This is a genomic window from Celerinatantimonas yamalensis, from assembly GCF_046054155.1.
In the GTDB taxonomy this organism is placed as follows: Bacteria; Pseudomonadota; Gammaproteobacteria; order Enterobacterales; family Celerinatantimonadaceae; genus Celerinatantimonas; species Celerinatantimonas yamalensis.
On sequence record NZ_JBEQCT010000002.1, the window covers coordinates 461,371 to 692,056 of the forward strand.

Sequence of the window (230,686 nt, forward strand, 5' to 3'; positions counted from 1 at the left end):
GCGAATGGGCCTTGCCATACTCAACGGTTAATACGGTGTTTAATAACAATACGCCTTGACGGGCCCAAGATTCAAGATAACCGTGCTGAGGAATTTGAAATCCGGCAATATCTTGGCTTAATTCCTTATAGATATTCACTAGCGATGGTGGCACTCGAACACCGGGCTGAACAGAAAAACACAAGCCATGTGCCTGACCCGGCTGATGATAAGGATCTTGCCCTAAGATCACCACTTTCACGTCATCTAACCCTGTCCATTTGAACGCGTTAAATACGTCATCTTGCGGCGGGTAAATCGCCTTGCCCGCGGCTCGCTCTGCGCTCACAAAGGCCATCGCCTGCTGAAAATAAGGCTGTTTTTTCTGTTCACCTAAAATAGGTGTCCAAGAGGTCTCACTCATCATTTTAATCTCATCATATTATTTTAAAGTCGATAGCATACGAATGAGCATCAACAAGGACAAGACTAGCCATTCATTTACTAGCTGATTACACTAACACTACAACCGACTCATGCGAATATTATGTACTATATTGGAGCTCATGTTAGCGCCGCAGGTGGTGTCTTTAATGCCCCTGTTAATGCCGCTCAAATTGGCGCTAGCGCCTTTGCACTATTTACGAAAAATCAGCGCCGCTGGCAAAGCCCGCCTTTAACCGCCGACACCATTGCGCGCTTTAAAGACCATTGCCAACATTATCAATTTAGCGCCGCACAGATCCTGCCTCATGATTCCTACCTCATCAATTTAGGTCACCCCGAGCAGGGTGCCTTGGAAAAATCACGCCACGCATTTATCGATGAGATGCAGCGCTGCCACCAGCTAGGACTCAAGTTGCTTAATTTTCATCCGGGTTCTCATCTTCGCAAACAAAGTGAAGAAGAAACCTTAACCAAGATCAGTGAATCGATTAATTTAGCCCATCAACACGTCCCTGAGGTTATCGCTGTTATCGAAAATACCGCTGGCCAAGGTTCAAATCTCGGTTGGAATTTTAATCAATTAGCCACCATCATCGATCAAGTTAATGATAAACAGCGGGTGGGAGTTTGCCTCGATACCTGCCATGCTTTTGCCGCCGGCTACCCTTTGCAAACCCCGCAAGGATGGCTTGAAACCTTCCATGAATTTGAGCAAATCGTTGGCTTTGACTATCTTAAAGCGATGCATCTTAATGATAGTAAAGGCGACCTTGGCTCTCGATTGGATCGCCATCACAGCTTAGGATTAGGTCATATCGGTCGCGAGTGTTTTCGTTTGATCATGCAAGATGTACGCTTTACGGGCATTCCGCTTATCCTCGAAACTATTGACGACACATTATGGGCAGAGGAAATAAGTTGGCTCAAAGCGCAATCAAGTGCCTAAGGCGATTAAGCGAGAATCATGAACGTTGCTGTTTACCGCCATAACAAAGCCGCTTAATCTTGCCCCGATGAGTGTCATCAACACACGAAGGGGCAAGTGTGCCCAATCAGCATGAGAGCCTTTAACGAATACCTCAATACAACTTAACCTTAACTCGGCTAACTCACATAAACCTTTATCTAGATCAAAGCATCCTCGCAAAGATGTATTTAAACTACATATAACCATACAATTTTAATGGTTAATAAACCATGTTAGTATGAACAATATTGATTGAGGTCAATCAAAGGCTTGTCTAAGACATCTTATATTACTAATTTGTGATATGGATCAGGTGAAGAGCAGACAGGTCAGCTTTACTTAGGTAGATAGCAATAGGAGCATATCATGACTAAGGGTATTCAAATCACTAAAGCAACTAATGATGCACTACTGAACTCTTTCTGGTTACTCGACGAAGCGAATGAACAAGCTCGTTGCCTGTGTGTCAAAGATGGTCTGTATGATGAAGATCAAGTCGTATCTATGGCGCAATTAGGTGCCATTGAGTATCGTGAAATTCCACTACGCGCGGCACCTCTCGTTGAAGGTGGTCAGCACCTAAATGTCAATGTCATGCGCCGTGAAACACTAGAAGATGCGGTGAAACATCCTGAAAAATATCCACAGCTGACTATCCGTGTATCAGGTTATGCCGTACGGTTTAACTCTCTGACACCCGAACAACAGCAAGATGTAATTACCCGTACATTTACTGAAAAAATGTAAGATCCGAGTGATTTAATCACTTTAAAGCCGCTTCATCGCGGCTTTTTATTTACCTTGCAAACCAAGCCTCTGCGCGCTCACAACATGTTCTAAATCACTCAGATTGACTCATCACCTTAAAAGTTGACGGTTCAACCAAGACGATCAAGAGCTGTCGTGTACGTTTAATCAACAGATAGTTTAGATCCCCCTGATAAGACTTAGGTAGCACCGTAAAATAACGCCCTTGGGGTGGCGCATTCACAAACTCATTTCCTAAGAAGAACTCAACCCCCGCCCTATCACCATAATCAGGTAGCAATCGATTTTCAATGGCAATCGGAATATTGGCATTGTAGCTTAACTGCTTCAGATCACGCAGCGACCGGTAGCTGTTCCACGATAATTTCATGGGAGCGACGAGAATAAAAATGATATAACTGATGCCGAGTACTTTGAGCCAATTGACAAACTGAACCCTCTTTAACTGAGGGATAGAAGCGATACCAAAAGCACAGAAAAACGCCGCTGTGGTGTAAAAGGTAAAGAGGTAACGCTCAGCGCGGGTTGAGATAACTTGGATCGCAAGCCAGCTCAGCAACGTAAAAATAGCAATTAATGTCAAGCCATTGCGGTCAAACTGATGGCTATTTTGATAGCATTTATAGCAACCAAAGATAAAAAAAGGTAAATACAAGAAATAATCTCGGCACATATAGAGCAGGTATTGGTACACAGGTTTGCTATGGTAATGCACCGATTCTTGCGCTTGTAGCCCACCATCAAACAGGCGAGCGATCACCTCATCATAGAAGAAATGATGAAAAAAGTTGGTGTGCAACGAAATGTACACATACCACCACAAAAATGTTGCCAAAAAAAGGCCAAAAGCGGCGATGCTATGCCAAAACAGACGTTTAGTTCTAAGTTCTCTGGCCAGAGGGAGACAGAGATAAAGCAGCCAAACAGCCCACGGCAACAACCCCAAAAACCCTTTGGTCATTACCGCTAAACCACTCATCAGCCCAAATAACAGCAAATGCCAACACTTCGCCGAGCGAAGGTAATGCCATAAAAAACAAAGTGACACGGTAATCAGCAGCGCAGACAAACTTTCCATGCGCACATCATGAGCATTTTTGTAGATCACATAGGTGGTATTGACGCAAAAAATAGCCAAATAACCGAGGTTATAACTGCGGGCGATGCGAACAAATAGATAAAACAGCGCAACGTTTAATAGTATGGCCGTGAGCACGGCCACAAATTTTACCGCAAAAATAGTATAGCCAAACACAGACAAACTCAGTGCGGTTAACCAGAAAAACAGCGGTGGTTTATTTAGATATGTCGCCCCATCAAAATGCAAAATGAGCGGCGAGTGCAAGGTCAGAATATTTTTGGCTATCGAAGCATAGACGATCGCATCACCACGCAGATCAGCACTACTCATATTTGAAGCATGTACCGCCAAAGCAAAGACAATAACCCATAGACTTTTCGATAAAAATCGGCGAAAACAAAAATCAGTGGCGTCCATTTCATTGACCAAATTTAAATTCAATAACAACGCAGTATTTTCATATATATCGAAAATTTGTCAAATGATGGTAAAAAATAGGGTCAGCCATGGCAAATAGCTGACCCTATCTTTAAATGGAGGTCATTGCAGATTAAGAGACGAGTGGACGAATCACACCTTCTTGGGCTGTAGAGGCGACTAATACCCCATCTTGAGTGAAAAATTGCCCGCGAACTAAACCATGCCCTGATGATGCCGCCGGGCTATCCACCGCATACAACAGCCACTCATCCAAACGAAATGGCTGATGGAACCACATACTGTGGTCAATCGTCGCCACTTGCAGATCGTCATCAAAAAAAGAACGGCCATGCGGCTGCAGTGCCGTCGGTAGAAAATTCACATCCGACGCATAGGCCAGCATATAATTGTGAATTGCCGCCACATCGGGCATCACGCCATTCGCCCGGATCCATGCATAGCGTTTTGCCTCACAGGCTTCAGGTTCAAGTGGGTTAATAAACTGTACCGGGCGAATATCAATCGGCTTATCACAAATAAATCGATTACACAGTTCCACAGGCAGTTTATCACGCATGCCAAAGGCATACTCTTGTTCTGATTGGAGCTGATCAGGCCCTGGTACATCGGGCATTAAAGCTTGATGCTCAAACCCCTTTGTGCGCGTGTTAAAAGAGCCAATCATGGTAAAAATTGGACGGCCATGTTGGATGGCCCGAATTTGTCGGGTAGAAATGGTGCGACCATCGCGCAGGTTCGTCACTTCATAGATAATCGGATTGGCCGTATCACCAGGATGTAAAAAATAGGCATGTAATGAGTGAACGCTCCGCTCATCCGGGACAGTATGACGCGCAGCACAGAGCGCCTGACCTAAAACTTGACCGCCAAATACCACGCCAATCCCTAGATCCTGACTATTACCCCGAAATAACCCCTGCTCGATCTGTTCCAAACTCAATAGATCGAGCAGGTTTTTGAGAATTTTACTCATCGTTTTATCGCACGTGTTTTTACAAAGCGCCAAGGATGCGCAAAGTTAGTGCGAAGGTCAATCCCTTTATGATTATATTTTAGCCAGTCACCTTTAAAAGTAGTGCTTTAAGTGGCGCAAAATCAGCACTCAGATAATTGGATAACAACGGCAGATCGATCCGCTCAGCAAGCGGGGCTGGTAATGGCACAGAGATGGATAAAATATCTTCCACCGCTGATTGGAACTTAGCCGGGTGAGCCGTACATAAAAAGACCCCATGTTCATCGGCTTCAAGTTGCGTCTCTAACTGGCGCCAAGCAATCGCACCATGAGGCTCACTCAAATAACCTTGCTGATAGAGATCTTGCACCGCTTGGCGAGTTTGCCGATCATCCATAACACCATAACTAAGCTCACTTAAAGAGCGTGACTGCACCCGAAATAACTCTTCGATACGAGGCCAGTTATTGGGTTGGCTGACATCCATCGCATTTGATAGGGTGGCTTGTGTCGGTTTAGGCTGCCAGTTACCATCGGCTAAATAACGCGGCACCGTGTCATTGACATTGGTGGCAGCAATAAAGCGTTTTACCGGTAAGCCGAGCGCTTGGGCCAATAACCCGGCCGTTAAATCGCCAAAGTTACCGCTGGGTACCGAGAACACCAGTTGCTGGCGTTTGGCTTTAGGTAATTGTGCAACGGCCTCAAAGTAATAACAAACCTGTGCCAGTAATCGACTAATATTAATTGAGTTAGCCGAGTTCAAGCCAATTTGCTCACGCAGTGGCGCATCATCAAATGCTTGTTTTACTAATGTCTGGCAAGCATCAAAATCACTTTTGATGGCCACAGTCGTAATATTGTCACCGAGCGTACAAAATAGTTTTTCTTGCAGTGGACTGATTTTTCCATCTGGATAAAGCACCACCACTTTGATGTTTTCAATACCATAAAAAGCATGCGCCACAGCCGCGCCTGTATCACCTGATGTGGCGGTTAAAATGGTAACTGGCTTATCACTGGCAAAGTGCTTGAGACACTGCGCCATAAAACGCCCGCCGAAGTCTTTAAACGCCAGTGTTGGACCGTGGAACAGCTCTAATGCATCAATCTGCCCACTGACCTTGTGCAACGGCGCAGGAAAACAAAAAGCGCGCTGAACCATCTTGGTGAGATCATCGAGCGTAATTTCATCACCAATAAAATGGTGTAAAATAGCGCTGCTGCGCGTGACAAAATCTTGTTCTAATAGCGCATCAATATCATCCAGTGGGATTAGCTCTGCGGGGAAAAACAGACCTTGCTCACGACCCAATCCAATCTTTAAAGCTTGTTCAAAACTCACTTGTTGATCGGGACATTTAATATTGTATAACTTCATAACAGGTTTCCTGTAACTTGCGTGCCTTGCTCGTCAATACGGCAAATATGGCAAAAGCCATCATCATTTTGAATAAAGTGCTCAGTAAACCAGGTTTGAATACGCTGCGCTTGGCTCATATCATTAACCACCGTGAAGACGGTCGGTCCCGAACCTGAAATGCCGCAGGCAAGTGCCCCAGCCTGCATCGCATAGCGACGCGCCTCATCAAATTGAGGGATCAGAGCACGTCGATAGGGTTCAGCGATCACATCGGTTAAAAAGCTCGCGGCTAAATCAGCTTGCTGAGTGTGGCTAGCGTGAATGAACCCTGCCAATTGACGACCATAGGTCAATACATCTTGGCGCCGATACTGAGCGGGCAAAATAGCGCGGGCCTGCGCTGTTGAAATGTTAATGCCTGGATATGCTAATACCCACAACCATTCTTTAAAGGTTGGGATCGCTTGGCTTATCACACCTTGGCTTTCCAGCATTAACTGAATACCGCCTAAATAGCATGGGGCGACGTTATCATAATGAACGCTACCACTAATTTTGCCTTCTAACTCACCCATCATAGCGAGCATTGCCATCGGTTCAAAAGGTGCGTCATAAAATTGGTTGAGCGCTTCTAAGGCCGCCACCACCGAGCATGCACTCGAGCCTAACCCACTCCCAATAGGCAGATTTTTTTCTAAAATCATCGCGACCGACTGCACCGCAATCTGCCGCGATTTCAATTGCTGGTTAAAATAGTCATGACAATCAAATAGAATGTTCTCCCGCGGGTCGCTCGGCAATTTAGCCGCAAAACGTCCACGCACTTCAATCGCGAACGAATCACTGCCAAATACTTGTACACGGTCACCTAACAAGCTGCCATCTATAGGAGACAACGCTGCACCTAAGACATCAAACCCAACACTGACATTACCAATAGATGCGGGGGCATACGTTACAACAGCCATTCTAAATCTCCTGTTTCCAATTCAAGGTGCGCAAAATATCGGCAAACACACCCGCTGCGGTGACTGCACTGCCTGCACCGTACCCTCTTAAGACCAATGGCAGAGGCTGATAATAACGGCTGTAAAACGCCAATGCATTTTCACCGTCTTTGACTCGTTGCAGCGGATCGGCACCATCAATCATCTTAATGCGCACGGTGCAATGTCCATCATTAATTTCTCCAATATAACGCAATACTTTGTGCTGCTCTTGGGCGCTTGCAACTAACTGATTAAAGTACTCATCGGCTTGTTCAAGGCGCGCCATAAATGCATCCGTGCTACCACTTGTATCAAATTCAGGTGGCAGCGCAGGTTCAACCACAATATCATCGAGATCCAACATCACACCAGCTTCACGGGCCAAAATCAATAATTTACGCGCCACATCCGTGCCCGCTAAATCATCGCGCGGATCAGGTTCAGTAAAGCCATTTTCGCGAGCTAAACGAGTCGCGTCAGAAAAACGCATTCCCTCATCCAACTTACCAAAGATATACGATAACGACCCAGACAAGATGCCATTAAAGCGTTGCAATTGATCGCCCGCCTTTAATAGGTTTTGCAAGTTTTCAATCACGGGTAAGCCAGCGCCAACATTTGTGTCGTAGAGAAACTTACGGCCATTTTCTAACGCGCGTTGGCGCAATTCACGGTAATAACTAATCGACCCAGTATTAGCCTTTTTATTGGCGGTAACCACATGAAAACCGCGACCCAAAAATTCACTGTATTGGCTGGCAATATCATCACTGCTGGTACAATCGACAACCACAGGGTTAATCAAGTGATTCGCACGCACGAGTTCACAGATCACCTGCATATCAAACCCACCATTGGCACACTGAGCACCAAGCTCGTCTTGCCACTGGCTAAGATCAATACCGTTAGCGGCACTGATCATCGCTTTACTATTGGCGATACCGCACACACGAATACCAATCTGCTGCATTAATAGATGGCTTTGCTGAGCATATATTTGCTCAAGCAAGGCACTGCCAACCCCGCCACAACCAACCACAAATAGATCAATGTAATGGCGCGAATTGAATAGGTTTTGATGGCAAGCCCGAATCGCCTCTTCACTTTTATCATCAGCAACCACCGCCGAGATAGAACGCTCGGAGGAACCTTGGGCTATCGCGACAATATTGATAGAGACCTGTGCTAAGGCTGTAAAAAATCGCGCGGCAACACCTTTACTGGCACGCATCTCATCGCCAATAAGCGAGATAATTGCCAAATTATCAACCTGCTCGACAGGCTCCAATAATTGGTTTTTCAGCTCTAAGTTGAACTCGTCGCGCAGTGCCCGAATGGCATGCATCGCATCAATACTATAAACACAAAAGCTAATGCTATATTCAGATGACGACTGAGTGATCAGTACGACCGAAATTTTCTGCTGCGCCATGCAGGAAAACACTCGCCCACTCATTCCCGACATACCTTTCATACCGGGGCCTGAGACGGTCAGCATAGTGAGGTTACTTAAACTGGATAAGGCTTTGACCGCTTGTGGTGAGCGCGCAGCTTGGTGGGCATCAATCAACGTTCCGGGTAACTGGGGGCTGAAGGTATTTTTGATTAAGCAGGGAATTTGATACTGAGCAATGGGCGCAATGGTCCGTGGATGTAGTACCTTGGCCCCAAAATAGGAAAGTTCCATTGCCTCAGCATAGCTTAGATGTGAGAGCAGTTTAGCATCTGCGACTAAACGTGGGTCGCAGTTATAGACACCATCCACATCGGTCCAGATCTCGCAACAATCGGCATCAAGGCAAGCAGCCAGCACCGCGGCGCTATAATCAGAGCCATTACGCCCCAATACCATCGGCGCACCTTGGCTATCACCTGCGGTAAATCCAGGCATTAAATAGATAAACGTTGCTTCAAGCGGGTGCTTAGCAAACCGCTCACGGCTGACATTAATATTTACGCTCGCTTGTAGGGGATCACCTTCTCCGGCAAATAACTGGCGTGGGTCAAGGATTTCAGTCGCTTGTTCACGGCTCGCTAACAGCGCCTGCATGCAGACCACCGAGAGCTGCTCACCCGATGCCAAAATAGCTGCCTGTGTCAGTTCAGGGCGACATTTAAGCATCTGCATACCTTGGCAATATTGAGCCAGTTCGTGGAGTTTATTGGTCAGTTGTTGCTGCACCGATTGCAATGCAAAGGAAGGGTAAAGTTGGTGCAACGCCACAAATAGATCGGTAAATATCCGCTTAAAGTTATCCAGCGAGTACTGCACACTATCAGGGTTCTCAACATGCTCAATCAAAGCGACTAATTGATTGGTTATTCCCGCCGGCGCCGATAATACCACTGCCACGCGACCTTGCTGATACGTATTTAAAACAATATCAGCAACTCGATTAAAGCGTTCAGCATCGGCCAGCGATGACCCACCAAACTTCAAAACCCTCATGGATAACTACTCCTGATTTTTATAAAAAAAAGGCCCGTCGTGTGACGGGCCTTTAATCATTCGTGATGTTACGATCAGCCCGCTTCGCTCCCAATAATGGTGCGAATGGTGGTGGTAATAATGATCAGGCTAGTGATGTGTAACATAAACGACCTCATAAGAAACTTCCTTTACCTTTCATTAGTTAGAGGAAATTGTCAAGCGCAAATCCCGCAGACACTAGTGATCAAAAGTTTAACTCATCACATAATCATTTATGAAAAAGCCATATCACCAAATAAATAGCTGGCTAGATGATGCGTTAACCGAGAATACGTTGAGTCATGGTAAAATGTTCAGCATCATCCGCTACGTCCTTTTATTACCTATTAACTACATCGATGCTCGTTGGCTGCATAGTTTATCTAATCTACGACTTTTCAGAACATTTCAAGATACATGCTTATTGATAAAAAATAGACTAAAGTGATCAAAGGCAGATCGTTATTTATTCATTTTCAAAGGAGAGCAGCAATGCATTGGATGATGCAGCGTTGGATGATTTGTTGCTTAATGGTGCCTTTGCCCATGGTTTATGCCCAGATACGTCCTTCCAACCAGCAGCCTGTTCGTCAGCCCCCAAGTAGGGTGTTTTTTACCGAATATAACAAAACGACCCACAGCGCCAATGGGGTATATATTCAAACACTGCCAGAGGCGATCTCCGGCGGCTATCAGCAGCAATTGCCACGACATCTTAATTGGTTTATCGAAGCCGGCGTCAAATCACTTAGTGACACGCAATTAGTCGATATTGCCTCACTATTTGGGGTAAATCTATCAGCGGGAATACGCTATCAACCGCTTTCAAAACTGACTTTATCAGGGTCGGTCAACCAGCACCATTACCCTGATACATTAAACCACAATGATGCTGTATCAATGCGTGTCGCGGGTACTTATCTACTTTATCAGCAGTTCGAACTAAACGCTCATTACGCCTTTTTTAACCCCTTACCACTGCAAGATACCAATCAATTCGGTCTTGATCTGCACTATAACTTTTAAAACTTCCGTGCTAAACGAACATAACGAACGGGTTGAACCTGCCAAAAATTCTGCACATTTCCAAGCGCTATACATGCTCGCTGACCCACACAATCAACCAGTGACAATGAATGCGCATCAACGTTGTAAATCGACAATTGCCGCATTCGCTGAGCTAAACGACGTCCTTTGATCTCAACAACTGGGCAATAGCAACTCAATTCGCCATGGGAATCGTCGAGCGCACAGCCCCACACCAGCTGATAAGGCCAGCGCAACTGCCCAAGCAATCGCATCAATGCCAAATGACGATGATGATTAAGCCGTCGCGCAACGATTTGTCCATAGGGATTTGCCGCCGTTATAATAATCCCGGCCGGCCAACAGATGGGTTGTTTAGCGATTAAATCCAGCTGCTGATAGTTTTGCCATAACGCCTCGTCGTGTGGCTGAGAAGGCTGAATATGTTGTATGTAATTTTCTTTCATTATTTGGGATTGACTTGTATCAATAAGACGTTAAAAATTTGCAACCTAAGCATCCCTCAAGTTGTTATGTCTGTGTTAAGTACTTAGAATAGCACCATTAGATATATGAATTATTTATCGGATCATCAATAGTATGACGCGTCACTCTGCAAACTGGAATTATTTACCTATCTGGCAGGTGTAACACAACATCAACAATCACATGATCCGCTATGGGTGGCAGGCCCAATCAGCAGTCCAGCCACGACGTAACTATTTCCATTTATATTTTGATTGAGGAAGACCATGACACCAAATATTTTGATCGTCGAGGATGAACTGGTCACACGGAATACCCTAAAAAGTATTTTTGAAGCTGAAGGTTACCAGGTGTTAGAAGCCAATGATGGTGCAGAAATGAACGATTTGTTGGCTAACAACACTGTTCATCTGATTATTATGGATATCAACTTACCCGGCAAAAATGGGTTATTACTGGCCCGTGAACTCCGGGACAAAGAACAAATTGCCCTGATGTTTTTAACCGGTCGTGATAATGAAGTTGATAAGATTTTAGGGCTTGAAATTGGAGCTGATGATTACATCACCAAACCTTTCAACCCTCGTGAGTTAACCATTCGGGCCCGCAACCTGCTTAACCGAACTATCAATGCACAAGCTCCTCTAGAAGAGGGCCATGGTGTTGAGACGTATCGCTTTAATGGTTGGACACTCGACATTAATAGCCGCTCACTGATCAGTCCCAATGATGATCACTACAAACTGCCACGCAGTGAATTTAGAGCCATGTTACACTTTGTCGAAAATCCCGGACAAATTCAAACTCGCGCCGATCTGCTGAAAAAAATGACTGGGCGAGAGCTTAAACCGCATGACCGCACCGTTGATGTCACGATTCGGCGCATCCGCAAGCACTTTGAGTCGATCCCCGAAACACCCGAGATCATCGCCACAATCCATGGTGAAGGTTATCGATTCTGTGGTGACTTAGAACAAGATTAACGAAAACCCGCTGTTAACAGCGGGTTTTTTTCTCAACATCTAACAGGGTTTAAGTAATTTATAAAATTTTGATCAACGTTGGATTTGTTGTAATTTTTCTACATAACTAAATCGATTCAATTCTGTATAATAGTCCATATCTACGACTAAACTTATCATCTGGAGAGACCTTCCATGAAAAAAACTAAGATCGTTTGTACTATCGGCCCAAAATCCGAGTCAAAAGAGAAGCTGACTCAATTGGTTAAAGCCGGCATGAACGTTATGCGCCTGAACTTCTCTCATGGTGACTATGAAGAACATGGTGCACGTATCAACACGATTCGCGAAGTAATGGCTGAAACAGGCAAAACTATCGCGATTTTGCTTGATACCAAAGGCCCTGAAATCCGCACTATGAAACTTGAAGGTGGCCAAGACGTTTCTTTAAACGCCGGCCAAGAGTTTACCTTTACCACCAATCAAAGCGTCATTGGGAATAACGAACGTGTTGCCGTTACCTACTTAGGCCTTGCCCATGACTTAAATGTCGGCAACATGGTACTCGTTGATGATGGTCTGTTAGAAATGGAAGTCATCGCCGTCACCGAAGAAGACGTCACTTGTAAAGTACTGAACAATGGTGACTTGGGTGAAAATAAAGGGGTTAACCTACCAAGCGTAAGCGTCTCACTGCCTGCACTAGCTGAAAAAGACAAACGCGATCTGATCTTTGGTTGCGAACAAGACGTTGATTTTATTGCCGCTTCATTTATTCGTAAAAAAGAAGATGTATTAGAAATTCGTGAGCTGCTGAAAAATAACGGCGGCGAAAATATCCAGATCATCTCAAAAATTGAAAGCCAAGAAGGGGTTGATAATTTCGAAGAAATTTTAGCCGCATCGGATGGCATCATGGTCGCCCGTGGTGACTTAGGCGTTGAAATCCCAGTTGAAGAAGTGATCTTCGCGCAAAAAATGATGATCGAAAAATGTAATCGCGCTCGTAAAGTCGTCATTACCGCGACCCAAATGCTCGATTCAATGATCAAAAACCCTCGTCCAACACGCGCCGAAGCAGGTGATGTCGCCAATGCGATTTTAGATGGTACGGATGCAGTCATGCTCTCTGGTGAATCAGCGAAAGGCAAATACCCAGTTGAAGCAGTCACCATCATGTCAACCATCTGTGAGCGAACTGATGCGGTAATGCCTTCTCAGTTAGATCCAGCACACGATAGCGGTCGTCTACGCATCACTGAAGCGGTCTGTAAAGGTGCGGTTGAAACGTCTGAAAAATTAAGTGCTCCACTGATTATTGTGGCGACCCAAGGCGGTAAATCAGCTAAATCTGTGCGTAAATATTTCCCACAAGCAAACATCTTGGCGATTACCACCAATACCAAAATTGCTAAACAGTTATCACTGTCTAAAGGGGTTTATCCTTATGTTGTCGATGCTATTGACAGCACAGATAGCTTCTACCAATTAGGTAAAGAAATTGCTTTAGAAACAGCGCTTGCCAACAAAGGTGATATTGTCATTATGGTTTCTGGCGCGCTGGTCCCATCTGGCACCACGAATACCGCCTCTGTTCATGTTCTTTAAGAACCATATAGAGATATAATCCATGAAAGCCAATCAGCGGTATTGATTGGCTTTTTTAATATAAATACGACTAAAATTCAAATAGATAGCATGGTTCATCGGCGCTTTGGCCCCAGCCAATAGACAGATGGTCAGTGTGCTTATTCACCCCTCAAAAAATTGTCGACACTCCTGATAAAAATCTCGCCAATCAATTTGAATAGGACTATGATTCCGCCCAGCTAAATTCCAAGTCCTTACATCTCTCACAATGCAGCATAAACACTTAGAATGGTCAGTTTGGTTCCCGGTCATGAGCTTGGCCGTCGCGGCGTTCATCTTTAGTACATCTGAATTTATGCCAGTTGGCTTGCTGAGCAATATTGGACAAACGTTCCATTACTCACCGGCACACACAGGACTCATCATCACCATTTATGCTTGGACAGTTTCACTAACGTCTCTTCCTTGCATGCTATTAACTGGCCATATGGAACGCCGACAGCTACTGATTTGGGTCTTCGTCGGGTTTATTCTGAGCCACATTCTATCTGCCGTTGCTTGGAGTTTTTGGATCTTAGTTATATCGAGGATCGGCGTTGCGGTGACTCATGCTATTTTTTGGGCAATAACCGCATCCCTAGCAATGCGAGTTGCGCCACAAGGGCACACAACAAAAGCGCTCACAATGCTGGTTTTAGGGACATCATTAGCCACTATTTTAGGTTTACCATTAGGACGGATGCTGAGCCAAGCAATTAACTGGCGATGGGCCTTTTTATCCATCGGAGTATTAGCAAGTATCGGTCTGTTACTTATTAAACAATATCTGCCCCCATTAGCCAGTAAAAACAAAGCAGTCTTTCATACTCTGCCCACACTACTCAAACGCCCCGCCCTGATGAGTTTGTATGCGCTCACACTGCTATTAACAACAGCACACTTTTGTGCGTATGGCTATATTGAACCCTTTATTGTGTATATCGCTCATGGTAGTGCCAATTTTGCAACAGCCATCTTATTTATATTTGGGATAGCTGGAATACTCGCCAGCAGTTTATTTTCGCCACTGAATCGTTATCCATTTGCTTTGCTTGCAGGTTCCATCGCGCTGCTCGCCCTGTCGACCTATTTACTGCTACCGCTAGCCACAACACGGGGCCCCTTACTCACCTTGATATTATTGTGGGGATTAGCTATCACATGGATTGGTTTATGTTTACAGATCCGCATTCTTAAACTGGCCGATGATGCAGCTGATTTAGCAACATCGATTTTTTCGACAGTTTATAATATCGGAGTAGGCGCAGGGGCCTTAATCGGTCAGCAAATGATTATGAAACTGGGTTTAGCGCATATTGGCGAGTCAGCCGCACTACTGGCACTGTTAGGGTTGGTATGTTATTACTTCGTAAACGGCTATTCTTCGATGCACTCACCATTAGCCCATCATAAAATCCATTAAATGGTTTTGTGGCAATGCCACAAAATTGCCATAAATATGTTACTTGAATGTCATCAACTGTTTGTAGTCTGAAATGGCTAAATCAGGAGGATGGCTATGTTTTCTGTTGATCAAATTATGCAGGAACACTTTCCGGCGCTGCAGGATAAGCCGCGCCGCTACTCGCTACTTAAGCGAGTGCTAAGTAAAGTACTGTTTGAGGAAACGTTTCAAAGTTTTGAACAACGCTACCCGCAGTTAAAAGGGTTGGCATTCATTGAACAAGCTTTCGCCGAGCTGGACTTTAGTTACCAGCTATCGAGTAGTCACCGTGAGCGGATCCCAACCGAGGGAGCTGTTATTATTGTTGCTAACCACCCTATCGGCTCGCTTGATGGCTTGGCACTGTTGCACTTAGTCGGACAAATACGCAGTGATGTAAAAATTATTGCCAACCAAATGTTGTCTAGCATTACCCCCCTTGAATCACTCTTATTACCCGTGGATAACATGACGAGCAAGACACGCCGTCAACAGCTGGAAGGGTTGCACAACCATTTAGACAATCAAGGCGCATTAATTGTCTTTCCAGCCGGTGAAGTCTCGCGTTGGAAAAACTTACGCCAGCGCGATTGCCGTTGGCAAAGAGGTTTTGTCAAAATAGCAGATAAAAGCAAAGCGCCGATCTTGCCGGTCTATGTCAAAGCCCGCAATAGCTCTCTATTTTACCTGTGTTCGATGCTGAATAAATCACTGTCAACAATATTACTGGTTCGCGAGCTTTTTTGGCACCAAGGGCAAACCATTGAGATGGTGATTGGCGAGCCGATCCCCCACCAAAGTTACCGCCACTTGACTCTGGATCTCGCTACTCGTGCGCAGCTATTACGTAAGCACACCTATCGAATTGGCGCTGGTAAACCCGGATTATTTCAAACTGAGTCAGCGGTTGCTCACCCACAATTACGCTCTACGTTAACCCAAGCGATTGAACAGTGTGAAAAATTAGGTGAAACCCCAGATGGTCAACAGATTTATTTGTCTGAAGGCAACCATCCTGAGGGACTTCTCGCCGAATTAGGCCGTTTGCGCGAGCAATCATTTCGAGCCGTCGGTGAAGGAACCGGCCAACGCAGTGATACCGACCACTATGATGCCCAATACATGCATCTAATTTTATGGCATCCCGACGATCAGCAGATTGTCGGTGCTTATCGACTCGCAGACAGCCGTAAAATCATTGCAGAAGATGGCTTAGATGGGCTCTATAGTCATACGCTATTTGAATACCAGCAACAAGACTGTACATTCTTACAGCACGGATTAGAACTTGGCCGTAGCTTTGTGCAGCCTCGCTATTGGGGACGTCGTAGTTTAGATTACTTATGGCTAGGACTCGGTGCCTTTTTAGCTAATCGCCCGAATTACCGTTACCTGTTCGGCCCAGTCAGCATCAGCGCTAGCTTGCCGCAACCGGCTCGTGATCTATTGGTCTATTTTTATCAGCGCTATTTTCCGGCTGATTTTAGTTTGGCCCGCTCTCGCAACCCTTACTTATTGGAGCAACAGATCCAACATAATCTGAGTTTAACCTTTCAAGGTGATGACTATCAGCAAGATTTTGCCTTGCTCAAAGGTGCTCTGACTAACATGGGTTGTGCCATTCCAACCTTGTATAAACAATACACCGAACTATGCCAACCGGGCGGTGTACAATTTATTGACTTTAATATTGATCCTGATTTCAAACAATGTGTCGATGGGTTAGTTCTGGTCGATATTACTCAGCTTAAAGCGAGTAAATACAAGCGCTATATTAGCTATCACCAACACACATAAGCGATTCGATACCGGCCTCACAAAAGGTCGGTATTTCCCCCTGCCGCATCGTCAACCTAACCGACATCACAAAACCTCATTGTATGCTTGTAATCTTTTGCCCAAAATACCTTGAACGGAGTAATATTAATTTTAACTCTTTGATACCAGACAGGAACCATCTATGAAACTGATTGAGCGCACGCTGCAAGCCAAAAAACAGATAGCCCTTGTGGCTCACGACAATCAAAAGCCAGCATTGATGCAATGGTGTCGCAAAAACCATGATGCTATTAGCCAACATACACTGTTCGGCACCGGAACCACTGGGGCGCTACTAAATAAAACCGGGTTAAAGGTGAGTTGTTTACTTAGTGGCCCGATGGGTGGCGATCAACAACTAGGTGCGATGATTGCTGAGGGACGCATTGATATGCTGATTTTCTTTTGGGATCCACTCGAAACGCTCCCTCATGACCCAGATGTCAAAGCGCTACTCCGTTTAGCCACCGTTTGGAATATTCCCGTTGCAACCAATGAAGCGACCGCTGATTTTCTGATCACTTGCCCCTACTTCGCGCAAGAATTTAAAACGCAGATCCCCGATTACACAGGTTATTTAGGTGAGCGAACCAACATCTAGTATAACCCGCACACTAAACAGCACCTTATTGATAAGTCAATAAAATGACAAGGAGATATCATGATTGATCATATGAGTACATATACGACCGATTACTTAGCCGCCAAGTCGTTTTACCAAGCGGTATTTTCAGTATTGGGGTATTCATTGCAAATTGAACTCGTTGCCGAGTGGAACCATGATTTTCCGACACAGCGGATGTGCGCATTCGGAGTGGATGGTCAATTTACGTTTTGGCTGATTGAAACCAAGGAAAAATTCACACCCAGGCATGTTGCATTCTCAGCAGCCTCGCGTAGTGCAGTTGTCCAATTTCATGATCAAGCACTGCAACATGGTGGTACAGACAACGGTGAACCGGGGCTTCGTCCTATGTACCAGGAGCATTACTACGCAGCCTTTGCCATTGATGTAGACGGCAACAATGTTGAGGCAGTCTGTCACCTCCCAGAATAATTGCCATTTCATCAGCCTTTGGCATCCAACCACAAAACAGTGCAAGGCATTTCAATAACTTTGCACTGTTAAGAGCGTTGAGGCCGACAAAATAACACCTTAACACTATCTACGAAGCCATAGGGGGATGATCCATATGCATCGGCGCATCACTATCCGATTGATTGCTCGTTTTGATGCGGAACACTTTACCCGAATAAGTTCGATTCGCTTCATAATCGGGTTGTAAAAATATAGGCCGTAATTTTTTAAGTTTATCGAGCTGTTCACCTGTCAAATTTCCGACAGGCAACGATAAAGTCCGATAGCTAAGTAGTGGCCTCGCTGCCAACGAGATCATACAATCAACACGATCCAATTGATCGAGTAGCTGCTGCGGCTCATTCATCTCCAAAACCCCATTATGCAGCAAGTTCGCTACCGCCGGCTCTTTGACAGGCAAATGCAGCACACTGGTACGACGGATCACAAACTCGCGAAGAATTGCGCGCTCAGTATGATCCAAGCAGCGAATCAGTGATTCGATATTTTGTTGTGCTAAACGTTTTTGCCAGCGCGCTTCAATCACCTTCCACGCCCGTACAAATAACCGCCCTAAAAAATAAGAAACGGCAATAAAGACCCCTCCCCATGCAAATAGTAACATGTGGGCATCGATCTTAACCGGTAGATACGCCGTCGGCACGAGCAGGAATAACCCAGCTGCAAACCCCACCCAAGCCAATGTTGTGGCGACAATATTTAGATCCGCTATTTTTTGTATAAGCCAACGCATAGTTAGACACTCCAATTGCCAATAAACTGACGTATCAACCATGGAGCAAACTCTGTGCCAGCTCGAGGATCTTTAATGATCCCTCGCGATCGGCTCACCAACCTGCGCTAATGCGTTGAGCAAAACATCGACATTGGCGCCCGTTTGATGAGCATGTTCGCTCAAATAACGCCGCCAACGCCGTGCACCTGGAAGGCCTTGAAATAATCCTAGCATATGCCGTGTCACTTGCGCTAAACGGCCGCCGTCAGCTAAATGCTGCTCAATATAAGGCACCATCGCCATCACCACTTGTTCACGACTTAACACCGGCGTCTCATCATCAAATAAAACGCGATCAACCTCAGCGAGCAGATATGGATTTTGGTAAGCCGCGCGCCCTAGCATCACCCCATCGACATGTTCAAGATGCTGCACACACTCTTCAATGGTATTAATTCCACCATTAATGGCAATATGAAGAGCAGGATAATCACGTTTAAGCTGATAGACCCGCTCATAATTAAGCTCTGGGATCTGCCGATTTTCCTTAGGGCTTAACCCTTGTAGCCACGCTTTGCGCGCATGCACAATCAGATCCGAGCAGCCAACTGCTACCAGGGCATCAACAAAGGTGGTTAAAAATGTATAGCTATCAAGCTCGTCAATGCCAATGCGCGTTTTAACCGTTATTGGAATGACCACCTCATCTTGCATTGCTTTCACGCAATCGGCCACCAGCTGCGGCTCGGCCATCAAGCAGGCGCCAAAGCGACCATTTTGCACGCGATCAGACGGGCAACCCACATTGAGATTGATCGCATCATACCCGCGTTGTTCAGCCAGCTTCGCGCACTGCGCTAAAGCGTGCGGGTTACTGCCCCCTAATTGCAGCACCAACGGATGTTCAGCCTGATTAAACAATAGATAATCACCACGCCCTTGCAAAATCGCCCCAGTGGTGACCATTTCAGTGTAAAGCTGTGCATGGCGGCTGATTAAACGCAAAAAATAACGGCAATGGCGGTCGGTCCAATCGATCATGGGGGCCACGCTGAATCGACCACTGAAATAGGTTTCTTCACGATTAGATAACGCGTTGTTATTTGATGACTGATCAAAATGTTGTGTTTGACTCATGGTTAGCTAATCTCAACTATTGTTAGCAATGGCTACCCCATAAACGCGGGGATACCCAATAGAATTTTTTGATAATAAGCGATGTCCATTTCATGCTCTAAACACGCAAAAAGAGCAACGATCCATCGTGCTTTCGCGGCAAAGTCCAGCTCAAGCAAAGGCCGTAGTATATCGCGAATCGTATACATTCGGAAAACTCTCCCATGCAAAAGCATCGAGCTCGCCGATAGTCCATACGCAAAAGCCGGGGATTGACTGAGTAAAACTGAAAAACCAACCAGTTGAGAATTAGTTATCTATCGAAATGATGTGCTGGCCCGTTAAAAAAATGGGTCGAACCAAGATACGAGCTGACTATGCTGATGGGTACAGAACTGGCTAAAATCTGGGCAGACAAACTCACAACCTCCGATTTAGTGGCCTACTGCAAAGATCGCAAGTCTTCCCGCGTGAAGCCGCAAACTGTTGGTGGTAATATATCAGAGCAAAAGCAGTAAAGCCTACCTCTCCACAGACCGGATCATCATGAATGAACCACGTATTTCTGTGCTTCATTAACCTCAACTTGTAGAAGGTCTTGTAACTGTAACACCAGCGTTTGCTGCCACATCGTACCCAATGTGCAGCTGAGCTTCGTTGAAATGCAGGAACATCAGAATATGCCAGCGTATTCTGTGTAGTAAACATCCCGGCAAGACACAAAAACACAGAACAAATAACGCTGACGATCAATATTGAAAAGGTGAGCCAACGCTGCGCCCCTTCATCACCCGAGAGCATTTTCAGATCAACTAGAGTAAATTTTTCCGCCTCAGAAGCAACACAGATTTCATATACTAATTCAACGCTGAGTGGCTCACCTCACCATATAACGCATTCATAGGAAGTGACACTGAGTATTCTCACTCAACCCCTTATGTTGAGGCCACTATGCCACGATGCCTTTCATATGAGACAAAACAGTCACCGTGACAGATCTCTATTAGATGAGTTGTGGCTCAATCACCATACAACCTTCGCAAAAAATGATGGTTCAACAAGCAAGCTTTGCAAAAGATTCTGGAAAAGTAATTATTATATACTAATCAAATCCTTATAAGCATCCAAAGCAAAAAATCTAGTCGCAAAGGGAGCAATTACAGCGTTCCAGTAAAATATTGCGCTTCACCGAAACCAAAACTCCAGTCATCTCGACTATTGGTAAAATAGGCGATCATTAAATCGGTGCCTTTGATCCCGCATTTAGCCTCTAGGGCAGCGGCTAATTCTTGCATAAATTGATGTTTTTGCGATTCGCTTCGCGGGCTGGTAAATATGCGGAGCATCACTAAATTATCGGTGCGCTCAAAGCCTAGACCGGTATCTTCAAAAATCATCTGATACCGTTTGTTTTCATGAACAATCTGGTAGCGATCCCGCTCTGGGACTTGAAAGACCTTAACAACAACGTCGTGAGTCGTATCTAAAAGAGCTTTCACTTCTGATTCAGAGCGGCCTTCAATCAGATCAAATTGGAGTAATGGCATAGCTAGTATCCTCAATAATTTTTATATCCAGCCATTATATTGGCCTTTTAAGTGACAAAGAAAAAGCGATACACTGAAACTCATTATTCACTATTTTGAACAATCGCTGTGAAACAGATCAACAACGAGCATTTATGGGAGCATCTCTACTGGCTCACTATTTTGGCTGAACAACAAAGTTTTACTCGAGCAGCTGAGCGGCTAGATGTCAGTAAATCGGCAATGAGCCAAAAAATTAAGGAGTTGGAAACACTCGCTGGAGTGGCGTTGGTGCAGCGTACGACTCGCAGCGTACGGCTCACCGAAGCCGGTCAAGAACTGGTTAATGATCTCACCACACCGTTTGCTCAAATTACACAAAGTTTTTTAGCTATTTGCGACAGCTCTGGTCCGGTACGTGGATTAGTACGAATGACTGCGCCAGTCGCCTTCGCCCGCCAGCATCTGATAGCATTGATCAGCAAATTTCTGAAAATTTACCCGCAGGTACGAGTCCAACTCGAAGTCACCGATCGCATCATTTCACTGGCCGCTGAAGGGTTTGACATCGCCGTTCGTCACTGCCAGAAAATCCCTGACACCTATGTTGCTCAATCCCTGTGTACAACCCGGACAATGTTGGTCGCATCGCCAACTTACCTGCAGCAACACGGCTTGCCAGAGCATCCATCAGAGCTTATCCATTATGATTGCTTGTACTATCCCAGAGGAAGCAAATTACCCAGTTGGCGATTTCAACACAATCACCACACCGAGATCCAAATAGCCGTTGATGTCAGTGCGCTCTTTGCCACAAATAATAGTGAGTCAATCCGAGATGCCGCCATTGAGGATCTGGGCATTGCCATGCTCCCTGATTTTAGCGCCAAAGCAGCTGTTCTAGCAGGAACATTGGTAGAGGTCCTGCCGCAGTGGCAAATTATTGATGAATTTGCTCATCAAATTTGGATCATTCGGCCCTATTCGGCCAAAGTGCCACGTGTTGTCACCGTTTTTACTCGCTGGTTGCGCGCTCAATTTGAACTCAAAAATCAGTCAACCGTCCGTGATGATTAAGCAACTATCAACACCGCTAAAGCATCGTATCAGGCGACATAAATGAAGTGTCGTTAAAATTTAAATTTACAAAAGACACCTTGTATGATGATTTAATGATCTGCCACTGTGAAACTATTCAGCAAAACACGAGCCAGTCGAACACGCTCATTAGCGCCGATTGACACTACATTTAAAATTTAGCCCAAGATTAATTCGTCCTGAGTATGGTTAAACTGTTATAAATTTCAATACAGGTGCAGCTAGACCCATTGAGTGGTATGTATCTAAATAGAAAATTTATCGGGATAATCGAATATGAATAAAGTAATAACAACCGAGCTTCCAGTGACAAGCCTTTTAGGTGATCGAGTGGCGTCAACGGACTTCATAGACTGTTATTCGATTGAGTCTGAACTATCACCACGACATGCAGCGCAAATCATCACCAATTTCCCAGTATGGGCGCGTTTTCTCATCGGAATACGCAACTTGCTGACTAGGCCACTTGGACTTTCAAGTGATGGTCCGTCAGCAATAGATAAAGTGGGGTTTTTTCCTGTTGAAACTGAAAATAGCCATGAATTGATTGCAGGGTTCAATGATAAACATTTGAACTTTCGAGTGTCTGTTATATCGCAAAATGGGAGGGTCTATCTAGCGACATGGGTTCATACTAACAATATAGCGGGACAACTCTATCTGAAAGCCATTCTTCCATTTCACATTTTAATTTCTCGTAATGCTTTGGCCCGAGTCAAAGAAGAAAGTCACGCAAAGAAAACGTAACCCGCGACGACTTGATTGAGGGAAGGTTACGCATGACGATTTGTCATTGTTTTTGCGAAAAACAAAAAACGGCAACAATGCCACCCAACCTAACGCTGTTTATTTATGGCAACAGTGCACTCATAAAAGTGACAATTTCACCAACTATCCCCTTGATAAATTGTACAAAGGTGAATAAAAAGTTGATAACCAAAAGTCGACATATTCTACTCTAACATGCAGCCATCAATATCCTGAGGATGGTTTGTCTGTCATGGTAAGTATGCAACGCATTCGAAATGTCGCGCGACGTTTTGATCAATATCGAAGACGCCACTCGCACCTCTTAGAGGGGCTTGTCTATAAACTACTGGCGATGATCGCTCCGGCGACTAAAACGCACTTCGACCCACAGCAGCTCGATTCAATTTTAGTCATAAGAAGTAATAAGCGCCTTGGCAATGTGCTTTTTTTATTACCGTTTTTAAAAGCGCTGCGTCAGCAATATCCAATGGCCAAAATAGAGCTATTAGTCGCCCGATCTTGGCAAGCTGAGTTATTTTGTGGCTGCGCGTTGGATGCGGTGCATGTCTCTAATTTTTCATTTCGACATTTGCTGAAATGGTGCCGGTTGCTAGGTCGGCTACGCCAAACCCACTATGATATGGTCGTCATGCCGTTTCGTTCTTCATCAGATACCTTAACTGCAGCATTTTTACATAGCCACTATAAGGTGGCGTATCATCATCCACTGCACCAAAGTATTTTTCGCCATAGCGTAAGTAGCGCGCAGCGTCTCGAGCATGCTGCGTTCTCGGCGCTTAAACTGCTTAATCTACCCGATGCGCCATTTCAGTGGCCTTTCACCCAAGAAGAACTAGAACTTTTGCGGCGACATAATCTAGCAAAAAATCGCTACCGGATTGGTTTTTTCCGCGGTGCCAGAGGGGAAAAAATCTTGCCTAAAAGCTATTGGCAACAATTGGTTGAATCCCCTTTATTGCAGCGAGCAGATATTGAGTGGGTCGAGATCCTTGCACCTGAAGCAATAGATGGTTTATCCATAAACCACACTTGGCTTAAATGTTTAAGTCTGCGTGAGCTTGCTATGCATTTAGCGGAGCTAGACCTATTTGTCAGTGCCGACACGGGCCCGCTTCACTTAGCCGATGCAGTTGGCGCGCCTTGCATTGGTTTATTTAGCCACACCGATCCTGTGATTTATGGTTGCCTGAATGTACACAGTACCAACCTTGTTGACACATCGGAGGCGCCAAACCTTGCCGCTGAGCAAATAGCGCAACATATTCAGCGTCTATCGTCATCTTATGCAGCATAAGCTAAAAAGCCCACAACTGTGGGCTTTTTGATCTGCACTGGTAACGGGGTAATCGTTTTAAAACATCATTTGAGATTTTAAGTACACGACATCATCAGCATTAGATGCACGGTTACCATTGTAATTGGTGTTCAGGTGTTTCAGCCCGACGTTAAAGGAAAGATCCGGTAAATAGTTATAACCAACCTCGCCACCGAACGCCGTTTGATAATTTACTTTATTCCCCGACCCCATATTGATGTTATCAACACCATAGACTTTATAGAAAGTTGCTGGTGTTAACGGCCCAGTCAGCCCTAGCTCAGTATGAAATAAATCAAGATTGTTGCCGTTGACTGTCGATAGATAACCATGGTTATTCACTGATGTATAGCCGACTTCACCATAGCCAATCATTCCCGAGTTACCAAAAGGCATAAAGCCACCGACATGAACACCTAACGAGTCAGCATGACTACCACTATGATGGCGATCTTTATCATAACCTGCTTGACCGCCAATATAGAGATTTGGCATCACTGTTTTGTCAAATTCAACCGTTCCTTGGTGTTGGTCGCCACCTAATCCATAGCTAAACCCTAAATTATTGAATTGATCAGCATGGGCAACCTGACTTGCCAATGCAGTGCCAAGCACTGCACAAATAACGTTGAATTTCATCATATATTCCTATCAAGGGTGAAAAATCCCCAAAGTTTGCAGGAATCATTAATCTAGCCTCATGTCTAACAATAGGAAATATATAAAATCCAATACATCTGGATAAACTGCATAGTCGCTACCCCGTAGACACAGCCACGATGAACCCAATAACGCAGCAAATCTTTATATAACGGTGGGTTGACCGGAAAGTAACACACTCTAGACGACTGGTCTATTTTATGATAGATTACTACGCATGACAACAAAAGACGTTCGACACCATATATTAGCCACCGCAGAGCAAATCATTAGTCATAAAGGATTTTCTGCCGTAGGCATTAACGAGCTACTTCGCGCAGCCAATGTACCGAAGGGCTCGTTCTATCACTATTTTGCCTCAAAAGAAGCATTTGGGGTGGCCCTGTTAAAGCATTACTTTGATGACTATATCGACCAGTTAACCCAATTATTCGCCGCAGATACCAATCATCCAGAGCAGCCGTTAATAAGCTACTGTCAGCAATGGCAACATACCCAGAGCTGTCAATCATTAACCCATCGCTGTTTAGTGGTCAAATTGGCCGCTGAAGTTAGCGATCTCTCGGAAGCCATGCGCCAAGTGCTCAATGATGGCATGCAAGCAATTATTGAGGTGTTGGCTGGTGCACTCTCAAAGACCCAAATCATGCAGCAATTGCCTGGGCATCCGTCGGCTGAGCAATTAGCACAACGAATTTACCAACTTTGGCTAGGGGCGAGTTTGCAGGCCAAAGTTTATCACAGTGATGAGCCATTTGAGTTAGCGATGGCAACCACCCAAAGCTGGCTCCAGTTGGCTTAAGACGCTGAGTGATCTGCACCGAAAGCACGACTTATTCAGTACTTTCGGATTGATACAAACCCACAACAACAAGGTTTGATGATGAATAACTTTGATTTCTATAACCCAACGCGAATTGTCTTTGGTGAAAATACCATTGCTCAACTTGATCAATTAGTGGCTAAAGATGCCAAGATCCTACTCCTCTACGGTGGACAGAGTGCCAAGAAAACAGGCACTTTAGATGAAGTGAAAGTGGCACTGGGCGATCGACAAGTCCAAGAGTTTGGTGGCATTGAACCCAACCCGACTTACGAGACACTGATGAAAGCGGTCATGCTGATCCGCGAACAGCAGTTTGACTTTTTATTGGCTGTAGGCGGTGGTTCGGTCATCGATGGCACTAAATTTATTGCCGCAGCAGCGCTCTTTGATAAAGAGCAAGACCCATGGTCCATCATGGAAAACTATGGCAACAACATTAAACAGGCATTGCCCTTTGGTAGTGTGTTGACATTGCCTGCAACTGGTTCTGAAATGAACAACGGCGGTGTGGTCACCCACAAAGCTAAACAAGCTAAATTACCATTTAGAAGCCCACTGGTTTATCCGCAGTTCTCTATTTTAGATCCAGTCAAAACCTACACCTTGCCTGAGCGTCAAATCGCCAATGGCGTGGTCGATGCGTTCGTGCATACGGTTGAACAGTATTTGACCTATCCAGTCGATGGTATGGTTCAGGATCGTTTTGCTGAAGGCTTATTGCAAACACTCATCGAAATTGGCCCTAAAGCGCTCGCAGAGCCACAAAACTATAGTGTTCGCGCCAATATCATGTGGGCGGCAACCATGGCGTTAAATGGTCTAATTGGTGCCGGTGTGCCACAAGACTGGGCGACCCATATGGTAGGCCATGAGCTTACAGCTCGCCATGGCATCGATCATGCGCGTACATTAGCCATTGTACTACCAGGTATGTTGCAAATACGCAAACAAAGTAAAGCGGCTAAACTCAAACAATATGCTGAACGCGTTTGGTTGATCACTGAAGGCAGCGATGAACAAAAAATCGATGCGGCCATTGCCAAAACTGAAGCATTCTTTGAGCAAATGGGCATTGGCACACATCTTAGTGATTATGGACTCGATGAATCAACTGTCGCCCCGCTGATTGAGCAATTAACCAAGCATGGCATGATTACCCTAGGTGAACATGGCGATGTGACTCCTGAGATGAGTCAGGAAGTATTGATATCTCGCTTATAAACTATGCTTCTTTAAAAATAGCCCCTTTGGGGCTATTTTTTTATCTGCCTTTATGCGCCATCCAAACATCGGCGCGCTGCGCCACTAAGTAATCGGTCTGATATTCCCAGCAGTGTACAGCACTGGCAATACAGATATGGCGAGTGGATATCACCCAGTTGTTAGAATGACGTTTCACCCAGCTCATCTGCTCGGTTTCTGAGCGTTTACCCAAAAGTACCAAGGGGTGTTGCAATCGGCCATAGAATTGAAAAAAATCAGGATAATCCCCCCAAAAGGCCACCGCTTGCGTCTCTTGTTGGTCTGCCACAAATTGAGCAGCAGGTTGCAAATTAAAATACTGCTTAAACAAGGGATGACCCGCCCACAAGGTGGCACAAATTAACAGTGGTGAGGTGATCAACAATATGGTGGGCCAATATCTGCGGCAACGAGCCAAACTCAAGACCACAGCTAACCCGAATGGAATAAGAGCCGCTAGCGGCTGACTCGAAAATTTGAGCCCTTGATTAAACACAGACGCGCTCCACCACGGTACGCTGGCAAGCGCGGCTGTAAACCCGAGCAGTACCGCAACTAACCACCACGGCTGTGATTTCATCACCAATTGAGGTAAACAATAACCACTCATTAACAGCGCAACCGCGGGAAATATAGGCACCAAATAATGCAGCTGTTTACCACTGATTAAGCTAAACAAGATCAAATGTGCAAACACCCAGATGCTTAGTAAACGCAATGGCCAATGTTGGACCCATGCCTGTTTAAATGCCGCCACTCGCGCACCGAAGTGGTGACGCTTAAACAACTGATTGACACCGAGCAACGACCAAGGAAAAGTAATGAGCGGCAGTAACGGTAGATACCAATACCAAGGGCGAGCATGCGCAAAAGAGTGTTGAATACGCCCAACACTTTGCTTAATAAAAATCGCTTCAGCATACCCTTTACCACCAACAATTGCCGCTGGAATCGCCCATGCCAAACCAATTCCAATGCCAATGAGTGTGCTCCAGAGTAACGCTTTATAAAACGTCTGAGGCTGAGGCATCTGCGGGCTGCGCCACAACGGATAACACAACAGCATCGGTAACGAGTCCAGCAGCATAACCGGGCCTTTGGCCAAAATGCCCAAACCGCCACAAAGGCCTATCATCACTAAGTGACTAAACTGGGGTTGCTTGAGCCATTGAATCCAATAGACAAACTGGGCCAGCAGGCAAGTTGCCAATAAGGTGTCAAACATCTCCATCGGCACATAAAAACACCAACCCAACAACGACACCAGCACCCAAGGTGTAACAGAGCGCTGCACATCATCGAATAAAGCGCCAGCAAGTCGAGCTAACCAGTACAAACTGCTCAGTGCAATCACACCAACCACAATGCGTGCGGACCAGTCATACACACCAAAAATAGCCCAACTTAGATTGATCAACCACATCAATAATGGTGGTTTATCCGCATAAGGCGCACCATTGAGCTCCGGGAGCAACCATTGGTGATGCTGCCACATATCCCAAGCCACCGAGACATAACGAGTCTCATCAATTGGCAGCTGGTATCGACTTAGCAATGAAACGAGTACAACCAGCAACGTAAAACTTCCGGCCCAAAGCTGCGCTTGAGTTAGCCGAGAAAGCTTCGTTGCAGGACGCTCCATTGCAATGAAATTCAACATCAAAAAATCTCAATCTTAAAAAAGGGGATGTTACCATTTTTAACTAAAATTTTTGTGCAACTGGATAGATAAGAAATAGATTATCTGTATTGATATTTGCGGATGGGTTGATATGAACGCAGTTTGCTCGCTACACTAAGAGGGTTGATTGAACGATGTATAACGCTGACTGATTGAGTGTAATACATGGGGCAACAGGCTGTAATTTTTTCAGTGATTTTATCAAGCATCTGTGCTGACATAGCCATCAACAAACCAGAGCGCTGCCACATTAGCAGCAAACCGAACTGATCAAGCATGGATTTAAGGATTTATTGTGGTTGTTACCCTCCTCCCGCTGGTTTCACTATTCGTTAGTTTATTTATCACCATGATGGGATTCGGGCTAATCGGCCTAGTCTTACCGGTACGCATGGGATGGGAAAATATTGATACTGGCACGATTGGTTTAATTTTGGCCATGTATGCCGTCGGGATGCTCGTTGGCGGCATCTATAGCCGTAAACTGATCGCGCGCGTAGGCCATATTCGCATGTTTGCCGCCTGTGCCTCTCTTGGTGCCATTAGCGTGTTAGGGTTCTCCTTAAGCACGAATCAAGTGCTATGGGGTTTAATGCGAATGGCGATGGGGTTTTGCAGCGCCTGTACTTTTGCGGTGATCGATGGTTGGTTGAGCGATGAAGCCAGCGACAATAATCGCGGTAAAATCTTGGCTATCAGTCAGATCACCGTGATGTCGGCCATGTTCGTCAGCCAATTTATGATTAACTTAGCGCCAATTGACCAACCCACTCTGTTTGTCATTGGAGGAATGCTGTTTTGCGCTGGATTAATCCCATTGGTGATGAGCCGACGAAAAGGCCCTGAAGTGCATGAGACTACCAGCATGTCGCTGCTGACATTGTTCACTAAATCACCGCTGGGCGTGGTCAGTTGTTTTGCCAGTGGTCTGTTATACAGTTCATTGATGAATATGCTGCCACTATTTGCCGCCCATAACAAAATAAGCGGCTTTATGTTGTCACTGTTTATGGCTGCAGCGATTATGGGCTCATTTGTGCTGCAATTCCCAGTTGGAATGCTCTCCGATCGCTTTGATCGCCGAGCCGTTCTGTTTAACCTCATTATTTTTAATATGATCGCCTCTGCATTGATCCCAATCGCAGCCTATTTCCATTTACAAGTCCCGATGATGATTGCCACCGGATTAACCAATGGTATTTTTACCTGCATGTATCCGATGAGTATCTCTGAAACCTTTGACCGCATTCAAAAAGTCGATATGGCTGCGGCGATGGGCGGACTATTGATCGTCTATGCCATGGGCTCGACAGCTGGACCACTCACCGCATCGTATATGATGGCAGTATTTGGTGACAACGCATTATTTGTCTTTTTGATCGTCAGTCAATTGGCCCTGCTAGGTTTTGTTGTTTATCGTATGCGCGCACGAGAAGCCTTGCCGGTAGGTGTTCAAGAGAGCTTTGTGATGCATACCGAAGCGGGCTCTGCACTGTTTGATCTTGACCCTCGTATTCCGCAAGAAGGCTCGGATACGCCAGATAATATTGAAACGCAAGTCGCCGCCACTATTGCCGAAAATAGCCCAGCGGCAGCCGTGCGCATGGCGATTGAAATTGCGCAAACATCACCAGAAAAAGCAGCAGAGCTGTGCGCAAGGTTAGCTCAAATTGATGATATTGAAATTGGTCGACTCTTCAAAGCGATCGTCGAAGCAGCACCTGATTTGAGCCAAGATATTGCTGAAGCATTGGCTAGTAATGTACCGGAGCAATCCGCTGACTTAGTCGCGTGGATGAGTGATAACTACCCAGATAAATTACAAGACATCGTGTTGGCCATTGCCAATCAGTATCCAACCGATGACAGCGATAGCCCCAACAATGATGAAAGTAATGATGACTCAATCGCAGAGGAAACTGCTGAACTGCGCCCTGCCGACCTAGAAGCCTATCAAGAATCAGCAACCGAGTTAGTCTCACATTACCTTGCAAATCATCCACACGAAGCGGTTAATATTGCTGCGGCGGTAGTCGCAAACGTCCCTGAAGCTGCCTCTGATATTGTAGAAATGCTCCATGAGGCCGATCAAATTGATAGTGATGCGCTCAAATCCGATATTGAAGAGCATCACGCCGCTGAGCAAGCGGCCAGCGATGCACTCACGAAAAACCAAGGCAACGAATCTACCCCAGTCGATAAGCATTGAGTTGATAGCAAAGTACATCGAGCGCAGCTAAGATGACTTTACTATAAGCTAAAATAGTCATTACGACTGCGCCGTAACCATACTAAAACCCACTAACTAATGTGACTTGGCTTATGGGCGGCGCGCAAGACAGCGCAGTGAAACGGCCAACTCATTGCGAATCCATGGCAAATGATGGCTACTATTTTCACAATTGTGTCAGCCTTAGATTTATTTTCGCTCAGATACCGCACAGCTCTGACGTAATAGATTCAAAGCTTCGACCGCCATTGAGAAGAACATGGCAAAGTAAATATACCCTTTGGGAACATCAATCGCGAAGCTTTCTAAAATCAGGGTAAAGCCCACCAATAATAAAAAGGCCAGTGCGAGCATTTTAACTGAGGGGTGATCTTCAACAAAATTGCCGATCGGTCGCGCCGCGCCCATCATCACCAGCACCGCAACCACCACTGCTGCCATCATAATAAATAGATGCGATGATAAACCAACTGCGGTCACCACCGAATCGAGGCTAAAAACAATATCAAGCAACATGATCTGCACAATGGCTGACCAAAATGAAGGAGTTCGCCGCACGATATGCTCCTCGGCACCTTCTAATGTCTCGTAGATTTCAGTTGTAGCTTTCCACAACAGGAATAACCCGCCAAATAAGAGCAACAAATCTCGGGCAGATATGCCATGAGCACCAAGGTAAAACAGCGGAGAAACAAGATGACTGAGCCAAGCCGCGAGCGTTAAAAGCGCTAAACGCATCAACATCGCTCCCAGTAATCCGGTACGACGTGCCCTATTTCGTTGATTTTCTGGTAACTTAGCCACAACAAGCGTTAGGAAAATAATATTGTCGATACCCAGAACGATCTCGAGCAATGTTAAAGTCCCTAACGCCAGCCAAGCATTGGGGTCTACGATCCAGCTAAACATAATGGACTACCGTATGAACAAATAGCGGGCCATTATAGCCACATCCGGTGACAACCGACAGTCCCATCTCAGAATGTTCAATCAATCACTTAAAGGGTCACGCCCATTTTGAATATGGCTAACTCTCTAAAGTCATTGACTTCATTGCAGGTTGGTTGACCATTGACAGTAGCAACAATTTTATCTACTAACTGAATCAGTAGTGCATTCATGGCAACCCCATCCAGCAGTGCCCCCGCATTAAAATCAATCCAATGTGGTTTGCGCTGTGCTAAATCGCTATTGGTGGCGATTTTCATGGTTGGAACTGGTCCACCATAAGGTGTACCGCGACCCGTGGTAAACAACACCATATGACAACCAGCTGCCGCCAATGCACTCGTTGCAACCGCATCATTACCCGGAGCGCTTAACAGATTTAAGCCATGGCGCGTGAGTCGCTCACCATAAGGCAATACATCAATCACCTGACTTAGGCCTGCCTTTTGCGTACAACCTAGAGATTTTTCCTCTAACGTTGAAATTCCGCCCGCTTTGTTACCGGGTGATGGATTCTCATAGATAGGCTGTTTGTGGGCTATAAAGTAGCTCTTGAAGTCATTGACCATTTTTACAGTCTTATCAAAGATTGCTTCGTCTTTACAGCGAGACATTAAGATCCGCTCAGCACCAAACATCTCTGGGACCTCGGTCAGGACAGTGGTACCACCATGGGTAATTAAATAATCAGAGAACGAACCAAGCAGTGGGTTTGCGGTAATCCCAGAGAAGCCATCTGAGCCACCACATTCTAAACCAAAACGAAGTTCACTAAGTTTACCTGGTTCGCGCTTGTCTGAACGCATAATGCTTAACAACTCTTTGAGTTGATTAACCCCATATTCAACTTCATCAAGCTGGTTTTGGCAGATCATAAAACGGACGCGTTCATCATGCCCACCTAAGGTCTGCTCAAAGGCATCGATCTGGTTATTTTCACACCCTAGCCCGACCACTAGCACCCCACCCGCATTCGGATGCTTCACCATATCTTGCAAGATGGTTCGAGTATTGATGTGATCATCGCCTAACTGCGAGCAACCAAACGGATGACTTAATAGATGTACGCCATCAATTTGTGACAGATCAGCTTCACGTTCTAAACGGGCTATCATCTGTTTGGCCATGCCGTTGACACAGCCCACGGTTGGAATGATCCACAATTCATTGCGAATCCCTATCTCACCATTGTCGCGTCGATAGATGTTGACGTCGCGATCGACCTGCTGCACGCTAACCTCAGTTGCCTTGGGCTCATATTGATAAGTATCAAGATCACTCAAGTTGGTTTTGAGATTGTGCGCATGTAAGTGTTCACCTTGAGCCACTGGGCTTAAAGTATGACCAATAGATTGACCATATTTGATCACTTGGTCACCCTGAGCCATATCACATAACGCGAATTTGTGACCTCGCGGAATATCATTGACAAGCTTAATCTGCTCACCTTGATGAGTAATAACATCCCCAGCATGCAGTTCAGCTAACGCGACTAAGACGTTATCTTGAGGATGAATTTGAATGACTGATTGCATCATTTTCCTCCTAGCACAACATGGAGTGCATCACGAACCCCAACGGTTGTGATCTGTTGTAGATATTCACTGACTTGCGCGACTAAACCAGGAACTTGCGTCAAATCTTGTTCCCAATGCTCGGCATCTTTTAATACAGCATCAACCAACTGACTCAAGCTCAGGCTGCCAGCACTTACTTGCCCCCATAGATCGGCAAACAAAGTGAGCCATTTTTCATCGTCAGACAATGGGATAGTTTGCCCATCACGCTCACCACGATAAAAGGCAATCAAAGCGGCCAAAGCAAACGTGAGTCGACTTGGTAATTGCTGATGCTGCTGTTGATAGCGAAGTAATTGCGGCAAGATACGGGTGCGATATTTAGTCATGCTATTGAGTGAAATCGACAGCAACTGATGCTTGATATAGGGGTTTTTAAACCGTGATAACACATCGCTGGCAAATGACTCCAACTCATCTTGTGGCAGATTAAGCGTTGGAATAATTTCCTCAAAAATAGCGCCATGGACAAATTGATACAACTGCTCATCGGCCATGGTTTCACCGACAGTATCGATTCCGGCTAAATAAGCAACGGGCACCAATGATGTATGCGCGCCATTTAGAATCGCAACTTTGCGATCTTTATACGGCTGAATATCGTCAACAATTTTAATGTTTAAAGCTTGCTCAGCGGGCAATTCATTAAGACATAACCGCTCTTTGAGCCACGTTGGTCCTTCAATCACAAATAGATAAAAATACTCAGCGGTATCTACAAATTGGTCTTGATAACCAAACTCTTCTTGCAAGGCGCTGTGTTCATCACGAGGAAAGCCCGTGACAATCCGATCAACCAAGGTTGAGCAAAATGTATTGGCGTCATTGATCCACGCCACAAAGGCTTCCGGCAATTGCCACTCACGAGCATAACGCTGTACTAATTCATGTAATTGGTCGCCATTATGGTCAATCAATTCGCACGGCAAGATCACCCAACCTTTGTCACTAGCACCATTAAAATGCGTGAAACGTTCAAACAATAATCGCGTTAATTTAGCGGGATAACTCAACGGCGGGTTGTCCGTTAATTTATCACCTTTATGATAGCTGATCCCAGCTTCGGTGGTATTGGAGAACAACATCTGAATGTCGCTGTTATGGGCCAATGCCAATACGTCATCAAACTGTTGATAACAATTCAGTTCACGGTTAACGCTGCGAATTAGACGCGGCTGACGCACCGCGGTGCCTTGTTCATTCAAACCTCGGATCAAGGTGGTGTATAGGCCATCTTGCGTACTTAAGCTCGGTGGAAAATCAGTGTCAATTGGACGAACAATAACCACACCCGCATTGAGTGACGTTAGTTCATTTAACTTATCTATTTGCCAGTCAACAAAAGCGCGAAGAAAGTTCCCCTCACCAAATTGTATGATCTTATCGGGATAGCTTGCACCGGGAAAATCTTGACGATTCAATTGTTTCATTTACTTCTACCTTTTAATCCATTGCACCGAAGATGCGATTAGCCCAATTCAATGCCAAAATAATCACGTGCATTGTTAAAGCAGATATCCGAGACCATTGAGCCTAACCATTTCAAATCATTAGGTGCTTCACCCGCTTCAACCCAATGGCCAATCATCTGACATAAGATGCGACGGAAATACTCATGACGAGTATAGGAGAGGAAGCTACGACTATCGGTCAACATACCCACAAAACGACTCAGTAAGCCGAGTTGTGCTAGTTGGGTCATTTGACGTTGCATGCCATCTTTTTGGTCATTAAACCACCAGCCTGAACCAAATTGCATTTTCCCTGGGATACCCCCCCCTTGGAAGTTACCAATCATGGTGCCAAGCACTTCGTTATCACGTGGATTTAAGCAATATAAGATAGTTTTCGGCAGCTCATCGGTTGACGCTTGGGCATCCAGCAGTTTAGACAGATTAACCGCAATTTCGTGATCGTGAATTGAATCAAAACCAGTATCAGGCCCTAATTGAGCCAATTGCAGTGAGTTGTTATTACGCAGTGCACCAATGTGATATTGCTGAACCCAGCCACGGCGATGATATTCGCGGCCCAAAAATAACAATACGGCAGTTTTAAACGCATCGACCTGTTCAGTGCTGAGAGTTTCACCATTACGCCGAGCGGTGATCATTTGATCAAGCTGCGCTTCACTGGCTTGGCCAAAAGGTACGGTATCAAGCGCATGATCTGAAACCCGGCAACCTAATTGTGCAAAATAGTCGAGACGGTTAGATAGCGCTTGCGTTAAATCGCTAAAACGTTCAATTGCCACATCTGCACTTTGTCCTAGTTGCTCTAAATAGCTGGCAAATTCAGGCGCATCAATTTTAAATGACTTATCGGGGCGGAAACTCGGTAAGATCTTCACATTAAATGAAGAATCTTTGGCAATCAGTGCATGATGCTCCAGCGAATCGGCTGGATCATCAGTAGTACCAACCATTTTGACATTCATCTGCTCTAAAATACCGCGAGCAGAAAACGCAGGTTTAGTTAGCATTGTATTGCAATCATCCCAAATAGATTGGGCGGTTTCAGGGTTAAGCATCCGGTCAGTGATACCGAACGGGCGACGCAATTCTAAATGCGTCCAATGAAAAATGGGATTCCCCACAGTAAACGGCACTGTTTTAGCAAACGCTTGAAATTTTTCGTAATCACTAGCATCGCCCGTACAAAGACGCTCTGCAACGCCATTTGAGCGCATCGCACGCCACTTATAGTGATCGCCTTTGAGCCAAATGTCATATAAATTTTTAAACTGATAGTTTTGGGCAATTTGTTCTGGAGGAAGGTGACAATGGTAGTCAAAGATCGGCTGGTCTTTGGCATAATCATGATAAAGATGCCGAGCAAACTCGGTATCGAGTAAAAAATCCTCAGTCAAAAACGCGCTCATAGGTCCACTCCCATAAATGTCGCGATAGTTTCGCTCTAGCAACAACCACTCGCGATCCAAAAAAATGTGTTATACCAATTATTCTACTTCTAGGATTAGCTGTCTATTTATAATCCAATTTTTGCTAGATCAATCACAGAATATTGACAATTTTTTAATCAAAATCCGGTTTCTTGACCTTAATCACTCTTTTTCTCTGATCACCGCTGGCTAAATATGTATGACATCTATTTGGGTAAATATTATACCAATCTGATATCTATTGAACCTACTCACTCCCAGCCTAAATGAGACAAATAAGCTATCCACTAGATAAGTAAGATCTTATTGCTATGTCTACACATAACGTTGTCGAAAATATAGCGAATCATCTGAGTAGTCAGCGCTGCCTTGCCAAAACCTTAAGGGGTTACGAATGCCTCGAGGGGGGGTTAATTTAACCTTGCCTCGGACTAGCATCTATCACCTATCTATTCGTTAGGCATTCCCTTCTGGAACTAACAGCTCTGTGTCGACAACATCAGCTTGTTGCGAAGCACCACAAACCACTGTGTTATTTTTCAATAGACTAAACAATACAATTGCACCGAGGATGTCAAAAACTGACAATATGGCGAATAGCGGACTAAAGCCAATTACATCACTAAGTGCCCCTACAACCAAAGCAAACATTGTACTGGCTGTCCAAGCCGCCATCCCAGTAAGACCGTTGGCCGTTGCAACTTCATGAGGCTCAAAAACATCCGCGGATAAAGTGATCAGCGCCCCTGAGAGCGATTGGTGTGCAAAGCCACCGACACATAGCAACGCAATCGCAATATAAGGACTACCAAATAAGCCGATTAAGCCTGGGCCAATCATTAAAAAAGCTCCCAATAAAACCACCAGTTTGCGCGAGCTTATTAGGTTGACTCGAAAAACTTTTTGAAAGAAGACAGGCATGTAACCACCGAGAATACAGCCCACATCGGCAAACACCATGGGCATCCAAGCAAAGATTGCAATCTGTTTTAAATCAAACCCATAGGTTTTCACCATAAACAGGGGGATCCACGCATTAAAGGTTCCCCAAGCTGGCTCCGCTAAAAAACGTGGTAGCGCAATGCCCCAAAATTTCTTCTGCGAAAGCAATACCCATACTCGCACTTTTTCTTTTTTCAGTGTGTTTGGTTGACCCGCTGAAATATACGCATATTCCTCCTCGCTGAGGTGCTTTTGTTTGGACGGATGAAAATACACAAACGCCCATAAACCAACCCAGACTAACGTCATCAAACCGACAATCACAAAAGCCAAACGCCAGCTTTGGTACATAATAGCCCAAACAACAATGGGGGGTGCTAAAACAGCCCCAATCGATGAGCCAACGTTGAAATAGCCGACGGCCACCGAGCGCTCTTTCGATGGAAACCACTCTGTCGATGCTTTAAGTCCTGATGGAATCATGGCACTTTCTGCAAACCCACCTAACCCACGAGCAGCGGCAAGCCCCACCCAACCCGTAGCAAAAGAAGCCGTGATGGCAAAACAACCCCAAAGCATAGCAAAGATGCCATAACCTATTTTGGTGCCTAAGGTATCGACAATAAAACCAGTAATCGGTTGAGCGATCGTATAACAAGCTGAAAAAGCGGCAATAATATACGAATATTGCTGCGTTGAAATATGCATTTCTGTTTGCAGCGTTGGCGCAGCTGCGGCAATGGTATTTCGAGTCAGATAACATAAGATAGTGCCTAATGTAACCAGCCCAATCATGTACCAACGCATACCTCGTATCTTACGCATAGAGACTCCTGTAAATTTTATATAGGCTATCTAACCTTCAGTTCCACAAACAAAAACTAAAAACATGAAGAGCAAATGAATAGATTGAAGACCAAAATAACCAAATTGGTATGACATAAATTAAATCATTTATACCAATTTGATTTATTAGGTTGATTTTCGTCTTTTTTGGCGTTGGTTTTGTTTGATCGAAATCAATTTGACAAATTTAAACTGGCCACAAATTGTAATTTATGTGACTTACAACTCACTTTTGTCGGTATATATATCTCTATTTGTGATATGCATTTAAATATTTTTTATTGTACGACATAATTTGAAGTGTTCGATCAAGAACTGTAATTGGTATAATATGTTCACTTTATATATACATAAAATACATCATTACTGCTGATTAAATTTCACATCAAGAACACTTATCATACGTAGATACCCCGTATAAAATGCGTAATGATACTGTTCAAAAAATAATCGACATGTAGCCACGTAATATGAGCTAGCATAATTTATAGCAGTGTGCTTTATATTGGGTGTAAATAGTGATGAAGGGCTTTAAATAGATGAACGACAACGAAGAAACTTAAATGAAGCATATCTGAGTATTTGAGGCCAAATAGATAGGATCCCAGGGTATTTAATTTGACCTAATGATGTATAAGCGAGAGCAATGGTTTAAACACTTTCCTATCGCAAAAATTCTGCCGCGCGAGACCTGATTAAGTGCATTATTAGTACAATTGAAAGCTACCTCAACGTCTTAAAAATAATTCACCATTTCAATAAGATTGTTTTTCACAACCACAGACCAAACACCATAGCTTATCACCGCGGTCAACAGTACTGCATTGATGACATAACCTAACTAGATAAAATATCAAAACTATTCATCACGCCGCACCAGCACTCAATCCGCGTCAATTTTGATGAGATAAAATCCAGTGCTTAGGCACAATACCTTTGTACTCATAGTCATTGCAAGCCTTAAAGGTGGGCGTCGATATCTATCAAGTAAAGGAGCGATGAACAAGAAAAGTCATTAAAAGAAGGATAGTTAACAACTAAATAAATCCAAAAACTCTGGTATTGATGTGCCATTTATACCGCATTGTTATAGCATAATAATTAACATATCGTTTCTTTGTAACAATAGAGCTAGATCATGGACAAATGAAAAACTATCCTATACCGACTTTATTACACATCATATAACGAACGAATGATGAAATAACAAACACCACCTTTGCAATAGAAATACGTAGTCTGACTGGGTTAATTATTCGTTATTTCTTTTTAAATCATCAATAACTATTAGTTTGCGAAAGCCATTACAACAAAAATGTGATCTACCTCTATTTTTAATAAAAAACAGGTGGGTTATTCACCAGAAGCCACAGAAACTGTGATGGTTCTCAACTTCAAAATGTATCATACCAATTATAGTCTACCCCGATAATCTATAGGACAGGACGTTCCCATTCTATATGGCATTGTCTCTAGAACCTATCTCTAAACCATACAAATCATGGGGTACTAGTTTTATGAAATGGAAAATGAAAGCCTTATCACTGAGTGTGTTAATAGCCGCACCACTGACCTTTACCAGCCTGTCTGCGCAAGCAGTCACACTCAAGCTGGCTCACAACTTACAAAATGATCATGTTGTTGCCGTCACTCTGCGTCATATGGCCAAAGAAGTCTCTGAACTGACTAACGGTAAAGTCAAAATTCGCATCTACCCAGATGGTCAGATGGGTGGCCCTCGCCAAACATTGGAAATGCTCCAACAGGGCGCGTTAGATATGACCAAAATCAGCGGAAGTGAGCTCGAGCCATTTGAACCCGCTTTCTCTATCTTTAGTTTGCCCTATTTGTTCCGTGACCAAGAGCACTTTAATAAAGTTATCTACGGACCGATTGGCCATGAGCTAGAAATGCTACCGAAAAAAAATGGTTTTACTCTGATTGCGGCATATGAAGCTGGAACTCGCAGTTTCTACGCAAAAAAACCAATTCGTACCCCAGCTGATGTAAAAGGGTTAAAAATACGCGTTATTTCAACGCCGACTACGAATAAAATGATCGAATTATTAGGCGGTGCACCAGCACCAATCCAGTTTGGTGAAGTCTACACAGCGCTACAACAAGGCGTCGTCGATGCCGCTGAAAATAACATTCCATCTTATGTACAAACCCGCCATGTTGAAATTGCCAAGTACTATTCAGAAGACGAACATACAGCCGTGCCTGACTTTTTGGCAATTGCCAATGTGGCGTGGAAGAAGCTGACACCGGATCAACAAAAAATATTGCGTAAGGCTGCTCGCGATTCAGAACAATATGAAGCCAAACTTTGGGATGCTCAAGTTAAAAAATCAAGAGCTGAAGCAATCAAGTTAGGTGCCACATTTGTCAAAGTCGATAAAGCCGCTTTTCGCGCCGCAATGAAACCACTATGGGATAGTTTCCGTAAAGATCCTGTAAAAGATAAATGGCTAAAACAAATCGAAGCTGTGAAGTAATTTAGCCCCACCAGAACGATTGGCCGGATACCTTGTATCCGGCTTAGCAGGAGTAAAATAATGCGTCTGGAAACCTATAAAAAACCCGTTGATCTCGCAGTCGGCACGATCTGTATCGTCGTCATGACATCACTGGTAATCTGCGTTGTCTGGCAGGTCTTTAGCCGTTGGGTATTAAACGCCCCAAGTACTTATACTGATGAACTTGCACGTTTTAGTATGATTTGGGTCGGCTTACTTGGCGCAGCCTATACCGTCGGTGCACAGCGACATCTATCGATCGATTTAGCTGTGGCCCATTTAACTGGCAGAAAAAAACGTATCTGTACTATTTATACCAACTGCGGTGTACTGGCATTTGCCAGTAGTGCCATGGTCTGGGGCGGATGGCATTTAGCCAGTCGAGTTCTTTTAAGTGGTCAAGTCTCACCGGCAATGCAGATTCCGATGGCTTATGTATATACTGTGCTTCCACTTTCTGGAATGATCATGAGTTATTACAACTTATTATTCATCGTTGAAGCCATCGTTAACTTCGACAAACCTGACGAAATAGAAGTCATCGAGGAGCAAGAATAATGAATATGGAGTGGATCACAGCGCTGATTATGTTCGGCAGCTTCTTTATCTTAGTATTTTCTGGTGTACCCATCTCATTCTCGATCGGTATTTCGTCACTACTTTCATGTTTTACGTTGCTTCCCCCACAAGTTGCATTAGCAATTTTGGGACAAAAAGTCGCGACTGGTTTGGACAGTTTTTCATTACTCGCTATTCCCTTTTTCATTCTCGCGGGAACGTTGATGAACAATGGAGGAATTGCTCAGCGATTGATCAACTTCTCTCAAGTCTTGGTTGGCCGTATGCCTGGCTCGATGGGCCATGTGAATGTAATGGCTAATATGATGTTTGGTTCGATCTCTGGCTCAGCGGTTGCCGCTTGCGCAGCAGTAGGTGGTACCATGGCACCCATGCAGAAAAAAGCAGGTTATCCACCAGAATATTCTGCAGCCATCAACGTGACCTCCTGCATTACAGGTCTTTTGATTCCCCCCTCTAACGTGTTAATCGTCTATGCCTTAACTGCCGGTGGGTTATCCGTTGCAGCACTCTTTATGGCGGGTTATATCCCAGGGATTTTAATGGGACTTTCGGTGATGATCGTCGGAGCAGTCATTGCTAAACGCCGGGGTTACCCTATTGCACCTCGTCCAACTTTTAAACAGTTCATATTCGCATTCTTAGATGCTGTACCCAGCATGCTGTTAGTGGTTATTGTGATGGGAGGGATCTTAGCAGGGGTCTGTACAGCGACTGAAGCATCTGCTGTTGCCGTGGTTTATACCTTTATTTTATCGGTGTTTGTCTATCGCCAAATCAAGCCATCGCAGCTACCCCGTATTGTGCTGGAATCAGTGGTTATGACCTCCATTGTGTTGATGTTAATTGGTGTTTCTGTTGGGATGTCTTGGGTGATGACCGATGCCAATATTCCAAATTCAATCGCAGAAGGTTTGTTGTCCGTCTCAAACAACCCAATCATTATCTTGCTGATGATCAACATTATTCTGCTCGTAGTAGGCGTCTTTATGGATATGACACCTGCGGTATTGATCTTTACACCAATCTTTTTACCCATTGCCACTCGTATTGGCATGGACCCAATCCACTTTGGTATTATGATGGTCGTTAACTTGTGTATCGGACTGTGTACACCGCCAGTAGGTAGTGCATTGTTCGTTGGGTGTTCAGTCGCTAATCTGAAGATTCAGAATTTGATCCGCCCAATGTTGCCATTCTTCGCAGCATTAGTCGTATCGTTATTGCTGATTACTTATATCCCACAATTGAGTCTGTTTTTACCCAGACTATTTGGGTTATATTAGCGCACCATCTGGGGGCTTCCCGCCCCCAGATTTTCATTGTTCAAGCAAACTGAGTAGGATGTATTTTTGTGAGCAATATAACAACAACGTTTCAACCTAAGCGTTTGTATCAAGCTATCGCAGCTAAGCTGAAATCACAGATTGCCTCTGGCGCCTATCAGATTGGAGACCGCCTGCCCGCGGAGCGTTTGATTGCTGAAACAATGGATGTGAGCCGCACGGTGATCCGTGAAGCAATCATTATGCTAGAAGTTGAAGGATTAGTTGAGGTTCGCAAAGGATCAGGGATTCATGTCATTGCGGATCAAATATCTTTGGCTGATACATCATCGGATAACCCGCTTGATGCGTTACTTACAGCTGGCCCCTTTGAGCTACTGCAAGCTCGGCAATTGATTGAAAGTAACATCGCTGAATTCGCTGCCAGCCAAGTCACCAAGCAAGATATCCTTGAGTTAACTCGTATTGTTGAACAAGGTCGCAGTGAGGACCGTGCTCGTGATTCAGCTTGGGATAAGCAATTTCATATTCAAGTCGCCAAAGCAACGCAAAACTCCGTTTTGGTCATAGTAACCGAACAGCTCTGGGTTCATCGCGATCAAAATCCTTATTGGCTCAAATTACACTCGCATATTGATGAGCGAGCACTTGAGAGTTGGAGCGATGATCATGAGCAGATTTTAAGAGCATTGATGCGCAAAGATTCAAAAGCGGCCAAACTTGCCACGTGGCGACATTTAGAAAATACCAAACAAATGCTCTTTGATGCGACTAACTTTGATAATGATGCGCAAGATGACCGATACCTGTTTTCAGAAAATCCTGTCATTCATCTCAATCATTCATTAAAGCCATAACAAGTTGAGTTTGTTAATAATAAACGTCAATAATGAGATTGCTTACACAGTATTAACCTGCCATTATGCGTAAATTATTCACATAGTTGGTGTAAACTTAGCTATGTTCTACGTAAAGGTGATAAGTCATTTATTTGATTTCAAATAGATAGAAGATGATATATGGAAGCAAAGTTCGTTAATCCGTTTCTAAGTTCGCTACTTAATGTCGTGAGCACCATGGCGCAGCTGGACCTAAAACCACAAGCACCTCGGTTAAAAAAAGATGACGTGGCGCGAGGCGATGTCTCGGGTGTAATAGGAATGATTGGGCCAACCACAAAAGGGTCATTTTCAATTAGTTTTGATAAATCTTTAGCACTGGAAGTGATGAGCCGAATGGTCGGTGAGCGCCCCGCTAGTATTAATGCCGAAGTAACTGATATGGTAGGTGAAATCACCAATATGGTCACGGGTGGTGCAAAACGATTACTTGCAGTGCAAGGCTATGAATTTAATATGGCCACTCCAATCGTGGTTGCCGGACCAGGACATACCATTCAGCACAAAACTGATGGCCCAAAAATTCTAATGGAGTTCAGCTCAGATTTCGGTGGTGCAACCATTGAAATTTGCTTTGATAAGTAGAGTTCCACATTCGGTCAATAGCGCGCTTGATTAAGCGGCTAATGCAAACGCACAACAGCTCAAAACTTGATTGATATTGTTGTATAAAAAAGCCGCCATTGGCGGCTTTTTTTATTTATACGGTTGCGGGGATATACCTATCACCCAGCAAATCTTGACGATTTATAGCGAGTCTGCATTCTCAGACAAATACGCCGCAACGCCATCAGGTGAATCTTTCATACCTGCTTTACCAGCTTCCCACTGCGCTGGGCATACTTCGCCATGTTCTTGATGGAATGCCAAAGCATCAACCATGCGCAACATGTCATCAATGTTACGGCCTAACGGCAGATCATTGACTACTTGATGGCGAACCATACCCTCTTCATCAATTAAAAATGAACCACGGAATGCAACCCCAGCTTCTGGATGTTCAACATCGTAAGCTTGGCAAATTTCATGTTTAATATCAGCAACTAATGGAAATTTTACTGCGCCAATACCACCATCTTTCGTTGCAGTATTACGCCATGCATTATGTGTATATTGAGAGTCAATAGACACGCCAATCACTTCGACACCTTTTTTCTGGAATTCACTCAAACGGTGATCAAATGCAATAATTTCTGATGGGCAGACAAATGTAAAATCCATAGGATAGAAAAAAACGACTGCTTTTTTACCTTTTGTAGCTTCTTTGAAGTTAAAGCTATCAACAATTTCACCATTACCTAAAACGGCAGGTGCTGTAAAATCTGGAGCAGGACGACCTACTAGTACGCTCATATTCTCTTCCTCGATGCTTGCGTATTGTTACAAAACTCATTACTTTAAAAAAAGCAATGCCCTAACATAAACTTAACAATATACATGGGGGTTCAATCAAATAATTTCAAGATACTCATATGTTTTTTTAAACTTTTCTTAACAGTTTAATCCTCCATAGTTTCACTGAGTGATTCGATCTAGAGCCAGAAACTTCGCAAACTATAGCCCATTACACGCAATAATGCCTAAAAATTAAGCGCAACCAATCGTGCTTGATGACTAATATTCGTCGTCAAATTGGGGGCCTGCGTAATTATCAAACCGTGAAAAATTCCCCTGGAATGTTAATGGAACCTTACCAATGGGACCATTACGTTGCTTACCAATAATGACTTCCGCTAACCCCTTATTACTTGGGTCATCATGATAAACTTCATCACGATAAATGAACATAATCAAGTCTGCATCTTGTTCAATAGAGCCCGATTCACGCAAATCGGAATTCACTGGCCGTTTATCAGCCCGTTGCTCCAAACTACGATTAAGCTGTGAAAGAGCCACAACGGGAACCGTTAACTCTTTCGCCAGCGCCTTAAGCGAACGAGAAATTTCAGCGATCTCCAAGGTTCGATTCTCTGCCATACCAGGCACCTGCATCAATTGTAGGTAGTCGATCATAATCATGCTTAAGCCACCATGTTCACGGGCCACTCGGCGCGCACGCGATCTGACTTCGGTTGGCGTTAATCCAGAGGAGTCATCAATGAACATCTTGCCTTTATCGGCGACTAACCCCATAGTTGACGACAGCCTCGCCCAATCATCATCATCGAGATTCCCAGTCCGGATCTTGGTCTGATCTATACGTCCTAACGAGGCCAACAGACGCATCATGATCTGACCGGAAGGCATCTCTAAACTAAAGACCAAAACTGGCTTGTCTTGCGTCATAGCCGCATATTCGGCCATATTCATCGCAAAGGTAGTTTTTCCCATGGAAGGACGCGCTGCAACAATCACCAGATCAGAGGGTTGTAAACCGCTCGTCATTTTGTCGAGATCGGCAAAACCAGTCGACACCCCAGTTACCCCGCCCTCATTGGGACTCTTATACAACTCTTCAATACGATCAAGTGTTTGTGCTAAAAGACTTTTAACCCCTTTGGGGCCCTCATCACCGCTCGTGCGAGCTTCAGCGATATGAAACACTTTACTCTCAGCAAAATCGAGTAGCTCGCTACTTTTACGCCCTTGTGGTTCGTAGCCTGCTTCGGCTATCTCGTTGGCGACAGCAATGAGTTCTCGGGTCACCGCTCGCTCTCGCACAATTTCAGCATAGGCTCGAATATTCGCGGCACTTGGCGTATTTTTAGCGATCTCCCCCAAATAGGCAAAACCACCGATGTCCTCTAATTGTTCTTGACGCTCTAACTGCTCTGAAACCGTCACTAAATCGATCGGGTTGGCTTGCTCGGCCAATCGGTGCATCGCTGCAAAAATTAGTCGATGTTGACGCGAATAAAAATCTTGCTCAACCACCTGCTCAGCCACGTTATCCCAGGCATGATTATCCAACATCAAGCCACCTAAAACGGCTTGCTCTGCTTCAAAGGAATGGGGGGGAACTTTAAGGGCGGAAACTTGCGCATCCCCCTTTGCTTTACTATTTCGCTCAGCCATGCATTACTCACCAATTAAATCTGGGCGTTATTATCCACAAAAAGTGACTCACGTCGATCTCACTTCTCTTGCAAAGCACGCTTTGCGCCTTTAGGTTAATTACACTACTACCAGTAATTTTCTACCGTGAGCTGCCCAGGCTTACGCCGCAAATTTCGCTCAAAACCTCGTGCCCTTAGTAAATCACGGCTTTCACGGACCATATCCGGATTACCACAGACCATCACTTGACAGTGCGAAGCATCAAGCTCAAAGCCTGCATACTGGGCAAGCTGTTCAGTCTCGATAAGCTGGGTAATTCGTCCAGCCAATCCTTGTTCTGGCGCTTCACGGCTAACCACTGGAATATATTGAAAATTTTGATGATTCTGGCCAATCGCATCGATCACTTCGCGATAGTTCAGATCCTGATTATAACGAACCCCTTGCACTAAGGTAACCCGATCAAATTTTTGCCAAGTCTGCTCAGTTTGTAGCATCGCTAAAAACGGCCCAACCGCAGTGCCTGTCGAGAGCATCAGTAAATGCTCATAACTGGGTATCTCATCTAATGTAAAGAAGCCACTGGCTCGTTCACCAATCCATAATGAAGAACCCAAGGAAACATGTGCCAGTTGTGGCGACAATATGCCCCCCGCAACTTCGACCAAATAGAACTCATGGCAATGCGGATGTGGTGGATTGACAAATGAATAGGCTCTTTTAACTAATTCACCGTCAATCATCATTCCCAACTGAGCATATTGCCCCGCCAGATACGGGCTTAACGGTGCGTCGACTTTGATCGAGAATAGTGTATCAGTAAAGAATTTGCGTTCGACTAATGTCGCTTCAATCCACTCCATAACACCCCTCACATGGTACTAAATAGCACCTTTTGTGTATTAATCCTCTTGGCTTATGACTAGGTCCGAGCGGGCAAAACAGCTACAAGCCAATATGTAACCAGCCTCGATCTCTTGTTCACTCAACGCATAATCAGCGCCCACTTCGACCTGACCTTTGATCAGCTTAACACGACAAGTCCCACAGCTACCACTGCGACAACTACTAGGCAGATCAACCCCCGCATCTTCAGCGATCTCTAAAATAGTTTGCTGTTCACTGCCCTGCGTACTCACGCCAGCTTGATCAAAAAGGACGCTATGACGCTTCGCGTTCGCAGTAACGGGCTTATCCACCACCATCCGATAAGTACTTGGTGTTCGCTTTTCTAAAACTTCAATCGCATCATTAAGACCCATACGCCCCTGAGCGGTGACGACAAAATACTGGCCAAACGTCACGTCGCCGGCCTCAGTGCGATGAAATTGGCTTAACGATTTAAGAGGTTCACCCTCAGTATCGGCAACCGCCGTATTAGGATCAACACAGATAATTTGGCAACGGCTACACGGTTTGACCGCTTCAAGCTCAACATTCCCGATACGAATTTTTTGCCAGCTCTCTTCGGCAAACGGCTGATCAGCATTCACAACTAAATTAGGGCGAAACTGCAACATCTGATCCACACGCCCCGTATAGTCATTAAGCGCTTGCAAAGATTGCTCGCTAATGACCAAGACCGGACAACTATCGGCAAAACTGACCTGATGATCGGGACGGCGACTCACCTCCCGTGAGGAGTATTCATCGTAAAAACATAGGTAAAACTGACCGCCCAAATAACGACTCAACCATTCATCGGCAAGTGCACTTAAACGTCGAGCATTGATAGTCGAGCGCCACACACTAATCTGTTCCCGGTTATCAGAGACAAGTGAAATAGACACCGGCTCCATACCTGGCGCCTTGAGAGTACAGATATGCTCATCTAACTGGCAATCAACCAAAGAGAGCTTGGCATAGTTGCGGATACTCACAAAGCGAGCTGTTGCATCAACCACAACAAGACGGCGATCGCCGAGAAGGCCAAGCGGGGTGAATTGAGCAGCGTTAAGTGATTGTGCACGCCCTGACTTGAGCGGATAACAAAAAAGTTGTGTTAAAAACATCAGAGAAAGAATCCAAAATTGGGCTAAGATTCTTACTTTATCTTACCTATTAAATCACTGCCAACTCTCGCGCATAAAAAAAACCACGCTTTGATGCGTGGTTTTTTACATGCAGATGATTCCGGTGATTGTGCTTATTCAGCAACAACAACCACTTTCACAGTTGCAGTCACGTCAGCATGAACTTGAACGTCGATTGCATATTCACCGATGTTACGTAACACACCGTTTGGCAAACGAATTTCAGATTTAGCTACGTCAACACCCGCTGCAGTAATCGCATCAGCGATATCACGGGTACCGATTGAACCAAACAATTTACCTTCATCACCTGCTTTGCTAGTGATGACAACATTTTCTAGATCAGTCAGTTTTTGGCCACGGGCATTAGCTTTCGCTAACGTTTCAGCCAAATGCTGTTCATATTCAGCGCGACGCGCTTCAAAATGTTCCAGGTTTGCTTTGGTCGCAGGAACTGCTTTCCCTTGTGGGAACAGGAAGTTACGTGCATATCCAGGTTTTACAGACACTTTGTCGCCCAGGCTACCCAGATGACTAATTTTGTCTAGTAGAATAATATCCATTACCTTTCCTCGAAAGTTATGTTTGAGTTAGGCCAGCGGCTTACTTATGTAAGTCAGTGTAAGGCAGCAAAGCCAGGTAACGAGCACGTTTAATTGCACGTGCCAGTTGGCGCTGATATTTCGCGCTAGTACCAGTAATACGACTTGGTACGATTTTACCACTTTCAGTGATATAATTTTTCAAAGTAGTGATATCTTTATAATCGATTTCAACTACGCCTTCAGCCGAAAAACGGCAGAATTTACGACGACGGAAAAAACGTGCCATAAGTTTATCCTCACGATAACAATTCTATATGTTGGGCGTGCAGAACCAGCTTTGATTCTCCGTTGCGAGCACGTTGAGTTTGCAAAAACCCATTGACTCGCACCGTGCATCCCATCTTCAAAGGGAGTAATTCTTTTTTGAATTGACCGCCACTTGCGACCACTGCAATAAAGCACTGCGCCACTCGATTAAGTCCTGCTTCAACTTGCGCAGAGCGATGCGCAAGCCAAAACTGGCAATGGTCAATACCACCAGGACTGGTCCGATAACGTGGAGCGCGGCTAAGCGTCCCTGTTAAAATCAGACAATTGTCCACATTGAATTACTCTTCAGATGCGCTCTGTTCGGCGTTATCATCTTCAGAATCATCTAAAGACTCATCACGCTGATCACGACGAGCTGGGCGTTCTTCTCTTGCTTTAACAATAGGAGAAGCTTCAGTTTCACCATGTTTTCTACGCATGATCATGTTACGGATGACGGCATCGTTATAACGGAATGCGTTTTCCAGTTCATCGATAACTTCTGCACTGGCTTCAATGTTCATCAGAACATAGTGGGCTTTATGCAGTTTTTCGATTGGGTAAGCCAGTTGACGACGACCCCAGTCTTCCAGACGATGGATCTTACCTTCCTGACCTTCGATGATGCCAGTATAGCGTTCGATCATACCTGGAACTTGTTCGCTCTGATCCGGATGGACCATGAATACGATTTCGTAATGACGCATGATTGCTCCTTACGGGTTACAGCCTCTCTCGGCGTACAGTCAAACGCTTGGAGGCAAGGAACTAAAATAGGTGTGACTGTTTCGAGGGCGCAGATTTTACCCAATCTAAGCCGATAGCGCAATCAATAATCATCGACCCATCCGGTTAATTATACTGTTTTGAGCACAAAACTGGGCATTCACAGGCAAGCCAATGATGAGTGCGCCGAATAAGCTCAACATGAACGTGCCCAATCGCGGCCTCAAAGCGTAAAAACAATGAAATCGAGACGATCATAGTAAATCACCGAGCAGTTGAAAAAGTGGCACAAGAGTAGCGGGATAACACGATTTTTTATCACCCCTATCCGGTCACTTTCGATCGCAAATAGGGGCAATCACAGCTCAACCACGCATTCGATGAGCCGAATTTTAAAGATGATGGCTATCCGCGGCGCTGGCGCACCGCTTCAAATAAACAGATCCCAGCAGCGACCGAGACGTTCAAGCTTGAGACACTCCCAGCCATAGGTAATTTAACCAGCTCATCGCAGGTTTCACGCGTTAAACGCCGCATCCCCTGACCTTCAGCGCCCATCACCAACGCTATCGGACCTTGAAGCTGGCAATCATAAATCAGCTGCTGTGCTTCACCGGCCGTACCCACTACCCAAACACCTTGCTTTTGCAAAAGTTTTAGAGTGCGCGCTAAATTGGTCACCGTGACCAGCGGCACATTTTCCGCCGCGCCTACCGCTACTTTACGGGCAGTGGCCGAAAGCGCTGCAGATTTATCTTTAGGCACGATCACAGCCACCACACCAGCAGCATCGGCATTACGTAGACAAGCGCCTAAGTTATGTGGATCGGTAACACCATCGAGCACCAATAATAGCGGGGTTGCATGCTCGGCTATCAACGCGGGGAGATCCTGCTCGTTAAGTTCTGGTGATGCTTTTACTTTAGCTACAACCCCTTGGTGATGAGTATCATCTGCGCGCTCATCAAGCGCTTTGCGACTCATCTGCTGGACACTGAGCCCCATCTGATAGGCAAGTGCTAACACCGTGTGCAAGCGCGCGTCATCTCGCCCCTGAAGCACAGCTAAATCAATCACCCGTTCTGGGTGGCGTTCTAATACTGCCTGCACTGCATGCAAGCCATACAAATAATAAGGTCGACTCATATTACGACTTTAATGCCTTTTTCATAGTGGCCCGCTCTTGTTTACCAGGGCGACGTTTACGTTTCTTTTTCGATTTTACCACGTCCGTTTTTTTCACCCCTGCTTTTTTCTTGTTTCGCGAGGGTTTATCTGCAGCAGGTTTAGCTGATGAAGAGAGTACCGTTTTTTTAGTCGTGTTATTTGGGCTTTTTTTATCAGCGACTTTGGATTTTTGTCGTGAGCGTGGCTTTTTCTCACCATCACTATTAGCCAAAAATAGATCGATCTTACGATCGTCCATATTGACACTGGCTACTTTGACTTCAATCGCATCACCAATGCGATAGCGCATCCCACCGCCACGGCCAATTAGGATCTGCCGCGCTGCATCATACTCAAAATAATCGTGACCTAAGTTGCTGATATGCACCAAACCATCTATTTGCAACGTATTGAGCCGGACAAACAAGCCAAAGTTAGTCACAGCAGCAATCGTGCCACTGAGCACTTCACCGACATGATCTAACATAAACTCACATTTGAGTTTGTCGCAAACTTCACGAGTCGCATCGTCGGCACGCCGTTCTGTCATCGAACAATGTTCACCGAAGGCATCCATCTCCTCGAAGCTGTAATAGTAGCCTCCATTTGACGTCCAGCGATTTGCTGAGGCTCCCTGCTCTTTGGCCAGTAAGTATTTGATTACCCGATGCAACAAGAGATCCGGATAGCGCCGAATCGGCGAGGTAAAATGGGCATAACTTTTCAGTGCCAAACCAAAGTGCCCAATATTATCAGGCTGATAGACTGCCTGCATCATCGAGCGCAGCAGCATAGTTTGGATCAAATCGCGGTCATCACGTTCTTGAATGCTTGCCACCAGCTCAAAATAGTCTTTCGGTTGGGCCTGCTCGCCCCCTTCAAGGGTTAACCCCAGTTCATTTAAGAAACTGCGAAAATTATTCAGTCGTTCGGTACTCGGTTTATCATGAACACGAAACAAGATGGCAGCTTTGTGCTTTTCAACAAAACGAGCTGCGGCCACATTCGCTTGGATCATGCACTCTTCAATCATTTTATGGGCATCATTACGCAATAACGGCACAATTTGCTCAATTTTACGTTGAGCATTAAAGATAAATCGGGTTTCTTGCGTTTCTAGCTCAATGCCACCACGCTGCGCACGCGCTTCTTTTAATGCTAAAAACAAGCGATGTAACTCTTGGACATGAGGCAGTTGCTCAGCATAACGCTCGCGCAATAATTCATCGCCCTCTAACATCGCCGCCACTTTATTGTAGGTTAAGCGGGCATGCGAGTGCATAACAGCCGGATAAAAGCGATAGCTCGACAAACGGCCAGCAGAGGAGATGGTCATTTCGCAGACTAAACAGGCTCTATCCACTTGCGGGTTCAGTGAACACAAACCATTTGAGAGTTTCTCGGGCAGCATAGGAACCACTTGGTCAGGGAAATAGACCGAGGTCCCCCGCTCATACGCTTGTGTATCTAACGCACTGCCTGATCGAACATAATAAGAGACATCGGCAATAGCGACCCACAGTCGCCATCCCCCAGATTTTTTGGTCTCGCAATATACCGCATCATCAAAATCGCGGGCATCTTCGCCATCAATCGTCATCAAAGGCAATTGACGCAGATCCTCGCGGTTTTCATAATCTTGCGCTTGCAAAGACTCGGGGATCTTTGCAAGCGCTTTATTGATCGATACCGGCCACTCATGCGGGATATCGTGACTGCGCAGCGCCATCTCAACTTCCATACCTGGAGCCATCGTTTCACCAAGTACTTCAATCACTTGGCCTCGAACCACTGGATCATCATCTTGCACCAACAGCTCGACCACAACGACTTGTCCTTGACGGGCACCTAATGTGTGTTTGTCATCAATCCAAATATCACAGTTTAGGCGACTATCATCAGGCGCCACAAAGGTACCACTGCGTTCTCGAAAAAAACGTCCGACAATTTCGTGCTGGCCAACTTCGAGCACTTTTAATATGCGAGCTTCTTGACGCCCTTTTTTATCGACAGGGCCAGGCGCAGCTAGCACCGTATCGCCATGCATCGAGCCGCCAAATTTGCGACTGGGGATAAATAGATCATTGCCTTTATCGGCAGTGCGCAGGAAACCGTACCCATCACGATGACCAATCACTTGGCCGACAACCAAACCTAATCGTTCGGGTAATGTATATTCACCGCTGCGTGTCAACATGATCTGTCCCTGACGGATCAATGTATCCAAATGAGGTTGCAACGGTTGGGTTGAATCAGAAAACGCTTGCTCTAACGAATCCAGCGCGATAGGAGAAGTTTGTTGGGTAATAAAATCTTTTAACTGAGAGAGGAAATCGACACGATTGTCGTCATTGGGCATAGAATCGAACCTTTTGTTATCCCGCACGGCTTGAATGCAACGAGCGACCGCCCCTATGGTAAAGCTTATCGTGGCAATAGGCTACCTTTGTTAAGGCATTTCATCGCCCACGCCCCTATTATGGGGTATCGGGACGACTATTTTGCACTTCCGCTACGATACTCGGTGGCATCTGCTGTGCTAGTGAAGCGAGTAGTTTACTCGCACGTTGGTGTTGTTCCTTATCGGCAATAATCGAATTATACAACCACTGATAGGCTTGTTGGTAGTCAAATGGACTGCCATAGCCATCGACCAATATTTGGACATATTCAAGCCTAGCTTTCAGGTAACCTAAACTGGCTGACTCGCGTAATAATTGCACAGCCCGCTCAGGATTAGCCTGTACCAATGTTCCGCTAGCATAATAGCGACCCAACTGCTCTAGTGCCGCAGGCAGTCCCTGCCGAGCTGCTTGCCACATATAATGCACGCCTAACGTCGCATCACGCGGGACACACACACCCCATGCCAGCATATCTCCCCACAAAAACTGATAAGCCGGCAGGTCAACTTTTTGAGCACGGGCTTTAATATCTTGCACCAGTTGACAGCGGTCTGCTTTCACATGCTCTAAATGTTGGTTTTTGTCGATCCAATTCAGTAATTCATCTTGCGAGTACAATTGCACAGCTTTTAGATTGACGGACCCCTCTTGCTTGGCCTTGAATGCATCAGGTTGGTTAGTATCAGTTGATGACTTGGCGACTGAACTCATCATGTCAGGTGCTTGCAAATTCGGCAAAGCGCTGCTATCGGCGCAGTAGCCGACAGCCGACAAAAGACTGAGCCCCGCACCAATCAAACAGACGTTAATGCGCATGGTATTCTCACCATATTTCTACTCTTAACTCAGCTTATCGACCTAATAGGACAAAACTATAGCTGCATCAGATAGATTTTTTATCGCCGCAGCAATTAGCCGTCGTCCATTGTATCGCTTGAGTGATTTCCGCCTGCAAGATGGGTAAAAGCTGCTCCAGTTGCGACGCTTCATAATCACTGAGTGGACCAACCTCACGAATACGTTCAATCCCATTGACGCCAAGTTCAATGGGCAACGCAAAAAAGCCCGCATATTGGCCACCATCATCAATGTAGGCACACAAGTCAATTCCAGATTTACCTAACAACCCATCAACCAACTTCAGACAAAAAGCCCCCGCGGCTTGCCCCATGGATAACGTGGCCGATCCACCGCCGGCTTTCGCATCAACCACTTCGGTGCCGGCATCGCGAATGTGTTCGGTCAGTTGCTTGGCTTCTTGTTCACTAAAGTCGATACCAAGTTGCGAGAGCAGTGGCAAAATGGTGACGCCACTATGGCCACCAATAACAGGGATACGCAGTGGTTTTGGATCAATCTTCTTGACTTGTCCGACAAAAGTCTTCGCCCGAGTCACATCTAATGTCGTGACACCAAATAATTTTGCCTTGTTATAAATGCCTTTTGCCTGTAGCACCTGTTTGGCAACCGGTACCATACTATTAACTGGATTGGTGATGATGCCAATACAAGCGTTCGGACAGGCTTGGGCGATATTTTCGATGATGCCCTGAATAATTTTGGCGTTAATTTCGAATAAATCGGCGCGATCCATCCCCGGTTTACGAGCAACGCCGGCGCTAATCATCACCACATCTGCATCATCCAAAGCCACCGCCAAATCATCGCCTGTATATCCGATGACTTCCACATCGGTAGGAATATGACTTAAATCCACCGCCACACCGGGAGTCATCGGTGCAAGATCATACAAATTCAAGTGAGAACGCTTAGGTAACCGATTTTTGAGCATTAACGATAACGCTTGACCAATGCCGCCTGCGGCACCTATTACAGCAACCTTCATAGTCATCCCCTCAGAGCAATCAGTGCTGACAGATAAAATAGAGACTACTGACATGTTTAGCACAAAATTAAAGCACTTAGCAGAGCAATCCTACAATTTGCAGAAACGATCACGGCATTTCGATTAGTCCAGGCTATAAACCATCGTCATTCTTACTTGCTAGTGGCATTCACCGACGCCTCGACAAAGTATTGATTGAATATTTTTTGGTACTCTCCCGAGGCTTTAATTGCCTTAAGGGCCTTATTCAACCGCGCTTGAAGCTCGGTATCTTGTTGATTCACTGCAATCCCAAAACCAGCACCAAAATAGTCATTATCAATCACCGTCTTTCCTAATACCTCATACGCAGGATGTTTCTTGATCCAATCTAGCGCCACAGCACTATCAACAAACACACTATCGACTTTGCCACCTAGCAGATCTTCAAGGGCCATTTGATAGCTCGCATAGGGCACGACTACAGCACCATAAGCGACATAGTGATCTAACAAATATTGTTGCTCAGACGAGCCATTTTGCACGGCAATCACTTTCTTCCGCAGTTGGTATTGATGTTGAAAACTATCTTTATGGATAAGAAACACTGCACCATTGGTCAGATAAGGCGCGCTAAAGGCGACTCGCTTAGCTCGCTCGGGAGTGATATCGATTGCTGAAATGGCGGCATCATAGCGGCCAAATTCGATACTCGCCAGTAAGCTATCAAATGAGTGATTGGTAAACACGCAATGGGTTTGCATTTGACGACATAACGCTTGCACCAGTTCAATATCAAACCCAGTAAACTGGTGCTGATGATTGATAGACTCAAATGGTGGGTAGCTGGCTTCTGTTGCAAACCGTAGAATACCATTGCTGGCATAAGTTATTATCGATGGAAAAATCAATATACCGATTAAAGCCATCCGGATAAACCGCATTATTATCCCCTTACACCTTTAAATCGCCACAAAACGCGAAATTTGCTTAAGTTAGTCTTTGTTCAGTTGCCTCTAGAGAGGTCGCCACATAGTAACAAGCAACCTAAACTTGGCAAAGGATTAAAATGGGAAACCATGATTTTGCTGCATGGATATGCACCATCGATGAATAAAGTTGAAATTGTCCGCTAACTCAGTACACTTTAACTATTATTAGAGATAAGAATTCAAGCCCATGAAACCAAATTCAGGTCGCCAAGAACACCTAACACATGCGTTTAAAGCACTGCTAAAAGAGGAGAGATTTGGCTCTCAGGCCGAAATTGTCACTGCGTTGCAAGAGCTCGGATATAGCAATATCAATCAATCTAAAGTCTCACGGATGCTGTCAAAATTTGGCGCAGTACGCACCCGTAATGCCAAAATGGAAATGGTTTACTGCCTTCCAGCTGAGCTTGGCGTGCCAACAGCTACCAGTCCACTTAAAAATCTTGTGATGGAGATAGGTTTTAATAATGCGCTTATCGTGATTCAGACGAGCCCAGGAGCGGCACAGCTTATTGCTCGGTTACTTGACTCGCTCGGTAAAGCAGAAGGTATTTTGGGGACAATTGCCGGCGATGATACAATTTTTATCACACCAACCAAAGAGATGCCTGTTGAAGAATTATTTAATTCTATTCAAGAACTTTTCGAACAGAACACGCCGTTTGCGTTGAATAAATAGCCGGTGGTGGTTATTCATTCATCGTAAGGTCAGTCGTAACGGACGTCTGGCTATTTTGCCTCAGTCACTCAAACAACACCTAGAAATGACAAGGCCAGAGCAAACCAGTAATAAGCTGGTCTAACCGTTGGCTAACACACGAAAAGAATAAGTGATAGGGATACGTAATCGCTGCGAATGCCACAATTGACCACCCGGATTATGCAATCCAGGGTGGTTTGTTATTCAAACCGCTGCAACAAAGACTCGAAGCGAAGAAAAGAGGTTTGAATTAAATGGCTTCGTCATCGACCTCACCGGTACGAATACGCACAACATGTGATAGATCATGCACGAAAATTTTGCCATCCCCAATTTTACCAGTATAGGCTGCGCTGGTAATCGCTTCGATGATCCGATCGACATCGCCATCCTGCGCGGCTATCTCGAGTTTAACCTTCGGTAAAAAGTCGACTTGGTATTCAGCGCCACGGTATAGTTCCGTATGCCCTTTTTGTCGTCCAAATCCTTTCACTTCAGAAACAGTTAACCCTTCAACGCCAACTTCAGCGATTGCTTCACGAACATCATCAAGCTTAAACGGTTTAATAATTGCACTAACGAGTTTCATCTGACCTTCCTCCGAGTCAAATTCTTATTGTCATCCTAATAATAGCTAAACAACTCCCGTGCCAACAATAAAAATACTTTAAAATCATTTAGTTAAAATAGCCGCCAAGAATAAGCTCATAAATTTGCATCGAATTGGTGCATATTTTATCCTGTGACGCACCAAAAAAGAACAAACGCTCCATTACTCTAGCCTAATTATTGCTGATAACTTATTGATTTTTTAAATTAACTCAACCGGTCATGAACATCGTTCGGCTCGCATTTACTCACCTGACTCACTTAGCCACGCAAAAAATCAAGTAAGTGCAGATAATCTTCATAGCCACATTCTGCACTAATATCAAGCAGCGTCAAAGCTTGCCCTTGATCATCCAATGGCTCATCACTATTGACATGCGCAAAAACTTGGACATCATCACTGCGAATATAGGCCGAGTACTCAACGCTACGAATAACCATTGGCAAAGCATTGATGTCACGACTTTGCGCAAGCTCAGCTTGAAAGCACTCGTCATCCCAGCTTTGTTCCAACCAAAGTGCTAAAGCGCGATGCTGGTCACCACAGTCAATGGTAAAGTGACCATCATCAAGATAGGTTAATTCAATATCCATTTGCAACCCAAGACCTCAAAACGCCACACTTTACAAGCTCCCAATCCAGTGCTCAAGCACAAAAAAGCCAACCTCGAAGGGTTGGCTTAAACAGAGCTATTGAAATCACCCCATTCGTTTAAACAGCTTGTTGAATAATCACATCTTTGGCGATGTCGATATATTCATCTAGCTTGTCAAAGTTTAGATAACGATAGGTATCGGCAGCGCTGGTGTTAATTTTCGCAGCATATTCTAAATACTCTGCCACGTGGGGCAATCGGCCTAAAATTGAGACGACTGCCGCAAGCTCAGCGGATGCTAAATACACATTCGCACCATCGCCTAAACGATTCGGGAAATTTCGTGTCGAAGTCGAAACCACTGTCGCATTATTGGCCACACGGGCCTGATTCCCCATACATAGCGAACACCCTGGGATCTCTGTACGCGCCCCAACACGACCAAAAATACCGTAATAGCCTTCGGCAATCAGTTGTTTTTGATCCATTTTAGTCGGAGGAGCGACCCATAAACGAGTAGGCAAGGCGCCTTTGTAGTTATCCAGCAGCTTACCTGCAGCGCGGAAGTGACCAATATTGGTCATACATGAACCAATAAAGACCTCATCAATACTTTCGCCAGCTACCTCAGAGAGTAGTCGTGCATCATCAGGATCATTCGGCGCACATAAAATCGGCTCTTTGATCTCATTAAGATCAATTTCAAGTACAGCTTCATATTCAGCATCATCATCAGCACTCATCAACTGCGGGTTGGCGATGAACTCTTCCATCGCTTGAATTCGCCGCTCGATAGTGCGCTTATCACCATAACCTTCGGCAATCATCCACTTGAGCATCACAATATTTGAGCTCAAATACTCGATGATAGGTTCTTTATCTAGCTTGATAGAACAACCCGCTGCAGAGCGTTCTGCTGTGGCATCAGAGAGTTCAAAAGCTTGTTCAACTTTAAGCTGCGGTAAACCTTCAATCTCAATGATCCGGCCTGAAAAAATGTTTTTCTTACCACGCTTTTCAACAGTTAACAGACCCTCTTGGATTGCCTGATAAGGAATTGCATGCACCAAGTCACGTAAAGTAATCCCCGGCTGCATTTCGCCTTTAAAGCGCACTAGCACAGACTCGGGCATATCCAGAGGCATTACCCCAGTGGCCGCCGCAAATGCCACCAGACCCGAGCCGGCAGGGAATGATACACCAAGCGGGAAGCGTGTATGGGAGTCACCCCCAGTGCCAACCGTATCGGGCAATAACATTCGGTTTAACCATGAGTGAATAATACCATCGCCAGGGCGCAGTGCCACACCGCCTCGATTCATAATAAAATCAGGTAGGGTATGGTGGGTTTCAACATCTACAGGTTTTGGATAAGCCGCTGTGTGGCAAAACGATTGCATAGTTAAATCAGCAGTGAAGCCAAGACAGGCTAAATCTTTGAGCTCATCACGCGTCATTGGACCTGTCGTATCTTGTGAGCCGACAGTGGTCATTTTAGGTTCGCAATACTGATTTGGGCGGATCCCAGCAACACCACACGCTTTACCGACAATTTTTTGCGCCAGAGTAAAACCCTTGCTTGATGCTTCACTTGGTTTTGGCCGACGAAACACATCAGAGAGACCAAGCCCTAACGATTCGCGAGCCCGATCGGTTAAACCGCGACCAATAATGAGTGGAATACGGCCGCCGGCACGCACTTCATCGAGAATAATATCGGTTTTCAGCTCAAATGTAGTAACGACTTCATCACTGCCATGGCGGGTTACTTTTCCCTCACGAGGGTAGATATCAATGACATCGCCAGTTTCCAAATTTGATACGTCAAATTCGATCGGCAGTGCACCTGAATCTTCTAGTGTATTAAAGAAAATGGGTGCGATTTTGCCGCCAAAGACATAACCACCAGCGCGTTTATTCGGCACATAAGGTAGATCATCGCCCATTAACCACAAAACAGAGTTAGTAGCCGATTTACGTGATGAGCCAGTACCGACCACATCGCCCACATAAGCCACTGGATGACCTTTCTCTTTGAGAGAGTCAATCAGTTTGATTGGACCAACTTGTCCGACTTCATCCGGTTCGATACCCTCACGAGGGTTCTTGAGCATTGCCAACGCGTGCAACGGAATATCAGGACGTGACCATGCATCAGGAGCTGGTGAGAGATCATCTGTATTGGTTTCACCGGACACTTTAAACACGGTCAAGGTGATTTTATCAGCAATCGGGTTTTTCTCTAAAAACCACTTGGCATCGGCCCAGTTTTGCATCACTTGCTGCGCTGATTTATTGCCAGCTTTGGCTTTTTCTTCAACATCAAAAAATGCATCGAATACCAACAAGGTATGCGACAACGCATTGAGTGCAAGCGGCGCTAATTGAACATCGTCAAGTAAGCTGATGAGTGGCTCAATATTATAGCCACCCTGCATAGTTCCTAATAGCTCAGTGGCTTTTGCTGGTGAAATCAGAGGGGATTGAACATCACGCATTGCCAATGCGGCTAAGAACCCCGCTTTTACATAAGCGGCCTCATCCACACCCGGTGGAATGCGGTTTTCTAACAAATCAAGCAAGAATGCTTCTTCACCCTTAGGCGGAGCTTTTAATAATTCGACCAATTGAGCGGTTTGTTCAGCATTCAAAGGTTTCGGCACAACACCCTGCTGGGCGCGCTGCTCGACATGTTCACGGTAAGCTTCTAACACGACTTGCTCCTCAATTCGCTTTCCTTAAAATTTAATTATGGTAGTAATCGAACCCTTCAATCAAAAATCCAATCAAAAACTTCAAATATTATTTAAGCGGAATGGCTGATCACTGTACTTCCGAATCGACAGGTTGCGGGAAGACATAAATCTTTAACATAATATCAACAATTTGTCGATCATTATCCCTTTATAATCGCGAGGAATTCACAAACTGACAAGAAAAAAATGCAGGCTCTTGACGGAGCATATTCTCCGCCAAGATGGGCTTAAGGCGGTTAAGGTAATACTTTTTCCGGATGCTCCCACTGTTTCAGCCACTGGTAGGCTACATCTTGTTGTTTTGCATAAAAAACATGCCCTAAATTAGGCCAAGTACGGGTTGTCAGGTGATCATCAGCATGTTGGCTATGCCACACTTGGTGAAGCTTCTTATAGGCTTGCTGAACGGCTTCCGGTGGAAAAAGATGGTCTTTGCCACCATTGAAAATTAGCATAGGCTTAGGCGCTGCGATTGACGCTTCATCAGGGATATCCATCCACTGCGCCAATCCAGGTTGAAGCATATAAAAGGCTGATTGCCCCCGTAATACATTATTGCCTGGGACCATCAGCCCTTGGTAGGTTCCCATCCAAGAGTCAACAACAGTCGCCGCGGCTTGAGGGCGCAATGCCGCCAATTGCCATGCTCGATAAGCCCCCATTGAAAAGCCAACAATCGCGACTCGTTTTGGATCAACCTCAGCGCGGGAACGTAAGAAGTCGAAGGCCCGCATGTCTTCATACGCCATATTCCCCGCCAACGATCGTCCCAAGTTAAAGAAATTACTCGCTAACGCTTGCTGTTGCGCATAATTCATCGGACCACGATCTCCCCAGCCTAACGCATCCACACACAAGACTACATAACCACGTTTAGCCATCGCATCACCGACAAATTGTCCGGTGAAATATTTTTCCGACCACGCGACTGCTGAATCGAGTTTAGCCTGATCCCCCCATGGCTTAATCATCTTCTCTTTGCCAATATCAAATTTGGCACCATGGTCATGTAAGAGAATTGCTGCAGCATGTTTCCCTTTCGTTTTAGGCACAAGCATCAACCCCACAACCCGACTCTCATCGGTTAAATTAAAGGCAATTTTATAGCCAATATAACTGCCTCGATCAATGCTATCGATCACTTGCGGTGCAAAAGGGCGATGTGAATCAGGTGTTAGAAGCGACTGGCGTAGTTTATGGCGAGCAGTAATACGCCATTTAGCAAAATCTTGGTAGTTGCCGCTTAACCACGACATGGGATAGGTTAGTTGTTTTTTCAATGCCGGATAAAAAGTCGGCAACATATCTTGAGTCAATGCTTGCTGCTGGTAGTCATTCTCAGCAACAGCTTGTCCAGCACAGGCGATGCTCAGGCAAGCAGCGAATAATAATCCTTTAGTTTTCATTAAATCCTCTTTTAAAACGCTGTTTTGATTTATTCTAAAGCGATAGAGGCAATAAAAAAGAGACCTGGATTACATTATTTTATCTAATAAAACAAAAACTCCGGCTGATGCCGGAGTTTCAATATCAAGTACAGTGACTTATTTTTTCTTTGCTTTTTTATTTGGCAGATCGGTAATCGAACCTTCAAATATTTCAGCAGCCAAGCCAACAGATTCATGTAACGTTGGGTGAGCATGAATGGTTAATGCCAGATCTTCGGCATCACACCCCATTTCAATCGCTAGACCAATTTCACCGAGTAGTTCACCGCCATTAGTACCGACAATTGCTCCTCCGATCACACGGTTAGACTGCTTATCGAAAATAAGCTTAGTCATCCCATCTGCGCAATCAGAAGCAATCGCACGACCAGACGCCGCCCATGGGAAAACCGCCGTTTCAAATGCAATACCCTGTGCTTTAGCTTCTTTTTCAGTCAGCCCAACCCACGCCATCTCTGGCTCAGTGTAAGCGATACTTGGAATAACTTTGGGATCGAAATAATGCTTTTTACCAGCGATCACTTCAGCGGCTACGTGACCTTCATGCACGCCTTTGTGTGCGAGCATCGGTTGACCGACAATATCACCAATAGCATAGATATGTGGTATGTTGGTGCGCATCTGTTTGTCAACTTCAATGAAGCCACGTTCAGTTACATTCACGCCTGCTTTATCGGCATCCAAAGACAGGCCATTTGGCACCCGCCCTACAGCCACTAAGACCGCATCATAACGGACTGGCTCAGCCGGTGCTTGTTTGCCTTCATAGCTAACATACAACCCGTCTTTTTTCGCTTCAACAGCTACCACTTTAGTCTCTAGCATGATGTTGAATTTTTTCTCAACACGTTTGGTAAAGACTTTCACGATGTCTTTATCAGCGGCTGGAACCAATTGGTCTGCAAATTCAACCACATCAATATCACTACCAAGAGCGCTGTAAACAGTCCCCATTTCCAAACCAATGATACCACCACCAAGGACCAGCATTTTTCCTGGAACGACTTTCAGCTCCAAGGCATCTGTTGAGTCCCAAACACGCTCATCATTGTGTGGAATAAATGGTAACTGAACAGGACGAGAACCGGCAGCAATAATCGCATTATCGAAATTAACAACGGTTACGCCATCATCGGTTTCAACAGCTAAGCTATTCGCACCAGTAAATTTGGCATAGCCATTCACAACGGTGACTTTACGCTGTTTTGCCATACCACTTAAACCGCCAGTTAACTGACTAATTACTTTTTCTTTCCAACTACGGATTTTATCGATATCAGTGGTAGGCTCACCAAAAACGATACCGTGAGAGGCTAAAGATTTGGTTTCTTCTATGACTTTAGCGACGTGTAACAGCGCTTTAGAGGGAATACACCCAACGTTCAAGCACACGCCACCTAAGGAGCTGTAGCGTTCGATGATAACTGTTTCTAAACCTAAGTCTGCTGCACGGAACGCAGCAGAGTAGCCTGCTGGTCCTGCGCCCAGGACAACGACCTGGGCTTTAATCTCGTTACTCATGGGTAGATGACCTCTTGGGAATAAAACTGTCGGTTTTAATCTTATTGACCGACTTCGTGTTATAAGAGTGTAACGAATCGCCTCAGTGATGAGAACTGTTCAATTCACCAATGCGATTAAAACCCGGAAGCTTTCACTTCCGGTTTTTGCATCACAACACCAGTTTACGCAGATCGCCTAGTGCGTCGCTGATCGTCGAAATAAAACGAGCACCATCGGCACCATCGATCACTCGATGGTCATAAGAAAGAGCCAGTGGCAACATCAACCGCGGTGCAAACTCACTCCCGTTCCACTTCGGTTTCATCTCGCTGCGTGAAACACCTAAGATAGCGACTTCAGGCGCGTTGACAATAGGAGTGAACTGAGTGCCACCAATACCACCTAAGCTTGAAATAGTAAAGCAGCCACCTTGCATATCTGAAGAGGTCAATTTACCGCTGCGCGCTTTTTTAGAAATAGTGGTCAATTCTTGCGATAATTCGTAGATGCCTTTTTTGTTCACATCACGAACCACTGGAACCACCAGCCCATTTGGCGTATCAACCGCAATACCGATGTTGATATATTTTTTCACAATCAACGTTTGACCGTCTTCTGACAATGACGCGTTGAATTTTGGATATGTTTCCAGCGCTTTAGCAGCCGCCTTCATCATAAACACCAATGGCGTAATCTTAAAGCCAAGCTCTTTTTTCGCCGCAATCTGGTTTTCCGCTTTGCGGAAGTTTTCCATGTCGGTAATATCAGCTTCATCAAACTGAGTCACATGTGGAATTCTTACCCAGTTGCGATGCAGGTTAGGCCCAGAGATCTTCTGAATGCGTGACAGTGGTTTCTCTTCGATGTCACCGAATTTAGCAAAATCAACTTTTGGCCATGCCAGTACATCCATACCACTGCCGCCCGTTGCGCCTGACTCTGCGCGGCGAACTGCATTTTTCACGTAATCTTGAACGTCTTCTTTGGTGATGCGAGCTTTACGACCTGTCGGTTTGATCTTCTCAAGGTTTAGACCAAATTCACGGGCTAAGCGACGAACCACAGGTGAAGCATGCACATAAGCATTATTTTCAACAAATCCATCACCTTTAGCAGGTGCACTTGGTGCCGCTGGTGCTTCTCCTGCAGCTGGCGCAGACGCTGTAGCGGCAGCCACAGTCGGTGCATCACCGGCCTTTTCAAAGACCATAATAAACGAACCAGTTTTAACTTTGTCGCCTTCTGATACTTTAATCTCTTTGATTGTGCCAGCAAATGGCGCGGGCACTTCCATTGATGCTTTATCGCCTTCAACCGTGATCAGAGACTGCTCTTCATCAACATGGTCACCAACTTTCACCATGATTTCGGTCACTTCAACTTCGTCATCGCCGATATCTGGTACATTAACCTGATGAACCGAACTTGCTACAGGTGCTGCAGTTGGAGCCGCGGCTGGAGTTGGCGTCGCCGCTGAAGCCTCGCTGCCAGCCACTTCAAAGATCATAATCAATGAGTTAGTTTTTACTTTGTCGCCAGCATTAAGTTTGATCTCTTTAACAGTCCCAGCAAACGGTGCGGGAACTTCCATTGACGCTTTGTCGCCTTCAACAGTAATCAGAGACTGCTCTTCTTCAACATGGTCGCCAACAGCGACCATCAACTCAGTGATCTCAACTTCATCATCACCAATATCTGGAACGTGAACTTCTTTAAATTCAGTCCCTGTCGCAACAGGCACGGCTGCAGGCTCGGCAGCTGCTGATTCGCCAGCTGCATCGTCGAAGATCATGATGAAAGCGCCTGTTTTCACTTTATCGCCTTCAGCGATTTTGATCTCTTTAACGACACCAGCCTGAGGAGCTGGAACTTCCATGGACGCTTTATCGCCTTCAACGGTAATTAGTGATTGCTCTTCTTCAACGCTATCACCGACTTTGACCAAGATTTCAGTTACTTCAACTTCATCATCGCCAATATCTGGAACATTAATTTTAATACTCATTCTTCTTAGCCCTTATGCATGCAGCGGGTTAATTTTGTCGGCATCGATATTGTATTTGCTGATCGCTTCAGCAACGACACGTTTATCGATTTGACCTTCTTCAGCCAGTTTATACAGTGTTGCAACGACAACATAATCAGCGTTAACTTCGAAGTGACGGCGCAAATTATCACGGCTATCACTGCGACCAAAACCATCGGTACCCAATACTTTGTATGAACCAGGAACAAAACTACGCACCTGATCTGCATAAACTTTCATGTAATCGGTAGCAGCAATAGTTGGCAGATTATCCAGTACGCTGGTGATATATGCTTGGCGTGGTTCACTTTCTGGATGAAGCATGTTGAAGCGATCCGCATCTTGCCCATCACGAGCCAGCTCGTTGAACGATGTCACACTGAAGATATCACTACCAATGCTGTATTCTTCACTCAGTACTTTCGCCGCTTCACGCACTTGCAACATAATTGTGCCTGAACCTAACAGCTGAACTTTAGCTTTGTCGCCTGCGTGTTCTTCGAGTTTATAGATCCCTTTACGGATCCCCTCTTCGACCCCTTCAGGCATCGCTGGTTGATGGTAGTTTTCATTCATCAAGGTGATGTAGTAGTAAACATTTTCCTGTTCACCAAACATCCGGCGCAACCCATCTTGCAGAATAACGGCCACTTCATACGCAAAACTCGGATCATATGAAATACAGTTTGGAATGGTGTTTGCCAAAACATGGCTATGACCATCTTCATGCTGTAGACCTTCACCATTGAGCGTTGTCCGCCCCGCTGTCCCACCGAGTAAAAAACCACGAGCTTGTTGATCACCGGCCATCCAGGCTAAGTCGCCGACCCGCTGGAAACCAAACATAGAGTAGTAGATGTAAAAAGGAATCATTGGCAGATTGTTGCTTGAGTAGGAAGTTGCTGCTGCAACCCAGCTCGCCATCGCGCCCGCTTCGTTGATCCCCTCTTGCAGAACCTGGCCTTTAATGTCTTCTTTATAGTAAGCCACTTGTTCGCGATCTTGTGGGGTATACTGCTGTCCACCTGGGTTGTAAATACCGATCTGACGGAATAAACCTTCCATACCAAAGGTACGGGCTTCGTCAGCAACCATAGGGACGATGCGATCTTTAAGTGCTTTATTTTTCAATAGTACGTTCAAGGCACGAACAAAACCAATGGTCGTTGAAATGTCTTTTTTCTGCTCTTGAAGCAGCGCACTGAAATCATCGAGTGCAGGGACAGGCAGTTCTTCACTGAAATGGGTGCGTCGTTGCGGCGTATAGCCATATAAGGCTTCACGATGCCCATGTAGATAGTCGTATTCAGCAGTCCCTTCTTCAATAGTCAAATACGGTAATTCTTTGACTTTTTCATCGGAAATATCCAAATGTAAACGATCGCGTAAGTGCATCACGGAGGTCATGTCCATTTTTTTCACTTGATGCGCGATGTTTTTACCTTCAGCGGCCTCACCCATGCCATAACCTTTGACCGTTTGTGACAAGATGACTGTGGGTTTGCCTTTGGTCGCTTTGGCATTGGCAAATGCTGCATATACTTTACGAATATCGTGGCCACCACGATGCAATGCAAAGATTTGTTGATCAGTCCAATCTTTAACCAGCGCTGCGGTTTCAGGATATTTACCAAAGAAATGTTCGCGCACATACGCGCCATCTTTGGATTTGAAAGTTTGGTAATCACCATCGATGGTTTCGTTCATCAACTGTAGTAATTTACCTGAACTATCGCGCGCGAGGAGTTCATCCCAATCGCTACCCCAGATCACTTTGACAACATTCCAACCAGAGCCTTTAAACTGACCTTCCAGCTCTTGGATGATTTTACCGTTACCGGTGACAGGGCCATCAAGGCGCTGTAAGTTACAGTTGATAACGAATGTCAAGTTGTCGAGCTTTTCACGCGCGGCAAAGGCAATCGCACCCCGTGATTCAGCTTCATCCATCTCGCCATCGCCTAAGAATGCATAGACATGCTGTTCTGAGCAGTCTTTCAGACCCCGGTTAGTCAAATATTTCAAAAAGCGAGCTTGATAGATAGACGATAGAGGCGCCAGTCCCATTGAAACAGTTGGAAACTGCCAAAATTCAGGAAGCAATTTAGGATGCGGATATGATGGCAACCCTTTACCTTCAACTTCTTGACGAAAATGATCCAGTTGATCGGCGCTCAAGCGTCCTTCAACAAAGGCTCGTGAATAAATCCCAGGAGAGATGTGACCTTGATAATAAACCAAATCGCCGCCATCTTTGTCATTCGGGGCACGGAAGAAATGGTTAAAGCAGGTTTCATACATCGCCGCTGCAGACTGAAATGACGCCATATGGCCACCCAGTTCCAGATCTTTTTTCGATGCACGTAAGACAATCATCACCGCATTCCAACGAATAATCGCTTGGATTTTACGTTCCATCTCAATATCACCGGGATAATCTGGCTGATCTTTCAAAGCGATGGTGTTGATATAATCGGTTACTACGGACCCACCTTTAGCAGATACGCCATCAATACTAGCTTGATGCAATACCTGTTCAATCAGATACTGGGCCCGCTCGATACCTTCTTCACGAATAACCGACTCTATTGCATCAATCCATTCGTTTGTTTCAAGTGGATCCACATCATGTTGCAGAAGATCTGACATGGTATATTCCTCAATCGTTGCTCTATCTAAAGATAGCTTTAAGTTGTTCTAACTCCCGGCATAGAAACCGGCACGAAGTTTAGTTTTGCTCTAACCGTCTAATTGAGCGCTCAATGCGACTCGATTCTCGCCGAATATCCAGCAAGGTTTCTTCAATAAAGGCGAGGTGCTGATAAGATGCATCACGCGCCTGCGCCGGTTGCCTTTGCACAATTGCTTCTAACAATAACTGACGATGTTCATCAATCTTGGCAGCCACCGTTGTCCGGGTGTACAAAATTTTAAAATTATGCAAGATATTTTGCTCAAGCAGTGGCCGTAAGCCCCGCATCATATGTAAAAACACCATATTATGAGATGCATTGGTAATGGCTTCATAAAAATCCATCACCGCAACAGCTTCAATATCAATATCACCTTGCTGCTGCGCTGTTTTAATACGCGTATGGCAACTATGGATCGAATCAAGATCCGCTTGCGTGCCGCGCAGCGCAGCGTAGTAAGCTGCAATTCCTTCAAACGCATGACGAAATTCCAACAAATCTAATTGTCCTTCCGGCTGCTCTGAAAGTAGCTTAAACAGCGGATCGGTTAATTCTTCACGCAAATCCTGTTGCACGTATGTCCCGCCCCCTTGGCGGCGAATCACAAGCCCTTTTGCTTCTAATTTTTGAATAGCTTCGCGCAAAGAGGGTCTGGATACATCAAACTGTCGAGCCAGTTCTCGCTCTGCAGGTAATCGCTGCCCTGGACGCAAACTGCCCTCCAAGATCATAGTCTCTAGCGACTGCACAATCATATCGGATAGCTTAGGCTGTTTGATTTTAGGATAACTCACTGATAATTCACTATTGGTAATACCAATTGACAGCCGGCAAGGTATCAAAACAGTCCCGTGAAGTCCAGAATTTTTGATTAACATCAAGTAGCTGACAAATACTGGTCAAATCAGCTTTAAAAACTGATTTAGCACAAAGAATTAGATAGAACGCAGGATAGAAAGTGACGCTATTTCAATGAAATAACACATACATTTAACATGATTATAAAAAGCTAACTGCAATTAATCTACGGTTGTAAAAAAGATCGTTTAACTCACTAAAAAAGATACATACTTACAACAAAATCAGCCACACATATACTGACTTAATCCATTACAAATAATCCACGCATCCCAGTTATACCGGACTTTCTTTAACAAGTATGGATAAAAGGACTTAATATGACGTAAAAATCATTAAAATAGCCATTTTAATGATTTTTAATAACTGTAGATGTCATCGACATTTATTAACCAAACACCCACCCTCACAACTGGCGATTGGCTAGAAAGATAACAAGCTAAATAAGCCAGCCATACAGTGTTAACAGCGCAATAATCACCAATGTCAAAAGCAAACTGCTCTTGAGTAAATGAACGGTCGCAATAGTCATCTCATTACAGGTGATTGGTTTTTGTTCATGCGCCTGACGGCAAGTCATCGCGATTGATCCTAACCAATCTGCATTGGCACGGCTGATATTATGCAGTGACGTTAACCACACTTTGAACCCTTTAAAACTGCCGGAACTTAACACATAGCTCAATCCACTCAGTCGAGAAGGTAGCCAATCAAGGCAATGCATAAGCCCTATTATATGGGCAAGTTGGCAGCCTAAGTCAGGGCGATCGATAGCCGTTCGTTGCAAACTGCGTAATAAGCCATAGCCGGCGGCGAATGCGGGCCCGCCTACACTAAACCAGAATACAACGGCAAAGTAGTAACGAAAATTAAGCCAGCATAAAAATTGACTGGTTTGATCCAGCGAATCTAAGGGCTTACTTGCACAACCGGGATAGAGATGAGTCAGTTTCTGATTAAATCTCTGACAAGCCGCCCGAGGATCTTGCGCGCCTAATTGAAGGTAATCGCGAAACGCACTTTGTAATTCAGGACACCCTAACACTAATAGCGGCAGAATCACCCACAACAACAATGAGCAAAAGCCAAATAGCCAACCTTGAATCGCCCACTGCAACAGTGCAATAAAACTTGTCGGCAAGATGATCCCAAACAACATCCAGCTCCAAGTGTGCCGACAAGGCAACCATGTGAACCAATGGCCTGCCAACTCGTGCCAGAACCAACGAGAACGATAATGTCGAGTACGCTCTAATACCAAAGCAAGGATCAAAGCAATTAATGACATAAATAACTCCCTTGTTATAACTGACCAACATATGAATCAAGTAATTGTCGATATTCATCCCAGTCGAAACCACACCCCGGATCGCTCTTGCGTCCTGGGGCTATCTCACTATGCGCAGCGATGCGTTGTTGAGTTATCTTTGGATAGCTCGCTAATAGCACGCTCGTCACCGCCACTAATGCAGTGTACTGGGCTCTGGTAAACGCGCCACTATCAATACCTTCAAGCTCGATCCCTATTGAAAAATCGTTGCAATTTTCTCGGCCATTAAATTGCGATACACCCGCATGCCAAGCACGGCGATTAAATGGAACAAATTGATGATACTGCCCGCATCGGTCAATCAGTAAATGAGCTGAAACTTCAAGCCCGGTGAGCGCATGTAACTCTGGATGTATGGCTGTATTAAGCTGCCCACAGAAGAACTGTTGCACCATCTGATTTCGATAGCAACCTTGCGGCAAACTGATACAGTGAATGACTAGCAGCGAAATATCCCCTGGATCAGGGCGTTCATTGAAATAACAACTCGGATATCGCAGTCCGCTGTTGAGCCAATGATCCAGCTGCGTTTGATCAATCCTAAGCGAAACCATGGATACCTCTGCCATTTATTATCTTATGCATCTTCATGTAAAGTTGTTTAATCTCCTAATGATTAATAATCCAAACGATTCGCTCATATCACTCACAAAACTATTGAATTTCTAGATAGTTCACTTCATTATTAATATATAAATCAATAGCAGAGAGAAAAGACATGCCAGGATTGGCTATCCGCGGATTCACCCTCATTGAATTAATGATCACGTTGGCCATTGTCGCTACTTTAGCGACATTAGCGATGCCCGTCTATCAAGGTTATATGGGACGGGCCCGCTTTAGTGGTGTGATTGCAGCAGCTGAACCCGTTAAAACAGCGTTAGAAGTTTGCATTCAAAGTCACTATCAAAACGACGATGTAGATGAGCTAGCAGATAAAGACCCCTGCATTGAAGCAACGCAAGCCTTCACTATAGGTGATACCAGCGCCCATCAGCACTCTAAATCGATCAAATCACTTGTCGTGAGCCATAATGCAGCCGCAAGCAACGGTCAGACATATACGATTGCAATCACCGCTCAAGATCTCAAAGATAGTGAAGGGAAAAATGTTGATTATCAGTTGGTTGGTACGATTAATAAACAGACTGGTGGAGTCAGTTGGAAAGCGCAAGGATCCTGTACTCAAATGGGTTGGTGTTAGTTTATGCGCAGTATAGCAGAACAGCTTTGCTTCAGTATGCCAGCTCAGTCCATGCTCGACACTCTGCAACACCAATATCCTCAACGTCCGCAACGCTGGTTACTCGAACTACTCGAACACGATCTGATCGATGCGGAAAGTATAATGCCATTAGCCAAACAGCTTGGTGATTACCCACAGCAAAATCTTCCTCATGGGGTCAGCCTTTTGCCCGGTCAGTTGCAGCTCCACCACCTCTTAGATTACCAAGTGATCTTAACCAGCCATTTCGCGGGGGTTTTACAAGTAGGCCTGCTCGATCCGAGTGATCATCAGCTCATTGAGGACCTACAAACCCTCTCGAATCAACTTATTGAACCGCTGCTGATGGAACCTTTTTATCTTAAGGCGCAACTGGCAATCCTCCAGTTGCAATCGACTAATAAGCCCGCAGCGGCACAAACGCTCTCATCGAATGACCCATCACTGAGCATGCAACTAAGCCATTTAATTGAACAGGCATCAAAGCAAGGCGTATCCGATCTGCATTTCGAACCCACCCAGCAAGGATACCGAGTACGCGCAAGAATCGATGGTTTGCTGCAACCTTTCGAGCAATTTCGCGCAGACACGGCAATGCGCGTCATTTCATGGCTAAAGATGAATGCTAACTTAGATATTGCGCAAAAACGACTACCACAAGATGGTCGTCTCATCTTGCCGCATAGCACCGCCGCAACATTGGATATTCGCTTAAGTACCTTACCGACAATTCTCGGTGAAAAGGTCGTCTTACGGCTTTTAGGGCATAACCAACAACACTTAACACTTCCCCAGCTAGGGATGACGCCCCAGCAACTCGAGCAGATGAATCAAAGCCTCAGCCAACCACAAGGCATGTTAATTGTCACTGGCCCTACCGGGTCTGGTAAAACATCCACTTTATATGCAGCACTAGCGCATCTCAATCAGCCCAACATTAATCTTGCCAGTGTTGAAGATCCAGTTGAAATTCAACTACCTGGTGTCAATCAAGTGGCAGTTAACCCAGCCGCTGAGCTAACCTTTGCGCGATTACTGCGGGCATTACTGCGACAAGATCCCGATGTCATGATGGTGGGAGAAATCCGTGATCGGGAAACATTAAACGTTGCTTTTCACGCTGAACAAACCGGCCATAAGGTGCTGACCACCCTGCATACCAATAGCGCTTTAGATACGATCAATCGATTAGCTCAACTCGGACTGAGCGACTATCAAATTGCCGCATCTGTAAAACTTATCATCGCCCAACGCTTAGTTCGCCGGCTTTGTCCTCACTGCCGGAAAGAAATTGATGGAAACTACCAACCTGTGGGTTGCGCGCACTGTCACGATGGCTATAAAGGGCGAATGGGGATCTTTGAATTACTGCCTATCACGGCGTCCTTGCGCTGCTCGCTCATAGGCCAAAACGATGCACAATTACAACAACACGTTCTCAAAAACGCGACGACGACTTTATATCAGCAAGCGCGCCAATATGTGACGCAAGGGCTGACCACCGCAGCAGAAATCAAACGGGTACTCGGGGATGAGCAGTCAACGACTTAACAGCTATCGCTGGAACGGCATCAATACTCACGGCAAACGTTGCCATGGTATCCGCTTCGCCGATTCAACGATAGCGCTGCAGCAACAACTCAACGATGAACAAATCAGTCTGATTAGCGAGCAGTCACTGCCGCACTTGGCTGATATTTGGATCAAGCGTTCGCTGTCACCTCGCCAACGCCAACAACTGATGCAGCAACTAGCCAGTGCTCTTGGCTCTGGGTTGTCACTAAAGCAAACACTGGCGAATATGCGCTGCGATTTAGATGATCCGAGACTGAGTGCAACGCTTGGTTTTTTACACGCAAGTCTGAATGAAGGGATCTCGTTTTATCGGGCATTAACCCACTGCGGGCAATTTCCAGCATTAGAGCGCCAACTTATTTATACCGCTGAGCAGTCAGGACAATTGGCACAAACATGCCATTACATCAGCGACTATTTAGAGCGGCAGATACAGCTGCGCCAACAGGCCATTCGGGCCTTAAGTTACCCAGCTCTAGTCTTTACTATGGCAATATCTATGTTATTTTTTTTGTTACACGTGATCGTGCCACAATTTAGTGCACTATTTACCCGCCTGCACACCCCTTTGCCTATGTACACTCAGTGGGTCATGCATCTGGCCCAGCTAACCCGTCACAGCCTACCACTTATCGGGGTGATATTGATGATGCTTGCCCTATTAGGTTACGCGTATCACCATTATCCATCCTATCGGCTCGCTTTTGACCGATTACAATTACGCATTCCATGGCTGGGCCAGTGGCTTGAGCAGCTCCAACGCGTTCGCGTTGAAACACTGCTAACCACCACCTATCAAAGTGGATTAACCCTGAAACAAGGGTTGGAATGTACCGTCACAGCATGCTCTAACCTTGCTTTTGAAAAGCGATTACGCAATGCTATGAGTGATTTAGAACAAGGCCAGAGCTTCTATTTGGCGACAAAAAAGCAAAAAATATTCGCAGCAAATAGTTTACAATTACTACGAATTGGCGAAGAAAGTGGAACGCTGGCTACAATGCTCAAAAAAGTCAGTGAAATCGATAGCAAACAGCTCACCTTAATCACACAAGTGAGCTTGGATTTGATTGAACCATTAGTGATGGCGATCGTGGGCCTATTGGTCGGTGGCATTGTGGTGGCGATGTATCTGCCAGTGTTTCAAATCGGCAATGTCATTCATTAAATCACGCCAACAATAACAATGTGCATTTTATATAACTATCCGTACGCTCAAAAGGCTCCCAATGGCTCATTTAACAATTTTATGGCAGCAGTTTCCAATATTATTCTTAATCCTCAGTAGTGTGCTCGCCTTGGTTATAGGCTCTTTTCTTAATGTGGTGATTTACCGTCTGCCATTGATGTTAAAGCGCCAATGGCGAGCGGATTGTCAGCAATTTTTAGGTGAACTTGAAGACGAGCCAGCACTTCCTGAAGGGATATTTAACTTAAGCTTGCCACGTTCATCATGCCCGCATTGCCAGCACAAAATTGCTTTTTGGCAGAATGTCCCACTGATTAGTTGGTTACTCCTGCGCGGACACTGTCACTATTGTAAACATCCAATTAGTTGGCGTTATCCGCTGGTTGAATTACTCTCATTGCTTTTGGTGATGTTAGCCTTTTTGCAGTTTTCTTTAACTGGAAAATGGCTGTTTGCTTGTTTATTTAGCCTCACACTATTGACCTTGGCCGTGATTGATTTGCGCACCATGCTGCTACCCGATCAGCTGACCTTGCCGTTATTGTGGATAGGACTGCTGGTCAATAGTCACCATCTATTTGTCAGTTTGCATCAAGCAATTTGGGGGGCAGCCCTTGGCTACTTGTGCTTATGGTCATTGTATTGGGGCTTTAAGCTACTGACTGGTAAAGAAGGTATGGGCTATGGTGATTTTAAGTTATTAGCCGCCATTGGCGCGTGGCTCGGCTGGGCATCGCTGCCGATGGTATTGCTGTTAAGTTCGGCGAGCGGCGCACTATTTGGCATATGGCTACTCATTCTCCGGCGAAGCAAACGCCAGACACCGCTGCCCTTTGGACCTTTTTTAACCTTGGGCGCGTTATGTTATCTATTATATGGGCCAACGTTGAGCTATAGCTATGGGCTACTGATTGGGGGATGAACAGATGATTGTTGCATTAACCGGCGGTATTGCGAGTGGCAAAACCACCGTGGCTAACTGGATAGCCAGTCGAGGGATTGATTGTATTGACGCAGACCTTATTGCACATCAGTTAGTTGCCCCAGGCACAGTTGGTTTATTAGATATTGCCGAGCATTTTGGTCCGCACGTATTAGATAAACACGGCGCATTAAATCGCCGCCTCCTTCGAAATTTAGTGTTTAACAATGCTAATGAACGCCAATGGCTTGAGCACTATTTGCACCCTAAAATTCGAGCACGAATGCGCCAACAAATAAGCGAATCTCGCTCAACTTACACCTTGCTAGTCATTCCGCTACTGGTTGAAAATAACCTGCAGCAGATGGCTGATCGCGTCCTAGTCGTTGACATCGAGCCGCATCGCCAGTTAACACGAATTTGCCAACGTGATCAGGTCTCTCTCCAGCAAGCGCGTCAAATTGTTGCAAACCAAGCTTCACGAGAGCAGCGCTTGAATATTGCTGATGATGTCATCGTCAATGACGGTTCACTGCAAGAACTGTTAGAAAAAACAGCACATCAGCATCAGCAATATCTGCAACTTGCTGCACGTTTAAACAGCATATTGAAATAAGTCACTAAATATCATTATGTTGGTAATGGCTACTGAGTAAAATTGGTTATGGTTAGTAAGGAATACCTCAATGGCAGTGCTAAAGCCAATGACAGTCAGCGCTGCAATCGATACACTAGAGACTGACCTAATATTCATAATCGTTAGAGTGCAAGCCGTGTTTAGTGAGTTAACTTTTGAACATCCACTCAGTGAAAAAATTCGTACCTATTTGCGCGTTGAGATGTTGTTCAATCAGCTTGAAAAAACTAAAACAACCCAAACTGATAATGAGGTGCAACATTTCTTTCGCACCTTGTTTGATCTCAATGAGGTGTTGGATCGCTGTGAATGGCGAAGCGACCTACTCAAAGATCTCGATAAGCAACGTTTGTTACTCAATCAATGGGCCGAGTTACCACAAATAGATACTCAGAAAGTATTTGAGTTAGTTGAGCGCACTAATCGCTATTTTCAGCAGATCAATCAACAACCCAAATTAGCCAATCTCATCAAAGAGGACCGCCTGCTTAATGTAGTACGACAGCGACTCGCCTTGCCCGGGGGAGCTTGTAGTTTTGATCTCCCGCAGCTGTCTTATTGGCAACATCAAAGCGATGAACAGCGCATGGGGAATGTGGAGCATTGGCTGACCCCTTTTGCCCGTGTCGCTGAAGTGATGATCTATCTGCTAGATATGTTACGTGAACAAGGCAGTGAGGAATCCATTATTGCCCATGAAGGTTTTTATCAGGGCCAACGAGAAGGCTGTGTATTGATTCGTCTCAAAATGGCGGCACCTTTACAAGGTTATCCTACGATTAGTGGCCACAAAAATCGCTTTGCAATTAAATTTATGTCTCTTGATGGTGCGGTGTTAAACGATCTTCCATTTACCCTGACCTGTTGCAGGAGTTTTGCATGACTAAAGTAATCATGGTGGCGTGCCCAACGTGCCATAAACAAACTGAATTTTCACCGAATAATCGCTGGCGTCCATTTTGTAGTGAACGTTGTAAGCTGATTGATCTGGGTGAATGGTCCAACGAAGATAAATTTATCCCCGGTCAATCCATTACCGAGGATGAAGATAAACCAGATAGTTGGAACTTTTAGCTGCTGATTTAAACTTAACCAGTCTATTGCTGCAAGGCATCCAAAATAGGCTGGTTTGCTTCTGGGAAAGAATAATCGGCGAGCTGAGCACAGGACACCCAACAGATTAGTTGTCCTTCTTGACCTTGAGGCTCTCCACTAAAGTCACTCACCCAATAAATATGTAACCCTACGGCCTTATCACTATATTGATGATGGATCTCTAGGCGTTTTTGACAGTGATCGGTGATAATCATAATGCCAAGTTCTTCTTCAAGCTCTCGCGCCAATGCATCAAGCTCGCTTTCACCTGATTCAACTTTACCACCAGGAAATTCCCATAAGCCACCCTGATGCTGTTTGGCGCTACGTTTAGCGATCAGTACCTGTTCATCTTTTAAGATCACACCAACGACGACCTTAACCTCTCTACCCATTTATGTTTCCTCATCGTTATCATCAGACAAAAAAAAGCCCGGACCAGCCGGGCTCATTTTAAACATTCCAACAATTAGCTCAAGCGACCATGGCAATGTTTGTATTTTTTGCCACTGCCACACGGACAGAGATCATTTCGACCAATTTTCACGCCATCTCGAATAACTTGCTGAACTTGGCTCATCCCTTCATCATCATCGCTATCACTGCTATATGCAGAGCCTTGATGACGGGCATTACGATTCACTTGTTCGGCTTGTTCACGGCGCAGTCGCTCCATCTCTTCAACTTCTTCAGGCGCCTGCACTTCCACGCGACTTAGAATCGTCACCACATCATATTTGAGTGAATCCAATAACTGAGTGAACAACTCAAAGGACTCACGTTTATATTCCTGTTTTGGATCGCGCTGAGCATAGCCTCGTAAATGGATCCCTTGACGTAGATGATCCATCGCTGCCAGATGCTCTTTCCACAATTGATCGAGCGTTTGCAGCATGACCGATTTTTCAAACTGGCGCATTACTTCTTCACCAACCAACTCGACTTTCTGTTGATAGTGAGCCGTTACCGATTCTATAATTCGCTCACGCAATGTTTCTTCATAGAGTTTGTCATCTTCATCCAGCCATTTTTGAATAGGCAGTGTGACTCCAAACTCATTTTTCAGATGATCTTCTAATCCCTTAATATTCCACAATTCTTCAAGCGATTGCGGTGGAATATAACTATCGATCGCCTGATTGGCGACATCTTCACGGATCACGTGAATCGTTTCGGAAATATCATCAGCATCCATCAGCTCATTGCGCTGTTCATAGATGACTTTACGCTGATCATTGGCTACATCGTCAAATTCTAACAATGATTTACGAATATCAAAGTTACGACCTTCAACTTTACGCTGGGCACCTTCAATTGCCCGAGAAACCCAAGGATGTTCAATGGCTTCACCCGGCTTCATCCCCAGCTTCTTCATCATACCGCTGACTTTTTCAGATGCAAAGATACGCATTAGCGGATCTTCCATCGACAAGTAGAAACGGCTTGAACCCGGATCACCTTGACGACCAGCACGGCCACGCAGCTGATTATCAATGCGTCGTGATTCATGACGCTCGGTACCGATAATGTGCAGACCACCAGATTGAAGCACTTGCTCATGCACCGCCTGCCACTTCACTTTAATTGCAGCGATATCGTCTTCTGTCGGGTCATCTAATTGTTCCTCTTGGCTCTGCCAGTTCCCACCTAAGATAATGTCTGTCCCACGGCCAGCCATATTGGTTGCGATAGTCACAGCACCTGGAGCACCCGCTTCAGCGATAATTTCAGCTTCGCGTTCATGATGTTTCGCATTAAGGACTTGATGTTTGATCTTTTGCTGATTCATCAATTGAGAAAGATATTCAGAGTTCTCAATGGATGCCGTCCCGACCAACACCGGTTGCCCACGTTCAATACAACCTCTAATATCTTCGATAATAGCTTGGTATTTTTCTTCGGCTGTGAGGTAAACCAAATCCCCTCGGTCATCGCGGACCATCGGTTTATTGGTTGGGATAACCACGGTATCTAAGCCATAAATTTGCTGAAACTCGAACGCTTCGGTATCAGCAGTCCCGGTCATCCCAGCTAATTTTTCATACAAGCGGAAATAGTTTTGAAAGGTAATGGAAGCAAGCGTTTGGTTCTCACTTTGAATTGGCACGCCCTCTTTTGCTTCAACCGCTTGGTGTAAGCCTTCAGACCAGCGCCGTCCTTCCATTGTTCGCCCAGTGTGCTCATCGACAATCACCACTTCTTTTTTGGCATTGACGATATAGTCGACGTCACGTTCAAACAAGGTATGTGCACGCAAAGCTGCGTTGACATGATGCTGCAATGAGATACTTGACGCCGAATACAATGATTGTTCTTGAGCCAATAAGCCGCGCTCATGCAAGAGATCTTCAACATAGATCTGGCCACGTTCGGTTAAAAACACCTGCTTGGCCTTTTCATCTACGGTAAAGTGACCGTCACCAGTATAGTCTTCGGTATCTTCTTTATCTTGTTTGGTCAGATATGGAATGATTTCATTGACTTTGACATACAACTCAGAACTATCTTCAGCTGCACCGGAGATAATCAGCGGGGTGCGAGCCTCATCAATCAAAATTGAGTCAACTTCATCAATCAGCGCATAGTGCAAAGGCCGTTGAACCCGTTGTTCAGGTGCGTAAGCCATATTATCGCGTAGGTAGTCAAAACCGAACTCATTGTTGGTCCCGTAAGTAATATCGGCTTGATAGGCTGCGATTTTCTCTTCAGGCTCCATCCCTGTCACATTCACAGAGACAGAAATATCGAGAAAATCAAATAACGGACGGTTTGAGTCAGCATCGCGCTTGGCCAGATAGTCGTTGACGGTAATGACATGCACACCTTTACCGGTCAGTGCATTTAAGTAAGCAGGCAAAGTTGCGGTTAAGGTTTTCCCTTCACCGGTGCGCATTTCGGCAATTTGGTTTTCATTAAGAACCATCCCACCAATCAACTGTACGTCAAAGTGGCGCATGCCATACACCCGTTTAGAGGCTTCACGAACCGTCGCAAACGCTTCTGGCAACAATGTATCGAGCTTTTCACCATCGGCTAACCGGCTGCGAAATTCCGCCGTTTTAGCTTGCAGTTGTTGATTACTGAGCGCTTCAAAATCCGGTTCCATTTCATTGATCTGTCGAGCTATTTTGCGTAGTTGTTTAACCGTACGCTGGTTTCGGCTACCAATAATTTTGGTAAGAATTTTACTAATCATGCGTATTATCTTTTATGAGTCATTCGAAATATGATTGCATCCACCAACACGAGCTTGTGCAGTGGATTGAAATAAGGGCTAAGGGAAAGTGCTAATAAAGTAACAAGTCGATCTAGACTGGCAATCTTTCCGTGTAACCGTGCTCTAGTACTATAGATAGAACGGATTACCATACCATGAAAAGCTGGGATCTCAACCCGATCGCTGTTAGTCGTATTGCTCATAGGTATCGTCAATGCATCCTTTCGCATCTATTTACAAGTTGAAATGACAAATTCTTAGCATTTCCAAACATTGCAAAATATGTCAATAATGAGATGGAGGCAAAATGGGTTGAATTCAACTCTGACATGTCATTTTTTGTCACCTTACCACTTTGACCGTCATGTGCTCACATCTTTGTCGATCTTATCTGTCAGCCCAGTATACTAACTACATCATACTCACGAAGGTCAGTTATCCATGTCCAAACGTTCACATCAACCTGTTGATATTGATCGTCTATTTGCCAATGGGCAATTTGCGCAATTTAAACAGACGACCGAACGCCGACGATTACTGATGACCAATACTGAGCATATTTTGCAACGTTTTCACCTACAAAGCTGCCAACTCACCCAATTAGATAATGGTCGAGCCGTGATCAGTGCCCCAACAGCAGCTTGGTTAAACCGCTTACGGCAGCTTAAATCACAATTATTAAGTGAGTTACGCACGCATTATCCAGGACTGATCTCATTGGAGCTAAAAATCAATCCTCAATTGGCTAGCATTAAACCAGAACCGTTGGTAAAAATCACTACTACGCGACAAATTAGCCAACAAAGTGCAGAACATATTAGAGCAGCAGCCGATCACATGCCTGACGAATTAAAAGAGAGGCTAGAAAGAATAGCGGCGCTGTGCGGAGAGAAAAATAAATAGCGCCGCTACTAATTGATGTAGAGCTAGAAGGCCTGTATCGGTTGACTATAAGTCATTGGCACTTCAGCCGCTTCATCATCAAATGTGACCACTTCATACGCTTCTGGAGTCGCTAACAACTGACGTGCTAACATATTATTAAGCGCATGCCCTGACTTATAAGCACACAAGTGCCCTAGGATAGAATGGCCAGTCAAACATAAATCACCAATAGCATCGAGCACTTTATGACGAACAAACTCATCTTCATAACGCAGCCCATCATCATTCATGATCCGATAATCATCAAGAACAATGGCATTGTCTAAACTACCACCAAGCGCCAAATTATGGGCTTGCATAAATTCGACATCATGCAAAAAGCAGAAAGTCCGAGCACGGCTCAACTCTTTGACAAATTTCAGGCTGTCAAAGTCCATCGAGATACTTTGGTTACGCCCAGCAATGGCAGGATGCTGAAAATCGATGGCAAAATCGATCTTAAACCCGGCCGGATTTGGCCGCAATTCAGCCCATTTGCCTTCATCAGCTTCAACACGTACCGTCTGCTTAATTTGGATAAAGCGTTTGAGCGCACTCTGCTCTTGAATACCCGCAGATTGAAGCAAAAAGACAAAAGGACTCGAACTACCATCCATAATCGGAATCTCTGGCGCATCGACTTCCACGATCAAATTATCTAACCCCAACGCTGCAACCGCTGACAATAAATGCTCAACCGTTGCGATTCGATGGCCTTGCTCATCGACCAACCCCGTACACAACGTGGTGTCTTTAACCAAATCAGCTCGGGCAGGAATGACAACCATCGGGCTTAAATCGACGCGATGAAAGACAATCCCAGTATTAATGGGTGCCGGATTGAGTGCAATAGTCACTTTGTTGCCTGAATGCAAACCAATCCCTGTCGCATGGACAGGTTTCGTAAGTGTTCGCTGTTTAATCATGGGCACAAAACCTCTTGTCAAATCCGGCCGTCATAAATTTGGTCGGATATATTACCATAAGTTTAGACGACTCTACAGCTCATTTCCTCTATTTAATCGGCCTGACGACGCAAGAATGCAGGAATATCCAGGTATTCGAGGTCACTTTTGGGCTCAGGTGTCGCTGTGGAATGTCCACCTATCGCTGCTTTATTTTCAGGTGCAGGTACCGTATTTTGATGCACATTTGATGCCACCTGAGTCGGTTGTGGTTTTACCACTTCTTTAGCACTATTATTCACCAAGGTAATATCAGGGCGACGTTCAGCACCAATCCCTGTCGCAACAACCGTCACACGCAATTCATCACTCATGTCAGGATCAATCACAGCACCTACAACGACAGTTGCATTTTCTGAGGCAAAAGCTTTCACCGCATTACCGACTGTTTCGAACTCTTCAATACTCATATCGAAGCCGGCAGTAATATTGACCAAAATACCACGAGCGCCCGCTAAATCAACATCTTCAAGCAATGGGCTAGAAATCGCCATTTCAGCAGCTTCTTCAGCGCGATCATCACCTTTGGCAATGCCAGTGCCCATCATTGCAGTGCCCATTTCACGCATCACCGTGCGCACATCAGCAAAGTCAACGTTAATCAGACCGGGACGAGTAATCAGCTCGGCGATCCCTTGAACTGATCCTAACAGGACATTATTAGCCGCTTTAAACGCATCTAACAATGACACGCCTCGTCCAAGTACTTTCAACAACTTATCATTAGGGATAGTAATCAGTGAATCAACACTTTTGGCTAATTCATCAATCCCATTTTGAGCAAATGTACTGCGTTTTTTACCCTCAAAAGCAAAGGGACGAGTGACCACGGCTACCGTCAAAATACCCAGCTCTTTGGCAATTTCAGCAACCACTGGGGCTGCGCCGGTCCCTGTACCACCGCCCATGCCAGCAGCGATAAATACCATATCGGCACCTTCGAGCATATTTTGAATTTGTTCACGATCTTCACTTGCCGCTTCCCGACCCACATCAGGATTTGCCCCAGCGCCAAGCCCTTTGGTAATCCCGCTACCAATTTGCAAAGTTTTATTCGCTGTTGAATTACGCAGCGCCTGAGCATCGGTGTTGATTGCAATGAATTCAACGCCTTCAATCGACTGCTGCACCATGTGTTCGACGGCGTTACCGCCACCACCACCGACACCAACCACTTTAATAACGGCTTCGTCGGTATGGCTATCCATAATCTCAAACATATCTCTCTCCGCGTGATTCTTTCACCAAGATGATGAAATATTAAAACTCGCCTTGGAACCAGCTTTTCAGCCGATTCAATAAACTACTGACAGATCCTGACGACTTCTCGTCAGTAAAGCGCTCGTGGCGATTTTCTCTGCCATAATGAAGCAACCCAACTGCAGTTGCATAAGTTGATGCTTGAACATATTCAGTCAAACCAGCGACTCGTTCTGGTTGACCGACTCGGACTTGACATTGCAATATCTGTTCTGCGCACTCAATGATGCCCTCCATCTGAGCGGCGCCGCCAGTCAGAACGACCCCTGCGCCTAATTGGTGCTTCACACCTTGCTTTTTCAAGCGATCACGGAGCTCATCCAATTCAGATTTCACCATCGCCAATAATTCGCTATAACGCGGCTCAATGACTTCGGCCAATGTTTGTCGTTGCAGGCTTCGCGCCGGACGCCCACCGACACTTGGTACCTCGATCGTATCATCGCGGCTAACCAATTGGCCTAATGCACAACCATATTGCACTTTGACATTCTCAGCATCGCTGAGTGGTGTACCAAACGCATAGGCAATATCACTCGTGACCGCATTCCCAGCATAGGGAATGACCGTAGTATGACGTAATGCCCCACCTGTATAGGCCACCAAATCCATCGTACCGGCCCCGATGTCAATCAGGCAGACTCCTAACTCTTTTTCATCGTCAGTTAACACCGCATAGCCAGAAGCTAGCGCCGAAAAAATTAACTGGTCGACTTTTAAACCACAGCGCTCAACACATTTGACAATATTGCGCGCCATATCATTATGACAGGTAATCAGATGCACTTTCGCTTCCATACGAACCCCAGACAAACCAATCGGATTCTTAATACCTTCTTGGTAATCAATCGCAAACTCTTGCGGCAAAACATGTAAAATACGATGCTCATCTTTGAGCCGAACTGATTTAGCGGTATGAATCGCATTGTCAACATCGTCTTGAGTGACCTCATCTTCATTGATAGGCACCATACCTTTTTCGTTCAGGCAGCTAATGTGCTTGCCTGAGACACCAAGATACACCGAGCTAATCTGGCAATCGGCCATCAATTCCGCCTCGTTAACCGCTCGCTGCACTGACTTAACGACCGCTTCTAGATCATTAACGCCACCTTTATCCATGCCTTTAGACGGATGGGAGCCAACCCCAATGATATTCAGTTGGTTATCAGGCAGCACTTCACCTATCAGTACTGCGACTTTCGAACTGCCAATATCCAGTCCAACAATGAGATTTTTATCTGTCGTTTTGGTCATTTCGCCGTTGAATCCTGTTGCTGCTTCCAGCCTATTGCTAAACCATTGCTATAACGCAGGTCAGCATAGGCCATCTTTTCTGGATGCAGTTGGTTATACAAACTAATAAACCGCTGCAATCGCTTGATCCGGTCGCGCTGGCCAATGCGTACCTCGATCCCATTCGTTAACGTCAGTGACCATGAATGACGCGCATCCAATGTGACTGAAGTAATTCCTATCTGTAGCGTTTTCAGCATCTCCTGCATCTGCTTATATGCCTCTAGCACCTCAGCTGCACAATCATCCGGTCCATATAAATGCACCAATGGCTTATCCAGCCGATCCGTTGGAGCATCAAAAATAGTCCCTTGCGGATTTAATAGTGCCGCATTATTCCAAAATGCGACGGGCTGATATTCCTGCAGATACAGCCGTAATTTATTGGGCCACTGTTTGCGGACACTCACCGTCTTGACCCAAGGTAATGCCAGCAACGCTTTTTGCACCTTATTCACATCCAAGGTAAAAAAATTCCCTGAATGGCGAACTTGCTGCAGCGCTCGCTGCAGATCGCTATCGTTCACATAATGCCGAGAACCCGAGATCAAAATCGAAGTCATCGGGACCAACTGACTATTACTCAGTTGATTGTATATTTTCAGGCACACAGCACTTAGTCCAAGTACCACCGCGAGAAAAAATGCCATGCCCGCTATATAGCATTTATCGACTTGGCCATTCACCAACACCGGCAGACGTAATCGCTTTGACCGTATAAGCCCAGCTAATCGCACCTATTTATCCTGTAACCAAAGCTGACCATTATAGCGTCAGTACTAGGCCCTTTAAATGCCTGTAGTAATGCTTTATGCTTAAAATTTACTGCAAATACCCCTTTTACTGACTTTATTTCAGCAACCATCCGAGAACTCTTTCATTTTTTCGATATCTAATCCAAGTTCTGCTAATTGCCGAGCAAGCATACCAATATTGCCAGCACCTTGAGTCATGACAAGATCTTGGCCTTCAATAATCTCTGCTAATCGTAGTGGCAGTTCAGCGGGCGTTTTTACATAAATCGGTTCTAATCCGCGCTGACGTAGCGAACGGCACAAAGCACGGCTATCCACCCCTGGGATCGGATCTTCGCCCGCACTGTATACTTCTAACAGTAACAGCTGATCCACCTGACTTAACACTTCAACAAAATCTTCGTAGAGATCCCGTGTTCTGGTGTACCGATGAGGCTGATAGGCCATGACCAGCCGCCGCTCAGGCCATGCTTGACGGGCAGCGGCAATTGTTGCGGCGACCTCCGTTGGATGATGGCCATAATCATCCACTAAGATAGCGCTCCCACGCCCAGTCTCAAACTCACCATATTGCTGGAAACGTCGTCCGATCCCCTGAAAATTATTCAATGCGGCAATGATATATTCATCGCTAATGCCATCTTCACTGGCAATAGCCACAGCTGCTGCCGCATTCAGCGCATTATGTCGCCCTGGCATTGCCAGTTCGATGGCCAACGGCTCTGCGCCTTGGCGGATCACTTTAAACCAGCATCGGTCACCGGTTTGACTAAATTCACTGACCTGTACATCGACGCCGTCTGAAAATCCATAGGTGATCACCTGTCGTCCAATTCGGCTCACCAATGCCGCGACGACGGGATCGTCACCACAAACCACGGCCACACCATAAAAAGGTAAATTGTGTAAAAATTTAATAAAGGTTTCTTGTAACTGATTAAAATCACCCGAATAGGTGTCCATATGATCAGCTTCAATGTTAGTCACCACGGCCATCATCGGCTGTAGGTGCAAAAAGGATGCATCACTCTCATCAGCTTCAGCAATCAGGTAGCGGCTCGAGCCAAGTCGTGCATTGGTTCCAGCACTGTTGAGCAACCCACCAATTACGAAGGTTGGGTCGCGTTCGGCCTGCGCATAAATCGAAGCAATTAAACTCGTAGTCGTCGTTTTCCCATGGGTTCCCGCTACCGCCACACCATGGCGATAACGCATCAGTTCAGCTAACATTTCGGCCCGGCGCACAACCGGAATGCGCAGCTGCCGAGCCGCAGCCACCTCAGGGTTTCCTTCGTGAATCGCTGAGGAGACGACCACCACACTGGCACCGTCCACATTTCTGGCTTGGTGCTGATAAAACACGCTAGCACCGAGTGCTTCTAAGCGTTCAGTCATGGCATTATGTTGCTGATCTGAGCCACTAATTTGGTAGCCTTCATTGGCAAGCACTTCGGCGATACCACCCATTCCTGCACCACCAATTCCAACAAAATGGATACGTTTGACTCGGCGCATCTCTGGAATCATCAAACGTAATTTGGCTAACTCAACTTTGGTCATTATTTTACTCATTTTTTATCCATTGCTGGCACACATCAGCGACTTGTTGTGCGGCATCACCGACAGCTAATTGTAGTGCTTGACGGGACATCACTTCACGCACAGAAGGAATTGCCAGCTCTTGTAATAATTCACTTAGATGCAATGCATCTAACGTTGTCTGCGGCAAAATCTTCGCCGCCTGATGATCCGCTAAATAGCAAGCATTGCGAGTTTGATGATCATCCACAGCATGCGGCAGTGGTATAAAAATCGCGGGTAAGCCGGCCGCTGCTATTTCACTCACTGTTAATGCCCCAGCACGGCAGATCACCAGATCGGCCCAGCGGTACGCTTGAGCCATATCATCTATAAATTCTTCAACATGAACATTGGTCACGCCCAATGCTCGGTAACGTTGTAAAGTGTTTTCAGCATTGCCGCTGCCTACTTGATGGCGCACTTGCAACGCCAAATTAGCGCAAGATTGGATCGCACCCGGTAATTGTTCATTGAGTACCCGAGCACCCAAACTGCCACCCACCACTAATATGTTCATCCGTGAGGTAAAAATCCGCGCGCTCTGACCAACCTGTAAAATCTCATCTCGAACCGGATTACCAACTTGAATCGCTCCGGGCAATGTTTCAGGAAATGCACTCAAGCTGCAACTGGCAAATCGATTAAGCCAACGATTAGTCATGCCTGCCACCGCATTTTGCTCATGAATGATCAACGGAATACCTGACCATTTAGCCGCTAAGCCACCTGGACCGCTAGCAAAACCACCCATCCCTAACACGACCGTCGGTTGTAATCGCTTCAACAAACGACGCGCCTGTAACAACGCACAAAAAATCTTCCAAGGTGCACTTAATTTACGACGCCAACCATTGCCTCGTACGCCCTGAATATCCAAAAACTCAATATCAAAACCATGGCGCGGAACGATATCAGCTTCCATACGAGTCGCAGTGCCAAGCCAAGTGACTTTCCACCCTCGAGACTGCATCACTTTCGCCACGGCTAAGCCAGGAAAAACATGTCCCCCGGTTCCACCGGCCATCACCAACAAATGTGGCGTTTGATAACTCATTCGCCCTCCCGACGGTGCGCCTGTTGATCGTCTTGACGCCATTCAAAATCAATCCTTAACAATAAGCCAATGGCAATTGCCATCACTAATAAACTCGAGCCACCATAACTTACTAAAGGTAACGTCAGACCTTTGGTCGGCATCATGCCGGAAGCAGCACCAATGTTGACTGCACTTTGAAATGCGATCCAAAAACCGATCCCACAGGCCAAATATCCCTCAAATGGTCGCTCACTTTGCAGTGCCCTGCGACCAATAGCAACCGCTTTATAGGAAAGCCAACTTAAAAGCACTAACACCACACAAACGCCCACAAACCCTAATTCTTCGGCTAATATCGCCATCACAAAATCGGTATGCGCTTCAGGTAAATACTCAAGCTTAAGAACCGAATTACCGAGCCCCTCACCAAACCACTGACCGCGGCCAAACGCCATCAATGACTGGGTTAATTGGTAGCCACTGCCAAATGGATCCTGCCAAGGGTTTAAAAACGAGGTCACCCGCTCCATTCGATAGGGCTCTGTCACAATTAAGATAACCACTGCCACCGAGCCACTAATAATCAGGCCAAAAAACTGAATCAGCTTCGCTCCCGCAATAAATAACATGCCAATGGTTGCCACAAACATCACCACCACCGTGCCTAAATCAGGCTGAGCGAGGATCAATAAAGCCATCACACACAACACGGCCAGCGGTTTTAAAAAGCCTTTCAAGCTATCCCGAATCTCCTGATGGCGTCTAACTAGATACCCAGCTAGATAAGCAAACAGCGCCAATTTGGCAAACTCGGCAGGTTGAATATTCAGCGGTCCAATGCCAATCCAGCGGGAACTCCCATTGACATTGCGCCCCACCACTAACACCAGCACCAAACCGAGCATGGTTGCCAGTAAAAATTTGGCGTTATGTTGTTTCCAAAATTCCACCGGAACCTGCACGGTGATGGCCATTGCCAGCAAGCAGATCACGACATAAACCGCATGACGGCGGACAAAAATAAACGGACTATGATGCGATGCCATACTCTCAGCAATCGATGCTGACGCCACCATCACTAATCCTAAACACAATAGTGCAATCGCTAGTAACAACAGCGAGCGATCATAAAGACGGCTACTCTCTGAACCCACTGGGGTTCGCAGCCATAAAAGCGAACGTTGCAGTGCTGTTGGCCACAACCTAAGCTTCATAACGCCTCCACCAATTGCCGGAAGTGCTCTCCTCGGGCCTCAAACCCTGAATACATATCTAGGCTTGCACAGGCTGGAGAGAGTAACACGCGGTCGCCTTTCTGGGCCTTGGCAACGCACCAACTTAACGCCTGTGGCAAATCATCAACTCGTTTGGCACGTGGGCAAACCTGTTGTAAACGTGCCGCATCTTGGCCAAACACCACAAGACCAGCAAGCGGTGCTAACCAAGGCGATAATTCATTAAAATCAGCCCCTTTCCCATCACCTCCCGCTATCAACCAAGTCTGTCCAGACTCATATGCAAAGCCTTGTAGAGCCGCGATAGTCGCACCAATATTGGTTGCCTTAGAATCATTAATAAAACGGACGCCTTGATGATAGCCCACGGTCTCGCAGCGGTGTGCTAATCCAGAAAAACGTTTCAAAGTGCGGATCATCGCCTCGCGCGCTATCCCAGCTGCATCGCCCAACGCCAATGCAGCTAACGCATTGGCCCAATTATGGCGACCGCTCATTTTGAGTGATTGACAATGCAATAAGCACTCATCGCCAATCATCAGTGCCGACTCTGATTCATTGATCCAGTAATCTGCTTTTTTCTCGATAGAAAACAGCTGCAATGAATCAACCTCAGCATTCGGCCAGCTTTGTGGATCATCCGCGTTCGCAATGCAGCACTGACAATGCTGATAAATGCGCAGCTTGGCATCGCGATAATCAGACAAGTCATGATAGCGATTCATATGATCAGCACTAACATTTAACACAGTTGCTGCACGCAGACGTAAGTTGTCTGTCGTTTCCAATTGAAAACTAGACAGTTCCAGTACATACAGCTTGGCATGTTGCCCAAGTAACGCCAATACCGGAGTTCCAATATTCCCACCGACAGCAACCTCAATCCCTGCTTCACGAGCCATCTCACCGACTAAGGTGGTCACCGTCGTTTTACCATTGCTGCCAGTAATTGCGATAACCGGCGCATCAACCGCACCAGCAAATAGTTCCACATCACCAATCACCGACTTGCCTTGGTGTTTAAGTCGTTTAAAAAGATCCGTACGAATGCTCAGCCCAGGCCCCACGATCAATACATCTAGCCCACTGAGAACATCTTCATGGCTAGTAAGCTCGCCAGTTAATAGCGCAACCCCATCCGGCAGTTTTGCTGCTAATGGCGGCGTATCACGCGTATCAAAGACCAATGGCGTGACCCCGTGTTGACACAGGTACTCAACCGTTGAAAGCCCAGAACGCCCGAGCCCAATCACACCATATTGCTGTGTTGGATGAATCACCATTACAAAAGCCTCACCTTAACGAACCTTCAAGGTCACTAGACCAATTAATACTAAAATTAACGAAATAATCCAAAAACGCACAATCACGCGGGTTTCTGGCCAGCCTTTTAACTCATAGTGATGATGAATTGGCGCCATCCGAAAAATACGTTGGCCGCGTAACTTAAACGATCCAACTTGTAAAATCACAGAGACAGTTTCAATCACAAACACGCCTCCCATAATCACTAACAAAAACTCTTGACGAACCAACACCGCCACAGTTCCTAAAGCAGCGCCAATGGAGAGCGACCCTACATCCCCCATAAACACTTGCGCCGGATAGGTGTTAAACCATAAAAATGCAAGTCCTGCACCAGCTAAAGCCGTACAAACCACCACCAGCTCACTAGCCTGTGGCACGTAGGGAATGAACAAGTACTCAGAGAAATGACTATTCCCAGTCAACCACGCCAACAGTGCAAACGCACTGGCAACCATCACGCTGGGCATGATGGCAAGGCCATCAAGGCCATCGGTCAGATTAACCGCGTTACTGCTACCGACGATGACAAAATAAGTTAACGGTATAAACAGCCAGCCCAGCTGTGGCATCAGCTCTTTGATAAATGGCAATACCAACTGAGTTTGGGCAGGACTGTCCGCATTAAAGAAGATAAACAGGCCCACACTTAAGGCGATCATTGATTGCCAAAAATATTTCCAGCGGGCGATCAATCCATCGGTATTTTTACGCACGACTTTTCGATAGTCGTCAACAAAGCCAACCAAGCCAAAGCTACCCATGACATAAAGCATGATCCACACATAGCTGTTATCCAGTTTGGCCCATAGCAATGTGGATAAAAATACCGACGCTAAGATCATCAATCCACCCATGGTTGGGGTGCCTGATTTACTCAAATGCGTTTTTGGCCCATCATTTCGAACCGTTTGTCCTATTTGTAATTGTTGTAGGCGACGAATTACTTTTGGCCCAAGCCATAAGCCAAACGTCAACGCTGTTAAAAGGCTCATAATCGCCCGAAAAGACAAATAGTCGAATAACGCAAAAGCGCGGTAGTAATGCTCTAAATATCCCGCGAACCAAACTAACATTGATGAACCTTATTAAAGTGTTGTTGTATAAATTGAACGACGTTTTCCATTTGACTAGCACGTGACCCTTTGACCACGACCACGCATTCACATCCTTGCTGTTGAATATCCTCTAAACGATTCAACAATGCCTGGGCGAGTAGCGGTTGATCTGGATAGTGCTGCCCTAAATGCCCAGCCGTCGCAACAGCCTGTTTCATCCATGTCCCCGTTGCCATAAGCTCAATTTGGCGCTTCGCCGCAGCGCGACCTAATTGTTGATGAGCGAACAGCGATTGCTCGCCCAGTTCCCCCATATCGCCAGCCACTAAAATTGCCCGTCCCTGACTTTGTACTAATACCTCTAACGCGGCCATAAACGATGCAGGATTGGCATTATAAGTGTCGTCAAATAAGGTCATTGACTCTGCTAATTTGAGCCGCCTTAAACGACCCGCGACTCCTAAAAATTCACTTAATTGACGAGCAATAACGGCTAATTCAACCCCCATTTGCAGTGCCATCGCAGCGGCGGCGCAGCTATTTTTGACATTGTGCAAACCTGCAGTTTTTAACACAACGGGCGCGCTTTGATGAGCAAAACATAAACTGAACTGATAACAGCCATCCTTCAGACGCTGGCAATCTTGCGCCTGCACATCGGCACTATCATCTAAGCCAAAGGTCACACATTGCGATGTTCCCGCCTTTTGGCGAAACAGCGTCTGATAAGGGCTATCTGATTCAAATACTGCGCAGCCTTGCCCTTGCAGGGCAGCTAAAATCTCACTTTTCTCATGAGCGACCCCATCACGACTGCCAAAACCTTCAATATGGGCATCACCGACATTATTTACTAGTGCTACATTGGGATGAGCAATCTTTGCGGTATAAGCTATTTCGCCAGCATGATTAGCACCCAGCTCTAACACCATCGCTTGATAATGGGGCTGTAGACGCAGCAAGGTCAGCGGCAAACCAATATCGTTATTAAAATTGCCTTGCGTAAAGAGAACCTGATAATGACTAGCCAAGATGAAACTAAGCATCTCTTTAACTGTCGTTTTACCGTTACTACCGGTAATCGCTGCAACCGGACCTTGAAATTGTTGACGTTGCCAACTGGCAATTTGACCCAATGCAATACGGGTATCATCAACAAGAACATACGAAAGTTTGCTCTCAATCGGCAAGCTAACTAATGCCGCCCCAGCGCCGTTAGCAACCGCTTGCGGGAGATAATGATGGCCATCGAATCGCTCACCTTTAAGCGCGACAAACAGCTCCTCCGGAGCAATATGCCGACTATCGGTTGAGAACGAACTAATCTGGCAATCATTGCCATGAACTGTGCCCTGACAGATTTGTGCAATTTGAGACAACAAGAGCGTTAACATGATGCCTCCGCTAACAATTGAGCAACCACCGCACGCTCATCATAAGCAAGTCGCTGTTGACCGATAATTTGATAATCTTCATGTCCTTTCCCTGCCACTAAGATCATATCTTGCTTTTGCGCTTGGGCTAATGCGGCCTGAATAGCGCTGCGACGATCTAAAATGATGCTTACCGATTGGCGATGTTCAAACCCTTGGCAAATGTCATCAGCTATTAGGCTAGGATCTTCGCTGCGCGGATTGTCATTGGTGACAATGACCTGATCGGCATAGTTCTCAGCGGCTTGTGCCATCAATGGCCGTTTACCGCGATCGCGATCACCGCCACAACCGAAAATACAGATCAATTTACCACTGCAATGGCTGCGAACACCTTGCAAAGCTTTTGCTAACGCATCTGGCGTATGAGCATAATCAACGACCACTTGCGTTCGGCCACAAAAAAGCTCCATCCGCCCCGGTACCGCTTTTAACGCGAGACAATCACCAAGCGATGCGTCGCTAACAAGCCCAAGCTCGTCTAAGCAAGCAATCGCGGCTAATAAATTGCTGACATTAAATTGCCCCAATAGTGGCACTTCAATCGGCCATTGTTGATCGTGATGATGAACGCGGATTTGGCAACCTGATTCGGTCATTGCAATCACGCTTGCCTGCCAATCTGCTTGGCATTCAAGCGCGTAACTTTTTGCATTGGGATAGCGTTCAAGTAACTGTTGACCAAACGCATCATCAGCATTGATGATCTGCACACCTCGAGTCGTCATCGCCATAAGCTGTGCTTTCGCTTCACCATAGGCTTGCATGGTGTGGTGATAATCGAGGTGATCGCGAGTTAAATTGGTAAACACTGCGCCCGTAAACGGCACCCCTGCAACACGCCCTTGAACAAGCCCATGCGATGACACTTCCATCGCCACCAGTTCAATACCTGATAGGGCAAATTGGTTGAGGATACGATAGACCGAGAAAATATCCGCCGTCGTATTTAATGCGCCATGAAGCTCACCGGGACGCCCCTGACCTAACGTACCCATAACTGCCGCCGGAATATGGTTTAGTTCAGCTAAGGAAGCGAGCAAATGTGTGACAGTGCTTTTACCGTTGGTACCCGTCACACCAATAATATGGCGAGGTAATTGGCGATAACAGCGCTGTGCAAGCGTCGCTAATGCCTCTTTTAAACCATAGAAGTGGATGATAACAGCGCCATCTCGGCGTTCAATCTGGCCATGCTGTGCTTTATCATCAACTTGCGAGAGCACCACAGCGGCCCCTTGACACAACGCCTTTTGAATATAATCGCGACCATCACTTGTTGCCCCAACTATAGCGATAAAAACACTATTGGGAATCACAGCACGGCTATCAATAAAGAGATCACTGATATCCACATTGAATGTTTCGGGCAACGGCTGATGTAACCAGCCCGCGATTAATTGGGCTAGTTTAACCTTCATTATCGTTCTCCTGACGCTTAGGGCTATCAAGCGCCACCAAACGAAACCCTGTACCATCAGGCGCGACATTTAAATATTGTAAGCTTCCCGCCATCACTTTCGAGAAAACTGGCGCCGCGATCTGACCACCATAATAGCGATCCCCTTGCGGGTTATTGATAACAACAGCAATAGCCAGGCGCGGTTTGCTCACCGGTGCAACACCTGCAAATAACGCCACATAATTATCACTGTAACCACCCGCATTGGCTTTGCGACTAGTGCCTGTTTTCCCTGCAACTTGATAGCCAGGTACCCGTGCTTTAGGCGCTGTTCCTTCGTCACTAACCACCGATTCGAGCATTTTTAACACCATCAAAGTATGCTGACGGTCAAAGACTCGTTTTCCTTGGGGCGCTCGATCGAGTTTTAACAATGAAATAGGTCGGTCAATCCCTCCTGCCCCCAAAATGGCGTACGCATGAGCCAGCTGTAAAGGGGTAACCGTTAAACCATAACCAAATGCCAATGTAGCGAGCTCAAAATCAGACCAATGCCGTCGCTGCGGTATAATACCCGTCGATTCGCCATCAAGCCCCGTTCCTGACACATTGCCAAATCCGACTGAATAAAAGGTATTGAGTATTGAATTAATCCCAGAACGAATAGCTAAAGTAGCCGCCCCAATATTGCTTGATTTTTCCAAAATCGTGGTTAGATTCATTTTTCCGAGAATTTCGTCATCACGCACAATATGGTGGTCGATACGAATATAGCCCGGTCGGTTATCGATAATTGTATTTTTATTGGCCACACCTTTTTCAAGAGCAGTCAACATCACAAAAGGTTTCATCGTTGAACCGGGTTCATAGGCATCCGTCACTGCGCGATTGCGATAACGATAACTTTGCAGTTGGCTGCGATCATTGGGGTTAAATGAAGGGCTATTAGCCATTGCTAACACTTCCCCCGTATTAATATCGAGTACCACTACACTGCCTGAAGTCGCATTTGTTGCTTCTACTTCTTGTTTCAAAGCACGATAGGCAAGCGTTTGGATCCGCTGGTCTATGCTCAGTTGGATATTATGGCCAGGCTGTTGCTGTTTAAGTACCGAAATATCTTCAATCGTGCGCCCTAAGCGGTCTTTACGAACCAACCTCTCACCAGGTCGCCCCGACAGCCATTTATCATAACTGCGTTCAATCCCCTCTTGACCGTGATCATCAATATTAGTAAAACCAACCAAATGTGCACTAATCTCACCGGATGGATAAAAACGTCGCGACTCTTCTTTTTGATAGACACCGGGGATCTTAAGCTCTTCAATGTATTTGGCTAAATTGGCATTGACTTGACGCTGCAGATAAACAAAACGCCGCTTAGAATTGCTAACTCGCTTGCGCAGCGATACCTCACTGACATGCAGTGCTTTAGCAAGCGCTTGCCATTTTCGCCGTTGCTGCAAACTATGCTGATCATGAACTAACTTCGGATCAGCCCAAATCGCTTCGGCAGGAACACTAACAGCTAACTCATTACCGTTTCTATCCATGATCATCCCCCGAGGTTCTCGAGTTGTCTCTGTGCGTAAAGAACGCATATTTCCCTGATCAATTAACTGCTGCGCATCCACAATTTGGATATACGCAACTCGTCCTGTAAGCGCTAAAAAAACGAGCGAAATACACCCTAATACCACAACAAAACGCCAGCGGATATATAACCGTGGTGACTTTGACTCACGCTTCATGGGGTCACCAAAATCTCATCTTTTGTTTGTGGATGAACCATCTGCAACTTACTCTGTGCTAATTGCTCAATTCTGTTGTGATCATCGAGCGCATTGTCTTCGATTAACAAATGCCGCCAATCATTGTTCAACTGATCTCTCTGATCACTTAACTGTGCTCGTTGCGTAATCAATAACCGCGTATTCTGCGTCACCACAACAATCGCCAGCGCAGAAACCAATGCCACAACAACCAGTCCCCACATCAACTTAAATCGCTTGAGATCATGTAAAATAATGCCAAGTAAACTAGGTTGTGCGGTGGCAATGTTCATCACGGTAAGCGCTCCGCCACACGTAATACCGAACTGCGTGAGCGACTGTTTTGTTCAATCTCTAGCGCCGACGGTTTACGAGCCTTACCTATCGCTTTGAGCGTTCGCCCTTCACTTAATTGAGCGTCGGTTAGAGGCAATCCTCGCGGATATTCCTGACCTTTTTGCTGATGGCGAATAAACCGTTTGACCATTCGATCTTCAAGCGAATGAAAACTAATCACTGACAATCGACCTAGCGGTGCTAATATGTTGACTGCACCTTGCAGCGCTTGATCGATTTCATCAAGTTCACTATTAATGAAAATACGGATTGCCTGAAAACTTCGCGTCGCCGGATGCTTGTGTTTTTCTTTAACCGGCATTGCTTGGCTGATTAATTCCGCTAACTCAACCGTGCTGCTCACTGGCTGAACTTGGCGTCGTTCGATAACAGCAGTAGTGATCCGTTTAGCAAAGCGTTCTTCACCAAAGGTTTTTAAGACCCAAACTAAGTCATCAAATTCTACTGTTTCAAGCCACTGCGCTGCAGACTGTCCTTGCGTTGGGTCCATACGCATATCCAGTGGCCCATCGCGCAAAAAACTAAATCCACGTTCAGCATCATCAAGCTGCGGTGATGACACGCCTAAATCAAATAACACCCCGTTGACAAGGCCCGCCAAATTGAGCTCTCGTATATAATGCTCAATTTTAGAAAATGGTCCTTTTAACACAGTGACTCGAGGGTCATCTGCAGCCAGCTTCTCGGCGATTTGAATGGCTTGTGGGTCACGGTCAATCACTAATAACCGTCCCGCCTCTCCCAATTGAGAAAGGATCTCACGGCTGTGTCCACCTCGACCAAAAGTGCCATCAACATAAACGCCATCGGCTTGAATATTGAGTGCATCGACAGCTTCGTTCAACAGCACTGTTTTATGTATAAATTGCTCTGTCATGTTATAAGGAAAAATCCCGCAACTGATCACTAAGAAATTCGTCTTCATCAGACGAACTGAGATCATCGGCAATCTGCATATCCCAGTTTTCCGATGACCATATTTCAAATTTGTTAAGCTGGCCAACCAACATCACTTGCTTGTCTAAATTCGCATGTAAACGCAGAGGCGCTGAAATCAACAACCGGCCATTCTTATCCATTTGGCAATCATCAGCATATCCCAATAGCAAGCGTTGTAATCGTCGCTCAACCGGGTTCATACTCGACAATTTACGCAGTTTTTGTTCGATTGCTTCCCACTCATTCAGTGGATATAACAATAAACAATTCAATGTGATATCTACAGTGCTGACCATCATTCCTTGGCACTCTTCGAATAAATACTCACGATAACGCATCGGCATCGTCAGCCGACCTTTGCTATCAAGATTAATTGCATTCGCGCCACGTAACATGAGTATCTAATCCGTTAAGATCCACATTGATCCACTTTTTACCACGATAGTAAGTTTAAGGAGCCTCATCCCCCTTTGCAAGCAACCTCTCTGCTCAAATTGTATAAATATTCGACAAGCTATATCTGTTATTCGTTAATTGATTGATAAGGAAAAAGAATTAATCATTTGGTGAAAGAGATAGATCTGACTCATAGATGCGATTATTACGATAAATAGGGGTGATTTCTGTCAAAATTTGCAGACAATGGCAGGTGAGATCAAAAATGTCGTGTCCCTTAGCGCCTTCAGCCGTCAAATCATCGCTTAATTTTGAAAGTATATAGACAAAAAAAGCGGCTCAACTGAGCCGCTTTTTCATACAACGTCAAAATTTAGGCGAACGGATGACGTAAAATAATAGTTTCTTCACGATCAGGTCCAGTTGAGATGATATCAACAGGAACATCAAGAATCGCTTCAATACGGGCAATATAAGCCAGCGCATTGGCAGGTAATTCATCGCGGCGTTTCACACCAAAAGTAGATTGGCTCCAGCCAGGCATCGTCTCGTAAACCGGTTCAACATGTTCATAACCTTCCGCCGCCATGGGTGGAATGTCGAGCACGCTACCGTCTGCCATTTTATAGCCAACGCAAATTTTAACTTCCTCTAAACCATCGAGAACATCCAATTTGGTCAGACACAAACCAGAGAGACTATTAATTTGAATTGCCCGGTGCATAGCGACAGCATCTAACCAGCCAGTGCGCCGACGGCGACCAGTTGTTGCACCAAATTCTTGACCTTTTTGACACAACATTTCGCCAACTTCATCAAACAATTCTGTTGGGAATGGTCCTGCACCCACACGCGTGGTATATGCTTTGGTGATCCCCAACACATAGTCTAAATAACGAGGACCAAAACCACTGCCTGTTGCAACGCCACCGGCAGTCGTATTCGATGAGGTCACAAATGGGTAGGTCCCTTGATCGATATCAAGTAGCGTCCCCTGGGCACCTTCGAACATAATGCCTAAACCTTGGCGGCGAGCACGATCGAGCAAACTTCCTACATCTTGCACCATCGAGGTTAATAAACCTGACAGCTCTTGCATACGTGCTAGTACATCATCATAACGAACTGGTTCGGCTTTATAATAATGTGTTAGCATAAAGTTATGATAACTCAGCACATCTTTAAGCTTAACGGCAAATTGCTCCATATCAAATAAGTCACCCACTCGCAGACAACGCCGAGCGATCTTATCTTCATAAGCAGGGCCAATCCCTTTGCCGGTCGTGCCAATCGCATTTTTACCTAAAGCAGCTTCACGCGCGGCATCCAATGCAACATGGAATGGCAAAATCAACGGACACGCTTCACTGATGATCAAACGTTCTCGCACGGGGATACCCCGCGCTTCTAGCGTCTGCATTTCATCAACCAGGGCTTCAGGAGATAGCACCACGCCATTACCAATCACACAGGTGACGTTATCACGTAAAATACCGGATGGAATGAGATGGAGTACGGTTTTTTCACCGTTGATGACTAGTGTATGACCCGCATTATGGCCGCCTTGAAAACGAACTACATAGGTAGCTTTATCGGTAAGCAGATCGACGACCTTCCCTTTTCCTTCGTCTCCCCATTGAGAGCCGAGAACGACTACATTCTTTCCCATTTTCTAAATTCAGCGTAGTTATTAAAAATAGAGTCTATCAAATTTAGAGCGTGGATGGGAGGCGGATTGCCCAGATATTAGACAAAAAGTACATGGATAGAATAAAACGATTAAAGCAAAAAAATTAATCTTTTTTATCAAACAAAAATCCGGCTAGAAGCCGGATTTTATAAAAAGGTTCTTCATACAGTCTATTTCTGCAATGCATCAGGACCTTGTTGAAACACCTTGAAAAAGCTGCTGTCAGGCTGAATGACCATCACATCTGAACCTGAATTAAAGCTGTGTTTATAAGCTTGTAAGCTTCGCCAAAACTCAAAGAACTTCGGTGCTTGGCTATATGCTTTAGAATAAATTGCGGCCGCTTGTGCATCCCCAGCACCGCGAATAGTTTGTGCTTCGCGTTTTGCATTAGCCAACAACACCAAAACACTGCGGTCCACATTAGCACGAATAATCTCCGCTTGCTCACGCCCTTGCGACCGATGTTCAGCCGCTACAGCATGACGTTCAGCACGCATTCGCTGGAAAATACTCGCGCTGACTTCACTGGGTAAGTTGATCTGCTTGATGCGTACATCCAATACGGTCACACCAATTTCAGATGAACTCGCTGAGCTTTTAAGCGCTTCGGCCAAAATGGCACTACGCTGACCTGACACAATTTCGTCAATGGTGCGATTACCAATTTCACTGCGCAGTCCATTACTAATTTTACGTTTCAACAGCGATTCGGCCTGATTAATACTTCCCCCAGTTGACAGCAAAAACTTACCAAAATCGGTAATTTTCCATTTCACGTAAGAGTCAATAATCAAATCTTTTTTCTCAGAGGTGAAAAAGCGGTCAGGTTGACCGTCCATCGTCTGAATACGGGCGTCTAATTTACGCACCGAATCAATGAGAGGAACTTTAACATGCAAACCTGGAGCATATACATCAGGGTCGCCTTTCGCATTACGCTTAATTTTGCCAAACTGAATAACTAACCCTCGATATCCTTCTTGCACTTCAAATACAGAAGAATACCCCAGCAGCAACACCACAATAACGGCAATAATTGAAAACTGTTTCATCGTTTAATCCTTCCCATAACGATCGGTTCGAGTATCATCAGGGCGCAGTGGCGCAGTGGTGGTACTACTATTCGAGCTGCTCTGGGTTGTTGGCGTATTAGTCGACGTTGAGGTATTGGATGAACTTTTTGAGTCAACCACAGATGAGCGTTTATTCGCCTGTTCAATTAATTTATCGATGGGTAAATAAACCATATTGTGACTATCTTTAGTATCCAAAAAGATCTTCGATGCTTTTCCGTAAATAGATTCCATGGTTTCCATATAAAGCCGTTGACGGGTCAGCTCAGGAGCCTTGCGATATTCAGGCAATAATTGATCAAACTGTGAAACATCCCCTTTAGCACGCAGCTCTACTTGTTGCTGATAGCCTTTGGCTTGTTGAATTAAGGTTTGCGCTTCACCGCGTGCTTTTGGTTGCACTTCGCGCTGATAGGCTTCCGCTTCACGGATATAACGCTGTTCGTCTTCTTGGGCTGCAATCGCATCATCAAAGGCTTTTTTCACTTGTTCTGGCGGACGGGCTGGCAAGAAGTTTACATCAACAATCTCAACCCCCATATCGTAAGGTTTGATGATTTTTTCGATGAGTTTCCACGTTTGTTGACGGACTTTTTCACGCCCTACGGTCAGTATGTCATCCATTTTTGTGTGGCCAATAACATAACGCAGCGCACTATCGGTCGCTTGACGCAAGCTGTCATCAGCATTCGTTACGCTGAATAAATACTTTTCAGGTTCGCTGACACGATATTGAACATCAAGCTCAACACGCACCACATTTTCACCTTCAGTAAGCATAAATCCAGATGCTGGGATCGAGCGAATCGACTCCACATCAACTGGAATCACACTATCAACAAAAGTAGGTTTCCAGTGTAATCCAGGCAGTTCTTCACTTTGGTATTGACCAAAGCGTAGCAATACGCCGCGCTGTGCCTCTTTAATGGTGTAAAAGCCACTGATCACCCAAATAATGACCAATAACGCAACAACAACCAGAAGAATACGCGAATTAAAAGATCGACCACCCGAGCTTGTTGGACCTGATGGTTTTCCACCAAATAATCCCATCAAGCGCCGACCGATCTTCCCTAAAATTGCATCTAGATCAGGGGGCCCCTGATTCTTTTTATTATTACCCCAAGGATCACGATTACCGCTCCCCTTGTTGCCAGGCTCGTTCCAGGCCATTTGACTCTCCGCTATTTATTCTGAATTAACCTTAGTCTTTATCTACCGAATTCACAAAATTCGACAGCAGTTCGTGATGATGCTTACATAAACGTTGCCATTCAACTTGGGGAACCCGAATATCAATTAGCCAATTCCCCTGCTCATCCAGATTTTCCTGAGTAATGGCATCTAACTGATAAAGCTGACTGCGCAATCTGCCAGCTGTCGGAGGCAGCTGAATATGCTCCTCGACCATGGTTCCGGCTAAGCGTTGGCTGATCGCCTCTTGTAATAACGTCAACCCGAGCCCTTGCTGAGCACTCATCCATACTCGCAGCGGTAGCCCTTGTTCATCAAAATCAATATGTGGTTCAATTCCCTCACACTGATCAATTTTATTCATGACCAATAGCTGTGCGATGTCATCAGCTTCAATCTCTTCAAGTACTAATTGTACTTGCTCGATATTGTCCGCCATCCGCTCATCACTGCAATCGATCACATGAAGCAACAACTGTGCATCACGCGTTTCTTGTAATGTGGCTTTAAACGCGGCCACCAAATCATGTGGTAAATGCCGAATAAACCCAACCGTATCAGCTAAAATAGTGGTCCCGACATCTTCGATCTCAAAACGGCGCAACGTCGGATCGAGGGTCGCAAATAGCTGATCAGCAGCGTAAACACCTGATTGGGTTATCGCATTAAATAATGTCGATTTACCCGCGTTGGTGTATCCAACCAGAGATACCGTCGGAAGATCTGCCCGCTGACGGGCTCGGCGCCCTTGCTCACGCTGTTTACTCACCTTGTCCAAGCGAGCCAAGATAGACTTAATGCGAGCGCGTAACAATCGACGGTCCGTTTCAAGTTGAGTTTCGCCTGGACCCCGCAGGCCAATCCCCCCTTTTTGTCGTTCTAAATGCGTCCAACCTCGAACTAAGCGAGTTGAAAGATGGCTCAACTGCGCTAATTCAACTTGTAATTTCCCTTCATGCGTGCGCGCTCTTTGCGCAAAGATATCAAGGATTAAAGTCGTACGATCTAATACTCGACATTCACATAAACGCTCTAAATTACGTTCTTGCGCAGGGGATAATGCGTGGTTAAAAATCACCACATTGGCTTGATATTGATGGACAGTTTGGGCAATTTCTTCAGCCTTGCCTTCACCAACATAATATTTAGGATGAGGTGTACTTCGGCGTCCTGTCACAACAGCTACCGACTCTACCCCAGCTGAACTAACTAACATTTCCAGCTCTTGCAGGTCTTCTCGGTTGTCTTCACTGGAAAAGTGAATATGTACCAAGACGGCCCGTTCACCAGCTTCATAGCGGTCAAACAAGCTTTAAAACTCCTTATCGGTCAGGCTTACGCCTGACACGCAATTAACTGTCGCCGTTCTCAGGTGAGTGATGCGAAACAGGTCGGGCAGGAACAACCGTTGAGATAGCATGTTTATAAACCATCTGACTCACAGTGTTCTTCAACAAAATGACAAACTGGTCAAATGACTCAACTTGTCCTTGTAACTTAATACCGTTGACCAAATAAATTGAAACAGGAATGCGTTCCCGACGCAACGCATTCAAAAATGGGTCCTGCAATGATTGCCCCTTAGCCATTGATGGTTTCCTTATTATTTTATAGTAAATTTACTTTTATAGTTTTTTAAGATCTAGTTTTAATTATATACCAGTAACTTGAGGCCTTATAGACGGATTTTCAAGTTTTCCGGTAATCTATTTAGAAGTTTATCAATCGCATGTAAGTCATCACTTTCAAGCCAAGTCAAATTATCCCAGCTTCGTAGCCAAGTCAGCTGACGTTTAGCTAACTGACGGGTAGCCGCAATCCCTTTAAAACGCATACTGGCAAAATCATACTCGTCATTGAGATACTGCCACATCTGACGATAGCCAACACAGCGCATCGATGGCAGTTGTGCATTGAGCTCACCTGACGCCATTAACTTGCGGACTTCTTGCTCAAAGCCCAAATTCAGCATTACATCAAACCGCTGCTCAATACGCTGATGTAATATACCGCGTTCACGTGGAGCAATCGCAAACTGTATCATGTTAAAGGGAAGTTCGGGCGTTTTTTGCGCAGTGAGCTCAGTTAATGTTTGGCCAGTTAAACGAAACACCTCAAGGGCCCGCATCAATCGCTGAGGATCGTTCGGATGGATTCGCTCAGCACTAATTGGGTCAACATCAAACAATTGCTGATGCAAAGCCTGCCAACCTTGTTGCTTCGCTTCTAAAGCAATCGTCGCACGCAGCGCTTGATTTGCAGTTGGCAGCGTGGATAACCCCTCAACCAAGGCTTTAAAATAGAGCATAGAGCCCCCCACGAGCAGTGGGATTTGTTCTTGCTGATGAGCTTGTTCAATTAATATGAGCGCATCGTAGCGAAAATCGGCGGCAGAGTAACTTTGACTCGGCTCGCGAATGTCGATTAGATCATGCGGATATAAAGCCTGTTCGCTAAGCGTTGGCTTAGCCGTGCCAATATCCATACCTCGATAGATTAAGGCCGAATCGACACTAATCAAACGAATCGGTAAACGATCACAAAGCTGCATGGCCAATGCGGTCTTCCCTGAGGCAGTGGGTCCCATTAAGGTTAACACGGTAGGCGCATTTACCGTCATTTAAGTGTCTCCAATAGCTGACATCCCGTAATCGTTTGCATCAATTCAGCAGGTAATTGGGCTGTTTGTTCATCCAATAGCTGCTGATATATCGCCAGTGCCTGCGACCAGTTAAATTGCAGCAGCGAAGCACCGATCTGTGCTAAGTGCTGACAATAATGAAGCGGCGTTTGAAGTGCCTCATCTTCGGCCATTAAACGGCTGCAGAGCGTTTCAATAAGTGGCTGTAACGGGGCGCGGCGCAGACAACTAGGTGTACCTAAAACGGTGATCGCTTTCCCCTCATCGCGCAGTCCAAAGCCAAGCTGAGTCAGTTCGCTCAGGTGTTCTTTAAGCCAACGCAAAGACGCTGCTTCAAGGGCAATTTTTTGGGGTAACAACAGTGGTGCGCGAGTGATCCCACTATCCCACTGCTGCAGAAATTGCTGAGAATAATACCGCTGCCACCCTTGGCCAAGATTAAGTAATGCTAGCTGAGTCGTTTGATCACCCACCAACAAATAACGTGATTCAATCAGTTGCAAAGGCCGCATGCGAGCTGCTGTGACTAACTCCGTCTTCGCTGGCAATGATTCGCTGGCGCTATCCAACCATTGCCGCTGCACTTGCACTTGCGACGCTGCCGGTTTTTCTGATGTATAACGCAGCGCCTGCGGTTGATACTCAGCACGAGGAACTTCGCGAGACTGCTCGACGCTGCTTGATGGCGCCTCTATAGAGCCGTAGTCATGGTAATGTTCCGATATCGGCTGCAGATCGGCACCATCTAATTGACTATGCAACACCTCACTGATGATTTTTTGAATATAATCATGGATCAAACGTGCTTGGTGAAAACGGACTTCATGCTTAGTAGGGTGAACATTGACATCCACTTGATCACAAGGCAACTCAAGATATAAGACAAACGATGGATAAACGTGCTCATCGAGTATGGCCGCAAAGCTTTGGCGAATCGCATGCAAAATAAGTTTGTCACGAATAGCCCGACCATTGACATAAAAATACTGATGATCACTATTGCTTCGAGCTACTTCCGGCCTGCCTAACCAACCCCAAAAATGCAATGATTGATGCTGATTATCTAACGCCCAAGACTGCTCAGTAAAGCCTTTCCCCAAGACGCTGCTCACTCGTCGCTCAAATTGTTCCGGTGTTTTTGCCGCGCGATAATGGCGCAGCAATTTGCCATTATGCGTGAGCTTGATACTGACAGGATAATAACTTAAAGCGAGCCGTTTTAACTGCTCATCAATGTGATTAAATTCAGTTTTTTCACTGCGTAAAAATTTGCGCCGCGCTGGCGTGTTAAAAAATAAGTCTTGCACTTCAACCGAAGTGCCAATCGGATGCGCTGCCGGGGTGACGACCACGGTCATATCCCGTCCAGAGGCCTGTGCCTGCCACGCATTTTCTTGATCCATGGGTCGCGATGTCATCGTCAAACGGGCCACCGAGCTAATACTGGCAAGCGCTTCCCCGCGAAACCCCAAGGTATCAATATGCGCCAGATCATCTTGACTGCTGAGCTTGCTGGTTGCATGTCGCGACAATGCCAACGTGATCTCGGCTTCTGCTACGCCACAACCATTATCACGTACCAAAATACGTTTATGACCACCACGATCTATGACAATTTCAATTTCACTAGCACCTGCATCAAGGCTGTTTTCCACTAACTCTTTAACCACCGACGCGGGTCGCTCAACCACTTCGCCTGCGGCAATCTGGTTGGCCAGTTGCGCTGGCAAAATTTGTATTGTCATAACACATCCTTAGCTCTTGCCAATCCAATTAGCTTTTCGGAATAATCAATACCTGTCCAATCGCTAATCTATTATTTTTCAACTGGTTGGTTTGTTTAAGTGCATCGACAGAAGTTTGATAGTGTTTCGCTATAAGTGATAATGAATCACCTCTTTTCACCACATATTTCACTTTTCCATAGTGCAACGCATACCAGGTTCCAAGCGGCGGATGCTGACGATAATACTGACGTACGCCGGTAAAAATTGCATTGGCTATCCGTTGCTGATGGCGTGGATTGTTCAGCTCGCGCTCCTCTCTAGGATTGGTGATGAATCCGGTTTCCACCAGCATGGAAGGAATATCAGGCGCTTTAAGTACGGCTAGACTGGCATGTTGCGGTTTATCTTTATGCATATAGGTCACTCGCCGCAACTGATTGACAATATCAGTGGCAATCAAAAATCCAGAGTTCATTGAGTGATCCATGCTCATATCTAATAAGGCATGGGCAAGATATTGGTCGTTCGGCGTTGTTTTAAGCACTTCACCGGCCCCACCTAATAGCTCAGTCGGCTGTTTACTTTGGTCCAACCAACGATTAATTTCTCGGTTAGCGCGCCGTTCCGATAATACCCACACCGATGCCCCATGGGGCTCTGGCGAAGAAAAACCATCCGCGTGAATAGAGATCAGCATATCGGCATGATCTTGACGCGCAATTTGCGAGCGCTTATCCAGTGGAATAAAGTAGTCTGCGTTACGGGTCAGCATCCCTTTCAGGCCTTTTTCACGGTTGAATAAGGCTGCCAGACGCTTGGCAATCGGCAACGTAACATTTTTTTCGTAGATACCATTTGGACCTATCGCACCCGTATCTTTACCACCATGGCCAGCATCAATGACAATAATAATGTCACGCTGATTTTTACTCGCTACCGCTTCAGTTTTTACCGGCTTACCCGTTGAAGCGGAAGCTGCCTGTGGCGCCGGACTGTTATCAGGCAAGTCAATCACTAACCGTGGGCTTGATTGTTTGGTCGCCGGCAATGGAAATACCGCCGGCTTGACGCGCCGAGACAGATCGAGCACTAAGCGAAAATCATGCTTCTTTGGCGGATTACTCTGGCGTAGCCGCTTTAACAATTTACCCCAAATTTTGATTTTGCTAAGCGTCACGCGATTATCTGTATCCGCTAGATCAACCACCAGCCGATCCGGATGACGAAGACGAAAAAAACTAAACTGAGGATCTTTATTTAGCTCAAGGACCACTCGGGTATGTCCAGAACCCGACCACACTCGAATATCACTAATTTGATTGGATTGCGCATAGGTGGTGGCACTGATAATCAGCATCACCACCGCGAAGACCCCTTTTTGTAACCACCGCTGCATCATAGATTATGTTATTAACCAGAAATTGAACGTTCTGAGAGTAACTGATTGAGTAATCGTTCTCCCGCGGGCGTATCAGCGCAGCACTGAGCCATGCGTGCCTCCTGCTGATACGTTAAGGTGATAGTCAGATCCGCTTTGCCTAACATTCCAGCACCTTTTTCGGGCCATTCAATAACGGCCACTTGGCCTGGCCCAAAATAATCACGAATACCGATAAACTCAAGTTCTTCAGGATCAGCTAATCGATAAAGATCAAAATGATTCACCTGCCAGTTCGCCAGTTGATAGGGTTCAACCAAGGTATAAGTCGGACTTTTCACGTTGCCTTGATGACCTAAGCCTTGCACTATCCCTCGCGTTAACGTGGTTTTCCCAGCCCCTAAATCACCATGGAGAAAGATACACAGCGCTTCACTGATGCTCTGTGCAATCTGCCGTCCTAGCGCCACGGTTGCCTGTGAATCTGCTAATTCAATTTGCCAATTCATCTTTTCTCTTCATCTTCCGGATTTACCAATGCCCGAATAGCGGGCAATAGATCGCTTGCCAACATTCCCCGTTCACCTGCTAATGCGGCTACATCAGCAGCTTGACCATGGATGCAAACCGCCAAACAAAGCGCATCAAAAGCAGGAACATGTTGTGCTAACAAGCCGCCAATCATACCTGAAAGTACATCCCCCATACCACCACTGGCCATACCCGGATTGCCAACCACCATTAAGCGCACACGTCCATTAGGCTCAGCGACCAAAGAACCCGCCCCTTTCAGTAAGGTGATTGCCTGATAACGCGCGGCTATGGCTCGCACGGCGGCAAACCGGTCTTGTTCGATATCTGCTACCGAGCACTTAAGCAACCGCGCGGCTTCTCCCGGATGAGGCGTTAGTATCCAATTATCCCTAACCAACGGTGATTGGGCCAGTAAGTTGAGACCATCCGCATCAAGTACCAAGGGTTGTTCACAAGCGGTGATCTGCTGAAATAACCACTTTGACCAATCACTTTGCCCCAGTCCGGGCCCTAATACCAGCACATCAGCACTGGATACGACGCGCTTGAGCGATGCTTCATCGTTTAAAGACACGTTCTGAGCCATCAGCTCAGGGCGATTATTCAACACAATCGGTAAATGTTCGCCGTGAGTCACCACATGAACCAATCCAGCCCCAACTCGCTGGCAAGCTTCAGCGGCTAGCCGAATCGCCCCTGGGGTGCCCAAATCGCCCCCAATCAAACTGACGCGTCCAAACAGCCCTTTGTGGGCGGTGCGAGCACGCGGCGATAACCACGATTTCAATTGAGAATAATCAAGACGCTCAAGATCATCTTTGGGCCAATCGACAAGCTGGTTTGAGAGTCCTAAATCAGAGTAATAAAGTTCACCGCAGTAGTTCGCCGCTTGACCGGTCAGTAGCCCTTGTTTAAGACCAATAAAGGTAAGCGTTACGTTCGCACGAAGCGCTACGCCAAGCGCTTGACCGGTGTCAGCCGATAATCCCGATGGGATATCTAGTGCTAAAACCGGCGCTGGATGATCATTCAACGTCTGAATTAACTGCGCGGCATCACTGCGCACTGCGCCGGTAAGTCCTGCGCCAAGTAATCCATCGACAATCACATCAACCACAGTTAATGCAGCAATATCAGTGATTGATACAATGCCCTTCGGCAGTGCCACCCAAGCTTGACGCGCTTCATCGGGAAATCGGTCGGGATCGCCATGCAGTAACAAACTGACCTGATACCCAGCTTGATAAGCCAAGCGAGCAATCACTAACCCATCGCCACCATTGTTACCACCTCCAACCACAATCAACAGCTTTTGCGCGTTCGGAAAGCGTGCTTGTAGCAGCGCAAAGGCACTTTCACCAGCGCGCACCATTAACTGGTAAAGCGACACCCCCGCATCAGCAGCCAATTGCGGCTCGGCCTGCTTCACTTGTTCGGCAGTCCATAAAGAATGTGGTAAAGTCGCCGTATAATTTTCCGTTGTATGAATCATGCTTCAAGATCCTAACTTCGACTTTCATCAATTAGCTCAAGATATCAAGCGCTGGGGCAAAGAGCTAGGTTTTGCCCAAGTGGCCATTACTGACACCGATGTGAATGCCCACCAACAATCCTACCGCGATTGGCTAGCTAAAAACTACCATGGACAAATGGCATTCATGCAGCGTAATCAGGAGTTGCGAGCAGATCCCACCAAGCTGCATCCCAATACACTGCGCATTATTAGCGTGCGAATGAACTATTTGATTCCTCAAGCGGGCTTTGCAGCAACGCTTAGCGATCCGCAACGTGCCTATATCAGCCGTTATGCCTTAGGTCGAGATTATCATAAACTCTTACGCAAGCGCCTCAAACAGCTCGGTGAACAGATCAAAACCGTCTATCAAGACCTCGATGCACGCCCTTTTGTTGACTCAGCGCCGATCATGGAACGTCCCATTGCTGAAAAAGCGGGGCTCGGTTGGACAGGTAAGCATACGCTGCTGATCAATCAAGATGAAGGGTCATGGTTTTTTTTAGGTGAATTACTAGTCAATCTGCCCCTACCTGTTGACCAACCAGTAAGCACCAATTGTGGCAACTGTGTAGCGTGTATGACGCAGTGTCCTACCCAAGCGATCATCGCGCCCTATCAGGTTGATGCCAAGCGTTGTATCTCTTATTTAACCATCGAAAATGATGGCCCGATCCCGGTCGAATTTCGCTCTTTAATGGGCAACCGGATTTATGGCTGTGATGACTGCCAACTCGTGTGTCCTTGGAACCGAGAAAGTTCATTGACAAAAGAGGCTGATTTTACCGCTCGCCATGAACTGGATAAAGTCACCCTGTTAGAATTATGGAGTTGGGATGAAGCAACCTTTCTGAAACGAACCGAAGGTTCGCCGATTCGCCGAATTGGCTATCAACGCTGGCAACGCAATATTGCCGTGGCACTAGGAAATACACCCGCTTCAGCGCGAGTATCTGAAGCGCTAAGGACAAACCGTGATAACGCAGAACCACTGGTGCAAGAACATATCGACTGGGCGCTTGGTCAACAGCAACAAAAATTAGGTCAAATGACCCGGCAAACTCATCGTTTAATCCGCATTATTGAAAAGGGACTGGCGCGTGATGCTTAAATTAGGTACCTAATATCGAGCGCCGCAGCGGCTAAAGACGAGAACCAGCAAGTTTTAAGCCTTTGGGCTACGCTGCCTTTTGGCGTTAGTTATGCGTTGGATGCCACGATGCTGAAGTTATCTAACCCTTCACGTTGATAAAGATCAACATCCTTTTCAGCGATCATTCCCAATTTACGCAGCACGGCTTTAGAGGCAACATTTTCGTGCACTGAAACACCATATAATTTTGAATGTTTGGTATTTTCGAAAAACCACGTGACTAATGCTTTGGCAGCTTCTGAAATATAGCATTGACCTTCAAACTCTCTTGCAATACCAAATCGAATATCCACATAGTCAGGGTTTGGAGCGTATTCAGCACCGACAAACCCCAACTTAACTTCCGGATTTTCTGACAAACAAATGATGAATGTACCAAAGTCATTTACATCCCAGTGATTGATTCGATTGACCAGATAGTCATTTTGCTGCTCTTTGCTATAAGGCGCTTCGTTTGGAAGAAATTTTGTTTGCGTAGGGCAAGATAAGATGGTGCTAAATATATCCAAATCATCAATGTTTGGTTTTCGAAGAATTAATCGATCCGTTTCAATCAAAACTCTATTCCTTTTGATAATAGCGGCAGTTATTGGCCTAACTCACATAGATACCACGTGTCACAATTGCTGTGCCCTGTCATACCCAGAGGCGCGTTTAAACGCACAAAACCATTACGCCGATAGAGCTTTTGCGCACTATCCATATGGGCCAGTGTTTCTAAGTAGCATTGCTGATAGCGTTGGCGGGCAAATGTGAGGCACTGCGTCATCAATTGTTGCCCTAATCCTTGACCTCGACCTGCACCGAGCAAGTACATTTTTTGTAATTCACAGAGTTGCTCTGTCCCATCTAACGGCCCGATACCTGCACCGCCTAAAACCTCGCCATTATCATCCAGCGCAACCCAATAACTGCGATCAGCGCCTTGATAAAACTGACTGAGTGATGCTAAGTGCGGATCGGCGCAGGCATACCCCGCACCGACGGCACCAAATTCAGCTAACACATCCCGCACAATCGTGGCGATAGCGAGGTCATGCTGAGGTTGAATCAATTCAATAGTGGCCATGAGATCTCCGATACGAATGAACACTCGCCCAAAAGCCGTGCGTAGCATAAATCCGGCAAATTAAAAAAGCCCTGTATCTGCAGGGCTTTTTTAATTTGGAGCGGCACACGAGGTTCGAACTCGTGACCTCGACCTTGGCAAGGTCGCGCTCTACCAACTGAACTAGTGCCGCAATATAACGCCTTACTGATGAAGTATCTATTTGATAAGCGTCAGTATTTTAAATGAGTCTTAAAAAATATGGGAGTTATTATGGCCAGCTTTGCTGCTTCTCGCAAGTCATTTTTGCTGGCGCGTCACCGACCTTGAATGTCGTCCACGGCTTAACCATCATAATAAATATAATTTTATATCGTGTGCAACTTGACCCCCCAGATTATGCTAGCTAGGATTTGCCTGACACTCACAAGAGCGAAAATAATGACTGAACTAGCCCCGGCTATCTCACTGATTGCCGCAATCTCACTGGCTGCCCAATGGATTGCTTGGCGCCTCAAACTCCCAGCTATTCTTTTTTTACTAGCAGCAGGTCTACTGCTTGGACCTGTTAGTGGCATATTAAATCCTGATCAATTACTCGGGCCGTTGTTATTTCCATTGGTTTCAGTAGCCGTTGCGATCATATTGTTTGAAGGTGCTTTAACGCTGCGCTTTAATGAAATTCGCGGTTTGGTCAAAGTGGTTTGGAATTTGGTCAGCCTTGGTCTCATCAGTACTTTTGTTATTCTCGCTATTGCCTGTCACTTATTGTTAGGGATCTCCAGTGAGGTGTCGTTACTTTTTGGCGCGATCATGGTTGTTACGGGCCCTACTGTAGTCACTCCAATGCTGCGCACCATTCGGCCACGCTCCGAGTTAGATAAAATCCTGCGCTGGGAGGGGATCATTATCGATCCATTAGGCGCTATCTTTGCGGTCTTAATGTTCGAATTTGTCATCGTTCAAGCCTCTCAAGAAGCGGCCGTACATGGTTTAACCATTATTAGTAAAACCATCGGATTAGGTGGAACTCTCGGGCTCGGCGCTGGCTACGCCATTGCCGAGTCATTAAAACGCGGTTGGTTGCCATTGTACCTGCGTAAATTTGGTGTGCTTGCCATTGTCCTGCTGGCGTACGCTTTAAGTGAGCATTTGCAACATGAATCAGGTTTATTGACGGTCACCGTGATGGGCATGGTGCTGGCCAACCGCTCAGATGTTGATATTGCTGACATCATAGAATTTAAAGAGGATCTGTCGGTTATTTTAATTTCGGCGCTCTTTATTTTGTTGGCCGCTCGGGTCAACCTTGATAATTTGCTTGCATTAGGTTGGCCTTTATTAGCGCTGTTAGCCGTGGTGCAGTTCATTGCCCGGCCTTTTGGCGTACTCATTAGCGCTTACACCCCTAAACTCAGCTGGCGAGATCGCGCTTTTTTGTCATGGATTGCCCCACGAGGAATCGTTGCCGCGGCCGTCAGTTCACTGTTTGCACTGCGCCTCGAGCAAGCCGGGATTGCCGACGCCGACAAGTTAGTATCACTCTCTTTCGCTGTGATTATTGCCACAGTGGTTTTGCAAAGTTTAACGGCTGGTCCCATTGCAAAATTATTAGGCGTCGTGCAGGAAACGCCTCGAGGAGTGTTGTTAATCGGCGCTAACACATTATCGCGGGCCATTGCCAAAGCCTTGCAAAAGGCCAATTTTGAAGTGCTTTTAGCCGATCCGGTATGGGAGAACTATCGACTCGCCAGAATGGACGGACTGAATGTGTATTATGGCAATCCACAATCAGAGCAAGCGGAAGCGACACTCGACCTCTCTTCAATTCGCCAAGTGTTTGCGCTGTCGCCAAACCGCCACCAAAATGCGATTGCGATTACCCACTTTGCGTATCTGTTTACCCCAGAGCAGGTCTATTCAATCCGCTCGACCCAGGGAAAAGGATTTGCTAATCAAGAAAGCACGACGTTTCGCGCGCGTCAGATCCTATTTTTAGAAGATTGTACCTTTACCAAGTTAAATACGTTGATCAAACAGGGCTGGCAGGTCAAAGCCACCAAGCTCAACGAGGCCTTTGATTGGCAAGATTATCAGCAACGGCAAAAAGACGCGTTACCGTTGTTTATCATCGATCAAAAAGAGGTTCTCACACCAGTGACTGACGCCGAGCAAACGCCACAACCGGGAGAAACACTGATCGCTATCTCGCCACCAAGCGAGCCTAAAATGACCAGCTAAACATCTTCCCGGCCAATGCCTACCTACTGCGCGGCTCGAGCATAGCGAGCTGCTTGTTCAAACAAGTTCAATTCAGGGCGAACCCCAGTATAGAGGGCAAATTGCTCAACCGCCTGCAAGGCAAATACTTCGCTACCGGTAATAATCGTTTTGTTGCGCTGTTTGGCAAGCTCAATCAGCGGCGTTTTAGAGGGGCTAGCCACCACGTCAAAGATCACTTGCGCACTATCCACTCGCGCCTCACTAAAAGCCAATACCTGTGCATCCGCGCCAGTCATGCCCAGCGGTGTGGCATTAACTAATAGGTCTGCAGCGCAGTCGTCGGCACTTGCTGCCCACTGATAATCGTATAATTGAGCCAATTTACGCCCAGCTTGTTCATTGCGCGCCACAATAACGCCTTGGCGAAAGCCAAGATGATGGAGCGCGCCGGCAACAGCTTTGGCCATGCCGCCACTGCCTTGCAACGCAAAAGTGAGTTGATTGGAAACCTGATAGTCTTTCAGTAGCGTTTCGATTGCCAAGTAATCGGTGTTATAGGCCTTTAAATAGCCATTGTCATTGACGATGGTATTCACTGATTGGATCTGCGCCGCCGATGGCATCATCTCATCAACTAACGCTATCACATCCTCTTTAAAAGGCATCGAAATGGCGCAGCCGCGTACCCTAAGTGCCCGCACCCCTGCAATGGCCGCCGCTAAATTATCAGTGGTAAACGCTTTGTAGAGGTAATCCAAATCCAGCGCTTCATACAGGAAATTATGAAAACGCGTCCCAAAATTTCCTGGGCGAGAGGCCAGTGACATACAGAGGATGGTATCTTTGGTAATTTGACGAGTCATTTGGGTGATCCTTTTTCAATCAATGAGTCTACTTGCATGAATCACCAGCATGCCTTAAATTGAGGAAATTAAAAATGGTTAGGATCGTTGAGAGTTTGTTCCTCCTTTATGTTGCATCGCCGAATATTACACTACTACGTACAACTACTTGAGCATTATGCGCTGGATGCCTGTGATGTGACCCTCGCTGAACTAGCCGAATTATTCAGCTGCACGCCCCGTCATGTTCGCGCGCTGCTCAAACAAATGCAACGTCAAGGTTGGGTCAGTTGGCAGGCGAGTATCGGTCGAGGGCATCGTTCTATACTACAATGCCTTATCAGTCAAAAAGAGCTTCAACAGCAACAACTGCGTCAATTAGTTGAACAAGGAAAGCTTGCCGAAGCCTTGCAACTGGCGGGAGAAGCGCCCCAGCAATTGCATCAACGATTAGTTGAAAAACTAGGCTTTAGCACTCAGCATGGCCAACAAATTCTGCGTGTCCCCTACTATCGACAGATGCCAAATCTTGATCCTAGCCAGTGGTTACGACGCTCGGAACACCATCTATTGCGACAAATTTTTAATGGTCTAACACGATTTAAAGAAGAGACCCCTTATGTAGGCGCTGATTTGGCACACCATTGGCATCAGCGCGATGCACTGACATGGCAATTTTATCTGCGCCCAAGTGTATATTTTCACAATGGCCAGCGCCTGCAAGCTGAAGATATCGTGGCATCATTAATTCGCGCGCGATCCCACGCATTGCTATCGAATATTCAGCAGGTGCAATGTGCGGCCGGCCAAGTGACAATTAAACTCAGCGAGCCCTTGCCTAACCTACCCTTGTTGTTAGCACTGCCCAGCGCATTGATTACACCAGCCAATCAGGCGGAAATTGCCAATTTTGCCAGTCATCCTATCGGTACTGGCCCATATCAAGTGATTAAAAACGATGCTTGGCACCTGAAATTTCAAGCCTTTGAGCACTATTTTGGATGGCGCGGTCTTCTCGATGAAATTGAAATCATTCACTTGCCAGACGCTTCGACATCATCTGATCACACTCAACAACCGCCCCTCATGCATGGACCTTCGGCATGGTTAAGTTCAAGATGTAGTGATGATGCGCAGTTTCAGTCCCGCTCCATCACACCAGAACAACCATCATCAGTCTCAACTCAAGAAATGTTTCTGGAGCAAGGCGGGTATTTTTTACTCTGTGATAGTGTCAGCCCCCTTTGGCGGGAACCATCACAACGCTGTTGGCTCCAACAATTGTTAAATCCCTACCAACTTGCGACTCACTTATCCCCAAACTTTCGTCACCTATGGGTACCGACCACTAGTTTGTTGCCAAGCTGGCACCATCGTTTAATGACAAGCCCATCCTGCTCGCCGTTTACTGATATGGATACCTCCTCGTGGGGAAGCATAACGCTAGGCTTTTACGCCGATCACCCTGAGTTTAAGATGCTCGCACACATCATGCGCCAATGTTTAGCCACCCAACAAATTCATCTTAAGATTATCGAACTGCCCTATTCCCAATGGGTTAACGCTCAGGCGCAGGTCGATATTTGGTTGGGAACCGTTAATTTTCCAGCGCCAGAGGCATGGCATGTGGGAACTTGGTTACTCGCTACTCCGCTGCTTCGTCAAATGATAAGCGGCGGCGATATGCAACAATTAGAAATTTGGCAGCAACACTGGCAAAATGGTCAATACAGCTCCGAGCAGCTACTTGCCAAAATTGTTCAGAGTGGCTGGCTACAGCCACTCTTTCATCATTGGATGAAATTATCAGGCCCCAAACAAGCACATGGATTTCATCTCAATAATCTGGGTTGGTTTGACTTTCAGAGTACTTGGTTTGAGCCGCCCTCATTAGCATAGCGCGGCTTCACTGCTCAATGTTATAACCTCTAATGAGCCCTGTTAGATGGCAGCTCAATGGATCGATACCAGTTATAGGTGCCATAGAGACTATTGCCTAGATAGGCAACCCACATCACCAGCACCGCATAAGCTTGTGGATTAAACTCTCCGGCAACAACCCACATCCATATCGACAGGATATTGACCACAATCCAACCAAGCCACTGCTCCCAGTAACCCTTCACCATTAGAATCATGGCAAAAATACTGATCACATTGGTGGCCGAGTCCACATAAGGCATCGCATCATTGGTGTAACGCACCAAATAAAAACCATAAATAGCAATCGACAGTCCCATCAGCACTAAGTAGATAACACTTTGACGCAACGTCAATCCTTGTACTTTCACTTCACTCGATTGCATATGCCGTGACCACCAATAGGCACCGATAAATTGAAATGGAAAATAGACTAAAAAGTTCAGAGCCGCATCACCATAGTAGGTTGAATAATAGGCTGCCGCACCATATAAAAATGCGTTAACCAAACCAAACTGAAAGTTGGAAAGCTTACGCATATTGATTAAAAAGACACAGATAATCCCAGTCAATCCCGCTAAAATATACACGAGCCCTAAGCTAGTAAGATGCAATAATGAACCATCAATAATTGAGGGCATCATCACCGCAAGGCATAAGATCAGCAACGTCAATTTTTGCTTACCGGTTAAATCAATAAAATCAGAGATTACTAACTTGGGGTTAAATGCTCGAAGTGTCGCGTTCATCGATCATCCTTGAAGGAAAGCCATTATAAGGGTGTGATCGATTCTATAGCGAGGTCTCAAAAAAGGAAGCATTTTTCATGCAATGGATAATATCGGCGTATCGCAACTTAAGTATGCTGATCATCAATATATCCAGCACAGCATCGGTCATTCTGCCCCAAATACAAAAGCGCACCCCCTTGGCTGCGCTTTATATAAAATACTACCAATGTTTAAAATAACGTTACGCAAGATCGAAGCGATCGAGTTCCATCACTTTCACCCATGCTCTGACAAAATCATCAACAAACTTTTGCGAAGCATCATCGCTGCCATACACTTCAGCCAATGCGCGAAGCTGTGAATTAGAACCAAACACCAAATCAACACGCGTCGCTTGCCATTTCAGCTCACCACTGTTGCGATCATGGCCAGCAAAAATAACTTCATCATCCGATTGAGCACTCCAAACCGTGTTCATATCCAATAGATTCACAAAGAAATCGTTGGTTAGTGACTCTGGGCGGTCAGTTAATACACCATAATCGCTGTTATCGGCATTAGTATTTAACACGCGCATACCGCCGACCAATACGGTCATCTCTGGTGCAGTTAAGCAAAGCAGTTGGGCTTTATCCACCAGCAACGCTTCAGCGGTCATATTTACACGCGGCGCTTGTTGGTAGTTTCTAAAACCATCAGCAATAGGCTCAAGGTAACTGAACGAGAGTTCATCAGTTTGTTCTGCGCTAGCATCCATCCGTCCTGGCGTAAACGGCACCACAATCTGGTGATCCGCACTTTCTGCTGCCTGCTCAACCCCCACGCCCCCCGCTAACACAATAAGATCGGCTAACGAGACCTTTTTACCATCTGTTTGCGCTTGGTTAAACTGCTCGCTGATATCGTCTAACACCTGTAACACAGTCGCTAATTGATCCGGCTGGTTAACCATCCAATCTTTTTGCGGAGCTAAGCGTATCCGCGCCCCATTGGCCCCGCCGCGCATATCCGAGCCACGAAATGTTGCAGCAGATGCCCAAGCAGTCGAAACCAACTCACTGACCGATAAGCCGCTGGCGCGGATCTGAGCTTTAAGAAACTCAATATCATCAGCATCAATCACCGGATACACAGCCGCAGGGATCGGATCTTGCCAAATCAACTCTTCTGCAGGCACGTCTGGGCCAAGATAGCGGCTACGAGGTCCCATATCACGATGAGTTAATTTAAACCATGCTCGTGCAAACGCATCGGCGAACTGCTCAGGATTTTCATAAAAACACCGTGAAATTTTCTCATAGGCAGGATCAATTCGCAGCGCCAGATCCGTTGTCAGCATGGTTGGGCGATGTTTTTTGCTCGCATCATGTGCATCTGGTACCGTGTTATCAGCATCTTTAGCAACCCATTGATGAGCACCTGCAGGGCTTTTTGTCAATTCCCACTCATAGCCAAACAAGTTTTCAAAAAAGTTATTGCTCCACTGCGTTGGCGTGGTCGTCCACGTCACCTCAAGACCACTCGAAATGGTATCGCCTGCTTTACCCGAACCATATTGACTCTTCCAGCCTAAACCTTGCTCGGTCAAACCCGCTTTTTCAGGGTCGTCACCGACCAGTGCTGCATCGCCCGCACCATGTGTTTTACCAAAGCTATGCCCCCCGGCAATAAGCGCAACCGTTTCTTCGTCATTCATCGCCATACGAGCAAATGTCTCACGAATATCCGTGGCAGCCGCTAGTGGATCAGGATTGCCATTAGGCCCTTCAGGGTTGACATAAATAAGACCCATCTGCACCGCTGCTAGAGGGTTTTCCAGCTCACGCTCACCGCTGTAGCGCGTATCATCAAGCCAGGTGGTTTCGTTACCCCAGTAGACATCTTCCTCCGGTTCCCAGATATCTGCTCGTCCCCCAGCAAAACCAAAAGTCTTAAAGCCCATCGACTCAAGTGCCACATTACCGGTCAAAGTCATCAAATCAGCCCAAGAGATCTGCTGACCATATTTTTGTTTAATCGGCCATAATAAACGCCGAGCTTTATCTAAGTTAACGTTATCAGGCCAGCTATTCAGAGGGGCGAAGCGTTGACTCCCCGTTCCACCACCACCACGACCATCATGCACACGATAGGTCCCGGCGCTATGCCACGCCATACGGACAAACAGGGGACCATAGTGACCAAAGTCAGCAGGCCACCAATCCTGAGAATCAGTCATCAATGCACGCAAGTCGGCTTTGAGCGCATCTAAATCAAGATGCTTGAAAGCTTCAGCATAATCAAACTCAGGCGCTAAAGGATTCGATTTCTGGGTATGTTGATGCAAAATTGACAAACGGAGTTGATTTGGCCACCAATCTTTGTTCGTCGTCCCGCCACCAGCACTGTGATGAAATGGACACTTGCTCATATCAGCCATGCACTCTCTCCTGCTTTTTATATTTGATAATAGAAGTATAGATATAAACGCCTAACGACTAACCCACAAATTAATTTTATCGAACGCATTAATAGCCCCTGACTATAAACATAAAATAACTATTTATAATCAATAAGTTATTGTTATTCACTAGTTTTTTAAAGTCAAAAAACTCTTACAAATTTGAGTGATAGATCAGAGAAGTAAACATTGGTGGCATATCGGATGATAAAAAATCGCTTCATATAAATTAATTTTAATATTTCATTTAACCAACAAAATAAACACAACAAAGATACAAACAAAAGGTATGTGACAAGCAAATAAAACAAAGGAGAGCGGTGATAATTTACGCCAAACTAGGGGCAATCAATAGCCTTATGACCTTTGCACACCAATATGAAAACTATATTAGAGGAGAGTGGATTCCCCCAATCAACGGTCAGTATTTCAATAATAGTAGTCCTGTCGATGGGCAGATTTTCTGTCGAGTGCTCTGTTCAACACATGCAGATATTAAGCTCGCACTTGATGCCGCCCACCGCGCCAAGGCTAGCTGGGCAAAAACATCGGTCACCGGGCGCTCTAACCGATTGCTAAGACCGATCGTCTCGAAGCAAACCTAGAAGCGTTAGCAGTTGCCGAAACATGGGATAACAGTAAAGCAATTCGAGAAACACTAGCCGCTGATATCCCACTCGCTATCGACCATTTCCGCTACTTCACCGGTTGCATTTGAGCTCAGCAAGACCATGCCGCCGAACTCGATGAATACACGGTTTCCTATCATTTTCATGAACCACTTGGTGTGGTCGGACAGATCATTCCATGGAATTTTCCAATCCTCATGGCAGCGTGGAAACTGGCTCCGGCACTTGCCGCAGGTAATTGTGTGGTGTTAAAACCTGCAGAGCAAACGCCTACCTCTATTTTAAAAGTGATCCGCATCATTGGCGACCGCTTCCCCAACGGCGTTATCAATATTATCAACAGATATGGCAACGAAGCAGATCAAGCACTAGCAAGTAGCCCTCGCATCGCTAAAATCGCGTTTACGGATTCCACGCTGATTGGCTCACATATTTTAAAATGTGCAGCCGATAATATTATCCCATCCACCGTTGAGCTCGGCGGAAAATCCTCCAACATTTATTTTGCCGATGTCCTAAAGCAAGAAGAAGCCTTCATTCAAAAAGCAGTTGAAGGATGAGTGTTAGCTTTATTTAACCAAGGTGAAGTGTGTATCCATCACGAGCACTCATTCAAAGCTCGATGTATGATGAATTTATCAAGCGAGTTTTGCTCTCGACCAAGCAGATTAAGCAAGGAAATCCACTCGATTCCCCCCCAAAATAGGCGCCCAAGCATCACAGGAACAATTCGATAAAATCATCCACTATATGGAGATTGGTCGACGTGAAGGCGCAGAGTTTCTAATCGATGGTAAAGCGAATGTCCTCAGTGACTTTAGCGATGGCTTCTATATTCAGCCAACTTTACTCAAGGGACAAAATCATATGCGGGTATTCCAAGAGGAGAGCTTTGGGATGGTGGTTGGGATTACGACTTTTGATGATGAAGCAGCGATCGCTAACGATACGGCTTAGGCGCAGGCATCTGGAGCCGTGACATAAATTTGGCCTATCGAATAGGGCGCAATATTGAAGCGGGGCGAATTTGGCTAAATTGCGACCATCAATACCCTGCCCATGCCGCTGTCGGTGGTTATAAAAATCGGGGATTGGCCAAGAAACCCATAAAATGACATGAGAGCAATATCAGCACACCAAAAATATGCTCGTCAGTTATGACATCAACCCTTTAGGATTTTTCTAAAACCTCGCCAAGATAAGGGATGACAGATTGTAATCCCTTATCTTATTCGGATCGATCACCGCTATTATGGGTCGCTAAATCATTTCGCAGTTACATGCGCTTAATCAACCGTTCGCCCACCTCGAATCACCGCGTTATCAACGATAATCACAGCGTAATAACATATTGAATGATCACTGCACTATATTTCAATTGCTAAGACAGGCTACTGATTGAAAAACGTGTTTCTTTGGTGGCAATTTTCCCCACTAGTCGATTCAATTTTGCTTTGATACTTCGCTCGCGGATAACAGTTGGATATACGATAAAATCATCTGGGCTGAACCGTTCAATATCCTCATCAAGCGTTGACCTGGTTAACATTGAGTACATAAAAAATGACCGGATCATGTCGTTCCAGTGTGCTTTATTCCCCCAATAATGAGCAATATTTTGGGTTGCCGCTTGTAATCCTAATTGTTGTTCAATGACCACTGAGAAAGCGAACTGCTCTAACAGACGGCGCCGACAAGATGTCTCACACATTGCATCGCACACATTAATAGCTGACTGGATCGTCTCAATCGCTTTATTCCCAGGAAGGGCAATGACGCCAGCATTCCACATGACAGATTGTCCATCGATGGTTAGATCACCGTATTCATACCCACGCAGTGTTTTACACATATTCTTGTGAGTTTTGCCAGACAATTGAGACAATGCGCCTTCACATTCATGCATAACTCCCATTCCAGCTTTTAAATGATTTTCAATGCTAGCAATGCCTTTCACATATATCGTATCTGAATCTACATAAAGCAGATCATCACCATTGCAATGCAAAGCAGCTAGCTCAATGGCCTTCATTTTAATACGCCAAAAGAAATCATGTGGACCTCGCCAATCAACTAATTGTTGAGGTTCCAAGACAATGAGTTCAATACGATTAGCAAAATACTGATAAAACGAGGGGCGATCGGTCACAACAAAAATGCGAGAGAGTGCGTTGCTTTTCAAAAAACTTAAAATAGAAAAAGATGCTTGATAGTGATTTTCAATATTATCCCCGAAAGTCACAACAACTAGGTTCATTTTATTTTCCCTAATAAAATACACAGTTAGATATCCGTTCCTTTACAGCTTTTTGAGTTAATGATGATAGCCGTAAAACGAATGAGTTCGTATTGTATCGATATAATAAAAATTAATATACTCTTAGATAAAGAACACAAACTTTCTAAAACTATTCATCAGCAAGTTGCGGTGCGATTTTCATTCCATGACCTATCAACATCATTCAATCCACGCTGATGGATCGCGAACATTGATCGTGCTGAAAGTAATACGATAATGCATTGCAAAGACACTTCACAGCGACAGCGGGACGACCTAATAGAGCTTCAACCAATTATTAAATCTTTTAAAGGAGTGGTATTGGTGATAAGTGAAACGGAGCAAATACAGCGATCTTACAAGTTGAATTATGCAGGTAAATTGAAGTGGAGAATTAAAATTTGGAGCGGCACACGAGGCTCGAACTCGTGACCTCGACCTTGGCAAGGTCGCGCTCTACCAACTGAGCTAGTGCCGCATAAGTACTGTTATAACAAATTTGGAGCGGCACACGAGGTTCGAACTCGTGACCTCGACCTTGGCAAGGTCGCGCTCTACCAACTGAGCTAGTGCCGCATAAATGCTGTTATAATAAATTTTGGAGCGGCACACGAGGCTCGAACTCGTGACCTCGACCTTGGCAAGGTCGCGCTCTACCAACTGAGCTAGTGCCGCTTTGTAATAGCAAAAAAGACTAAGTTCTCATGCCTTACAGGGCTGCGAATTATACGAGAAATTTCTCCATTGGCAACCCCCTTTTTCGTTTTTTTTAGCAATTTCAAGCTAACTGATTATTATCCATTCAATTTGAAAAACGTTTGCTGGTAATGGCGTAATTCTTCAATCGATTCACGAATATCATCAAGTGCTAAATGCGTACCCGTTTTGTGCACGCCCTCGAGCAACTCAGGTCGCCAACGTCGAGCCAGCTCTTTAATGGTACTAACATCGATATTGCGATAGTGGAAAAACTGTTCTAATTCTGGCAGATGAATGCTCATAAACCGCCGATCTTGACCAATCGAGTTACCACACATCGGCGAAACGCCCTCAGGGAGCCACTGTCTAACAAAGGCTAAAGTCTGCTGCGCCGCTTCAAGTTCATCCATTTGGCTTCGCTGCACGCGTGCCACCAACCCTGAACCAGTATGAGTGGTAGTACACCACTCATCCATCATTGCCAAAGTTGTATCATCTTGGTGAATCGCTATTACGGGCCCCTCAGCCAACACTTTGAGCTGTGAATCGGTAACAATTGAGGCAATTTCAATCACTTTGTGTTGCAATGGATCAAGGCCGGTCATCTCCATATCGATCCAAATTAAGTTATTTGCACTTACCGTCATAATTCACCTTTTCACTAAAATTTTCTGTGAGACACAATTGCGCTATGATAGACCTTTATTCCAACCATTGAAAAGCGACAATTGTGGCTAAAAAGAAACGACTCAATCAGGGTCAACAACGTCGAATGCGAGCCAATGCGCAAAAACGCCTGAAGCAAACGGACGCATTTGAATGGAGTGACGATCAACTCGGCGCCGCAGAAGATGGCGTGGTAGTGAGCCGCTTTGGCCAACATGCCGATATTCAAGCGGCTGATGGTGCAGGCGAAATAGTTCGCTGTAACATTCGCCGCTCCATTTCTTCATTAGTTACCGGGGATGAAGTCCGCTGGCGACGCGGCCATGAAAGCCATTCGGGCATCAAAGGCGTCATTGAAGCGGTGCAAGAACGTCGATCACAGTTAGAACGCCCCGATTATTATGATGGACTCAAGGCTATTGCGGCCAATATTGATCAAGTGATTGTGGTCAGCGCTCTGAAACCTGAGTTTTCCAGTGATATCATCGACCGCTATCTAGTCGCAATTGAAGCCACTGGGCTAACACCCATTTTACTGCTCAATAAGATTGACCTGTTCGATGCCGCGCAGCGCACGCACATTGAGCCAATATTAGATGAGTACCGTGCCCTAGGGTATGCCATTCTCACGGCCAGTAGCCATAGTGAAGATGGTTTAGAAGAACTCAAAGCCCAGCTTCACCATAAAACCAGTGTCTTTGTTGGACAATCTGGTGTGGGTAAATCGTCACTGGTCAATGCGCTATTACCGGATATACAAGCTGAGACAAAAATTGTTTCAGAAAATTCTGGATTAGGTCAGCATACCACCACCACAGCGAGGCTTTATCCATTACCTGACGGCGGACGACTGATTGACTCCCCCGGCATTCGGGAATTTCAGTTGTGGCACTTAGAAGCAGAACAAGTTACGGATGGTTTTCGTGAGCTGCGCAATCTGCAGGGGCTATGTAAGTTTCGTGATTGTAAACATCAAAGCGACCCAGGCTGCGCATTTATCGCTGCGCTCAAACAAGGAAGTATCAGTAAACGTCGCTATCAGAGTTATCTGCGTATTTTGCAGAGTATGGAACAAAACCGCCCCACTCGGCACATCCCACCCCATTGATTTTGATTGATAAGAGGCTATAAAACGTGCTTGAAAAATTACAAGTTGCGCTCCAATACATTCTTCCCAAGCAGTTGCTTTCACGCTTGATTGGGTATCTTGCAGCGGCCCGCGCCGGCCGTTTAACGACATGGTTGATTAAACAATTTATTCGCCGTTATCGCGTTGATATGAGCGAAGCACTTGAACCAAATCCGAGCGCTTACTTAACCTTTAACGCCTTTTTCACGAGGGCGCTTAAGGCCGATGCTCGCCCAATTATTGAAGGCGATGAGAGCTTGGCGCAACCCGCTGATGGGCGAGTAAGTCAACAAGGCCGGATCCGCTTTGATCGGATCATTCAGGCCAAAGGACACGACTACAGTGTTCGGGAATTGTTAGGTGGCGAATCGTGCTTAGCGGATGAGTTTGCGGATGGAACATTTGTCACGGTCTATCTCTCCCCCAAAGATTATCACCGCGTTCATATGCCAATTGATGGGCAGCTTCGCGAAATGATCCATGTCCCCGGTGAGCTGTTTTCGGTCAATCCGATCACGGCTCGTTATGTGCCTGAGCTGTTTGCCCGCAATGAACGGGTCATAGCGATCTTTGACACCGCAATTGGCCCCATGGCCATGGTATTAGTAGGCGCAACGATTGTGGCTAGCATTGAAACAGTCTGGGCAGGCACAATTGCGCCAGCAGGTGGGCAGATAAACAGCTGGAACTATCAACATCCAGAGCCAATCAACTTGAAAAAAGGCGATGAAATGGGCCGCTTTAAACTGGGCTCCACCGTCATTTTATTGTTTGGCCGTGATGCTATCGATTTTGCTAATACGGTTCGCCAAGGTGAAGTGACTCGCATGGGAGAAATGCTGGCGAGTGTGCGTTCTCACGATTAGTGCTGCCAAAAAGTTTGCAATTGCAGCGGCAATTGCGCTGCCCCGCACATCTGCCAGCGCCAATGCGCTGGCAGTAACCGTTGATAATCGCGCTGCCGATAACGCTCATCGACAAGAATCACTGTACCCCAATCGTGCTGAGTGCGAATCACCCTTCCTGCCGCTTGAATCACGCGCTGCATGCCAGGATATTGATACACAAGCGCAAAGCCATCCTCGCCACGCGCCGTTAAAAATTGCTCTAACTGTTGGTTAGACGGGTTAAACTGCGCCAGCCCCACTCCGACAATCATCACACTGGCTAACTGCTGCCCGGGCAAGTCGATACCTTCAGCAAAGATCCCACCTAACACGCATAATCCCAACGAAGGTGTCTGTGGTGCACCCAGTTCGACTAAAAATTGTTCCCGCGCACCATCATCCATCTTTCGTTGCTGGATCAACAGCGGCAAGCGTTCATCAAGTCGCTCAGCGACCGCCTGCAAATAAGCAAATGAAGGGAAAAATACCAACTGATTACGCTGCTGGCTGGCAAAACTGCACTCGATTAACCGCGCCAGATGAGCATAACTCTGTTCCCGCTGCCGATAGCGTGTATTGATATCGCTCACCAGCCACACCCCTTGCTGTTCACTGCGATATGGACTGGGCAGGCATAACTGATAGTGACCATCATCTAACCCGAGAGCCTGGGCAGTACTGGAAAGGGGCTGTAATGTCGCCGAGAAAAAAACGCTGGCATGCGCCTTAGCGAAGCGGTTTTTAAGCTCTGGCGCAGGATCTAGACAAGTCAACTTAAGCTGTACATGGGGCGCAAGGGTCGCAGCGCTGCGCAGCAACTGATATTGGTAGTGCGGCGCAAAGTGCTCACTACGCTCGCGCAAACGATAAAGCTGAAAATAGAGGTCCAGTAATGGCTCGCTAACTCGGCCCGTCTCAGCCAATTGCTGCTCGATCACTTGAATACTGTGTCCAACTTGCCTTAGCAGTGCCGCTGGGGGAGCAATCGTAACCAACAAATGAGTCGTTAAATCATGGTTGATCAAGCGATTAAGTTCTCGGCGCAGCGCCTTTAGGCGTTTGGCCACGCCATCTGGAAGATCTAATTTAATCACCTGTTTAAGCTGCGACAGACTTAACGCCGCGCTATAAAGCCCGCGCGCGCGCTCACTGACATTATGAGCTTCATCCACCAACAGTGCATAACGCCCGCCAGTCGGCTCGACTAACCAGCTCAAAGAGCCTTCACTATCTAATCCATAATTGTAATCAGCAATAATCACATCAAACCAAGGCGACAGCGCCATGGCTAAATAATAAGGACATATTTGCTGCTCTTGACCAATCTTGGCTAAGTACTCACGAGTTAATTGTGGCTGCTGCAATAGAGTGACGGACAACGCCTCATAGCGCGCATAAAAATGCTCAGCATAAGGGCAACTCGCCTGACAAGCAGCGCCTGGGTTTAAACAGGCCCGCTGCTTTCCGCTAAGTGTGATAACACGTAACGCGGCGCCTTGCTGTTGCATCGTTTGCAGGGTGGTTTGGGCTAACTGCTGCAAGCTATTTTTAGCACTCAAATAAACAATTTTATCGATCACTGTTCCTAACTGACGAGCAGCGGGATAAAGCGTCGCGAGTGTTTTACCAATCCCAGTGGGCGCCTCAGCTAACAGTTGTTGACCTTGCTCAATGGTGCGATACACTCCTGCGGCAAAACGGCGTTGGCCTGGACGAAACTGTGAGTAAGGAAAAGCAAGTTTTTGGTGCGATTCATCGCGCGCGCTGATCAGTTGCTGATACCGGTTCATCCAATTCCAATAGCGCTCAAACCACGTCTCGATACGGCTTCGATCGCGCAAATGGATATACTCTTGGCGCTGACAATCGAGCACCTTCGCCGATTCATCTAAATAGGTTAGATGCATCGCGACACTTGGGCAGCCATGTTGCTCACACCACAAATAAGCATAGACTTGTAACTGAGCAAAATGGCGAGAATGGGCCGCTGGCGGAAGATTTTCAGCCGTGATTTTGAGGGTTTTAACCTCCTCTAAATAGTCAAGCCCAGCCGCGGTTACACCCGCACCATCGGCGCGCCCTTGCAGCTTGAGTTCACCGCCACACGCTTGCCAGCGACCGGTTAGTTTCACCTCTCGCTGATAATCATGCGCCTTGGTGCGTTGATAACTTTTTTGCGCCATGATCCCCGCCAAACCAGTTGGTGCAGGTAAAAAGCGACTATCTAACGCCCCCTCATTGGCGACTAGTTCACACAGCGTGCGAACGGCGGCTTTAAAAAAACTCATTACGCCCGTTCATGACCAAAACTAATGACTTGGGCAATCCGTTCTTGATCCAGAGCCAATATAAATACCCGATCAAGACCTAAGGCTACCCCGGCACAATCAGGTAACGGAGCGTCAAGCGCGGCTAGCAACCGTTCATCAATACCCATCGCCACCAGCCCATTTGCTTCGCGCAAACTGTTATCATGCTCAAAGCGGCGGCGCTGCTCAGCACCGTCGGCTAATTCATGAAAACCATTGGCCAGTTCAATGCCCTTAAAATACACTTCAAATCGTTCTGCTACGCGTGGATCTTGGCTTGAAAGGCGTGCCAATGAAGCTTGGCTGGCTGGAAAACAGTCGATAAAACATGGGCGCTGCTGGCCAATTTGCGGCTCAATACCGACAGCAAATAACAGTTGTAGTTGGCTATCTCGATTGCTCTCTTGCTCTAATAGCTCCGTGATACCAAACGGCTCACCCGCTTTGCTAAGCTCAGCATCGCTGGCACTCAGTGGATCCAGCCCTAGATGATGCACAAAAGCTTGCTGATAACTGAACCGTTCAGCGCGCTCACAATCGAGTAACTGCTGCAAAAGCGCGTCCATTTCATCCATCAGTTGATGATGATCAAAACCGGGCCGATACCACTCGAGCATGGTAAATTCTGGGTTATGCAGTCGCCCAGCCTCTTCATTGCGAAAACTCTTACAAATTTGATAGATTGCACCGCTGCCCGCTGCCAAAAGCCGTTTCATATGAAACTCAGGTGAGGTTTGTAAATAGAGTGTCTGGCCATGGGGCGCCGCTGGCCCTAAAAGCTTGGTGCTAAAGTTATGTAAATGCAGATCTGTCACGCCAAAAGCGCCCATCGCGGGTGTATCCACTTCTAAGACCCCTCGGTCGGCAAAAAATTGGCGAATACGCTGAGTTAATGCACTTCGACGACGCAGTGTTTCAATACTAGCTGTCGGTTGCCACAGGTTGAGCGAAACAGGGTGATTCATAAAGGGTCCTTAACACCAAAATTATCTACAAATTGTCTATACAGGCCGCATTTCTGCATACACTATTCAAATGAACAACAAAGAGTTGACCTTAATCAACAAGCCTACCCGCCATCAGGCCACAATATTATCAATTAAACCATGAAGGAGCCTTGCCGTGAAAGTCATTCAAACGGATGTTGCGATCATTGGTGCGGGAGGAGCAGGTTTGCGCTGCGCCATTGAGATAGCCCGCTCGAATCCTGATCTAAATATCGCTTTAATCTCCAAAGTATACCCGATGCGTAGCCATTCCGTCGCTGCCGAAGGTGGCGCTGCGGCTGTCGTGCAAGATCATGATAGTTTTGACAATCATTTCGACGACACAGTTTCAGGTGGTGATTGGCTGTGCGAGCAAGATGTGGTCGAGGAATTTGTTGAGCGCTGCCCTAAAGAGCTCATCCAACTGGAGCATTGGGGTTGCCCGTGGTCTCGCAAGCCAGATGGTTCGGTCAATGTACGCCGTTTTGGTGGTATGAAAATAGAACGTACTTGGTTTGCCGCCGATAAAAGTGGCTTTCATATTTTGCACACCCTCTTTCAAACCTCAACACAATACCCTTCTATTCACCGCTTTGATGAACATTTTGTATTGGATCTTATCTGTGAAGATAATCAAGTCAAAGGGGTGCTGGCCATCGACTTGATGGAACATGAAGCCAAATTGATTCAAGCTAAAACTGTGGTGATTGCCACGGGTGGCGCAGGACGGGTCTATCGTTATAATACCAACGGTGGAATTGTCACCGGTGATGGCATGGCACTAGCCTATCGCCATGGTGTGGCTCTACGCGATATGGAATTTGTGCAATATCACCCAACCGGCCTTCCTGGCACGGGGATCTTAATGACTGAAGGTTGCCGCGGTGAGGGGGGAATATTAACCAATAAAGATGGCTATCGGTATCTGCAAGATTACGGTCTGGGACCAGAAACGCCTATTGGTCAACCTAAAAATAAATATATGGAGCTGGGCCCACGCGACCGGCTGAGTCAAAGTTTCTGGCAAGAAGCGCAAAAAGGCCGCACCATTCAAGGCCCGCTCGGTGATTATGTCAACCTTGATCTGCGCCATTTGGGTGAAGCCTATCTCAATGAGCGTCTCCCATTTATCTGTGAGTTAGCCAAAGCCTATATGGGGGTTGATCCAATTAAAGAACCGATCCCAGTGCGTCCAACCGTGCACTACACGATGGGAGGAATTGCTACCGATGGCCATTGTGCCACCAGCATGGAAGGGTTATTTGCCGTCGGCGAATGTGCATCAGTCGGTATTCATGGGGCAAACCGTTTAGGTTCAAACTCACTGAGCGAAATTGTGGTCTTTGGCGCTATCGCCGGTGAACAAGCGGCCCATTACGCCAAGGAGCAAACACTAGGCGATAGTGCGCCATTGGTTGCAATGGCAAACGAAAGCTTGCAGCGCGCACTGGCGCTGAAAAAAACCGATGCCAGCGAAGATCCAACCGCGATCCGCAATGAAATGGGCGAGAGCATGGAAGCTGGCGTCGGAATTTATCGCACAGCCGAAGGGATGCAGCAAAGTATTGATACCTTAGCTCAGCTCAAAGAACGCTATAAACATATCAAACTCACTGACCAATGTGATGTTTATAACACCGAGTGGTTATATGCCATTGAGCTGGGTTATCTGCTGGATGTCGCCGAAGCAATGGCAGTCTCAGCACTGCATCGTAAAGAGTCACGCGGATCCCATCAACGTATTGACGGCTACAGCGAACGCGATGATGAGCGTTATTTAAAACATACGCTGGCTTATTATCAAGCCAACCAAGCACCAACCATCGAGTATTCATCAGTCAATATCACCAAATCCCAGCCTGCAACTCGCTCGTATGGTGCCGCCGGTGAGAAGCAACACAGCCATCAAGAGGGCCCTCATCATGACTGAATCTATCACCTTACATGTACAGCGCTATCGCCCCGGCCAAGACAACGAGCCGGTAATGCAAGACTTTGAGGTACCATTTCGCCTTGAAATGTCGCTACTTGATGCGCTTGGCTACATCAAAGATCATCTCGATTCTACCCTCGCCTACCGCTGGTCGTGCCGTATGGCGGTCTGTGGCAGTTGCGGCATGATGGTGGATGGTACGCCCAAATTAGCCTGTAAAACCTTCCTGAGAGATTATCAAAAAAGTGGCCAGATGACTGTTGAGCCTCTGGCTAATTTCCCGGTTGAACGAGATCTTGTTGTAGACATGGCCGACTTTGTCGCCAAACTAGAGGCGGTTAAACCTTACATCATTACCAAAACACCGCGTCGAATAGAAGATGGCTGTACCACTCAAACACCCGCGCAGCTAGCCCGCTATAAGCAGTTTTCCATGTGTATTAATTGTGGTTTATGTTATGCCGCCTGCCCGCAATATGGACTGAACCCCAAATTTACCGGCCCTGCAGCATTAGCATTGCTGCATCGCTATAACTTGGATAGCCGCGATGAGGGCAAAGCACAGCGTATGGAGGTACTCAATCAAGAAGAGGGGGTATGGAGCTGTACCTTTGTCGGTTATTGCTCGCAAGTGTGTCCCAAAGACGTCGACCCTGCAGCTGCCATCCAGTTAGGCAAAGTAGCCAGCAGCAAGGATTACCTCATCAACTTATTGAAACCGGGGAGTTAATCATGTCAATCCGTCAACCCTATGTTCGCCCCATCAAAACCAGTTGGTGGCTGAAGAACACTTTTTATATCAAATATATGATCCGTGAAGGTTCGTCGATCGCCACCGTCATTTACAGTTTGGTGTTACTAACAGGTCTATTTCGCCTTGCGCAAGGACCCGCCACATTTGCCAACTGGTTGCATGCCATGCAAAGTCCGGTAGCGATCATCTTTCATCTGATCGCGCTAGTTTGGGTACTCTATCATAGTGTGACTTGGTTTGAATTGGCCCCAAAAGCGGCGGATATTTGGTTAGGCGGTAAACGTCTGGCCGACAGTGTCATTATCAAAGCCATGTATGGATTACTAATTGTGGTCAGTGTCATCGTACTCGCGATCGTGGCGATATAGGAGAAAATGATGAAACGTTCTAACGAACCTATTTTTTGGGGATTATTTGGTGCGGGTGGAATGGTCGCCGCCATCTTAACGCCTGTTTGTATTTTAATTACTGGACTATTGATCCCGCTAGGGGCTTTTGATAGCAATAAATACAGCTTCGAGCGCGCCAGTTTTCTGGCCGGACATTGGCTGGGCGCATTGGTCTTGTTGATTGTGATCAGTTTGCCGATGTGGCATGGCATGCATCGAATTTATCATGGCTTACATGATATCGGCGTGAAAACCACGATGGCGTATAAGCTAGTATGCTATGGCATCGCCCTTGTGGTCACAATTGCCACAGCCGTATTACTGCTCCAGCTACTAAGCGCCTAACGTCTGCACATCATCATAAAAAAGCCCGCTTCACAAAGAGCGGGCGATTGTACAAGACGACACTCGCTTATTTAGTGACGCGACTAACGTACTCACTGCTACGCGTGTCAACTTTAATCACTTCACCAATCTGAATAAATAATGGGACGCGAACCACCGCGCCAGTGCTTAAAGTCGCAGGTTTACCACCGGTGCCAGCCGTATCACCTTTGAGGCCGGGGTCGGTTTCGGTCACTTCCAGCTCAACAAAGTTGGGAGGCGTTACGGCAATAGGTGACTCATTCCATGTGGTAATAGTGCTGATATCTTGCTCAACTAACCATTTGGCGTTATCACCCACGGCCTTTGCATCGGCAGAGATCTGTTCAAACGTTGCATTGTCCATAAAATGCCAGAATTCACCGTCGTTATACAGATAGGCCATTTCCATATCCATAACGTCAGCACCTTCAACTGTATCACCTGATTTGAAGGTTTTTTCTAACACTTTCCCCGACAATAAGCGACGAATCTTTACGCGGCTAAATGCCTGACCCTTCCCCGGTTTGACGAATTCGTTTTCCAGAATAGAACAAGGCTCACCATCGAGCATAATCTTTAGGCCAGAACGGAATTCATTGGTACTATATGTTGCCATTTTATCCTCTTACACCAATTATTCGTTTTTCAAATGCCGCAAATTGTAACCCGAAACGGCCATTCTTTGCATAAGAATTGGCAAAAAGAGCTCGCAGATGTGATAACTGATCCCAATGAACTGCTTCGAGCAGTGGGCCTTATCCCTGAAAACTATGCAGAGCACACCCGTGCGCGTCAATTATTTGCGCTGCGCGTCCCTCGTTATTTTGTCTCGTTAATGGAGCATGGCAACCCGCATGATCCATTACTGCGCCAAGTGATGCCACTATCTGATGAGTTTAAACAAGTTAGTGGGTATAGCATCGACCCATTAGAAGAGCAGCAAGGCCCTGCTCCGGGGTTACTGCATAAATACCACAATCGAGTATTGCTGATTGTTCGCGGAGGCTGCGCAATCAACTGCCGCTATTGCTTTAGGCGACATTTTCCCTACCAGGACAATGCCCCAGGGAGCCACGGTTGGCAAGCAGCAATCGACTACATCAATGAGCGAAAGCAGATCAATGAAGTGATCTTCTCTGGCGGCGATCCATTGATGGCCAATGATCATCATCTAGGTAAGCTCATCCATGCCTTGGAGACGATCCCGCATCTAAAACGGCTACGAATTCACACCCGTCTGCCGGTAGTGCTCCCCAGTCGCATCACTCCTGAATTGATTTCATTACTGGCAGACTGTCGTTTAAAAACTGTGGTCGTTACCCATGTCAATCACCCCAATGAAGTCACCGAGGTGTTTCGTCAGGCTCTTGCGCCTTTACGTCAAGCCGGGGTATGGTTGCTCAATCAAAGCGTTTTACTGGCAAAAGTTAATGACGATGTCACCACGCTTGCAAAACTTAGCGAAGCGCTATTTGATGCCGATATTCAGCCGTATTATTTGCATCAACTCGACAAAGTCAGTGGCGCTGCGCATTTTGATGTGCCGCATGAGCGCGCCGTCGCGCTAATGCGCCAGCTACATAGTGAATTGCCGGGTTTCTTGATCCCTCGGCTGGTTCGCGAAGAAGCGCACAAACCAAGTAAGACACCTCAAGATCTCGGTTTAAGCCATGTTATAATAGCTAAACAGTGATACGTTTGGCTCGGCCAAGTACTTCTTACTACATAACTATTAGAAATAGAGACGATGAATCAACAAAACGTTATAGAACAGCTACAGGTCAATATCAAAGCGATCTACCACAAAGCCGTCGATGCCGATCGCATTATTAACGAGCAACAAGCTGATGGATTAGGTCAGTTTGATAAAATTTTCGTTGATAACAGCCCGTTTACCAGTGAATCGGACCACTTTCTGCCTTACGTAGAAGAGTTGGCCAATGATCTGCTCGCTTTACAAGACAGCGACAATGAGGCGCAATTCATTGCGATTTTAGAGCCTCTCGTAGTCAAAATTGAACTGGCGCATAAAACGCTGGCCAGTTTTAAGCAACATTTAGGATAACCACGAGACATCGTATCGAGCAATCCCGCTATCAGACTGGCCCAAATAAGCAGGTTTAAGTGGATTGCTCTTGGAGGTATTTTTCCGTCTGTGCCACATTCATATACGGTGCAAATACTGCGCCGCATACAAACGCTTGCGGCATCACGGCTTTGATCAATTGCAACTGATCGCGATTGCTCACACCTTCGAAGATAATCTGCCGCTTCAGATGGCTTATAAATTGCGCCAAGGCTTCCAGTTGATATTGGTGTTGGGGATGGGTTAAATCAGCGCATAATGGTGCCGTCAACTTGATAAAATCGAACCGTGACCAAAGTAATTTTTGCCAATTCATTGCATACTCCAACACATCATCAATCACGATTTGAAAACCTTGTTGACGCAACATTTTAAGTTGATGATGTGAATGAGCAACCATCACCTTGCCAGTATCATGCACCGCTACAAGCAACTGTGACATGGCAAGCTTTGACTTCAATAGCTGCATATTAAGCTGCCCTATCACTGCATCATCTAACCAACACTGTGGAAATGGCAAGAGCAACAGCAAGCGTTGATCATAACGCTGTAACCACTGACAATGTTGTTCAATGGTTTGCTCAAAGAACCACAGACTTAGGCGTTCACGTAAATCGGTATGTTCGGCTAACGCGATAATAGATTGATGCTCAACCCGACCTAATTCAGGGTGCACCCAACGCAGCCGAAGTTGCAATGCCTCGGGAATATCACGATTAAAACGCATCACTGGTTGGTATAATAATTCCAACTTACGCGCTTGCAATGCTTGCGGAAAATCATCGGCCAATTGTTGCCAACGCAGCTGTTCTCGCGCTTTATCACGGCGAAAATAGTGCACCCGCTCATTACGTTGCTGGGATTGCAAAAAGGCTTGGGCCAAATACGCTAACAGTTGATTTGACTGATAGCACTGATCTTGCCCAGTTACGATCGCAATTTGTAACGGCAATTGATACAAATGACCCGCAATGGTGAATGACGTCTGAATTTGCTGCAATCGTTCTATCATCTCTTGCACGCTCACAAGGCTATTACTGACAACGACAAACTGATTTTCCCCCAATCGTGCAATAGTTAAGATATCGTCACTTTGTAACCGCTTTAACTCCAAGGCAATTTGCTCTGTCAGTTGGCGTGACTGCGACATTGTCAATTTGCCCATCACCGCAGCGAGGGAGGGGAACACCATCCCAAACAGATCAACCCGCATCTGCTCATCTAAGCGCTGTTGCAATAATTGCTCCAATGCCTCTCGATTAGCTAAGCCAGTTAAAGAATCATGGTTTTTAAGCCATACAAATCGGTTAGTTTGGCGATAAAATACCGCTAACAGCAACAAAAATGAGAGTGCCAGCCCTAATAGGGAAGCATTTAATATTCGTTGTTGCGCCCGTAATTGTTGTTTAAGTTGGGCACGTAAATCTTGTTTACGATGAAATTCGCGATTAACTAACACATTCACAGGCGCGCTAAAACTTTCTAGCCAGTGCAACACTTTGGGAAGGTCAATCGTGGTTTGCGGTAAACCATCAAGCATGGGTTCGATGCGCTGAATTTCAGCAAACATATCTCTCACCAGCGCCTTACCACCGGAAATGCTGTTTAAATCGGCAGCATCATTGCCCTTAAGTAAGATCGGAAAGCGACTCCATAATATATTGTAACGAAACAATAATTGTTGCTTACTAACCCCTTTATATTGATATAACTTGAGGGTATTAATGAACCGTCTATGCTCTTCTTGCAATTGCACCAACCCCCAAACAGATGTATTGGGCAACATTCGAATTAACTCAGCACTTTGATACGCTTTAAATGCGCTAATAGTTCCACACAGAATAAAACCAATGATGGTTGCCATCACTACGATAGGTTGCAATTCCCAACGTTTTATTTGCCGAATAAGTATCATTAATTTTGCACTATAATCTGGCGTAGCTGCCAAATCATATACTGATTATAGCGGCTCGCTTTGAGTTCTGAGTATTGCGATACGGGGAGCATTAACCAAAGGGGACCATGCTCTCGCAGCGACATCTGTTGACCATTATCAGACCATGCAACAATTGGCTGATATTTACGGATATCGGTCAAATTCAAATCGAGTCGATAATCATTGAGTGCAACTAAGGTCAGTTTTTGTGAGTGAGCCCCAACCCGCTTGAGTAGATCAGTAAGACGCGGACCTTGATAAGTATGAGGCGTGCTCACCCATGGATTCAAAGTCCGATAACGTTGTTGCGGCAATTTTTGCAGATCAGCTACGGTAAAATCAACGCGGTGACTACCATTTTTCGCCTGAATATGACCGGAGATGGTTAAAACCACTGGCGCTGATGCTTGCACAGACCCGACCCAGATTCCCAACAAGAACAATGGCCAACAACGCCAACTTTTCATCGCTATTCTCCTTTCGGGGGTGCATCTTACGATTAACAAGCCTATTCAGTAACTTGATTGTCATTTACTAGCATAGCTGAGCGTTACAAAATAACGATGTAAATAGATAAATAAGCAGCCTAAATAGTACCTAAATAACGGCTCAAACCATCACTACGGATAAAAATATCACTTGTTATTCAGAGAGTTATATTATAGCTATAAACTGAGGGATATCGCTAGCCACAATCAAGTTTTAGCACTATTCTCGAATAGGTATGCTTATACTAAGTTATAACCATATAACATATAGTTATTAACAATATGTATTTATAACTTTAACTAAGGGAATGACTCCCTTACACTAGCTCAAAAAATGACAGGGATTTGATCATGATGAAAAAATTACTTGCTGCCAGTTTATTGATGTGTGCCAGTGGGTTGCTCACGGCAAATGCTAAAACACCGGCAAATACCTTTGTAGTGGCTCAATCGTTAGATGATGTAACCAGTCTTGACCCAGCACAAGGCTTTGAGCTAAGTTCGGTACAAAGTTTCACTAACCTGTATCAACGTTTGGTGCAATCCAACCCGCATAAACCCACTCAATTAGTACCCACATTGGCCAGTAGCTGGCAAGCCAGCCAGCATAGTTTGACCTTTACCCTGCGCCAAGGTGCCACCTTTGCCAGTGGCAACCCGATTCGTCCTGAGGATGTGATCTTTAGCTTAAGTCGTGTGGTCAAACTCAACTTAGCGCCATCATTTATTCTCTCTCAGCTCGGCTGGGATAAAAGTAATGTTGACAGCCATTTGCACAAAGTGGGCCCTCATCAGGTAAAAGTTAGTTGGAATGTGGATGTCGGCCCCTCATTTGTGTTAAGCCTTTTGTCCGCACCCGTCTCATCAATTGTCGATGAAAAAACGGTCATGGCACATGCGCAAAATGACGATTTTGGGCATCAATGGCTCAATCAACACTCTGCGGGAAGTGGTCCATTTAAAATTAAGCTTTATAAGCCGCATCAAGTATTGCTCATGCAGGCGAATGATCGCTCGCCAGCCGGGCCGCCGAAAATGAAATACCTGCTGCTGAAAAACGTACCCGATGCAGCCACACGCGAACTGCTACTTGAGCAAGGTGATGCCGATCTGATTCGTAACCTGGGGAGTGACCAATTTGCAACGTTGCAAAGCAAACCGGGTATTCGCACCGAAGCACTGCCTTATGCCTCAATCTTTTACTTAATGTTTAATACCACAGCGAAGAATAATCCTACATTAGGCAATCCTAAGTTTTGGGAAGCCGCTCGCTGGGCATTTGATTATAAAGGTATCGCCAAAGATCTTCTCAAAGGGCAATTCCAAGTTCAGCAGTCATTTTTACCAGTTGGTTTTAAAGGTGCGCTCACCGATCAGCCTTATCATTACGATCCTGAAAAAGCCAAAGCAATTTTGAAAAAAGCTGGGATCACTAACCCTCACTTTAAACTGGTGGTCAGCAACCAGCCACCTTATTTAGATATTGCCCAAGCACTGCAAGCAAGTTTTGCCAAAGCGGGTATTCAAGTTGAGGTGGTTCCAGGTGTGAGCTCACAGGTTTCAAATGATGTAAAACAGCATCACTATGAAGCGGATCTCACCTCTTGGGGACCTGATTATTTCGATCCAAATACCAATGCATCAGCCTTTGCCTATAACCCCAATAATGGCAGTAAAACATTGGCATGGCGCGCCAATTGGCAAACACCCGAACTGAATAAACTGACTCTGGCTGCACGCGCAGAAACCAATGAAGCGAAACGCGTTGAAATGTATCAGCAGCTACAGCGCAAAGTGCGCGCCAGTTCACCCTTTGTGTTAGGGCTACAGAACAAAAAACTGGTCGCAATGCGTGATGATGTGAAAGGCTATCTACAGGGGATTACGCCGGACATGGTTTTCTATCAGAACGTATATAAATAATGACTGAACATGGACAAACGATCGGTGCGCAGCGCCGATCGTGGTTACGTCGTAGCCGCTCGCTTAGTAGTGGCTTAATTTCATTGGTCTGTACGCTATTAGGGTTATTGGTTTTTACCTTTACCCTTTCACGGGCAGCGCCGATTGACCCTGCGTTACAATTGGTCGGTGATCACGCCAGCCAAGCCACTTATCAGCAGGCACGCCATCAGCTTGGTCTTGATCAACCCTTACCTGTGCAATTTTGGCGCTATTTAGAACACTTAGCTCATGGCGATTTAGGCACCTCCATGATTACCCAACAGCCAGTTATCCATGACCTATTAAGTGCTTTTCCTGCCACCTTTGAACTGGCTACCAGTGCGATGTTCTTTGGTGCATTATTTGGCATTTTATTGGCTATGGTTGCGGTCTATAAACCAGGTAGCATCAGCGACCATCTGGCGCGGCTCATCTCTTTATTAGGCTATTCAGTCCCTGTATTTTGGTTAGGACTACTCGGGTTACTGCTCTTTTATGCGCGGCTTCACTGGTCAGCAGGTCCTGGGCGTTTAGATGATATTTATACCTACACCATGACACAAAATAGTGGCTTTATTCTGATTGATGCGCTGCGAAGCGGCGATCCGGCAATATTGCGCAATGCTATCGCTCATCTGTGGCTGCCTATGGCGGTACTCGCATTACTGTCGATGGCTTCAATCACGCGCTTACTGCGCGCCGCCATGCTAGAAGAGAGCAATAAAGAATATGTGGTGTTAGCTAAAGCCAAAGGTGCTAGTCGCCTGCGTATTTTGTGTCACCACATTTTCCCGAATGTACTAGGAACGTTGATTACTATTTTAGCACTCTCTTATACCAGTCTACTTGAGGGGGCCGTTTTAACTGAAACCGTCTTTGCTTGGCCAGGCCTTGGCCGCTACCTGACCCAAGCCCTATTTGCCTCTGATACCCCAGCGATACTTGGTTCAACACTGCTGATTGGCACCTGTTTTGTATTACTGAATACGCTCTCTGATACGCTAACTCGATGGGTGGATCCTAGAACACGATGACAACACCAACTTCTTTGACAACGCGCAAATATGTACTGCACTGGTTGAATACATTCAATATCGGGCTAACCTTGGTCGCGATACTGATTGTTATGGCGCTATTTGCGCCATGGCTGACCAGTTACGACCCCAATGCTCAACATATTGCCCAACGATTAATGGCGCCAGATGCTCAGCATTGGTTTGGCACGGATCGCTTTGGCCGCGATCTCTTCTCCCGGGTATTATTCGGTGCTCGGCCTACGCTAGTTCTAGTCTCATTAGTGGTTATTTTAACCGTTCCAATTGGGTTGATGGTGGGCATTTGTGCGGGTTATTTGGGCGGTTGGATCGAGCGTGTTCTAATGCGTATCACTGATATTGTGATGTCTCTACCCAGTTTAGTGATTGCGCTGGCATTGGTATCTATCTTAGGACCAGGGCTACTCAATGGCGCGCTAGCACTAGCCTTTACCAGTTGGCCCTCATTTGCTCGTCAAGCGCGCACCGAAACGTTAGCCTTGCGCCGGAGTGATTATCTTGCTGCGGCGAAGATGCAAGGCATTGACGGTTGGCGACTGATTTTTGGCCATATATTGCCATTAACGCTACCGAGCGCAGTGATTCGAGCCGCACTCAATTTAGGCGGTATTATTTTAGCGGCAGCTGGGCTGGGGTTTCTCGGCATGGGGATCCAACCTCCCACGGCTGAATGGGGATCGATGGTCGCCAGTGGCAGCCGCGTTATTTTTGACCACTGGTGGGTAGCTGCGGTACCCGGGTTAGCGATTCTATTAGCCAGCCTTGCATTTAATCTACTTGGCGACGGACTGCGAGATAAAATGGACCCACGACATGGCCAATAAACAACTGATTGATGTAAAACAGCTGCGAATTTGCTTACAAGATGGCAGTGAACTGGTCAAAGGGATCGATTTTTCAATCGGTCGCGAACGTGTCGCGCTGGTCGGTGAGTCAGGCTCTGGTAAGTCATTAACGGCCCGCACCTTGATGGGATTACTACCCGCGACATTAACGCCGATCGCTGACACATTGACGCTGCTGGAACAACCTATTTTAGATTTTTCACAGCAACAATGGAATGCGCTGCGCGGAAATGATGTAGCGATGGTGCTGCAAGATCCCAAATATGCGCTCAATCCCTCCCATACCATTGGTAAACAGGTGGCTGAGCCACTGGTATTGCATCAACACTTAAGTCGCCATGAACGGCGTGAAAAAGTTGAAGAAATGCTCGCGGCTGTTGGCTTACCTAATCCATCAGCGCTCAGCAAAATGTACCCGCATCAACTCTCCGGAGGGATGGGACAGCGAGTCATGCTCGCGATGGCTCTGATTAATGATCCAAAACTACTGATTGCCGATGAACCGACATCGGCACTTGATCACGCCATTCGCGACCAAGTGCTAGCACTTATCTACCGATTAGTCGATCAACGCGACATGGGCTTATTGCTGATTAGCCATGATCTTGAGCAGGTGGCTAATTACAGTGAGCGGGTATTAGTGATGTATCAAGGCCAGCTGGTCGATCGCCTGGCAGCCAATGAGCTTTCACGTGCCACTCACCCCTACACCCGTACCCTTTGGTCATGTCGGCCACATATCAGTAAGCGCGGTCAGCCGTTACCTACTTTAGATCGCGCCGAGTTGGAGAAACAAAATGGCACAGCTTGAACTGAACCAAGTCAGTGTGACTCATGTCCAAGGCCACCAGCACAATACCGTGGTACATGATGTGAACTTACAAGTGCAAGCCGGTGAATGCTTTGGTTTAGTTGGACCTTCAGGTTGTGGCAAATCATCTCTTTTGTGGGCCCTTGCAGGGCTAAATCCGCATTGGAACGGCGCCATCACCATGCTCGGGCAATCACTCACGCCTGGCAAACCGTTCACCGGTGATCTGCGTCGGCGCGTGCAGATGGTGTTTCAAGACCCTTACGCCTCGTTGCATCCTAAACATCGCTTGCGGCGAACTCTGAGCGAACCGCTAAAATTACTCGCAGTCAAAGATATCGATGATCGTTTGCGCGATGGCTTTCGCCAAGTAGGGCTCACTGAATCGATGCTCGATCGCTACCCTCACCAGCTATCTGGCGGTCAGCGCCAGCGGGTTGCAATTATTCGCGCTCTACTGCTTGAGCCGAAGTTACTGCTGCTCGATGAGCCCACTTCAGCACTTGATATGTCAGTACAAGCCGAAATTTTAAACCTCCTCAATGAGCTCAAGGCACGTTACGATCTGACCATGATACTAGTTAGCCATGATCCTGATGTGATCGATTACATGTGTGATCACGCCGTGACAATGAAGCAAGGGCGTATTGCCAGTAGCAACCGCTATAGTGCAGTGCCCGAACTTGCTGCCAAAACATCTATAAAACATAAGAATTTGGTATAAAAAACAAATTATTATAAATTTCATTTAGCATAAAAGCTGCTTAAACTAGCACATTAGTTTGTCAACAGGGATTTGTTATGCAGAAACTATTTATCGCGATTGTGTTGATCCTTTGCAATGCCAGCATCACAGCTTACGCAAAGACCCCAAAAGGGGTGCTTGTGGTTGCCCAATCGCTAGATGATATTATCAGTCTCGATCCAGGAACGGGGTTTGAGCTGTCATCCGTGCAGAGTTTTTACAATACCTACCAGCGGCTTGTGCAACCCAGCCCCACTGAACCCACCCAACTCATTGCTGGGTTAGCGCGTTCGTGGCATTCAGCCGCGCACAAAATTGTATTTGATCTCAAACCCAATGCCACTTTTGCCAGTGGCAATGCAGTGCGACCCGAAGATGTGATCTTTTCTCTCACCCGCGTGATAGAGCTCAACCAATCACCAGCATTTATTCTGGCGCAATTAGGTTGGACAGCTAAAAACGTCCATCAATTTGTGAAAAAAACCGGCCTACACCAAGTCACCATCAGTTGGAACAAGGCGATCAGCCCACAGGTCGCGCTAGCGGTATTATCAGCACCAGTGGCCTCAATTATTGATAAAAAAGTCGCCATGAGTCATGCACAAAACAGTGACCTCGCCAGCTATTGGCTCAAAACCCACTCAGCAGGTAGCGGTAGTTATATCATCAAACGTTATGTGCCCCACAAAGTGTTGCTGTTAGCGGCTAACCCAAGTTCGCCTGACGGCGCGCCCAAAACGCCGATGATACTGATTAAAAATGTCCCCGATGCCTCGACTCGACAACTGCTATTAGAACAAGGTGACGCCGACATTGCACAAAACTTAGGTGCTGATCAGATCCATTCACTCGCTCATCAAGCCGGGGTGACAACCGAATCGCTGCCGTATGCCACCGTGTATTATCTCATGTTTAATACCAAAGCGAGCACAGCCTTGGGCAATCCCAAATTTTGGCAAGCAGCGCGCTGGGCATTTGACTACAAAGGCATCGCCCATGACCTCATGCGCGATCAGCTGCAAGTCCATCAGTCCTTTTTACCCATTGGCTTTCAAGGGGCCCTGCACGATAACCCTTACTATTATGATCCTCGCAAAGCGCAGCAAATCTTACAACACGCCGGCATTGAACATCCAGAGTTCACCTTGTTAGTGAATAACCAACCGCCGTTTTCCGATATTGCGCAGGCACTGCAAGGCAGCTTTGCTAAAGCCGGAATTAAGGTCATCTTGCAGCAAGCGATCAGTTCTCAAGTGTCAAGCCAAGTGAAACAACATCACTATCAAGCAACCATTGGCTTTTGGGGCCCAGACTACTTTGACCCGCACACAAACGCTTCAGCGTTTGCCTATAACCCTGAAGATGGTCAGAATAAGACGATTGCATGGCGCGCCAACTGGCATATTCCAACTCTCAACCAACAAACCTTAGCGGCGCTGGCGCAGCCTGATCCAGCCAAACGCACTCAAATGTATCAGCGCTTACAAGTACAAGTGCGCGATAACTCACCGTTTGTCATCGGGCTGCAAACGCGTAAATTGCTCGCACTTCGCAACAACGTTAAAGGATTTATTCAAGGTAGTGCACCCGGTATGGTCTACTATCAAAACGTCACCAAGTAATAGCGAATCACATGTCGCCAAAGCGCCTCTGGAGACATCTGGCGATGCGTTTAGGAACCAAAAACAGTTACTTACAAAAAGATCCAAGCCAAGAGGTTTCACTTACTCGAGCTTGGCAATTTTTCTATCCGTCTTATGGATTGACGCATCGATCCACCGCAGCCATCATCCCTGTTTATAACATTATGAGAATCGCCCATAAAACCGTGCAGGCTCTTTTGCGATTAGCAAGACTGGGTCATCAGTCGCGGATTTTCGTATCAATGCGACTAAGTGGCCAATGGGAAGGGATTGCATGAAGAATTACAATGAGAATAGTCATTGGGAATGAATAAACCGCCACATCATCCCCATCAGTACGCTTAAACGAAGCTAAAGCCAATTATCCCTTCGCCAGATTATTTGTCATACAACCGGATGCAACCAATAGGTCGCCGCGCCCCTTGGTTGTCCTTAATCCCGCACTAAACGCGCCGAAAGACCATATCGCCAACAACAAAAACCACACAAGATAAATCCTATGCCAGCCAGCAGTGCTCCAATTTGGCCGATATGCTCCATCCCCAACTGTAAGCTCACCTGCGAGCCGAGTAACGCTCCAGCACCAATGCCAATATTAACGATCCCTGAGAAAAAGGCCATCGCCACATCGGTGGCATCACCCGCTAGGGCTAACACCCGCAGTTGCATGCTTAAAAAGAACAACGTTAATGCCACGCCCCAAGCTAGAGCTAAGATATCCATGCCAATTTTAGAATGACTCAGCGGCAACAGACAGGCCATTGCGATGGCCAGAACTGCCACAACGCTATTCAATAGCAGCGCCGGAGCGCGTTCATTGAACGGACTAAATACAAAACTGGCAATAATACCAGCGATGCCAAAGACAAATAGAATTGACGTTGCGAACTGACTCGAGAGCTGCGCCACTTGTTCGATAAACGGTTCGATATAACTATAAGCACAAAAATGAGCCGTCACCACAACGAGCGCCAACAGATAAACACTGACCAAGGCTGGACGACGAAACAATTTGGGAATACTCGACAGCGATCCCGCATTTTTACTTTCGATCACCGGAAGAATGCGATAGAGCAATATTGCCACAAGCAAAGCCACCCCACCGATAGCGGCAAAGGAGATCCGCCAATCAAACATCTCACCAATCACTCGCCCGAGCGGCAGGCCAGCAATGGTTGCAATCGAAACGCCTAGCGCCACCATACTCACCGCTTTAGTTTCACCGCCTTTGGGAGCTACACGAACGGCTAATGACGGGGTGATGGCCCAGAAAACAGAATGGGCAATCGCCACCCCAATGCGAGAGATGATCAGCACATTAAAGCTCCAAGCAAATACCGAGAGTACATGGCTGAGAACAAAGAGAGCGAAGAGCCCCATCAATAGCTTACGTCGCTCTATTTGTCCGGTCAGTAACAAACAAGGAACGGATAACAGCGCAACACACCAAGCGTAGATCGTCAGCATAATACCAACTTGAGCCGCCGCGAGCCCAAACGAGTGACCAATGTCGGTCAACAAACCAACGGGGGCAAACTCTGAGGTATTAAAGATAAAGGCCGCAACCGCCAGTCCAAAAACTGGCAACCAAGCGACAAATCCCGAGCGATTCATAACTGTTATCCGTATCTATCAAGAAATTATTTCTGTGATCTAGATCATATAGAAGAGTGCATGTAATGGCGATAGTATTCACGATGAAATATTCGTGATAGCAAAAAATAATTCCTGAATAGATTTCAGTTGTTGATGCTAAAAAATATAATATATTAAAAATAATCATCTAGTTTTAGGTTAAAATAAAAGATTTAAATCATAAGAATGCCTATTTGCAGTCTAAAAATCACTCAATTTAAAATGAAAAAACACGATGATAAATTGAAATTCACCGGTGGAGTCACCTTGGTTGGTCGCTAATTGCCGCTTAAGCGTTAGATAATCTATCGGCATGTTGCTGCTTATACGACTTATCACCCCCTTCTAATGTTTGTACGGGGCCATTCAGCGCACCGTAGCGAACTGGTTTCATGGAATCGACATATAAAATGATTATGCTTTTAGCGCGCGATCTGATTTAATTCGCCACCAGTGCAACCACCATTTCTAATTAGTCGTATTACAAGGGATCATTATGCTGTTGAATCGCTCAAAGACAGGAATGTTGTTCATCATTGATGGCGTTATTCTCACGATACTCGTTGCTTATAACCTACTGGCCGATCACTCCCTTGACGTTGCAACGAACCTTGCTATCGTTTTTCTCATTGCCTTTGGCAATACCCTAGTTATCTGCCAACTATTATCTGCGGCGCTAAGAGCTATCGATCAACAGTTAACTCGCCATCTGCCTAGCCGCGCCACCTCATTTGATGAACAAGTCGACGTCCTGCAGCACATTGAGACCCACCTTCAACAGTTTTTAGCAAATGAACAAACCCAAACGCAGCATATCGACGCCTTAACTCAAGAGCTCAGCGACTATCAAACGCTCTTAGCCAAACAGGATAGCACCACACAAACACAAACCGCTCAGCACGCCGCAGTTATCCAACACACCCATGATGGTCTCGATGAATGTTTGGCCTTTATTGAACAGCTGACTCATCAAGTTGCCACATCAGCGCAAACCACGCAAAACGTCGCAACGGATATTAGCGGATGCTGTGACAAACTGGACGCTTCGGCCAAAGCGACTCAAGGGGATGCGAATTTTATCGCACAATTTAAAGGCGAGTTCGAACAACTCGGCCAAAGCGTTTCGGGCATTAATTCGCTCGCTCTTGAGATCAATAATATCTCCGATCAAACCAATTTATTAGCCCTCAACGCAGCCATTGAAGCCGCGCGCGCCGGTGAGCTTGGCCGAGGCTTTGCGGTGGTTGCCGAAGAGGTTCGCAACTTGGCCACTCGGGCTCAAACCGCAAGCTCAAAGATAGAGCAAAGCATTATATCAGTCGTTAAAGCGGTACAATCAGCCTCCAATACCATCGAGCGGATCGCAACCAATGTTGATAGAGCAGTAGACTACACCAACGCTGACAAACAGGCCATGGAGGTCATTCACGACAAGCTGACCGATGCTTGTCAGCAGATCCACCAGCTTACGGCAATGGTAGAACAGCAACAGTCGCAATTATTCGATATGCAATCACGAATGAATTAAAACAGCGTCTCCGATTTTATCACCTAAAGAGAGTCCCCAATGAGAGGCTCTCTTTTCGAGACTCAAGTTTGGTTCCCGAGCTATTAATAGATAACTTCACCTACGATTAACGCATCATAAATCGCTCATAATGGAATTGCTCCGCTACTAAGCCATATCTTTGCAGTTGTCTGGCTAACAGCTGGCCAAATTTCATGGGGCCAGAGAAGCTAACCGACACCTCACGCAAAGACACAACTTTAGCAATCTGCTCACCTTGAAGTACTTCGCCTAAATCATCACTGATGACATGCAAATTCACGCTGGGCAAATCACAAATTAGCTTTTCGATGATTTGAGTAAAATAGGTTTCGCTATGGCTGCGATGGCAATAATACAATTCAACGTTGTTGCGTTGATATTTGTCACTGCGCGCCATAACATATAACCACGCGATAAAGGGCACCACGCCAACGCCTGCGGCTATCCAAACTTGCCGCGGTTCTGGAGGAATATAGAATCGACCATACCCACCTTCCACACTCACTTGATGCAAGGTGTCAAAGGAACTAACTAAGTGAGTGGTATAATCACCTAACGCCTTAATGGCAAATTCAATGGTTTGGGCTGATTGATCGTAGTGCAACACGCTAAACGGATGAGCCGCTTCGCCATCATGAAAATTCAAGAAAGCAAACTGACCCGAGTGGTAGTCCATCTCGTGATCGAGGGCTATTTTTAAGTGCAATACGGGTGGCTTAACCTGTAAAGGTTCGATCACTTCAGCGCCTATAATATGCCCAGATACTCGCTTTGAAAGACCAATTCGACCACTGAATGAGAGCATTGCTGCAAGTACACCGGCCACACTCATCATCATAATCGCCATATCCATTGCAGCGGCTGGCCAGTTTAAATCCATAATAGTGATGCTGTGAAAAGCACCTGCAATAAATAGCGCTCCGGCGATTTTATGAATAAACCGAAAGTGTCGATAACTGACTAATTGGATTAGGCTAATGGCCGCAAAGATAACAAAGACATAAAAGGTATATTCCCCGACGATTTTGGATAAATGGGTCCAATTGATCCCAGGAACAAACGCATGTTGATGACGATGGAAACGCTCAATCCAGCCTAGGGAAATAAACCACTTATGCGACTCGATAATCGTCCAATGCAATACCAATGCGATTAAAGCGCCAATGCCTATTTGCTTGTGCAATGCATAACCATTGTCGAGCCCTTTGACTTTCGCCTCTACCCAAGACAATCGCAGCGCTAAGATCATCGATAAGGTCATACAAGTCAGCCCAATCATCCCCGTTAAAATCGTTAAATGATGCCACCAGAAAAAAAAACCCACTTCGGCAGAATAACCAAGTAATACCGTGGGTAACCATAACAAGGTCATCATCAATAACATCGTTTTCATTTCAAATACCGCCCTTGAAGTTAAGAGACCTCAGATGATGCGATAATGGGCTTAATGCTTAAAATTACAGCGATCATCCCACAAGTATAGGTGCTCTGGAGTGTGGTTGCGCGAATAAGACGATAAGACATTCCCCCCACTCATGAGCGGTTGACTGAGATAGCCACCAATAGTGATAAAAAATAACTCGGAGCGATTAGTCTGCAAAACAGTTGTCAGAAACATATGTTTTAAAAGCAAAACATTAGAGAAAAGTCGTTGTTAAAAACACGTTGATGGCAGCGAAGCTCACTTTGTTACTCAATCAGCTGGATAATGACGGCTAACCGCTGATGCCTTGCTCTTTTTAAACAGCATTGAAGCACGCTGCAACAAGGTATCATGGTGATATGAGACAATGTATCATGATCTAAACCTGCAGTAATGGAGCGTAACAGTGGCATGATCGACTCAATGAAAGCGTTTTGTATGGTCGTCGAAAAAAACGGCTTTCGCGCTGCGGCCAGTGAATTAGACATGTCGCCGGCGATGGTCAGCCGTCATATTGCTAAATTAGAATTTCAGCTAAAGACGCAGTTGCTCAATCGTAACACCCGCTCTATTACATTGACCGATGCGGGCCGCTTATTTTTAACGCATAGCACACAGCTGCTCAGTTTGTACGATCAATGCCTGCATCAGGTAACTAGCGCCAGCAAAACCGTCAGCGGTAATCTTAAAATCGGGATACCGCATTCGATTAGCCAATTGCATGTGATCCCTGCACTTGAAAAAATATATGCCGAGCACCCCAACCTCACTCTCGACATTATCGCCGGCAACCATAGTTTAGAGTTATTTAGTCACGGCTATGATTTGGCCATACACTGCGGGCCACTTCCTGACTCGATGATCTATTACAGTTTAATCGGCTATTGGCGCAAATACACCGTCGCTTCGCCGGCCTATTTGCAAGCACATGGCACACCTAAGCACCCTAGCGAGTTAGTCGATCACAATTGCTTGTTGCACTTTGATAATCGCACCCGAACTTGGGAATACCTCCTCGATGGAACGAGCCTGCAGGAGCCAGTTTTCGGTCAAGGACGCTTCAATAACAGCTTAGATTTATATCATATGGCACGCTCTGGATTAGGAGTTGCCTATCTCCCCGACTTTACCGTGGACAACGCGCTAGCAAATCAACAGTTGGTCAGCATTCTTGAACCTTTTATGCCGCCCCCCTTACCCATGTATATAGTGCATATCAACCCCAAGCCATCCAAACGCGAGCAAGTGATTATTGATTTGATCAAATCGTTGCCACTGGCCCGCGCCCAGGTGCCGTGCTAATCAACACCAGCGACAGGGAGAATGTGCTAGTTCAGCTGTAAGAAAGCTAGCTCAGGGGACGTTTTGGTGGGTGAAAAATCGGTGATCACATAGTCAGCCACCCCTTCTTGAATATAGGGATCATTGGCGATAATTTGTTCAAGTGTTTCTCGGGGCATCGCCTTGGCTAGAATGACACCACCCGTACGAGGAACCTTGCCCCCTGATGCCAGAAAAACACCCAGCGCATATTGCCGATCCAAGTGCGCTCGATGTGCCTCGGTGTATTGGTTCACTTTATTCAAATCACATACATAATTCAGATCGATGATATACATATCTAAAACTCCAATTATTCAATTAACGAGTAAAACTAAAGGGAGTTCTATATTAGGCAATATACTTCAGGATTCGAGCGCTCATCATGCAACAGTGCATTACAGATTGTGCAACAATGCACTCAGCACTGATTAGACCATCATCACAGAACTTATCGCTAGCATACGTTTATCAAAAAAAGGGCCGCTGTAAAAATATACAAACGGTTCTATCCCGCGCAGTGATTATGAAAATGAGCAAGCCACCTAAGCCAAGGTCCAACTCAAAACATAATCGTTGGCAAAACCTATGCCTTAGCAAAAAGTAAAAAATGACAAGCAAGTCACGCTCGCGCACCATCCAACTATTTACTTAAGGTTTGATGGCGATTGGCGTCAAGCCTACATCACTGATGCTAGTCTGCCAGCCGAGAATAAACACGACGAATCATAACTTATAGTTCATTCGCAATTTTCTTATAGCCTTCAACCAGCACATTATTTGCCGACACCACCGATTCAGAAAACTCAGAATATTGCGGTGGTACTTTAGAGATGCTGGATAGATCAAAATTAGCGCTCACATTGGTCATCGGCGGAATATGAAAGTTATCACTCAGATCAATGCTATCGACCACACAGTTGTGGCGAATAACACAGCCATTGCCAATACGCGTATTAAATACCACACTGTTAAATCCAACAAACACATCATCACCCACCACACAAGGGCCATGAACAATGCTGCGATGCGCAATCGATGAACGCGCCCCAATTTCAATCGCCGCACCCGCCTTTGAATGGATCACGACTCCGTCTTGAATGTTAGAATCGTGCCTGATAACAATCGGCTCAATCTCACCGGCTTCATCAACTTCATCGGCGCGGATTACTGCATATGGCCCAACGAACACATTGTCTTCAATAATCACATTGCCGCAAATAATTGCGGTCGGGTCGATAAAAGCACTTTGCGAGACCTGTGGGTAATGACCTGTCGGATTTTTTCTTAGCATAGCTTTTTTTTCCCATTATTTTGATAGTTACAATCAATCACAACTGCGCTGTGCGTTTGCAAACTCTCTGATACTCAGCTTTAAACCTGTCAGCATATAGAAATAGTAAATCTTGCAAGCAGCGTTTAAATAACGAGTTGCATCTTCGCAGAACATCAGCGTTTGTGCATTTAATTTCGTCAATGTAAAATCAGTCCACGACTATCTGCAATTCGGCTCATTGGATAAACATCGAGCTAAACTGGCCTGATAGCGATAGATCAATCGATTGGCCGCATCAAACGCTACTCGCTCAAGCCAGCGCAATCACGATACTCGCTTTAAGGCCTTGTGGCACATTGGGTTCAAGAGTTAGCCCACCGCCATAGGCTGTTGCTAAGGAGTGCGTAATTGAAAGCCCCAGGCCAATATTGGAGCTCTGCGTATCTCGGGCGGCATTGAGCCGAGTAAACGGTTTGACCACTTCTTTTAATTTATCTGCAGCAATCCCCACTCCATCATCGGCAACTTGAATACTTAAAGTATGTTGATCATGGCAAAACGACAGTGAGATGATCGCTGCATCACCGGCATACTGGATTGCATTATTTAACAAATTTTCAGTCATGCGGCGTACACTTAGCAGTGGAATAGCCGCACTCAGCGATGCAGCAGCTGAATACTGGATCACAATCCCTTTTTCATCGTACTCATCCACAATGGTTTGCAGCAAGCTGTCGACATTGGTCATCTGCCGCGCTTCTTTATTCGCATCATTTTTAGCAAACCGCATTGTTTCAGTCAGCATTTTATCCATGATTTGAATAGTGCGCAGCATTTGCTGTTTATCATCACTATTTTCAATAAACTCTAAACGCAAACGTAAACTGGTTAGCGGAGTGCGGAGGTCATGTGAAATAGCGGCTAACAGCTGGGTTCGCTCTTTAATATAATCGGTCACCTGCCCTTGCATGGTATTAAACGCCTGAATGGTTGGCACCAGATCGCGCGGCGCGTTCATACTCACCTCATCAACCTGTTTATTGCGGGCAAATGACAGCGCCGCCTGCCCTAATGCACGAATCGGTTGTAATGCGCGGCGAATGATCACTAAAGACACAAGAACGGTTGCACTCATCATCGCAATCAAGGCAATCAGAACGATAGGTGACCAATGCGTGATGCTGTTTTCAATCCCTGATGAAAAGTTAAGCCATTGTCCATCACTTAACAAGAGTGAACCATTCATCGTGGCGCTATATTGCTGAGCTTGTAGATGTTGTCCCCAGCGAGGGCGAGAGCGAGAGCGTACCATTCCGTCCATCATCGAGCTATTATTTGCACCCATCATACTTTGCGAGCGATGGTGCTCGGACAAATCCATCAGTGGGCGCTGAGATTGAGCAACTAGCAGTAAATGTGCTTTTTGAATGCCCTTTGCATAAAAGCTTTGCAATAATCGTTGCTCTGCCGCACTTGGCGGCTTGGTTTGATCCACCTGCGCCGAAGCGCTTAACGACAGACGCAGATCAGAGCTACTACTCGCTTGAATAATTGAGTCATGCAAGCGCTGTGGTGTTTGCTCCAAGGTCTCAGCCACCGAGGCAATCCGCTGCATCGCGGCGGTAATCGACAGCTCATTGAGGCGCTTGGATTTGTCATATGAGAGCAAGTACAGCGTCAAAACAAAACTTAACGCAAACCCCACCAATAAGATCCAAGCAATCTGGTGAATCAACTTTTGACGCTGATACCAATTAACCATGCGACACCTCACAGCTAAATTGATACCCCCCACCCCAAATCGTTTTAATCAATTTGGGCTGTTTGGGATCTTGCTCGATCTTTTTTCTCAAGCGGCTAATCAGCGTGTCAATAGCACGATCATAGACATCGGCACCACGCCCTTGCACTAAGCGCAGTAGATCATCCCGGCTTAAGACAACATGCGGATGCGATAAAAAAGCGACCAAAAGGGTAAATTCAGTGGACGTTAACGTCACTAAAGTATCACTCGGGTCTTTGAGCTCGCGGGTGGTTGCATTAAGATGCCAATGCGCAAATTCATAATGGATTGGGCTTGTGGATAGTTGCTCATCAACATTAGGGATTGCAAAATAGCGCCGCAGAACCGATTTGATCCGAGCCAGCAGTTCTCGCGGATTAAAAGGCTTAGGTACATAATCATCAGCGCCTACTTCTAACCCGATGATTCGATCAATATCTTCACCTAGCGCAGTGAGCATAATAATCGGAATGTGACTTTGGCTGCGGATCTCCCGGCATAAGGTGATTCCATCCTTGCCCGGCAACATCAGATCTAAAATCAGCAAGTCAAAATGTTCTTTTTCCATCCGTTGGTACAACTGCTCACCATCAGCCGCGGTTGACACGCGCAGCCCATGCTGACACAAAAATCGTTGCAGTAAGTCACGAATATCTTTGTGATCATCAACCACCAAAATATGGTAAGTCTTTTCCATTTCAACCTCTTCAGCACGATTCTCTGGGTTAACTATATCCGTCAAGCTTTAAAAAGTGTGACAAAGTTTGTCAGTAGATAGTATTGTCACGTTTTGTCAGAAAAGAATTCAATTGCGACACACATCATCAAGTAATTCTTGCTGTAATAGCCTCAGACACAGCAAAAGGATATACCTTATGAAACATTTAACCAAAGTCGCCATCGTCATTGCCGCAGTAATTGCATCTGCCAGCGCCTATGCACAATGGGGCAGCCAGCAGCCAGCCAACGGTAATACGCAGCCGATAACTAGCCCTCGAAATGGCGAGCAAAACCAATCAACATGGCCATGTGGACAAGGCGCGGGCATGGGGCAATACCGACACAATGCTCAGGGTATGGGTCAGCACATGTACCGCTATTCCCAAAACATGGGGCAATACCGACAGGGCAACGCTCAAGGCATGGGCCCCAATAACCAAGGTCAGCAGAACATGGGGCAATACCGACAGGGCAACGCTCAAGGCATGGGCCCCAATAGCCAAGGTCAGCAGAACATGGGGCAATACCGACAGGGCAACACTCAAGGCATGGGCCCCAATAGCCAAGGTCAGCAGAACATGGGGCAATACCGACAGGGCAACACTCAAGGCATGGGCCCCAATAGCCAAGGTCAGCAGAACATGGGGCAATACCGACAGGGCAACACTCAAGGCATGGGCCTCAATAGCCAAGGTCAGCAGAACATGGGGCAATACCGACAGGGCAACACTCAAGGCATGGGCCCCAATAGCCAAGGTCAGCAGAACATGGGGCAATACCGACAGGGCAACACTCAAGGCATGGGCCCCAATAGTCAAGGTCAGCAGAACATGGGGCAATACCGACAGGGCAATAAAATGCCAAACAATATGGGTATGGGCCAACAGGTACTCCCAATACCGAGCAATAACTCAACACCATCGAACACATCTGAGTAGATACTTAATCACCAAGCAGAATCACTCTGCTTGGTGAATTCCACATATAAGATCCGATATCTAATTAATAAACTCTCACATTTAAGATATTAGAAAAAGAAAAATCATACAGAACCCCAAGTCGTATATAAAACTAGTCGTAGATCGACCCCGCGGGCTATTAAGAGAGATTTTCGGTTAACGTGCGACGACCATGATATCGCCACTAAGTGAAGAGGTATTATCTAGTTGCAACATATGATTGATCAGATTGCCACACACCATATGGTGGGAGTTCATATTCACCAAATAAAGGAACTGGGGTTGATGTTGTGGAGTGGGAATATTAACCGTTGATCGCTGAACTTCAGCACTAAATGAGCTCAGTGCGGTTTTTTCATATTGTCAAATCGGCTCACTAACTGAATATCGTATTGATAGACAGTTGGCACCCCTTCGCGACCCGTGAATTCAATCACCAGAAAACAATCATCACTCATTTCTGCCAAGTTAATCGAGAAATTAAGGCGACCAATTGCAGCCATCCGTACGCTCTTTAACTTGAAACCATATACATATAATAACAGTCAGTTATAATAACAAGATTATCATTAAAAGCATGGAAGATATCGCTTAAACTCATTTAAGACCAACGACATTGATACACAAACTTACGCTGCAAGCACCTCACCAGTCCCATCCAAGCTATACCCGCGATGTCATGGGAGCCGTCAATGTTACGATATCCATCGAGACTTCAATTAGTTGAGTGACGTCTGATTGTTGAAGGTCTTGGTAATTGGGCATCTATCCTTAGCACATGATTGATATTGAATACTGCATAAACAAAAACCATTAAAAAACCCCGCAGCTTGCGCTTGCGGGGTTTTAAATTGGATGAAACCTAAAAGAGAAGGTTTCAGGCGTAAGGCGTGACTTACATCATGCCGCCCATACCGCCCATTCCACCCATACCACCCATATCAGGTGCAGATGATCCATCTTTTTGTGGTTTGTCAGTGATCATACACTCGGTAGTGATCATCAGACCGGCCACAGAACCAGCAAATTGCAGTGCGCTACGAGTCACTTTAGTTGGGTCAAGAATACCCATTTCCAACATGTCACCGAACTCTTCAGTGCCCGCGTTGTAACCAAAGTTACCATTACCTTCTTTCACTTTATTAGCAATGACTGAATCTTCTTCGCCCGCGTTGCGAACGATTTGACGCAGTGGAGATTCCATTGCACGCAGTGCTAGACGGATACCAACAGTTTGGTCTTCGTTGTCACCAACAAGTTCGCTGAGTTTAGCTGCAACACGAATCAGTGCCACACCACCACCAGGGACCACCCCTTCTTCAACAGCTGCGCGAGTTGCATGTAACGCATCTTCTACGCGTGCTTTTTTCTCTTTCATTTCAACTTCAGTCGTTGCACCAACTTTGATAACCGCAACACCGCCAGCTAATTTAGCGACACGTTCTTGCAGTTTCTCTTTGTCGTAATCTGAAGAAGTTTCTTCGATTTGTGCACGGATTTGACCAACACGCGCTTCAATCGCAGCTTGATCACCCACACCGTCGATGATGGTTGTGCTGTCTTTGTTGATCACAACACGTTTCGCACTACCTAAATCTTCAAGAGTTGCTTTTTCAAGATCCAAACCAACTTCTTCGCTGATCACCGTACCGTTAGACAAGATAGCGATATCTTGCAGCATTGCTTTACGACGATCACCAAAGCCTGGCGCTTTAACAGCAGCAACTTTAACAATACCACGCATGTTGTTTACAACTAGCGTTGCTAAGGCTTCGCCTTCAACATCTTCAGCGACAATCAGAAGTGGTTTACCTGATTTAGTCAAACTTTCAAGCAGTGGTAACAGTTCACGGATGTTAGAGATTTTTTTATCAACTAACAGAATGAATGGGCTTTCTAATTCAACACTACCGCTTTCTTGGTTGTTGATAAAATAAGGGGATAGGTAACCACGGTCAAACTGCATCCCTTCAACAACATCAAGTTCATCTTCAAGGCCTTGGCCTTCTTCAACAGTGATAACGCCTTCTTTACCAACTTTATCCATCGCTTCAGCGATCAAGTTACCAACAGTAGAGTCAGAGTTAGCAGAGATAGTCCCAACTTGAGCAATCGCTTTACTGTCAGCACATGGTTGAGATAATTTTTTAAGTTCAGCAACCGCTGCGATAACGGCTTTGTCGATACCACGTTTAAGATCCATTGGATTCATGCCTGCAGCCACTGCTTTTAGGCCTTCATTAACAATAGATTGAGCTAAAACGGTTGCGGTTGTGGTACCGTCGCCCGCTGCATCGTTTGCTTGTGATGCAACTTCTTTCACCATTTGTGCGCCCATGTTTTCGAACTTGTCTTCTAGTTCGATCTCTTTCGCAACAGTTACACCATCTTTAGTGATGGTTGGCGCACCGAATGATTTATCCAATACGACATTACGACCTTTAGGGCCTAAAGTTACTTTTACGGCATCTGCCAGAATGTTCACACCATTGAGCATTTTGGTGCGAGAATCGTTTCCGAATTTGACGTCTTTAGCTGCCATTGTTCAAAATCCTTCGCTAGTTAAAATTAAAATCGACTTAAATTTAAGCTTCTACGATTGCCAGAATATCTGACTCGCTCATGATCAGGACTTCTTCACCGTCCAATTTCTCGGTTTTAATACCGTAGCCATCGTTAAAAATCACCAGGTCACCGATTTTAACAGCCAGTGGTTTCACATCACCATTGTCCATGATGCGGCCGGTACCGACAGCAATCACTTCACCACGAGTGGATTTTTCGGCTGCAGAACCTGTAAGAACGATACCGCCAGCAGATTTACTTTCTTGTTCTTTGCGCTTAACGATGACGCGATCATGCAACGGACGAATGCTCATTGCTTAGTCTCCTTTAAAAACACAGCGTGTTACGTGTTGTTTATGTTTATTTAAGGATAAACGCCAAACCATAGTGGCCAAGAGTCTATCCAAAGTAAAAACTCTTATGTGTCAATTTAAATGGGGCCGCATTTTCCAGTTCCAAGGGGCGAGAACAACTTTTTTCGATCTTTTTTTAAAAACGAACGAAAGCGCGAGCCATTAATTCAAGCGATCATGATCATCACTGTCGCGGCGTTGATACTCACCATCAAAGGTGTGACCACCACCCGCACCATTCCCAGGGCCATTAGGCGGGGTTTGAAATTTAATGAGGCTCGAATTCAAAAGGCGTTTGGCAAAGTAGCGGCGCACGGGTGGAATTAATATAATCATCCCGCACAGATCAGTGATGAACCCAGGCATAATCAAACATGCCCCAGCGATAATTAACATGATGCCTTCAACCACTTGCTGCGCAGGTACTTTACCTTCATTAATTTTTTGTTGAGCCTTAAAGGCCGTTTGTATCCCTTGGCTACGCACTAATGAAGCGCCAATCAGCGCACTTAGGATGGTTAACCCAATCGTCGGGATAGCCCCGATCACGGCACCAACGTTGATCAACACATATAACTCTGCCGTTGATAAGCCCGCAATCAAGATAAATAAGTATAAGAACATGCGCTCCTCCTTTTGTTTCGCGCTCTTATCACTATGGAGGCGAATGGTTACCTTTTAAAGCGTTATAGGGGTAATTCGTTATATAGAATCGACGAAGTGATGTATTTACCACAAAACAGTGTGTAAAATCGGCAGTCATCTTTGATTGTTAGTGACATAAATAGAACAGGTTGAATCATGACGACAACAAACGAATTATTGGCCGATCTTGCGGCCCGCGGGTTAATTAATCAATGCACTGCCGATGAGGCGTTAGCAGAACACCTTAACACAGGCTCCCGCCGTTTGTATTGTGGCTTCGATCCAACCGCTGATAGCTTACATATCGGCTCATTGGTTCCGTTGCTAACGCTGCGCCGTTTCCAGCTAGCTGGCCACAAACCCTATGCATTGGTCGGCGGCGCGACCGGTTTAATTGGCGACCCAAGTTTTAAAGCCACCGAACGCCAACTCAATACCAAAGATGTTGTCGACAACTGGGTCAGAAAGCTTAAAGCACAGGTCAGTCGTTTTATTGATTTTGATGAGTCAGACAGCTCTGCTGAAGTAGTTAATAACTATGATTGGACTGGCAACGTCAACATTATCGATTTTCTGCGTGATGTGGGTAAACATTTCAGCATCAATGCAATGATCAAAAAGGAATCGGTGCAACAGCGCATCGATCGTGATGACTCGGGGATCTCTTTCACTGAGTTTAGCTATATTTTATTGCAATCGTATGATTTTGCAGAGCTTGCCAATACCCAAGATATTAGTTTGCAGATTGGCGGCTCCGATCAATGGGGCAATATCACCGGTGGGATCGATCTCGCGCGGCGGATGTATCGCAAATCAACCTTCGGTTTGACCATGCCGCTGGTCACCAAATCAGATGGCACTAAATTTGGTAAAACTGAAAGTGGTACCATTTGGCTGGATCCCGCGAAAACATCACCTTACGCATTCTATCAATTCTGGATCAACACCGCTGATGCTGATGTGTATAAGTTCCTGCGTTATTTCACCTTTTTGTCGATTGAACAAATCGAGCAAATCGAAGCTGACGATGCGAGCGCGCAAGGCAAACCTCAAGCGCAAGGGATCTTAGCCCGTGAAGTCACCCAGTTGGTTCATGGTAAAGAAGGTTTAATTTCAGCACAACGCATTACTGATGCACTATTTTCCGGTGATCTGTCAGATTTAAGTCAGAGCGATCTGGAACAGCTCGCCCTAGATGGCCTTCCTGCAACGCAGGTCATGGGCGATAGTGCAAATTTAGTCGACTTACTCACCCAAACAGAGCTAGCTAAATCAAATAAAATGGCGCGTGAGTTTATTAGTAATGGCGCAGTGGCACTTAATGGTGAAAAACAAAGTGATGTGAGTGGCGAAGTCGCCAAAAAGGATGCGCTATATCAACGCTATACACTGCTCAAACGTGGTAAAAAGTTATTCGCATTACTTATTTGGAAATAATCAACAGGGCATCTAGGATGCCCTGTTGTATATATTAAAGGGGTTGATATGGAAAAACAGCTAATCAGCATGCAAGAGCTCGTCAAATTGGCGAATGAGGCACTGCACAGCAACGACGACTATATTCATGGCGTCGAAGTACACGAAGCTGTACAGACTCCTGACTGTATTGTGTTTAAAGGTGAAAACTTTTTAGATGAACAAGGCTTGCCAACTGGCAAAAGTATGGCTGCATTTAACCTTTATAAATGGTTAAGCTATCAGTTTTCTGACTTATATACTGTACAACCCTAACATGCTATTGGCCCTAGCAGCTACGGCTTGCTGTTGGGGCCATCCATTCAATGCACGCATTCCTATCTCAACGATAACGACACCATCCTTCTCACCTTGATCATTGCTATTCGATAATTTTGATGAATATCACTATAATATTGCGGTTATTTTACAAGAAATTTAGCTTATCTTGAAAAATATGATATAAATTAGATCTCAGTTAGAGATAATTGCGTAATAATGATAAATTCGTTGTCACAGACACAAATATGAGGTTTTCGGCGAAGATGACTGATAAATTCCGGGTATTAGCGATCAATGGTCCCAATTTAAATTTGTTGGGAAAACGAGAGCCAGATATCTACGGCCATCAAACACTTGCCGATATCGCAACGCAATTAGATCAACAAGGACAATCCTTGGGCATGGAACTGGAGCATTTTCAGTCCAACCATGAAGGAGCGATTGTCGACCGCATCCATCAAGCGATGGGCGTGGTTGACTTTATTATTATAAATCCAGGCGCATTCACCCATACGAGTGTCGCCCTGCGTGACGCTTTGTTAGGCGTTGCTATTCCGTTTATTGAAGTCCATCTATCGAACATTCATGCTCGTGAGCCTTTTCGCCAACACTCCTATCTGTCGGATAAGGCGGTTGGGGTGATCTGTGGATTAGGTGCCCAAGGGTACCTATTTGCCTTAGATGCAGCGGCAAATCGATTGCGTGTATTAAAGAACAGTTAAAAGAGAGCAACATGGATATCCGTAAAATCAAAAAATTGATCGAGCTGGTTGAAGAATCCGGTATTTCTGAACTTGAAATCACCGAAGGTGAAGAGTCAGTTCGCATTAATCGTTATTCAAGCTACCCTGCGCAGCCGGCTGTATATAACCTTGCTCCGCAACAACCTTATGCGGTACCAGCTGCCACTTCAGCCGCAGCCCCTGCAGCAGAAGTTGTGGTGCCTACTGAACCAACCGGTCATACCGTTCGCTCGCCAATGGTCGGTACCTTCTATCGCTCGCCATCACCGGAAGCAAGTTTGTTTGTTGAAGAAGGTCAACATGTCAATGTCGGCGATACGCTGTGCATTATCGAAGCCATGAAAATGATGAATCAAATTGAAGCTGACAAATCCGGAACCGTCACTCGCGTTCTGGTCGACGACGGCCAACCAGTTGAGTTCGACGAACCGCTATTCATCATTGAATAAAAGAGGCTATTATGCTCGATAAAGTTGTCATCGCGAACCGCGGCGAAATTGCGCTGCGGATCTTGAGGGCCTGTAAAGAGCTGGGAATCAAAACCGTAGCGGTCCATTCCACAGCTGACCGGGAACTTAAACATGTTTTGCTTGCTGATGAAACCGTCTGTATTGGTGAGGCTGCAGCAACTAAAAGTTATCTGAATATTCCGCGCATTATTGCCGCTGCAGAAGTCACCGATGCTGTCGCGATCCATCCCGGTTATGGTTTTTTGTCAGAGAATGCTGAATTCTCCGAAATGGTCGAAAAAAGTGGCTTTATCTTCATCGGCCCAAAAGCTGAAACCATTCGTTTGATGGGTGATAAAGTATCAGCGATTGCATCGATGAAAAAAGCAGGTGTTCCCTGTGTGCCCGGCTCTGATGGCCCGTTAACCGACGATAATCAGCGCAATATCGCCATCGCCAAACGCATTGGCTATCCAGTGATTATCAAAGCTGCCGGTGGTGGTGGTGGCCGTGGGATGCGCGTGGTACGCGAAGAGAAAGAGCTGGCCAAAGCTATTGAGCTCACTCAAGCCGAAGCGGGTGCCGCATTTGGTAATAGTGTCGTTTATATGGAAAAGTATCTGGAAAATCCACGCCACGTGGAAATTCAAGTGCTTTCCGACGGTCAAGGCAATGCTATCTATCTGGGCGAACGTGACTGCTCAATGCAACGTCGTCACCAAAAAGTGGTTGAAGAAGCACCGGCACCAGGTATCACAGCGGATATGCGTCGCTATATTGGTGAGCGTTGTACCCGAGCCTGCGTTGAAATCAACTACCGCGGCGCTGGCACATTTGAATTCTTGTATGAGAATGGTAACTTCTATTTCATTGAAATGAATACTCGTATTCAGGTTGAGCATCCTGTCACTGAAATGGTTACTGGCGTCGACTTGGTCAAAGAGCAACTGCGAATTGCCGCTGGCCAGCCACTGGCGATTAGCCAAGACGAAGTCAAAATCACGGGGCATTCTATTGAGTGTCGGATTAACGCCGAAGACCCTGAGACATTCATTCCGTCACCGGGCACCATTGATATGTTCCATTCACCAGGCGGCTTAGGTGTGCGTTGGGATTCACATATCTATGCGGGTTATACCGTACCACCATACTATGACTCCATGATCGGTAAACTCATCACCTATGGTGAAAACCGTGATATTGCGATTGCACGGATGAAAAATGCGCTCTCCGAGCTGGTTATTACTGGAATTAAAACCAACATTCCGTTACAACTGCTGATCATGGAAGATGAAAATTTCCACAATGGTGGCACCAACATTCATTACCTTGAGAAGAAACTCGGTTTATAAGCGCTGAGTATTCAATCATGTTAAAATCGGCTCTGCCTGAGCAATCAGGCAGAGCCGATTTATTTTCGTTATGCAGGAGTGAGCATGCCTTGGATCCAACTTAAAATTAATGCAACCCAGAGTACCGCCGAACCCATCGGTGACCTATTAATGGACTTAGGGGCTCAAGCTGTTACCTTTTTAGACCGTCACGATATCCCCGTGTTTGAACCTAAACCTGGTGAAACACTATTATGGGGTGATACCGATGTACAAGGCCTCTTCCCTGCCGATACCGACATGCAGCCCGTCTTAACTATTCTAAAAGATGCACAGCTTATCAACGCGCATAACTATCGCTTCGACCCGCTTGAAGATAAAGACTGGGAGCGCGAGTGGATGAAAAATTTCAAACCGATGCGCTTTGGCGAGCGGTTATGGATCTGCCCAAGCTGGTTGCCCATCCCAGAGCCAGATGCGGTGAATGTGATGCTCGATCCTGGTCTTGCCTTTGGCACAGGGACTCATCCAACTACAGCGCTATGCTTGGAATGGCTAGAAGGGCTTGATCTGCGCAATAAAACTGTCGTCGACTTCGGCTGCGGTAGCGGCATCTTAGCCATTGCCGCATTAAAATTAGGGGCAAAACGGGTTGTGGGGATCGATATTGATCCACAAGCACTGCAAGCTAGTCATGATAATGCCCAGCGCAACCACGTTGACGATAAGCTCGAACTTTACCTGCCACAGAACCAGCCAAGTGACTTTAAAGCCGATGTAGTGGTCGCCAATATTTTAGCGGGCCCACTTAAAGAGCTCTGTGACGTGATCTGCGGCTATGTTGATGACAATGGTAGTTTGGCACTCTCTGGGATACTCAATGAACAGAGCGAAGCGGTCAGCGATGTATACCGTACAAAAATCGACCTTGACCCAGTCACTTCTCGGGAAGACTGGTGTCGAATCAGCGGGAAACGGGCTTAGGGAGAAATTCCATGCCAAAAAGTGAGCAGAAAATCTAGTCATTTTTATAAAAAATGTTCAAATAATGACCTTTTCACCTGCACTAAAAAGGCGTAACATACGCCGCCTTTGGACATGATAAGAAAAGGCAACTACCGCAATGCAGATAGGTCCTTATCGGCTCGACAGCCCCGTTATTCTCGCGCCAATGGCAGGGGTAACTGATCGGCCTTTTCGGATTCTATGTAAACGGTTAGGTGCTGGATTGGCCGTCTCTGAGATGCTTTCGAGTAATCCCCGAGTCTGGCACAGTCGGAAGTCACGCCAACGAATGGATCATCTTGGTGAACCAGGGCTACGTAGCGTTCAAATTGCGGGCTCTGATCCTGAGTTAATGGCTCGAGCTGCTCAAATCAATGTTGATAACGGGGCTCAAATCATCGATATCAACATGGGATGTCCAGCAAAAAAAGTGAATAAAAAACTGGCAGGCTCAGCTCTAATGCAAGATCCACCCTTAGTGGCACGTATTCTTGAAGCTGTCGTCAATGCTGTCGATGTACCAGTGACATTAAAAATGCGCACTGGCTGGGCGCCCGAACATCGTAACGCCATTGAGCTTGCGAAACTGGCAGAGCAAGCAGGAATTCAAGCACTAGCCGTCCATGGACGAACCCGTGCTTGTATGTATAAAGGGAATGCAGAGTACCAGACTATCGCCCAAGTTAAACAGGCGGTGTCTATCCCTGTGATCGCCAATGGCGATATCACAACACCTGAAAAGGCACAGCAGGTACTCACACTAACAGGTGCAGATGCCATCATGGTCGGTCGCGGAGCACAAGGGAATCCTTGGTTGTTCGGGCAGATCAATCACTATCTGAAAACCGGTGAGCAATTAGCACCACCCAAAAAACAGGATGTTGTTCAGGTGATGTTAGAGCACTTAGAAAATCTTTACCGATTTTACGGTGAGCATTTAGGTGTACGTATTGCCCGCAAGCATGTGGGTTGGTATGTCAACAACCACGCGGATGCAGCGTCGTTTCGCCGCGAATTTAACCGACTAGAGTCGGCCTCGGCACAAACCGCTGCTATTAACCATTTTTAATCATTAAACGTATAACATAAAAAGAGCGACGAGTATGTTTGAGACTAATTTAACCACAAATACTCTTTCAACAGTGACCACCACTGCTGGCAGTTCCGAACCAAAACAGCGCCCATTGCGCGATTCCGTAGAACAAGCTCTGCGCAACTACTTCGCTCAATTAGAAGGTGAAGATGTCACTGAGTTGTATGAACTGGTTTTATCTGAAGTTGAAGCACCGATGCTGGACGTCGTGATGCAATATACTCGTGGTAACCAAACCCGTGCTTCAATCCTATTAGGGATCAACCGCGGCACACTGCGTAAAAAACTGAAAAAATACGGCATGAACTAATCTTAAAAATTTAGTTCTACCAAAACAAAGGCTTATGACCAAAATCATAAGCCTTTGTTGTATTTGTTACACACGGTAAATCCGCTCCCTCTTCATTTTCTTAGATTTTTCATTTTTGGATTTTTCTGGGAAGATCTCGACTGGCTCACAAATCGGAACATTTGTGATCACGAAAGCAAGTTAATGGATTGCAGGCAGTAATAAGGAATTTAAAGTGGACGATGCCCATAAGGAACTGACGACAAGTCTTGAATCGCTTTATGATTATATTCGAAGATAGACTTACTAACTACTTGTAACCCAGGGCAGTTACACAGAATTATTTACAGGGTTATCGACCACGGCTCTTTGTGGCCAAGCTTTTGCCATATCAGGCGGCAGTACTGGCTGACCGACTCGGCCGATTTTTCACCGCCAAGCACAAAGCTAGTATGCTCAGTTTCTACTTTCAATTCCAGTAGCCACTGTACTACCCCGTCAGGAATTGGCCGGAGGATTTTCTCCAAGGTTTTGCTATTAACTTTAGGCTTTGTCCACCATCAATATCGATTTAATAGTGGGTCTGTCGCATTACTAAAATTGGGTCAACTGATCTTGCTGAGTTTCTTATGACCAAGCTCTCCTGACACGCTTTGGAGCAGAAACGGACTAAGCCATCATTATCTTGTCCCTAATATTGGCAGTGGTGGCTAATTGCCCATCAATTGTAATAACAATGGCTTCCATACCCTCTATATGATTGACTGTTTCTAAAATACTTCTGGGGTCCAATCCAAAGAGTTTAGTGGTGTAGATGTCACAATCTAATGATTTATCCGAGATAATGCTTACGGAGGCCACATTGTTGTCAACAGGGTAGCCATTGTGACTATCAAAAATGTGGTGGTACTTATTTCCATTGTGCTCAAAGGTCCTTTCATAGATACCTGAGGTCACTACTGACTGATTTCTTATCTTGACCTTTGCAACGCTGTGGCCTCTTGGCAGAAAAGGGTTCTGTATACCAACATCCCAATCGCGGTTTTTTTTAGGTGATTCTCCATAAACAAGCAAGTTGCCGCCAATATCAATCATGGCAGAAACAGGCTGTTTTTCCTTGAAGAAATCCATGATTTTATCGCTGAAATATCCCTTAGCAATGGCACCCAGATCTATTTCAAGACCTTCCTTGTCAAAAAACACCGATCTTTGGTCATCGTCCAGGACAATATTGGCAGGGTCTAAGCGACCCAATACCTGTCGGATCTCTTCTTGGCTTGGAACCCTTGCTTCTTCAAATCCAATACGCCAAAGCTTGATCAAAGGGCCAATGGCAATGTTTAAAAAACTATTGGGTTCAAGGCTGTGCTCTCTTCCTATCTTGATTAATTCATACAAATCCTGATCGACGACTACGGGTCTATTGGCTGCCGTTGTTTTCAAAACATACAATTGAGACAGATTACTGTTGGCGCTAAAGACTTGCTCGTAACGCTTTAACATTAAACCAGCTTCTGTTAGCCACTTCTCTGCCCGCTCGCCCTTAAAATAAAGTCGAATTTTGGTTCCCATAAGGTCTATCACTTTATTCCCTTCGGTCATGCATACCCCTTTTCATGGCATCAGTTGTGGGCTGTATCCTTATAATGTAGGAATGAATCAAGTAGGCCTTGCTCCATAACGGAAAGTGCTCTGCTACTGTGATGGGCGATGAAATAATCTAAGTTCAATTGGTCAATTGGCAGCGGATAAATATTATACTTTAAGGGACATGGCTCAATGACCAGACTTTCAGGGACAAAAGTAACACCGGAATCGGCCATAGCAAGATGTTTTACTGTGGCTATTTCGCTGCTTTCTAGAACGATATTGGGCTTTATTTTATAAATACTCAATAAATGATCCACCTGCGCTCTAATGGCTGATCCTTTAGAGGTTAAAACAAGCTTCTGCCGCAATAAGTCTTCCATGGCAATACTGCCTTGTGTAATTGTGGCGGTATCTTCTTGATAAAGCTCACAAGATTTGGGTATAACTGCAAAATACCCGTGCCTTCCCCAAGAAACAGTAAGAAGATTTGGGGCGATATTACTCGAGTTCTGCCCTATCCAAAAGTCCACCTCCCCTTTTAAAAGCCGCTTTTCATTGTTTTCCGGTATATCTTCCACCAACTCTATTTGACAATCGGGGTAGAGGTCCAAAAACTTGGGCAAAAATAGCGGGATAAGATAGGTACCGATACTGGCTAATATACCGATTTTTATCATCTTCTTATCCATGTCGGTGATTGCCGCGATTTGACTGCGCATATTGGAGTGAGCGGTCTCGAGCAAGCCAAGATAATCATAATAAATTTTGCCCTGCTCGGTTAAACGGTAAGGCAGCTCTCTGCGGTTAATGATCTGACAATTCAGCTCATTTTCAATCCGTTTAATCACCTGAGTTAAATAGGGTTGAGAAATGTAGAGTGAATCAGCCGCTTTGCTGTAATTGCTAAACTTAAGCAAGGCATCAATAAAATATAAGATGTGTTGATTGTGATATTTTGACATCTTATCTCCCATGTCTGCTCCATAGCCCAGCTACTATAACAAATCACTTATTAAGTATGAATATATAGCTATTAGATAGCTTTTGCATACTGTGTTAAAACAATACCCAGAAACTAAATATGGTTTTTACAGTATAGGAGTCCACCTAATATGAACTACTTAGCTATTGTTGGCACCAATTCTGAAGTGTCAACAAACCGTATGCTACTGCAATTCATGCAAGAGCACTTTAAAGCAGCAGCCCAATTGGAACTCTATGAGATAAAAGACTTGCCTGCTTTTTACGAAGCTGAAGATGACCAAGTGCCTCAGGAAGTTGAAGCCCTGTCTGCAAAAATTCTTCAGGCAGATGGCGTTATCATTGCGACACCGGAGTACGACCACGCAATTCCCGCTGTGTTAAAGAGTGCATTGGAATGGATCAGTTATACCAGTCAGGCTCTTACTGATAAGCCTGTCTTGATTGTGGGGGCTTCCCATGGCGCCTTAGGTTCTTCCCGAGCTCAAGCCCACCTTCGTCAGATTCTCGACTCCCCAGAATTAGCCGCACGAATTATGCCCAGCAGCGAATTCCTACTTGGAAAATCACAAGCCGCCTTTAACGCTAGTGGCACTTTAATCTATGAAGATAAGCTGGCTGAACTCGATGAGATTTTTAGAGAATTTGTTCTATTTACAGAGATCATAACAAAACTATTATCAGAAAAAGCTGTGATCAAAAAAGATAAAAAATTCGCTTGGCAAACTCAGAAGGCATAAGAGAAATGAAATTTACAGCAATCATCGGAACCACTTCTCCAAAGTCCTATAACCGGACACTGCTTCAGTTTATGCAAGCGCATTTTAGCGACAAGGCACAAATTGAACTGTTGGAAATCAACGAAGTACCCATGTTTAATCAGGACACCCCGTCTAACAGTCCACAGCTCTTGGAAATTAATGATAAAATCATAGCAAGTGATGGAGTCATTATTGCAACGCCGGAATATAACCACTCCATTCCCTCTAGCCTGAAGAGCCTGCTTGAATGGCTAAGCTTCGAGCGCCATCCCCTAGATGGCAAGCCTGTTATGATCCTAGGCGCGTCCATTGATGCTCAGGGCTCCTCCCGTGCTCAGTTACACCTTCGTCAGATATTGGATGCCCCTGGGGTCAACGCACATGTTATGCCTGGATACGAATTCTTACTTGGCAATGCCCACAAGGCCTTTGATGACAAAGATCAACTGAACAGCGAAGGTACCATAGACTTTTTGGAAATATGCTTTTTAAGATTCATGCGTTTTGCCAAGATCTCGAACCAATTAAATGAAGAAGAGGATTTTTCTTTCAAACCCGGCACCTATGAAGTCAGTTCCTTAGGTCATGGTGGAGCCCTCCCACTGAAGGTATCCTTCAGCAAAAAGAAAATCGAAAGCATTAATATTGACACCAGCGGTGAGACAGAAGGTTTGGCTGACGTTGTATTTGTTAGAATCCCCGACAAGATCATCGAGGGTCAAACCCTTAACGTGGATGTCCTGTCTGGCGCATCAGAGACGAGTAATGCGGTTATTGATGGCGTTGCTAAGGCGGTTAAACTTGCCGGTGTTAATCCTGACATTTTAAAAAGACGCCCGAAACCTGCCAGCAGTTTGAATCGTGGAGATGAAGAGTATACCTGTGATGTCGTTGTCATTGGTGGGGGTGGCGCTGGGTTAAGTGCGGCAGCAACCGTCTTACAAGAAGGCAAGAGTGCCATCATACTAGAAAAATACCCAGCCGTTGGTGGCAACACTATCCGTACCGGTGGTCCTATTAATGCCGCTGACCCTGAGTGGCAGAGATCTTTCCAAGAAAACCCAGGCGAAAGACATACCATCGAAGCCCTATTAAACACGGATGAAAATGATATTCACCAAGAGTATTTAGCTGACTTCAAAGCGCTGAAAAACGAATTTGCTACCTACCAAAAACATTTTGGTAATGACAAAGGCTATCTATTTGATTCTCCACTGCTTCACAGAATGCAGACCTATTTCGGTGGCAAGCGTACTGACCTCAAAGGAAACAACATTTATGGCCAATACGACCTGGTTAAGATCTTAACAGACAGAGCCTTGGAGAGTGTTAAATGGCTCGAGGAAATCGGTGTTGAGTATAACAAAGACATCGTTTTTGCTCCTGTTGGTGCCCTATGGCGTCGTGGTCATAAGCCAGTCAAAAAGTATGGTACAGCCTTTATTCTTGCGTTAAGCAAATATATTGCAGACATGTCTGGAACCATTATCACCGATAGCCCAGCAAAAGAATTTCTAATCGAAGATGGTGAAATCAAAGGGGTTATTGCCACAGGTGTGAACGGACAGACCATTACCATTCATGCCAAAGCGGTTGTTCTGGCCAGCGGTGGCTTTGGCGCTAATACCAAGATGCTAAAACAGTACAATACCTACTGGAGCAACATCGCCGACGATGTCAAGACAACCAACTCCTACGCAATGACCGGTGACGGCATCCTTCTTGGTCAATCAGTGGGTGCAGGCTTAACAGGTATGGGCTTCACTCAGATGATGCCAGTAGCAGACCCTAATACTGGTGAACTCTTCAGTGGCCTTCAAGTACCACCGGAAAACTTCGTCATTGTGAACAAACAGGGTAAACGTTTCATCAATGAATTCGCCGGACGAGATGTATTGACCAAAGCAGTACTTGCAGAAGGTGGTCTTTTCTATCTAATTGCTGATGATGAGATCAAAAAAACCGCGGCCAATACCAGTCAGGAGAAAATTGACCGTCAAGTTGAAGAAGGTACCCTCTTTAGAGCTGATACGCTTGAACAGTTAGCCGTTAAAGTGGGAATGGATCCAGAAGTGCTAGTGGATACAATCAACAAATACAATAGCTATGTAGAGGCGGGAGAGGATCCTGAATTCCACAAGGATACCTTTAGCTTGAAAGTGGAAAAAGCGCCTTTCTATGCAACCCCTAGACAACCAGCTGTTCACCATACAATGGGTGGACTTAAGATTGATACAGCCACTCGAGTTCTAGATGAAAATAACCAACCTATCAAGAACCTATATGCTGCTGGTGAAGTGGCCGGTGGTATCCATGCAGGCAACCGACTCGGCGGTAATGCACTAGCAGATATCTTTACTTTTGGTCGAATTGCAGGAAAAACGGCTATTGAAGAAATGAACTAAAACAGGCTAAAGCGAGAGAGCAAGGCCAATGAACACTTGGCCTTTCTTACCACCATTACATAGGTTCCCTATACGGTGATTCAATCAAATTGACATTTGGATAGTGAATAGTTGTCAACTATTGAAACTAGCCCGATTTGGGCGTTCATGTTTATAACGCCAACGATATAAACAACATCAAAAAATTTGCTCGCTTTAAATCTGAAAATCCAGAAAATTTTCAGTTGCTCAATTAGCAACTTTCATACACTTATCCACAGAACACCAAGGTGAGGCAATGTCTCACTTTTTTATTACTACCTTGTGAGCTCGTTGACGCCTTCAGAACAGATAATGAAGGTAACATCCACAGACTTGCTCAGCTCTTTCAGTCCCAAATGGATTTTTGAATAACCATGCTATGCATGATGTGTGTCAGATTACTTTTTGTATAGAAAACAGCGATGATCATTTAGGGAATGATTGGTCGAACTAAAAATCATGGGGAATAATCAATTCATCCAAAGCATGGCTTTCAAAAAATCCCCGTTTACGGCAATCAAATATCTATTCTTGCAGTGAGCGCTTTTTCAGAAATGATAGGCTTTATATTGGAGATATAGTCTACTCATCCAAGTTCAGTCAGACTGTTATCTCATGTTAAGACAGAGCCTGTCAGTTTAGCGTTGCCGCAAACCGTCTAAGCACAGATAGCGTTTCCACCCAATAGTATTTCCAGTGACGCTCTTTTGCACCGAATTATCGCTGATGAGATCCCCCGTTCTAGACCGTGTTGAGTATTTTTAATGCTCACTTCACGATATCAGCAATATCTGAGGCATGCGATAAACACCGACACACATCAGATGGGCGAATATGGCCTTATCCAAGGAGTCACTGTCCACTTTTAGGATGCATCGAATACTTTTAGTTAGTGTGGGAATTACCGCTTCACGTTCTTATTCGACAGCAATGGGAATGAAACACCAAAGTGATCTTGCGCAGAAAACGACCAAAAATATGCGGCCAAATATTGACGATCATGACTTTAGGTGTAAATCTTTTTTACATGAGCAAACGATAAACCAACATTGAGCAAACGTTTTACCATAGATGAGCAAACGTTTGCTCACTATAAAAATAATCAATTTGGAGATGTAAATTGATAGCGAAAGTGTCGAAACAGCCATTAGGCGGCGCATATCAGCGCAGCACGATTCGTGATGTAGCGGAAAAAGCGAAGACCAGTGTCACAACGGCATCGAGAGCTCTTAATGGTACGGGGCGCATGACGGATGAAACGAGAAAGCGCGTGCATGAAGTCGCGGCAGAACTTAACTATCGACCCAATTCGATTGCCCGTGGTTTGGTCCAGCAGCGCTCGTTTACGCTGGGCTTGCTGACTAATGATACCTATGGGCGTTTTACTTTGCCTATGGTTACAGGGCTTTCTGAGGCGATGGTGGATCGTGGTGTGTCGGTTTTTTTAAGTGCGGGCGAGTATAAACCAGAGCGTTTGCAGCTCAATTTACGGGCGATGGAGGAGAAGCGCGTCGATGGACTGGTGATTACAGGTAAACGGATTGATCGTGGATTGCCAATTGAATTGCCACCTATGGGAATGCCCGTAGTTTACGTTAACGCCGCCTGCCCGAAGGGAGCAACAGGTTTTGTGCCAGATGACCTGAATGGCGCAAAGAACGCAGTGAACCATCTTATTTCTGCTGGTCGGCGCAAAATCGCGCATATTACTGGGCCATATGATTTTAAGGCTGCTCGCCTGCGTGAACAGGGTTGGCGTCATGCTTTGTATGAAAGTGGGCTTGAACCTTATGGTAATGCGCTCTTTTCTAGCTGGACTGAAGCACATGGCTATGATGCGACACGTATGCTTTTTTCCTCCTCAGATGAAAAACCGGACGCAATTTTTTGCGGTAATGATCAGATTGCTCGAGGCGTGGTGGATGCATTTGCGTTGCTAGGCATTAGCGTTCCCGACGATGTAGCCATTGTGGGCTATGACAACTGGGAAATTTTTGCCAAAGCAACACGCCCCCCCCTGACGACAGTTGATATGGAGTTAGCGGGCCTCGGGCGTAGTGCTGGCTTGGCATTGTTAGACATGATAGCCGGCAAAGTAGTCAAACCAGGTATTCAAGAGATGCCTTGCAAACTGATTGTTCGCGAATCCTGCGGGGCAGATTCCGGTCGGAATATGCTCTAAGGGTCTCTCGTAACGGATGAACTGCGAAGAAGAAAAATAAGCGCTATTGGGCAAACGTTAGTTCAGCGTTATCGAGCCATTTGGATAATAACAATAATGAAATAAGAGGTTACTGAAAATGAAGATCAATACGCTAATAAGTAGTGCTGTCATCGCCGCGATGACTTTGTCTGGGTTCGTTCAGGCAGAAACCTTTTCACTCTGGGCCCGCTCTGATGACTCAGAATTTATGCCGAAGCTGGTCGATGCTTTCAATGCCAAGAGCAAGGATAAAGTCGAATTACAGCTTGTACCGACCAATGAAGTCGTGCAGAAATATGCGATCGCGGCGGCTGGCGGTTCAGCACCCGATGCACTCTCGTTAGATCTCATCTATACACCCGCTTTTTCACAAGCGGGTCAATTAAAGGATCTCACGAAATTTGCCAAATCACTTCCTTATTACGACAAATTATCGAAGGCTCATCTCTCTGCGGGTACCTATGATGGAAAAATCTATGGCATGCCATTTTCAGGAGATGCTTCGGTACTTGTTTGGAATAAAGATCTATTTAAAAAAGCGGGGCTTGATCCAAACAAGCCACCGAAAAACTGGGCGGAGATCCGAGCCGATGCGAAGGCTGTTTCTGCACTAGGCCCTAATACATATGGCTATTACTTCTCTGGTAATTGTGGGGGCTGCAATATATTTACCTTTATGCCATTAGTGTGGGCCTCTGGCGGTCAGCTTTTGACAGATGGTGGTAAAAAGGTCACGGTGGATACACCACAAATGAAAGCAGCCATCAGGTTTTATCAGGGCATGGTGTTAGACCACCTCGTACCAGATGGATCGAAAACAGATAGTGGTTCCAATTTTTTTGCTGCCTTTGCCGGTAACAATATTGGCATCTCTCCAGCGGGCTCGTTTGCCATTGGCGCGCTCAATAACCAGTACCCTAATCTGGATTATGGAGTCACTTACATTCCTGGTGAAAACGGCGGGACATCATCCTTCGCTGGCGGTGACAATATCATCGTATCGGCGGGGACCTCTAACAAAAAAATGTCTGCTATCGAGTCCTTTATTAAATTTGCTTACTCATTAGAAGGTCAAAAAATACTAGCGAAAAACGGTTCTCTTCCCGTACGCAGCGACATCGCAAAACAGGCACTAAAAGGCTTGGACCCACGCTATCAGATCGCAGCAAAAGCCATGGCTGAAGGCCGAACCCCCTACACCCCATTGTTTAATGATCTCATTAATTCAACAAATGGTCCTTGGATCACGATGTTAAATAGAGCTTTCTTTGCAAAAAATAAGAACGAAGTGACGAAGGCTATCCATGTAGCTCAAAGTAAAATGCAATCTATTGTAGATAATGCAAATTAGATCGTCATTAAACTGAAGCTGTTTGTCGGCTGGAACAGACTTTCTGGCTGACAGACTTTGCTGCATAAGGATATTTGTATGAATGAGAACGCAGTGTCTGGAACGGCTCAACCTAAAACATACCAGAAAAAACGGCGTAACCGTCGACATTGGATAGGTCTTATCTACGTTCTTCCCGCTTTATCTCTGGTCATGATGTTTTTTATTGTACCGCTTTGCATGACGGTATGGATGTCATTCCATAAATGGCCGTTGATGGGAATACCTCGTTGGGTCGGACTACGCAATTACACGCGACTTTTCTCCGACCAAGGTTTTTGGTCATCGCTTTGGTTTACAACCGAATACACCGTGGTTGTCACGATCGCGCTATTGGGATTTGCTCTCATTTTAGCACTTATGGTGCAAGGGCAAAGCCGTTTAATTTCAATTTATCGAACGGTCTATTTTCTACCGGTAGTGACAGGATTCGCCTCTGCGGCACTCCTTTGGGTGTGGCTTTCCAATGTGGATTCTGGTTTGTTCTCACTGCTCTTCGAGAAGTTTGGTTTGACACATGGGCGAGTCAACCTATTAGCCAGTTTTACGCCTGCTTTTTGGTCAGTCATTGTGATGGTGGTTTGGAAAATGGCAGGCTTTTATATGGTGATCTTAATGAGTGGCCTGCAATCCATTCCTTCAGATTATCAAGAAGCGGCTCGGATTGATGGCGCCAACATATTGCAACGTTTTCGCTATATTACTCTGCCACTGATTCGCAAGCCGTTTGCACTCGCGCTTATTCTATGCGTTTCAGGTTCGATGCTCGCCTTTGATCAGTTTTACATCATCCTGAGTGGCGGACCGCAGAATCAAACAATCACAGCCGTTTACAAAATCTTTCTTGAAAGTTTTGTATCCTTCAGGCTGGGGTATGGCGCAGCTCTTTCCATCGTGCTACTGGTCATTTTGCTCAGTTTGAGTGTACTTCAGCTCCTACTGTTGCGGGATTCGGAGGATAAATAATGTCAAATATAACCGATTCAAATCGACCGATAATAACAACAACCCAGCACCATCAAGGTAGAATTCGCTATCATCGGTTGGTATTCCATATAACCGCTGTTTTTGTCGCAGGCCTTTTTCTTGCACCACTGGTTTGGGTGATCCTAGCAAGCTTTCGCTCACCAGAAGAATCCAGTCGGCCACCCTTACCACCTTGGCCAACGCAGGGTTTTAGTCTGTCTAGTTATGAACGATTGGAACAGTTCGGGCAGTCGATGCTGCATTGCGCTGGCAATTCTTTGTTTGTCGCCGTTGGCACCACTATGTTGACTATCGTGATTGCGCTTTTGGCTGGCTACGGCTTTTCTCGTTATCGATTTCCATTTAAAAACCTTGTTTTTCTGTTGATTTTATCAACCATGATGGTTCCATTTCAGTCTATTTTAGCGCCACTCTTTCTACTGTTGTCAAAGATGGGGCTGCAAAATACGCTGACCGGATTGGTATTTATCTACACCACACTCCAGCTACCTTTTTCAGTGTTCATGATGCGTAATGCTTTTGACTCGGTACCGAAAGCGATCGAAGAAGCAGCTCGCATGGATGGTATTAAAGGGATCAGAATGCTAGTTCAGGTTATGGGCCCTCTCGTGATGCCTGCCGTGGTAACCGTTGGTTTGTTCGCCTTTCTCAACGCATGGAATGAGTTTCTAGCGGCTTTGGTATTACTGACAGATCAATCAAAATTCACTCTTCCAGTGATGATGACAGCCGTGCGTTCTGGACGATACGGCTCAGTAGATTGGGGCGCTGTGCAGGCAGGGGTCACCCTCATGATGATCCCCTGCATGATCTTGTTTCTCATTCTGCAACGTTCTTATATCCGTGGATTAACAGCCGGAGCGGTGAAATAAACAATCTTTTGGAAAGGATAAAAATAATGAAAAATACCACTATTTTCAAGAGTAACGATGGGTTGAAGCCAAAATCAAAGTTCCGACCACTCGCAATAAATCAGGTTCAAGTGGAAGGTTTTTTTGGCCCTCATATAGATGTGATTGCCACGACTACAGCGAAGCTTTTATTTGATCGTTGTGTTGAAGCGCGAATGATGGAGCAAATTGACCCAGCTCTGCCTAACCCGGGCATTGTCATTGCCTGTCATCCGAATAACTCAGTAACCAGTCAGATGTTTTGGGACTCAGACTTTGGCAAAAGCATCGAAACGGCAGCCTATGCCCTCTATCGACAGCCAGATCCTGAGTTAGAGAAGCGTGTTGATGAAGTGATTGATGCCTATGGCCGATTGCAAGCGGAAGATGGCTATCTCAATTCTTGGTACCAACGCATCGAAGTCGGTAAGCAGTGGACCAACTTACGTGATCGTCATGAACTTTATAATGCGGGTCATCTGATTGAAGGTGCTGTGGCTTATTTTCACGCCACAGGTAAACGTACATTCCTTGATATTATGTGTCGTTATGCAGATTGTATCGAGCAAAACTTTGGACCCAAAGAGGGGCAAAAACGCGGTTATCCCGGTCATCCAGAGCTGGAATTAGCTTTAGTCAAACTGGGTCGTGTAACAGGAGAGCAGCGATATCTGGATCTTGCGAAATTTTTTGTGGATGTGCGCGGCGAAAGCCCCCTTTATTTTGATTTAGAGGCTACGGCTCGAGGTGAAAATCCTGATGATTTTCATTTTGATTCGTTAGAATATTGCCAAGCCCACCAGCCTGTGCGTGAACAACAAAAAGTCGTAGGACATGCCGTTCGAGCCGCTTACCTCTACGCTGGCATGGCTGATGTGGCGACCGAATTTGCTGATGACAGCCTTGATCCTGCATTGCAGGCGATCTGGTCTCATCTGACGGAAAAGAATCTCTATGTGACTGGGGGTTTTGGGCCCTCTAAAGAAAATGAAGGGCTAACGTTTGATTATGACCTCCCCAACCAAACCGCCTATGCGGAAACTTGTGCAGCGGTAGCGTTGATATTTTGGGCAAGCCGCATGTTGGGCCGAGAACCAGATGCACGTTTTGCCGATATTATGGAACAGGCGCTTTATAACGGGGCACTTTCTGGTATCTCTGCGGATGGTACTCATTTTTTCTACGACAACCCACTGGAAAGTTATGGTACGCACCATCGCTGGCGTTGGCATACTTGCCCATGCTGCCCGCCTAACATTTCACGTTTGATTGCTTCAATCGGTACCTATTTTTATGGGATCGCAGAGGATGAGCTGGCATTACATCTTTACTGTGAAAACAGTGCAGACATGGAGATAGCGGGTACTCGACTTAACGTTAAACAAACGACTCGCTATCCAAATGACGGGCAGATCACCGTGACTCTAACGCCGGATACCCCGGTTGAATTTACCCTATCTATGCGTGTACCCGGCTGGGCAAAGGGGTACAAATTGATGATCAATGGACAAAGCCAGGAGTTGGCTCTAGAAAAAGGCTATCTACGTATTCGGCGTCAGTGGGCACAAGGCGATAGGGTGGAACTTGATTTAACTATGGTGGCAGAAATGCTTTATGCCAACAAAATGGTGGCAGCAGATCAAGGTCGTACGGCATTGCAGCGTGGCCCGATGGTTTATTGCGTCGAAGAGACTGATAATCAGGCGCCGCTAAACACCTTCGTTATCAAGGACGGCGCTAAGATTGAAACTACGATGATTGAAGGCTTAGTCGGAACGGTTGGGTTAGAGGTCGATGCAACAGTGGAAACTAGCCATAGCGATGCGCTATATACAAGTCACCCTCCAGAACGTGTAGCAACTAAGCTACGCGCTATTCCCTATTATCTTTGGGACAATCGCGAACCAGGTGCCATGCTCGTTTGGTTACGCAGGGAGGCACAAGCACATGATGAATAAAACAAAACAACTCTATACAGCAGAAAAAGCGGCGGGGCTTTCTCTACAAGGGATCAGTAAATCTTACGGAGCCGTCGAGATTATCCATGAAATGGATCTTGAGATCAAAGGCGGAGAGTTTGTTGTCTTTGTCGGCCCTTCAGGCTGCGGCAAATCAACCTTGTTACGGATGATCGCAGGGCTCGAAGAGATCACCGAAGGTAATCTACTGATTGCAGGTGTCGACGTGACTGAAACAGATCCTTCTGATCGAGGGATTGCGATGGTGTTTCAGACTTATGCGCTCTACCCACATATGAGCGTGGCACAGAATATGGGATTTGGTCTTAAGGTTGCAGGTCGACCGATAACTGAAATCGAGCAAAAAGTACACCACGCGGCAGATATTCTGCAGCTCAACGACTATCTTGACCGCAGACCAAGCCATCTCTCTGGCGGACAACGACAACGTGTTGCTATTGGTCGTGCCATTGTCCGTGACCCGCAGGTATTTTTATTTGATGAACCTCTGTCCAATCTTGATGCTGAGCTACGCGTGGGGATGCGCATCGAGATCGCACGCCTGCATCAGGAACTGGGTAATACGATGATCTACGTGACGCATGATCAAACGGAAGCGATGACCTTAGCAGATAAAATAGTAGTATTGCATGATGGCCAGATTGAACAAGTCGGCTCACCTGCGACTCTCTACGATGATCCTGACAACATGTTTGTTGGCGGTTTCATCGGTTCTCCTAAGATGAATTTTCTACCCGGCATAGTAAGAGGTAACAATATTGACGTGTCAGGGACAATGCTTGCCTGCCCTCAGTTTCAGTCAAAACTTGAGGAAGGTAGTCATGTTACCCTTGGAATACGCCCCGAACATTGGCAAATAGCCGCAGAAGGTGATGAAGACTCAGTACCTTTTAAGGTAAACTTTTCCGAGTTTCTCGGTGGTGCGAGTTATCTCTACGGTACCATTGGCGACACGGCATGCACTGTAAACGTTGCTCGCGAGTCGATTGCACGCCGCGGCTCAGTCATTCGGGTGAAGGCCGATTGTGCACATATATGTTTGTTTGATCAGTACGAACAACGTATTCGTTGATATCTAGAAAAGGTGCGAATGAATCGTCTTAATCTCAGACCGTTAGGAAAATCGTCAATCAAGGCGCAGCGCTGAGCGAATGAGCCAACAGAGTGCTTGGTGGCGTTGCGTCAGACTAACAAAAGTCAGCGTAACGCCGCACCGCTTAACGGTTCCAATCAAGTATTTTGTTTCGCAGATACTAGTTTAGATAGTACGCCGACCCCGAGGGGGCATTTGAAAAACCCCCCCATTTCGCAGATTCATAGTCAGCGTCTTGGTCGTGATGTCGTTAACCCGCTCCCACTTTTTTATTTTTGCTGAATAGAGTCGAGCTCCGCTCCACAAAATAATGTTTCTTTGATCCAAAATCTGTTAACCACTCATTAACATTATCAATTTATATCCACTACACTGATCTCACCTTGGCGGCTGCACGGCACATAAAACTAAGGTCAAGGGAGTTGACTAAATTTTAACATTAGAGGGATAAAATTATGGAAGCAATGAAACTAGGAAACCCTGCGGCAGTAGGTCTGGGTGGCTTCGCCATGACCACATTTATGTTGCAATGCCATAACTTAGGTTGGGTCGATATAGGGCCTGTCTTATGGCTGGGTATATTTTACGGTGGGCTCGCTCAGTTTGTAGCAGGTTATTTTGAGTTCAAAGTAGGAAACAATTTTGGGTTTAGTGCATTTGTATCCTATGGCGCTTTTTGGATAGCATTGGCGCTCTACCTTATCTTCGGAACAAATGCCGAATTAGTCAAAGCCTATCCGGTTCTTAAACTGAGTAGTCAAGGTTTAGGCTTTTTTCTCGTGGCTTGGACAATCTATACGGGGATCATGTTCATCGCATCAATGAAACACAATGGCGCATTGGCTTTTCTATTCTTAACGCTATTTTTAGGGTTTTTTGGACTAGTCATCAAAGAGCTTGCTGGAAGCCAGTTCATCGGCACTTTGGCCGCTTGGGATCTGATCATCTGTGCATTGACCGCTTGGTACCTGATGGCTCACGCGGTCTTAGCTGATTCGGGCATTAGTCTGCCAGTCGGCAAGCCTTGGTTGAAGTAATGAGCTGAAAAGTCCGCCCAAAGCAAGATCCCACTCTCTTTGGGCGGTTGAGTTTGCAGCGCATGACTGACTCCATCCCACCCCTTGCAAAGACACGCATTTTTCGCCTAACCGTGCATTTCACCGCCGCCGCTCTTGCTAAAGCGCTGGAAGCATATCAGTGTGCGCCAGGTTGGGAGTGTGTTCACATGATGCAATGTCACCTCAAGCATCGCATCTACCTCTTTCACTTGTTCATTAGTAATGCGCAACACCTTCATATTCAAAGAACAATAAACACCTCTCGTGCTAAATCATCCTGTGGAGCATGGCCGATGTAGTGATTATTGCCATCAAGTTCAATCACTAATTTTTCTTCTACACAATAAAAATCAATACGATAGTGACCAATAACCATGCCATCGACGAAATTTAATAGCCAGCTGTTTGCTACGGATCCGAGGCTTATAAGCGTCGTTCTGGTTCAGGCATAGTGTAACGTAATTGTTGGCGTCGTGACTTATGTTGTTTATTGTTGAAGATCCTAGTCATTTGCCTCGCCCCAGACCTTTCCTAAATCAACGGAGAGCGTTTTTTGATTCACTGAAATAAAATATAACCACTAATAGCACTCTTTCGCTACACTCCATATGAAGGAACTGTCCACTCATTCTATTGATGAAGGCTGAAAATAATGGCTCCCGCTACCCTATTTTAATGAGGAGATTGAAAGGGTATCCAACAAATTACCATCTCACATAGCGTTAGCAACCGAGTAATCTTTCAACAACTTTATCGGGCTATTTTTGCGTATAAAAAATACGCCAACTAAAAAGCAGGGATAGCTGTGACATTTCCATCTGACCTCATCCAAGACTTGCTATTTATCCCAAAGGTTCTTGGTTGTCTCAACTCGCAGCCTTTGTATAATGCCCATAACAAAATTTAGCCAACATGCCTCGTCGAATAACACCGATGAATCGGAGCACGATGAGTATGCTTATGGAGAACCAGAAGATGAAAATTGCAATCATTGGTGCAGGGGCGATGGGCTGTTTATATGGCGCCTATTTAAGTCGCCATCATGACGTATATATGATTGATGCCTTGGCATCACAAGTTCAGGCGATTCAAGACAATGGGATCACGATTGAAGAAACAGATGGAACCATCGCCAAATTTACACAGGTGCAAGCCTGCCTTTCAGGACAAAGTCAAGAGCCTGTTGATATCGCTATCGTGTTTGTCAAATCAACCTATACTGAGCAAGCTCTGGCGCAAAACCGAAGATTATTTAAAGACTCAACGCTGGTGATGACGTTGCAAAATGGTGCGGGCAATGACCGAAAAATTGCGCAATATGTTAAGCCCAACAACGTCATTATCGGAACCAGTAAACATAATGCCGTCAATCTGGGTAACGGTAAGATAAAACACGCGGGCCGAGGAGCGACCGATATCGGCAGTAACCACGATGCTAATCATATCATCGCTGTTGCAGCGGATTTACTCACAGAAGCAGGCTTTGAAGTGGCGGTTGCAGATGATATTCAACGAATTATCTGGAGCAAGTTATTGGTCAACCTCTCGGTCAATACATTTACAGCCATTACGCAAACGCCCATTGGCTATATGATTAAAAACGATGACGCTTGGGATTTTGCCAAACGCTTGGTTTATGAAGCCATTGAAGTAGCCGAAGCAGATGGGACTTACTTTGATCGCAGAGAGGCTCTTAACATGGTCCGAGAGGTATGCCAAACCGCAGGCGCAGGTTACTCATCAATGTACCAAGATCGAAAAAATCGCGTTAAAATGGAAATTGATGCAATCAATGGTGCAATTGTCGAACAAGCCAAACAATATGGGGTCCCAACGCCTTATAACACGCTGATTGTTGCTCTTATTCATGCCATTGAAGGCGCTTACGACCTATACGACTAAAAGCGCATTCGCTCACCAGCCTTCATCGCTACGCTCACCCATGCACAGTACCAGTCACGAGCCGTACGGATAAAGTGCCCGCTCAAGAGCGACTAGTCGATGGTTCGCCCTTTAGGGATGATGAGGAACATCATTTTGAATGGCTCGATTTTCTTTTATAAAGGTGAATATTTCTATCATAACGATGCTTTCAAAGCTTGCCTGCATACGCTGTGGCCGGCAAGCTCCGTACAGCCAAAAAACGTAACACTGCCACGATTTGATACGGCCATGCCAGCGAGAATACACCCACTAGCGTATCCCTAAGCGCTTTTAGAGTGGAGTGACATCAACACATAAAAACGTTCACGGTTCACTTGTAACATGCATAATGGAGAGGACTACCTTGCAAAACCCTCACCTCACTTATTTATCTCAACATCAGCCCGAATCAAATGATTGGATATGAATTTAAGGCTAACGCTGGCCATAGCTATTTTGATAGAACTAATCAAGACATTACAGCGCACTTGGCAAACCAAGTAAAAATGAAGATATTCATACAATAGATAAATTAGATCACGGCGATGATGGCTAATATGATAATGAATAGAAAAACTGATTTAATGAATGAGTGTTTTAACGAAATTCTGATGGAGTCTTATTGGTGAAGCGCTTGAATTTAGTACTAAAATAATTACTATCTTGGTAGCCTACTTCAAATGCAATATCAGTAATAGATGCGTCCGAATATTTAAGTAAATTAATCGCGTGATTAATGCGAACCCGATGCACATAGTTATTGAAAGAGAGATTCGTCATCTGTTTAATTTTTCGACTTAATGTTCGTGAAGATATTTGGAATCGATCTGAAATATCATTCATACAAATATTTTCTACATAATTAGTTTGGATCCAATCAATGATTTTTAGAATTGCATTATCTACCAAATCATTTGATTTTGCAGTTAATCTCCCACGAGAAATCGCTACAACTAATTGCTGAAATAGTGCTTCAGTCATAATCCTAGAATCAACGCTAGGTTGTTGTGACTCTTGTTCAATTTCACTGAGCAGGATGCTTACTCGTTTCATGGTCTCTGAGCAAATATACCACCCCGCTTGGTCATTACCATCCTTAGGAAGAACATGTTTTAATAAGGGTGAATAGCTTAATATATTCTTTTTATAAAGAATATTTGTTAGATAAAGATGATCAACTTGCTCATAGAGATGGCGATCCCTTGGTGAGATGTAACAGATATAGTTTTGAGTAAGATTGGTTGGCACATCATTGAGAATATGCTGACCGGCCCCTTTTGTGATAATGACCAATTCATGGAAATCATGTGAATGTTCTGGGTAAACTAATTGGGGAGCCCTGACTTCAGCACAGATAGTCATCTCAGTACTCCTAAAAAATTCGTCACAGCTAAGATGGAACATTATTTTATTTCCATTAAATTGATCACCTTAAACTAGTGAAAAACACAATTTATATTTGTGATAGGGATCATACATATTTTTTTATAACCAAGGAATATTAATAAATGTGACATAGTTAAAAATTAATCACAGCACAAAATATTATTTCAATTTAATCAAAAAATAATACGTTAATAACGTGATCATATAAACAACCTGAAAATACAATAAAATAAAAGATTTCTCTAAATGTTAAATGTGACTCATCGCGTTCAATGAATCGCTTGGATCATCTGCTTAAACGATTATAAAATCCATTAGGTATAAAAGTTAATAGTCGATCAGAACATATGATTTTCATAACCCTTGTGATTCACTGCGTTTTTCTTTTATTTCACTCACTTTTAAGAGCAGTCAGATAAACAAGGCATAACGTTTATCAACACCAGATAACAAGTCCGTTGCGCGTTGCAATATATGTATGGAGTATCATGGTATGTTAAGCGCTCTGCCTCGGTTTATCGCTATGCTCAACAAGTTAAAATTGACCGATAAGCATCAATCAAATGTATGCTTATCGAGCCAACAGGCTTACTAAAGGTAGGTCCGCAGATATTCTGACAAACAGAGAATCGCCATTGCTTGTCCATAAGGCATCGAAGTGAGTGGAATCTGATGGTAATACGCTAAATCATCACCCATTGCAGTACCAAAAGAAACATTCGTTAGTTCACCTGATTCATTAATAAAATCACTAATCAGCGCATCCACCGCTTTGTACGCCATAGACGCATATTTTTTATCAATGTAACGTTTGCGTACAGCTTTTAAGATACCGTAGGCGAATCCTGCGGTTGAAGAAGCTTCAAGATAAGAGTTCGGGTCATCCAGTAATGTGCACCATAACCCGCTCGGTTGCTGGTAATGAGCAAGCGCCTCGACTTGACGATTTAATATATGAACAAGGTGGCGCCGATATGCATCGTGCTCGGGAAGATCGAGTAAATCCAGAAAATCCGCAATAACAATAGTGACCCAGCTATTTCCCCTCGCCCAGCGGGCTCTGGCAAAATTGTGATTCCCTTCAAACGTCCAGCCGTGGAACCAAACACCCGTTTGAGTATCCATGAGGTATTGCATATGCGTCAAAAACTGATATTTAGCTTCTTCAATATACTCTGGTCGGTTTAAAACTAATCCAATCTTGGTCAGTGGCATCACACTCATCATTAACGTGTCATCCCACATCTGCTCATTATTTTCGCTGTTATAGACAATGTGCTGGAGCCCACCACTTTGAGTCCTCGGCATTTGATACATGACATAATCAGCCCAGGCTTCCAAATAAGGGATCAACGTTTTATCTTGTGTATCTTCATAGCGATAGGCGAGTGTTAAGAAGGGACAGACTGTGTTGACGTTTTTGGTCGCTTGCGCTTCGACAGAGCGATCTTCAAACCACTCATCAATAATATTTAACGCAGCATGATCATTGGTTAGTTGGTAGTATTTATACATGCCATATAACCCAATACCATGTGTCCATTCCCAACCACTCCAACCTTTCGTATCGATGGTTCTACCATCGTCGAGATAGAGCAAAAATTCGCCAGTTTTATCTTGGATGTTGATCAAGTTATCGATAAGTCGCGTAATTTTATCGATCACCACTTGACGGGGATGGGTTCGCTCTACTCGGCAAAGTAATGGGCTGTGCTTAACTGGAAAGATCTTCATAAGAGCCTCTGCATTCAATTACATAACACCAAGCATTTTGGGTAAAAACAAGGTGACTTCAGGTAAATAGGTAATCATGAGTAAAACAATAACGATAGCGATGTAAAATGGCATCAAAGGCTTAATCAAGTTTTCGACTTTGACCTGACCGACACTCGCCCCAACATACAGGCCACTACCGACGGGGGGCGTAATTGTTCCAATCGCTAAGTTGTAAACCATGAGAATGCCAAAATGAACAGGGTTAACGCCAACTTTCTCAACAATGGGAAGAAGAATTGGCGTAAAAATTAGTATCGCTGGGCCGATATCCATAAAGGCACCCACTACCAGTAAAAAAACCGTGATGATTAACATGATCCAAGCCGGATTATTAGAAATACCTAATATCAAATGCGTTAATGCAGCCGGGATCCCTGTCATTGACATCGCAAAGGACATTGCCGAAGAGGTCGCTAGAAGAAACATAATAACCCCAGTCATGACGAATGTTTGAATCAGGATCCGAGGGACATCTTTGTACCGTAGGGTTTTATACAAAAAGAGGGTGAGATAAGCGGTATATACAACCGCCACAGCAGAAGCCTCAATCGCGGTAAAAATCCCTTCGACAATCCCCCCAACAATGATGACAATCAGCAGTAATGAAGGAATCGCATTTCGCGTCACATGCCATGCCATTCCTTTTTGTACAGCAAAAAAGTTAGTGTAATGATGACGCTTTGCCACTACATAAGTGACGATCATGCACCCCATCCCCCACAAACTGCCTGCGACAAAACCACCTGCAAACAGCGCGGCAATCGAGGTTCCGCCACTGGCCAAAGCATAAAGGATGAATGCGGTGGTTGGTGGAATGAGCATGCCAGTCGGCGCAGAGGCAATGTTGACGGCGGAAGCAAAATTACGGTTATAACCTTCTTTTGCACTCATAGGAATCATCACGCCACCAATAGATGTGGAGGCCGCGATAGCCGAACCAGATACCGCGCCAAACATCATGTTCCCCGCGATATTAGCGTAGGACAAAGAGCCAGGGATGCGCCCCGTGAACAACTTCGCAAAGTGAACGAGACGAGTGGCGATTCCCCCGTTATTCATAATCACGCCAGATAAAATAAAAAAAGGCACGGCCAGTAACGCAAAGCTATCTAAGCTTGAGAACATTTTTTGAGCGGTGGTAAACATCGCAATGTCAAACGGTAACACCAACATAATTGTCGCGCCAGAAGCGATGACAATACACAAACCAATCGGAGTTCCCATCACGAGTAATAAGAGAAAGATACCCACCAGCATGCTGGTGGCTACAAGAGGATCAATCATGACGACCTCCGTTAAGAGGTATGGATTGGATCCCTTCTTTTTGTTTTCTAATACGATTTGTTTTCACCATATCAATAATATTGAGTATACAGTAGATAATGGTGATGACGCCCGCTAGAGGTAACGCGTAATAGACCTTCCCCATCGATAGTTTAAGAACCGGAGAAATTTGCATCATTGCATTAGAAGAGACGTGCCACCCACCAATAATTAAGATATAAGCAGCAAATAGTATGAAAACGACCTGAATTGCCATATTCCAATAGGCAATTAATCGTACCGGACATTTATCGATAAAAAGCGTTAGGCTAATGTGTTCTTGTTTACCGGCCACATAGGCAAGGCCAATAACAGATAACCAGACTAGGGAGAAGCGCAGAAACTCTTCAGAGAAGGTACTGGGTGAATTAAAAATATAACGGCTGATGACCTGCCAGCAGGCCACTAGCACCATAATACTGGTCAGAAAACAGCAAAATATCTCAATGCTTCTATCTAACCACTGACGAATTGTGTTCATCATTACCTCGCAAATTAGGTACAAAGAAGTGTGACGGCTCGCGATCAATCACTACTGACTAACTTGGCTGATTTTTTGGTATAACTGATAGACGTCAGGTTTAGTTTTTAACTTTTCATAGATCGGCTGGACAGCTGCTTTAAATGGCGCTTGATCAATCGTAAAAAACGTCACGCCAAATTGCTGTTTAGCCAACTGACGAGTTTTTTCTATCTCATCTTTCCAAGCTTTTTTTTCAACATTAATAGACTCTTTAATCGCCTCATTTAGCGCAGTGAGCTGGGTGGGGGTTAAACGATTTTTCGTCAAATTACTCATAATGACAATGTCTGGAATACGCGTATGCATGTCATAGCTGTAGTATTTAGCGACTTCACCATGACGGGCAATCGTTAGAGCAAATTCATTATTTTCCGCACCATCAATGATCCCTTGCTGTAACGAGGTATACACTTCAGATTGACTCATAGCGATGGGGGATGCACCTAATAGTTTCATCGTCGTAATCGCCGTTTCGCTCTGCATCACGCGGATTTTTTTACCTTTGAGATCAGCTAACGATTTGATCGGGCTCTTAGCCATGTAGAAATTTCGGGCCCCCGAATCATACCAGGCTACGCCAGTAAAACCTTGCCCAGCGGTTGACTGATAGACCTGATTCATAATTTCAGGATCATCCATTACATGGTAAAAATTGGCCTGACTTGAAAACAAATACGGCAATGAAAATACACCGTAAAGCGGTGAAAAACTTTCCAATAAACCAGATGACACTTTAGTTAAATCAATAGCACCCACTTGGGTCATTTCAACTAATTCACGTTCTCCTCCTAGCTGACTATCTGGGTAATATTGAATCGTAAGATCCCCATTGGTTTTTTGCGCAACCGCCTGACCTATATATTGCAATGCTTCTTTTACCGGACGGCTATTTTCTGCGTAAGCAAGTTTTAATACAGTTTGTGCATCAACATTCTGAGCAAGCGGCAGTAACAACGTGGCGACAACAAGCCATGCCAATGAATTGCGAGATATAGACATAGATCCTCCAACAAGTAGAGATAATGATTCGTTATTGGGCTATAGCAAGTGACAGTTAACTTGCTAAAGCGGCTATTTATTATTTAACCCTTGTTATATTGACCACATTGAATGCGATTAACCTTTGAATATTCGCCAACTCAGTAAGCAAACTGTCATTTTATTAAACACATCTATTTACCGATCACACTTCTAAGTATGTGGCTAAAAAATTGACTCTTATCACGCCCTGTTTGCCTTCGTCATATGGGCTCTATAAAGCGCCTCATGAAGGACAAAACAAGACAGACAGGACATTGAAAAATAGATCGATGAATCGGTCACTCTAGCGATGGCCGTTGATGGAACGAGGATGTTCTTTAAAGAATTAGAGCTGCACGCCTGATTTCCCAGAAAAGGAGCCGATGCTAACAGCTTATCGTGCCCGCTAAATGGATTGATTGAATTCGAAACATACGTACCTACACCGTCGCAACTCGGCGTTAAGATCGCTCATTGAGTGAGAATTCCCGTTATTAAAGGCGGTTTCGCTGCGGTTTTTTTATTTAACCAAATTCACCCACAAGTAATGCTCGCACAGCTCGAGCACTTAACGGTTCTGACGAACAGAAACGCGCCGCAAATGTAGATTCCGGGAGATTTTGATGCCAGGACGAACGGTAAACAAGATAGAACCAATCAAAAATAGCCAAGTTCCTGCATCTTGCGTGTCAGACCAAAAAAAGAAAATACTACCAATAACAAATAAAACACCAGCTAATGCGTCGTTAATCGCATAAAAAAGGTCATAACGAGCACTCACCTTAATATGATCAGACGTGAGGTGGCGTAAAGCCGGATTAAAAATACTATCTTGCTGTTTATTGTTTGAAAACATTCACGCTCCGATTTCATCAGCGGCTTTGATCATTGAGGCACACAATCCAGCCAAATCAAAACATTAACATGTTTAGAATAAATTAGCATTTTCGCAATGTTAGTAACTACATCCAACTGATAAATAACATAAAACAATTTTCAGTGTAAAACATATGCGAGTGCCATCGTAATCATCAAACCAAACAACGATTAACTTCTCTACAGTGATGGCCAGACGCACTCAATATAAGCGTCCAAAGCATGCCCTAGCCTGTGACCACAATATATTTAGGATACTCCTCCATCGCCTTCATCCGCCCATCAGGGAATGTGATTAAACACTGAGTTAATCGTCAGAGCAACGTTCATTCAAGTGCTCAAGATCAAGCCATCTTTGTTCAAATAGGCTAACAATTCAACTTCCTTATGAATGCGCCGCAACAAATAGGTACTGAACGCAGGCTATGTTGAACCCATAGAGATAGCAATTTTCGCCAAGGGCTCAATTATATGGCCATCATTTATCACTCATGAACGGGGACTTAATATGTTTTTATCCACCACGCTGATTGAAAACCTCATTAGAGAGGATTTACCCTACAGTGATTTAACTACAGAAACGATGGGGATTTCAGAGCATCCTGCGGTCATGGAGTTCAGCGCCAGATATGCCTGCACACTAGCAGGAATGGACGAAGCGAGCACCATACTTCGCCATCTTGGGGCCAACGTTGAGCCACTTGAAAAAAATGGGACCACATTGGCTGCAGGAACACTAGTATTGCGAGCTAAAGGTTCTGCAGGTGTATTACATGCAGGTTGGAAAGTGGCCCAGAACATGATGGAACATGCGGTTGGCATTGCAACCCGAACCCATGAAATGGTCATCAAAGGCCGAAGTATTAACCCTGATCTCATTATAGCCTGTACCCGAAAATGTGTTCCTGGAGCAAAAACAATCAGTCTAAATGCTATTCAGGCTGGTGGAGGGACAGTTCACCGGCTAGGACTTTCTGAAAGTTTCTTGTTATTTGATAACCACACTGCTTTTTTCAATAGCGAGGATCACTTGCTAGCTACGTTAAAAAAAGCCGTTATTGCTCAGCCAGAACGAAAACTAGTCGTCGAATGCGACGATCTGGATTATGCGATGAAAGTTGCAGCATGCGGAATTGACGTGATTCAATTTGATAAAGTCCCGCCGTCATCACTACAAAACTGGGTCATGCAGCTTAAAAAGCGGTTTGCTCACTTGACGATTGCAGCGGCTGGAGGAATCAATATCGAATCAATCCAAGCCTATGCCAAAACTGGCATTGATATCGCTGTAACTTCATTTATCTACACTGGGAAACCACTGGATATTGCAGTGACGATCAAACCACTCTAGCCATAGAGTTTGCTCTATTCGTTACTATTGCAAACCTTATTTACAGTTTAATTCAATGAGTAAATAAACCGATTGAGTAGCTTTCCCATCGCTAAGGCGAGTTAAGGTTTCAAGATTAGATTGTGTTCATTCTGACAAAGAATAGCACCTTGTTAGAGCGAGCGTGATATCACAACCGAGCTATTCAACACGTATTGATGCGATCAGTTGCTCATTTGCAATGGATAGATCTATGGCTTGAGTGACTTGGCTCTTTGTTGACGTTATGGCTAAAAAAACAGCACATCAGTGCACTTGATACCCAGTGATGAAAAACTGTTGAATGAACCGATTACAGCCAATATCTCATTCTAGATTGAATCGTCATCATGAGTATGTCATTAAGTATAATGAAGTTGATGCATAATGAACGAGCCATAACAGATAAAGATCGATTTAAGGGCCTAACGCATCAAAATGAGCTGATTATATTCAACTACGGCGCTTTATCGGCGCCGTGATTGATTGCCCTACTCACGAAAGAACACTATGGCTTGCCTGGATGAGGATGAGGATAATGCTCACTGAGCACGAGGGGTTTCGCGTACTGACTATCCCAAAGCTGTTGGTGTAGCTCACCGATGCGTTTGGCCATCTTCGCATTTTGCATCACAACCTCTAGATTACGAGAGTTATCCATATATCCGCCTTCCCAGTTACTGGTTCCCACCCAAGCAATGTTGCCATCAATATCCATGGTTTTACTATGCATCACTCGCGCATACGGAATAAAACCACTTTTCGCTTCAGGAAGTGTAACAATCTTAATTTGGATGTTGGGTAACACCGCTAAGCTTTTCAGATAATCGATGTCCGGTTCGCCGACATTCCAATTGGAAACAAGCATCTCGATTTTAACACCGCGCTGCGCTGCCGCTCGAATCGCATCATCAATCACGTGGTAATAAGGGCGCGGATGATGACGAGAAAATTCTAATGGCGCATAGGTCATCACCATAATGCGCGCATAATGCTTCGCTTTGGCAAGTAATCGTGGTAACTCACTTTGTGAATCGCCAACGCCTGGCGGATCAAAATTATTGGGACTGGCCACTAGATAATTTGAGTGACTTTCATCGGCTAACACCACATGGTGGCGCACCGCAAGTACTGGTTTACCTTGAGCAATTAACTGCTGGGCATGCCAATCAATATCAAAGATCGCCTGCAGCTGTTTGACGACCGCCAGATCGCTGATCAATAAGCCTGTTTCGTGAATATGTTTGAGTGAGCGCCAATCGAAATTTTGGCTACCGACATAGGCTTTCTGGCCGTCAATAACCATGTATTTAGCATGGATAATCCCACCCCCTACGTGAGAGTAATCGATGAGATTGAACGTTAGGTTAGGGATCGCTTTGAGCGCTTCGAGTGTTTTAGGCGTGGAGATAGACAACCCATGTTGGTCCATCAAAAAACGAATTTTAACCCCTCGCTCACCCGCCGCTTTAAGGTGTGCAATGACTCGCTCTAATGGCTCATCAGCTTTGCCGCTAACATAAAACTGCGCAATATCGATGCGCTGTTTGGCCTGATCAAATAAGTCACACCACACGCTCGTCGGACCACGAAGATCTGGAGCGGTTAGTGTCGTTTCAACGGGTGTGGTATACACCAATTCATAACCTGGAATCATAAATTTAGCCTGTGAGCTGATGCTCAAAAATGCTAACAACAACCAATAAAAACGCATTGGGCTTACTCTTTTTGTGATGAATTAGACAGTAGTAGTTGAGCTTAAATGGCATTTATGACAATTCTAGGGCGTCCTCTCGAATCTTTCATGACCGTGAACGTTATATACGTTATATACGTTATATACGTTATATACGTTATTATCGCCGCAGTACCAACTGGTTATACTCACTTTTGATTATTTGTGAAGGCAAATCATATACCGTTGGACAAACTAGTTGCGAACGCGACATCATCACATCGAAGTGTCTATAATATGTAAAATCTAGCTACAAAGGTTGAGTCTCAACATTCGTTTTTCATTTGTAACAAATTGTAACAAACACCCCGTATTCCATAAAGCCCCCTCATCCAGCCAGTAAATACGCACCATCCGCGTGGACTTATTATTTTTTAACAATTATATCTTCCTGTCAATAACGGCCCGCTATCACATTTTTAGTTGCAAATAATCGCTATTGTGTTGGAGGAAAAAGTAATCTTGTAGCGGTGGGAATGGTCGAGACTTTAATATCTTCTATGTGACCTCGGATCACTTCTACTCATGACCATTAAAGTGAGGGAAAAAGCGTGAGTATAGCGATTATTATCGGCACTCATGGCGCTGCTGCCGAGCCTCTTTTGCGTAATGCAGAAATGCTGATCGGTGATCAAGACAACGTCGCTTTCATCGAATTTAACCCTGGTGAAAATGCAGACACTCTGGTAGAGAAGTATAAGGGCTGTTTAGCCAAGCTCCACTCAGAGGACGGCGTTCTATTCTTGGTCGATACGTGGGGAGGAAGCCCATTTAACGCAGCAACACGTCTAGCCAACGAACAAGAAAACTACGAAGTGATCACAGGGGTTAACGTCCCAATGCTCACTGAAACGTTTATGACGCGTGATGACGATCCATCACTTAAAGAGCTTATTAGCGTCGCTCTAGAAGCTGGAAGTGGCGGCGTAAAAGCATTTAAAACACAGAAGATCGCGGAAAAACCAGCCCCTGTTGCAGCATCGGCCCCTCAAGCAGCCCCTGTCGTTGCAGGCCCAGGCGGACATATGAAGATTGGTCTGGCTCGCATTGACGATCGCTTAATTCATGGTCAGGTGGCTACTCGTTGGACAAAAGAAACTGGCGTTAGCCGCATTATTGTAATCAGTGATGAAGTCGCTCAAGACACTGTGCGTTCTACACTGCTCAAACAGGTTGCACCTCCAGGCGTTACAGCACACGTGGTCGACGTTGCCAAAGCGATTCGTGTCTATGACAACCCTAAATATGCCAAAGACAAAGTTATGATGTTGTTCACTAATCCGACTGATGTTCTAACCATGGTTGAAAGTGGTGTCGAAATTCCGTCAGTCAATATTGGGGGTATGGCCTTTAAACAGGGTAAAACTCAGATCAATAATGCAGTCTCTGTCGATGAACAAGATATTGCATCATTCAAAGCATTGGATGCAAAAGGCATTGAATTGGAAGTACGTAAAGTGGCCACTGACAGTCGATTATTGATGATGGACCTTCTCAAAAAAATCAACTGATCCAAATGACCCACAAAGGGCAAATGGCCTTTATGTCTAAGGAGAGATTTCATGGAAATCACAACCATACAAATTGTTTTAATCTTTATTATTGCCTGCTTAGCGGGTTTTAGCTCGATTCTAGATGAATTCCAATTCCACCAACCCCTCGTTGCTTGTACCTTAATTGGCTTGGTACTGGGTGACATGAAAACCGGGATTATCATCGGCGGTACATTGCAGATGATTGCCTTGGGGTGGATGAATATTGGGGCAGCCGTTGCACCTGATGCAGCATTGGCATCGGTGATTTCGACCATTTTGGTTATCGCAGGTGGGCAAAGTGTTGGTGCTGGGATTGCACTGGCGATCCCTCTAGCTGCCGCGGGTCAAGTACTGACTATTATCGTACGGACCATCACTGTGGGCTTTCAGCATGCAGCTGATAAGGCAGCAGAATCAGGCAACCTCAGCGCGATTAGCTGGATACATTGCTCTGCATTAATTTTGCAAGCCATGCGTATTGCTATTCCTGCAACTATTGTCGCCGTTTCAGTGGGAACTGATAGTGTTCATGCAATGCTCTCAGCCATTCCAGAAGTGGTCACCAATGGTTTAACCATCGCGGGCGGAATGATCGTTGTCGTTGGTTACGGGATGGTCATTAACATGATGCGCGCAGGCTATTTAATGCCTTTCTTCTACCTCGGCTTTGTCACTGCCGCATTTACCAACTTCAACTTAGTCGCTCTCGGTGTATTAGGTGTCATCATGGCCATCGTTTATATCCAGTTACAGCCGAAATATAACCAATCTCAGCAAGTTGCGCAGGCTCAGCCCGGCAGCAATGATCTGGATAACGAATTAGATTAATAGGAGCATTTGATCATGGTTGACTCTACTAAACAGAAAAAAATAACCAAGTCTGATATTTTCAGTGTATTTTTACGCTCGAACCTATTTCAGGGCTCTTGGAACTTTGAACGGATGCAGGCTCTGGGATTTTGCTTCTCAGTTGTACCAATGATTCGTCGGTTATATCCTGAGAATAATGAAGAACGCAAACAAGCAATTCGTCGCCATCTGGAGTTTTTCAACACGCATCCTTACGTGGCCGCACCCATTTTGGGTGTCACGTTAGCAATGGAAGAACAACGTGCTAATGGTGCCAAAGAGATTGATGATGCAGCGATTAACGGGATTAAAGTCGGTTTGATGGGGCCATTTGCTGGTGTTGGGGACCCTGTATTCTGGGGGACCATGCGTCCAGTATTTGGTGCTTTAGGTGCAGGGATTGCCATGAGTGGCAGTTTGCTCGGCCCTATCATGTTCTTCTTCTTGTTTAACTTGTGCCGCTTGTTAGTCCGTTATTATGGCGTGGCTTATGGCTACAAAAAAGGGGTCGACATCGTTAATGATGTAAGCGGTGGCTTCTTGCAAAAACTTACGGAGGGCTCATCAATTCTTGGCCTCTTTGTGATGGGGGCGTTAGTTAACAAATGGACTCATGTCAATATTCCGTTGGTGGTATCAAGAATTACTGACCCGAAAGGCCAGGTCCATATCACCACAGTACAAACTATTCTAGACCAGCTAATGCCAGGCCTTGTCCCATTGCTGCTGACTCTTGGGTGTATGTGGCTGATGCGTAAAAATGTCAATCCACTATGGATTATCCTTGGTTTCTTTGTCATTGGGATCGTCGGTTACGCCATTGGTTTGTTAGGGCTATAACTGCATGAAGCCGAGCGAATCTCGGCTTCATCTTCACTGCTGATTAATACCACTCAAGTGGCTTTCATCGGCAGTTTTTTATCGACTATGAGTACAAAGATGAGGACCTATGTCAGTAACCGATTGGGTATTATTTGGCTTTATTATCCTGCTGTTTGGTTATGCCATTTATGATGAATTCATCATGCCTAGACGACATGGAAAAACGATTTTACACATCCCGTTATTGCGTAAAACACGCTTAGATAGCTTAATCTTTGTCGCACTTATTGCTATTTTACTCTATCGCAATATGACCAACGGCGGTCGTCCTTTCACAACCTATCTATTAGTCATGGTTGCACTACTATCGGTCTATCTGGCTTATATTCGCCAGCCTAAATTACTATTTAAACCAAGTGGTTTTTTCTTTGCCAATGCTTTTATTGATTACCAACGGATCAAATCAATGAACTTAACTGAGGATGGCGTTCTAGTCTTTGGTTTAGACTCAGGAAATCTCCCTATCGAGCTACATCGTATCGATGATTTAGGAAAAATTACCGAACTATTTTCGCGGCAGGAAACTCAACCGATGACCAAATCGTCTTAATCCATGTTGGCTCGATTAACAGCGATAGGGCTATTTAGCTGGTTAATAAATTGCTGTATTTTATCCGCTCTTTCGTTACACTGAAAACGTTGACATTCAAGTCATCGATTTACCACAGGGACGACATGCGCATTATCAACAGTTTAATTAACCTGTCGTTGGCCGCCATGCTAGCAGGGTGTAATGGGTATCCCCCACCACTTAATCGAGCGGCTTTAAATCAGACACAGTGGCGAGCGACATCCCCTTATGACGCTCATCAGTATGTCCAATTTAATTTACGCCAAGTAAACCAAAATCTGGCGTTATATGGACAAGGCGGATGCCATCGCTTTGCGGGGATGATGCGTGTGGAGGGCAACCGGATTAGTCTAGACACACCATTAATGAAGCGCAATATTCAAGGTTGTCAAGTAGGCCGAGAGATGATGATCAACCATTATATTGACGTCATTCAACAAGGGTTGATTTTTGATGCGGGTGCATTTTACAGCAGCGATGGTTCGGTGGTATTCCATCAGCAAATGCCAACGGCTAAAAATAATTAACCCTCAGACAGAACAGCTGATCTCAGCTATTTCATCAAATCATCCAGCGCCTCTAAAATAGAACAATGAGCGGCGCTTTCATCGCCGCCACAGCATACTTCACTTAAATGTAATAATGATGATTCAAATGCGCGTAATTCTTCAATTTGCGCGCGCACAATCGCCAACTTGTTATCAACCACTTTTTTCACATCGCGGCAAGCAACTTGCTCACGGGCATCGCGAATGGTGGCGAGCTCTTGCATATCAGCATTGGCCAGTCCAGCATTTTTACCTCGTAAAATAAATTTTAAACGGCGCAGGTCATGATCGGTGTACACCCGATAACCATTAGCAGCCCGAGGTGGAGCCTTGAGTAAACCTTCCTTTTCATAAAAACGAATCGTCTCTGTAGATACGCCACTTAACTGTGCAATTTCACCAATTCGATACATGTGCAACACCTTATTCTGATGATGTGATAACTTGACTATGGCAGCCATCTAATCACTAGGTCAAGCCTGATAATCGGGTCATCGTATAAAGCCAAAACACCAAAATGCTTTAACTCAATGCCACCGACGATGCTCGATTCAATACATATAAGTGTCAGTATACCCGCTGAAAAGGGCGAAAAAAGTCAATAAGTTATCACTAATAACTGCCTGATATGGCGTAAATAAGCTGATTTTTTCATCCTGACATCGCCTTTCATTGTCATTTTCAGGTAACATATGTGGCAGTTCTATGGCAGTCCCCCCTGCTCTTAAATTTCAACCTAAAGAGGAATGATCCCGCAATGGAAAACGCTCGACCTATTCGACGTGCTCTAATTAGTGTTTCAGATAAAACTGGTATTGTAGAATTTGCCCGCGCATTAAGTGAGCGCGGCGTCGAATTACTCTCGACCGGAGGCACCTGTAAACTACTCGCTGACAACGGTATTTCCGTCATGGAAGTATCTGATTATACAGGTCACCCAGAGATGATGGATGGCCGGGTCAAAACCCTTCATCCAAAAATTCACGGTGGTATTTTAGGTCGCCGAGGCACTGATGAAGAGATTATGGCTGACCATCAGATCCAACCAATTGATATGGTCATCGTCAACCTCTATCCCTTCGCACAAACCGTTGCTAACCCAGATTGTTCGCTTGAAGATGCGATCGAAAATATCGATATTGGTGGCCCAACAATGGTTCGCAGCGCGGCCAAAAATAACAAAGATGTGGCCGTTGTCGTCAACAGTGGTGATTACCAGCGTGTTTTAACCGAAATGATCGCCAATCAAAACTCGCTCACGCAATCGACTCGTTTTGATTTGGCTATCGCGGCCTTTGAGCACACGGCCGCTTATGATGGCATGATTGCCAACTATTTCGGCACCATGGTACCTAGCTATGGCTCGCCTGAAGAAAATAATCCTGATTCAGCCTTTCCTCGCACTATCAACTTCCAATTTAAGAAAAAGCAAGATATGCGTTATGGTGAAAATAGCCATCAACAAGCCGCTTTTTATGTGGAATCTGATGTCCCGCAAGGATCAATCGCCAATGCCAATCAGCTGCAAGGCAAAGCACTTTCTTATAATAACATTGCCGATACGGATTCAGCGTTAGAGTGTGTAAAAGAATTTGATGAGCCCGCCTGCGTCATTGTCAAACATGCTAACCCATGTGGTGTGGCCATTGGCGAGAACATTTTCGATGCCTATCAGCGTGCCTTTGCCACTGATCCAACGTCAGCATTTGGCGGCATTATCGCGTTTAACCGCACACTAGATGCCGATACAGCTGAAGCCATTGTCGCCAAACAATTTGTCGAAGTCATTATTGCCCCACAGATTTCAAGCGAAGCGCGCCAAATTGTGGCGGCTAAGAAAAATGTACGCTTGTTAGAAGCAGGACAATGGCAGCAAAAAGCGCGCGGTTATCAGCTCAAACGAGTCAATGGTGGCTTATTAGTGCAAGATCGCGACAATGGTATGATTCATCAAGGCGATCTCCAAGTCGTCACTGAACGTACCCCAAGCGAGCAAGAATTGAGTGATGCCCTATTTTGCTGGAAAGTAGCCAAATATGTGAAGTCAAACGCGATTGTTTATGCCAAAAATCATATGACTATTGGCGTGGGTGCAGGCCAAATGAGCCGCGTCTATAGTGCCAAAATAGCCAGCCTTAAAGCACAAGATGAAGGGCTTGAAGTCGCGGGCAGTGTCATGGCATCAGATGCATTTTTCCCATTTCGTGATGGGATTGATGCAGCGGCAAAAGCCGGAATAACCTGTGTGATCCAACCGGGTGGTTCTATTCGTGATGATGAAGTCATTGCAGCGGCTAACGAGCATGGCATTGCTATGATCTTTACCGGTATGCGCCATTTCTTCCATTAATTATTGCTATGCGACGCTGGGGATCGCCCCAGCCTCAACAGGAATGTTATGAAAGTTCTTATTATTGGCGGCGGTGGCCGTGAACATGCTTTAGCTTGGAAAGCTGCTCAGTCTATGATGGTTGATCAAGTATTTGTTGCTCCAGGCAATGCAGGATCTGCGTTAGAAGACAAGGTCAGCAACGTTGAGATAGCTGCCGATGCCATTGAGCAATTGCTGCAGTTTGCCCAAGAACAACGTATTGAGCTCACTATTGTCGGGCCAGAAGCCCCCTTGGTTATTGGTGTAGTAGACGCGTTTGAAGCAGCGGGTCTCGTGATTTTTGGTCCAACGCAGGGCGCCGCGCAACTTGAGGGATCAAAAGCTTTTACCAAAGACTTTTTAGCTCGCCACCAAATCCCATCCGGCGCTTACCAAACCTTTAGTGAAGTTAAACCTGCTCTTGAATACATCAAGCAGCAAGGCGCGCCGATCGTCATCAAGGCCGATGGCTTAGCAGCTGGCAAAGGCGTTGTCGTTGCCATGGATGAAGCACAAGCTGAGGCAGCCATTCATGATATGCTCTCTGGCAATCGCTTTGGTGATGCAGGCAGTCGCGTTGTTATCGAAGAGTTTTTAGACGGTGAAGAAGCCAGCTTCATTGTGATGGTTGATGGGGAACATGTGTTACCCATGGCAACCAGCCAAGACCATAAACGTGTCGGTGATGGCGATACCGGTCCGAATACGGGTGGTATGGGAGCCTATTCACCAGCGCCTGTCGTGACCGCAACCATCCATCAGCGAGTCATGGATGAGGTGATCTATCCGACCGTTCGTGGCATGGCAGCAGAAGGTCATCCCTATAAGGGATTTTTATATGCCGGATTAATGATTAGTGCAGACGGAACACCGAAGGTTATTGAATACAATTGCCGCTTTGGCGATCCAGAAACCCAGCCGATCATGATGCGACTACGCTCTGATCTGGTTGCTTTATGTTTGGCGGGCAGTACTGGTAACTTAGATAAAAGTACCGTTGAATTTGACTCACGACCAGCCCTTGGTGTGGTCATAGCTGCTGGTGGCTACCCTGAAGCGTATCAAAAAGGGGATGTCATTAAAGGCCTACCGGATGTAACACCGCTTAGCGAAGCTATCGATCAAAAAATATTTCATGCAGGAACGCGTCTTAATGAACAGGGGCAAACTCTAACAGCGGGTGGTCGAGTGTTGTGTGCAACGGCCCTTGGTGATTCAGTCTTTGACGCGCAGCAAAAAGCCTACGCACTTGCCAAACAGGTCTATTGGCAGGGTAGCTTTTATCGTCATGATATTGGTCATCATGCGATTAGCCGCGAAATGTGTGAGTAAGGCCTCAATTACTGGCCCAGCTTCTGCTAGGCCAGTTTAGTTTTAATCACTCGTAAATTCAATGAGTTAGTCTTTTTTAAAACTTTTTAGTGAAAAAATAAACTTTCTTAGAAAAAAATAGACTAAAAACGCTATTTTTTCCTCTTTACTCCTTTCTCAACTATTGCGACTATCGTCAGGTCACGCGATTTATCGCGCTTTAACTGGCCTGTTTGTCCTCATCCCACGTACAGGCTTAGATTCAAGTTGATTGTTTTGGAGTGCTAGGGAATGAAACGATCTAATCGCCCTCATTTTGATGATGAAGAATGGATGGACGAGGATGAGCTTAAGCATGCTCGTAAAAGTCATCAGGAACATCGCGGCCGTACCAAAGGGCAGGCTCGTCGTGAAATTGAAGATTACCAAGAGCAGAAACAGCTTCGAGGTTTATTGCGTGAGGGATATGACGATTAACTAAACTAATACGTTTAGGCCTGCTTAACTAATGCGTTAAGCGGGCCTTTTTAATGCTCTGTTTAACCATTCTTTTTTACTTTGCTGCATATTTCCTTCTCTATCCCTTAGCCATCATTTCGCTCACAGCCCTCATCTTAGGGTGTGTGTTTATTGCTAATAAGTGCCTATAGCAACGACCAAACTAGCGCATCGTGGGTATGACACCTGGCATATCCGTATCAAATTCACTGACATAACGGTTAACCGAATGACGACGGATCAAAGTTGGTTTATATATCCCAGCACCTTTTGCACCCTGCTCTCCATCGGCAAGCTGAATAGCCAATTGCGCAGCTTTTTGCGCCATCTGGGTCAGTGGATAGCGGATAGTCGTTAAACGCGGGTGGACATAACGGGCAATCAAGCCATCATCAAATCCTACAATGGAAATCTGCTCCGGCACTTTGACATTATTATCATAAAGTATGGTTAATGCACCAGCCGCCATCGAATCGTTATAGCAGATCAGCGCTGAAAACTTCTCATACATACTCATTAATTCAGTCATCGCATGTTCGCCGCCAGTATGATCAGGCGAGCCATAGGTCACCAATTGTTCATCAAACGCGATATCATAATCGTTGAGCGCCGCGCAATATCCTGCCAATCGATCTTGCGCATCTGAGATAACATGATCTGAGCACAAAAAACCGATGCGTCGATGGCCTTGAGATAACAGATGCGACGTTGCCAGCCAGGCACCATAATGGTCATCCAGTGCTAAACATCGATCCGCGTAAGCGGGCACCATACGGTTAATCAACACCATTCCAGGAAGCTGCTGAAAATATTCGCCAAGTTGCTCATCACTCAACTTTTTCGCGTGCACGACCAATGCACGGCAGCGATGTCTGAGCATCTGTTCAATCATTTGCTGTTCACGTTCACCATCATGATAGCCATTGGCCACTAACAAAAACTTTTTATGCGCCATCGCCACATGATCAGTCGCTTTAACCATGGCTCCAAAAAAAGGATCCGAGACATCGGCGACAACTAACCCGAGCATTTCAGAATCTTGATGTGCTAAAGCGCGCGCGCTTGCATTGGGTTGATAACGCAGTTCCAGCATGGCTTTGCGTACCCGCTTAACCGACTGGCTACCTGCTTTAGGTGAACCATTAATCACGCGAGATACGGTTGCAACAGAAACCCCCGCTAACTTTGCTACATCTTTGATGGTTGCCATGTATTCCTCTATGCACAGTTGATTCGTTTTTTTGATATCATTTCGCCAACTTTCAGCTTGTTAAGCTAACCCTATCTGTCACTATGATATCAACTGGGGTTGATAAGTTTAGTCAACCATTTATAGATCGTTCTATTTAATCATCATGGAGTCTTGTCATGCCAACTATTTTGGTTACCGGTGGTGCTGGCTATATAGGTAGCCATACCTATATCCAAATGATAGAGGCGGGATTCACGCCGATCATTTTTGATAACTTTTGTAATAGTAAATTAAGCGTGATCGAGCGCATCAGCGCTATTACCTCACACCCTCCATTGCTCTATCAAGGCGATATTCGCAATCGGGCTCAACTCGATGAAGTGTTTAGCCAACACCATATCGATGGTGTGATTCATTTCGCAGGCCTAAAAGCGGTGGGTGAATCAGTTGCCAAACCCATCGACTATTATCAAAACAATGTTGCAGGCACTTTGACACTTATCCAAGCGATGCAAGCGGCCCATGTCAAAAAACTGATCTTTAGCTCATCGGCGACCGTTTATGGTGATCCAATCTCCGTGCCGATTCGTGAAGATTTTCCAACGCTAAGCGCAACCAACCCTTATGGCCAATCAAAATTGATGATTGAACGCATGCTACAGGATCTAGCTCATTCTGATCCAGAGTGGTCAATTACCTTACTGCGTTACTTTAATCCCATCGGCGCCCACCCTAGTGGCACCATGGGTGAAGATCCACAAGGGATCCCGAATAACTTGACGCCCTATATCACCCAAGTGGCCGTCGGTCGGCGCGATCAAGTATCCATTTTTGGTGATGATTATCCAACCCCTGATGGTACTGGCGTGCGCGATTACATTCACGTTATGGATTTAGCCGATGGCCATGTTGCAGCCTTAACTCATAAGCTCAATGAAGCAGGCGTGCATATCTACAATCTAGGTACTGGCCAAGGTTATAGTGTCATGCAAGTTATCCGTGCATTCGAGCAAGCCTGTGGCCACACGATTGACTATCAAATGTGCGCACGCCGCGAAGGCGATATTGCTCAGTGTTGGTCTGACCCGAAAAAAGCAGCACGAGAACTCCACTGGCAAGCCAGCCGCGATATCAAGCAGATGGCCATTGATGGCTGGCGTTGGCAATCCAATAACCCCGAAGGGTATCCTAACTAGTGTTTCAATGGCGATGGAGCTTAAAGTCCTCCTCGCCATTCTCTTAATCAATTTAGAGATTAGAGCTGACTTAAAGCGTTGGTAAAAATTTGCGCCGCATCATTAATGCCATGCGCGCGCGCATCTTTATAGAGTGCCACAGCGCCTTGATAATCACCTTTGCGCAGCGCTTTTTGAATCGATTTATACAATCGTTTTTCACTCATTTGCACTTCAAAAGGTTTCGTCGACGAATACATATCATTAGCTGATGCCGCCCCAGTTGACTCATCAGATTTAGGCAATAATAACTTATCAGGGCGTAATGCATGATCATTAGCGGCTTGTTTAGGCACATCACTCGTCACTGTATGATTGCTCACTTTCACAGCGGGTGTAGCACTTTGTAGCAGCGCATCTGGCACGCTCGTCTGAGATTGCTGCGCCACTGGCGCACTTAAATCAGAAACCTTTCGAACAGCTAGCACAAATGAACCAAAAGGTTGATAGCTCATCTGTTTATATCGCAGCCCCATTGGCGGCGGCGCATAGGCGTGCTGACGATTAAATACGGTTTGCTCTGTTTCTATTTTGAAATGCTCTGTTAATTGCTCTTTAGGTTGATAGACAACAAGATAGGTGCGATCTGCGCCGCCCATGACGATCTCTCGATCAATCGAACCATTTTGCACATATTCATTAGGGTTTTGAGTAATAAATTTATTATCAAGCACACCCGTCACTTGGAATTGATCATTAAGTACAATGATTTTAGGTAAAAACAGATGTTTATGAATATCAAACGTTAAAGTGACATTGAAATGGCTATAGCGATTCACCGACGCTATTTTAAAAGCAGCAAAATAAGCGGGACTATCTGAAAAATGAAAGAGAGGAGACTGCGGCATAATAGCTTGATTATATTCACCCGAGCGATTAATCACCTTATAGTCGATTGCGGACAAGTTCTGACAACAGCTTGCCTGCTTTGCGAGCCCCTGCTCAAATAGTGCCACATCAACATCTTGCTGTTGCTGATGATGGGATTGTCCAGTCCATGAAGAACACCCCGTTAAAACAGTGATCAACCCCAAAACAACCATCGTTGTTCTCATATACACCCCCTAAAAGAGGTCGGGCAAACGCCCGACCCACTATACTGTTCTAACGAATTAACCTACCACCAAACTTCACCTTGCACACCATAACGCAAGTCATGATTAGAACCGCCATCATCAATTGCGTTAGAGCTACCTTTGTCATCTTTAATATAAGTTGCATAGATGCGAATTTCTGGACGGGCATACAAACCAGGGCCAGCAGACCATGCTTGGGCAATCGTGAATTTATGACCTGCTTGATCACTATTGGTTGTATCTGATTTGTTTAAGTTAAAGTAACCCACTTCAGCCATGGTTTTATTGTAGTCATCCCATTGGTAGATAGGACGCGCCACTGCCGAAAATAGGGTTTGATCTTGACCATCTGCATCAATATTTGACGCATGGCCATAGGTCAACACATAATCAACACTGAATTGATGAGTAATATTCATATTCGTGGTGTTGATTAAGCGGTAGCCGCTGGCATCACTGGTGTCATTCCAAGCATCATACCAACCGCCGCCTTGACTAACCATGTTCTGTGCAAGCCCTTTATTGGCATACTGTGCAACCAACGTGGTGTAATAACTAAAGACTTTCTGGCTCAAAACGGCCGTTGCCATGATGCCGTTTTTCGCATCTTTATAGTAAATACCGCCAGAGCTTTTGGTGACATCTTTCTGACCAGTTGACTTATTCGGCATCGCATAGTCGATCCCTAACTCAACCCAAGAACCAGCCCAAGGCGATAAACCCGCATAACGAACATCAGCATAGTTAATATTTAAATCATCAGTGTAAGCATGGCCATTAGGACCAAACTGTTGGGAGTCAGAACCAGTGGCGTCACCGCGTAACCATGCAACTGATAATTTACCGGGACCTGTTTTAAAATCTTCAACCCCAATACCATAACCTGAAATATCCCAATACTTCGTATCAATAATATGTAAATCATGACGCTGGTAGAAGCGCTTCCCTACCCATAAAATGGTATCAGGATGTGAGTCAAATAACCCTTTTGCTCGAATATTTAACTGTTTAATGCCAAAATTAGCTGAACTATTTGAGGTATTTTCAGTTCCTTGAAACCCGTTACTGTCCATTGAAAACATGGAATCAACATAAAATGACTTGCCATCTTTATTATAAACTTCTTCACCTAAGCCCAGTTCAGCATAGGTATCAAATTCATTACCCAGACGACCTAATACCTGTTTTTGATAATTATTTTTACTTTGTGTCCCACCCGATTTACTTGAAACACCTAACCCACTTCTAAAATAACCACTGAGCTGGGGTTTATACAAATGGTCGGTTGAAAACCAAGGGTTCGTATCTGCTGATGCAGCCAAAGGCACCAAGCAGCTCATCCCTAACGATGAATATATGATTATATTCTTTAACATTATTATCTCCTTATTATGTAGGGCTACCTAATTATCGTAGGGCTACGATTTATTTACTTCTTAAGTACAAATAAATCAGATGAGCATTAATCAACAAGGATTAAAAAGCAGCTCAAGTATGTCTATTTATTTTGCAATTAAACTAACTAACACACAGTCCTTCTGCATTAAAAATTAGGCAGTTTTCTTCTTTAAAATAAACATCAATTGTTTGATATGGTTTAAAATGCTGATCACCCGGCAATAACATTTTAAAATGGTCCACACCACAAACTTGACCAAACACATATGTACTGTTTCCCAATCGCTCAACTACTTCTGTATGAAACGGCACCTTCACCGACTGTGGCTCTTGGGAAATATTTTCTGGTCGAACACCTAGCGTGACTTCATCATCAACTTTAACGGCTAATTTCGAGTGGTGGAGCGAAATTGCAAGTTGGCCATTGAGTAATAAAGAGACTGACTCTGGTGTCACTTGAGTCACTTTTGCCGGAATAAAGTTCATTTTTGGCGAGCCGATAAACCCAGCCACAAATAAATTCTTAGGATGATAATAGAGATCCATTGGCGAGCCGACTTGTTCGACAGAACCGGCCTGCAAGACCACGATCTTATCAGCCAATGTCATCGCTTCCACCTGATCATGAGTCACATAGACCATGGTATTACCGAGCTCTTGATGAAGCTTGGCAATGTACAAACGCATCTCAACACGTAATTCGGCATCCAAATTCGAAAGCGGTTCATCAAAGAGAAAAACTTTAGGGTTGCGAATGATCGCCCGGCCGATTGCAACACGCTGGCGCTGCCCCCCCGAAAGCTGCTTCGGTTTACGATCAAGCAGTTCTGACAACTGGAGTGTTTTTGCCACAACCTCAGCTTGATGACGTCGTTCAGCTTTGCCAACGCCCCCCACCTTTAACCCATAACTAATGTTGTCAGCCACAGTCATATGTGGATATAACGCATAAGATTGAAACACCATCGCAATGCCGCGTTTTGATGGTGCTATATCATTAACGACTCGATCATCGATTGAAATTTGCCCATCAGAGATAGTCTCTAAACCCGCAATCATCCGCAGCAATGTTGATTTACCACATCCTGATGGCCCAACAAAAACAGTAAATTCCCCGTCCTCAATCTCCAAATTTACACCGTGAATAGCTTCCGAATCGGCGAACCGTTTCACAACATTTTTCAATTGAATACTAGCCATTGAAGATGATTCCTTTTTAGCGATACGCAGATCTGAGTCATTCCATTAACAGCTCTCCCATGCAGGGATAGCGTTAACACTTAAAACTGATGACGCAAGTTAACACTGAATTTGAAGACATTAACAGTACCAGTTTTTAAAAATGTAACCGCTTTCACAAAATGCTATAAATTTCGAGAATCTGATCACACAAATAACCATTAACAGTGGTTATTTGGCGCTGAAAACCTTTTACTATTGGAACTTGAATAAACGATTCATAGACTGTCTGCCTATCCCCTACATATTAATGATTTGGTAGATATGGGAAGAACAAAATCAACATATTGCTTCAACTCATTACTTAAGGAAGAATCATGAAAATTAGTAAAATTTCGGCTGCATTGATGTTATCGCTCGCATTTACAGGAGCGATTAGCAAAGCAGCGCTTGCTGATACATCAACTCATAAGTTATTAGTATGGGAAGATATTAAAAAATCAGATGGTATTGCTGATGCAGTCAAAGCGTTTGAAGCCAAATATAACGTGGATGTCAAAGTCTTAGAAATGCCGTTTGCACAGCAGATTGAAAAATTACGGCTAGATGGTCCAGCCGGAATTGGCCCTGATGTGATGGTGATTCCAAATGACCAAATTGGTGGGGCTGTCATTCAAGGTTTACTCGCTAAACTGAATCTACCGACTAGCTATTTAAATGAGTATACACAATCAGCTGTTGACGCTCTTAATTATAAAAACACGCAATATGGTATTCCTAAAGCAGTTGAATCCCTTGTCATGATTTACAATAAAAAAATGGTCAAACAAGCGCCTCAAACGATGGACGAACTTTATCAATTGTCATTAAAAGAACGTAAAGTTGATAAATTCGGTTTACTCGCAAAATTTGATCAAATTTATTACAGTTATGGCGTTATTTCCGGCATGGGTGGTTATATATTTGGTAAAAATAGTAATGGCTCATTTAATTTCAATGATATTGGTTTAAATAACGCAGGTAGTGTCGAAGCGGTTAAGTATATCGAGAAATTCTTTACCAGTGGCGCCTTTCCCAAAGGAATTATCGGTAGTTCGGGTCTCAATGCCATTGACACCATGTTTACCGAACAAAGAGCAGCGGTGGTCTTTAATGGACCATGGGCCTTCGAACCTTATAGAAAAGCAGGGGTCGATTATGGCGTCGCTCCACTGCCGATGTTGCCAAATGGCAAACATATGCGCTCATTTTTGGGTGTGAAAGGCTATGTGGTATCTAGTTATTCGAAAAATAAAGAATTGGCCGTTAAATTCATCAAATTTATCAATCAGGAAAAATATGAAAAAATCCGGTTTGATAAAACGTCTGAAATTCCTGCTTTGAAAGCACTACTCAAAGATCCTGACTTTACCAAAAATCAAGAAGCAACAGCCGTAGCACAGCAAGCAAAATATGCCACAGCAATGCCGAACGTCCCTGAAATGCAAACCATTTGGACACCAACCAACAACGCTTTACAGCTGGTTGCGACAGGCAAATCCAAAGTTGCTCCTGCGCTTAATACCGCAGTAGACAACATCAAAATGCAAATTCAGATGACTCAGTCAGAACAATAATAGTGTTCTTTAATGGGGATAAATTTTATTTATCCCCAACAATGGAGGAGAGATCCCTTGCTTCATTCGCATCAATCCAGCTTTCAGATATTTAGTACTCGAAGAGGGAAAGCTTCGCTTCTATCACTATTTCCTGGGCTAGGTCAAATTTATAACAAAGAGTATCTTAAAGGGCTGATGTTCATGGTCCTGCTTTTTAGCTTAGGAGGGTGCTTTTATGACTTTCTTATAAGGGGATATTGGGGATTAGTGACTTTAGGAACTGAACTCCCTAGGGATAACTCGATATTTTTACTTGCCAAGGGCATTATTGCAGTGATCATTAGCACACTGCTCTGTGGTATCTATTATTGGAGTATCCATGACGCCTATAGTACTGGGCAAAAGATTGATGAGGGTAATTCAACAGGTGGCATTCGGGAACAATACCAGCTTTTAATCAAAGATGGCTTCCCTTACTTTATGACCACGCCAGCCTTTATTCTATTAGTCTTTGTGGTGGTATTCCCGATTGTATTTGGTTTTGCGATTGCCTTTACTAACTATAATCTCTATCACACGCCACCTGCGCGACTAGTTAGCTGGGTGGGGATGATGAACTTTATCAATATCTTTAAATTTAGTTTTTGGCGAGATACTTTTATTGATGTGTTGCAGTGGACAGTTGTTTGGACATTAGTTGCAACCACACTACAATGCGCTGTAGGTATTTTGTTGGCAATTTTGGTCAATCAAAAAGATCTACGCTTTAAACCCATTATGCGCACCATTTTAATTCTGCCTTGGGCGGTTCCTGGATTTGTGACTATCTTGGTGTTCGCTGGCATGTTCAATGAGAGTTTTGGTGTCATCAATAACACCATTTTGCCAATGCTTGGGATTGCACCTAAAGATTGGATGACTGACCCTTTTTGGACTAAATGTGCGCTGATTATGATGCAAACATGGTTAGGCTTTCCTTTTGTATTTGCCATGACTACCGGTGTTTTACAAGCTATCCCAGAAGATCTCTATGAAGCGGCAACCATTGATGGCGCCAATGCATGGCAGAAACTCAAATCAATTACACTGCCTTTGGTGCTTTACTCTATTGCACCGATCATCATCACCCAATACACCTTTAACTTTAATAATTTCAATATCATCTATTTATTTAACAATGGTGGCCCGGCTGTGAGTAACTCCAATGCTGGAGGAACGGATATTTTAGTCTCATGGATCTATAAACTAACCATGTCATCCTCACAATATGCAATTGCAGCAGCGATTACTATTTTGCTGTCTATCTTTGTGGTCGGTATTGCGCTGTGGCAATTTAAAGCAACCAATTCATTTAAAGATGAAGATATGGTGTAGGAGGAGTTAATCTTATGTTTGAAAACACTAAAACTCGAAACTTAGTTCGATTATCACTCTCCTACTTTGTATTGTTAGTTGTAGCTGTGATTATTATTTACCCGTTGATATGGACCGTGGGCGCATCGCTCAATCCAGGGAACAGTCTGTTGAGCACGGAACTGATCCCAAAAAATGTCTCATTCATTCATTATCGCGAGTTATTCAGTGGCAATATTCCATATGTAGCTTGGTATTATAACTCAATGAAGATCAGTATATTAACGATGATCTTAACGTTGATTTGTGTCAGCTTTACCGCCTATTCGTTTTCTCGCTTTCGTTTTAAGGGGCGGCAAAATGGGTTGATGTTATTTTTGCTGTTACAGATGATCCCGCAATTCTCAGCCTTGATTGCCATCTTTGTGCTAGCGCAGATGCTCGGATTAATTAATAGCCATATTGCACTTGTTTTAGTGTATGTCGGTGGAATGATCCCCATGAATACTTATTTGATGAAAGGCTACTTAGATGCCATTCCTCGCGATTTAGATGAATCAGCGCGCATGGATGGCGCAAGTAATCTACGGATTTTCTTCGAGATTATTTTACCGCTATCAAAACCGATTATCGCAGTTATCGCGCTATTTTCGTTCACCGGTCCACTGGGAGATTTTATATTATCCAGTACCATCTTACGCACACCCGATAAATACACGCTACCCATTGGATTGTACAATTTAGTCGCACAAAAAATGGGGGCTAGTTATACCACTTATGCAGCAGGGGCCGTGCTCATTTCAGTGCCTGTTGCACTCATCTTTCTATCGTTGCAAAAATATTTTGTTTCAGGACTTACCGCTGGCGGGAGTAAAGGATAATGGTAAACACAATGAGTACATTAAAGAAAATAACATTGGCATTGGCATCAGCTTTTGTACTGACGGTGAGTCATTCGGCATTAGCTAACGAACCAATTAAAATCGAACCCGTAAAAACGCCCGCTCATTTTATAAAGGGTGCTGATATTTCTATTTTGGCTGATGTCGAAAAACATGGCGGTGTCTTTTATAATCAAAAAGGAATCAAACAAGATCCCTTAGTGATCTTAAAACATAATGGGATCAATTATGTTCGTATTCGCCTTTGGAATGATCCTAAAAGTGCCTCAGGTCAACCCTATGGCGGTGGCAATAATGATTTAACCACCGATCTAGCACTCGCTAAACGCGCTCACGCATTAGGATTAAAGATCTTATTAGATTTTCACTATAGTGATTTTTGGACTGATCCCGGTAAACAATTCAAGCCAAAAGCATGGGCGAACTATGATTTTCCACAGTTAAAACAGATTATTGGGCAATATACCCAAAAAACGGTTGCCGCCTTTGCCAAAGCTGGGGTCACACCCAACATGATCCAAATTGGCAATGAGATCAACGGCGGAATTTTGTGGCCGACAGGCAAAAGCTGGGGAGGCGATGGCCATGAATTTGATCGTCTCGCTGCGCTGCTCAAATCAGCAATCGCAGGGGCAAAAGCCAGCGCGCCACAAGCCAAAATTATGCTCCATCTAGCCAAAGGTGCCGACCAAGGCATGTTTAAATGGTGGTTTGGTGAAATCACCAAACGCGACGTTCCCTTCGATGTAATTGGTGTGTCGTTCTATCCCTATTGGGATGGCTCAATCAAAGCCTTAAAAGCCAACCTTGATCAAGTCGCCAGCACTTACCATAAAGATATTGTAGTGGTTGAAACACAATATGGTTACACCACTAAAAACTGTGACAGCGCTCCAAATAGCTTCGGCGAAAAAGAAGCTAAAAAATCGGGCTACCCAGCTTCCGTTCAAGGACAAGCTGATTTTATTCACGACCTGTTACAAACCGTCGTTTCAGTGAGCGATCATCGCGGCAAAGGCGTTTTCTATTGGGCTCCTTTGTGGCTTCCCGTGAAAGGATCGACTTGGGCAACACCGGCAGGTATGGCTTATATTCATGATAAATGGCAAGAGGGAAATTCTCGCGAGAACCAAGACTTATTTAATTGTAAAGGTCATGTATTACCATCTATCAAAGCGTTTAACTAATATTTGGAGTCGGCTTTATGTCTACAGCAAAACCAACGATGAAGGATTTCCCTGCCCTGTTGCACGGTGCCGATTACAATCCCGAGCAATGGTTAGAAGATCCTAGTATTTTCGACAAAGACATGACGATGATGAAAGAAGCGCATTGTAATGTTATGTCTGTGGGGATTTTTAGTTGGGCCATGTTAGAACCAAGCGAAGGCGAGTTTGATTTTCACTGGCTAGATGACGTGCTCGATGGACTTCACAAAAATGGGATTAACGTGTTACTGGCGACCCCAAGCGGGGCTCGCCCAGCATGGCTGTCGCAAAAATACCCAGAGGTATTACGTGTTAATGCCGAACGGGTACGCGCCCTTCATGGCGGCAGGCATAACCACTGTCTGACGTCTCCTGTTTATCGGGATAAAGTGGGTATCATTAATCGCAAACTGGCCGAGCGTTACGCTCATCACCCTGCCATTATTGGCTGGCATTTGTCTAATGAATATGGCGGGGAGTGTCACTGCGATCTCTGCCAACATGAATTTAGCAACTGGCTCAAAGCTAAATATGACTCGCTCGATGCGCTTAATCAATCGTGGTGGAGCCGCTTTTGGAGTCATACCTACTCAGATTGGAGCCAATTAGAATCACCTTCGCCTCACGGGGAAATGAGTATTCATGGCTTAAATCTTGACTGGAAACGTTTTAATACCGACCAAGTGACCAAGTTCTGCCAGCATGAAATTCAGTCAGTGCGCTCATTTAATCCAGAACTCCCCGTGACCACCAATTTCATGGAGTACTTTTACGATTATGATTATTGGAAATTGGCCAGCATCTTAGATGTGATTTCATGGGATAGCTACCCGCTATGGCATGGTCAGTGGCCCGATCACCAAACCGCGGCTTATATTGGTATGTACCATGATTTAATGCGTACCCTCAAAGGCGGGCAACCATTTTTACTGATGGAGTCCACTCCCAGTGCGACCAACTGGCAACCGATCAGCAAATTGAAAAAGCCGGGGATGCACATACTTTCATCACTGCAAGCCGTTGCCCATGGTTCGAACTCCGTGCAATATTTCCAGTGGCGTAAAAGTCGCGGGTCGGTAGAAAAATTCCATGGTGCCGTGGTTGACCATGTTGGTCATTTAGACACTCGGGTTGGCCGAGAAGTTTGCCAGCTTGGCGATGTATTAAGCCAACTGCCACAACTCACCCAATCGCGTATTAAGGCGAAAGTAGCGATCGTCTTTGATTGGGATAGTCGCTGGGCGATGGATAATGCCCAAGGACCCAGAAACCAAGGCTTGTTCTATGAAAAGACCGTTAATGATCACTATCGGCCATTTTGGGAGATGGGGATTAGTGTCGATGTCATCAATCAAAGCTGTAATTTAGACCAATATCAATTGGTGATTGCACCCATGCTTTACATGGTCAAAGCAGACTTTGCCGCGAAGTTACAAACATTTGTCGACGAAGGCGGCTGTTTAGTCTCGACCTATTGGAGTGGCATCGTCAATGAGCATGACCTATGCTTTTTAGGTGGATTCCCCGGGCCGCTGAAAGATATTTTGGGGATCTGGTCAGAAGAGATTGATAGCCTCTATGACGGCGAAACCAATCATGTGACAGGTAAAGAAGCAAATGCATTAGCCCTGAAAGGCCCTTATACAGCTCAACATTTGTGTGATTTAGTTCATCTAGAAGGCGCGCAAGCATTGGCAAGCTATGATGATGACTTTTACCAAGATTATCCAGCAGTAACTGTCAATCAGTATGGCAAGGGTTCAGCCTATTACATTGCCTCGCGAAATGATGAAGCATTCCATCAAGACTTTGCCACATCGCTCGCTGATACACTGCAGTTACCACGAGCCATCGCCACAGAGCTGCCTCAAGGGGTGAGCGCACAGGCAAGAGAGGATTCGCAGCAACGCTTCATCTTTGTGCAAAACTTTACTAATGCAGCAGTGCAAGTAAGTCTGCCGCATGCTTATAAAAATGCACTCAGTCGTGAGACCCACCAAGGTCAGTTATCACTGGATGCGTTCGGCTTTGCTATTTTGACAGAGCCCACCGATAAGGAAAGCTAACATGCAGATCACTGAATTACTCACTGGGCTGAAAAAGGTGTTAAGTCATCAAAACCAGCACCACCTCTCGACACCCATTGACTTAGATGACGACTGCAAGGTGCTCATTAATGCATTTGGCGGCAAAGATAATATTCAAAGTATCGATGCTTGCTTAACGCGATTACGAGTTAAAGTCAGCGATCTATCGTTGATTCATACCGAGCAGATACAATCCATTGGCGCGCGTGGGGTCATCATTATCGATCATGAAGTTCAAGCTATTTTTGGACGTACATCTGATAAGCTAAAAGCAGATCTTACTTTATGGTTAGATGAAAACCGCTAATTGACGCTTACCTTTACAGTTTGTCATCAAGAGCAATGATCATGATTCATTGCTCTTTTACTTTTCTTAGGCTGTATCTACAGATCAAGTATCCCCCCAAGCATCGAGCGCATGAACCACTATCGAGCTTGCATCACCTCTTTACTCAGCCAAAGTGAATGACGCATCTAGCTTTATTCAGGTTTAAGCTTCACCTCATAAGAAAAAAGATTAAAGCATAATGATGATGGGAAGTCTTTGTCCATCAAAACGCAGTCATCATAAGTAACCTGTGACTCACCGATGGAATAAGATATATCACGATTCTCAACGCAACGCGCTAAACTCAGTTATGGCGATCAAGGTAGTTCGAATAACTTTGCTTGTCAGCTCTTCTTCTCTTTGGTTTTAAACATCTGCATGATCGATTACTTTTCATCTCGATATCTTAAATATAGTTTCGAAATCAATCTGTTCATGACCAAACATTACCATTATCTGAGCTAAAAATAGTTCCGCGCTGGCCATTGCATCGACTAGAGCATTATGCGCAGCGTATAGAGGTAAACCATAATGTTGTCGGGAGGTGCTTAAGCGCCAATCTTCTGGGTGTGCGGATCGTCTCACCATCTGATTCCGAGCTTGCTCCATACGCAGCGTATCGAGCCAGGGAATAGGGAGTGCCTTGAGCTGATAGGTCTTGTTGATATACTGATTAAAAAAACGTTCTTCGATGACCGTTCCATGAACCAGAATCAGTTTATTCTCCATGGCTTGAAACAGCCGGCTAAATGCGCAAGATAATGCAATGCCTTTATTGCTGAGTTCTTGAGGCAATAACTGATGTATTTTGGCTGTATTGGCTATCGATGACGAATGGATCACTTCGTTGATCAACATATATCTGGCAGAGCTTAAACGGATAATCTCTTTTTCGATGACGACCCATCCCATACTAAGAATCTGTTCATTCTGGGGATCAACGCCTGTGGTTTCAAAATCAACGACCAAAATATCAATATCTCTGATATTTGTTTTTAATGTTAATTGAGGTGATAGCACCAATGGTTTAAGTTCATCAGGAAGTTGATCTATTGGGTAATTATTCCTTTTTTTTAACCACTTTTCGGCGGGTGAACACAACCAATTAGGACGCATCATTAACACCCAAATTTCATTTTAATCGCGTCCTGAAAGCCACTAATAATTCGAAATGCATCTTTTAAGTGCTGGCGATCAAAACTACCAAATTCATTTGGATCAATATAATTCGACACAGCTTCTGCCCCGCGTAAACAATTAAGATGATGTGCGTAACGCAACTGGTTAATAAACCGGTAAGTGCCGAGCAAATCCAATGCGGAACGTTCATTAATCACCCCTTTTTCATAGGCAAATTGGATACGATCTTCCGTATTTAACTTATCGCCACCTTCATAGAGCGTATAAATTCGAGCCAGATCAACTAAACAACCGATAGCGGCTCGCTTAATATTCAGTTTATTTTCATTTTCGCCGTTTTTTTCTAGCACCACGTTATTAAAAATACCCAGCGGGGGGCGAGTTCTCAAGGTATTGCGAACCAACGCAACCATCAGATGTCGGTTTCCCGTAACCTGTTTCAGACGATATGTATCTAACTGATTAAAAAGCGAAAAAGTACCGTGAACGGGTCGAATATCAAGAAAGACGGTTAAATTGAGTAACATCTCATATTCAGGATTGATGGCCCACTTGCGATAATACTGCTGCCAGATATTCACTTTTTGACACCATTTAGGTACTGCGGCCATAAACCGGCCCGAGCAAAGGCTATAACCACACTGATCCAGTCCTTTGCACACATACATCGCAAAATGATGAAAATAAGCTTTATCAACCTCAGTGGCACTATTATCTAAAACTAAGGCATTATCCTGATCGGATCCTAGGTGCACTTCATTTCGGGCGTGAGAACCTGCCGCTATCCAAACGTATTGACAAGACGGTTGGCCAAACATTTCCTCCGCCATTCTAAGCAGTTGCTGAGTAAATGCATCATAGACCATACTCATAACCTGTCCGACAACGACGCTCGGTAAATCGCTTTCTGCCATCGCCTCAAAAATGGCTTGCCGATCAAGGGCTAAAGCAACTAACTCATCCACCTGATGACAACGACTTATCTTTTCAATCAGAAAAACAGCTTGAATACTGTGTTTATGAATCAGCTGTTGTGGCGTAATCAGTCCAATAACTTTTTTATTATCGTCCAAAACTGGCAGATTCTGAATTTTGTAGCGCATCATAATATTCATGGCTGCCAGAACTAATTCATCATGCCCAATCGTATGTGGATGATGCGTCATTACCTGCGTGATGTGCTGGGACGTATCGACCCCCTGAGCGACGACCCGTTTAGTCATATCCTTGTCGGTCACCATCCCCAACAGTCGCCCATTTTCAACAATAACACAACAGGAACACGCTTTTTCGTGGCGCATTAAATACGCCACCTCCCGGATCGTCATACTGGGAGTAGCCACTGCAATATTATGACTAGCAACCTTTTCTACTCTCTGAAAAAACAATCCTTTTTCTTCTTGAGCATATTTAACGCTCATTGTTGAATCCATGCGTTGGCTCGCATTTAAAGCCAACTGCTCAGAGATATTTGGATAATCGGCGACGCAACGTAATAAAGCGACATAGTCAAAACGGTAAAGTAACGTGCTTTCGAGTGCCTTGACCTGATATTCATCGCCGGGAATCGGACTATGCAGACTAAAGCCGAAAATATCCATCTCCCCTAAACGCGACCGTAAACTGCCATCGGGTAATCGTTGCTCCACCACCCCCGAGCGAAGAATGTAGAGGTAGTGATGCTGATCCTTATCAATTGGCAAACTGTCAGATTTTGCGAGATAGAGAATATCCGCCTCGCTGGCAATCGCATCGAGAACCTCATCAGGCAGTAGATCAAACGGTGAAATTGATTTTAAAAAAGAAACCACATTTGGGAATAGCGTATTATCCATTTTCACTGACTCATTGAGCAAAAAAGCCCCAATAAGGGGCTTCAACATGAGAGTTCTAAGAACTACCAGAACAATGTATAAAGAACTGCAAGCAAAATCATAATGCCATAAGATGCGATATTAAACCCCTTGTCCGTGACAAACATCGTCGAGGTCAAACTAATCCCTTTTGGATCGTCATCATTTTCAGATGTGCTTAAACTGGTCAATGCAATAACCACTATTGTAAATAATAATGTGTATAACATTTGATCCATAAAAGGCATCGATATAGGCATGAATTTCAGGAACAAGGCAAATGGGATGGAGGCAACCACACCGATAATGGCACCTTTACTAGTGGTTTTTTTCCAGAATAGTCCCAACAGGAACACCGCTAAGATACCTGGGCTTACCAAACCGGTATATTCCTGAATATATTGGAAGGCCTGGCCAATATTACCCAGTAGTGGAGCCACACAACATGCAATAATTAATGCCACAATTGCAGAGATACGCCCTACATTCACCAATTTATAATCACCAGATTGCGGTGCAATGTACTCTTTATAGATATCCATGGTGAAAATAGTCGCAGTCGAGTTCAGCATCGATGCCAGTGACGATACGATAGCCGCCGCAAGAGCCGCAAACACCAACCCTTTCACACCCACAGGAAGCAACTGAGTTAACCAAGGATACGCTTTATCCGCATGCGCAATACTCGGCAAGTTAGTCATGGCCACACCGTTTAAATTAGCCATTAGCTGTGGATCCGAGGTAATCACGTAGGCGGCGATCCCTGGAAGCACGACTAAAAATGGCACAATCATTTTCAGATAAGCTGCAAATACAATCCCTTTTTGGGCTTCTGGAACAGATTTTGCCGCTAATGTGCGTTGAATAATATATTGGTTAAATCCCCAGTAATATAAGTTTGCCACCCAAAGACCACCAATGAGAACCGCAATACCCGGCAAATTCATATATTGCGGGTTACTCTGGCTCAGAATCATTTCAAAGTGACCCGGAGCGACCGCTATCATTTTCGATAAACCAGCGAACCAACCGGCGTCCCCACCAATAAAACCAACGGCTAAATAGGTCGTCAGAAAACCGCCTAAAACGAGGAAGAACACCTGAATAACATCGGTCCATACAACCGCGGATAAACCACCATAAATTGAGTACACTAAGGCAAATAGTGCTAGCCCAATAATCGAATACATGAGTGGAATGCCCAGAATAGTCTCAAGTGCCAATCCCCCTAAATACAATACTGAAGTTAAATTGACGAAAATATAGAGCGCGATCCAAAACACGGCTAAAATTGTTTTTAATTTCTTGTTAAAACGCTTCTCAACAAATTCGGGGATGGTGTAGATCCCCTTATCGATGAATATAGGTAAGAAATATTTACCTACGATGATCAGCGTGATAGCTGACATCCATTCGTAGGAAGCGATTGCCAGACCAATGGTATACCCCGAACCTGACATTCCAATAAATTGCTCGGCAGAAATATTAGCGGCAATCAGAGACGCCCCCACCGCCCACCAGGGAAGAGATTTTCCAGCGAGGAAGTAGTCTTCTGTACTTTTTTGTACGCCTTTTTTATCGCGAGAGACCCAAAGCCCTACCCCGATAATAATTAAGACATATATGGCAAAGACCAGCATGTCTATAAAACCTAAGCCATGTTCCGTGCTCAACATTTTTTTCCCCTTGTTATGCGTTGTTATGCGTCCACGGCTGGATTGTAAGCGCTTCCAATAACGAAAAGTGTAATCTACGTCACATCTATGAGAGGCTTATTGATTCATTTATAAAACTATCTCCAACTCTGAGTACCACATTGGTACAGACTAGAAAGGTCTATGAGTGAGTTCAGCGTAGACCCCTTTGCCATTACGTTTTTGATTTGAGACGACGCATCGCAAACTTACTTTTAGTCAGCCACGGTATGAAGCTGTATCGACGCGCCATTTTAATGGGAAATAACGTATCAAACGCTAGTTGGGTTAGCGTGATTTGAGATCGCTGAACATAAAAGCAGACGAAGGATACCTAGAAGCATCAATGCTGACTTAACGAAATGATCGGCGTGAGATCAGACGCAACCAATAAAAGCGGATACCGAACCTATTCGATCAATAACGAAGCGCAAAAAGCATGTGATTGGCATCACGATTCATTAAGTTTTAAATCCCATCCTAGCAGAAAAAATATTAGAGTATAATCACTAGGGTAAACGTTTACACTCCAGACGAAAAGGTAGAGTAACGATGAGTAATATTTTAGTCACAGGTGGCGCCGGATATATAGGCAGTCACACCTGTCTACAGATGATAGCAGCAGGTTTCACCCCCATCATTTTTGATAATTTTTCTAACAGTAAACCCACAGTGGTCAAGCGGATCGCCGCCATTAGCGGACAAACCCCACAGGTGTATCAGGGGGATATTCGTAACCGCCATCACCTTGATGAAGTGTTTGCCCAACATCATATTGATGGCGTGATCCATTTTGCAGGATTAAAAGCTGTAGGTGAATCAATGGCGAAACCTGTCGAATATTATGAAAATAATGTTTCTGGGACATTAACATTACTGCAAGCCATGCAAGCAGCTAACGTCAAACGAATCATCTTTAGCTCATCGGCCACCGTCTATGGCGAACCAGAATCAATGCCGATCCACGAGGATTTTCCAACACTGAGCGCAACGAATCCGTACGGGCAATCAAAGTTAATGATTGAACGTATCTTGCAAGATTTAGCCAAGGCGCAACCCGATTGGTCAATCACACTGCTCCGTTATTTTAACCCAGTCGGAGCACACCCGAGCGGCACCATGGGCGAAGACCCACAAGGGGTACCGAACAATCTGGCCCCATATATTGCTCAAGTGGCTGTGGGTCGACGTGAAAAGTTATCTATTTTTGGTAATGATTACCCAACCGTTGATGGGAGTGGCGTGCGTGATTATATCCATGTGATGGACTTAGCCGATGGTCACGTCGCCGCCCTCACCTATCGTCTCAAACAAGCAGGGGTGCACATCTATAATTTGGGCACAGGCCAAGGGTATAGCGTTCTGCAAGTGTTACACGCATTTGAGCAGGCTTGTGGTCACTCGCTGGCATATCAGATCTGTCCGCGCCGCGCCGGTGACATTGCAGAGTGTTGGGCCGACTCAACTAAAGCAGCAAAAGAACTGCATTGGCAAGCGACTCGCAGCTTAAGCCAGATGGCAGACGATACATGGCGCTGGCAGTCCAATAACCCCAACGGTTATCCAGAATCTTAATTAAGAGGTTAATATGAGTCAGTTTGAACCTACTGAGCACCCTCATCGGCGCTACAATCCGCTCACCGGACAATGGGTCTTAGTCTCACCACATCGCGCCAAACGGCCTTGGCAAGGGCAACAAGATGAACCCGATCGCAGTCAGCGGCTCAGCCATGATCCTAAGTGCTACTTGTGTCCAGACAATACGCGTATTAGTGGCGAAAAGAATCCTGATTACACATCAACCTATGTGTTCAGTAATGACTTTGCGGCGCTGCAAGAAGATACGCCAACAGTCCCTAATAGCGATGATCCATTATTTCAGTCAGCAACTGCGCGCGGGCTAAGTCGTGTGATCTGTTTTTCACCGGATCACAGTAAAACACTACCACAACTGTCGTTATCAGCGATCCGAGAGGTAATCGACACATGGGCCGAACAAACCACCGAATTGGGTCAACGCTTTACTTGGGTCCAAGTATTTGAGAATAAAGGCGCCATGATGGGTTGCTCAAACCCGCATCCCCATGGGCAAATTTGGGCGAATAGCTTCTTACCCAATGAAGCGGCTAATGAAGATAACCATCAACGCGATTATTATCAGCAACAGGAGCAAGCATTGTTGCTTGATTACGCCCAGCGTGAAAGCCAAGCTCAAGAACGCGTCGTTTGTGAGAATAATGACTGGTTAGTCGTGGTCCCTTATTGGGCAAGCTGGCCGTTCGAAACGCTGTTGTTGCCTAAATTTAAAGTCGAACAGTTACCCCAATTAAACGATGCTCAGCGCGATAGCCTAAGTTTGATCCTCAAGCAATTAACCTGTCGCTATGACAATTTATTCCAATGCTCATTCCCCTATTCAATGGGATGGCATGGCGCACCATTTAATGATAGCGATAAAACCCATTGGCAATTACATGCGCATTTTTATCCACCATTGCTGCGCTCAGCGAGCGTTCGCAAATTTATGGTGGGCTATGAAATGCTGGCCGAAAGCCAACGAGATTTGACCGCAGAACAAGCAGCCGAGCGGCTTCGCCAGCTCAGTGATGTCCACTATACCGAACAATTATAAGGGAAATAAGCATGCCTATTCATGACCTCGTTAGTGTCACTCGGCGTACATTTAAGAGCCAATTTGGCCATCCTCCAGAGCTCGATGTACAAGCGCCAGCTCGTGTTAACTTAATTGGCGAACATACCGATTACAATGATGGTTTTGTTTTGCCCTGTGCCATCGATTACAACACCGTTGTCAGCGCGACTAAACGCACTGACAAGCTCATTAAAGTCGTTGCAGTCGATTATAACAATCAATGTGATAGCTTCAGTGCCAGCACTGATTTAACACCACACCCAGATTATCTGTGGGCCAATTATGTCCGTGGTGTCGTAAAATTTTTATGTCAACGCGGCTATTCTTTCGATGGTGCAGAACTGGTGATTAGCGGCAATATTCCACAAGGCGCTGGCTTGAGTTCTTCGGCGTCGCTAGAAGTCGCTATTGGAGAAACGTTCAATCAACTTTATCAGCTCGGTATTGATGGTAAAACTATCGCCCTGATTGGTCAGCAAGCAGAAAACCAATTTGTTGGCTGTAACTGCGGGATTATGGATCAATTCATCTCATCATTAGGTGAAGCGGGTAAAGCGCTGCTGATTGACTGTCGCTCGCTAAACACTCAGGCCGTGACCATGCCTGAAGGTATTGATGTCGTGATTGTCAATTCGAATATCAAACGCGGCTTGGTTGATAGTGAGTACAACACTCGCCGCGCTCAATGCGAACAGGCGGCTGAATTTTTTGCCGTAACCGCACTACGTGATGTCACGCTTGAGGAGTTTGAAGCTCGCCACAAAGAACTGGATGCCGTTGTAGCCAAACGGGCTCGTCACGTCATTAGCGAAAATGCACGGACTCTAGAAGCATGTGTAGCGCTTAGCGCTGCGGACTTACCTCGATTAGGAGAATTAATGGCCCAATCCCATCAATCGATGCGTGACGACTTTGAGATCACAGTTCCAGCGATTGATACATTGGTGACCATCATCAAGCACCAAATTGGTGATCGCGGCGGCGTCCGTATGACGGGAGGAGGGTTTGGGGGTTGTGTGGTGGCGTTGGTGCCGCAAGCACTGACCGAACAGGTCTGTCAAGCCGTGCGCGCTGAGTATCCTAAAGCCAGTGGCTTGGAGGCGACTATCTATGTGTGTGAACCCTCTGATGGCGCAGGACTCATCAAAACGTTATAACCATTAATGCGGCGCCTTTAGGGGCGCCAAAAACTGCGTGAAAATACAATTAAGATAGGAAAAATCTCTAAACGACCAAATAACATCGCCGCTGACATCACCCATTTTGCGCTGTCACTCAGAGTTCCGAACGTTGAAATAGTGACCCCGTAGCCAATACCCATGTTATTCATACAGGCAGCCACAGTGCCAAAAGCACTTTTGAGATCATAACCCAGCGCCAACATGATCCACATGAACAAACCCGCAAATAATAGATAGATAAAGAACAGCCCATAGACTGAGTTCGTCACCCGCTCGGATACGCGGGTATTGCCAAGCTTGAGTAAATAAACCGCACGTGGATTGATCAGCTGCTTTAATTCCAGTTCACTGCGTTTATAAAGAATTAAAAATCGGATAACTTTGATACCACCACATGTCGAACCCACACATCCCCCAAAGAAGCTGCTGGCTAAAAGCAAAATCATCACATAAGTCGGCCACTTATTAATATCATTGGTCATCAAGCCATTGTCCGTCATCATTGAAGCACTTTGGAAAAAACCATGAACAAAGGCTTGAGAAAAATCATACGTTCCAGTGAAATAAAGTGAGCATATGGTAAACAGGGCGACACATAGGGCAACCGAGATATAAAAACGAAATTCTGCATCTTGCAAAATTGCTTTAAGACTGCGCCGATTTACTGCAATAAAATAGAGTGCAAAGTTCACCCCAGCTAACAACGAAAATACTCCGCCAACCAGTTCGATGGCATCACTGTGGTAATAACCTAAACTGGCGCTATGGGTCGAGAACCCACCTAACGCGACAGTCGATAAGCTGTGGCAAATCGCATCAAAGACGTTCATACCAGCGAGATAAAATGACGAGGCACATAAAATAGCAAGCACCACATAGATCAACCATAAGTGTTTTGCGGTATCGGCTAATTTAGGCGTTAATTTATCTTCTTTAAGCGGACCTGGCGTTTCCGATAAATAAACTTTCGAGCCACCAATACCGAGTGAATTAAATACCGCTGTCGCTAATACGATAATTCCCAACCCACCTAAGAAGTTCAATTGAGCACGGTAGTAAAGAATGGCTTTGGCGGTGCCATCGACATGGCTAATCACCGACGCGCCCGTGGTAGTAATGCCCGAGATCCCTTCAAAAATGGCGTCTGCAACACTAAAATGCAAATGCTGATCAAGTAAAAAAGGCATCGCGCTCATCAACGAGAATAACACCCAGAAAATGACCACGACCAAAAAGCCATCGCGTCCGCGCAAGCGAATATCGGCACTGCGTTTACGCAGCTTACCAAACGAACCAATGGAAAATGTAATCGCAAAAGTAATTAAAAATGCAGTAATATCTTTTTCTTGATAAAAGACACACAATGCAATAGGGATCAGTAGCGATAAACTAAATATAAAAACCAAATAGCTGCAGATATAGAAGATAGCCGAAAAGCGCTCTTCATGATACGTCGAGTGATTCATCATGATGATTTTCAATCAGTCCAAGTTAGCGGCCATAAACAGCCGAGGACGGGCCGTATCACTTATTGACTCAAGTCGCGAACCAATAAGTCATCCCCGAACGGGCATACTCTCCTCCCACGATGGGGCAGATCATGCCATTATTAACCCATCTTGCGAAGCTTTTTATAGTATTTACTCAGAGTTTGCAACTGCAATAGTGCCAGATAGAATATCGAGGCTTTTGCAATCGACTGTACAGGGTGTCAAGGCATCGCCCCACATCGACATTCAGGCCAAACCAGTAAGGTCTAAGCGAGGCTGAAACCGCATGAACATTTTTCAATCAATTAAAGCTCATTAGACAAACACGATTGGCATAAGAACTATCACCTTTGGACGATTTGAACCGTTTTTCCTAGTCAACCAACACTTACGTTTAAAAAGTGAATAGACGTGCGTTCACCCTAACGCAGATAGCTTTTTCATTTATTTTATAGCATTAATGAGCCATCTAACAAATAAGGCAATTTTGATAGGATTGATCTAATATTGTTAAAATGCTGTCAAGCTTCAACTTGTTTCACGTTATTTGAAGATGTGCTATTTGGGACGGGCCATATGCAACTTTCTGAGATGAATTCCATTTATCAGTCTAACGCCTATTTATTGATGTCCATTTTTGATGTCACATTGAGAGGCCCCAGCTCCCATAAATACCACACCCAACACCTTAAAAATGCAACTAAACTACAATTAATTGATACGTCTCAAGCCAATCAAACTTTGCTCCAGTATGGTAATTGTGGTCTCCGTTTTCTTAGACAGATAGTGACGTCATCTTATACTGAAGATAAACAGTGCCGGAATCAAAATGCGTGAGCGCTCTATACGTGCATGATACATACAAAGGCACATTTGTTTTGACATTCAAAGGCTGAATAGATGAAAAATGATGAATTTCGCGGGCGAATCGACGACATTACGCAACAGCTGACACGCATTGTTGAGCATGACATCAAATGTCGGATTCACAATGACACGGCCGATACTGAATTAAGTCAACTAAAACAGCTGATCAATGACTTAGTCGCAACCGTTGAGCGCGGTATGCTAGAGCTCAATACTGAACATCGACAGTTGGAGCAGCATCTCAAAGATCGGACCGCACGCTTAGATTTAATTTTGCGCGGCGCTGCTGTTGTCATCTGGGAATGGGATTTGATTTCTAATCAAATTAATATTTCTGGCGAACAGCGGATCCTCAATGACATCATGCTCTCGCCGCAAGAAAGTCAAGATATAGAGTGTTGGCGGCAATTGATCCATTATGATGATCGCCCCAAAGTAGATCAAGCCTTGGAAAACTATTTCAATGGGCTCACCCCTTATCTTGATATTGAATATCGCATCCAAGATCCCTTTGGCGGCTATCGCTATCTACAGTGTCGCGGAATTGGCAACCGCCAGTCGCCCAATGAGCTTCCTACTCGCATGTCTGGAACCATCAATGATTTGACGCAAAATTACTACATTGACGAGTCATCTGGCCTGATGAATTTCAATTACTTTAGCGATATTTTGGCGGATGATATCAAACAAAATCATTCGTTATGTTGCATCGTCATCAACATTTCTAATTTTGATGATCTACTGGGCGTATTAGCGCAAAAGAGCCACCAAAAGCTGATTAGTCATCTAGCCGCCAAAATGCGCCAACATCGTACCCTCCATGATCTGTTGGCTATCACCATGAAGGGGCAATATGTATTACTTGAACGCAACTGTGATCCAACAATATTATTAAAACGATGCAGTCAGATTGACGAAGACTTAAGCCAGTCGTTATTTATAGATAAACAACGATTGTGGCTCAAGCCGCAAATTGTTGGAATTGATGTACGCCGCTATCAACTCACGTCGGCAGAAGATGTGCTCAATGCCGCGCAATCGGTGTTTCGCCAATTAGATACAACGCATCAACATTATGATCTGTATGAACACCACTATCGGCAAACCCAATGGCTGCACATTGAAGTGGAACAGTGGCTTCGTCAGGCCATTTTACACGATTGGCTAAAAGTCTACTTACAGCCTATTGTCAATTTCAGTCAACAATGTATCACTGGCTATGAAGCACTTTCACGCATTCATCACCCTGAGCTGGGCATCATTTCACCGATGCAATTTATTCCGATTGCCGAAGAAACAGGACTGATTATTCCGCTCACCGATATGTTGATTCAAAAATCGATTGTCATAGCTAATTCGCGGACACTCAACGCGCTGCATGAGCAGCCATTTACTTTAGCAATTAATATCTCAGCGAGTCAATTTCATCAAAAATCCCTCCCCAGTATACTGGCAAAACAACTGTCAAAGGCCTACGTCGATCCACATCGGTTTAAAGTGGAATTAACAGAATCAACCGTGATGGAAAACACCAATATTGCTATTGATCTGATGAAACAATTTCAGGAATTAGGGATACGGGTAGCATTAGATGATTTTGGTACAGGTTACTCATCACTCGCTTATCTACGTCAACTGCCGTTGGATATCTTGAAACTAGATCGCAGTATTATTTGTGGCGTTGTTGAAAATACGGACCAATCAGTCATCGTTGATACAGTCATGCAATTAGCGACACGGCTTGGTATTGAAGTCATCGTTGAGGGAATTGAAACCGAGGAAGAATATTATCACCTCCGCCATCTAGGTGCCAAACAAGGCCAGGGGTATTTATTTTCTAAACCCGTCCAAGAACAGGATATTCCAGCTGCCCATCGCCACATTAAACAACTTTTTAGTGGGCTCGATCTTCCGCTTAAAACTCCGAAGAACTGACAGAGAAAACAGAAACAGGGAGTATCTTTCACTTTCTTTGCCAGTTAACTCAGAACCATGCGTGTAGCATCGCAGTACTCTCTGAGCATACTTCGGAGTATCGCTTTAATTTTAGCAGCAATCTGATTATAAAGCATAATTTGTCACAATTATTGAATAATTAGTTTCAAAAAGACAACCCTAACCGCTTCCCATTACATTTTAACAGAGCTATCAATTTCTCAAATCACTAGCCTGGCGAGATACTCAGCGTCTTCCATAGTGGTATCGCGCCGGATTTCGACCAAGCGATTTGTAAAGTGCGATAACACTTATTAGAAATAGCTGATATGAGTGTTTTAAGTACGCAGTATCACAACCGTCTATGTCATACCAAAAGATCGTGACACAAACTGTCTAAGAAGAACTAAAACAACGACTCAACGCGTACAATTTTCACGCTAGACGCTCCGATTCACAGCAAAATCATGTATTATCCGTCCTCATGGTCTCGCACAGCAGACCCACAAATTGAACCTCATTGATGACCGAATCGCTTGCGATAAGCTTATCGTGTCAGTGATGAATATACTCATGGATCTATCGCTTATCGGTTGCGAATCATAAACGTTAACCACAAGCGACTAAACAATGATTGGAAGCTATGTTTTTACAAAATCAAACGGTCAATCTATCTCTTAGAGATTATAAAACGATTGCCCTATCAATCTTAGGTGGCGCACTGGAAGTCTATGACTTCATCATTTTTGTTTTTTTGTCAGTCACGATCGCTGATGTATTTTTCCCGCCATCGGTACCTGAGTGGATCCGCTTGCTTCAAAGTATGGCAATATTTTCAGTTGGGTATTTAGCAAGACCATTCGGGGGAATAGTTATTGCTCACTTCTCAGATAAAATCGGCCGTAAACACATGTTTAACTGCACTGTATTATTTATGGCCATGCCATGTTTGTTAATTGGCTTTTTACCCGGCTATGCGCAAATTGGGATTTGGGCCCCGTTATTGTTATTGGTCGCCCGGCTCATCCAAGGCGCGGCTCTAGGCGGAGAAGTACCAAACGCGTGGGTCTTTGTCAGTGAACACACACCACCAGAACGACGGGGATATGCACTAGGTCTGCTGCAGGCTGGACTCACCTTAGGGTATATGTTTGCAGCGCTCACCACCACTTTGATTACCAGCCACTATAGTGATGGTGAAATTCGTCAATGGGCTTGGCGGATCCCTTTTGTGGTCGGGGGCATTTTCGGGTTTATTTCTGTCTGGCTCAGACGCTGGCTCAGTGAAACACCCGTTTTTTTAGAACTCAAGCAACATCGTCAATTAGCCAAACAAATGCCGTTAAAAACGGTCTTTCAGGAGCATCGCAGTGCAGCCATTCCAGCGGCGATATTAACCGCGATGCTCGCCTCGGCGGTAATTATGGCCATTGTAGTGACCCCAATTGCGCTGCAAAAATACTATGGCTTGAGCCCCAGTGCCACATTTGAAATGAGCTGTATCGCCATTTTATTTTTAAATATAGGCTGCGTTATCGCTGGCAAAGTGACCGATTGGATAGGCCCGTGGCGCTCGGTGATCCTCTATAGCATTTTATTAGCACTAGGCACCACCTTACTCACTTGGTCGTTAAATCACTCCCTCCAAACACTGATGATATGTTACATTATCGCAGGCCTTTGCAGTGGTATTATTAGCGCCGTACCCGCAGTAATCGTCCGTCTGTTCCCATCGGCGATCAAAGTGACCGGGATCTCGCTAATCTACAATATATCTTACTCAATTTGTTCAAGTGTGATGCCTTTGGCGCTGTTGGCCCTATTACATTATCACCGTTGGGGAATGGCAGTGTTTGCTTGGGTGATGATGGCAATAGGTTTAATCACGGTCATGATGTTTCGGCATATTCGTACCTATAACGCCTAATTGTGACAAAGCAGACCGCTGAAAACAGGCTAATATGTATTATTAGCCTGTTTGTTCATAACCGTCATATCGTAAACAGGGCATAGCCATTATGCCAAGTGGCCACTTTCACTATTGATACCCTTTTTTCAGTCAACTTGTCTAGCATGGGTATGTAGATACTCCCATTGCGTCCAAAATTCGTTAGACTCATCCTATTGACTTGCTCAATAGGATGACGCTGAATGGATATGCTGCAATAGAGCTGAATTTTACATGTACTTTTTAATGTCAAAGGCG

General features: G+C 45.3%; 198 protein-coding genes, 4 tRNA genes and 1 pseudogene (1 of these 203 cut by a window edge). 90 read left to right on the forward strand and 113 right to left on the reverse strand.

The genetic code is table 11. The features are described from left to right. Window positions 1–403, reverse strand: the 5' portion of a protein-coding gene (ung, locus tag ABUE30_RS06600; protein ID WP_408622921.1) for a uracil-DNA glycosylase. It extends 281 nt beyond the left edge of the window; the window shows 403 of its 684 coding nt (coding positions 1–403); the start codon lies at window positions 401–403; the stop codon falls past the left edge of the window. A 123-nt stretch (window positions 404–526) separates the two neighbouring features. Here ung and nfo point away from each other — a divergent pair, with 123 nt between their 5' ends. Beyond that, a complete protein-coding gene (gene nfo, locus ABUE30_RS06605) occupies window positions 527–1,372 on the forward strand; it encodes a deoxyribonuclease IV (RefSeq protein WP_408622922.1) in 846 nt (281 codons plus the stop codon). Between the two features lie 387 nt (window positions 1,373–1,759). Continuing rightward, window positions 1,760–2,140 carry an autonomous glycyl radical cofactor GrcA gene (grcA, locus tag ABUE30_RS06610; protein ID WP_408622923.1) on the forward strand — a complete coding sequence of 127 codons (381 nt, stop codon included), beginning with the start codon at window positions 1,760–1,762 and terminating at the stop codon, window positions 2,138–2,140. A 94-nt stretch (window positions 2,141–2,234) separates the two neighbouring features. Here grcA and ABUE30_RS06615 read toward each other — a convergent pair whose 3' ends face one another. The 5 genes from ABUE30_RS06615 to thrA all read right to left on the reverse strand — a co-directional run bounded on the left by ABUE30_RS06615 (window position 2,235) and on the right by thrA (window position 9,439). Further along, window positions 2,235–3,689 carry an ArnT family glycosyltransferase gene (locus ABUE30_RS06615; RefSeq protein ID WP_408622924.1) on the reverse strand — a complete coding sequence of 485 codons (1,455 nt, stop codon included), beginning with the start codon at window positions 3,687–3,689 and terminating at the stop codon, window positions 2,235–2,237. A 103-nt stretch (window positions 3,690–3,792) separates the two neighbouring features. Next, a complete protein-coding gene (gene tesB / locus ABUE30_RS06620; protein ID WP_408622925.1) occupies window positions 3,793–4,656 on the reverse strand; it encodes an acyl-CoA thioesterase II in 864 nt (287 codons plus the stop codon). A 79-nt stretch (window positions 4,657–4,735) separates the two neighbouring features. Beyond that, the gene (gene thrC / locus ABUE30_RS06625; RefSeq protein ID WP_408622926.1) at window positions 4,736–6,019 is read right to left on the reverse strand and encodes a threonine synthase; all 1,284 of its coding nucleotides are present in this window, start codon (window positions 6,017–6,019) and stop codon (window positions 4,736–4,738) included. Continuing rightward, window positions 6,016–6,969, reverse strand: a complete 954-nt coding sequence (gene thrB, locus ABUE30_RS06630; protein ID WP_408622927.1) for a homoserine kinase — start codon at window positions 6,967–6,969, stop codon at window positions 6,016–6,018. The genes thrC and thrB overlap by 4 nt, the downstream gene beginning before the upstream one ends. 1 nt (window position 6,970) lies before the next feature. Then, complete coding sequence (gene thrA / locus ABUE30_RS06635; protein ID WP_408622928.1) at window positions 6,971–9,439, reverse strand: bifunctional aspartate kinase/homoserine dehydrogenase I; 2,469 nt, start codon at window positions 9,437–9,439, stop codon at window positions 6,971–6,973. A 513-nt stretch (window positions 9,440–9,952) separates the two neighbouring features. Here thrA and ABUE30_RS06640 point away from each other — a divergent pair. Further along, entirely contained in the window at window positions 9,953–10,486 is a 534-nt protein-coding gene (locus ABUE30_RS06640) for a hypothetical protein (RefSeq protein WP_408622929.1), read from the forward strand. On the opposite strand, the gene ABUE30_RS06645 is transcribed toward ABUE30_RS06640, so the two are convergent. Next, window positions 10,483–10,953: a DUF3293 domain-containing protein gene (locus tag ABUE30_RS06645; RefSeq protein ID WP_408622930.1), complete on the reverse strand. Its 471-nt coding sequence runs from the start codon at window positions 10,951–10,953 to the stop codon at window positions 10,483–10,485. The genes ABUE30_RS06640 and ABUE30_RS06645 overlap by 4 nt on opposite strands. A gap of 285 nt (window positions 10,954–11,238) precedes the next feature. Between ABUE30_RS06645 and arcA the strand changes: the two genes are divergently transcribed. The 6 genes from arcA to ABUE30_RS06675 all read left to right on the forward strand — a co-directional run bounded on the left by arcA (window position 11,239) and on the right by ABUE30_RS06675 (window position 17,882). Next, complete coding sequence (gene arcA, locus ABUE30_RS06650; protein WP_408622931.1) at window positions 11,239–11,955, forward strand: two-component system response regulator ArcA; 717 nt, start codon at window positions 11,239–11,241, stop codon at window positions 11,953–11,955. Between the two features lie 174 nt (window positions 11,956–12,129). Then, the gene (gene pykF / locus ABUE30_RS06655; RefSeq protein ID WP_408622932.1) at window positions 12,130–13,542 is read left to right on the forward strand and encodes a pyruvate kinase PykF; all 1,413 of its coding nucleotides are present in this window, start codon (window positions 12,130–12,132) and stop codon (window positions 13,540–13,542) included. Between the two features lie 250 nt (window positions 13,543–13,792). Next, entirely contained in the window at window positions 13,793–14,986 is a 1,194-nt protein-coding gene (locus ABUE30_RS06660) for a sugar transporter (protein WP_408622933.1), read from the forward strand. 96 nt (window positions 14,987–15,082) lie between these two features. After that, window positions 15,083–16,804, forward strand: coding sequence for a lysophospholipid acyltransferase family protein (locus tag ABUE30_RS06665; protein ID WP_408622934.1), 1,722 nt, complete (start codon window positions 15,083–15,085; stop codon window positions 16,802–16,804). A 163-nt stretch (window positions 16,805–16,967) separates the two neighbouring features. Further along, on the forward strand, window positions 16,968–17,426 hold the full coding sequence (locus ABUE30_RS06670; RefSeq protein ID WP_408622935.1) for a methylglyoxal synthase: 459 nt from the start codon (window positions 16,968–16,970) through the stop codon (window positions 17,424–17,426). Window positions 17,427–17,486: 60 nt separating this feature from the next. Next, a complete protein-coding gene (locus tag ABUE30_RS06675) occupies window positions 17,487–17,882 on the forward strand; it encodes a VOC family protein (RefSeq protein ID WP_408622936.1) in 396 nt (131 codons plus the stop codon). A gap of 109 nt (window positions 17,883–17,991) precedes the next feature. On the opposite strand, the gene ABUE30_RS06680 is transcribed toward ABUE30_RS06675, so the two are convergent. The 4 genes from ABUE30_RS06680 to ABUE30_RS06695 form a co-directional block, all read right to left on the reverse strand. Continuing rightward, complete coding sequence (locus tag ABUE30_RS06680; RefSeq protein ID WP_408622937.1) at window positions 17,992–18,657, reverse strand: super-infection exclusion protein B; 666 nt, start codon at window positions 18,655–18,657, stop codon at window positions 17,992–17,994. A 72-nt stretch (window positions 18,658–18,729) separates the two neighbouring features. Further along, window positions 18,730–19,776, reverse strand: a complete 1,047-nt coding sequence (dusA, locus tag ABUE30_RS06685; RefSeq protein ID WP_408622938.1) for a tRNA dihydrouridine(20/20a) synthase DusA — start codon at window positions 19,774–19,776, stop codon at window positions 18,730–18,732. Between the two features lie 32 nt (window positions 19,777–19,808). Further along, a complete protein-coding gene (locus ABUE30_RS06690) occupies window positions 19,809–19,964 on the reverse strand; it encodes a hypothetical protein (RefSeq protein ID WP_408622939.1) in 156 nt (51 codons plus the stop codon). 948 nt (window positions 19,965–20,912) lie between these two features. Further along, complete coding sequence (locus ABUE30_RS06695; protein WP_408622941.1) at window positions 20,913–21,302, reverse strand: tautomerase family protein; 390 nt, start codon at window positions 21,300–21,302, stop codon at window positions 20,913–20,915. A 108-nt stretch (window positions 21,303–21,410) separates the two neighbouring features. Here ABUE30_RS06695 and ABUE30_RS06700 point away from each other — a divergent pair, with 108 nt between their 5' ends. The 3 genes from ABUE30_RS06700 to ABUE30_RS06710 all read left to right on the forward strand — a co-directional run bounded on the left by ABUE30_RS06700 (window position 21,411) and on the right by ABUE30_RS06710 (window position 24,444). Further along, on the forward strand, window positions 21,411–22,358 hold the full coding sequence (locus ABUE30_RS06700) for a LysR family transcriptional regulator (protein WP_408622942.1): 948 nt from the start codon (window positions 21,411–21,413) through the stop codon (window positions 22,356–22,358). Window positions 22,359–22,655: 297 nt separating this feature from the next. After that, complete coding sequence (locus tag ABUE30_RS06705) at window positions 22,656–23,126, forward strand: DUF2867 domain-containing protein (protein ID WP_408622944.1); 471 nt, start codon at window positions 22,656–22,658, stop codon at window positions 23,124–23,126. Between the two features lie 253 nt (window positions 23,127–23,379). Further along, on the forward strand, window positions 23,380–24,444 hold the full coding sequence (locus tag ABUE30_RS06710; RefSeq protein WP_408622946.1) for a glycosyltransferase family 9 protein: 1,065 nt from the start codon (window positions 23,380–23,382) through the stop codon (window positions 24,442–24,444). A 57-nt stretch (window positions 24,445–24,501) separates the two neighbouring features. Here the strand turns inward: ABUE30_RS06710 and ABUE30_RS06715 are convergent, their stop codons facing one another. Beyond that, entirely contained in the window at window positions 24,502–25,104 is a 603-nt protein-coding gene (locus tag ABUE30_RS06715; RefSeq protein WP_408622947.1) for a hypothetical protein, read from the reverse strand. A 238-nt stretch (window positions 25,105–25,342) separates the two neighbouring features. Here ABUE30_RS06715 and ABUE30_RS06720 point away from each other — a divergent pair, with 238 nt between their 5' ends. Beyond that, on the forward strand, window positions 25,343–25,927 hold the full coding sequence (locus ABUE30_RS06720) for a TetR/AcrR family transcriptional regulator (RefSeq protein ID WP_408622948.1): 585 nt from the start codon (window positions 25,343–25,345) through the stop codon (window positions 25,925–25,927). 81 nt (window positions 25,928–26,008) lie between these two features. Beyond that, window positions 26,009–27,172 (forward strand): iron-containing alcohol dehydrogenase, encoded by a 1,164-nt coding sequence (locus ABUE30_RS06725; protein WP_408622950.1) that lies wholly within the window; start codon window positions 26,009–26,011, stop codon window positions 27,170–27,172. Between the two features lie 40 nt (window positions 27,173–27,212). Here ABUE30_RS06725 and ABUE30_RS06730 read toward each other — a convergent pair whose 3' ends face one another. Next, entirely contained in the window at window positions 27,213–28,853 is a 1,641-nt protein-coding gene (locus tag ABUE30_RS06730) for an ArnT family glycosyltransferase (protein WP_408622952.1), read from the reverse strand. 316 nt (window positions 28,854–29,169) lie between these two features. Here ABUE30_RS06730 and ABUE30_RS06735 point away from each other — a divergent pair, with 316 nt between their 5' ends. After that, window positions 29,170–31,083, forward strand: coding sequence for an MFS transporter (locus ABUE30_RS06735; RefSeq protein WP_408622953.1), 1,914 nt, complete (start codon window positions 29,170–29,172; stop codon window positions 31,081–31,083). Window positions 31,084–31,293: 210 nt separating this feature from the next. Here the strand turns inward: ABUE30_RS06735 and ABUE30_RS06740 are convergent, their stop codons facing one another. From ABUE30_RS06740 to ABUE30_RS06760, 5 genes are all read right to left on the reverse strand, one after another. Next, the gene (locus tag ABUE30_RS06740; protein ID WP_408622955.1) at window positions 31,294–32,013 is read right to left on the reverse strand and encodes a TerC family protein; all 720 of its coding nucleotides are present in this window, start codon (window positions 32,011–32,013) and stop codon (window positions 31,294–31,296) included. 89 nt (window positions 32,014–32,102) lie between these two features. After that, a complete protein-coding gene (locus ABUE30_RS06745) occupies window positions 32,103–33,587 on the reverse strand; it encodes a UxaA family hydrolase (RefSeq protein ID WP_408622956.1) in 1,485 nt (494 codons plus the stop codon). After that, window positions 33,587–35,059, reverse strand: a complete 1,473-nt coding sequence (locus ABUE30_RS06750) for a tagaturonate reductase (protein ID WP_408622957.1) — start codon at window positions 35,057–35,059, stop codon at window positions 33,587–33,589. Before ABUE30_RS06750 ends, ABUE30_RS06745 begins: the two co-directional genes overlap by 1 nt. A gap of 38 nt (window positions 35,060–35,097) precedes the next feature. Then, complete coding sequence (gene uxaC / locus ABUE30_RS06755) at window positions 35,098–36,510, reverse strand: glucuronate isomerase (RefSeq protein ID WP_408622958.1); 1,413 nt, start codon at window positions 36,508–36,510, stop codon at window positions 35,098–35,100. Window positions 36,511–36,987: 477 nt separating this feature from the next. Beyond that, on the reverse strand, window positions 36,988–38,298 hold the full coding sequence (locus tag ABUE30_RS06760; RefSeq protein WP_408622959.1) for an MFS transporter: 1,311 nt from the start codon (window positions 38,296–38,298) through the stop codon (window positions 36,988–36,990). Between the two features lie 1,550 nt (window positions 38,299–39,848). Here ABUE30_RS06760 and ABUE30_RS06765 point away from each other — a divergent pair. The 5 genes from ABUE30_RS06765 (at window position 39,849) to ABUE30_RS06785 (ending at window position 44,187) form a co-directional block, all read left to right on the forward strand. Then, on the forward strand, window positions 39,849–40,817 hold the full coding sequence (locus ABUE30_RS06765; protein ID WP_408623198.1) for a TRAP transporter substrate-binding protein: 969 nt from the start codon (window positions 39,849–39,851) through the stop codon (window positions 40,815–40,817). A 60-nt stretch (window positions 40,818–40,877) separates the two neighbouring features. Then, the gene (locus tag ABUE30_RS06770; RefSeq protein WP_408622960.1) at window positions 40,878–41,396 is read left to right on the forward strand and encodes a TRAP transporter small permease; all 519 of its coding nucleotides are present in this window, start codon (window positions 40,878–40,880) and stop codon (window positions 41,394–41,396) included. A 5-nt stretch (window positions 41,397–41,401) separates the two neighbouring features. Beyond that, entirely contained in the window at window positions 41,402–42,703 is a 1,302-nt protein-coding gene (locus tag ABUE30_RS06775) for a TRAP transporter large permease (RefSeq protein ID WP_408623199.1), read from the forward strand. A 68-nt stretch (window positions 42,704–42,771) separates the two neighbouring features. After that, window positions 42,772–43,560, forward strand: a complete 789-nt coding sequence (exuR, locus tag ABUE30_RS06780) for a transcriptional regulator ExuR (RefSeq protein ID WP_408622961.1) — start codon at window positions 42,772–42,774, stop codon at window positions 43,558–43,560. 162 nt (window positions 43,561–43,722) lie between these two features. Then, window positions 43,723–44,187 (forward strand): chemotaxis protein CheX, encoded by a 465-nt coding sequence (locus ABUE30_RS06785; protein WP_408622962.1) that lies wholly within the window; start codon window positions 43,723–43,725, stop codon window positions 44,185–44,187. A gap of 162 nt (window positions 44,188–44,349) precedes the next feature. Here the strand turns inward: ABUE30_RS06785 and ABUE30_RS06790 are convergent, their stop codons facing one another. The 13 genes from ABUE30_RS06790 to ABUE30_RS06850 form a co-directional block, all read right to left on the reverse strand. Then, the gene (locus ABUE30_RS06790; protein WP_408622963.1) at window positions 44,350–44,955 is read right to left on the reverse strand and encodes a peroxiredoxin C; all 606 of its coding nucleotides are present in this window, start codon (window positions 44,953–44,955) and stop codon (window positions 44,350–44,352) included. Window positions 44,956–45,216: 261 nt separating this feature from the next. Beyond that, window positions 45,217–46,617, reverse strand: coding sequence for a replicative DNA helicase (dnaB, locus tag ABUE30_RS06795; protein WP_408622964.1), 1,401 nt, complete (start codon window positions 46,615–46,617; stop codon window positions 45,217–45,219). A 107-nt stretch (window positions 46,618–46,724) separates the two neighbouring features. Further along, window positions 46,725–47,462 carry a ferredoxin--NADP reductase gene (locus ABUE30_RS06800; protein WP_408622965.1) on the reverse strand — a complete coding sequence of 246 codons (738 nt, stop codon included), beginning with the start codon at window positions 47,460–47,462 and terminating at the stop codon, window positions 46,725–46,727. 39 nt (window positions 47,463–47,501) lie between these two features. After that, window positions 47,502–48,611: a YcbX family protein gene (locus tag ABUE30_RS06805; RefSeq protein WP_408622966.1), complete on the reverse strand. Its 1,110-nt coding sequence runs from the start codon at window positions 48,609–48,611 to the stop codon at window positions 47,502–47,504. Between the two features lie 134 nt (window positions 48,612–48,745). Continuing rightward, window positions 48,746–49,195 carry a 50S ribosomal protein L9 gene (rplI, locus tag ABUE30_RS06810; RefSeq protein ID WP_408622967.1) on the reverse strand — a complete coding sequence of 150 codons (450 nt, stop codon included), beginning with the start codon at window positions 49,193–49,195 and terminating at the stop codon, window positions 48,746–48,748. A gap of 40 nt (window positions 49,196–49,235) precedes the next feature. Further along, window positions 49,236–49,463 carry a 30S ribosomal protein S18 gene (gene rpsR / locus ABUE30_RS06815; RefSeq protein WP_131912526.1) on the reverse strand — a complete coding sequence of 76 codons (228 nt, stop codon included), beginning with the start codon at window positions 49,461–49,463 and terminating at the stop codon, window positions 49,236–49,238. 10 nt (window positions 49,464–49,473) lie between these two features. Further along, a complete protein-coding gene (gene priB / locus ABUE30_RS06820) occupies window positions 49,474–49,779 on the reverse strand; it encodes a primosomal replication protein N (RefSeq protein WP_408622968.1) in 306 nt (101 codons plus the stop codon). 6 nt (window positions 49,780–49,785) lie between these two features. Continuing rightward, window positions 49,786–50,193, reverse strand: a complete 408-nt coding sequence (gene rpsF, locus ABUE30_RS06825) for a 30S ribosomal protein S6 (protein WP_408622969.1) — start codon at window positions 50,191–50,193, stop codon at window positions 49,786–49,788. Between the two features lie 424 nt (window positions 50,194–50,617). Further along, window positions 50,618–51,358, reverse strand: a complete 741-nt coding sequence (rlmB, locus tag ABUE30_RS06830) for a 23S rRNA (guanosine(2251)-2'-O)-methyltransferase RlmB (protein ID WP_408622970.1) — start codon at window positions 51,356–51,358, stop codon at window positions 50,618–50,620. 1 nt (window position 51,359) lies between these two features. Beyond that, a complete protein-coding gene (gene rnr, locus ABUE30_RS06835) occupies window positions 51,360–53,738 on the reverse strand; it encodes a ribonuclease R (protein ID WP_408622971.1) in 2,379 nt (792 codons plus the stop codon). 118 nt (window positions 53,739–53,856) lie between these two features. Beyond that, window positions 53,857–54,600: a tetratricopeptide repeat protein gene (locus ABUE30_RS06840; protein ID WP_408622972.1), complete on the reverse strand. Its 744-nt coding sequence runs from the start codon at window positions 54,598–54,600 to the stop codon at window positions 53,857–53,859. 67 nt (window positions 54,601–54,667) lie between these two features. After that, window positions 54,668–55,630, reverse strand: coding sequence for a malate dehydrogenase (mdh, locus tag ABUE30_RS06845; protein WP_408622973.1), 963 nt, complete (start codon window positions 55,628–55,630; stop codon window positions 54,668–54,670). A 152-nt stretch (window positions 55,631–55,782) separates the two neighbouring features. Further along, window positions 55,783–56,553 (reverse strand): transporter substrate-binding domain-containing protein, encoded by a 771-nt coding sequence (locus tag ABUE30_RS06850; RefSeq protein ID WP_408622974.1) that lies wholly within the window; start codon window positions 56,551–56,553, stop codon window positions 55,783–55,785. 235 nt (window positions 56,554–56,788) lie between these two features. On the opposite strand from ABUE30_RS06850, the gene argR reads away from it, so the two are divergent. After that, window positions 56,789–57,280, forward strand: a complete 492-nt coding sequence (gene argR / locus ABUE30_RS06855; protein WP_408622975.1) for a transcriptional regulator ArgR — start codon at window positions 56,789–56,791, stop codon at window positions 57,278–57,280. A gap of 271 nt (window positions 57,281–57,551) precedes the next feature. Here argR and glnK read toward each other — a convergent pair whose 3' ends face one another. The 10 genes from glnK to ampD form a co-directional block, all read right to left on the reverse strand. Then, a complete protein-coding gene (glnK, locus tag ABUE30_RS06860; protein ID WP_408622976.1) occupies window positions 57,552–57,890 on the reverse strand; it encodes a P-II family nitrogen regulator in 339 nt (112 codons plus the stop codon). Between the two features lie 281 nt (window positions 57,891–58,171). Next, complete coding sequence (locus ABUE30_RS06865; RefSeq protein WP_408622977.1) at window positions 58,172–58,504, reverse strand: YacL family protein; 333 nt, start codon at window positions 58,502–58,504, stop codon at window positions 58,172–58,174. A 118-nt stretch (window positions 58,505–58,622) separates the two neighbouring features. Then, window positions 58,623–61,220: a bifunctional aconitate hydratase 2/2-methylisocitrate dehydratase gene (acnB, locus tag ABUE30_RS06870; protein ID WP_408622978.1), complete on the reverse strand. Its 2,598-nt coding sequence runs from the start codon at window positions 61,218–61,220 to the stop codon at window positions 58,623–58,625. Window positions 61,221–61,498: 278 nt separating this feature from the next. Continuing rightward, window positions 61,499–62,668, reverse strand: coding sequence for a dienelactone hydrolase family protein (locus ABUE30_RS06875; RefSeq protein WP_408622979.1), 1,170 nt, complete (start codon window positions 62,666–62,668; stop codon window positions 61,499–61,501). A gap of 138 nt (window positions 62,669–62,806) precedes the next feature. Continuing rightward, the gene (gene lpdA / locus ABUE30_RS06880) at window positions 62,807–64,231 is read right to left on the reverse strand and encodes a dihydrolipoyl dehydrogenase (protein WP_408622980.1); all 1,425 of its coding nucleotides are present in this window, start codon (window positions 64,229–64,231) and stop codon (window positions 62,807–62,809) included. Window positions 64,232–64,382: 151 nt separating this feature from the next. Next, a complete protein-coding gene (gene aceF, locus ABUE30_RS06885) occupies window positions 64,383–66,218 on the reverse strand; it encodes a pyruvate dehydrogenase complex dihydrolipoyllysine-residue acetyltransferase (protein WP_408622981.1) in 1,836 nt (611 codons plus the stop codon). A gap of 12 nt (window positions 66,219–66,230) precedes the next feature. Next, window positions 66,231–68,888 (reverse strand): pyruvate dehydrogenase (acetyl-transferring), homodimeric type, encoded by a 2,658-nt coding sequence (gene aceE / locus ABUE30_RS06890; RefSeq protein WP_408622982.1) that lies wholly within the window; start codon window positions 68,886–68,888, stop codon window positions 66,231–66,233. 79 nt (window positions 68,889–68,967) lie between these two features. Further along, window positions 68,968–69,726 (reverse strand): pyruvate dehydrogenase complex transcriptional repressor PdhR, encoded by a 759-nt coding sequence (gene pdhR / locus ABUE30_RS06895; protein ID WP_408622983.1) that lies wholly within the window; start codon window positions 69,724–69,726, stop codon window positions 68,968–68,970. A gap of 503 nt (window positions 69,727–70,229) precedes the next feature. Beyond that, the gene (ampE, locus tag ABUE30_RS06900; RefSeq protein WP_408622984.1) at window positions 70,230–71,078 is read right to left on the reverse strand and encodes a regulatory signaling modulator protein AmpE; all 849 of its coding nucleotides are present in this window, start codon (window positions 71,076–71,078) and stop codon (window positions 70,230–70,232) included. A 14-nt stretch (window positions 71,079–71,092) separates the two neighbouring features. Further along, the gene (gene ampD / locus ABUE30_RS06905; protein WP_408622985.1) at window positions 71,093–71,689 is read right to left on the reverse strand and encodes a 1,6-anhydro-N-acetylmuramyl-L-alanine amidase AmpD; all 597 of its coding nucleotides are present in this window, start codon (window positions 71,687–71,689) and stop codon (window positions 71,093–71,095) included. 149 nt (window positions 71,690–71,838) lie between these two features. Here ampD and ABUE30_RS06910 point away from each other — a divergent pair, with 149 nt between their 5' ends. From ABUE30_RS06910 to yacG, 7 genes are all read left to right on the forward strand, one after another. Beyond that, entirely contained in the window at window positions 71,839–72,324 is a 486-nt protein-coding gene (locus tag ABUE30_RS06910) for a pilin (protein WP_408622986.1), read from the forward strand. Window positions 72,325–72,327: 3 nt separating this feature from the next. Next, window positions 72,328–73,896 carry a GspE/PulE family protein gene (locus ABUE30_RS06915; protein ID WP_408622987.1) on the forward strand — a complete coding sequence of 523 codons (1,569 nt, stop codon included), beginning with the start codon at window positions 72,328–72,330 and terminating at the stop codon, window positions 73,894–73,896. Continuing rightward, window positions 73,877–75,088 (forward strand): type II secretion system F family protein, encoded by a 1,212-nt coding sequence (locus ABUE30_RS06920; protein WP_408622988.1) that lies wholly within the window; start codon window positions 73,877–73,879, stop codon window positions 75,086–75,088. The genes ABUE30_RS06915 and ABUE30_RS06920 overlap by 20 nt, the downstream gene beginning before the upstream one ends. A gap of 61 nt (window positions 75,089–75,149) precedes the next feature. Continuing rightward, on the forward strand, window positions 75,150–76,031 hold the full coding sequence (locus tag ABUE30_RS06925; RefSeq protein ID WP_408622989.1) for a prepilin peptidase: 882 nt from the start codon (window positions 75,150–75,152) through the stop codon (window positions 76,029–76,031). A gap of 4 nt (window positions 76,032–76,035) precedes the next feature. Next, a complete protein-coding gene (gene coaE / locus ABUE30_RS06930; RefSeq protein WP_408622990.1) occupies window positions 76,036–76,647 on the forward strand; it encodes a dephospho-CoA kinase in 612 nt (203 codons plus the stop codon). A 70-nt stretch (window positions 76,648–76,717) separates the two neighbouring features. Further along, window positions 76,718–77,551 (forward strand): cell division protein ZapD, encoded by an 834-nt coding sequence (locus tag ABUE30_RS06935; protein ID WP_408622991.1) that lies wholly within the window; start codon window positions 76,718–76,720, stop codon window positions 77,549–77,551. Beyond that, window positions 77,548–77,742 (forward strand): DNA gyrase inhibitor YacG, encoded by a 195-nt coding sequence (gene yacG, locus ABUE30_RS06940; RefSeq protein WP_408622992.1) that lies wholly within the window; start codon window positions 77,548–77,550, stop codon window positions 77,740–77,742. Before ABUE30_RS06935 ends, yacG begins: the two co-directional genes overlap by 4 nt. A 23-nt stretch (window positions 77,743–77,765) precedes the next feature. Here the strand turns inward: yacG and mutT are convergent, their stop codons facing one another. Together mutT and secA are read right to left on the reverse strand one after the other, a co-directional pair. Continuing rightward, a complete protein-coding gene (gene mutT / locus ABUE30_RS06945) occupies window positions 77,766–78,158 on the reverse strand; it encodes an 8-oxo-dGTP diphosphatase MutT (RefSeq protein WP_408622993.1) in 393 nt (130 codons plus the stop codon). A 74-nt stretch (window positions 78,159–78,232) separates the two neighbouring features. Further along, on the reverse strand, window positions 78,233–80,959 hold the full coding sequence (gene secA, locus ABUE30_RS06950; RefSeq protein ID WP_408622994.1) for a preprotein translocase subunit SecA: 2,727 nt from the start codon (window positions 80,957–80,959) through the stop codon (window positions 78,233–78,235). A 462-nt stretch (window positions 80,960–81,421) separates the two neighbouring features. Here secA and ABUE30_RS06955 point away from each other — a divergent pair, with 462 nt between their 5' ends. After that, on the forward strand, window positions 81,422–81,883 hold the full coding sequence (locus ABUE30_RS06955; RefSeq protein WP_408622995.1) for a DUF721 domain-containing protein: 462 nt from the start codon (window positions 81,422–81,424) through the stop codon (window positions 81,881–81,883). A gap of 23 nt (window positions 81,884–81,906) precedes the next feature. Here ABUE30_RS06955 and lpxC read toward each other — a convergent pair whose 3' ends face one another. From lpxC to ABUE30_RS07080, 25 genes are all read right to left on the reverse strand, one after another. Then, a complete protein-coding gene (gene lpxC, locus ABUE30_RS06960; protein WP_408622996.1) occupies window positions 81,907–82,830 on the reverse strand; it encodes a UDP-3-O-acyl-N-acetylglucosamine deacetylase in 924 nt (307 codons plus the stop codon). Window positions 82,831–82,922: 92 nt separating this feature from the next. Further along, on the reverse strand, window positions 82,923–84,089 hold the full coding sequence (ftsZ, locus tag ABUE30_RS06965) for a cell division protein FtsZ (protein ID WP_408622998.1): 1,167 nt from the start codon (window positions 84,087–84,089) through the stop codon (window positions 82,923–82,925). A 40-nt stretch (window positions 84,090–84,129) separates the two neighbouring features. Continuing rightward, window positions 84,130–85,386, reverse strand: a complete 1,257-nt coding sequence (gene ftsA, locus ABUE30_RS06970) for a cell division protein FtsA (RefSeq protein WP_408622999.1) — start codon at window positions 85,384–85,386, stop codon at window positions 84,130–84,132. Then, window positions 85,383–86,162: a cell division protein FtsQ/DivIB gene (locus ABUE30_RS06975; protein ID WP_408623000.1), complete on the reverse strand. Its 780-nt coding sequence runs from the start codon at window positions 86,160–86,162 to the stop codon at window positions 85,383–85,385. Before ABUE30_RS06975 ends, ftsA begins: the two co-directional genes overlap by 4 nt. Before the next feature lie 117 nt (window positions 86,163–86,279). Beyond that, window positions 86,280–87,740, reverse strand: a complete 1,461-nt coding sequence (gene murC, locus ABUE30_RS06980) for a UDP-N-acetylmuramate--L-alanine ligase (RefSeq protein ID WP_408623200.1) — start codon at window positions 87,738–87,740, stop codon at window positions 86,280–86,282. 4 nt (window positions 87,741–87,744) lie between these two features. Further along, window positions 87,745–88,815 carry an undecaprenyldiphospho-muramoylpentapeptide beta-N-acetylglucosaminyltransferase gene (murG, locus tag ABUE30_RS06985; protein ID WP_408623001.1) on the reverse strand — a complete coding sequence of 357 codons (1,071 nt, stop codon included), beginning with the start codon at window positions 88,813–88,815 and terminating at the stop codon, window positions 87,745–87,747. Then, on the reverse strand, window positions 88,812–90,011 hold the full coding sequence (gene ftsW / locus ABUE30_RS06990) for a cell division protein FtsW (protein ID WP_408623002.1): 1,200 nt from the start codon (window positions 90,009–90,011) through the stop codon (window positions 88,812–88,814). Before ftsW ends, murG begins: the two co-directional genes overlap by 4 nt. Beyond that, window positions 90,008–91,315 (reverse strand): UDP-N-acetylmuramoyl-L-alanine--D-glutamate ligase, encoded by a 1,308-nt coding sequence (murD, locus tag ABUE30_RS06995; protein WP_408623003.1) that lies wholly within the window; start codon window positions 91,313–91,315, stop codon window positions 90,008–90,010. The genes ftsW and murD overlap by 4 nt, the downstream gene beginning before the upstream one ends. A 15-nt stretch (window positions 91,316–91,330) precedes the next feature. Beyond that, window positions 91,331–92,413: a phospho-N-acetylmuramoyl-pentapeptide-transferase gene (gene mraY, locus ABUE30_RS07000; RefSeq protein WP_408623004.1), complete on the reverse strand. Its 1,083-nt coding sequence runs from the start codon at window positions 92,411–92,413 to the stop codon at window positions 91,331–91,333. Next, complete coding sequence (locus ABUE30_RS07005; RefSeq protein WP_408623005.1) at window positions 92,407–93,789, reverse strand: UDP-N-acetylmuramoyl-tripeptide--D-alanyl-D-alanine ligase; 1,383 nt, start codon at window positions 93,787–93,789, stop codon at window positions 92,407–92,409. The genes mraY and ABUE30_RS07005 overlap by 7 nt, the downstream gene beginning before the upstream one ends. Next, entirely contained in the window at window positions 93,783–95,249 is a 1,467-nt protein-coding gene (locus tag ABUE30_RS07010) for a UDP-N-acetylmuramoyl-L-alanyl-D-glutamate--2,6-diaminopimelate ligase (protein ID WP_408623006.1), read from the reverse strand. The genes ABUE30_RS07005 and ABUE30_RS07010 overlap by 7 nt, the downstream gene beginning before the upstream one ends. Beyond that, a complete protein-coding gene (locus tag ABUE30_RS07015) occupies window positions 95,239–96,981 on the reverse strand; it encodes a peptidoglycan D,D-transpeptidase FtsI family protein (RefSeq protein WP_408623007.1) in 1,743 nt (580 codons plus the stop codon). Before ABUE30_RS07015 ends, ABUE30_RS07010 begins: the two co-directional genes overlap by 11 nt. Beyond that, complete coding sequence (gene ftsL, locus ABUE30_RS07020; RefSeq protein WP_408623008.1) at window positions 96,978–97,295, reverse strand: cell division protein FtsL; 318 nt, start codon at window positions 97,293–97,295, stop codon at window positions 96,978–96,980. Before ftsL ends, ABUE30_RS07015 begins: the two co-directional genes overlap by 4 nt. Beyond that, complete coding sequence (gene rsmH / locus ABUE30_RS07025) at window positions 97,295–98,236, reverse strand: 16S rRNA (cytosine(1402)-N(4))-methyltransferase RsmH (protein WP_408623009.1); 942 nt, start codon at window positions 98,234–98,236, stop codon at window positions 97,295–97,297. The genes ftsL and rsmH overlap by 1 nt, the downstream gene beginning before the upstream one ends. Before the next feature lies 1 nt (window position 98,237). Further along, window positions 98,238–98,693, reverse strand: coding sequence for a division/cell wall cluster transcriptional repressor MraZ (mraZ, locus tag ABUE30_RS07030; RefSeq protein WP_408623010.1), 456 nt, complete (start codon window positions 98,691–98,693; stop codon window positions 98,238–98,240). A 374-nt stretch (window positions 98,694–99,067) separates the two neighbouring features. Next, window positions 99,068–100,363 (reverse strand): adenylosuccinate synthase, encoded by a 1,296-nt coding sequence (locus ABUE30_RS07035; protein WP_408623011.1) that lies wholly within the window; start codon window positions 100,361–100,363, stop codon window positions 99,068–99,070. A 191-nt stretch (window positions 100,364–100,554) separates the two neighbouring features. Then, the gene (gene hflC / locus ABUE30_RS07040) at window positions 100,555–101,439 is read right to left on the reverse strand and encodes a protease modulator HflC (protein ID WP_408623012.1); all 885 of its coding nucleotides are present in this window, start codon (window positions 101,437–101,439) and stop codon (window positions 100,555–100,557) included. Window positions 101,440–101,442: 3 nt separating this feature from the next. Next, window positions 101,443–102,633, reverse strand: a complete 1,191-nt coding sequence (gene hflK / locus ABUE30_RS07045) for an FtsH protease activity modulator HflK (protein ID WP_408623013.1) — start codon at window positions 102,631–102,633, stop codon at window positions 101,443–101,445. Between the two features lie 31 nt (window positions 102,634–102,664). Beyond that, entirely contained in the window at window positions 102,665–103,963 is a 1,299-nt protein-coding gene (gene hflX, locus ABUE30_RS07050) for a ribosome rescue GTPase HflX (RefSeq protein WP_408623014.1), read from the reverse strand. Between the two features lie 43 nt (window positions 103,964–104,006). Beyond that, complete coding sequence (gene hfq / locus ABUE30_RS07055; RefSeq protein WP_408623015.1) at window positions 104,007–104,243, reverse strand: RNA chaperone Hfq; 237 nt, start codon at window positions 104,241–104,243, stop codon at window positions 104,007–104,009. Window positions 104,244–104,329: 86 nt separating this feature from the next. Then, a complete protein-coding gene (gene miaA / locus ABUE30_RS07060; protein WP_408623016.1) occupies window positions 104,330–105,274 on the reverse strand; it encodes a tRNA (adenosine(37)-N6)-dimethylallyltransferase MiaA in 945 nt (314 codons plus the stop codon). Beyond that, entirely contained in the window at window positions 105,271–107,040 is a 1,770-nt protein-coding gene (gene mutL, locus ABUE30_RS07065) for a DNA mismatch repair endonuclease MutL (RefSeq protein ID WP_408623017.1), read from the reverse strand. The genes miaA and mutL overlap by 4 nt, the downstream gene beginning before the upstream one ends. A gap of 28 nt (window positions 107,041–107,068) precedes the next feature. Beyond that, complete coding sequence (locus tag ABUE30_RS07070) at window positions 107,069–108,421, reverse strand: N-acetylmuramoyl-L-alanine amidase (RefSeq protein ID WP_408623018.1); 1,353 nt, start codon at window positions 108,419–108,421, stop codon at window positions 107,069–107,071. A gap of 11 nt (window positions 108,422–108,432) precedes the next feature. Next, window positions 108,433–108,909: a tRNA (adenosine(37)-N6)-threonylcarbamoyltransferase complex ATPase subunit type 1 TsaE gene (tsaE, locus tag ABUE30_RS07075; protein ID WP_408623019.1), complete on the reverse strand. Its 477-nt coding sequence runs from the start codon at window positions 108,907–108,909 to the stop codon at window positions 108,433–108,435. Beyond that, window positions 108,906–110,426, reverse strand: coding sequence for an NAD(P)H-hydrate dehydratase (locus ABUE30_RS07080; protein WP_408623020.1), 1,521 nt, complete (start codon window positions 110,424–110,426; stop codon window positions 108,906–108,908). The genes tsaE and ABUE30_RS07080 overlap by 4 nt, the downstream gene beginning before the upstream one ends. On the opposite strand from ABUE30_RS07080, the gene queG reads away from it, so the two are divergent. Next, complete coding sequence (queG, locus tag ABUE30_RS07085) at window positions 110,425–111,558, forward strand: tRNA epoxyqueuosine(34) reductase QueG (protein ID WP_408623021.1); 1,134 nt, start codon at window positions 110,425–110,427, stop codon at window positions 111,556–111,558. The genes ABUE30_RS07080 and queG overlap by 2 nt on opposite strands. 89 nt (window positions 111,559–111,647) lie before the next feature. On the opposite strand, the gene ABUE30_RS07090 is transcribed toward queG, so the two are convergent. From ABUE30_RS07090 to ABUE30_RS07100, 3 genes are all read right to left on the reverse strand, one after another. Beyond that, window positions 111,648–112,157, reverse strand: coding sequence for a GNAT family N-acetyltransferase (locus tag ABUE30_RS07090; RefSeq protein ID WP_408623022.1), 510 nt, complete (start codon window positions 112,155–112,157; stop codon window positions 111,648–111,650). 29 nt (window positions 112,158–112,186) lie between these two features. Further along, the gene (locus tag ABUE30_RS07095) at window positions 112,187–112,669 is read right to left on the reverse strand and encodes a GNAT family N-acetyltransferase (RefSeq protein WP_408623023.1); all 483 of its coding nucleotides are present in this window, start codon (window positions 112,667–112,669) and stop codon (window positions 112,187–112,189) included. 96 nt (window positions 112,670–112,765) lie between these two features. Continuing rightward, window positions 112,766–112,841 (reverse strand) — tRNA-Gly (locus ABUE30_RS07100). A gap of 248 nt (window positions 112,842–113,089) precedes the next feature. Here ABUE30_RS07100 and ABUE30_RS07105 point away from each other — a divergent pair. Then, window positions 113,090–114,889, forward strand: a complete 1,800-nt coding sequence (locus ABUE30_RS07105; RefSeq protein ID WP_408623024.1) for a cation:proton antiporter — start codon at window positions 113,090–113,092, stop codon at window positions 114,887–114,889. A gap of 23 nt (window positions 114,890–114,912) precedes the next feature. On the opposite strand, the gene ABUE30_RS07110 is transcribed toward ABUE30_RS07105, so the two are convergent. Continuing rightward, entirely contained in the window at window positions 114,913–115,734 is an 822-nt protein-coding gene (locus ABUE30_RS07110; protein ID WP_408623025.1) for a shikimate 5-dehydrogenase, read from the reverse strand. A 108-nt stretch (window positions 115,735–115,842) separates the two neighbouring features. Here ABUE30_RS07110 and sgrR point away from each other — a divergent pair, with 108 nt between their 5' ends. After that, window positions 115,843–117,612, forward strand: a complete 1,770-nt coding sequence (gene sgrR, locus ABUE30_RS07115; RefSeq protein WP_408623027.1) for an HTH-type transcriptional regulator SgrR — start codon at window positions 115,843–115,845, stop codon at window positions 117,610–117,612. 29 nt (window positions 117,613–117,641) lie between these two features. Here sgrR and pnuC read toward each other — a convergent pair whose 3' ends face one another. Together pnuC and katG are read right to left on the reverse strand one after the other, a co-directional pair. Beyond that, complete coding sequence (pnuC, locus tag ABUE30_RS07120; protein ID WP_408623028.1) at window positions 117,642–118,382, reverse strand: nicotinamide riboside transporter PnuC; 741 nt, start codon at window positions 118,380–118,382, stop codon at window positions 117,642–117,644. Between the two features lie 223 nt (window positions 118,383–118,605). After that, complete coding sequence (gene katG, locus ABUE30_RS07125; protein WP_408623029.1) at window positions 118,606–120,783, reverse strand: catalase/peroxidase HPI; 2,178 nt, start codon at window positions 120,781–120,783, stop codon at window positions 118,606–118,608. 344 nt (window positions 120,784–121,127) lie between these two features. On the opposite strand from katG, the pseudogene ABUE30_RS07130 reads away from it, so the two are divergent. Next, window positions 121,128–122,619, forward strand: a pseudogene (locus tag ABUE30_RS07130) (aldehyde dehydrogenase family protein). A gap of 195 nt (window positions 122,620–122,814) precedes the next feature. Here the strand turns inward: ABUE30_RS07130 and ABUE30_RS07135 are convergent. The 5 genes from ABUE30_RS07135 to orn form a co-directional block, all read right to left on the reverse strand. Continuing rightward, complete coding sequence (locus tag ABUE30_RS07135; protein WP_408623030.1) at window positions 122,815–123,690, reverse strand: hypothetical protein; 876 nt, start codon at window positions 123,688–123,690, stop codon at window positions 122,815–122,817. A 423-nt stretch (window positions 123,691–124,113) separates the two neighbouring features. Next, window positions 124,114–124,189 (reverse strand) — tRNA-Gly (locus ABUE30_RS07140). Window positions 124,190–124,211: 22 nt separating this feature from the next. Next, window positions 124,212–124,287 (reverse strand) — tRNA-Gly (locus ABUE30_RS07145). Between the two features lie 23 nt (window positions 124,288–124,310). After that, a tRNA-Gly gene (locus ABUE30_RS07150) sits at window positions 124,311–124,386 on the reverse strand. A 119-nt stretch (window positions 124,387–124,505) separates the two neighbouring features. Beyond that, complete coding sequence (gene orn / locus ABUE30_RS07155; protein ID WP_408623031.1) at window positions 124,506–125,057, reverse strand: oligoribonuclease; 552 nt, start codon at window positions 125,055–125,057, stop codon at window positions 124,506–124,508. An 83-nt stretch (window positions 125,058–125,140) separates the two neighbouring features. Here orn and rsgA point away from each other — a divergent pair, with 83 nt between their 5' ends. Together rsgA and asd are read left to right on the forward strand one after the other, a co-directional pair. Continuing rightward, complete coding sequence (gene rsgA / locus ABUE30_RS07160) at window positions 125,141–126,184, forward strand: small ribosomal subunit biogenesis GTPase RsgA (protein WP_408623032.1); 1,044 nt, start codon at window positions 125,141–125,143, stop codon at window positions 126,182–126,184. A gap of 26 nt (window positions 126,185–126,210) precedes the next feature. Further along, complete coding sequence (asd, locus tag ABUE30_RS07165; protein WP_408623033.1) at window positions 126,211–127,071, forward strand: archaetidylserine decarboxylase; 861 nt, start codon at window positions 126,211–126,213, stop codon at window positions 127,069–127,071. Here the strand turns inward: asd and ABUE30_RS07170 are convergent. Then, window positions 127,068–129,380 carry an ATP-dependent DNA helicase gene (locus ABUE30_RS07170; protein ID WP_408623034.1) on the reverse strand — a complete coding sequence of 771 codons (2,313 nt, stop codon included), beginning with the start codon at window positions 129,378–129,380 and terminating at the stop codon, window positions 127,068–127,070. The genes asd and ABUE30_RS07170 overlap by 4 nt on opposite strands. After that, the gene (gene epmA / locus ABUE30_RS07175; protein WP_408623035.1) at window positions 129,380–130,366 is read right to left on the reverse strand and encodes an elongation factor P--(R)-beta-lysine ligase; all 987 of its coding nucleotides are present in this window, start codon (window positions 130,364–130,366) and stop codon (window positions 129,380–129,382) included. Before epmA ends, ABUE30_RS07170 begins: the two co-directional genes overlap by 1 nt. Window positions 130,367–130,523: 157 nt before the next feature. Between epmA and frdA the strand changes: the two genes are divergently transcribed. Genes frdA through frdD form a run of 4 tightly spaced genes read left to right on the forward strand, consistent with a single transcriptional unit; the run spans window position 130,524 to window position 133,808 of the window. Beyond that, complete coding sequence (gene frdA, locus ABUE30_RS07180) at window positions 130,524–132,317, forward strand: fumarate reductase (quinol) flavoprotein subunit (protein ID WP_408623036.1); 1,794 nt, start codon at window positions 130,524–130,526, stop codon at window positions 132,315–132,317. After that, entirely contained in the window at window positions 132,310–133,050 is a 741-nt protein-coding gene (locus ABUE30_RS07185) for a succinate dehydrogenase/fumarate reductase iron-sulfur subunit (protein WP_408623037.1), read from the forward strand. Before frdA ends, ABUE30_RS07185 begins: the two co-directional genes overlap by 8 nt. A gap of 2 nt (window positions 133,051–133,052) precedes the next feature. Then, a complete protein-coding gene (locus tag ABUE30_RS07190; protein WP_408623038.1) occupies window positions 133,053–133,442 on the forward strand; it encodes a fumarate reductase subunit C in 390 nt (129 codons plus the stop codon). Between the two features lie 9 nt (window positions 133,443–133,451). Further along, on the forward strand, window positions 133,452–133,808 hold the full coding sequence (gene frdD, locus ABUE30_RS07195) for a fumarate reductase subunit FrdD (protein WP_408623039.1): 357 nt from the start codon (window positions 133,452–133,454) through the stop codon (window positions 133,806–133,808). A gap of 67 nt (window positions 133,809–133,875) precedes the next feature. Here the strand turns inward: frdD and efp are convergent, their stop codons facing one another. Beyond that, on the reverse strand, window positions 133,876–134,445 hold the full coding sequence (efp, locus tag ABUE30_RS07200; RefSeq protein WP_408623040.1) for an elongation factor P: 570 nt from the start codon (window positions 134,443–134,445) through the stop codon (window positions 133,876–133,878). A gap of 33 nt (window positions 134,446–134,478) precedes the next feature. Between efp and epmB the strand changes: the two genes are divergently transcribed. After that, on the forward strand, window positions 134,479–135,522 hold the full coding sequence (gene epmB, locus ABUE30_RS07205) for an EF-P beta-lysylation protein EpmB (RefSeq protein ID WP_408623041.1): 1,044 nt from the start codon (window positions 134,479–134,481) through the stop codon (window positions 135,520–135,522). 54 nt (window positions 135,523–135,576) lie between these two features. Then, on the forward strand, window positions 135,577–135,894 hold the full coding sequence (locus tag ABUE30_RS07210) for a hypothetical protein (protein WP_408623042.1): 318 nt from the start codon (window positions 135,577–135,579) through the stop codon (window positions 135,892–135,894). A gap of 55 nt (window positions 135,895–135,949) precedes the next feature. Here ABUE30_RS07210 and ABUE30_RS07215 read toward each other — a convergent pair whose 3' ends face one another. Together ABUE30_RS07215 and ABUE30_RS07220 are read right to left on the reverse strand one after the other, a co-directional pair. After that, window positions 135,950–137,830 carry an EAL domain-containing protein gene (locus tag ABUE30_RS07215; protein WP_408623044.1) on the reverse strand — a complete coding sequence of 627 codons (1,881 nt, stop codon included), beginning with the start codon at window positions 137,828–137,830 and terminating at the stop codon, window positions 135,950–135,952. Then, a complete protein-coding gene (locus ABUE30_RS07220; protein ID WP_408623045.1) occupies window positions 137,830–138,318 on the reverse strand; it encodes a molybdopterin-binding oxidoreductase in 489 nt (162 codons plus the stop codon). The genes ABUE30_RS07215 and ABUE30_RS07220 overlap by 1 nt, the downstream gene beginning before the upstream one ends. 375 nt (window positions 138,319–138,693) lie before the next feature. Between ABUE30_RS07220 and ABUE30_RS07225 the strand changes: the two genes are divergently transcribed. The 7 genes from ABUE30_RS07225 to ABUE30_RS07255 all read left to right on the forward strand — a co-directional run bounded on the left by ABUE30_RS07225 (window position 138,694) and on the right by ABUE30_RS07255 (window position 145,660). Beyond that, complete coding sequence (locus ABUE30_RS07225) at window positions 138,694–140,262, forward strand: ABC transporter substrate-binding protein (RefSeq protein ID WP_408623201.1); 1,569 nt, start codon at window positions 138,694–138,696, stop codon at window positions 140,260–140,262. Beyond that, window positions 140,262–141,317 carry an ABC transporter permease gene (locus tag ABUE30_RS07230; protein WP_408623046.1) on the forward strand — a complete coding sequence of 352 codons (1,056 nt, stop codon included), beginning with the start codon at window positions 140,262–140,264 and terminating at the stop codon, window positions 141,315–141,317. The genes ABUE30_RS07225 and ABUE30_RS07230 overlap by 1 nt, the downstream gene beginning before the upstream one ends. Beyond that, window positions 141,314–142,162 carry an ABC transporter permease gene (locus ABUE30_RS07235; RefSeq protein ID WP_408623047.1) on the forward strand — a complete coding sequence of 283 codons (849 nt, stop codon included), beginning with the start codon at window positions 141,314–141,316 and terminating at the stop codon, window positions 142,160–142,162. Before ABUE30_RS07230 ends, ABUE30_RS07235 begins: the two co-directional genes overlap by 4 nt. Further along, window positions 142,152–142,994 (forward strand): ABC transporter ATP-binding protein, encoded by an 843-nt coding sequence (locus ABUE30_RS07240; protein WP_408623049.1) that lies wholly within the window; start codon window positions 142,152–142,154, stop codon window positions 142,992–142,994. The genes ABUE30_RS07235 and ABUE30_RS07240 overlap by 11 nt, the downstream gene beginning before the upstream one ends. Next, the gene (locus ABUE30_RS07245; RefSeq protein ID WP_408623050.1) at window positions 142,981–143,718 is read left to right on the forward strand and encodes an ABC transporter ATP-binding protein; all 738 of its coding nucleotides are present in this window, start codon (window positions 142,981–142,983) and stop codon (window positions 143,716–143,718) included. Before ABUE30_RS07240 ends, ABUE30_RS07245 begins: the two co-directional genes overlap by 14 nt. Window positions 143,719–143,795: 77 nt before the next feature. Further along, complete coding sequence (locus tag ABUE30_RS07250; protein ID WP_408623051.1) at window positions 143,796–145,361, forward strand: ABC transporter substrate-binding protein; 1,566 nt, start codon at window positions 143,796–143,798, stop codon at window positions 145,359–145,361. Between the two features lie 44 nt (window positions 145,362–145,405). After that, window positions 145,406–145,660 carry a hypothetical protein gene (locus ABUE30_RS07255; RefSeq protein WP_408623052.1) on the forward strand — a complete coding sequence of 85 codons (255 nt, stop codon included), beginning with the start codon at window positions 145,406–145,408 and terminating at the stop codon, window positions 145,658–145,660. A gap of 154 nt (window positions 145,661–145,814) precedes the next feature. Here ABUE30_RS07255 and ABUE30_RS07260 read toward each other — a convergent pair whose 3' ends face one another. Continuing rightward, entirely contained in the window at window positions 145,815–147,005 is a 1,191-nt protein-coding gene (locus ABUE30_RS07260) for a sugar transporter (protein WP_408623202.1), read from the reverse strand. Between the two features lie 535 nt (window positions 147,006–147,540). Here ABUE30_RS07260 and ABUE30_RS07265 point away from each other — a divergent pair. Then, window positions 147,541–148,545 (forward strand): methyl-accepting chemotaxis protein, encoded by a 1,005-nt coding sequence (locus ABUE30_RS07265; protein ID WP_408623203.1) that lies wholly within the window; start codon window positions 147,541–147,543, stop codon window positions 148,543–148,545. 106 nt (window positions 148,546–148,651) lie between these two features. Here ABUE30_RS07265 and ABUE30_RS07270 read toward each other — a convergent pair whose 3' ends face one another. Continuing rightward, entirely contained in the window at window positions 148,652–149,959 is a 1,308-nt protein-coding gene (locus tag ABUE30_RS07270; protein ID WP_408623053.1) for a ferredoxin reductase family protein, read from the reverse strand. 441 nt (window positions 149,960–150,400) lie between these two features. On the opposite strand from ABUE30_RS07270, the gene ABUE30_RS07275 reads away from it, so the two are divergent. After that, entirely contained in the window at window positions 150,401–151,291 is an 891-nt protein-coding gene (locus ABUE30_RS07275) for a LysR family transcriptional regulator (RefSeq protein WP_408623054.1), read from the forward strand. 26 nt (window positions 151,292–151,317) lie between these two features. On the opposite strand, the gene ABUE30_RS07280 is transcribed toward ABUE30_RS07275, so the two are convergent. The 4 genes from ABUE30_RS07280 to ABUE30_RS07295 all read right to left on the reverse strand — a co-directional run bounded on the left by ABUE30_RS07280 (window position 151,318) and on the right by ABUE30_RS07295 (window position 155,065). Then, the gene (locus tag ABUE30_RS07280; RefSeq protein WP_408623055.1) at window positions 151,318–151,608 is read right to left on the reverse strand and encodes a YciI family protein; all 291 of its coding nucleotides are present in this window, start codon (window positions 151,606–151,608) and stop codon (window positions 151,318–151,320) included. Between the two features lie 434 nt (window positions 151,609–152,042). After that, entirely contained in the window at window positions 152,043–152,603 is a 561-nt protein-coding gene (locus ABUE30_RS07285; protein ID WP_408623056.1) for an LbetaH domain-containing protein, read from the reverse strand. Window positions 152,604–152,895: 292 nt separating this feature from the next. Beyond that, window positions 152,896–154,347 (reverse strand): sensor histidine kinase, encoded by a 1,452-nt coding sequence (locus ABUE30_RS07290; protein WP_408623057.1) that lies wholly within the window; start codon window positions 154,345–154,347, stop codon window positions 152,896–152,898. After that, a complete protein-coding gene (locus ABUE30_RS07295) occupies window positions 154,340–155,065 on the reverse strand; it encodes a response regulator (RefSeq protein WP_408623058.1) in 726 nt (241 codons plus the stop codon). Before ABUE30_RS07295 ends, ABUE30_RS07290 begins: the two co-directional genes overlap by 8 nt. A gap of 178 nt (window positions 155,066–155,243) precedes the next feature. On the opposite strand from ABUE30_RS07295, the gene ABUE30_RS07300 reads away from it, so the two are divergent. Beyond that, entirely contained in the window at window positions 155,244–156,026 is a 783-nt protein-coding gene (locus ABUE30_RS07300; protein WP_408623059.1) for a hypothetical protein, read from the forward strand. A gap of 362 nt (window positions 156,027–156,388) precedes the next feature. Here ABUE30_RS07300 and ABUE30_RS07305 read toward each other — a convergent pair whose 3' ends face one another. The 4 genes from ABUE30_RS07305 to ABUE30_RS07320 all read right to left on the reverse strand — a co-directional run bounded on the left by ABUE30_RS07305 (window position 156,389) and on the right by ABUE30_RS07320 (window position 159,589). Continuing rightward, a complete protein-coding gene (locus tag ABUE30_RS07305; protein ID WP_408623060.1) occupies window positions 156,389–156,550 on the reverse strand; it encodes a hypothetical protein in 162 nt (53 codons plus the stop codon). 392 nt (window positions 156,551–156,942) lie between these two features. Beyond that, on the reverse strand, window positions 156,943–158,589 hold the full coding sequence (groL, locus tag ABUE30_RS07310; RefSeq protein WP_408623061.1) for a chaperonin GroEL: 1,647 nt from the start codon (window positions 158,587–158,589) through the stop codon (window positions 156,943–156,945). Between the two features lie 43 nt (window positions 158,590–158,632). Next, window positions 158,633–158,926 (reverse strand): co-chaperone GroES, encoded by a 294-nt coding sequence (locus tag ABUE30_RS07315; RefSeq protein ID WP_408623062.1) that lies wholly within the window; start codon window positions 158,924–158,926, stop codon window positions 158,633–158,635. A gap of 201 nt (window positions 158,927–159,127) precedes the next feature. Further along, entirely contained in the window at window positions 159,128–159,589 is a 462-nt protein-coding gene (locus ABUE30_RS07320) for an FxsA family protein (RefSeq protein WP_408623063.1), read from the reverse strand. Window positions 159,590–159,766: 177 nt separating this feature from the next. Here ABUE30_RS07320 and tyrS point away from each other — a divergent pair, with 177 nt between their 5' ends. The 8 genes from tyrS to fis all read left to right on the forward strand — a co-directional run bounded on the left by tyrS (window position 159,767) and on the right by fis (window position 166,278). Next, window positions 159,767–161,047, forward strand: a complete 1,281-nt coding sequence (tyrS, locus tag ABUE30_RS07325; RefSeq protein ID WP_408623064.1) for a tyrosine--tRNA ligase — start codon at window positions 159,767–159,769, stop codon at window positions 161,045–161,047. 48 nt (window positions 161,048–161,095) lie between these two features. Further along, on the forward strand, window positions 161,096–161,341 hold the full coding sequence (locus ABUE30_RS07330) for a DUF2498 family protein (protein WP_408623065.1): 246 nt from the start codon (window positions 161,096–161,098) through the stop codon (window positions 161,339–161,341). Between the two features lie 269 nt (window positions 161,342–161,610). Further along, complete coding sequence (gene aroQ / locus ABUE30_RS07335; RefSeq protein ID WP_408623066.1) at window positions 161,611–162,069, forward strand: type II 3-dehydroquinate dehydratase; 459 nt, start codon at window positions 161,611–161,613, stop codon at window positions 162,067–162,069. A gap of 11 nt (window positions 162,070–162,080) precedes the next feature. Further along, window positions 162,081–162,539 (forward strand): acetyl-CoA carboxylase biotin carboxyl carrier protein, encoded by a 459-nt coding sequence (accB, locus tag ABUE30_RS07340; protein WP_408623067.1) that lies wholly within the window; start codon window positions 162,081–162,083, stop codon window positions 162,537–162,539. A gap of 11 nt (window positions 162,540–162,550) precedes the next feature. Continuing rightward, entirely contained in the window at window positions 162,551–163,891 is a 1,341-nt protein-coding gene (gene accC / locus ABUE30_RS07345; protein WP_408623069.1) for an acetyl-CoA carboxylase biotin carboxylase subunit, read from the forward strand. Between the two features lie 84 nt (window positions 163,892–163,975). Continuing rightward, window positions 163,976–164,854 (forward strand): 50S ribosomal protein L11 methyltransferase, encoded by an 879-nt coding sequence (gene prmA, locus ABUE30_RS07350; protein ID WP_408623070.1) that lies wholly within the window; start codon window positions 163,976–163,978, stop codon window positions 164,852–164,854. Window positions 164,855–164,993: 139 nt separating this feature from the next. After that, window positions 164,994–165,944 (forward strand): tRNA dihydrouridine synthase DusB, encoded by a 951-nt coding sequence (gene dusB, locus ABUE30_RS07355; protein WP_408623071.1) that lies wholly within the window; start codon window positions 164,994–164,996, stop codon window positions 165,942–165,944. Window positions 165,945–165,978: 34 nt separating this feature from the next. Then, window positions 165,979–166,278 carry a DNA-binding transcriptional regulator Fis gene (fis, locus tag ABUE30_RS07360; RefSeq protein ID WP_131912414.1) on the forward strand — a complete coding sequence of 100 codons (300 nt, stop codon included), beginning with the start codon at window positions 165,979–165,981 and terminating at the stop codon, window positions 166,276–166,278. 648 nt (window positions 166,279–166,926) lie between these two features. On the opposite strand, the gene ABUE30_RS07365 is transcribed toward fis, so the two are convergent. Further along, entirely contained in the window at window positions 166,927–167,859 is a 933-nt protein-coding gene (locus ABUE30_RS07365) for an FAD:protein FMN transferase (protein ID WP_408623072.1), read from the reverse strand. 20 nt (window positions 167,860–167,879) lie between these two features. Continuing rightward, a complete protein-coding gene (locus ABUE30_RS07370) occupies window positions 167,880–168,821 on the reverse strand; it encodes a LysR family transcriptional regulator (RefSeq protein WP_408623073.1) in 942 nt (313 codons plus the stop codon). A gap of 138 nt (window positions 168,822–168,959) precedes the next feature. Between ABUE30_RS07370 and ABUE30_RS07375 the strand changes: the two genes are divergently transcribed. The 9 genes from ABUE30_RS07375 (at window position 168,960) to ABUE30_RS07415 (ending at window position 181,594) form a co-directional block, all read left to right on the forward strand. Next, window positions 168,960–169,568, forward strand: a complete 609-nt coding sequence (locus ABUE30_RS07375) for an NADPH-dependent FMN reductase (protein ID WP_408623074.1) — start codon at window positions 168,960–168,962, stop codon at window positions 169,566–169,568. A 5-nt stretch (window positions 169,569–169,573) separates the two neighbouring features. Continuing rightward, window positions 169,574–171,994 (forward strand): flavocytochrome c, encoded by a 2,421-nt coding sequence (locus ABUE30_RS07380; protein ID WP_408623075.1) that lies wholly within the window; start codon window positions 169,574–169,576, stop codon window positions 171,992–171,994. Between the two features lie 1,153 nt (window positions 171,995–173,147). Further along, window positions 173,148–174,197: a LacI family DNA-binding transcriptional regulator gene (locus ABUE30_RS07385; protein ID WP_408623076.1), complete on the forward strand. Its 1,050-nt coding sequence runs from the start codon at window positions 173,148–173,150 to the stop codon at window positions 174,195–174,197. 118 nt (window positions 174,198–174,315) lie between these two features. Then, window positions 174,316–175,569 carry an ABC transporter substrate-binding protein gene (locus ABUE30_RS07390; RefSeq protein ID WP_408623077.1) on the forward strand — a complete coding sequence of 418 codons (1,254 nt, stop codon included), beginning with the start codon at window positions 174,316–174,318 and terminating at the stop codon, window positions 175,567–175,569. Between the two features lie 78 nt (window positions 175,570–175,647). Next, window positions 175,648–176,574, forward strand: a complete 927-nt coding sequence (locus ABUE30_RS07395; protein ID WP_408623078.1) for a carbohydrate ABC transporter permease — start codon at window positions 175,648–175,650, stop codon at window positions 176,572–176,574. Between the two features lie 32 nt (window positions 176,575–176,606). After that, on the forward strand, window positions 176,607–177,467 hold the full coding sequence (locus ABUE30_RS07400; protein ID WP_408623204.1) for a carbohydrate ABC transporter permease: 861 nt from the start codon (window positions 176,607–176,609) through the stop codon (window positions 177,465–177,467). A 26-nt stretch (window positions 177,468–177,493) separates the two neighbouring features. Continuing rightward, window positions 177,494–179,443 carry a glycoside hydrolase family 127 protein gene (locus ABUE30_RS07405; protein WP_408623079.1) on the forward strand — a complete coding sequence of 650 codons (1,950 nt, stop codon included), beginning with the start codon at window positions 177,494–177,496 and terminating at the stop codon, window positions 179,441–179,443. Beyond that, on the forward strand, window positions 179,436–180,536 hold the full coding sequence (locus ABUE30_RS07410) for an ABC transporter ATP-binding protein (RefSeq protein ID WP_408623205.1): 1,101 nt from the start codon (window positions 179,436–179,438) through the stop codon (window positions 180,534–180,536). The genes ABUE30_RS07405 and ABUE30_RS07410 overlap by 8 nt, the downstream gene beginning before the upstream one ends. A gap of 476 nt (window positions 180,537–181,012) precedes the next feature. Then, window positions 181,013–181,594, forward strand: a complete 582-nt coding sequence (locus ABUE30_RS07415) for an acetate uptake transporter (protein WP_408623080.1) — start codon at window positions 181,013–181,015, stop codon at window positions 181,592–181,594. Between the two features lie 262 nt (window positions 181,595–181,856). Here ABUE30_RS07415 and ABUE30_RS07420 read toward each other — a convergent pair whose 3' ends face one another. Further along, the gene (locus tag ABUE30_RS07420; RefSeq protein WP_408623081.1) at window positions 181,857–181,991 is read right to left on the reverse strand and encodes a DUF559 domain-containing protein; all 135 of its coding nucleotides are present in this window, start codon (window positions 181,989–181,991) and stop codon (window positions 181,857–181,859) included. 599 nt (window positions 181,992–182,590) lie between these two features. On the opposite strand from ABUE30_RS07420, the gene ABUE30_RS07425 reads away from it, so the two are divergent. Beyond that, a complete protein-coding gene (locus ABUE30_RS07425; RefSeq protein WP_408623082.1) occupies window positions 182,591–183,517 on the forward strand; it encodes a ketopantoate reductase family protein in 927 nt (308 codons plus the stop codon). A 618-nt stretch (window positions 183,518–184,135) separates the two neighbouring features. Here ABUE30_RS07425 and ABUE30_RS07430 read toward each other — a convergent pair. The 6 genes from ABUE30_RS07430 to ABUE30_RS07455 all read right to left on the reverse strand — a co-directional run bounded on the left by ABUE30_RS07430 (window position 184,136) and on the right by ABUE30_RS07455 (window position 190,422). Beyond that, window positions 184,136–184,900, reverse strand: a complete 765-nt coding sequence (locus tag ABUE30_RS07430) for a helix-turn-helix domain-containing protein (RefSeq protein ID WP_408623083.1) — start codon at window positions 184,898–184,900, stop codon at window positions 184,136–184,138. Window positions 184,901–185,515: 615 nt separating this feature from the next. Continuing rightward, window positions 185,516–186,658 (reverse strand): beta-galactosidase BglB, encoded by a 1,143-nt coding sequence (gene bglB, locus ABUE30_RS07435; RefSeq protein WP_408623084.1) that lies wholly within the window; start codon window positions 186,656–186,658, stop codon window positions 185,516–185,518. Between the two features lie 18 nt (window positions 186,659–186,676). Further along, on the reverse strand, window positions 186,677–187,984 hold the full coding sequence (locus ABUE30_RS07440; protein ID WP_408623085.1) for a TRAP transporter large permease: 1,308 nt from the start codon (window positions 187,982–187,984) through the stop codon (window positions 186,677–186,679). Continuing rightward, window positions 187,977–188,504: a TRAP transporter small permease gene (locus ABUE30_RS07445; protein WP_408623086.1), complete on the reverse strand. Its 528-nt coding sequence runs from the start codon at window positions 188,502–188,504 to the stop codon at window positions 187,977–187,979. The genes ABUE30_RS07440 and ABUE30_RS07445 overlap by 8 nt, the downstream gene beginning before the upstream one ends. 51 nt (window positions 188,505–188,555) lie before the next feature. Next, complete coding sequence (locus ABUE30_RS07450) at window positions 188,556–189,545, reverse strand: TRAP transporter substrate-binding protein (protein ID WP_408623088.1); 990 nt, start codon at window positions 189,543–189,545, stop codon at window positions 188,556–188,558. Between the two features lie 589 nt (window positions 189,546–190,134). After that, complete coding sequence (locus tag ABUE30_RS07455; RefSeq protein ID WP_408623089.1) at window positions 190,135–190,422, reverse strand: YrhK family protein; 288 nt, start codon at window positions 190,420–190,422, stop codon at window positions 190,135–190,137. 528 nt (window positions 190,423–190,950) lie between these two features. Between ABUE30_RS07455 and modD the strand changes: the two genes are divergently transcribed. Then, window positions 190,951–191,793: a ModD protein gene (gene modD / locus ABUE30_RS07460; RefSeq protein ID WP_408623090.1), complete on the forward strand. Its 843-nt coding sequence runs from the start codon at window positions 190,951–190,953 to the stop codon at window positions 191,791–191,793. Window positions 191,794–192,319: 526 nt separating this feature from the next. Here the strand turns inward: modD and ABUE30_RS07465 are convergent. Continuing rightward, entirely contained in the window at window positions 192,320–193,525 is a 1,206-nt protein-coding gene (locus tag ABUE30_RS07465; protein ID WP_408623091.1) for a phospholipase D-like domain-containing protein, read from the reverse strand. Between the two features lie 572 nt (window positions 193,526–194,097). On the opposite strand from ABUE30_RS07465, the gene manX reads away from it, so the two are divergent. The 5 genes from manX to ABUE30_RS07490 all read left to right on the forward strand — a co-directional run bounded on the left by manX (window position 194,098) and on the right by ABUE30_RS07490 (window position 197,910). Beyond that, complete coding sequence (manX, locus tag ABUE30_RS07470) at window positions 194,098–195,057, forward strand: PTS mannose transporter subunit IIAB (RefSeq protein WP_408623092.1); 960 nt, start codon at window positions 194,098–194,100, stop codon at window positions 195,055–195,057. A 51-nt stretch (window positions 195,058–195,108) separates the two neighbouring features. After that, window positions 195,109–195,909: a PTS mannose/fructose/sorbose transporter subunit IIC gene (locus ABUE30_RS07475; RefSeq protein WP_408623093.1), complete on the forward strand. Its 801-nt coding sequence runs from the start codon at window positions 195,109–195,111 to the stop codon at window positions 195,907–195,909. Between the two features lie 15 nt (window positions 195,910–195,924). Further along, window positions 195,925–196,770 carry a PTS mannose transporter subunit IID gene (locus tag ABUE30_RS07480; protein WP_408623094.1) on the forward strand — a complete coding sequence of 282 codons (846 nt, stop codon included), beginning with the start codon at window positions 195,925–195,927 and terminating at the stop codon, window positions 196,768–196,770. A gap of 109 nt (window positions 196,771–196,879) precedes the next feature. After that, the gene (locus ABUE30_RS07485) at window positions 196,880–197,362 is read left to right on the forward strand and encodes a DUF986 family protein (RefSeq protein WP_408623095.1); all 483 of its coding nucleotides are present in this window, start codon (window positions 196,880–196,882) and stop codon (window positions 197,360–197,362) included. Between the two features lie 125 nt (window positions 197,363–197,487). Next, the gene (locus ABUE30_RS07490) at window positions 197,488–197,910 is read left to right on the forward strand and encodes an META domain-containing protein (RefSeq protein WP_408623096.1); all 423 of its coding nucleotides are present in this window, start codon (window positions 197,488–197,490) and stop codon (window positions 197,908–197,910) included. A gap of 26 nt (window positions 197,911–197,936) precedes the next feature. On the opposite strand, the gene zntR is transcribed toward ABUE30_RS07490, so the two are convergent. Continuing rightward, entirely contained in the window at window positions 197,937–198,344 is a 408-nt protein-coding gene (gene zntR, locus ABUE30_RS07495; RefSeq protein ID WP_408623097.1) for a Zn(2+)-responsive transcriptional regulator, read from the reverse strand. Between the two features lie 344 nt (window positions 198,345–198,688). Between zntR and purH the strand changes: the two genes are divergently transcribed. The 3 genes from purH to ABUE30_RS07510 all read left to right on the forward strand — a co-directional run bounded on the left by purH (window position 198,689) and on the right by ABUE30_RS07510 (window position 202,090). Next, on the forward strand, window positions 198,689–200,281 hold the full coding sequence (gene purH, locus ABUE30_RS07500) for a bifunctional phosphoribosylaminoimidazolecarboxamide formyltransferase/IMP cyclohydrolase (protein ID WP_408623098.1): 1,593 nt from the start codon (window positions 198,689–198,691) through the stop codon (window positions 200,279–200,281). A 48-nt stretch (window positions 200,282–200,329) separates the two neighbouring features. After that, complete coding sequence (gene purD, locus ABUE30_RS07505; RefSeq protein WP_408623099.1) at window positions 200,330–201,634, forward strand: phosphoribosylamine--glycine ligase; 1,305 nt, start codon at window positions 200,330–200,332, stop codon at window positions 201,632–201,634. Between the two features lie 270 nt (window positions 201,635–201,904). Continuing rightward, window positions 201,905–202,090: a PA3496 family putative envelope integrity protein gene (locus tag ABUE30_RS07510; protein WP_408623100.1), complete on the forward strand. Its 186-nt coding sequence runs from the start codon at window positions 201,905–201,907 to the stop codon at window positions 202,088–202,090. A gap of 184 nt (window positions 202,091–202,274) precedes the next feature. Here the strand turns inward: ABUE30_RS07510 and ABUE30_RS07515 are convergent, their stop codons facing one another. After that, a complete protein-coding gene (locus ABUE30_RS07515; RefSeq protein WP_408623101.1) occupies window positions 202,275–203,321 on the reverse strand; it encodes a substrate-binding domain-containing protein in 1,047 nt (348 codons plus the stop codon). A 158-nt stretch (window positions 203,322–203,479) separates the two neighbouring features. Between ABUE30_RS07515 and galE (ABUE30_RS07520) the strand changes: the two genes are divergently transcribed. Then, window positions 203,480–204,499, forward strand: coding sequence for a UDP-glucose 4-epimerase GalE (gene galE / locus ABUE30_RS07520; RefSeq protein ID WP_408623102.1), 1,020 nt, complete (start codon window positions 203,480–203,482; stop codon window positions 204,497–204,499). 59 nt (window positions 204,500–204,558) lie between these two features. Here the strand turns inward: galE (ABUE30_RS07520) and ABUE30_RS07525 are convergent, their stop codons facing one another. The 3 genes from ABUE30_RS07525 to ABUE30_RS07535 all read right to left on the reverse strand — a co-directional run bounded on the left by ABUE30_RS07525 (window position 204,559) and on the right by ABUE30_RS07535 (window position 208,212). Then, the gene (locus ABUE30_RS07525) at window positions 204,559–205,593 is read right to left on the reverse strand and encodes a MalM family protein (protein WP_408623103.1); all 1,035 of its coding nucleotides are present in this window, start codon (window positions 205,591–205,593) and stop codon (window positions 204,559–204,561) included. Window positions 205,594–205,655: 62 nt separating this feature from the next. Then, window positions 205,656–206,990: a maltoporin LamB gene (gene lamB / locus ABUE30_RS07530; protein WP_408623105.1), complete on the reverse strand. Its 1,335-nt coding sequence runs from the start codon at window positions 206,988–206,990 to the stop codon at window positions 205,656–205,658. Window positions 206,991–207,132: 142 nt separating this feature from the next. Further along, complete coding sequence (locus ABUE30_RS07535; protein ID WP_408623106.1) at window positions 207,133–208,212, reverse strand: ABC transporter ATP-binding protein; 1,080 nt, start codon at window positions 208,210–208,212, stop codon at window positions 207,133–207,135. Window positions 208,213–208,568: 356 nt separating this feature from the next. On the opposite strand from ABUE30_RS07535, the gene ABUE30_RS07540 reads away from it, so the two are divergent. From ABUE30_RS07540 to ABUE30_RS07565, 6 genes are read left to right on the forward strand one after another with little or no spacing between them, the layout of a single operon-like run. Next, window positions 208,569–209,807, forward strand: coding sequence for an extracellular solute-binding protein (locus tag ABUE30_RS07540; RefSeq protein ID WP_408623107.1), 1,239 nt, complete (start codon window positions 208,569–208,571; stop codon window positions 209,805–209,807). A 12-nt stretch (window positions 209,808–209,819) separates the two neighbouring features. Continuing rightward, window positions 209,820–211,163 (forward strand): ABC transporter permease subunit, encoded by a 1,344-nt coding sequence (locus ABUE30_RS07545; RefSeq protein WP_408623108.1) that lies wholly within the window; start codon window positions 209,820–209,822, stop codon window positions 211,161–211,163. 14 nt (window positions 211,164–211,177) lie between these two features. After that, window positions 211,178–212,023: a sugar ABC transporter permease gene (locus tag ABUE30_RS07550; RefSeq protein WP_408623110.1), complete on the forward strand. Its 846-nt coding sequence runs from the start codon at window positions 211,178–211,180 to the stop codon at window positions 212,021–212,023. 11 nt (window positions 212,024–212,034) lie between these two features. Further along, entirely contained in the window at window positions 212,035–213,231 is a 1,197-nt protein-coding gene (locus ABUE30_RS07555; protein WP_408623111.1) for a glycoside hydrolase family 53 protein, read from the forward strand. 17 nt (window positions 213,232–213,248) lie between these two features. Next, window positions 213,249–215,318 (forward strand): beta-galactosidase, encoded by a 2,070-nt coding sequence (locus tag ABUE30_RS07560; RefSeq protein ID WP_408623112.1) that lies wholly within the window; start codon window positions 213,249–213,251, stop codon window positions 215,316–215,318. 1 nt (window position 215,319) lies between these two features. Then, window positions 215,320–215,646 carry a glucose PTS transporter subunit EIIB gene (locus tag ABUE30_RS07565; protein ID WP_408623113.1) on the forward strand — a complete coding sequence of 109 codons (327 nt, stop codon included), beginning with the start codon at window positions 215,320–215,322 and terminating at the stop codon, window positions 215,644–215,646. A gap of 414 nt (window positions 215,647–216,060) precedes the next feature. Here ABUE30_RS07565 and ABUE30_RS07570 read toward each other — a convergent pair whose 3' ends face one another. Genes ABUE30_RS07570 through ABUE30_RS07580 form a run of 3 tightly spaced genes read right to left on the reverse strand, consistent with a single transcriptional unit; the run spans window position 216,061 to window position 220,336 of the window. Then, window positions 216,061–216,783 carry an exonuclease domain-containing protein gene (locus tag ABUE30_RS07570; protein ID WP_408623114.1) on the reverse strand — a complete coding sequence of 241 codons (723 nt, stop codon included), beginning with the start codon at window positions 216,781–216,783 and terminating at the stop codon, window positions 216,061–216,063. Between the two features lie 2 nt (window positions 216,784–216,785). Beyond that, on the reverse strand, window positions 216,786–218,690 hold the full coding sequence (locus ABUE30_RS07575) for a DUF294 nucleotidyltransferase-like domain-containing protein (RefSeq protein WP_408623115.1): 1,905 nt from the start codon (window positions 218,688–218,690) through the stop codon (window positions 216,786–216,788). A 14-nt stretch (window positions 218,691–218,704) separates the two neighbouring features. Further along, window positions 218,705–220,336, reverse strand: coding sequence for a sodium/sugar symporter (locus ABUE30_RS07580; RefSeq protein WP_408623116.1), 1,632 nt, complete (start codon window positions 220,334–220,336; stop codon window positions 218,705–218,707). Between the two features lie 570 nt (window positions 220,337–220,906). Here ABUE30_RS07580 and galE (ABUE30_RS07585) point away from each other — a divergent pair. Genes galE (ABUE30_RS07585) through galK form a run of 3 tightly spaced genes read left to right on the forward strand, consistent with a single transcriptional unit; the run spans window position 220,907 to window position 224,164 of the window. Then, window positions 220,907–221,929 carry a UDP-glucose 4-epimerase GalE gene (galE, locus tag ABUE30_RS07585; protein WP_408623117.1) on the forward strand — a complete coding sequence of 341 codons (1,023 nt, stop codon included), beginning with the start codon at window positions 220,907–220,909 and terminating at the stop codon, window positions 221,927–221,929. A gap of 13 nt (window positions 221,930–221,942) precedes the next feature. Then, window positions 221,943–222,986, forward strand: coding sequence for a UDP-glucose--hexose-1-phosphate uridylyltransferase (locus ABUE30_RS07590; RefSeq protein ID WP_408623118.1), 1,044 nt, complete (start codon window positions 221,943–221,945; stop codon window positions 222,984–222,986). Between the two features lie 11 nt (window positions 222,987–222,997). Next, window positions 222,998–224,164, forward strand: coding sequence for a galactokinase (galK, locus tag ABUE30_RS07595; protein WP_408623119.1), 1,167 nt, complete (start codon window positions 222,998–223,000; stop codon window positions 224,162–224,164). 17 nt (window positions 224,165–224,181) lie between these two features. On the opposite strand, the gene ABUE30_RS07600 is transcribed toward galK, so the two are convergent. Then, window positions 224,182–225,657: a potassium transporter TrkG gene (locus ABUE30_RS07600; protein WP_408623120.1), complete on the reverse strand. Its 1,476-nt coding sequence runs from the start codon at window positions 225,655–225,657 to the stop codon at window positions 224,182–224,184. Between the two features lie 921 nt (window positions 225,658–226,578). Between ABUE30_RS07600 and ABUE30_RS07605 the strand changes: the two genes are divergently transcribed. Continuing rightward, window positions 226,579–228,480 carry a putative bifunctional diguanylate cyclase/phosphodiesterase gene (locus tag ABUE30_RS07605; RefSeq protein ID WP_408623121.1) on the forward strand — a complete coding sequence of 634 codons (1,902 nt, stop codon included), beginning with the start codon at window positions 226,579–226,581 and terminating at the stop codon, window positions 228,478–228,480. A 643-nt stretch (window positions 228,481–229,123) separates the two neighbouring features. Next, window positions 229,124–230,407: an MFS transporter gene (locus ABUE30_RS07610; RefSeq protein WP_408623122.1), complete on the forward strand. Its 1,284-nt coding sequence runs from the start codon at window positions 229,124–229,126 to the stop codon at window positions 230,405–230,407. Window positions 230,408–230,686: the final 279 nt, after the last annotated feature.

What these genes read in the sequence shown, in the direction of transcription:
- nfo (WP_408622922.1), top strand. Translation starts at nt 527, where the DNA reads ATGTACTATATTGGAGCTCATGTTAGCGCCGCAGGTGGTGTCTTTAAT.
- grcA (WP_408622923.1), top strand. Translation starts at nt 1,760, where the DNA reads ATGACTAAGGGTATTCAAATCACTAAAGCAACTAATGATGCACTACTG.
- tesB (WP_408622925.1), bottom strand. Translation starts at nt 4,656, where the DNA reads ATGAGTAAAATTCTCAAAAACCTGCTCGATCTATTGAGTTTGGAACAG.
- thrC (WP_408622926.1), bottom strand. Translation starts at nt 6,019, where the DNA reads ATGAAGTTATACAATATTAAATGTCCCGATCAACAAGTGAGTTTTGAA.
- thrB (WP_408622927.1), bottom strand. Translation starts at nt 6,969, where the DNA reads ATGGCTGTTGTAACGTATGCCCCCGCATCTATTGGTAATGTCAGTGTT.
- thrA (WP_408622928.1), bottom strand. Translation starts at nt 9,439, where the DNA reads ATGAGGGTTTTGAAGTTTGGTGGGTCATCGCTGGCCGATGCTGAACGC.
- ABUE30_RS06640 (WP_408622929.1), top strand. Translation starts at nt 9,953, where the DNA reads ATGCATTGGATGATGCAGCGTTGGATGATTTGTTGCTTAATGGTGCCT.
- ABUE30_RS06645 (WP_408622930.1), bottom strand. Translation starts at nt 10,953, where the DNA reads ATGAAAGAAAATTACATACAACATATTCAGCCTTCTCAGCCACACGAC.
- arcA (WP_408622931.1), top strand. Translation starts at nt 11,239, where the DNA reads ATGACACCAAATATTTTGATCGTCGAGGATGAACTGGTCACACGGAAT.
- pykF (WP_408622932.1), top strand. Translation starts at nt 12,130, where the DNA reads ATGAAAAAAACTAAGATCGTTTGTACTATCGGCCCAAAATCCGAGTCA.
- ABUE30_RS06660 (WP_408622933.1), top strand. Translation starts at nt 13,793, where the DNA reads ATGCAGCATAAACACTTAGAATGGTCAGTTTGGTTCCCGGTCATGAGC.
- ABUE30_RS06665 (WP_408622934.1), top strand. Translation starts at nt 15,083, where the DNA reads ATGTTTTCTGTTGATCAAATTATGCAGGAACACTTTCCGGCGCTGCAG.
- ABUE30_RS06670 (WP_408622935.1), top strand. Translation starts at nt 16,968, where the DNA reads ATGAAACTGATTGAGCGCACGCTGCAAGCCAAAAAACAGATAGCCCTT.
- ABUE30_RS06675 (WP_408622936.1), top strand. Translation starts at nt 17,487, where the DNA reads ATGATTGATCATATGAGTACATATACGACCGATTACTTAGCCGCCAAG.
- ABUE30_RS06680 (WP_408622937.1), bottom strand. Translation starts at nt 18,657, where the DNA reads ATGCGTTGGCTTATACAAAAAATAGCGGATCTAAATATTGTCGCCACA.
- dusA (WP_408622938.1), bottom strand. Translation starts at nt 19,776, where the DNA reads ATGAGTCAAACACAACATTTTGATCAGTCATCAAATAACAACGCGTTA.
- ABUE30_RS06690 (WP_408622939.1), bottom strand. Translation starts at nt 19,964, where the DNA reads ATGTATACGATTCGCGATATACTACGGCCTTTGCTTGAGCTGGACTTT.
- ABUE30_RS06695 (WP_408622941.1), bottom strand. Translation starts at nt 21,302, where the DNA reads ATGCCATTACTCCAATTTGATCTGATTGAAGGCCGCTCTGAATCAGAA.
- ABUE30_RS06705 (WP_408622944.1), top strand. Translation starts at nt 22,656, where the DNA reads ATGAATAAAGTAATAACAACCGAGCTTCCAGTGACAAGCCTTTTAGGT.
- ABUE30_RS06710 (WP_408622946.1), top strand. Translation starts at nt 23,380, where the DNA reads ATGGTAAGTATGCAACGCATTCGAAATGTCGCGCGACGTTTTGATCAA.
- ABUE30_RS06715 (WP_408622947.1), bottom strand. Translation starts at nt 25,104, where the DNA reads ATGAAATTCAACGTTATTTGTGCAGTGCTTGGCACTGCATTGGCAAGT.
- ABUE30_RS06720 (WP_408622948.1), top strand. Translation starts at nt 25,343, where the DNA reads ATGACAACAAAAGACGTTCGACACCATATATTAGCCACCGCAGAGCAA.
- ABUE30_RS06725 (WP_408622950.1), top strand. Translation starts at nt 26,009, where the DNA reads ATGAATAACTTTGATTTCTATAACCCAACGCGAATTGTCTTTGGTGAA.
- ABUE30_RS06730 (WP_408622952.1), bottom strand. Translation starts at nt 28,853, where the DNA reads ATGTTGAATTTCATTGCAATGGAGCGTCCTGCAACGAAGCTTTCTCGG.
- ABUE30_RS06740 (WP_408622955.1), bottom strand. Translation starts at nt 32,013, where the DNA reads ATGTTTAGCTGGATCGTAGACCCCAATGCTTGGCTGGCGTTAGGGACT.
- ABUE30_RS06745 (WP_408622956.1), bottom strand. Translation starts at nt 33,587, where the DNA reads ATGCAATCAGTCATTCAAATTCATCCTCAAGATAACGTCTTAGTCGCG.
- ABUE30_RS06750 (WP_408622957.1), bottom strand. Translation starts at nt 35,059, where the DNA reads ATGAAACAATTGAATCGTCAAGATTTTCCCGGTGCAAGCTATCCCGAT.
- uxaC (WP_408622958.1), bottom strand. Translation starts at nt 36,510, where the DNA reads ATGAGCGCGTTTTTGACTGAGGATTTTTTACTCGATACCGAGTTTGCT.
- ABUE30_RS06760 (WP_408622959.1), bottom strand. Translation starts at nt 38,298, where the DNA reads ATGCGTAAGATACGAGGTATGCGTTGGTACATGATTGGGCTGGTTACA.
- ABUE30_RS06765 (WP_408623198.1), top strand. Translation starts at nt 39,849, where the DNA reads ATGAAAGCCTTATCACTGAGTGTGTTAATAGCCGCACCACTGACCTTT.
- ABUE30_RS06770 (WP_408622960.1), top strand. Translation starts at nt 40,878, where the DNA reads ATGCGTCTGGAAACCTATAAAAAACCCGTTGATCTCGCAGTCGGCACG.
- ABUE30_RS06775 (WP_408623199.1), top strand. Translation starts at nt 41,402, where the DNA reads ATGGAGTGGATCACAGCGCTGATTATGTTCGGCAGCTTCTTTATCTTA.
- ABUE30_RS06785 (WP_408622962.1), top strand. Translation starts at nt 43,723, where the DNA reads ATGGAAGCAAAGTTCGTTAATCCGTTTCTAAGTTCGCTACTTAATGTC.
- ABUE30_RS06790 (WP_408622963.1), bottom strand. Translation starts at nt 44,955, where the DNA reads ATGAGCGTACTAGTAGGTCGTCCTGCTCCAGATTTTACAGCACCTGCC.
- dnaB (WP_408622964.1), bottom strand. Translation starts at nt 46,617, where the DNA reads ATGGCTGAGCGAAATAGTAAAGCAAAGGGGGATGCGCAAGTTTCCGCC.
- ABUE30_RS06800 (WP_408622965.1), bottom strand. Translation starts at nt 47,462, where the DNA reads ATGGAGTGGATTGAAGCGACATTAGTCGAACGCAAATTCTTTACTGAT.
- ABUE30_RS06805 (WP_408622966.1), bottom strand. Translation starts at nt 48,611, where the DNA reads ATGTTTTTAACACAACTTTTTTGTTATCCGCTCAAGTCAGGGCGTGCA.
- rplI (WP_408622967.1), bottom strand. Translation starts at nt 49,195, where the DNA reads ATGGATATTATTCTACTAGACAAAATTAGTCATCTGGGTAGCCTGGGC.
- rpsR (WP_131912526.1), bottom strand. Translation starts at nt 49,463, where the DNA reads ATGGCACGTTTTTTCCGTCGTCGTAAATTCTGCCGTTTTTCGGCTGAA.
- rpsF (WP_408622969.1), bottom strand. Translation starts at nt 50,193, where the DNA reads ATGCGTCATTACGAAATCGTATTCATGGTCCATCCGGATCAGAGCGAA.
- rlmB (WP_408622970.1), bottom strand. Translation starts at nt 51,358, where the DNA reads ATGAGTCGACCTTATTATTTGTATGGCTTGCATGCAGTGCAGGCAGTA.
- rnr (WP_408622971.1), bottom strand. Translation starts at nt 53,738, where the DNA reads ATGCCCAATGACGACAATCGTGTCGATTTCCTCTCTCAGTTAAAAGAT.
- ABUE30_RS06840 (WP_408622972.1), bottom strand. Translation starts at nt 54,600, where the DNA reads ATGCGCATTAACGTCTGTTTGATTGGTGCGGGGCTCAGTCTTTTGTCG.
- mdh (WP_408622973.1), bottom strand. Translation starts at nt 55,630, where the DNA reads ATGAAGGTTGCTGTAATAGGTGCCGCAGGCGGCATTGGTCAAGCGTTA.
- ABUE30_RS06850 (WP_408622974.1), bottom strand. Translation starts at nt 56,553, where the DNA reads ATGCGGTTTATCCGGATGGCTTTAATCGGTATATTGATTTTTCCATCG.
- argR (WP_408622975.1), top strand. Translation starts at nt 56,789, where the DNA reads ATGAAACCAAATTCAGGTCGCCAAGAACACCTAACACATGCGTTTAAA.
- glnK (WP_408622976.1), bottom strand. Translation starts at nt 57,890, where the DNA reads ATGAAACTCGTTAGTGCAATTATTAAACCGTTTAAGCTTGATGATGTT.
- ABUE30_RS06865 (WP_408622977.1), bottom strand. Translation starts at nt 58,504, where the DNA reads ATGGATATTGAATTAACCTATCTTGATGATGGTCACTTTACCATTGAC.
- ABUE30_RS06875 (WP_408622979.1), bottom strand. Translation starts at nt 62,668, where the DNA reads ATGAAAACTAAAGGATTATTATTCGCTGCTTGCCTGAGCATCGCCTGT.
- lpdA (WP_408622980.1), bottom strand. Translation starts at nt 64,231, where the DNA reads ATGAGTAACGAGATTAAAGCCCAGGTCGTTGTCCTGGGCGCAGGACCA.
- aceF (WP_408622981.1), bottom strand. Translation starts at nt 66,218, where the DNA reads ATGAGTATTAAAATTAATGTTCCAGATATTGGCGATGATGAAGTTGAA.
- aceE (WP_408622982.1), bottom strand. Translation starts at nt 68,888, where the DNA reads ATGTCAGATCTTCTGCAACATGATGTGGATCCACTTGAAACAAACGAA.
- ampE (WP_408622984.1), bottom strand. Translation starts at nt 71,078, where the DNA reads ATGTCATTAATTGCTTTGATCCTTGCTTTGGTATTAGAGCGTACTCGA.
- ampD (WP_408622985.1), bottom strand. Translation starts at nt 71,689, where the DNA reads ATGGCAGAGGTATCCATGGTTTCGCTTAGGATTGATCAAACGCAGCTG.
- ABUE30_RS06910 (WP_408622986.1), top strand. Translation starts at nt 71,839, where the DNA reads ATGCCAGGATTGGCTATCCGCGGATTCACCCTCATTGAATTAATGATC.
- ABUE30_RS06915 (WP_408622987.1), top strand. Translation starts at nt 72,328, where the DNA reads ATGCGCAGTATAGCAGAACAGCTTTGCTTCAGTATGCCAGCTCAGTCC.
- ABUE30_RS06920 (WP_408622988.1), top strand. Translation starts at nt 73,877, where the DNA reads ATGAGCAGTCAACGACTTAACAGCTATCGCTGGAACGGCATCAATACT.
- ABUE30_RS06925 (WP_408622989.1), top strand. Translation starts at nt 75,150, where the DNA reads ATGGCTCATTTAACAATTTTATGGCAGCAGTTTCCAATATTATTCTTA.
- coaE (WP_408622990.1), top strand. Translation starts at nt 76,036, where the DNA reads ATGATTGTTGCATTAACCGGCGGTATTGCGAGTGGCAAAACCACCGTG.
- ABUE30_RS06935 (WP_408622991.1), top strand. Translation starts at nt 76,718, where the DNA reads ATGGCAGTGCTAAAGCCAATGACAGTCAGCGCTGCAATCGATACACTA.
- yacG (WP_408622992.1), top strand. Translation starts at nt 77,548, where the DNA reads ATGACTAAAGTAATCATGGTGGCGTGCCCAACGTGCCATAAACAAACT.
- mutT (WP_408622993.1), bottom strand. Translation starts at nt 78,158, where the DNA reads ATGGGTAGAGAGGTTAAGGTCGTCGTTGGTGTGATCTTAAAAGATGAA.
- secA (WP_408622994.1), bottom strand. Translation starts at nt 80,959, where the DNA reads ATGATTAGTAAAATTCTTACCAAAATTATTGGTAGCCGAAACCAGCGT.
- ABUE30_RS06955 (WP_408622995.1), top strand. Translation starts at nt 81,422, where the DNA reads ATGTCCAAACGTTCACATCAACCTGTTGATATTGATCGTCTATTTGCC.
- lpxC (WP_408622996.1), bottom strand. Translation starts at nt 82,830, where the DNA reads ATGATTAAACAGCGAACACTTACGAAACCTGTCCATGCGACAGGGATT.
- ftsZ (WP_408622998.1), bottom strand. Translation starts at nt 84,089, where the DNA reads ATGTTTGAGATTATGGATAGCCATACCGACGAAGCCGTTATTAAAGTG.
- ftsA (WP_408622999.1), bottom strand. Translation starts at nt 85,386, where the DNA reads ATGACCAAAACGACAGATAAAAATCTCATTGTTGGACTGGATATTGGC.
- murC (WP_408623200.1), bottom strand. Translation starts at nt 87,740, where the DNA reads ATGACCAAAGTTGAGTTAGCCAAATTACGTTTGATGATTCCAGAGATG.
- murG (WP_408623001.1), bottom strand. Translation starts at nt 88,815, where the DNA reads ATGAGTTATCAAACGCCACATTTGTTGGTGATGGCCGGTGGAACCGGG.
- ftsW (WP_408623002.1), bottom strand. Translation starts at nt 90,011, where the DNA reads ATGAAGCTTAGGTTGTGGCCAACAGCACTGCAACGTTCGCTTTTATGG.
- murD (WP_408623003.1), bottom strand. Translation starts at nt 91,315, where the DNA reads ATGGTGATTCATCCAACACAGCAATATGGTGTGATTGGGCTCGGGCGT.
- mraY (WP_408623004.1), bottom strand. Translation starts at nt 92,413, where the DNA reads ATGTTAGTTTGGTTCGCGGGATATTTAGAGCATTACTACCGCGCTTTT.
- ABUE30_RS07005 (WP_408623005.1), bottom strand. Translation starts at nt 93,789, where the DNA reads ATGTTAACGCTCTTGTTGTCTCAAATTGCACAAATCTGTCAGGGCACA.
- ABUE30_RS07010 (WP_408623006.1), bottom strand. Translation starts at nt 95,249, where the DNA reads ATGAAGGTTAAACTAGCCCAATTAATCGCGGGCTGGTTACATCAGCCG.
- ABUE30_RS07015 (WP_408623007.1), bottom strand. Translation starts at nt 96,981, where the DNA reads ATGAAGCGTGAGTCAAAGTCACCACGGTTATATATCCGCTGGCGTTTT.
- ftsL (WP_408623008.1), bottom strand. Translation starts at nt 97,295, where the DNA reads ATGAACATTGCCACCGCACAACCTAGTTTACTTGGCATTATTTTACAT.
- rsmH (WP_408623009.1), bottom strand. Translation starts at nt 98,236, where the DNA reads ATGACAGAGCAATTTATACATAAAACAGTGCTGTTGAACGAAGCTGTC.
- mraZ (WP_408623010.1), bottom strand. Translation starts at nt 98,693, where the DNA reads ATGTTACGTGGCGCGAATGCAATTAATCTTGATAGCAAAGGTCGGCTG.
- ABUE30_RS07035 (WP_408623011.1), bottom strand. Translation starts at nt 100,363, where the DNA reads ATGGGAAAGAATGTAGTCGTTCTCGGCTCTCAATGGGGAGACGAAGGA.
- hflC (WP_408623012.1), bottom strand. Translation starts at nt 101,439, where the DNA reads ATGAAACAGTTTTCAATTATTGCCGTTATTGTGGTGTTGCTGCTGGGG.
- hflK (WP_408623013.1), bottom strand. Translation starts at nt 102,633, where the DNA reads ATGGCCTGGAACGAGCCTGGCAACAAGGGGAGCGGTAATCGTGATCCT.
- hfq (WP_408623015.1), bottom strand. Translation starts at nt 104,243, where the DNA reads ATGGCTAAGGGGCAATCATTGCAGGACCCATTTTTGAATGCGTTGCGT.
- miaA (WP_408623016.1), bottom strand. Translation starts at nt 105,274, where the DNA reads ATGACGGTAAATGCGCCTACCGTGTTAACCTTAATGGGACCCACTGCC.
- mutL (WP_408623017.1), bottom strand. Translation starts at nt 107,040, where the DNA reads ATGACAATACAAATTTTGCCAGCGCAACTGGCCAACCAGATTGCCGCA.
- ABUE30_RS07070 (WP_408623018.1), bottom strand. Translation starts at nt 108,421, where the DNA reads ATGATGCAGCGGTGGTTACAAAAAGGGGTCTTCGCGGTGGTGATGCTG.
- tsaE (WP_408623019.1), bottom strand. Translation starts at nt 108,909, where the DNA reads ATGAATTGGCAAATTGAATTAGCAGATTCACAGGCAACCGTGGCGCTA.
- queG (WP_408623021.1), top strand. Translation starts at nt 110,425, where the DNA reads ATGCTTCAAGATCCTAACTTCGACTTTCATCAATTAGCTCAAGATATC.
- ABUE30_RS07080 (WP_408623020.1), bottom strand. Translation starts at nt 110,426, where the DNA reads ATGATTCATACAACGGAAAATTATACGGCGACTTTACCACATTCTTTA.
- ABUE30_RS07095 (WP_408623023.1), bottom strand. Translation starts at nt 112,669, where the DNA reads ATGGCCACTATTGAATTGATTCAACCTCAGCATGACCTCGCTATCGCC.
- ABUE30_RS07105 (WP_408623024.1), top strand. Translation starts at nt 113,090, where the DNA reads ATGACTGAACTAGCCCCGGCTATCTCACTGATTGCCGCAATCTCACTG.
- ABUE30_RS07110 (WP_408623025.1), bottom strand. Translation starts at nt 115,734, where the DNA reads ATGACTCGTCAAATTACCAAAGATACCATCCTCTGTATGTCACTGGCC.
- sgrR (WP_408623027.1), top strand. Translation starts at nt 115,843, where the DNA reads ATGTTGCATCGCCGAATATTACACTACTACGTACAACTACTTGAGCAT.
- pnuC (WP_408623028.1), bottom strand. Translation starts at nt 118,382, where the DNA reads ATGAACGCGACACTTCGAGCATTTAACCCCAAGTTAGTAATCTCTGAT.
- katG (WP_408623029.1), bottom strand. Translation starts at nt 120,783, where the DNA reads ATGGCTGATATGAGCAAGTGTCCATTTCATCACAGTGCTGGTGGCGGG.
- ABUE30_RS07135 (WP_408623030.1), bottom strand. Translation starts at nt 123,690, where the DNA reads ATGAACCTAGTTGTTGTGACTTTCGGGGATAATATTGAAAATCACTAT.
- orn (WP_408623031.1), bottom strand. Translation starts at nt 125,057, where the DNA reads ATGACGGTAAGTGCAAATAACTTAATTTGGATCGATATGGAGATGACC.
- ABUE30_RS07170 (WP_408623034.1), bottom strand. Translation starts at nt 129,380, where the DNA reads ATGAGTTTTTTTAAAGCCGCCGTTCGCACGCTGTGTGAACTAGTCGCC.
- epmA (WP_408623035.1), bottom strand. Translation starts at nt 130,366, where the DNA reads ATGAATCACCCTGTTTCGCTCAACCTGTGGCAACCGACAGCTAGTATT.
- ABUE30_RS07185 (WP_408623037.1), top strand. Translation starts at nt 132,310, where the DNA reads ATGACTGAATCTATCACCTTACATGTACAGCGCTATCGCCCCGGCCAA.
- ABUE30_RS07190 (WP_408623038.1), top strand. Translation starts at nt 133,053, where the DNA reads ATGTCAATCCGTCAACCCTATGTTCGCCCCATCAAAACCAGTTGGTGG.
- frdD (WP_408623039.1), top strand. Translation starts at nt 133,452, where the DNA reads ATGAAACGTTCTAACGAACCTATTTTTTGGGGATTATTTGGTGCGGGT.
- efp (WP_408623040.1), bottom strand. Translation starts at nt 134,445, where the DNA reads ATGGCAACATATAGTACCAATGAATTCCGTTCTGGCCTAAAGATTATG.
- epmB (WP_408623041.1), top strand. Translation starts at nt 134,479, where the DNA reads ATGCCGCAAATTGTAACCCGAAACGGCCATTCTTTGCATAAGAATTGG.
- ABUE30_RS07210 (WP_408623042.1), top strand. Translation starts at nt 135,577, where the DNA reads ATGAATCAACAAAACGTTATAGAACAGCTACAGGTCAATATCAAAGCG.
- ABUE30_RS07215 (WP_408623044.1), bottom strand. Translation starts at nt 137,830, where the DNA reads ATGATACTTATTCGGCAAATAAAACGTTGGGAATTGCAACCTATCGTA.
- ABUE30_RS07220 (WP_408623045.1), bottom strand. Translation starts at nt 138,318, where the DNA reads ATGAAAAGTTGGCGTTGTTGGCCATTGTTCTTGTTGGGAATCTGGGTC.
- ABUE30_RS07225 (WP_408623201.1), top strand. Translation starts at nt 138,694, where the DNA reads ATGAAAAAATTACTTGCTGCCAGTTTATTGATGTGTGCCAGTGGGTTG.
- ABUE30_RS07230 (WP_408623046.1), top strand. Translation starts at nt 140,262, where the DNA reads ATGACTGAACATGGACAAACGATCGGTGCGCAGCGCCGATCGTGGTTA.
- ABUE30_RS07235 (WP_408623047.1), top strand. Translation starts at nt 141,314, where the DNA reads ATGACAACACCAACTTCTTTGACAACGCGCAAATATGTACTGCACTGG.
- ABUE30_RS07240 (WP_408623049.1), top strand. Translation starts at nt 142,152, where the DNA reads ATGGCCAATAAACAACTGATTGATGTAAAACAGCTGCGAATTTGCTTA.
- ABUE30_RS07245 (WP_408623050.1), top strand. Translation starts at nt 142,981, where the DNA reads ATGGCACAGCTTGAACTGAACCAAGTCAGTGTGACTCATGTCCAAGGC.
- ABUE30_RS07250 (WP_408623051.1), top strand. Translation starts at nt 143,796, where the DNA reads ATGCAGAAACTATTTATCGCGATTGTGTTGATCCTTTGCAATGCCAGC.
- ABUE30_RS07255 (WP_408623052.1), top strand. Translation starts at nt 145,406, where the DNA reads ATGCGTTTAGGAACCAAAAACAGTTACTTACAAAAAGATCCAAGCCAA.
- ABUE30_RS07265 (WP_408623203.1), top strand. Translation starts at nt 147,541, where the DNA reads ATGTTGTTCATCATTGATGGCGTTATTCTCACGATACTCGTTGCTTAT.
- ABUE30_RS07270 (WP_408623053.1), bottom strand. Translation starts at nt 149,959, where the DNA reads ATGAAAACGATGTTATTGATGATGACCTTGTTATGGTTACCCACGGTA.
- ABUE30_RS07275 (WP_408623054.1), top strand. Translation starts at nt 150,401, where the DNA reads ATGATCGACTCAATGAAAGCGTTTTGTATGGTCGTCGAAAAAAACGGC.
- ABUE30_RS07280 (WP_408623055.1), bottom strand. Translation starts at nt 151,608, where the DNA reads ATGTATATCATCGATCTGAATTATGTATGTGATTTGAATAAAGTGAAC.
- ABUE30_RS07285 (WP_408623056.1), bottom strand. Translation starts at nt 152,603, where the DNA reads ATGCTAAGAAAAAATCCGACAGGTCATTACCCACAGGTCTCGCAAAGT.
- ABUE30_RS07290 (WP_408623057.1), bottom strand. Translation starts at nt 154,347, where the DNA reads ATGGTTAATTGGTATCAGCGTCAAAAGTTGATTCACCAGATTGCTTGG.
- ABUE30_RS07295 (WP_408623058.1), bottom strand. Translation starts at nt 155,065, where the DNA reads ATGGAAAAGACTTACCATATTTTGGTGGTTGATGATCACAAAGATATT.
- ABUE30_RS07300 (WP_408623059.1), top strand. Translation starts at nt 155,244, where the DNA reads ATGAAACATTTAACCAAAGTCGCCATCGTCATTGCCGCAGTAATTGCA.
- ABUE30_RS07305 (WP_408623060.1), bottom strand. Translation starts at nt 156,550, where the DNA reads ATGGCTGCAATTGGTCGCCTTAATTTCTCGATTAACTTGGCAGAAATG.
- groL (WP_408623061.1), bottom strand. Translation starts at nt 158,589, where the DNA reads ATGGCAGCTAAAGACGTCAAATTCGGAAACGATTCTCGCACCAAAATG.
- ABUE30_RS07315 (WP_408623062.1), bottom strand. Translation starts at nt 158,926, where the DNA reads ATGAGCATTCGTCCGTTGCATGATCGCGTCATCGTTAAGCGCAAAGAA.
- ABUE30_RS07320 (WP_408623063.1), bottom strand. Translation starts at nt 159,589, where the DNA reads ATGTTCTTATACTTATTTATCTTGATTGCGGGCTTATCAACGGCAGAG.
- tyrS (WP_408623064.1), top strand. Translation starts at nt 159,767, where the DNA reads ATGACGACAACAAACGAATTATTGGCCGATCTTGCGGCCCGCGGGTTA.
- ABUE30_RS07330 (WP_408623065.1), top strand. Translation starts at nt 161,096, where the DNA reads ATGGAAAAACAGCTAATCAGCATGCAAGAGCTCGTCAAATTGGCGAAT.
- aroQ (WP_408623066.1), top strand. Translation starts at nt 161,611, where the DNA reads ATGACTGATAAATTCCGGGTATTAGCGATCAATGGTCCCAATTTAAAT.
- accB (WP_408623067.1), top strand. Translation starts at nt 162,081, where the DNA reads ATGGATATCCGTAAAATCAAAAAATTGATCGAGCTGGTTGAAGAATCC.
- accC (WP_408623069.1), top strand. Translation starts at nt 162,551, where the DNA reads ATGCTCGATAAAGTTGTCATCGCGAACCGCGGCGAAATTGCGCTGCGG.
- prmA (WP_408623070.1), top strand. Translation starts at nt 163,976, where the DNA reads ATGCCTTGGATCCAACTTAAAATTAATGCAACCCAGAGTACCGCCGAA.
- dusB (WP_408623071.1), top strand. Translation starts at nt 164,994, where the DNA reads ATGCAGATAGGTCCTTATCGGCTCGACAGCCCCGTTATTCTCGCGCCA.
- fis (WP_131912414.1), top strand. Translation starts at nt 165,979, where the DNA reads ATGTTTGAGACTAATTTAACCACAAATACTCTTTCAACAGTGACCACC.
- ABUE30_RS07365 (WP_408623072.1), bottom strand. Translation starts at nt 167,859, where the DNA reads ATGACCGAAGGGAATAAAGTGATAGACCTTATGGGAACCAAAATTCGA.
- ABUE30_RS07370 (WP_408623073.1), bottom strand. Translation starts at nt 168,821, where the DNA reads ATGGGAGATAAGATGTCAAAATATCACAATCAACACATCTTATATTTT.
- ABUE30_RS07375 (WP_408623074.1), top strand. Translation starts at nt 168,960, where the DNA reads ATGAACTACTTAGCTATTGTTGGCACCAATTCTGAAGTGTCAACAAAC.
- ABUE30_RS07380 (WP_408623075.1), top strand. Translation starts at nt 169,574, where the DNA reads ATGAAATTTACAGCAATCATCGGAACCACTTCTCCAAAGTCCTATAAC.
- ABUE30_RS07390 (WP_408623077.1), top strand. Translation starts at nt 174,316, where the DNA reads ATGAAGATCAATACGCTAATAAGTAGTGCTGTCATCGCCGCGATGACT.
- ABUE30_RS07395 (WP_408623078.1), top strand. Translation starts at nt 175,648, where the DNA reads ATGAATGAGAACGCAGTGTCTGGAACGGCTCAACCTAAAACATACCAG.
- ABUE30_RS07405 (WP_408623079.1), top strand. Translation starts at nt 177,494, where the DNA reads ATGAAAAATACCACTATTTTCAAGAGTAACGATGGGTTGAAGCCAAAA.
- ABUE30_RS07410 (WP_408623205.1), top strand. Translation starts at nt 179,436, where the DNA reads ATGAATAAAACAAAACAACTCTATACAGCAGAAAAAGCGGCGGGGCTT.
- ABUE30_RS07415 (WP_408623080.1), top strand. Translation starts at nt 181,013, where the DNA reads ATGGAAGCAATGAAACTAGGAAACCCTGCGGCAGTAGGTCTGGGTGGC.
- ABUE30_RS07420 (WP_408623081.1), bottom strand. Translation starts at nt 181,991, where the DNA reads ATGGTTATTGGTCACTATCGTATTGATTTTTATTGTGTAGAAGAAAAA.
- ABUE30_RS07425 (WP_408623082.1), top strand. Translation starts at nt 182,591, where the DNA reads ATGAAAATTGCAATCATTGGTGCAGGGGCGATGGGCTGTTTATATGGC.
- ABUE30_RS07430 (WP_408623083.1), bottom strand. Translation starts at nt 184,900, where the DNA reads ATGACTATCTGTGCTGAAGTCAGGGCTCCCCAATTAGTTTACCCAGAA.
- bglB (WP_408623084.1), bottom strand. Translation starts at nt 186,658, where the DNA reads ATGAAGATCTTTCCAGTTAAGCACAGCCCATTACTTTGCCGAGTAGAG.
- ABUE30_RS07440 (WP_408623085.1), bottom strand. Translation starts at nt 187,984, where the DNA reads ATGATTGATCCTCTTGTAGCCACCAGCATGCTGGTGGGTATCTTTCTC.
- ABUE30_RS07445 (WP_408623086.1), bottom strand. Translation starts at nt 188,504, where the DNA reads ATGAACACAATTCGTCAGTGGTTAGATAGAAGCATTGAGATATTTTGC.
- ABUE30_RS07450 (WP_408623088.1), bottom strand. Translation starts at nt 189,545, where the DNA reads ATGTCTATATCTCGCAATTCATTGGCATGGCTTGTTGTCGCCACGTTG.
- ABUE30_RS07455 (WP_408623089.1), bottom strand. Translation starts at nt 190,422, where the DNA reads ATGTTTTCAAACAATAAACAGCAAGATAGTATTTTTAATCCGGCTTTA.
- modD (WP_408623090.1), top strand. Translation starts at nt 190,951, where the DNA reads ATGTTTTTATCCACCACGCTGATTGAAAACCTCATTAGAGAGGATTTA.
- ABUE30_RS07465 (WP_408623091.1), bottom strand. Translation starts at nt 193,525, where the DNA reads ATGCGTTTTTATTGGTTGTTGTTAGCATTTTTGAGCATCAGCTCACAG.
- ABUE30_RS07475 (WP_408623093.1), top strand. Translation starts at nt 195,109, where the DNA reads ATGGAAATCACAACCATACAAATTGTTTTAATCTTTATTATTGCCTGC.
- ABUE30_RS07480 (WP_408623094.1), top strand. Translation starts at nt 195,925, where the DNA reads ATGGTTGACTCTACTAAACAGAAAAAAATAACCAAGTCTGATATTTTC.
- ABUE30_RS07485 (WP_408623095.1), top strand. Translation starts at nt 196,880, where the DNA reads ATGTCAGTAACCGATTGGGTATTATTTGGCTTTATTATCCTGCTGTTT.
- ABUE30_RS07490 (WP_408623096.1), top strand. Translation starts at nt 197,488, where the DNA reads ATGCGCATTATCAACAGTTTAATTAACCTGTCGTTGGCCGCCATGCTA.
- zntR (WP_408623097.1), bottom strand. Translation starts at nt 198,344, where the DNA reads ATGTATCGAATTGGTGAAATTGCACAGTTAAGTGGCGTATCTACAGAG.
- purH (WP_408623098.1), top strand. Translation starts at nt 198,689, where the DNA reads ATGGAAAACGCTCGACCTATTCGACGTGCTCTAATTAGTGTTTCAGAT.
- purD (WP_408623099.1), top strand. Translation starts at nt 200,330, where the DNA reads ATGAAAGTTCTTATTATTGGCGGCGGTGGCCGTGAACATGCTTTAGCT.
- ABUE30_RS07510 (WP_408623100.1), top strand. Translation starts at nt 201,905, where the DNA reads ATGAAACGATCTAATCGCCCTCATTTTGATGATGAAGAATGGATGGAC.
- ABUE30_RS07515 (WP_408623101.1), bottom strand. Translation starts at nt 203,321, where the DNA reads ATGGCAACCATCAAAGATGTAGCAAAGTTAGCGGGGGTTTCTGTTGCA.
- galE (WP_408623102.1), top strand. Translation starts at nt 203,480, where the DNA reads ATGCCAACTATTTTGGTTACCGGTGGTGCTGGCTATATAGGTAGCCAT.
- ABUE30_RS07525 (WP_408623103.1), bottom strand. Translation starts at nt 205,593, where the DNA reads ATGAGAACAACGATGGTTGTTTTGGGGTTGATCACTGTTTTAACGGGG.
- lamB (WP_408623105.1), bottom strand. Translation starts at nt 206,990, where the DNA reads ATGTTAAAGAATATAATCATATATTCATCGTTAGGGATGAGCTGCTTG.
- ABUE30_RS07535 (WP_408623106.1), bottom strand. Translation starts at nt 208,212, where the DNA reads ATGGCTAGTATTCAATTGAAAAATGTTGTGAAACGGTTCGCCGATTCG.
- ABUE30_RS07540 (WP_408623107.1), top strand. Translation starts at nt 208,569, where the DNA reads ATGAAAATTAGTAAAATTTCGGCTGCATTGATGTTATCGCTCGCATTT.
- ABUE30_RS07545 (WP_408623108.1), top strand. Translation starts at nt 209,820, where the DNA reads ATGGGGATAAATTTTATTTATCCCCAACAATGGAGGAGAGATCCCTTG.
- ABUE30_RS07550 (WP_408623110.1), top strand. Translation starts at nt 211,178, where the DNA reads ATGTTTGAAAACACTAAAACTCGAAACTTAGTTCGATTATCACTCTCC.
- ABUE30_RS07555 (WP_408623111.1), top strand. Translation starts at nt 212,035, where the DNA reads ATGAGTACATTAAAGAAAATAACATTGGCATTGGCATCAGCTTTTGTA.
- ABUE30_RS07560 (WP_408623112.1), top strand. Translation starts at nt 213,249, where the DNA reads ATGTCTACAGCAAAACCAACGATGAAGGATTTCCCTGCCCTGTTGCAC.
- ABUE30_RS07565 (WP_408623113.1), top strand. Translation starts at nt 215,320, where the DNA reads ATGCAGATCACTGAATTACTCACTGGGCTGAAAAAGGTGTTAAGTCAT.
- ABUE30_RS07570 (WP_408623114.1), bottom strand. Translation starts at nt 216,783, where the DNA reads ATGCGTCCTAATTGGTTGTGTTCACCCGCCGAAAAGTGGTTAAAAAAA.
- ABUE30_RS07575 (WP_408623115.1), bottom strand. Translation starts at nt 218,690, where the DNA reads ATGTTGAAGCCCCTTATTGGGGCTTTTTTGCTCAATGAGTCAGTGAAA.
- ABUE30_RS07580 (WP_408623116.1), bottom strand. Translation starts at nt 220,336, where the DNA reads ATGTTGAGCACGGAACATGGCTTAGGTTTTATAGACATGCTGGTCTTT.
- galE (WP_408623117.1), top strand. Translation starts at nt 220,907, where the DNA reads ATGAGTAATATTTTAGTCACAGGTGGCGCCGGATATATAGGCAGTCAC.
- ABUE30_RS07590 (WP_408623118.1), top strand. Translation starts at nt 221,943, where the DNA reads ATGAGTCAGTTTGAACCTACTGAGCACCCTCATCGGCGCTACAATCCG.
- galK (WP_408623119.1), top strand. Translation starts at nt 222,998, where the DNA reads ATGCCTATTCATGACCTCGTTAGTGTCACTCGGCGTACATTTAAGAGC.
- ABUE30_RS07600 (WP_408623120.1), bottom strand. Translation starts at nt 225,657, where the DNA reads ATGATGAATCACTCGACGTATCATGAAGAGCGCTTTTCGGCTATCTTC.
- ABUE30_RS07605 (WP_408623121.1), top strand. Translation starts at nt 226,579, where the DNA reads ATGAAAAATGATGAATTTCGCGGGCGAATCGACGACATTACGCAACAG.
- ABUE30_RS07610 (WP_408623122.1), top strand. Translation starts at nt 229,124, where the DNA reads ATGTTTTTACAAAATCAAACGGTCAATCTATCTCTTAGAGATTATAAA.